General features: G+C 62.8%; 139 protein-coding genes, 1 tRNA gene and 2 pseudogenes. 53 read left to right on the top strand and 89 right to left on the bottom strand.

The features are described from left to right. Positions 1–197 precede the first annotated feature (197 nt). On the top strand, positions 198–881 hold the full coding sequence (locus AC0GUR_RS13025) for a rhomboid family intramembrane serine protease (protein WP_472877913.1): 684 nt from the start codon (positions 198–200) through the stop codon (positions 879–881). Between the two features lie 9 nt (positions 882–890). After that, on the top strand, positions 891–1214 hold the full coding sequence (locus AC0GUR_RS13020) for a DUF1820 family protein (RefSeq protein WP_472877912.1): 324 nt from the start codon (positions 891–893) through the stop codon (positions 1212–1214). An 8-nt stretch (positions 1215–1222) separates the two neighbouring features. On the opposite strand, the gene AC0GUR_RS13015 is transcribed toward AC0GUR_RS13020, so the two are convergent. From AC0GUR_RS13015 to tfpB, 3 genes are all read right to left on the bottom strand, one after another. Then, positions 1223–2347 (bottom strand): hypothetical protein, encoded by a 1125-nt coding sequence (locus AC0GUR_RS13015; protein WP_472877911.1) that lies wholly within the window; start codon positions 2345–2347, stop codon positions 1223–1225. Positions 2348–2428: 81 nt separating this feature from the next. After that, the gene (locus tag AC0GUR_RS13010) at positions 2429–3151 is read right to left on the bottom strand and encodes a glutamine amidotransferase (RefSeq protein WP_472877910.1); all 723 of its coding nucleotides are present in this window, start codon (positions 3149–3151) and stop codon (positions 2429–2431) included. A gap of 44 nt (positions 3152–3195) precedes the next feature. After that, positions 3196–5007, bottom strand: a complete 1812-nt coding sequence (tfpB, locus tag AC0GUR_RS13005; protein ID WP_472877909.1) for a type IV pilus assembly ATPase TfpB — start codon at positions 5005–5007, stop codon at positions 3196–3198. A 94-nt stretch (positions 5008–5101) separates the two neighbouring features. On the opposite strand from tfpB, the gene glyQ reads away from it, so the two are divergent. Both glyQ and glyS read left to right on the top strand, forming a co-directional pair. Then, positions 5102–6013 carry a glycine--tRNA ligase subunit alpha gene (gene glyQ / locus AC0GUR_RS13000; RefSeq protein WP_472877908.1) on the top strand — a complete coding sequence of 304 codons (912 nt, stop codon included), beginning with the start codon at positions 5102–5104 and terminating at the stop codon, positions 6011–6013. Further along, complete coding sequence (glyS, locus tag AC0GUR_RS12995) at positions 6010–8160, top strand: glycine--tRNA ligase subunit beta (protein WP_472877907.1); 2151 nt, start codon at positions 6010–6012, stop codon at positions 8158–8160. The genes glyQ and glyS overlap by 4 nt, the downstream gene beginning before the upstream one ends. A 60-nt stretch (positions 8161–8220) precedes the next feature. On the opposite strand, the gene AC0GUR_RS12990 is transcribed toward glyS, so the two are convergent. Continuing rightward, positions 8221–8787: a helix-turn-helix domain-containing protein gene (locus AC0GUR_RS12990; RefSeq protein ID WP_472877906.1), complete on the bottom strand. Its 567-nt coding sequence runs from the start codon at positions 8785–8787 to the stop codon at positions 8221–8223. Between the two features lie 325 nt (positions 8788–9112). Between AC0GUR_RS12990 and AC0GUR_RS12985 the strand changes: the two genes are divergently transcribed. Then, on the top strand, positions 9113–12007 hold the full coding sequence (locus tag AC0GUR_RS12985) for a TonB-dependent receptor plug domain-containing protein (protein ID WP_472877905.1): 2895 nt from the start codon (positions 9113–9115) through the stop codon (positions 12005–12007). 233 nt (positions 12008–12240) lie between these two features. Next, positions 12241–13098, top strand: coding sequence for a DUF1481 domain-containing protein (locus AC0GUR_RS12980; RefSeq protein ID WP_472877904.1), 858 nt, complete (start codon positions 12241–12243; stop codon positions 13096–13098). Positions 13099–13259: 161 nt separating this feature from the next. Here AC0GUR_RS12980 and AC0GUR_RS12975 read toward each other — a convergent pair whose 3' ends face one another. The 5 genes from AC0GUR_RS12975 to mnmG form a co-directional block, all read right to left on the bottom strand. Further along, entirely contained in the window at positions 13260–15287 is a 2028-nt protein-coding gene (locus tag AC0GUR_RS12975; RefSeq protein WP_472877903.1) for an autotransporter outer membrane beta-barrel domain-containing protein, read from the bottom strand. A 210-nt stretch (positions 15288–15497) separates the two neighbouring features. Then, complete coding sequence (locus tag AC0GUR_RS12970; RefSeq protein WP_472877902.1) at positions 15498–17843, bottom strand: Tex family protein; 2346 nt, start codon at positions 17841–17843, stop codon at positions 15498–15500. Positions 17844–17930: 87 nt separating this feature from the next. Continuing rightward, the gene (locus AC0GUR_RS12965; RefSeq protein ID WP_472877901.1) at positions 17931–18590 is read right to left on the bottom strand and encodes a winged helix-turn-helix domain-containing protein; all 660 of its coding nucleotides are present in this window, start codon (positions 18588–18590) and stop codon (positions 17931–17933) included. A 521-nt stretch (positions 18591–19111) separates the two neighbouring features. Next, positions 19112–19903, bottom strand: a complete 792-nt coding sequence (locus AC0GUR_RS12960; RefSeq protein WP_472877900.1) for an RDD family protein — start codon at positions 19901–19903, stop codon at positions 19112–19114. A gap of 76 nt (positions 19904–19979) precedes the next feature. Beyond that, on the bottom strand, positions 19980–21857 hold the full coding sequence (mnmG, locus tag AC0GUR_RS12955; protein WP_472877899.1) for a tRNA uridine-5-carboxymethylaminomethyl(34) synthesis enzyme MnmG: 1878 nt from the start codon (positions 21855–21857) through the stop codon (positions 19980–19982). A gap of 836 nt (positions 21858–22693) precedes the next feature. Here mnmG and AC0GUR_RS12950 point away from each other — a divergent pair. Further along, the gene (locus AC0GUR_RS12950; RefSeq protein WP_472877898.1) at positions 22694–22879 is read left to right on the top strand and encodes a hypothetical protein; all 186 of its coding nucleotides are present in this window, start codon (positions 22694–22696) and stop codon (positions 22877–22879) included. Between the two features lie 185 nt (positions 22880–23064). On the opposite strand, the gene pepN is transcribed toward AC0GUR_RS12950, so the two are convergent. Continuing rightward, a complete protein-coding gene (gene pepN / locus AC0GUR_RS12945; protein WP_472877897.1) occupies positions 23065–25722 on the bottom strand; it encodes an aminopeptidase N in 2658 nt (885 codons plus the stop codon). Between the two features lie 66 nt (positions 25723–25788). On the opposite strand from pepN, the gene AC0GUR_RS12940 reads away from it, so the two are divergent. Beyond that, positions 25789–26793 (top strand): aldose epimerase family protein, encoded by a 1005-nt coding sequence (locus AC0GUR_RS12940; protein ID WP_472877896.1) that lies wholly within the window; start codon positions 25789–25791, stop codon positions 26791–26793. Next, complete coding sequence (locus AC0GUR_RS12935) at positions 26790–27755, top strand: pyridoxal-phosphate dependent enzyme (protein WP_472877895.1); 966 nt, start codon at positions 26790–26792, stop codon at positions 27753–27755. The genes AC0GUR_RS12940 and AC0GUR_RS12935 overlap by 4 nt, the downstream gene beginning before the upstream one ends. Positions 27756–28271: 516 nt before the next feature. On the opposite strand, the gene AC0GUR_RS12930 is transcribed toward AC0GUR_RS12935, so the two are convergent. Next, positions 28272–29153 carry a DMT family transporter gene (locus AC0GUR_RS12930; RefSeq protein ID WP_472877894.1) on the bottom strand — a complete coding sequence of 294 codons (882 nt, stop codon included), beginning with the start codon at positions 29151–29153 and terminating at the stop codon, positions 28272–28274. A gap of 104 nt (positions 29154–29257) precedes the next feature. Between AC0GUR_RS12930 and AC0GUR_RS12925 the strand changes: the two genes are divergently transcribed. From AC0GUR_RS12925 to AC0GUR_RS12915, 3 genes are all read left to right on the top strand, one after another. After that, positions 29258–29641 carry a hypothetical protein gene (locus AC0GUR_RS12925; protein WP_472877893.1) on the top strand — a complete coding sequence of 128 codons (384 nt, stop codon included), beginning with the start codon at positions 29258–29260 and terminating at the stop codon, positions 29639–29641. Beyond that, positions 29641–30210, top strand: a complete 570-nt coding sequence (locus AC0GUR_RS12920; protein ID WP_472877892.1) for a DNA-3-methyladenine glycosylase I — start codon at positions 29641–29643, stop codon at positions 30208–30210. Before AC0GUR_RS12925 ends, AC0GUR_RS12920 begins: the two co-directional genes overlap by 1 nt. A gap of 221 nt (positions 30211–30431) precedes the next feature. Further along, entirely contained in the window at positions 30432–30869 is a 438-nt protein-coding gene (locus AC0GUR_RS12915) for a DUF2846 domain-containing protein (RefSeq protein WP_472877891.1), read from the top strand. A 104-nt stretch (positions 30870–30973) separates the two neighbouring features. On the opposite strand, the gene AC0GUR_RS12910 is transcribed toward AC0GUR_RS12915, so the two are convergent. Then, positions 30974–31894 (bottom strand): LysR substrate-binding domain-containing protein, encoded by a 921-nt coding sequence (locus tag AC0GUR_RS12910; RefSeq protein WP_472877890.1) that lies wholly within the window; start codon positions 31892–31894, stop codon positions 30974–30976. 109 nt (positions 31895–32003) lie between these two features. On the opposite strand from AC0GUR_RS12910, the gene AC0GUR_RS12905 reads away from it, so the two are divergent. Beyond that, entirely contained in the window at positions 32004–32207 is a 204-nt protein-coding gene (locus AC0GUR_RS12905; RefSeq protein WP_472877889.1) for a hypothetical protein, read from the top strand. 51 nt (positions 32208–32258) lie between these two features. Here AC0GUR_RS12905 and bioC read toward each other — a convergent pair whose 3' ends face one another. From bioC to bioB, 5 genes are all read right to left on the bottom strand, one after another. Continuing rightward, positions 32259–33140, bottom strand: coding sequence for a malonyl-ACP O-methyltransferase BioC (bioC, locus tag AC0GUR_RS12900; RefSeq protein ID WP_472877888.1), 882 nt, complete (start codon positions 33138–33140; stop codon positions 32259–32261). Next, positions 33137–33907: a pimeloyl-ACP methyl ester esterase BioH gene (gene bioH, locus AC0GUR_RS12895; protein WP_472877887.1), complete on the bottom strand. Its 771-nt coding sequence runs from the start codon at positions 33905–33907 to the stop codon at positions 33137–33139. The genes bioC and bioH overlap by 4 nt, the downstream gene beginning before the upstream one ends. Next, positions 33904–34704 (bottom strand): sulfurtransferase, encoded by an 801-nt coding sequence (locus AC0GUR_RS12890; protein WP_472877886.1) that lies wholly within the window; start codon positions 34702–34704, stop codon positions 33904–33906. The genes bioH and AC0GUR_RS12890 overlap by 4 nt, the downstream gene beginning before the upstream one ends. After that, the gene (bioF, locus tag AC0GUR_RS12885; protein WP_472877885.1) at positions 34704–35885 is read right to left on the bottom strand and encodes an 8-amino-7-oxononanoate synthase; all 1182 of its coding nucleotides are present in this window, start codon (positions 35883–35885) and stop codon (positions 34704–34706) included. The genes AC0GUR_RS12890 and bioF overlap by 1 nt, the downstream gene beginning before the upstream one ends. A gap of 178 nt (positions 35886–36063) precedes the next feature. Then, positions 36064–37104: a biotin synthase BioB gene (gene bioB / locus AC0GUR_RS12880; protein WP_472877884.1), complete on the bottom strand. Its 1041-nt coding sequence runs from the start codon at positions 37102–37104 to the stop codon at positions 36064–36066. A 142-nt stretch (positions 37105–37246) separates the two neighbouring features. On the opposite strand from bioB, the gene AC0GUR_RS12875 reads away from it, so the two are divergent. The 3 genes from AC0GUR_RS12875 to AC0GUR_RS12865 all read left to right on the top strand — a co-directional run bounded on the left by AC0GUR_RS12875 (position 37247) and on the right by AC0GUR_RS12865 (position 38664). After that, a complete protein-coding gene (locus AC0GUR_RS12875) occupies positions 37247–37459 on the top strand; it encodes a hypothetical protein (RefSeq protein WP_472877883.1) in 213 nt (70 codons plus the stop codon). Positions 37460–37474: 15 nt separating this feature from the next. Continuing rightward, positions 37475–38197, top strand: coding sequence for a ComF family protein (locus tag AC0GUR_RS12870; RefSeq protein WP_472877882.1), 723 nt, complete (start codon positions 37475–37477; stop codon positions 38195–38197). Between the two features lie 113 nt (positions 38198–38310). Then, positions 38311–38664, top strand: a complete 354-nt coding sequence (locus tag AC0GUR_RS12865) for a carboxymuconolactone decarboxylase family protein (RefSeq protein ID WP_472877881.1) — start codon at positions 38311–38313, stop codon at positions 38662–38664. Here the strand turns inward: AC0GUR_RS12865 and AC0GUR_RS12860 are convergent. Then, entirely contained in the window at positions 38637–39503 is an 867-nt protein-coding gene (locus AC0GUR_RS12860) for a DoxX family protein (RefSeq protein WP_472877880.1), read from the bottom strand. The genes AC0GUR_RS12865 and AC0GUR_RS12860 overlap by 28 nt on opposite strands. Before the next feature lie 202 nt (positions 39504–39705). Between AC0GUR_RS12860 and AC0GUR_RS12855 the strand changes: the two genes are divergently transcribed. After that, entirely contained in the window at positions 39706–40131 is a 426-nt protein-coding gene (locus AC0GUR_RS12855) for a hypothetical protein (RefSeq protein ID WP_472877879.1), read from the top strand. 239 nt (positions 40132–40370) lie between these two features. Here the strand turns inward: AC0GUR_RS12855 and AC0GUR_RS12850 are convergent, their stop codons facing one another. The 4 genes from AC0GUR_RS12850 to ubiA all read right to left on the bottom strand — a co-directional run bounded on the left by AC0GUR_RS12850 (position 40371) and on the right by ubiA (position 43971). Beyond that, a complete protein-coding gene (locus AC0GUR_RS12850) occupies positions 40371–41639 on the bottom strand; it encodes an RNA polymerase sigma factor (RefSeq protein ID WP_472877878.1) in 1269 nt (422 codons plus the stop codon). 231 nt (positions 41640–41870) lie between these two features. Further along, entirely contained in the window at positions 41871–42281 is a 411-nt protein-coding gene (locus AC0GUR_RS12845; RefSeq protein WP_472877877.1) for a VOC family protein, read from the bottom strand. 18 nt (positions 42282–42299) lie between these two features. Continuing rightward, the gene (locus AC0GUR_RS12840) at positions 42300–42728 is read right to left on the bottom strand and encodes a YciI family protein (RefSeq protein WP_472877876.1); all 429 of its coding nucleotides are present in this window, start codon (positions 42726–42728) and stop codon (positions 42300–42302) included. 217 nt (positions 42729–42945) lie between these two features. After that, positions 42946–43971: a 4-hydroxybenzoate octaprenyltransferase gene (gene ubiA, locus AC0GUR_RS12835; RefSeq protein WP_472877875.1), complete on the bottom strand. Its 1026-nt coding sequence runs from the start codon at positions 43969–43971 to the stop codon at positions 42946–42948. Between the two features lie 120 nt (positions 43972–44091). Between ubiA and AC0GUR_RS12830 the strand changes: the two genes are divergently transcribed. Continuing rightward, positions 44092–44448, top strand: a complete 357-nt coding sequence (locus tag AC0GUR_RS12830; RefSeq protein WP_472877874.1) for a VOC family protein — start codon at positions 44092–44094, stop codon at positions 44446–44448. Positions 44449–44519: 71 nt separating this feature from the next. On the opposite strand, the gene ilvA is transcribed toward AC0GUR_RS12830, so the two are convergent. The 10 genes from ilvA to AC0GUR_RS12780 form a co-directional block, all read right to left on the bottom strand. Beyond that, complete coding sequence (ilvA, locus tag AC0GUR_RS12825; RefSeq protein ID WP_472877873.1) at positions 44520–46082, bottom strand: threonine ammonia-lyase, biosynthetic; 1563 nt, start codon at positions 46080–46082, stop codon at positions 44520–44522. Next, positions 46079–46321 (bottom strand): acetolactate synthase small subunit, encoded by a 243-nt coding sequence (ilvN, locus tag AC0GUR_RS12820; protein ID WP_472877872.1) that lies wholly within the window; start codon positions 46319–46321, stop codon positions 46079–46081. The genes ilvA and ilvN overlap by 4 nt, the downstream gene beginning before the upstream one ends. A gap of 112 nt (positions 46322–46433) precedes the next feature. Continuing rightward, positions 46434–48299, bottom strand: coding sequence for a biosynthetic-type acetolactate synthase large subunit (ilvB, locus tag AC0GUR_RS12815; RefSeq protein WP_472877871.1), 1866 nt, complete (start codon positions 48297–48299; stop codon positions 46434–46436). A 294-nt stretch (positions 48300–48593) separates the two neighbouring features. Continuing rightward, entirely contained in the window at positions 48594–49613 is a 1020-nt protein-coding gene (gene ilvC, locus AC0GUR_RS12810; protein WP_472877870.1) for a ketol-acid reductoisomerase, read from the bottom strand. After that, the gene (gene ilvD, locus AC0GUR_RS12805; protein ID WP_472877869.1) at positions 49610–51322 is read right to left on the bottom strand and encodes a dihydroxy-acid dehydratase; all 1713 of its coding nucleotides are present in this window, start codon (positions 51320–51322) and stop codon (positions 49610–49612) included. Before ilvD ends, ilvC begins: the two co-directional genes overlap by 4 nt. Before the next feature lie 186 nt (positions 51323–51508). Further along, the gene (gene leuB, locus AC0GUR_RS12800) at positions 51509–52606 is read right to left on the bottom strand and encodes a 3-isopropylmalate dehydrogenase (RefSeq protein ID WP_472877868.1); all 1098 of its coding nucleotides are present in this window, start codon (positions 52604–52606) and stop codon (positions 51509–51511) included. Continuing rightward, a complete protein-coding gene (gene leuD, locus AC0GUR_RS12795; protein ID WP_472877867.1) occupies positions 52603–53187 on the bottom strand; it encodes a 3-isopropylmalate dehydratase small subunit in 585 nt (194 codons plus the stop codon). The genes leuB and leuD overlap by 4 nt, the downstream gene beginning before the upstream one ends. A gap of 274 nt (positions 53188–53461) precedes the next feature. Then, positions 53462–54871, bottom strand: coding sequence for a 3-isopropylmalate dehydratase large subunit (leuC, locus tag AC0GUR_RS12790; protein ID WP_472877866.1), 1410 nt, complete (start codon positions 54869–54871; stop codon positions 53462–53464). After that, positions 54871–55809 (bottom strand): branched-chain amino acid transaminase, encoded by a 939-nt coding sequence (locus tag AC0GUR_RS12785; RefSeq protein ID WP_472877865.1) that lies wholly within the window; start codon positions 55807–55809, stop codon positions 54871–54873. Before AC0GUR_RS12785 ends, leuC begins: the two co-directional genes overlap by 1 nt. Beyond that, on the bottom strand, positions 55806–57461 hold the full coding sequence (locus AC0GUR_RS12780; RefSeq protein WP_472877864.1) for a 2-isopropylmalate synthase: 1656 nt from the start codon (positions 57459–57461) through the stop codon (positions 55806–55808). The genes AC0GUR_RS12785 and AC0GUR_RS12780 overlap by 4 nt, the downstream gene beginning before the upstream one ends. A 384-nt stretch (positions 57462–57845) precedes the next feature. On the opposite strand from AC0GUR_RS12780, the gene AC0GUR_RS12775 reads away from it, so the two are divergent. Then, positions 57846–58166: a hypothetical protein gene (locus AC0GUR_RS12775; protein ID WP_472877863.1), complete on the top strand. Its 321-nt coding sequence runs from the start codon at positions 57846–57848 to the stop codon at positions 58164–58166. Between the two features lie 74 nt (positions 58167–58240). Here AC0GUR_RS12775 and thrC read toward each other — a convergent pair whose 3' ends face one another. From thrC to AC0GUR_RS12755, 4 genes are all read right to left on the bottom strand, one after another. Further along, the gene (thrC, locus tag AC0GUR_RS12770; RefSeq protein ID WP_472877862.1) at positions 58241–59551 is read right to left on the bottom strand and encodes a threonine synthase; all 1311 of its coding nucleotides are present in this window, start codon (positions 59549–59551) and stop codon (positions 58241–58243) included. Further along, positions 59548–60522 carry a homoserine kinase gene (locus tag AC0GUR_RS12765; RefSeq protein ID WP_472877861.1) on the bottom strand — a complete coding sequence of 325 codons (975 nt, stop codon included), beginning with the start codon at positions 60520–60522 and terminating at the stop codon, positions 59548–59550. The genes thrC and AC0GUR_RS12765 overlap by 4 nt, the downstream gene beginning before the upstream one ends. Further along, the gene (locus tag AC0GUR_RS12760) at positions 60519–61670 is read right to left on the bottom strand and encodes a homoserine dehydrogenase family protein (protein WP_472877860.1); all 1152 of its coding nucleotides are present in this window, start codon (positions 61668–61670) and stop codon (positions 60519–60521) included. Before AC0GUR_RS12760 ends, AC0GUR_RS12765 begins: the two co-directional genes overlap by 4 nt. 444 nt (positions 61671–62114) lie before the next feature. Next, on the bottom strand, positions 62115–62351 hold the full coding sequence (locus AC0GUR_RS12755) for a hypothetical protein (protein WP_472877859.1): 237 nt from the start codon (positions 62349–62351) through the stop codon (positions 62115–62117). Positions 62352–62867: 516 nt separating this feature from the next. Here AC0GUR_RS12755 and AC0GUR_RS12750 point away from each other — a divergent pair. Continuing rightward, complete coding sequence (locus AC0GUR_RS12750) at positions 62868–63620, top strand: methyltransferase domain-containing protein (RefSeq protein ID WP_472877858.1); 753 nt, start codon at positions 62868–62870, stop codon at positions 63618–63620. 63 nt (positions 63621–63683) lie between these two features. On the opposite strand, the gene AC0GUR_RS12745 is transcribed toward AC0GUR_RS12750, so the two are convergent. From AC0GUR_RS12745 to AC0GUR_RS12720, 6 genes are all read right to left on the bottom strand, one after another. Further along, complete coding sequence (locus tag AC0GUR_RS12745; RefSeq protein ID WP_472877857.1) at positions 63684–64073, bottom strand: GtrA family protein; 390 nt, start codon at positions 64071–64073, stop codon at positions 63684–63686. Then, a complete protein-coding gene (locus AC0GUR_RS12740) occupies positions 64073–65032 on the bottom strand; it encodes a class I SAM-dependent methyltransferase (RefSeq protein WP_472877856.1) in 960 nt (319 codons plus the stop codon). The genes AC0GUR_RS12745 and AC0GUR_RS12740 overlap by 1 nt, the downstream gene beginning before the upstream one ends. Positions 65033–65087: 55 nt before the next feature. Further along, on the bottom strand, positions 65088–67052 hold the full coding sequence (locus AC0GUR_RS12735; RefSeq protein ID WP_472877855.1) for an NAD-dependent epimerase/dehydratase family protein: 1965 nt from the start codon (positions 67050–67052) through the stop codon (positions 65088–65090). 10 nt (positions 67053–67062) lie between these two features. Continuing rightward, positions 67063–67968 carry a transketolase family protein gene (locus AC0GUR_RS12730; protein WP_472877854.1) on the bottom strand — a complete coding sequence of 302 codons (906 nt, stop codon included), beginning with the start codon at positions 67966–67968 and terminating at the stop codon, positions 67063–67065. Continuing rightward, positions 67965–68744, bottom strand: coding sequence for a transketolase (locus tag AC0GUR_RS12725; protein ID WP_472877853.1), 780 nt, complete (start codon positions 68742–68744; stop codon positions 67965–67967). The genes AC0GUR_RS12730 and AC0GUR_RS12725 overlap by 4 nt, the downstream gene beginning before the upstream one ends. 305 nt (positions 68745–69049) lie before the next feature. Then, on the bottom strand, positions 69050–71035 hold the full coding sequence (locus AC0GUR_RS12720; RefSeq protein WP_472877852.1) for a bifunctional 2',3'-cyclic-nucleotide 2'-phosphodiesterase/3'-nucleotidase: 1986 nt from the start codon (positions 71033–71035) through the stop codon (positions 69050–69052). 254 nt (positions 71036–71289) lie between these two features. Between AC0GUR_RS12720 and AC0GUR_RS12715 the strand changes: the two genes are divergently transcribed. Beyond that, positions 71290–72933: an LTA synthase family protein gene (locus tag AC0GUR_RS12715; protein WP_472877851.1), complete on the top strand. Its 1644-nt coding sequence runs from the start codon at positions 71290–71292 to the stop codon at positions 72931–72933. Between the two features lie 243 nt (positions 72934–73176). Here the strand turns inward: AC0GUR_RS12715 and nagA are convergent, their stop codons facing one another. From nagA to AC0GUR_RS12695, 4 genes are all read right to left on the bottom strand, one after another. Beyond that, positions 73177–74331, bottom strand: a complete 1155-nt coding sequence (gene nagA / locus AC0GUR_RS12710) for an N-acetylglucosamine-6-phosphate deacetylase (protein ID WP_472877850.1) — start codon at positions 74329–74331, stop codon at positions 73177–73179. Then, positions 74331–75365, bottom strand: a complete 1035-nt coding sequence (locus AC0GUR_RS12705; protein WP_472877849.1) for an SIS domain-containing protein — start codon at positions 75363–75365, stop codon at positions 74331–74333. The genes nagA and AC0GUR_RS12705 overlap by 1 nt, the downstream gene beginning before the upstream one ends. Before the next feature lie 59 nt (positions 75366–75424). Continuing rightward, entirely contained in the window at positions 75425–76477 is a 1053-nt protein-coding gene (locus tag AC0GUR_RS12700; RefSeq protein WP_472877848.1) for a LacI family DNA-binding transcriptional regulator, read from the bottom strand. A 69-nt stretch (positions 76478–76546) separates the two neighbouring features. Continuing rightward, entirely contained in the window at positions 76547–77833 is a 1287-nt protein-coding gene (locus AC0GUR_RS12695; RefSeq protein WP_472877847.1) for a sugar MFS transporter, read from the bottom strand. Between the two features lie 421 nt (positions 77834–78254). On the opposite strand from AC0GUR_RS12695, the gene glk (AC0GUR_RS12690) reads away from it, so the two are divergent. Then, positions 78255–79313: a glucokinase gene (glk, locus tag AC0GUR_RS12690; protein ID WP_472877846.1), complete on the top strand. Its 1059-nt coding sequence runs from the start codon at positions 78255–78257 to the stop codon at positions 79311–79313. Between the two features lie 98 nt (positions 79314–79411). Further along, positions 79412–82207, top strand: a complete 2796-nt coding sequence (locus AC0GUR_RS12685; protein WP_472877845.1) for a TonB-dependent receptor — start codon at positions 79412–79414, stop codon at positions 82205–82207. A 78-nt stretch (positions 82208–82285) separates the two neighbouring features. Here AC0GUR_RS12685 and pcp read toward each other — a convergent pair whose 3' ends face one another. From pcp to pxpB, 6 genes are all read right to left on the bottom strand, one after another. Further along, on the bottom strand, positions 82286–82939 hold the full coding sequence (gene pcp, locus AC0GUR_RS12680) for a pyroglutamyl-peptidase I (RefSeq protein ID WP_472877844.1): 654 nt from the start codon (positions 82937–82939) through the stop codon (positions 82286–82288). A 284-nt stretch (positions 82940–83223) separates the two neighbouring features. Continuing rightward, complete coding sequence (locus tag AC0GUR_RS12675; protein ID WP_472877843.1) at positions 83224–84192, bottom strand: 5-oxoproline transporter, DUF979 family subunit; 969 nt, start codon at positions 84190–84192, stop codon at positions 83224–83226. A gap of 2 nt (positions 84193–84194) precedes the next feature. Then, positions 84195–84890 carry a DUF969 domain-containing protein gene (locus AC0GUR_RS12670; RefSeq protein WP_472877842.1) on the bottom strand — a complete coding sequence of 232 codons (696 nt, stop codon included), beginning with the start codon at positions 84888–84890 and terminating at the stop codon, positions 84195–84197. Then, entirely contained in the window at positions 84887–85663 is a 777-nt protein-coding gene (locus AC0GUR_RS12665) for a LamB/YcsF family protein (protein ID WP_472877841.1), read from the bottom strand. The genes AC0GUR_RS12670 and AC0GUR_RS12665 overlap by 4 nt, the downstream gene beginning before the upstream one ends. Positions 85664–85730: 67 nt before the next feature. Further along, entirely contained in the window at positions 85731–86720 is a 990-nt protein-coding gene (locus AC0GUR_RS12660; RefSeq protein ID WP_472877840.1) for a 5-oxoprolinase subunit C family protein, read from the bottom strand. After that, positions 86717–87412 (bottom strand): 5-oxoprolinase subunit PxpB, encoded by a 696-nt coding sequence (gene pxpB / locus AC0GUR_RS12655; RefSeq protein WP_472877839.1) that lies wholly within the window; start codon positions 87410–87412, stop codon positions 86717–86719. The genes AC0GUR_RS12660 and pxpB overlap by 4 nt, the downstream gene beginning before the upstream one ends. Before the next feature lie 708 nt (positions 87413–88120). Here pxpB and glk (AC0GUR_RS12650) point away from each other — a divergent pair. From glk (AC0GUR_RS12650) to AC0GUR_RS12635, 4 genes are all read left to right on the top strand, one after another. After that, positions 88121–89158 carry a glucokinase gene (gene glk / locus AC0GUR_RS12650; RefSeq protein ID WP_472877838.1) on the top strand — a complete coding sequence of 346 codons (1038 nt, stop codon included), beginning with the start codon at positions 88121–88123 and terminating at the stop codon, positions 89156–89158. Between the two features lie 218 nt (positions 89159–89376). Next, a complete protein-coding gene (locus AC0GUR_RS12645) occupies positions 89377–92208 on the top strand; it encodes a TonB-dependent receptor (protein WP_472877837.1) in 2832 nt (943 codons plus the stop codon). Positions 92209–92487: 279 nt separating this feature from the next. Further along, complete coding sequence (locus tag AC0GUR_RS12640; RefSeq protein ID WP_472877836.1) at positions 92488–94329, top strand: glycoside hydrolase family 9 protein; 1842 nt, start codon at positions 92488–92490, stop codon at positions 94327–94329. A 22-nt stretch (positions 94330–94351) separates the two neighbouring features. Further along, complete coding sequence (locus AC0GUR_RS12635; RefSeq protein ID WP_472877835.1) at positions 94352–96655, top strand: family 20 glycosylhydrolase; 2304 nt, start codon at positions 94352–94354, stop codon at positions 96653–96655. 140 nt (positions 96656–96795) lie between these two features. Here AC0GUR_RS12635 and AC0GUR_RS12630 read toward each other — a convergent pair whose 3' ends face one another. After that, entirely contained in the window at positions 96796–98190 is a 1395-nt protein-coding gene (locus AC0GUR_RS12630) for a sensor domain-containing protein (protein ID WP_472877834.1), read from the bottom strand. A 308-nt stretch (positions 98191–98498) separates the two neighbouring features. After that, positions 98499–99008 (bottom strand): Lrp/AsnC family transcriptional regulator, encoded by a 510-nt coding sequence (locus AC0GUR_RS12625; protein WP_472877833.1) that lies wholly within the window; start codon positions 99006–99008, stop codon positions 98499–98501. Between the two features lie 109 nt (positions 99009–99117). On the opposite strand from AC0GUR_RS12625, the gene AC0GUR_RS12620 reads away from it, so the two are divergent. From AC0GUR_RS12620 to AC0GUR_RS12610, 3 genes are read left to right on the top strand one after another with little or no spacing between them, the layout of a single operon-like run. Then, a complete protein-coding gene (locus tag AC0GUR_RS12620; protein ID WP_472877832.1) occupies positions 99118–100041 on the top strand; it encodes a DMT family transporter in 924 nt (307 codons plus the stop codon). A gap of 4 nt (positions 100042–100045) precedes the next feature. After that, on the top strand, positions 100046–100342 hold the full coding sequence (locus AC0GUR_RS12615; protein ID WP_472877831.1) for a cupin domain-containing protein: 297 nt from the start codon (positions 100046–100048) through the stop codon (positions 100340–100342). 24 nt (positions 100343–100366) lie between these two features. Next, complete coding sequence (locus AC0GUR_RS12610) at positions 100367–101050, top strand: glutathione S-transferase family protein (protein WP_472877830.1); 684 nt, start codon at positions 100367–100369, stop codon at positions 101048–101050. 12 nt (positions 101051–101062) lie between these two features. On the opposite strand, the gene AC0GUR_RS12605 is transcribed toward AC0GUR_RS12610, so the two are convergent. The 9 genes from AC0GUR_RS12605 to AC0GUR_RS12565 all read right to left on the bottom strand — a co-directional run bounded on the left by AC0GUR_RS12605 (position 101063) and on the right by AC0GUR_RS12565 (position 111779). Further along, positions 101063–101725, bottom strand: a complete 663-nt coding sequence (locus AC0GUR_RS12605; protein WP_472877829.1) for a Pr6Pr family membrane protein — start codon at positions 101723–101725, stop codon at positions 101063–101065. Positions 101726–101802: 77 nt separating this feature from the next. Further along, positions 101803–102279 (bottom strand): DUF2269 family protein, encoded by a 477-nt coding sequence (locus AC0GUR_RS12600; RefSeq protein WP_472877828.1) that lies wholly within the window; start codon positions 102277–102279, stop codon positions 101803–101805. After that, a complete protein-coding gene (locus AC0GUR_RS12595; protein ID WP_472877827.1) occupies positions 102276–103571 on the bottom strand; it encodes an SDR family oxidoreductase in 1296 nt (431 codons plus the stop codon). Before AC0GUR_RS12595 ends, AC0GUR_RS12600 begins: the two co-directional genes overlap by 4 nt. Before the next feature lie 94 nt (positions 103572–103665). Beyond that, on the bottom strand, positions 103666–104112 hold the full coding sequence (locus AC0GUR_RS12590) for a hypothetical protein (RefSeq protein WP_472877826.1): 447 nt from the start codon (positions 104110–104112) through the stop codon (positions 103666–103668). 35 nt (positions 104113–104147) lie between these two features. Beyond that, entirely contained in the window at positions 104148–104903 is a 756-nt protein-coding gene (gene ubiE / locus AC0GUR_RS12585) for a bifunctional demethylmenaquinone methyltransferase/2-methoxy-6-polyprenyl-1,4-benzoquinol methylase UbiE (protein WP_472877825.1), read from the bottom strand. A gap of 516 nt (positions 104904–105419) precedes the next feature. Then, positions 105420–106775 (bottom strand): metal-dependent hydrolase family protein, encoded by a 1356-nt coding sequence (locus tag AC0GUR_RS12580; protein ID WP_472877824.1) that lies wholly within the window; start codon positions 106773–106775, stop codon positions 105420–105422. A gap of 104 nt (positions 106776–106879) precedes the next feature. Beyond that, on the bottom strand, positions 106880–109516 hold the full coding sequence (gene plsB / locus AC0GUR_RS12575; protein ID WP_472877823.1) for a glycerol-3-phosphate 1-O-acyltransferase PlsB: 2637 nt from the start codon (positions 109514–109516) through the stop codon (positions 106880–106882). A 43-nt stretch (positions 109517–109559) separates the two neighbouring features. Beyond that, complete coding sequence (locus tag AC0GUR_RS12570) at positions 109560–110570, bottom strand: hypothetical protein (RefSeq protein ID WP_472877822.1); 1011 nt, start codon at positions 110568–110570, stop codon at positions 109560–109562. 321 nt (positions 110571–110891) lie between these two features. Then, positions 110892–111779: a 5'-nucleotidase, lipoprotein e(P4) family gene (locus AC0GUR_RS12565; protein ID WP_472877821.1), complete on the bottom strand. Its 888-nt coding sequence runs from the start codon at positions 111777–111779 to the stop codon at positions 110892–110894. Positions 111780–111952: 173 nt separating this feature from the next. Between AC0GUR_RS12565 and AC0GUR_RS12560 the strand changes: the two genes are divergently transcribed. The 3 genes from AC0GUR_RS12560 to AC0GUR_RS12550 all read left to right on the top strand — a co-directional run bounded on the left by AC0GUR_RS12560 (position 111953) and on the right by AC0GUR_RS12550 (position 117325). Further along, the gene (locus AC0GUR_RS12560) at positions 111953–112864 is read left to right on the top strand and encodes a prohibitin family protein (RefSeq protein WP_472877820.1); all 912 of its coding nucleotides are present in this window, start codon (positions 111953–111955) and stop codon (positions 112862–112864) included. Between the two features lie 180 nt (positions 112865–113044). After that, the gene (locus AC0GUR_RS12555; protein ID WP_472877819.1) at positions 113045–114073 is read left to right on the top strand and encodes an AI-2E family transporter; all 1029 of its coding nucleotides are present in this window, start codon (positions 113045–113047) and stop codon (positions 114071–114073) included. Between the two features lie 393 nt (positions 114074–114466). Next, the gene (locus AC0GUR_RS12550; protein WP_472877818.1) at positions 114467–117325 is read left to right on the top strand and encodes a TonB-dependent receptor domain-containing protein; all 2859 of its coding nucleotides are present in this window, start codon (positions 114467–114469) and stop codon (positions 117323–117325) included. A gap of 69 nt (positions 117326–117394) precedes the next feature. On the opposite strand, the gene AC0GUR_RS12545 is transcribed toward AC0GUR_RS12550, so the two are convergent. Next, positions 117395–119377 carry a UvrD-helicase domain-containing protein gene (locus AC0GUR_RS12545; protein ID WP_472877920.1) on the bottom strand — a complete coding sequence of 661 codons (1983 nt, stop codon included), beginning with the start codon at positions 119375–119377 and terminating at the stop codon, positions 117395–117397. A gap of 140 nt (positions 119378–119517) precedes the next feature. Here AC0GUR_RS12545 and AC0GUR_RS12540 point away from each other — a divergent pair, with 140 nt between their 5' ends. Genes AC0GUR_RS12540 through AC0GUR_RS12530 form a run of 3 tightly spaced genes read left to right on the top strand, consistent with a single transcriptional unit; the run spans position 119518 to position 121776 of the window. Next, positions 119518–120312: a hypothetical protein gene (locus AC0GUR_RS12540; protein ID WP_472877817.1), complete on the top strand. Its 795-nt coding sequence runs from the start codon at positions 119518–119520 to the stop codon at positions 120310–120312. Positions 120313–120356: 44 nt separating this feature from the next. After that, positions 120357–120989, top strand: a complete 633-nt coding sequence (locus tag AC0GUR_RS12535) for a thymidine kinase (RefSeq protein ID WP_472877816.1) — start codon at positions 120357–120359, stop codon at positions 120987–120989. A 28-nt stretch (positions 120990–121017) separates the two neighbouring features. Then, complete coding sequence (locus tag AC0GUR_RS12530) at positions 121018–121776, top strand: hypothetical protein (RefSeq protein ID WP_472877815.1); 759 nt, start codon at positions 121018–121020, stop codon at positions 121774–121776. 824 nt (positions 121777–122600) lie between these two features. On the opposite strand, the gene mutM is transcribed toward AC0GUR_RS12530, so the two are convergent. From mutM to AC0GUR_RS12500, 6 genes are all read right to left on the bottom strand, one after another. Then, positions 122601–123428 carry a bifunctional DNA-formamidopyrimidine glycosylase/DNA-(apurinic or apyrimidinic site) lyase gene (gene mutM, locus AC0GUR_RS12525; protein ID WP_472877814.1) on the bottom strand — a complete coding sequence of 276 codons (828 nt, stop codon included), beginning with the start codon at positions 123426–123428 and terminating at the stop codon, positions 122601–122603. Between the two features lie 153 nt (positions 123429–123581). Then, positions 123582–124991 (bottom strand): NADP-dependent phosphogluconate dehydrogenase, encoded by a 1410-nt coding sequence (gene gndA / locus AC0GUR_RS12520; RefSeq protein WP_472877813.1) that lies wholly within the window; start codon positions 124989–124991, stop codon positions 123582–123584. 71 nt (positions 124992–125062) lie between these two features. Then, positions 125063–125554 carry a hypothetical protein gene (locus AC0GUR_RS12515; RefSeq protein ID WP_472877812.1) on the bottom strand — a complete coding sequence of 164 codons (492 nt, stop codon included), beginning with the start codon at positions 125552–125554 and terminating at the stop codon, positions 125063–125065. After that, positions 125551–126909 carry a GldG family protein gene (locus AC0GUR_RS12510; protein ID WP_472877811.1) on the bottom strand — a complete coding sequence of 453 codons (1359 nt, stop codon included), beginning with the start codon at positions 126907–126909 and terminating at the stop codon, positions 125551–125553. Before AC0GUR_RS12510 ends, AC0GUR_RS12515 begins: the two co-directional genes overlap by 4 nt. Then, the gene (locus AC0GUR_RS12505) at positions 126909–127703 is read right to left on the bottom strand and encodes an ABC transporter permease (RefSeq protein WP_472877810.1); all 795 of its coding nucleotides are present in this window, start codon (positions 127701–127703) and stop codon (positions 126909–126911) included. Before AC0GUR_RS12505 ends, AC0GUR_RS12510 begins: the two co-directional genes overlap by 1 nt. Further along, positions 127700–128455: an ABC transporter ATP-binding protein gene (locus tag AC0GUR_RS12500; protein ID WP_472877809.1), complete on the bottom strand. Its 756-nt coding sequence runs from the start codon at positions 128453–128455 to the stop codon at positions 127700–127702. Before AC0GUR_RS12500 ends, AC0GUR_RS12505 begins: the two co-directional genes overlap by 4 nt. Positions 128456–128632: 177 nt before the next feature. On the opposite strand from AC0GUR_RS12500, the gene AC0GUR_RS12495 reads away from it, so the two are divergent. Beyond that, on the top strand, positions 128633–129826 hold the full coding sequence (locus AC0GUR_RS12495; protein WP_472877808.1) for a DesA family fatty acid desaturase: 1194 nt from the start codon (positions 128633–128635) through the stop codon (positions 129824–129826). Positions 129827–130110: 284 nt separating this feature from the next. Here the strand turns inward: AC0GUR_RS12495 and rpmG are convergent, their stop codons facing one another. Both rpmG and rpmB read right to left on the bottom strand, forming a co-directional pair. Continuing rightward, positions 130111–130278 (bottom strand): 50S ribosomal protein L33, encoded by a 168-nt coding sequence (rpmG, locus tag AC0GUR_RS12490; RefSeq protein WP_008211962.1) that lies wholly within the window; start codon positions 130276–130278, stop codon positions 130111–130113. 10 nt (positions 130279–130288) lie between these two features. Further along, positions 130289–130525: a 50S ribosomal protein L28 gene (gene rpmB / locus AC0GUR_RS12485; RefSeq protein WP_109127083.1), complete on the bottom strand. Its 237-nt coding sequence runs from the start codon at positions 130523–130525 to the stop codon at positions 130289–130291. A gap of 315 nt (positions 130526–130840) precedes the next feature. Here rpmB and secB point away from each other — a divergent pair, with 315 nt between their 5' ends. From secB to AC0GUR_RS12470, 3 genes are all read left to right on the top strand, one after another. Beyond that, complete coding sequence (secB, locus tag AC0GUR_RS12480) at positions 130841–131332, top strand: protein-export chaperone SecB (protein WP_472877807.1); 492 nt, start codon at positions 130841–130843, stop codon at positions 131330–131332. A gap of 18 nt (positions 131333–131350) precedes the next feature. Next, on the top strand, positions 131351–132376 hold the full coding sequence (locus AC0GUR_RS12475) for an NAD(P)H-dependent glycerol-3-phosphate dehydrogenase (RefSeq protein ID WP_472877806.1): 1026 nt from the start codon (positions 131351–131353) through the stop codon (positions 132374–132376). A 115-nt stretch (positions 132377–132491) separates the two neighbouring features. Next, complete coding sequence (locus AC0GUR_RS12470; protein ID WP_472877805.1) at positions 132492–135518, top strand: DEAD/DEAH box helicase; 3027 nt, start codon at positions 132492–132494, stop codon at positions 135516–135518. A gap of 203 nt (positions 135519–135721) precedes the next feature. On the opposite strand, the gene AC0GUR_RS12465 is transcribed toward AC0GUR_RS12470, so the two are convergent. Both AC0GUR_RS12465 and AC0GUR_RS12460 read right to left on the bottom strand, forming a co-directional pair. Next, positions 135722–136045, bottom strand: a complete 324-nt coding sequence (locus tag AC0GUR_RS12465) for a hypothetical protein (protein ID WP_472877804.1) — start codon at positions 136043–136045, stop codon at positions 135722–135724. 148 nt (positions 136046–136193) lie between these two features. Further along, positions 136194–136877 (bottom strand): HAD family hydrolase, encoded by a 684-nt coding sequence (locus AC0GUR_RS12460; RefSeq protein WP_472877803.1) that lies wholly within the window; start codon positions 136875–136877, stop codon positions 136194–136196. 246 nt (positions 136878–137123) lie between these two features. Here AC0GUR_RS12460 and AC0GUR_RS12455 point away from each other — a divergent pair, with 246 nt between their 5' ends. Then, on the top strand, positions 137124–137444 hold the full coding sequence (locus tag AC0GUR_RS12455; RefSeq protein ID WP_472877802.1) for a hypothetical protein: 321 nt from the start codon (positions 137124–137126) through the stop codon (positions 137442–137444). A gap of 31 nt (positions 137445–137475) precedes the next feature. On the opposite strand, the gene glk (AC0GUR_RS12450) is transcribed toward AC0GUR_RS12455, so the two are convergent. From glk (AC0GUR_RS12450) to AC0GUR_RS12435, 4 genes are all read right to left on the bottom strand, one after another. Then, positions 137476–138495 carry a glucokinase gene (gene glk / locus AC0GUR_RS12450; protein ID WP_472877801.1) on the bottom strand — a complete coding sequence of 340 codons (1020 nt, stop codon included), beginning with the start codon at positions 138493–138495 and terminating at the stop codon, positions 137476–137478. A 136-nt stretch (positions 138496–138631) separates the two neighbouring features. Then, positions 138632–140008, bottom strand: a complete 1377-nt coding sequence (locus tag AC0GUR_RS12445; protein WP_472877800.1) for a c-type cytochrome — start codon at positions 140006–140008, stop codon at positions 138632–138634. Beyond that, entirely contained in the window at positions 140005–141783 is a 1779-nt protein-coding gene (locus AC0GUR_RS12440; RefSeq protein WP_472877799.1) for a GMC family oxidoreductase, read from the bottom strand. The genes AC0GUR_RS12445 and AC0GUR_RS12440 overlap by 4 nt, the downstream gene beginning before the upstream one ends. Beyond that, positions 141780–142490: a gluconate 2-dehydrogenase subunit 3 family protein gene (locus tag AC0GUR_RS12435; RefSeq protein ID WP_472877798.1), complete on the bottom strand. Its 711-nt coding sequence runs from the start codon at positions 142488–142490 to the stop codon at positions 141780–141782. The genes AC0GUR_RS12440 and AC0GUR_RS12435 overlap by 4 nt, the downstream gene beginning before the upstream one ends. Before the next feature lie 521 nt (positions 142491–143011). Between AC0GUR_RS12435 and adiC the strand changes: the two genes are divergently transcribed. The 3 genes from adiC to AC0GUR_RS12420 all read left to right on the top strand — a co-directional run bounded on the left by adiC (position 143012) and on the right by AC0GUR_RS12420 (position 147773). Continuing rightward, positions 143012–144355, top strand: a complete 1344-nt coding sequence (gene adiC, locus AC0GUR_RS12430) for an arginine/agmatine antiporter (RefSeq protein WP_472877797.1) — start codon at positions 143012–143014, stop codon at positions 144353–144355. Positions 144356–144397: 42 nt separating this feature from the next. Beyond that, a complete protein-coding gene (locus tag AC0GUR_RS12425) occupies positions 144398–146698 on the top strand; it encodes an Orn/Lys/Arg family decarboxylase (RefSeq protein ID WP_472877796.1) in 2301 nt (766 codons plus the stop codon). Positions 146699–146870: 172 nt separating this feature from the next. Beyond that, the gene (locus AC0GUR_RS12420; protein ID WP_472877795.1) at positions 146871–147773 is read left to right on the top strand and encodes a cation diffusion facilitator family transporter; all 903 of its coding nucleotides are present in this window, start codon (positions 146871–146873) and stop codon (positions 147771–147773) included. Between the two features lie 112 nt (positions 147774–147885). Here the strand turns inward: AC0GUR_RS12420 and AC0GUR_RS12415 are convergent, their stop codons facing one another. Beyond that, positions 147886–148737, bottom strand: coding sequence for an alpha/beta hydrolase (locus tag AC0GUR_RS12415; protein ID WP_472877794.1), 852 nt, complete (start codon positions 148735–148737; stop codon positions 147886–147888). A gap of 143 nt (positions 148738–148880) precedes the next feature. Further along, a complete protein-coding gene (locus tag AC0GUR_RS12410; protein ID WP_472877793.1) occupies positions 148881–151145 on the bottom strand; it encodes a TonB-dependent receptor in 2265 nt (754 codons plus the stop codon). Positions 151146–151333: 188 nt separating this feature from the next. Here AC0GUR_RS12410 and AC0GUR_RS12405 point away from each other — a divergent pair. Together AC0GUR_RS12405 and AC0GUR_RS12400 are read left to right on the top strand one after the other, a co-directional pair. After that, a pseudogene (locus AC0GUR_RS12405) lies at positions 151334–151999 on the top strand (DEAD/DEAH box helicase); the annotation flags it as partial. Positions 152000–152191: 192 nt separating this feature from the next. After that, positions 152192–156034 (top strand): annotated as a pseudogene (locus AC0GUR_RS12400) (Lhr family helicase); the annotation flags it as partial. 118 nt (positions 156035–156152) lie between these two features. Here AC0GUR_RS12400 and AC0GUR_RS12395 read toward each other — a convergent pair. Beyond that, positions 156153–156524: a nuclear transport factor 2 family protein gene (locus AC0GUR_RS12395; RefSeq protein WP_472877792.1), complete on the bottom strand. Its 372-nt coding sequence runs from the start codon at positions 156522–156524 to the stop codon at positions 156153–156155. Positions 156525–156693: 169 nt separating this feature from the next. Here AC0GUR_RS12395 and AC0GUR_RS12390 point away from each other — a divergent pair. Beyond that, positions 156694–156769 (top strand) — tRNA-Ile (locus tag AC0GUR_RS12390). Positions 156770–156879: 110 nt separating this feature from the next. Here the strand turns inward: AC0GUR_RS12390 and AC0GUR_RS12385 are convergent. Together AC0GUR_RS12385 and AC0GUR_RS12380 are read right to left on the bottom strand one after the other, a co-directional pair. Beyond that, positions 156880–157068, bottom strand: a complete 189-nt coding sequence (locus tag AC0GUR_RS12385; protein ID WP_472877791.1) for a hypothetical protein — start codon at positions 157066–157068, stop codon at positions 156880–156882. Positions 157069–157379: 311 nt separating this feature from the next. Next, a complete protein-coding gene (locus tag AC0GUR_RS12380; protein WP_472877790.1) occupies positions 157380–158300 on the bottom strand; it encodes an alpha/beta fold hydrolase in 921 nt (306 codons plus the stop codon). Positions 158301–158406: 106 nt separating this feature from the next. Here AC0GUR_RS12380 and AC0GUR_RS12375 point away from each other — a divergent pair, with 106 nt between their 5' ends. From AC0GUR_RS12375 to AC0GUR_RS12360, 4 genes are all read left to right on the top strand, one after another. Then, entirely contained in the window at positions 158407–159318 is a 912-nt protein-coding gene (locus AC0GUR_RS12375; RefSeq protein ID WP_472877789.1) for a LysR family transcriptional regulator, read from the top strand. A 72-nt stretch (positions 159319–159390) separates the two neighbouring features. Then, positions 159391–160068 (top strand): uracil-DNA glycosylase, encoded by a 678-nt coding sequence (locus tag AC0GUR_RS12370; RefSeq protein ID WP_472877788.1) that lies wholly within the window; start codon positions 159391–159393, stop codon positions 160066–160068. A gap of 565 nt (positions 160069–160633) precedes the next feature. Further along, positions 160634–161365: a hypothetical protein gene (locus AC0GUR_RS12365; protein ID WP_472877787.1), complete on the top strand. Its 732-nt coding sequence runs from the start codon at positions 160634–160636 to the stop codon at positions 161363–161365. A 624-nt stretch (positions 161366–161989) separates the two neighbouring features. Continuing rightward, complete coding sequence (locus AC0GUR_RS12360) at positions 161990–163882, top strand: S53 family peptidase (protein ID WP_472877786.1); 1893 nt, start codon at positions 161990–161992, stop codon at positions 163880–163882. A gap of 246 nt (positions 163883–164128) precedes the next feature. Here the strand turns inward: AC0GUR_RS12360 and AC0GUR_RS12355 are convergent, their stop codons facing one another. Then, on the bottom strand, positions 164129–165517 hold the full coding sequence (locus AC0GUR_RS12355) for a metal-dependent hydrolase family protein (protein WP_472877785.1): 1389 nt from the start codon (positions 165515–165517) through the stop codon (positions 164129–164131). A gap of 437 nt (positions 165518–165954) precedes the next feature. Continuing rightward, positions 165955–167136 (bottom strand): WD40/YVTN/BNR-like repeat-containing protein, encoded by a 1182-nt coding sequence (locus AC0GUR_RS12350; RefSeq protein ID WP_472877784.1) that lies wholly within the window; start codon positions 167134–167136, stop codon positions 165955–165957. 531 nt (positions 167137–167667) lie between these two features. Here AC0GUR_RS12350 and AC0GUR_RS12345 point away from each other — a divergent pair. Further along, positions 167668–168063 (top strand): hypothetical protein, encoded by a 396-nt coding sequence (locus AC0GUR_RS12345; RefSeq protein WP_472877783.1) that lies wholly within the window; start codon positions 167668–167670, stop codon positions 168061–168063. A gap of 320 nt (positions 168064–168383) precedes the next feature. Here AC0GUR_RS12345 and AC0GUR_RS12340 read toward each other — a convergent pair whose 3' ends face one another. The 3 genes from AC0GUR_RS12340 to AC0GUR_RS12330 form a co-directional block, all read right to left on the bottom strand. Continuing rightward, positions 168384–169943, bottom strand: coding sequence for an esterase/lipase family protein (locus tag AC0GUR_RS12340; protein ID WP_472877782.1), 1560 nt, complete (start codon positions 169941–169943; stop codon positions 168384–168386). A 284-nt stretch (positions 169944–170227) separates the two neighbouring features. After that, positions 170228–171193: a DUF2268 domain-containing putative Zn-dependent protease gene (locus tag AC0GUR_RS12335; protein WP_472877781.1), complete on the bottom strand. Its 966-nt coding sequence runs from the start codon at positions 171191–171193 to the stop codon at positions 170228–170230. Between the two features lie 264 nt (positions 171194–171457). Then, positions 171458–171922, bottom strand: coding sequence for a nuclear transport factor 2 family protein (locus AC0GUR_RS12330; protein ID WP_472877780.1), 465 nt, complete (start codon positions 171920–171922; stop codon positions 171458–171460). A gap of 32 nt (positions 171923–171954) precedes the next feature. Between AC0GUR_RS12330 and AC0GUR_RS12325 the strand changes: the two genes are divergently transcribed. Further along, on the top strand, positions 171955–172899 hold the full coding sequence (locus AC0GUR_RS12325; RefSeq protein WP_472877779.1) for an AraC family transcriptional regulator: 945 nt from the start codon (positions 171955–171957) through the stop codon (positions 172897–172899). Positions 172900–172996: 97 nt separating this feature from the next. On the opposite strand, the gene AC0GUR_RS12320 is transcribed toward AC0GUR_RS12325, so the two are convergent. Then, positions 172997–173368 carry an SLOG family protein gene (locus AC0GUR_RS12320; RefSeq protein ID WP_472877778.1) on the bottom strand — a complete coding sequence of 124 codons (372 nt, stop codon included), beginning with the start codon at positions 173366–173368 and terminating at the stop codon, positions 172997–172999. Positions 173369–174070 lie beyond the last annotated feature (702 nt).

Below are 174070 nucleotides of genomic sequence, written 5' to 3'. Positions count from 1 at the left end.
GTAGGTCACCGCCAGGGGCTTTATCCCTCAAACGCCTTCCCATCCGGGAAGGCGTTTGTCTTTGCGCGTGAGAAAATTTGCGCATCCGCATATGCGAACCAGAGCACAGGCTTGTACGCGCCGAAGTCGTGTGCGAAAAGGCTTATCGCCTATGATGCGAGGCCTGTTGGCCCGGCAGCGTACGGAGTGCCTATCTCATGTTTGTCCATGTCGAAGTCCGCCGTCGCCGCCAGGTGCAGTGGGCCACCGTGCTGTTGGTGGTCGTGTGCGTGATCAGTTTCGTGGGATTGGCCTTGATACCCGCCCCGCAACGCGTCTCGATGTGGCTCGAATGGGGCACGGTGCCTGCCAATATCTTCGACCCCAACGCGCCATTACTGCCTCAGCTGCATGACCCGGCGTTGCTGCGCCTTTTCACAGCGCTATTCATTCACCTTGCCTGGCTGCATCTCCTGGGCAACCTCCTGTACCTGGTGATCTTCGGCATCCCTGCCGAACGCGCCCTGGGTTCGTTCCGCTTCCTGCTTCTGTTCGTGCTGGGTGGGATGGTTGCCAACCTGGTGGGTGCGCTTTCATTGGCTGGCGTGCGCTCACCCATCATCGGGTGCAGTGGTGCCGTTTCAGCTGTGCTCGGCACGTATATCGCCTTGTTTCCGCGTGCTCGACTTGGCCTGGTGTTGCCGCTCGGGCTCTACCTGGAATTCGTGCGGGTGCCGGCCTTCCTGTTGATCGGCATTTGGGTGCTGCTGCAGCTGCTTTTCAGCTATGTGGGACCGAGCTATGGCGCTGTGGTGTGGTGGACGCACATCGCCGGTTTCCTGTTTGGCGTCGTATTCGCCCTGTTTTCGCGAGATGCGATTGGGCGGCGCTTGCGGGGCTAAAATACGCGCATGCGTACCAAGAAACTTTACAAGGTCACCTTCCTGCACCTGGGCAAGTGTTACGAGCTCTATGCACGGCACGTGGCATCAAGCAGCCTGTGGGGCTTCACCGAAGTCGGTGACCTGGTGTTCGAGCCGGTCGGTGAGGGTCTGTTGGTCGATCCCACGGAAGAAAAATTGCGCGACGAGTTTAAGGACACACGCGTTCTGCACCTGCCGATGCAGTCGGTCGTGCGCATTGAAGAAGTCGAGAGCAAGGGTGCTTTGGTGATTCGTGATGCCAGCGACGGCCAGAAGATCACGCCCTTTCCCATGCCGCCGCGGGGACGCTGATCGGCGATTTACACGTGCCGAACCACGGCGATCACAATCTCCAACACGATCAGCACGATGATCGCGAGCTCCAGCAGTTCGCCGCGCTTTCCTGAGGCCTCTTCATAAAGAGCGGCGTAACTGTCACGGATGATCGCCAACTTGCGATCCACCGCCTTGCTGACGTGCGATACGCGAAATAGCTCCAGCGCCGCGGCGTAGACGCGCGCGAGGTAAACGTCTTCGGTGACCTGCAGCGCATTGTCGACCTTCTCGGTGACCTCCGTGACCTCCGCCACCAGCGTATACAAATGCCTTGCGAGATCGGCATAGCGGCGTGCCGCTAGTGGATTGGCGACGTGATGTGTCGCCTCCACCAAGTCGTACATGCGTGGCAGCTCGCCATCCAATAGCTCGTCGTAATAGCGCAGTTCCAATAGCTGCGCATTGGCGACCTCCAGGATGTCGACGACATCGGACTCGTTGCGAGGCTCATAGATGAATGCGCGATCCCAGGTGAGCACCGCCAGATCATCGGTGTAATAGGAGAAGCGCTGTCGCAGCAGCTCTTGCTTGGCCTGCTCCGATAGTGGGCGGGACTCGCCCGCGAGCATCGGTACCAGATCGAGCTCGTCATGCAGCGCGGCTGTGCTGGTGACGCCCTCAAGCGCATGCACCAATCCCAGCAAGTAATCCTCATGCAGCGGCGCCGCGCTGGGCCGGAGCAGTGCGGGGCGCAAAACCTCCGTGATCTCCTTGATCAGCTGAGTCCAGACCGTGGTGCTGGACGCGATACCGAGTGACGTATCCACAGCGTTGACGCGCGCACTGAAGTCGCGCCATGAAAGATCGTCGGCCGGTACGCGCACTGAAAAAGCGGCGACGCCAAAATCGTAAAGTCGCGCTATCACGGAGGCTTGCACAGACTGGCCTCCGATATCGATGAGTAGGGGCCCCAGCGTGAGCTGCACGGGTGGTACGCCAAAGGCCATGGCCTTTGGCGAGGCCGTGAGCAAGCGGCCTCGGGCCGCCGACGTCTTTGCATGCTGCGCCCACAAGGACTCCACGGCAGCGAGGTCGACGGAGTCGGCGATATCGACCAGACGCATCGCCACGACCGATGCCCGATGTACGTGCGGTTGCTGCTGTCCCATGGAGCCCGTCCCTGCATTGACGGCGCGCATCGACAGATCGCGCCTACGGCACGATTCTAGGCTTCCGAGATGACGGGAGCGTCAGCGCGCGGCGAGCCCGTGACGGCGGGAGAACTGGCGGAACAGACGTCGCGCCAACGGCGTCGGTGCCACCTGGCGGAACGTGTGATGAGGGTCGAACCCCTCCCGCTGCATGTCGTGGTGCTTGCGATCGATGTAAGCACGCATCACGTCAGCATTGAACTCTGGGTGGAACTGGGCGCTCATCGCATTGGCGCCATAACGCACCAGATGATGCGGATCGCGCGTCGAACTCGCCAGCACGGTGGTGCCCTTGGGCAGCTCGAGCACGCTCTGTTCATGCGTGGCGTGGGCGCGGAACTCTGCAGGCAGGCTGCTGACCAGTGGATCGCTCTTGGCTGCGTCGAGAGTGCTGAGCGTGACCGTACCGATCTCACGCCCACCCGGCAGGTAATCAACGCGGCCACCCAACGCATGCGACATCAGCTGATGGCCGTAACACACGCCAAACATCGGAAGCTCCACATCCATCGCGTCGCGAATCCAGCCAGCAGTGCGTTCACTCCATGCTGCGCGCTCGGTGACCATGGCGGCAGAGCCGGTAATCAGTGCACCCGCCACATCGTTCGGCGCGGGCAGCGTTTCACCTGCTTCCACATCGACCACGCGTACCCGATCCGGCGAAAGCTGCGCACCCAGTCGGAACCAGTGAGGGAAATCCCCGTGACGTGCGCGAATGGGGGCTGGGGCGCGACCGGTGCGAATAATCAGGACGGGTTTCATGCGGTAAGGCGGGTTGGTTGGGGTAAACAGCAGATCATGCGCACTCAGGCTGAACCGTGTTCTATCGGCGGCAGCACGGTGAGTACTTCCTGGACGGTGGTAAGCCCGCGAGCAACCTGTGTCGCGGCAGAGATTCGTAGCGGGTGCATACCCTCAGCCAGCGCAGCCTGGCCGAAATGGCCAAGATCCAGCTGCGATGAAATCAGGCTGCGCAGGCGCGACGTCAGCTGCATCATTTCGTAAACGCCGGTGCGCCCTTGGAAGCCGGTGTTGCGGCATTCCAGGCAACCGATCGGCTGGTAAACCTTGTCGGGCAGGGGCACTGACCAACCGTGCGTGAGCGAGGTCCACTCATGCGGATCCTGTGTCGTCGCCTGCTTGCAGTGCGGGCATAGCGTGCGCACCAGGCGCTGCGCCACGACGCCAGTGAGCGTGGACTGGATCAGATAATGCGGCACGCCAAGATCAAGCAGGCGGGTGACGGCGCTGGGGGCATCGTTGGTGTGCAGAGTCGACAACACCAGATGACCGGTAAGCGACGCCTGTACCGCCATCTGCGCGGTTTCCAGATCGCGGATCTCGCCCACCATGATGATGTCCGGGTCCTGACGCAGCAGCGTGCGCACGCCGGCGGCAAAGTCCAGATCGATCGAAGGCTGCACCTGCATCTGATTGAACTCAGGGCTCACCATTTCGATGGGATCTTCCACCGTGCACACATTCAATTCCGGCGTGGCGAGGTGCTTGAGCGTGGAGTAGAGCGTGGTGGTCTTACCTGAGCCGGTGGGGCCAGTCACCAGCACGATGCCGTGCGGCCGCTCCACCATGGAGCGCCACGCAGCATCTTCTTCCGCCGAAAAGCCCAGTTGCCCAAAATCCTTGGCAACGATGTCCGGATCAAAAATACGCATCACCACCTTCTCGCCGAAGGCGGTCGGCATGGTGGAAATACGCAGCTCCACCTCGCGCCGGGAGGATGAGCGGGTTTTGATGCGGCCATCCTGCGGGCGGCGCTTCTCGGCCACATCCATGCGCGAAAGAATCTTGATGCGCGCGGTGACCGCGGTCATCACCGGCGGTGGCAGCTCAAACACCTTATGCATCACACCGTCGATGCGGAAACGCATCAGGCCTGCTTCACGCCGAGGCTCAAGGTGGATATCCGAGGCGCGTTGTTCAAAGGCGTACTGAAGCAGCCAATCGACGATATGCACGACGTGCCGGTCGTCGGCACCCACCTCGCCACTCTTGCCCAACTCCACCAACTGCTCGAAGTTGAGCATGCCGGCAGCGTTGTAGCCGGCCCCCTTGGCATCCTGGGCGAGCTGGATCGAACGCTGGACGCCGTAGAACTCCAACAGATAGCGATTGATGTCCAGCGGATTGGACACCACCCGATGCACGTCCCGGCGCAACATGTGCGAAAGATCGGCGGCCCACGCGTTGTCGAATGGTTCGCAGGTGGCGAAGGTAATTTCACCCGGCGCCACCGCCACCGGCAGGATGCGATGGCGCTCCGCGTAGGCGCGGCTGACCACCTGGGTCACGGCGGCCACGTTGATCTTCATCGGGTCGATCTTGAGGTACGGCAGCTTGGCGTGGCCCGCCAGCCATTCCGTCAGAACCTCCATGTTCAGCGGGCGACCCGGATCGCGCTGATTAGGCAGTTTGGCGTTGACCACCAGCACCAGCGGGTGCAGCTCGACTGTGCTGCGGCCACTTAGGTTACCCATCCGCACCTGCTTGGCATCGTCGGCCAGCAGATAGCCATCCACTACCAGGGCAGCGAGCAGCTCATCCAGAGCGAGCCGGGCGCGGCGGCCAAGCAGGGAAACCGGTTGCGGTGAAGCGGCCATGCGTCGATACCTCCCCTGTTGCCTCACCGGAAAATCCAGCGGTGAAGGCGGTCCCGGCTATACTAACGCGCTTTATCGAAGCCCACGGGAAGCCATGTCCGCGCGCACCTTCCAGGATGTGATCCAGACCCTCAACCGCTATTGGGCGGCACAGGGTTGTGTCTTGCTGCAGCCCCTCGATACCGAGGTTGGCGCCGGCACCTTCCACCCCGCCACCTTCCTGCGTTCGCTCGGTCCCGAGCCGTGGTCGGCGGCCTATGTGCAGCCTTCGCGCCGTCCCACCGATGGCCGCTACGGCCAAAACCCCAATCGCCTGCAGCATTACTACCAGTATCAGGTGGTGATGAAGCCCAACCCGGACAACATCCTGGACCTGTACATCGGGTCATTGAAGGAGCTGGGTCTCGATCCGCTGGTGCATGACCTGCGTTTTGTCGAGGACAACTGGGAATCGCCCACGCTCGGCGCATGGGGCTTGGGCTGGGAAGTGTGGCTGAACGGCATGGAAGTGACGCAGTTCACCTACTTCCAACAGGCCGGTGGTCTGGAATGCCGTCCCGTGACCGGTGAGATCACCTACGGTCTCGAGCGCCTGGCCATGTATCTGCAAAACGTGGACAACGTCTACGACCTGGTGTGGACCGACGGCCCGCACGGCAAAGTCACCTACGGCGATGTGTTCCACCAGAACGAAGTCGAGCAAAGCACCTACAACTTCGAGCACGCCAACGTGCCGGAATTGCTGCGCTGGTTTGACGTGTGCGAAGGCGAGGCCAACAAGCTGATTGCCGCGAACCTGCCGCTGCCTGCCTACGAACAGGTGATGAAGGCCAGTCACACCTTCAACCTGCTCGATGCGCGGCGAGCCATCAGCGTGACCGAGCGCCAGCGTTACATCCTGCGCGTACGCACGTTGGCCCGCGCGGTTGCCGAGGTCTATGTCGCACAGCGTGAAAAGCTCGGTTTTCCGGGCCTCAAGAAGAACGTGAAGGAGCAGGTCGCATGAGCGCCGCCACCAAGCCGCTGTTGATCGAACTTGGCACGGAAGAGCTGCCGCCCAAGGCGCTGGATGAACTGGCCGCTGCTTTCCTGCGCGGCATCTGCGACGGGCTGGCCAAGCGTGGTGTCGAGGCGAGCCTGGACGAAGCGAAACTGTTTGCCTCGCCGCGTCGTTTGGCCGTCCATATCCCATCCGTGGCGGTCAAACAGCCAGAACAGAATCTTGAGCGCCGCGGCCCTGCCGTGAACGCTTCAATCGATGCCAATGGTCAGCCCAGCAAGGCGCTGCAAGGCTTTGCGCAGTCGTGCGGCGTGACCGTGGAGCAGCTTGAGAAGCTCGAAACCGACAAGGGTTCGTGGTTCGTATTCCGTGCGGTGAAGCCGGGCCAGCCGGTGGCGGCATTGCTGCCGGAGATTGTCGATGAAGCACTGAAGGGTCTGCCCATCCCCAAGCCCATGCGCTGGGGTGATCACGATTACACCTTCGTGCGCCCGGCACACTGGCTGGTGATGCTGCACGGCGCAGACATTGTCGACGGTTCCGTGCTGGGTCTGAGCAGCGGCCGCAAATCGCGTGGTCATCGTTTTATGCACACGCAACCCGTGCATGTGGCTGATGCCGACAGCTGGCTCGATGCCATGCACGCGGCCAAGGTGCTGGCCGATCCGGAGGAGCGTCGCCAGAAGATCCGCGACGAAATCGAGCGTGCAGCGAAGGAAACCGGCGGTGTACCGCAGCTGGATGACGCGCTGCTCAACGAAATCGCCAACCTCACCGAATGGCCGGTGGCGGTTGCCTGCAAGTTCGATCGCGAGTTCCTCGCGGTGCCGCCGGAAGCCTTGGTCACCACCATGGAGACCAACCAGAAGTTCGTGCCGGTGTTCGATGCCAACGGCAAGCTCACCGAGCACTTCATTGGCATCGCCAATATCGAAAGCAAGCAGCCCGGCGAGATCCGCAAGGGCTACGAGCGTGTGATCCGCCCGCGCTTCGCTGACGCCAAGTTCTTCTGGGACGAAGATCTGAAGACGCCCTTGGCCAGCTATCAGGACCAGCTGAAGAACGTCACCTACCAGCAGTCGCTGGGTAGCCTGTGGGACAAGAGCGTGCGTGTGGCTGAGCTGTCGCGCGTCATCGCCGGCCGCGTGGGCGTCGATGCTGGCGCAGCCACCCGCGCCGCTGCGCTCAGCAAATGCGATCTGCTTACCCGCATGGTTGGCGAATTTCCCGAGTTGCAGGGCGTGATGGGCCGCTACTATGCCGCGCATCATCGCGAAGCGGCGGATGTGGCCAACGCACTCGACAGTTATTACCAGCCGCGTTTCGCCGGTGACGCCATCGCGGCTGGCAAGGTCGGCCAGGTGCTTGCCGTGGCGGATCGCTTCGACACACTGGCCGGAATCTTCGCCGTCGGCATGAAGCCCAGCGGCAACAAAGATCCATTCGCGCTGCGCCGCGCCGCACTCGGCCTTGCGCGTACGCTCGTGGAAGGCGGGCTCGAGTTGGACTTGCGTGGCAGCTTCGTCGAAGCATTGGAACTGCTGCCCGAAGCCGCACTCGCCGCTGGCCTCAAGCCGGGCAAGGACGGCAAGGCACCCGCGCTCGACGCCGGCAAGCGCCGAGCCACCCTGCAGGATGAACTGGTCGATTTCGTGTTCGAGCGTCTGCGTGGCTACTACGCGGAGCAGGGCTTCACCAGCGAGCAGTTCGAGGCCGTGCTGGCCGTGGCACCGACCAGCCTGGTGGATTTCGATCGCCGCCTGCGTGCCGTCGGCGAGTTCGGCCGCCGTCCCGAAGCCCTGAGTCTCGCCGCCGCCAACAAACGTGTGGCCAATATCCTGCGCAAGCAGGCGGAAGAGGCTGGCGCCCCGGCTATGGGCACCTCGGTCGATCCCGCCCACTTCGAAGCGGACGCAGAGCGCGCATTGGCCACCGCCCTGGATGCCGCGCGCGCCGATACGGCCGCGCCGCTACAGGCCGGCGACTACGCCGCCGTGCTCACACGCCTGGCACTGCTGCAGGCACCGGTGGATGCGTTCTTCGACAGCGTGCTGGTTAACGCAGAAGATCCTGCCGTGCGCGCCAACCGACTGGCCCTGCTGGGCCAGCTCAAGGCGCAATTCAGCGCCATTGCCGATATCGCCCGTCTGTAACCCACAGGCGCCGCACGGCCCAATGCAAAACGGCAGCCTTGCGGCTGCCGTTTTTGTTTTTTAGGCGATGACCTGACGGCCGCGCTTGACTCGCTCGTGAAGGCGCTGGTTGAACGAGACCATGGCCGTGGCGTCCACATCGGTGCCGCCCGGGCCAAGAATTTCGTACAAGTCCGCCAGCATGTCGGCGTTGTCGGCCAGGGTGAGCCGGCTTTCGGCCAGATCCAGCTCCGACTGGAGGATGCGCAGCGCCGTGTTCAGGCGGTGCGGATCCATGGCCATGCCGCTGGCATGCAGCGTATCGGCCGCCGTGCGGAGCTTGGAGCGATGGCGGTTGGCGCTGGCCTCGGCATTGGGCAGTTCTTCGCCTGAGGCAATCACATCCGCCTGGATGCTGCCCTCACCGGCCACCAGCCACACCAGGGAAATCCCCAACGTCCTGGCCAGCGTGACGCAGCGTGCGCGGGACGGGTCGGTGTTGCCATCTCGCCAGCTTCGCACCACGCCCTCGGAGAAACCGCACATACGCGCGATCTCCGTGACGCTGCCCACGCGCTGGATCAGCACTTTGATGCGATCAGCGAAGGTGCTCGCGGGCTCGTTTGTCGAAATTTTTTGCATGTTCATCGCATTTTCCTGGCGGATGGCGACAAGTTGTAGAAAGCATGAACCCAGGTTTGCTGATTTCACGTGAGCCAATCGTTACAAAAACGTTGACACTCGTAAGATCCTTCCTATAGGTTCGTAAGTTCTTGGTAGAGGTTAGCTGGAGGAGCAACTTCTACCGAGACCAACAACGCAATTGTCGTTGATTGGTAATCACAAATGCGCTGCCTTGTTCAGCTGGCAGACAGCAAGTTCCGGAGGTGCAAGGCCGCTGGAACTTGGAACTTGCGACGCAAGGCGACTTTTGACCCCAGGAAGGGCTGGGGTCTTTAACTGGGGAGAAAATATGCAGTTCCGTAAGAACGTAGATAACAAACTTACGGTGGCCGTGCGCTTCGCACTGTCGCTGAGTGCTTTGGCTGCGGTGGCGCCGGCGTTCGCCGAAGACGCCCCGAGCCAGAGCGATGCCAAGAAGCTCGAGGCTGTCACCGTCACCGGTTCGCGCATTCCGCGTGTAGACGTCGAAACCGCACAGCCGGTGGTGACGATCGACCGCAAGCAGATCGAAAACCAGGGTTTCACCTCGGTTGCCGACATCATGCAGAACCTCACCGAAGTGGGTTCGCCGCCGATCAGCCGCGCTAGCGCGCTGTCGTCGGGTGAAGACGTTGGTGGCTACTACGTGGACCTGCGCAACATCGGTCCCAACCGTACGCTGATCCTGGTCAACGGCAAGCGCCTGGGCGCCAACACGACCGGTCTGCAGGATCTGAACCAGATCCCGGTGTCGGCCATTGAACGCATCGAAGTGCTGAAGGACGGCGGTTCGTCGATTTACGGTTCGGACGCCATTGCCGGCGTGGTGAACGTGATCACCCGCAGCAATTACACCGGCGCCGAAGCCAACGCTTACGTTGGTGAATTCGATCAGGGCGACGGCAAGAAGCAGATCTATGACTTCACCATGGGCACGGCCAACGATCGCGGGTCGCTCATGATGAGTGCCCAGTACGTGAAGGAAGATCCGGTCAACGCCAAGGATCGCGATTTCAGCAAGTATCCTGCGGGCCCGAGGCATCCTGAGCCGGTCAACGGCTGGAGTCCGGTGAGCCAGTACGGTGCGATCATCGGTGCGCCGTGCGGCCCTGCGAACTCGAAGGGCGTGCTCCCCAACTGCACGCTGAACCCGGGCGCCGATCCGCGCAATATTGCGAACTACCACGTCCAGACCGTGGATGAGTACGCCAACTCGAACGAGCAGATGTTGGTGCAGACGGGTAGCGAGCGCACGTCGCTGTTTGTGGCAGGCAAGTACAACCTGAACGATAACATCGCGTTCAAGACCGACGTCCTCTACAACAAGCGCAGCACCACGCAGCAGATCGCAGGTTATCCCTACCAGTCCGCCTCGTTCGGCACCCCGCTGTCGGGCCAGAGCTACTTCAACCCGCTGGGCAAGGACCTCAACTTCGCCCGTCGTGGCTGGGAAGTGCCGCGTACCACCGATAGCCAGTTGGAAACTTATCGCTGGACCGCGGGCTTCGAAGGTTACTTCGAAGCCGCCGGTCGCACGTTCAACTGGGACGTGGGCGCGATGACCAACCGCAACAACATGCTGAAGATCGGTCACGGTGACTTCAACCTGATCAATTCGGAAGCTGCGCTGGGTCCGTCTTTCATGGGTTCGGATGGCCAGGTGCATTGCGGCACCAACGGCAAGGCGATCGCAGGCTGCGTGCCGTGGAACCCGCTGCTGCCCTACGGCCAGGCTGGCGCCGGCTCGCTCGCCGGTTCGGACCTGCAGAACTTCCTGTTCCCCGAGTTCCATGACACCGGCAAGACCACGACGATCGATTACACGGCCAATATCGCAGGCACGGTCTTCACGTTGCCGGCTGGTGATCTGGGCGTGGCAGCAGGCGTGGAGCATCGCGAAGAGTCCGGCCGCTTTGTGCCGGATGCGTTCAACCAGTCGGGCCTGAGCTCAGGTCTGGCCAAGACCACCACGTCGGGCAAGTACCGCGTGAACGAAGCCTACCTGGAACTTGACGCGCCGCTGTTGCGCGACATGACCATGGCTCGCGAGCTGTCGATCAACCTGGCTACGCGCTACTCCGATTACAGCAACTTCGGTAGCACCACCAACAGCAAGTTCGGCTTCAAGTGGAAGCCGATCGATGACATGCTGGTGCGTGGCAGCTGGGCGGAGGGCTTCCGCGCACCGACCATCGCCGACTTGTACGGCGGCGCCAGCGGCAGCTTCGAGTCCTACACCGATCCGTGCGATGCCGGAAAGGGCACCGCCAATGGCAACCCGGCCGTGGCCGCTCGTTGTACCAGCGGCTTCGGCGGTCAGCCCGCGGTGGCGGCCAACTTCAAGCAGCTCGGTCAGGGCCTCGTGCCTTGCAAGACCTATCCGTGCCAGTCGAACTATCAGTTCACCGATGGCTCGAACCCGAACCTCACGCCGGAAACTGCAACCACCCGCACGCTGGGCATCGTCTATAGCCCGCACTTCGTCGAAGGTTTCGACGTTTCGCTGGACTGGTACAAGATCGACATCAAGAACCTGATCGCCACGGACACCGTGCAGAACATCCTGGATGACTGCTACGGCGGCGGCATCGCCTCGCGTTGCGCGAACTTCACGCGTAATCCGGCGACCGGCGTCATCACCAACATGTATTACGGTACGACCAACAAGGGTTGGGAAAAGACCGCTGGTTATGACTTCGGCGTGAACTACCGCTTCTCGCTGGCTTCGATCGGTCAGTTCGTGGCGCGTTGGAACACCACGTATGTCGATTACCTCGACATCAAGGCTGACGACAATCCGTCCACCAAGGTGCATCCGTATGTCGGTATCGCCAACAGCGCAGGCGCTACCTTCCGCACCCGTTCCAACCTCACGCTGGACTGGAGCAAGGGTATTTGGGGCGTTACCTGGACGATGCGTTACTACTCCGGCCTGAGCGAGAAGTGCTCGTACGAGTGTAACGAGCCGAACCACATCGATCCGTTCAACGGCAAGTACCCGATGAACCATGTCGCCAGCACCACGTTCAACGATGTGCAGATCCGCTGGTCGTTGCCGTGGAAGGGCACCATCTCGTTCGGTGCGAACAACGTGTTCGACAAGGTGGGTCCCACCATGTACACGAAGCCGGTCAGCTCGTTCGTGTATTACGGTGGCTTCGACATCGGTCGCTTCTACTACCTGAAGTACTCGCAGCGCTTCTAAGCAACATCGAAGCGCCTGCACCAAGGGGCGGCCCGGCAACGGGCCGCCCTTTCTATATGCCGGCCGTTCAAGCCGGCCAACCACGAACCGGGGCGTACGCCAGCGCATGGTTCAGGCTTTTACAAGCCCTGCCTTTTGGGCTATGGTGATAGCTTCCCCCGTGTAGAGTCGAGGCGTGTTGGGCGCCTGTTGGTTCTCGCGCTAAGCCCTGACATTTAGATAGAGGTTTTTCCATGCGCCGTCTTGTTTGGTCGCTGATGCCGATCGCTGCTCTGGCTCTTGCCGGTTGTGGCAATTCTTCCCAGTCGTCCCAGGACGGTGCACAGGGCGGCAACGCCGCTCAGGCGCCGGCCAAGGCCAACCAGATCACCGGCCAGGTGACCTTGCGTGATGCCACCCAGGTGTCCCCGTCGGCCAAACTCGAGCTGGCGCTGGTTGACCAGACCGCAGAAGACGCGGCGCCGCTGGCCACCAAGACGGTTGAACCCGCCAACACCTTCCCGCTCTCGTTCGAGCTGCCGTTCAACGCGGCCGACGTGAACCCGAATGACATGTACGTGATCAAGGCCACGCTGATCGACGGTGACCGTCACTACAACCCGCCGCTGCAGACCATGGTGCTGACCAAGGGCGCACCGACGCAGGTGAGCATCCAGCTTGCCGCCGAGCAGACCCAGGGCGAAAAGGAATTGGCCGCCTTTACGGCCGTTCAGAAGCAGATTGGTGGCATGAAGATCACCACCGGCACCAAGCTGGAAGACAAGGTGTCGCGTGGCTGGCAGGTGTTCCGCCAGGCCGGTGAAGTGAAGTTCATCCGCGAAGACGTCGACTTCGGGGACAAGGGCTTCACCAGCACCGATTACGCCTTCAAGGACGGCAAGCCGTGGGTGGTCGTGCAGCAGAAGAAGTCCAGCCGCGAAGGTAAGCCGAGCTCGACCCAGCGCGCTGCCTGGGCGCAGGACGGTTCGCTGGTGCTCAAGACCGTCGAAGCTGGCGGCAAGACCTCGCCGCTGAGCGACGACGATGCAGCCAGCTTGCAGAAGCAGGCCCAGTCCATTCTCAATCTGGCGACGGGCGGCAAGGGCAAGTAAGCCCCCTGTTTCATCCCTGATACAAAAAAGCCGCCCGCGTAAGCGGGCGGCTTTTTTATTGGCTGGCACTACATGGCTGGGCAGCGGAATCCGCGCTCCGGTGGAAACAAAAAAGCCGCCCGCTTACGCGGACGGCTTTTGAGTGGGGATGACAGTACGCCTTAGAAGGCGTACTTCACACCCAGGTTGATGCTGTTGTAGCTCTGGCTGCTGTCGCTGAAGCGGCCGCTGTAGCCGAGCCAGCCGGTGAGCACCGGCGTGAACTTGGCGCTCAGGCCCACATCCACTGTGCCCCAGCTCTTGTCCGGCACGAAACCGACCAGGCTGAAGCTGCCCGGCATGCCGTTGAGGCCGGCGGTGACTTCGCGGGATTGGTTGGCCTTGCTGTCGTGGTTCCAGGCGAGCTCAGCGTACGGCTGCAGCATGGTGCTGCCTGCCTGGTACGAGCCTTCCAGGCGCCAGCCGATCATGGAGAGCTGCGAGTCGCGCTGCTGGCTGCCAAACCACATGGCCGTGCTATCGCTGCTGGCCTCGTTGAAGCCGTTCACCTTCACCGTCTGCCATTCCACCGTGGCGAACGGACCCGTGCGCAGGCTGGACACGTCGAACCACCAGCCGCCGGTGAGGCCGCCGCCGACGTGGTTGCCGTCTGCCTTGGCTGTTTCCGTGCGGCGCAGGGCGCCGAGCTGGATGGTGCGCTGGATGTCGGAGAAGTTGTCCTGGCCGAAGTCGACGTAGCTGCCGATGTAGCCGCCACCCTGGTGGTAGAACAGGTAGCCCAGGCCGGAGACGTCCTGCAGCTTGTAGCCGCCGCCGCCCGAGTAATCGGCATTGTGCTGGCCGATGTTCATGGCCACGCCGCCGGTGAAGTTGTCGTTGAAGCGCACGTCGGCACCGAAGGTCAGGTTGACGTTGTTGCTCTTGGTGCGCGGCGAGGTGCTGCTGCTATCAAAACGCTGATCGCCGTAGTCGACGTTGGCAAACACGCGGGTGTCGGTGCCCTGGCCATCGGCCATCATCTGGTTGCGGATCGCGCGGTTCTGCGCCGCGATCGACGCCAGCGGCGCCTCTGCCAGCAGCGAGGCGTAACCCGGAGCGCTGAGAATGGACACCACGTACTGGCCGAGCATCACGTCAGCGCCGGTGGTCGGATGCACGCCGTCGGCGAACAGGTAGGTCTGGTTGGTGCCCGGCGCCCAGGTGTACGGCAGGCCGGAACCCTGCGGGCCGCACTGCACCGAGCTGGAGCCCACGCCGCAAGCCGGCGTGGAGACGTTGGTGAAGCCAAATGCTGCCGGGTTGGCAATCGCCTCGTTGAGCAGGCTATAGGTGTCAACCGGAATGATGCCCTTGCCCAGCCCGTAAATGCCGGCGTTGAGCGTGCCGTTGAAGACCTGGCTGAGGCCGGTGAGCGCTGCGGCAGCGGTCGGGCCCTGCGCGACGCCATCGGGCGTCAGGCCGATGTTCGGCAGGTTGAACACCACGATGTTCTTGGCGCCCGCGGCCTGCAGCTGGCCGATCAGCTTCACTTCCTGCTGGGCGGCGGTAGCGATGGCTGTCTGGGCCTGAGCCGGCGACATCAGCGAGGACACGCCCGCGCCTGCGGTCACCTGCGCCACCACGGCGTTGGTCACCTGCGCGGTGATCGTCGGCAGGGCTGCGGCGATCTGAGCCTGCGAGGCGCCCTGGCTCGCCAACAGCTGAACCTGCTGCGCCACATTCTGCTGAATCAGCTGCTGCGCCACAGCGGCAGCGCCGACCGAGGTGGCCGCGTTGAAGATGTCGTTGGCGCCGCCCCAGATGGTGTAGAGCGCTTTGCTGTCCACCTTGCTCGTCGCCAGGTAGTAGTTCACCTGGGTGGAGATGGTGGGAACGGCCGATGGGGTGCCTGGCGAGTTGTTGAGCACGCCAGCGCCACCCCAGGCGTAGTCGTTACCGTTGGCCAGTGACGGGCCCAGGCTGAAACCGTAATGGGCGGCCACGTTCTGCACCGTCACCGAGCCCGGGTTGGTGGTGAACTGCAGCGGCGGCTGGATGGCCGGGTTGGTGGCCAGGGAGATGTTACCGGCATCGCTCAGGCTGTCGCCGAACGAGATGACGTTGCTGAACGGGGAGCTCGACGCCATGGCGGACGAGCTGAAGATCAGGGCGGCGGTAATCGCGCCAGCGATAAGGCGAGTACGGGGCATGTCGGTAACGCTCCTGGACCGGGATGGTCTTTGTTATTCCGACGTTACGTTAATGCAAGGCCATACGTAAGCGCATGCTGCGGCGCACCGCGAAAAAGCCTACATGGCAGGCTTCACATAACTGTAGGAGCGCACTTGTTCGCGATCGGACTCACCCATACGGCAATGGTGGCCGGTCGCGCACAAGTGCGCTCCTACAATGGGCGGGATTTAGCGCTTCTGTGCCTTGGAGAAGGCGTCCGCGAAGGCGCTATTGGAGGGCGCTGGCGCTGACGGCTTCGGAGCACCGCCACCCGGGCGTGGGCCACGTCCGTCGCGCTGGCCGCTGCGGGCATCATTGCCGCCGGCCGGACGAGCGCCACGGGCTTGCTGGCCCGGTTCGTCGTCCAGGCGCATCGACAGGCCGATGCGCTGGCGGGGCAGGTCGACCTCCATCACCTTCACCTTGACGATGTCGCCTGCCTTCACCGCGTCGCGCGGATCTTTCACGAAGGTGTGCGAGAGCGAGGAGACGTGCACGAGGCCGTCCTGATGCACGCCGATGTCGACGAAGGCGCCAAACGCGGCGACGTTGGTCACGCGACCTTCCAGCACCATGCCGGGGCGCAGATCCTTCAGATCCTCCACGCCTTCCGCAAAACTCGGTGCCACGAACTCCGGACGAGGGTCGCGGCCCGGCTTCTCCAGTTCCTTGAGGATGTCGCGCACGGTCGGCACGCCGAACTTCTCATCAGTGAACTGCTCGGCCTTGAGGCCACGCAGGAAGCTGGTGTCGCCGATGATGGAGCGCACCTCGCGGCCGCACTGGGCCATGATGCGTTCCACCACCGGATACGCTTCCGGATGCACCGCACTCGTATCGAGCGGGTTGTCGCCGTTGGGCACACGCAGGAAGCCTGCGCACTGCTCGAACGCTTTATCACCCAGGCGCGGCACTTTCAGGAGTGCTTTGCGGTTGGCGAACGGGCCGTTGGCGTCGCGATGCTTCACCACGTTTTCTGCCACGCTGGCGGAGAGGCCCGCCACGCGCGTCAGCAGCGCAGCGGATGCGGTATTCACGTCCACGCCCACGGCATTCACGCAGTCCTCGACCTTCGCGTCCAGCGCACGCGCCAGCTTCACCTGGTTCACGTCGTGCTGGTACTGGCCCACGCCAATCGCCTTGGGTTCAATCTTTACCAGCTCGGCCAGCGGATCCTGCAGGCGGCGTGCAATCGACACCGCGCCACGCAGGCTCACGTCCAGATCCGGGAACTCCTTGGCCGCCATTTCCGATGCCGAATACACCGACGCGCCGGCTTCGCTCACGACGATCTTGGAGAGCTTGTGCTCCGGATGCGTCTTGGCCAAACCCTTGATGAGTTCGCCAGCCAGCTTGTCGGTTTCGCGCGAGGCCGTGCCGTTGCCAATCGCGATCAGGTCCACATCGTGCTTCTGGCACAGACGCGCCAGGGCGGCCAGCGATTCGTTCCACTGTCGGCGTGGCTCATGCGGATAAATGGTGTCGGTAGCGAGCAGCTTGCCGGTGGCGTCGACCACCGCCACCTTCACGCCGGTACGAATACCGGGATCCAGACCCATCACCGACTTCGCGCCAGCGGGCGCGGCGAGCATGAGGTCCTTGAGGTTGTCGCCGAACACGCGGATGGCCTCGTCTTCCGCACCTTCGCGCACGCGGCCGAACAGATCCAGCGTGAGGTGCAGATGCAGCTTCACGCGCCAGGTCAGACGCACGGTTTCGCGCAGCCATGCATCGGCAGCGCGGCCCCGATCGATGATGCCGGCATGCGCGGCCACGCGGCCTTCGCCTTCCACGTGGCCTTGCTCCATGTCGAGGGCAGGCGAGAGTTCGAGTTCAATCACGCCCTCGTTGCGCGCGCGCATCAGTGCGAGCAGACGGTGCGAAGGGATCTTGCCGATCGGCTCCATGTGATCGAAGTAGTCGCGGAACTTCGCGCCTTCGTTCTCTTTGCCTGCGACCACTTTGGCGCGAATCTGGCCCTTTTCCCATAGCCAATCGCGCAGCCCGCCGAGCAGGCCGGCGTCTTCGGCAATGCTTTCCATCAAGATCGCACGGGCGCCATCGAGTGCGGCGCGAACGTCGGGCACACCCTTCTCGGCATCGATGAAAGGTTCAGCGGATGCTTCTGGCGACAGTGTGGGATCTTCGCGCAGACTCGTAGCCAGCGGCTCGAGGCCCGCTTCGCGTGCGATCTGCGCCTTGGTGCGGCGCTTGGGCTTGTACGGCAGGTACAGATCTTCCAGGCGCGCCTTGGTGTCGGCGGTGAGGATGTCGCCCTTGAGCGCATCCGTCATCTTGCCCTGTTCTTCGATGCTCGCCAGGATCGCGCTGCGGCGCTCTTCCAGTTCGCGCAAGTAGCGCAGTCGCTCTTCCAGCAGGCGCAGCTGCGTGTCGTCGAGACCACCCGTGGCCTCCTTGCGATAGCGAGCGATGAACGGAACGGTGGCGCCACCGTCAAGCAAATCCACCGCGGCGTGAACCTGATCCGGCTTGGCGGCGATGTCCTGGGCAATACGTTGTTCGATGCTGAGCATGGGGCTAAAGCGATTCCTGAGCGTTCGACAAGACAGCGGGCACTCTGGCCCGCCAGACCGTCGATCATAGCAAGTTGATCCCCTGGCTTACTGACGCGCGGCTGGAGCCTGTTCAGGACGAAGCACCAGGAAGCCGACGGCGCGCAACTGGGCGGGCACATCGTCGCGGTCGCCCGGATACTCGGTGGCGATACGGTGGCTGCGTGGCCAGTGGTGCGCACGCCAGGGGTGCTCATAGGGCGTGCGCGCAAACGGCATCATCACCAGCGCAGGCCGCGGCAACATGCGTGGGGTGCCGAGGTGGTCGCGCGGCGGATACCGCACGCTCACCGCGGCGAGCATGGCAACAATCAATACCAGGGTGATGGCAGCGGCAAGCCAGCCTTTGGTGGTCAATCTGGGCTGCGCTGCCGGTGCATCTCGCGTGGAGGGTGCGTTGGTCTCATCGAGGGGCACGGTGATATCGCTATCGGCAGGCGTCGCCACCGGCGTGCGACGCACGTCGCCGATAAAGCGATAACCGAGGCTGTGCACGGTCGCGATATAGCGAGGATGCCCCGCACAGTCGCCCAGCGCGTGGCGAAGTCGCGAGATCGCACGGGTGAGCACGCCGGGCGTGACATGCCGATGGCCCCAGGCAGCATCGAGCAATGCGTCTTTGCCAACCACCTCGCCGGCCTGCTGCAACAGCACCACCAGCACAGCGTAGGCCTTGGGCTCAACGGATAGCTCTGTGCCTGCACGCATGAGGCGATGTGCACGCGGCTCCACGACAATATCGTCGCATTGATAAATCCAGCCGCATTCTGGAGGGTTCTGGGCCATGATCGAACCTGTTTCGCGGCCCCCTGTTGCGGCACAGCATGCGCCCGTCCCGCGGTGTGCACATCCGCCATAGGTCATAACGTGTATTTGCAGCGCTTTGCGCCGCCATGCTCGCATGCATAGTGCACTTGCTACAGATGGATCGACGTCCATTTGTCATCAGCAAGACTGCGTGTCGTCGTCTCTATCTAACGGATGCGTGAATGCAAGCGTGTTGTGAACATCGCGTCGCATGGATGTAACTCTCGCCGATCACCCATGCCGAGACGGTCTCATCGTAGGGGGATGCCTACGCCGTTTCACGAGCACCGCAAAAGTGCGCTCATCTAGCTGCTATTCATCTATGAGGGACTGATCCACGGGGAAATCATGGAACGTCACACGATACAAACGCAACGAGGGCGCGCAGCGGCAACGCTGCGCGCCCTCGTTGTTGTGGTCAATCACGCGTTGAAAGAACCGTCGCTTGATCCTGCATCAGGTGCACGAGCAGGCATGTCGTTCGCGCGGCCATTGAGCACCAGCGAGTGCGCGAGGAGGTCGTGGAGCCCTTGCTTGCGCTCCGTCCAGGTCACCGCGATGTAGCAGACAAACGGAATGAGGCCCGTCATGACATTGGTGAGGCGCACCGCATTGCGAAGCGCCGCACGACCTACCGTCAACCCATTGCCATCGATGTCGGTAACGCGCAGACGCAGCGCGAGCTTGCCCGGTGTGGCCTGCCACTTCGAACTTTCAAACAGCGTGTAGTAGAGAAAGCCGATCACGAATGTGGCGATATTGGCGCCTTGCGTCGCTTCCGCATAATCGCGAATCGCCGTGCTCATGTCCGGATTGGCCTGCAGCTGCGTCAACATGTGCGTGTACGCCGTGAAGCCGTCCATGGCGTAGAACGCGATCATCGACGGCACCATCAACACCATGAGGTCGATGACCCACGCGCCAAAACGCTGCCAGAAGGACGCGTAGTCAAACATCGTTGCCGTGGTCCCGGCATCGGTAAATGACGAAGCCGTCGGGGCCGACGATTGCGGTAGCGGCGGAATGCCCGCGTCGGATGCACTTTCGCGCTGAACATCCTCGGGGTACAGGCTCGACAGTGGCTGCCAGTCGGCCATGCCTTCGTACCAGCCGAGGTCGTCGGGGCTCACCTGTCCGGAGCGGAGCCACTGGCGCACGTCCACCTCATTGTAGGGGCCGTGTCGTTCGCCATCCCGCCCGATCCAAACTTCCATGATGTGCTCCGAATGATCTTTCAGATCCGCATGATGCCATGCAGACACGTCATCTTGTGCGTGCAGATGGCGGATTTCAGGCTGCGTCGCGACGTTTCAGGTGCACCAGCAGCAGCGATATGGCTGCGGGCGTCACGCCGCTGATACGTGCCGCCTGCCCGATGGTTTCGGGTAGTACACGCTTGAGCTTGAGCAACACTTCAGCTGAGAGGCCGCGCACTTTGTCGTAGTCAAAGCCATCGGGAATGGTCGTCTGCTCATGACGACGCTGGCGCTCGATCTCTTCGCGCTGGCGCTCCAGATAGCCCGCGTACTTGGTCTGCACTTCCACCTGCGCGGCAACGTCGACGTTGTTCACGGCGGGTCCGATGCCGTCCACCGTGGTGAGTTTGGCGTAATCCAGTTCCGGGCGACGCAGCAAATCGAGCGCGTTGGTCTCGCGGCTCAGTGTGATGCCGAGCAGCGTCGCTATATGTGCGCCCAGTGCGTTGGCGGGTGTCGCCCAGAGGGAACCCAGGCGCTGGATTTCGCGCTCCACCGCGTCGCGCTTGGCACGTAGCGCGTCGTAGCGCGCCTGCGGCACCACGCCAAGCTTGTGGCCGCTTTCGGTGAGGCGCAGATCGGCATTGTCCTCGCGCAGATGCAGGCGATATTCCGCACGCGAGGTGAACATGCGATACGGCTCGATCGTGCCATTGCTGGTGAGGTCATCGATCAGCACGCCGATATAGCCTTCGTCGCGACGCGGATACCACGGCGCCTCACCCTTCACCGCGAGTGCTGCGTTCAGGCCGGCGATCAGGCCCTGTGCGCCTGCTTCCTCATAGCCGGTGGTGCCATTGATCTGGCCGGCGAAATAAAGGCCCGGAAGGGTCTTGGTTTCCAGCCACGGATGCAGGCCGCGCGGATCGAAGTAGTCGTACTCGATCGCATAACCGGGCCGCGTGATGTGCGCGTTCTCGAAACCTTTGATGGAGTGCACCAGCGCCAGCTGCACGTCGTAAGGCAGCGAGGTGGAGATGCCGTTCGGATAGATCTCGAACGTATCCAGGCCTTCGGGCTCGATGAAGATCTGATGCGAGTTCTTCTCGGCGAAGCGAACCACCTTGTCCTCGATCGAGGGGCAGTAACGCGGTCCGATGCCTTCGATCTGGCCGCTGTACAACGGCGAGCGATCGAGAGAGCCGCGAATCAGCTCATGGGTGTGCTCGCTGGTATGCGTGATCCAGCAGCTCACCTGGCGCGGGTGCTCATCGCGCGAACCGAGATAGGAGAATACCGGCGAAGGGTTGTCGCCTGGCTGTTCCTCCAGTCCGCTGAAATCGATGCTGCGCATGTCGATGCGCGGCGGTGTACCTGTCTTCAGTCTGTCAGCGGCCACGGGCAGTTCGCGCAGCTTTTGTGCAAGCGTGCTGGCGGGCGGGTCGCCGGCGCGGCCTCCGGCGTACTGTGCCGGCCCAATGTGGATCTTGCCCGCCAGGAACGTGCCGGCGGTCAGCACCACGGCCCGGGCACGGAAAGCCAGACCCATCTGCGTCACCACGCCGGTAACGCGACCACCCTCAAGGACCAGATCGTCCACCGCTTGCTGGAACAGCTCCAGACCAGGCTGGGTTTCTACCATGCGGCGAATCGCTGCCTTGTACAGGGCGCGATCGGCCTGGCAGCGCGTGGCGCGCACCGCGGGGCCCTTGGAGGCGTTCAGCGTGCGCCACTGGATACCGGCGAGGTCAGCCGCATGTGCCATCGCACCGCCAAGGGCATCGATCTCCTTGACCAGGTGACCCTTGCCGATGCCGCCGATGGCCGGGTTGCAGCTCATCTGGCCGATCGTCTCGATGTTGTGGCTCAGCAGCAGAGTGCGCGCGCCCGTGCGCGCCGAGGCAAGCGCAGCTTCGGTACCGGCGTGGCCGCCGCCGACCACGATGACGTCGTAATGGATGGGATGAAACATAAGAGCCTGCTCGATATCTATTCGTAGTCTGCGTTGGTCACCTGTGGCCGCCAGGGAGTAGCGCGTGGTGTGGCGCCTGACTGGTGGTCATGTCGAGCCGCGCGCTACTCCCTGGCGGCCACAGGTAACCAACTCTCCGGGCCGGGTCTGTTTGCCCGCCATCCTGCGTCATCACTCGGTCGTGTATCGACATACACTCCCTCGTTCTTCCTGGTCTGGCAGGCAAACAGCTCCCGGCGCAGACCACGAATAGATGTTGAGCAGGCTCTACAGCTGCCCCGAAAGCGCAGGTTTGGACCCTTCTGGTCGCTTATGGTAACGCCAGCCAGGGCCTCCGGCCGCTGGCACGCTTCCTGCTTCGCAATCCGTGCACTTTCCTCAGGCAGAAGCCGCGCGACAACGCGCGCTGAGATCGAACGACAGGGGTTCGGTTGCGTGCTGGGAGAGGAAGCAAGACGGCGCCCCTTGGGGCGCCGTCGTTTTTTTCGGGCCTGGCGCAAAAAGTCAGCGCTTACGGGCCTATATAAGATCTGGCGCCCGGCGGTCTCAGGAACAGGGGGAATCCAGGATGACCGTGTTGCCGGGCGCCAGAAACCGAAAATCGGGTTACCAGCAGCGGCGCTTTGCCGCCCGTCTGAGGTTGGATATTTACCCCTTCACCGTGAACGTGAAGTGACTAAAACGCCGTTTTGTGCCAACTCACGGCACCTGCTGACGCGCAGCGTCATTCCGTGATCTACGCCAAAAAGTAAACGTGATGGACATCACGTTGATGGCACGGCCATTGCTTCCTCGAACTAGCCAGTCAAGGACTGCCGTTCTAGGGGACTCAAGTCATGGAACTCAGCGTCGATCTTCAGCCGGTTTATCAGCACCACGATCTACTGATCGAACTTGGCCGTGTCGAAATGGCCATGGAACATCTGGACGAGCGTAGCGAGAACGAGCGCCAGGCGCTTCGTCCCCGCCTGCTGTCGCGCTTGAGCCGTCTTCGTGACGAGCTGGAGCGTCTGGTCGTCTAGTTTCGCAACTGGCGGCGTGAACCTTTAGACGTCCAAACGTTCGCGCGGATCAGGGCAGGCTCGTCCGCCTGCATGTCTCGAGTAACACCCTCTTACGCCCGGGTGCCCCGTCATCGGCGGGAAGCACTCGGGCGATTTCTTTGGGCGTTTCGCAGGCGCTAAGGCGATACATCAAGAGTGCCGCCTTATCCGTGCTGCATGCTCTGCACGATCTCCGTGAGGTTCCGCGACAGGCCAGGCTTGGCCGCCAGTGCATCGATGGCCGCACGCGCCGCGCCATGGCGGCCCGGTTCAAGACGTTGCCAGCCATTGAATGCGGTAGCCAGTCGCGCAGCGACCTGCGGGTTGATCGCATCAAGTTGCTGAAGTCGCTGTGCCAGCAACGCGTAGCCGCTGCCGTCGGGGCGGTGGAAGCCGTCCGGGTTGCCGCGCGCCCAGCTGCCGAACAGCGCATTCACGCGGTTGGGATTCTTGAGCGTAAAGGCTGCATCGCTTTCCAGCGCACGCACCCTCTCAACCACGTCATCACCGGGAAGCTGTGTCTGCACGGCGAACCACTTGTCCATCGCCAGTGGGTTATCCGCATAGCGCTCGCGGAAATGCAGCAAGGCCGCGCGTGCCTGGGGTGCGTTGCCGCGTACCAGCACAGAGAGCGCCGCCAGTCGATCCGTCATGCTGGGTGCGTTGTCGTACTGCAGCGTGGCCAGCGTATGGGCCGCCCATGGGTCGATGCGCGCAATCAACTCAAGCACGCGGCGCTTGAGCCGACGACGGGCCTGGCTGACGGCGTCCAGATGCAGATTTGTATGCGCCAGCAACGCGTCATAGCGCTGCTGCAGCGTTTCGCGACCGATGCGTAGCGCCAGTTGCTCCTGCAGCTGCTGGCGCAGCGCGTGTACGTGGGACGGGTCGACCACGCGCTCGCGCTCGGCCAGCTCAATCTCACTTGGCGGCGTCAGCAGGTCGGCAAGCAGCGCGTCGTCCAGTGTGCTATCACCGAAAAGTGCCGCCAGGGCTTCGCACCATGCGTCAAGCGAATCAGTGCCCGTGCCATCGCGGAGATTGTCGAAAGCGCGTGCTGCCAGTTGCTGACCGGCTTCCCAGCGATTGAAGCCATCGACGTCGTGGCGTAGCAGCAGCGCCAGTTGGTCCGGCGCGTAATCGCACTCGAGAATGACGGGTGCAGAAAAGCCGCGCAAAAGCGACGGCACCGGCGCCGCAGGAACCTGTTGGAACACGAAAGACTGTTCCGCACGATCCAGCACCACCACACGCTCGCTACCGCCGGACTCGCTTGCACGGTCGCCGGCCAGATGCAGCGGCAGCATGTGCCCACTTCGATCAAACAGCGCCAGCTTCACCGGAATGGGCAGCGGCTGCTTGTGTGGTTGGTTCGGCGTGGCTGGCGTGTGCTGCGAGAGCGTGAGCGTGTACGAGCGATGCGCAGCATCGTAATGACCACGCGCAATGATGCGCGGCGTGCCGGCCTGGGCGTACCACGCCAGGTAAGGCATCAGGTCGATCTGGTTGGCTTCGCCGAGTGCGCCGAGGAAATCTTCCAATGTGGCGGCGCGACCGTCGTTGCGCGAGAAGTACAGATCCATGCCGCGGCGGAAGCCCTCACGCCCCAGTCGACCGGCAACCATGCGCACCAGCTCGGAACCCTTCTCGTACACGGTGGCGGTGTAGAAATTGTTGATCTCGCTGTACTGCGCGGGCCGGACAGGATGCGCCAGCGGGCCGGCATCCTCCGGGAACTGCGCGCGACGCAGCAGCGCGACGTCTTCGATGCGCTTGAGCGGCGCGGAATTCATGTCCGCGGAGAATTGCTGCTCGCGAAATACGGTGAGGCCCTCCTTCAGCGAAAGCTGGAACCAGTCGCGGCAGGTGACGCGGTTGCCGCTCCAGTTGTGGAAGTACTCGTGTGCCACCACCGCTTCCACCGCGCGGTATTCGTCGTCGGTGCTCGAATCGGGATCGGCCAGCAGATACTTGGCGTTGAAGATGTTGAGACCCTTGTTCTCCATCGCGCCCATATTGAAGTCGTGCGTGGCCACGACATGAAACACGTCGAGGTCGTACTCGCGACCGTAGGCCTGCTCGTCCCAGTGCATGGAGCGCTCCAGCGCATCCATGGCGTAGCCGCAGTGGCCAATGGCGTCAGGCTCGGCCCAGATCACCAGCTGCACCTTGCGGCCGCTGCTGGTGACGTAGGCGCGCTCGATCTTCTGCAGGCGCCCAGCCACCAGCGCAAAGAGATAGCCCGGCTTGGGATGAGGATCGACAAAACGCGCCCAATGGCGACCATCGCCCAGATCGCCTTGCCCGTCCGGGTTGCCGCCAGCCAGCAGTACCGGGAATCGCTCCCGATCAGCGCGCAGTGTCACCGTATAACGGGCCAACACGTCAGGGCGGTCGGGGAAGAAAGTGATGTGACGGAAGCCTTCGGCCTCGCACTGGGTGAGCAGGAAGCCCGCCTCACGCGAGCCGGACAGATACAGGCCCTCCAGCGCTGTATTGGCGGCTGGCTGCACACGCACGCGCGTCTCCAGCACGCTGCCATCGCGGGCACCGTCCACTTCCAGTACCTGATGGGCGTAGCGCCACGCACCTTCAGCCAGAGGCTGCCCGTCCAACACGATCGACAGTAACTCCAGACCTTCGCCATCCAGCCGCAAAGGTGCCTGCTGGTCGGGGTCACGCTGCAAAACCAGGCGCGACGTTACCTCGGTGCTGTCGATGCCAAGGTCGAAAGCCAGTTCGATCGTCGACACGCGCCAGGCGGGGGCGCGGTAGTCGCTGAGCCGGATCGGCGTGGTGGAGGCGTCGTTACGGTTGTTCATAGGTACGGCTGGGGAGAAGGGGATTACTCAGGCTAACATGCGGGCCTTTCCAGGCAGGACAAGGCGATGGCGGAGTATCTTGCGGAACGCGGGCACGTGGGCAGTCACGAGATCGTGGTACTCAGCGATCCTGGCCGGGGACGGCGCGTGTGCATCGCTCGACGCGGCGCCACCGTGCTGAGCTTCGAGGTAGCGACCAAGCATGGCGTGCGCGACATCGCCGACGGCTATCGCGATGCGGGTGAGCTCGACACGCGCCCCAGTTCCCGTTTTGCGATCATGGTGCCGTTCGCCAATCGCATCGCCGATGCGCGTTATCTCTTCGATGGCGAACCCAACGACCTGCAACCGGGTGTCGAGGGCGCGTCGCGCGCCGCGCGGCACGGTTTTGTGCGTGGCGTGGATTTTGCCATCACCGAACTTTCCGCTGATGCGCAGGGCGCCCGCGTCACCTTCGCTACGCACGCGATTCGCCCGGGCGTACACCCCGGTTATCCGTTCGCGATCGACCTGGCGGTGACCTATACGCTCGACGCCAACGGGCTCACGCTGGAAGCGGTGATGCGTAACGTGGGCCCGGATGCAGCGCCGTGCTTCTTCGGCTGGCATCCGTACTTCCGGCTCTCCGACGGTTCGATCGATGGCTGGGAGTTGCAGATTCCCGCCGAGACCGTCGTGCGTACCGACGCCGATTACATCCCCTTGCCCGGTGCAGCAGCACGGGTGCCGATGGATCGCGCGCCGGAGTTGGATTTCCGCCGCATGCAACCGATCGGTGCTCGCGAACTCAACCATGCGTTCACCGATCTTCGCTGCGACGCAGACGGACGAGCGCGCACGCGGCTGCGTGATCCCGAAAGCGGCTTGGGCATCGCCATGTGGCAGGCCTCCGGCGTGATGCTGGCGTTCACCGCCGACACCGTTACCCGCGACGTTCGCCGGTCGGTGGCGTTGGAGCCGATGGAAAGCTCGGCAGACGCATTTAATCGCGCCGATTGCGCCGATGTCATTCGACTAGAGTCTGGCGCCGAGCGGCGCTTTCAGTGTGGTGTGGAGATCGAAAGCGTATGAACCCTGTTGCCAACCCCGCTGCCTTGCCCACCTTTGCGCAGATACAGGAAGCTGCCGCACGCATCGCTCCCTACGCGATCGTGACACCAGTGCTTCGCAGCTCGGTGCTCAATGCGCTGAGCGGCGCTGATCTTTACTTCAAGTGTGAAAACCTTCAGCGCGGTGGCGCATTCAAGTTCCGTGGTGCTTGCAACGCTGTGTGGTCGATGGATGACGAGCAGGCCGAGCGTGGCGTGGTCACCCATTCGTCCGGCAATCACGGCAATGCACTGGCGCTGGCGGCGGCCACGCGCGGCATTCCCGCGCATGTGATCGTGCCGGAAGGGGCGGTGCGCACCAAGGTCGAGGCGATCGAGCGGGCTGGCGCCATCCTGCATCGCTGTGCACCGACGCAGGCTGCACGCGAGGCCAAGGCGGAAGAGGTGCGTCTCGCTACGGGAGCGGAACTGGTGCATCCATTCGCCGACACCCGAGTGATGGCAGGGCAGGGCACGGCGGTGCTGGAGTTGCTGCAACAGGTGAGCAGTGTGGATGCCGTGATCACGCCGATTGGCGGCGGTGGGTTGAGTGCGGGAACGGCTATTGCAGCGCATGGCCTCGCGCCGCAGATAGTGCTGCATGGCGCGGAGCCGATGGGGGCCGACGATGCGGTGCGCTCGCTTGCGGCGGGTCAGCGGGTGGGGCCGTTCGTGCCTGACACGATTTGCGATGGCTTGCGGACCTTGATCGGGGAAACCAACTTCGAGGCCTTACGCATGCATCGGGTTGAGGTGACCACCGTCAGTGATGATGAAGTCATTGCGGCAATGAAGCTGCTTTGGAACGAGCTGAAGATTGTGGTGGAGACGTCGAGTGCGACGGTGCTGGCGGCGGTGTTGAAGCGGCCGGAGAGGTTCAAGGGGCAGCGGGTGGGGTTGGTGCTTAGTGGGGGGAATGTGGATATTGAGGCGTTGCCGTGGTGAGTGCGCCGTTGTCGGAACTGGTGGCTCGCCTCGCCGCGGCATCTTTGCCGTCATCCCCGCGAAAGCGGGAGGCGCTTTTCAACAGCCGAATGGCTGGTCATCCAGTGACTTTCGCTCTTGACCTAACGTTCCCGCCAGCGTGCCGCCTACGCAGCGGGCGTTTCGACCTTCTGCCGAAGGCCGAGTCACTTTTCTTTTGCTGGCCCAAAAGTCCCACGGGGATTAGCTTCGCGTCAAAAGTAACCCAAAGAAAATGGCCTCAAGAGCGACGTCGTCGTAGCGTCGTGATTGATACAAGCCTTGACGGTAACGAAGCCCGGATCGCCACGATCGCCCGACACGCGGTACGGCTACACCGCAACGCGCCATAGCGCAGAGGGCTTAAAGCCGCCGCTAACTTCGTGGGGGCGAGCAGTGCACCGCACTTCTCCCTCTCCCCTCCGGGGAGAGGGCTGGGGTGAGGGGTCAATCTTGCGATACGCTTTGTTGATCGCTTGAGCAACATCATTGCACCACTCATGCCCGCCGCAGCCGCAACCCACTTACCGCCACCAACCCCAGCAGCACGAAGACGATCCCAACTATTTCCATCACGCTCGGCCGCTCATGCAGGATCACCCACGCCAACAGCACGCTGACGATGGGCACACCAAGACTCGCCAGGCTTGCTATCGCGGTCGGCAGCCGCTGTAGCACGAGCAGCCACAGCCCCCAGGCAATGCTCGATGCCATCACCACACTGTAGGCGAGGCCGCCGATAAAGCCCCAGCTCCATTCCATGGAGCGTTGCGGTACGCATAGCGCAATCACCACCAGTGCCAGCGCGCCGAACAGCATCTGCCACGCGGTGAGGTTGAGTGGCGTGGGTCCGTAACGCAGGAATACCCGTTTACTGAGCACGGTGCCCATGGCCCACGCGGCGCCTGCGCCGATGGCGAGCAATGTACTGCCGGTGTTTCCCAGGCCATGCCATGGCTCGATGATGCAAGTGAGGCCGACGGCGGCGAGGCCGAGGCCCAGCCAGCGGCGGGGCGTCAGTTGTTCCTGCAGGATCAGCCAGGCCAATAGCACGGCCCAGAAAGGCATCGTGTAGGCCAGCAGGGCGACATGTCCGGCGCCGCCGTTGACCAGAGCCCACTGGCCAAGGCCTTGGAACGCGGTGGTCTGACATAGGCCGATGGCTAGCGTCGGCAGCAACGGCGGTGGGCGGAGTGGTTGGCGAAACACGATCAGTGCACCGAACAGTACCAGCGCGCCCAGTACGTAGCGGATGGCCGCGAAGTCGAACGGACCGGCGTGCGAAAGCACTTGCTTCATCACCACCCAGCTGTAGGCCCAGATGAGGATGGTGATGAGTAGCGCCAGCACGGCGCCGCGGGATGAAGATGGCGATGTCATGGAAAGAATCTGGGGGTGATTGCGCGCGCCGGTGCTGCCCTTGTCCGTCGCGTCCGGGTGGGATAGCGTCGCGACTTGTCTACAAGCATGCAAGAGGAACAAGCATGGCCGGAATGAATGCATGGAGTGCGCCGGTGGCTGGTCTGGGGCTGGCCGCGTGCCTGGGAATGTCGTTTCGGTTTCCTGTCTTGCTACAAATGATGGAAGACGGCGAAATCGCTTTACTTAAGGCCGTTCCCCTTGTTCTTGGCGTGGCACTGCTGCTGGTCGCGTCCTTGAGGTTGCTGGTACGTCGCGCAACGCGCGGCAAGTTGTTCTCGATGGCAGTTGTCTTTCTGACGATCAGCCTGTTCTGGCTTCCCCCCATCGGGTTCTCCTATTGGCTGTGGTTGGCTGTGGTTGGCCGCGGCGGCGGCGCTGGCCGGCGCAGTCATCGGCTTTCGTACTCCGAGCGGCGCGAAGCCCGTAGCTTGAGAAGGATTTCGTGATGGCGACCAAAGCATTGAAGCAGCGCTGCCCTTGGGGCGATAGCGCGGACATGCACGACTACCACGACACCGAGTGGGGCTCGCCGCTGCATGATGATCAGGCGTTGTTTGAATTTCTATGCCTGGAAGGTGCGCAGGCAGGCCTGTCGTGGCGCACCATCCTGCTCAAGCGCGACCATTATCGGCGAGTCTTTCATGAGTTCGATATCGCCCGCGTGGCCGCGATGAAGGATCGCGAGCTGGAAAAGGCGTTGCTTGATCCAGGCATCGTGCGCAATCGGCTCAAGGTATACGCCACCCGCGACAACGCCATCGCTGCACTCGAAGTCATCGAGGAATTCGGCAGCCTGGATCGCTATCTGTGGTCCTTCGTCGACGGCAAGCCCATTCGAAACCACTGGACCGGTCAGGGCGACGTGCCGGCCAGCACGCCGCTGTCCGACCGCATGAGCAAGGAGCTCAAGAAGCGGGGCTTCCGCTTCGTGGGCACCACCATCTGCTACGCGTTCATGCAGGCTACCGGCATGGTCAACGATCACGTCGTCAGCTGCTTCCGCCACAAGGCTTGAGGCTTCTTCTGCCGGCGTTGCGAGGCGATGGCAAGACATAGGGGCGCGGTCTCGGCCGTTTGGATCATTGCAGCCTTTTTCTACGACATGCGAGTATCCCGTTGCCTTCGTCCATCGACGACGGCAACAGGCATGCGACAGGGGGGAGCAGCGGGCCCATCACAAAGCCGTTGCAGCTGTCGATTGCCGCTAACTGACCACGCGAATAAACAGGGGAAAACATGTTCAAGAAGTTCGTGACGGCGATGTCGCTCATCGCCATGCTGGTGCTGTCCGGCTGTGCGAGCGTTCCCATGGCGAGCAAGAACGACGATGCCATGGCCAAGCAGTTCACACCTTCGACCGACAAGGCGGTGGTGTACATCTTTCGTGATGAATCCATGGGGGCCGCCATCAAGATGCCCTTGCTGATCGATGGGCAGGCAGCGGGCGATACGGCAGCAAAGACCTATTTGCGCAAGGAACTTGCCCCGGGCTCGCATACCATCGTCTCCAAGACGGAAGTCGATTCGACGCTGACCTTGGATATGCAGGCAGGCAAGACGTACTTCGTGTGGCAGGAAGTCAAGATGGGTATGTTCGCGGCGCGCTCGGCGCTTCACCAAGTGGATGAAGTCAAGGGTCGCGCTTCGGTCGAGAAGTGCACGCTGATCCTCTGATCCAGTGAACAGATCGTGCGCGTCGCGTAAGCGGCGCGCACGATGCTCAACGCAGGCCGTCGACGGGAAAACTCGCAACGTCGCTACCGGCACACGGTGCTTTGTCAGTGGTGCCGATGGCGACTCAATAGCCGTGGCAAGCGCTGCGGCTCTTGTGCATAGCGGAATGCCTCATCCATCAGCCAGGCGCGGAAGGCGAGCAGGGCGGGATGCTGGGCGGAACGCGATGGGTACACCAGGTAGTGGGCAAAGTCGGCGCGTAAACGACGTCGGCTGAGCAGTATCAGCAGCCCCGATTCCACCAGCGGCCGCGCCATGGTCAGTCGGCCAAGCGCAATGCCCATGCCTTCGACGGCGGCGTGATGCAGCGTTTCGGTGTCGTCGAAATGCGCGAGAAATCGGTTCGGCGGTGTGCCGCCAAACGTGCGAAACCATTTCGCCCACACGTTCTCGGGGTCACGCAGCAGCGGAAACTCCGCCAGATTCTTTTGTGTGGGGCGCCCCAGCCGTTTGATCAGATCCGGACTGGCAATCGGCGTCAGCCAGTCATCGAACAGATGCTCCGCGCGCACTCCCGGCCACTCACCGGGGCCAAAGCGCAAGGCGGCATCGACTGGCTCACGGGAGAAGTCCACCAGTGCCGTGCTCGATTGCAGATTCAGTTGCAGATGAGGGTGCGCAGCAATGAAGCGCGATAGCCGTGGCACCAGCCAGCTTGATGCGACCGAGGGCATGACGCTGATGGTGAGCTCGTCAGACGGCGGTGCAATGAATTCGTGCAATGCACGCTCGATGGACTCGAACTGCGGCCCCACCAGTTCCAGCAGTCGGGCACCTTCGGGTGTGAGGTCGACCCCGCGTGGACCGCGCACGAATACGCGCTGGCCAAGACGGTCCTCCAGCCCGCGAATCTGGTGACTCAACGCGCTGGTGGTGAGGTGCATATGCCGGGCCGCCAGCGAGAGATTGCCGGTGCGAGCGGCAAGCACGAAGCCTTGCAGCGCGGTGAGTGGCGGTCGGCCCATATTGAAGTTACCTCAATACTGGATTGCAAAAGTCTCGCTTTTTGCACGCTTCCAGTTGGCCTAGTGTCGGTGTTGCCCACCTACCGGGCACCGCACGAGGAATACCACCATGTTGGTCTTCGGCTTTTCATTTCCCAAGACGCCGGTAACGACATCGGCGCCCGACCGTACCGAGCCAGCCGTCGCTGTCGTCACGGCGGGTACTCTAGCGCCGGCTTCATATACGGAACGTCACAACGACGGAAACGTCGTCGGTGGCCTCGACCATTACATTGACAGCCGCCTGGGTGAAGAGCGGTTTCGCATCGACTGAATGTGACAGCGCGCGCGGGTTCGCGCCCGGCGATACTTCATCAGTGTTGCCTTAACGGCGACGCGAACCGCGCAGGCTGTCGATGGAGAAGCTCGCCATCTCGCCACCGCCCGCCAGGCGGCGGGACTGGCCCGGCGGCGGACCCCAGGCATGGGCGGTGACCACTTCCCAGGTCGCGGGAACGCGCCCGTCGACTCGCATGGTTTCGTAGGCGGCCAGCATGCGCTGGTAGTGACGCTTGCCAAGGAGATGGCGCTCGCGTTCGCGGTCGGCGTTGGTGGCGCCTAGTCCCTGCAGCTCCTTCAGCAGCATACGGGGCTCGCTGTAGGTCAGCGTGTAGCGGTCCACATCCAGCACGGGGTCGCGCAGGCCGGCGCTGATCATGGCGTCGCCCAGGTCGTGCATATCCAGGAAGCGGCTGACGTGCGGCTGCTGATCGGCCTCGGCCCAGGCGGCGCGAAGCTCTTTCAACGTATCCGGCCCAAAGGTGGAAAACACCAACAGGCCGCCGGGTTTGAGCACGCGCACGCACTCGCCGAACAGCGCGGGCAGATCGTCGATCCACTGGAAGCACAGGTTGGAATGCAGTACGTCCACACTGTGATCGGGCAGTGGTAGCGCGGTGGCTTCCGCACACACGCGCTGGAACGGTTTGAGCCAGGTGATGTGCTTCTTCGCTGCGCGCAACATCGGCAGCGCGAGATCCATCGCCACCACCTGCGCCTTGGGGTAGCGCTTGCGCAGCAGTGATGTGCCGCGGCCGGTGCCGGCACCCACGTCGATCACCCGCTCGGGCGTTTCCAGATAAAAGCCCAGGCGATCGAGCAGCAGCGTCTGCACTTCGCGTTGCAGCGCGTCGTGATGCTCATAGGTATCCGCCGCGCGGCCGAAGTTGCGGCGCACCTGCTGGCGGTCGAAATGCGAGTCGGTCATCGGAAGCTGTCCAGCACGGGGGCCAGCGCATCGGCCACCTGGCCGGCATAGCCGAAGAACGGCGCATGGCCCGCATGGGCGATTTCAACGTAACTGCCGTGCGCCTGTTCGGCCGACCACGCCATGGCGGGCGGCGGCACGATGCGGTCGCGATGGCCCACGATCCATGCATTGGGCACGGCAAGTTTGGCGAGATCGGCGCGGCGATCGGTGGTTTCCAGAATGCGGATGCCTTCCTGCAGCACGCGCAGGTCAGGCTCGCCGCGCTGGAAGATCAGGCTGCGCAGGTGTCGTACCTCAGCCATGGGGTCGCGACTGCCCATCGCCTCCAGCGCGATGAAGCGCTCGAGCGTGCCGTGGTAGTCGGTTTCCAGGTCGGTGGCGAGCTGGCGCACCAGTTTGGGATCGCTGCCGTGAGGCCAGTTCTCGCCGCGCAAAAATTTCGGCGTGCCGTCGATAACGCCCAGCCCGCGCACATGATGCGGATGTTCCAGCGCAGCCGTCATGGCAATCAGGCCGCCGAGTGACCAGCCAACCCAGATGGCGGCGGGCGTCATGCGCGCGATCTCTTTGGCACAGGCCGATGGTTCCAGCGGCAGCGTGCTCTCGCGCGAATAACCGTGGCCGGGAAGATCCACCACATGCAGGGTGCAGCGATCGGCCAGTACTTCGCACAGCGGCTCCATCATGCCGCCATGCATGGCCCAGCCATGAAGAATCACCACGGGGATTTCGCCGTGGCCATGCGTTTCGATGTGGAGACTCATGCGCTTTTGGCTCCCTCTCCATCGTGGGGAGGGAGAAGTTCAGCGGGCGCAAGGCCCTTATCCACAGCGCCGCGTTCATCGAACACGAAACAATCGCCGTTCCAGTGCGCGCCATCCGTTTCTTCGAAGTACTTCAAAATGCCGCCTTCGAGCTGATACACATGGTCGATGCCGATGTCCTGCATATGCAGCGCGGCCTTCTCGCAACGAATGCCACCGGTGCAGTACGACACCACCGTCTTGTTTTCGTAGCGCGTGCGATCGGCGGCGAGAGCGGCGGGAAACTCCGTGAAACTGGCAATGCGGTAATCCACCGCGTTGTCGAACAGGCCCACATCGGTTTCGTAGTCGTTGCGCGTATCCAGCAGCACCACTTCGCGGCCGTCGTCATCACGCCCCTGCGCCAGCCAACGCTGCAGCGTCACCGGCGCCACGGAGGGGGCGCGGCCACCTTCCGGGCGAATGGTCGGCATGCGCATGGTGATGATCTCTTTCTTCAGACGCACGCGCATGCGGCCGAACGGTACTGCGTCGGAGATCGACACTTTAGGTTCAAGGCCCGCAAAGCGCGGGTCGGTGCGCAGCCACTCCATGAAGTCATCAATCGGTTCCTGCGGGCCGGCCAGAAACAGGTTGATGCCCTCGGGCGCCAGCAGAATGGTGCCCTTGAGCGCCAGCGTTTCGCAGCGCTCAACAATGCGCTCACGCAGCGCGGGCAGGTCGTCCAGGCTGACGAAGCGGTAGGCGGAAAGATTGATGATGGACATGATCGGGGGGAGGTACGGCAAGGCCGCCATTATACGGGGCGGCTCGGGATGGCCTGGGACAGCGCCTCCAGCAGCCGGTCCACATCGGCTTCCTCGTGCGCCGCAGACAGCGTGATACGCAGCCTGGCCTTGCCCTGCGGCACCGTGGGCGGGCGGATGGCGGTGACCAGCAAACCCAGCTGCTCCAAGGCTTCCGAGGCATCCAGCGCGGCTTGTGCGTCGCCCAGCAACAAGGGCTGGATCGCCGTGGGAGAGGGCATCAGAGGCAGGCCAAGCTGTGCGGCGCCCTGGCGGAAGCGGTCGATAAGCGCTTGAAGCTTGTCGCGCCGCCAGCCTTCGGTCTGGGCCAGCCGCACGGCGGCCAGGGTGGCGGCAGCCAAGGCGGGTGGCATCGCCGTCGTATAGATATAGGTGCGCGCGGACTGCACGAGGCCATCGATCAGCGCCTCAGAGCCCGCCACAAAGGCGCCGCTGCAACCCAGCGCCTTGCCGAGGGTGGCCATCAGCACAGGCACATCATCCTGACCGAGCCCGGCGGCGGTGACGCTGCCTTCGCCCTGCGTGCCGAGGATGCCGAGGCCGTGCGCGTCATCCACCATGAAGGTGGCGTTCTCGCGCTGGCACAACGCAGCGAGCTCGCGCAGAGGTGCAATGTCGCCATCCATGCTGAACACGCCATCGGTGGCGAGCAGCGCCGCTGTGTCCGTGCGGCTGGCGAATTGCCGTGCCGCAGCGGCCACATCCGCATGCGGGTAGCGCTTCAATTCAGCGCCTGCGAGTTGCGCGCCGTCGAGCAGGCAGGCGTGGTTGAGCTTGTCTTGCACGCATAGCTCGTCACGCTGCAGCAGCGCCTGCATCACGCCGAGGTTGGCCATGTAGCCGGTGGAGAACAGCAGCGCGCGCTCGCGACCGGTCCATTCCGCCAGAGCTTCTTCCAGTGCCGCGTGGGCGGTGTGATGGCCGCAGATGAGATGGGCTGAGCCGCTGCCTACGCCGTCGTCATCGGCTGCACGCTTCAGCGCCGCGATGAGTTGGGGATGTTGCGCGAGGCCGAGATAGTCGTTGCTGCAGAAGGAAAGCAGGCGACGGCCATCGCGCTGCACCCACGCACCATCGGCGTACTCGATGGTCCGCAGGCGCCGCAACAACCCGGCTTGCGCGCGCTCGGCGCTGTGCTGGGCCAGTCGTTCGGTGAGTGAAGGTCGCGTCATAGAAATCGCGAAAACCTCTCAATAGCGCGTCATCCCCGCGAACCCCGAAAAGGGGGCAAGAGCGGGGATCCAGCGCCTTTGCCATTGCTGCATCGAAGGCGCTGGATTCCCGCTCTTGCCCCCTTTTCGGGGTTCGCGGGAATGACGGTCATGCGAGGCTTTCGCACTTCACCACCCGTTACGCAGCAGCGCTGCAACCACAACCGGTGCCGCAGCCAGCCGTGCCCGCTTCAAGAATATCCGCATGCACAGTGTCGGTATCTTCCACCACTTCCAGCGCATGCAAGTCGAGGCGCTTGAACAACTGGCGGTCGTGTTCCACGTCCGGGTTGCCGGTGGTCAGCAGCTTCTCGCCGTAGAAGATCGAGTTGGCGCCGGCGAAGAAGCACAGTGCCTGCACGGCATCGTCCATCTGCTGGCGGCCGGCGGAGAGGCGCACCATCGAGGCCGGCATCAGGATGCGGGCCACGGCAATGGTGCGCACGAAATCGAACGGGTCGATGGCCTCGGTGCCGTTGAGCGGCGTGCCTTCCACCTGCACCAGCTGGTTGATCGGCACCGACTCCGGGTGCTCCGGCAGGTTGGCCAGCGTCTGCAGCAGGCCGGCGCGCTGGTCGCGCGTTTCGCCCATGCCCACGATGCCGCCGCAGCAGGTTTTCAGGCCGGCTTCGCGCACGTGTTCCAGCGTGTCCAGGCGATCCTGGTACTGGCGGGTGTGGATGATTTCGCCGTAGAACTCCGGCGCCGTATCCAGGTTGTGGTTGTAGTAATCCAGGCCGGCCTGCTTCAGCGTGGCGGCCTGTTCGCCGTTGAGCATGCCCAGAGTGGCGCAGGTTTCCAGGCCGAGGCCTTTCACCGCGCGCACGATCTCGGCCACCTTCAGCACGTCACGGTCCTTCGGGCTGCGCCAGGCGGCGCCCATGCAGAAGCGGCTGGCGCCGGCACTCTTCGCAGCCTGTGCGCGGGCCACCACGGCCTCTACGCTCATCAGCTTCTGGGCTTCCACGCCGGTGTCATAGCGCGCGGCCTGCGGGCAGTAAGCGCAATCCTCCGGGCAGCCGCCGGTCTTGATCGACAGCAGGGTCGATACCTGCACGGCGTTGGGGTCGTGGTGTTCGCGGTGCATCGAGTGCGCACGGTGCAGCAGCTCATTGAACGGCAGGGCGAACAGTTCGGCGACTTCGGCGCGCGTCCAGTCGTGGCGGATGAGTTGGGCCATGGCGACAGCTCTGGATGGGGATGCGCGAGAGTGTGGCAGGGCATTCTTTCTTGTCAACTTTACGTTGATGGTAATGGTTTACGATGCGCGGACGTATGGCAGCCGTTACCATCGGATCCATTACGCCATGGGAGTCGTCGGCATGAGCGCAGGACAGGGCAGTACGGGCAATGTGCTTGCCGCCATCTGCAGTTTCTTTATCCCCGGCCTGGGTCAGTTGGTGCAGGGCCGCTTCTGGATTGCGCTGGTGATGTTCGTGCTGGCCGCCATCCTGTGGATCGTCTGGCTGGGCTGGATCATTCATCTGTGGTCGATCCTGGACGCGGCGTTGTTCAAACCCAAGCCCAAGACCTGAGCAGGAGTAAGGCGCATGGATGCGCTTTCATGGTGGCGACCCGCACTGAGCGCGCTGCAAGGTTTCGTTCTGCCACTGCATTGCCTGCTATGCGGCGCACCGGGCGACGACGGCCTGGATCTGTGCCGCGACTGCGCCAACGAGTTGCCCCGCAATCGCACCTGTTGTGTCCGCTGCGCGCTGCCGTTGGCGCAGGCGGCGATGCTGTGCGGCCAGTGCATCAAGCGCCTACCGCCGTGGGACGCCGCTTGGGTGCCGTTCCGCTATGCGTGGCCGCTGGATCGTCTGGAATCGCGTTTCAAATTTGGAGCCGACCTGGCGGCCGGTCGCGTGCTGTCGAGCTTGTGGCTACGTGAGCCAACGCCGGAAGGCCTGCCGCAGTGGATCGTGCCGGTGCCGTTGCATCGTGCGCGCTTGCGCCGGCGCGGCTACAACCAGGCGCTGGAACTGGCCAGGCCGCTGGCGCGCCACTTCGACATGCCGCTACGCCATGACGTGCTGCAACGAACGCGCCCGACGGCAGCCCAGACTGATCTCTCCGCGCTGGCGCGTCGACGTAATGTGCGCGGCGTTTTCACCACTCGGCCGGGCGTGGCCTTGCCCGCCCATGTCGCCTTGCTGGACGACGTGATGACCACCGGCGCCACCCTGATCGAATGCGCCAAAGCGCTGCGGCGAGCGGGCGTGCAGCGCATTGATGTGTGGGCGTTGGCTCGGGCTCCGATATCACGCGGATAGGGCGGTGCCGCAGGGCCAGCCTTCACGCCGGCCCGTCATCGGGCGGCGCAGCATGGAGCAGATCGATTCGAGCAAAGCGCTCGGAGGCGATCCACCTTTCCAGGAGACACCTTATGTTGAACTGGCCCGACTATCGGAAGGAACTTCTTGGCCGCATCGGCGAGATCAGCAAGCTGAGCCCCGATACCGTGGGCGGCTACCAGACGCTCACCAAAGCCAACAGCAAGAATGGCCATCTGAACGCCAAGACGCGCGAGCTGATATCACTGGCAGTGGCTGTCACCACACGCTGCGACGGCTGCATCACCGTGCATACCGCCGAAGCGCTCAAGCACGGCGCCAGTCACGAGGAAATCGCCGAGGCACTGGGCGTAGCAGTAGCCATGAACGCGGGCGCGGCCCTGGTGTACTCGGCCCGCGTCATGGATGCCGTCAACGCTTATGAGGCGGCGACCCGTCCGGCGTGAGGCACGGTGCGGTAGGAGTCGGCCACCACCCATGCGCCGCAGGCAATCGCGGCGGAGATGACATAGCCCGTCCACGCCATGCGGTCGGTGGGTGCGGCTGCGATGAGCGGCACCCAGACCAGTAGGGTGATGATCCACAGCATCGCGGCTTCCAGCGTTGCGGCGAGGCGTGGCAGTACCCCAAACAGCACGCCCAGACAGGCAGCGATGCTACCCGCCCCGGTGAGATAGGCCCAACCGAGACGGAATGGTAGCCACGCCGGCACAAACCCCGCTGTCTGCTCGCTGTAGACGAAGTGCGACAGCCCGATCATCGGCAGCGACAGTGCAAACAACACGCGGGCGTGGCGTATGCCACGTGCTCCCGCGACATGTCTCAGCCATCCGTTGTCAATGTCGCCGAGCTGTACCGCAAGCAACACCCACGCACCGGCCAGCATCACGGTGATTTCGCCAAGGCCTAGCCAGCTCAGTTCCACCGCCGGTGTGGTGAGCAGCACGGGTAGCTTCAGCAGCATCACCCATAGCAACAGAAATATCGCGAGCACGATCGAAGCGGCTTTCATGGTGGGCTTGAGCAGCAAACCCAGCCCACAAACCAGTTCGACCACTGCAATGACATACGCCGCCAGTGTCTGACCGATCCCGGGCTCACCAGGCAATTGCTGCCACACCATGGCGACATCGCGATAGATCAGGCCGAGCATACCCAGTCCGATCATGGTGGCAGCAAAGAACAGCTGGGAAGGGCGTCGATCCGTCAGCGGCCGTCCGGCCGTCTGAATGGATGCGTTGCTGGCGGCCGCGTCGCCAGTCGTCGTTTGATACGAACTCTCCATACCTTGCTCCTGTGCAGTGGAAGGACACGGAACATCAGTACAAACTCGACACGGCCGGATCAGGGGCGTGTCAAACAACGGGGTATTACCGTGGAGCTAACGCGGGGGCCATTAAATAGGTAAGCCCGTCGGCGCGCAATCAATGCGAAGATGCGGGGCTTGCGCCGTACCGCCTCGCTTGTCGTGGACGAAAGGAGTCCTCGTGTTCCAGTACCGCCGCATCGACAGCTTGCCCGCCGATAAGGATGCCGACGGCATCAAGGTCTACGGTATTTCTCCCAGTGGTCGGCCGGTGGAATTCTCGCACTATGCAGCGCAACTGCAGGTGATGAAACGCGCCAGGTCGCTCGCATGGGCGCAGACGCCAGCATTCGCAATTTGCCACGACGGTGCGAGTGCGCGTTATCTCGTGTTGGGCTGGTGGGGCAACGACAACGAAATGTTTGTCGCTGTCGCGGCGAACGATGGCTCCGGCTGGGTCGAAGACATGTCCCGCTATTCGTTCTGCCTGTGGGACATGGAAGTGATGTGGCACGAGCGCAATGCGTTCGTGGTGGATATGTACGGCGCAACGCCCAGTCTTGAGGCGTATCGCGTGAATCGGTTTATCCAGGCGCTGCAGTCATGAACTTGCTTGTGGAGGCGATTGAGTCGTTCAGAACCTGTCTCTAAAATGAAAGCGACTAAAAGAACCAAGCGTCATTCCCGCGAAAGCGGGAGGCGCTTTTCAACAGCCGAATGGCTGGTCATCCAGTGCCTTGGTTCTTTTGGGGCGTTTAAAGGCCCTGGATGACCAGCCATTCGGCTGTTGAAAAGCGCCTCCCGCTTTCGCGGGAATGACGAGGAAAGCGCTCGGCTACATCGCAATCAACTTGCAGCGGCGCTCGTCGACGCGCGACGCAGCAGCAGCTCCCGCTCCCGCGTGTTGCGCGTAAGCGATGCCGCGCGCTCAAACTCATCGCGTGCTTCACTGTGACGGCCGAGTCGACTGAGCAGTTCCCCGCGCACGCTCGGCAGCAGGTGGTACTGACGCATCAGCGGCTCATCGCGCAACGCATCGACCAGCGACAGCCCCACATCCGGGCCAAAAGCCTGTGCATGAGCCACAGCACGGTTAAGCGCCACCACCGGTGACGGCATGCGTTGGGCTAACGTGTCATAGAGCGTGGCGATGCGCGACCAGTCGGTGTCTTCCACCGACCGTGCGCTGGCGTGACAGGCCGCGATGGCTGCTTGCAATGCATAGGGGCCGCCCGAGCCGCCCAGCGCTTGGACGCGCTGCAGCTCGGCCAGTCCGCGTCGGATCAGCAGCTGATCCCAGCGTCCGCGATTCTGTTCCGCCAGCAGGATCGGCTCGCCGTTGGGGCCCGTGCGCGCTGCCATGCGTGAGGCCTGGATTTCCATTAGCGCCACCAGGCCATGCACCTCGGGTTCGTTGGGCGCGAGCCCGGCAAGCACGCGGCCCAGGCGCAGGGCTTCCTCACAAAGCGCAGGGCGCATCCAGTCATCCCCGGAGGTGGCGGCATAGCCCTCGTTGAAAACGAGATAGACCACCTCGAGCACCGACGCCAGCCGCACGGCCAACGCATCGCCGCGTGGCACTTCGAACGGCACCTTCGCATCGCTGAGCGCGCGCTTGGCTCGCACGATGCGCTGTGCCACCGTGGGTTCGGGCACCAGGAATGCGCGGGCAATCTCCGTCGTGGTAAGGCCGCCGAGCAGACGCAGCGTGAGCGCCACGCGCGCCTCGGTGGACAGCACCGGATGGCAGGCCGTGAATATCAGGCTGAGCAGATCGTCGCCGACCGGATTGTCGAGCATGGCATCCGGATCCCCCACGGATTGTTCAAGCTGATCCTCGATCTCGCGTGTGAGTTCGTCTTCCTTGCGTCGATGCAGGGCATGGCGGCGCAGCTGGTCGATCGCGCGGTGCTTGGCCGTGGTCATCAGCCAGGCACCGGGGTTGCGGGGCACGCCGGTGGTCGGCCACTGCTCCAGCGCCGTCACCAGCGCGTCCTGCGCCAATTCCTCGGCCATGCCCACGTCGCGCACGATGCGGGCAAGGCCGGCGATCAGCCGGGGCGATTCAATGCGCCATACAGCGTCGATGGTGCGGTGGATGTCGTTGGCCGCCATAGCCGACGATCACAGCACCATGCAGCGAGTGGCGCAAGTTTTCACCCCACCACAGGGGCAGAGTCCCAGCGGCCGCCCGAGACCGCGCTACAACTCGTGTTCCCTCACCGTCATTCCCGCGAAGGCGGGAATCCAGCGACTTCATGTGCCTGCCAAGACTCTGGATTCCCGCCTTCGCGGGAATGACGGTGCGGGGGAAGCCGAGCGCGCGAGTGGACATAGAACAGGTTCTTAAGGCGGCGACATCACCATCCAGTGCACGCCGAAGCGGTCGGCCAACATGCCGAAGCTTGAGGCGAACGAGGTCTTCGAAAGCGGCATGCTGGCCTTGCCGCCACCTTCCAGTAGTGCCTCGAAATAACGCTTGGCCTCAGCGTCGTCCTTCGTATTGAGCACCAGTGAGAAGCTGCGGAAATCCGGCGTGCCGCGGCGATCACCATCCGAGGCGTTGACTAGGGACTCACCCACCTTGAATGAGGCGTGCATGATCTTTTCGCCATCCGAAGCAGGCGGGCTGCCCGGCTGCTGAGGATAGTCCTTGAAGCGGATCAGGTTCTGCACCTGCGCACCCACCGCCTTCCCATAGAAGGCGAGGGCTTCCTCGCAATGACCATCGAAGAACAGATAAGGCTGGATCACCATCACAGTCTCTCCCGTGGGTTAGCGCTGTTCGGCCATCTTGGCGCGAAGCTGTTCTTCCTGCTCGCGCAGCTCGGATGTGAATGCTTCGCCAAAATCCTCCGCCTCGAACACCCGGCGGATCTCGATCTCCGACGTGCCGTCCTCAAAGGGGTTGGGGCAGCGCTTGAGCCACTCGACGGCTTCTTCCAACGAGCCGACCTGCAGCAGCCAGAAGCCGGCGATCAGTTCCTTGGTTTCGGTGAAGGGTCCGTCGATGACCGTGCGTTTGTCGCCCTCATAGCGAATGCGCACGCCACCCGCGCTGGGGTGCAGGCCCTCGCCGGCCAGCATCACGCCGGCCTTGACCAGTTCTTCATTGAACTGGCCCATTTCAGCCAGCAGCTTCTCACTCGGCATGTCGCCGGCTTCGGAGGCGCGCGTTGAACGCACCATGGCCATGACTCGCATTGTTGTCGCTCCTCTTAACGGTGTGAATGGACCGCCTGAAGGCGGCTCTCACGCAGACGACGAACGACGCCTGCCGGAATCGACAGGATAGGCCAAAGGAATTCTAAGGACCTGTAGGAGCGCACTTGTGCGCGACCGCAACCTCAACGCGCCCTCAGACGCCGGGCCGCCCGGTCGCGCACAAGTGCGCTCCTACAGAGCTCGGCGGCGAATGGGTTCAGCGAACGGCCAGGGCCAGCACGATGCCGATCCACAGCACCATGCCCAGCCAGTTGTTGTTGCGGAACGCCCACAGGCAGGCATCGCGGTTGCGTTCACGGATGCGCCACATCTGCCAACCGAACAAGCCTGCGGCGGCCAGCAGCCCCAGCCAGTACGGCCAACCGAGCGCGCTGCGTTGCCCCACAAACAACATGGCCAGCAGGAAGGTGCCCATCAGGATGCCAAGGATCGGCAAGTCCGCGTCGCCAAACAGGATGGCCGTGGACTTGGCGCCCGCCTTGATGTCGTCGTCGCGATCCACCATGGCGTACTGGGTGTCGTAGATCACCGACCACAGAATGTTGGCGATAAACAGCAACCAGCCCACGGCCGGCACCGTGTTGGACACTGCAGCGAACGCCATCGGGATCGACCAGCCGAAGGCCGCGCCCAGCACCACTTGTGGCATCTGGGTATAGCGCTTGGTGAACGGGTAAATCGCCGCCAGCGCGGCGCCGCCGAACGACAACCAGATAGTGAGCTTGTTGGTGAACAGCACCAGCACAAACGAAAACACCAGCAGGCTGGCGAATACCATCAGCGCTTCGCGCGGCGTCACGCGGCCCGCTGCAATGGGGCGCCCGGCGGTGCGGGCCACCTGCGGGTCCAGCTTGCGATCCGCGAAATCATTGACGGCGCAACCGGCCGCACGCATGGAAAACACGCCCAGCGTAAAGATCACCAGCAACTTCACTGGCGGAAAATCCTTCGCTGCCAGCCACAGCGCCCACCACGTCGGCCACAACAACAGCAGCGCGCCGATGGGTCGATCCATTCGGGTAAGCACGAGATAGTCGCGCGCCTTGGTGCGATAGCGCGCAGGCAGCTTCTGCAACAGCCAGTCGAGCACGCGTGTGGCGCGAGTGGAGCTGTCCTCCGGCTGTGCGGCGCCAACAGATTTCGCCGCAGCCCCCGGCCGGGGTCGCGCCGTGGTGGACGAAGGCAGGGTGCGCCGCTGGCGCTTGCGGGATGTCGGGGCCATTCCCTCAGTTTAACGTGCATCACCACGGTGAGTGGCGTGACCTGGTGCCGGTGTGCTGTCTCAACACGGTCACAAACCGACCTATACTGACCGGTCACCACGGACCAGATGCCCTGCGTCATGCCCAAAGCCCTGAGCCATATCGCGTTGATCGTCGCGCATCCCACGCGCACGGCCCACCTGCTCACCGGTGTGTTCGACGACGCACGCATCGTGCGGGAGGAAGACCCGAACGACGCCAACCCGGAAGTCATCGTGGCGCTGGCCGGTCTGGAGCTTGCCCTGATCCGCGGCAACGGTCCCTCCGCACGCAATGGTGATCACATCGCCTTTGCCGTCAGCAAGGAAGAGCAGCAGGCCTGCGCCCGACGCCTGGATGAGCTGGCGCTGGACTACCAGATGGCGCGGAAGGATACGGCGCTGTACTTCAGCGACTACGACAACCATGTGTTTGAGCTGGAGGTTGTCGAATCCTGAGAGGTGCGGTCGCGCACAAGTGCGCTCCTACAAAAAATCGAACTGTAGGAGCGCACTTGTGCGCGACCGAACTACCGCAGTAACAGCCGATACGCCGGATTCTCGCTCTCGTCGCGGCACGGATAGCCGAGCGTATCGAGAAACGCCTGAAACAGCGCACGCTCGTCCTGCGGCACCTGGATGCCGACCAGGATGCGCCCGTAATCCGCACCCTGATTGCGGTAATGGAACAAGCTGATATTCCAGTCCGGATGCATGTGCCCAAGAAAGCGCGTGAGCGCGCCGGGACGCTCCGGAAACTCGAAGCGATAGAGCAACTCGTCGCGGGCCAGTGGCGAGCTACCGCCAATCATGTGTCGCAGGTGGAGTTTGGCGAGTTCATCGTCGGTAAGGTCGAGCACGCCAAAGCCGTGTGCGCAAAACGCTTCGATCAGCGTCTCCCGTTCATCGCGATGCGTGGTCTGCACGCCGACGAAGATATGCGCCTCACTGGCGTTGCCGATGCGGTAGTTGAATTCGGTGATGCTGCGTTGGTCGAGTGCCGCACAGAAGCGGCGGAAGCTGCCACGCTCCTCGGGAATGGTGACGGCGAACACCGCTTCGCGCTGTTCGCCCACCTCCGCGCGTTCGGCGACAAAGCGTAGCCGATCGAAGTTGAGGTTCGCACCCGAGACAATGGCGACCATCGGCTGCTCAGACGCACCGTGAGTAGCAACGTATTGCTTGAGTCCCGCCAAGGCGAGCGCGCCGGCAGGCTCGGGTACGCTGCGCGTATCCTGGAAAACGTCGCGGATGGCGGCGCAGATGGCGTCGGTATCCACCCGCACCATGTCGTCCACGTAACGCTGGCACAACTCGAAAGTGAGGTCGCCCACACGCTTCACCGCTGTACCGTCGGCAAACAGACCGACCTCGGGCAGCGTCACCGGCGCGCCAGCATCCAGCGATTGCACCATCGCGTCGGAGTCGCAGGTCTGCACGCCGATGACTTTGATATCGGGACGAAGCGCTTTCACGTAGCCCGCCACACCGGCAAGCAATCCGCCGCCACCCACCGGGACAAAGATCGCGTGCAGCGCGGTCGGGTGCTGGCGCAGGATCTCCATGCCCACCGTCGCCTGCCCGGCAATGACAGCGGCATCATCGAAGGGATGCACGAAGGTGTAGCCGTGCTCGGTCTGTAGCCGCGCCGCCGCTGCCTGCGCATCGCTGTACGAATCGCCTGCCAGCACCACCTCGACGTTCGTACCGCCAAAGCGGCGCACGGCATCCACCTTCACCTGAGGGGCCGTCACTGGCATCACAATCACGGCACGAATGCCCAGCCGTGCTGCCGCCAGAGCCACGCCTTGCGCGTGGTTGCCCGCGGAGGCGGCGATCACGCCGTGTTCCCGCTGTTCCGCATCCAGCTGCGACATGCGGTTGTACGCGCCGCGCAGCTTGAACGAGAACACCGGTTGCTGGTCCTCTCGCTTCAGCAGCACGCGCTGCCCAAGCCGGGCCGAAAGCAGTGGCGCAACCTCCAGCGATGTCTCGCGGGCCACGTCGTAGACGCGCGCACCCACCGTCTGTCGCAGCAGCTCGTGCTCGCTCAGTCGATCGAATGTGTCGCTGGTGGCAGCAAGTGCATTCATGGCGTGGCGACGGGGTGGCTGACCTCGATCACGTCGATCAGCTTGCGCGTCTGCTTGATGATTTGCTCCACCATGTCGTCCGCGCCATGCATGACCAGGGTGAGTTGCGACACCTCGGGATCGTCGGTGGCGGCAACGGTGAGCGAATCGATGTTGCAATGGCGCGCGGCGAACATGCCAGCGACACGCATCAGCGCACCGGATTCGTTTTGCAGCAGGATGGATAGGGTGTGTTTCACAAGAACTCCGTAACCTCGCATAAGAGCCGTCATCCCGGCGCAGGCCGGGATCCAGTGGCCTCAGTGTCAGGTTGTCGCCGCTGGATTCTGGCCTGCGCCGGAATGACGTTTGTTAGAACATGTCGCTAGTCGCATCAGTAACAGCCTTCGGCACCACACGCGACGGAATGAAATCGCCCGTAATCATCTGTGCATACGTCGCACCCGGCCCCACCATGGGATACACGCCGGCATCCGGGTCGATCATCACTTCGAGGAACGCAGGGCCTTCGAAGGCCAGGAAGTCGGCGACGGTATCCGCCAGTTCGTCCCTGTGCTCCAGTCGCTTCACCCACTCGAAGCCATCGGCCTGCGCAGCTTTGATGAAATCCTTCTTGTGCAGGCTCTTGTCCGACGAAGCGAAGCGACCCCGAAAGAACAGTTTCTGCCACTGGCGCACCATGCCGTCGCCAATGTTGTTGAGCACCACCACCTTCACCGGCAGGCCGTAGGTCGTAACGGTTTCGAGCTCACCCAGGTTCATGCGGATGCTGGCGTCGCCGTCGATGTCGATCACCACCGCATCACGCCGTGCGAACTGTGCGCCGATGGCGGCGGGCAGGCCGAAGCCCATAGTGCCCATCGAGCCCGAGGTGAGCCAATGGCGCGGCTCGCGGAAGTCGAAATACTGAGCCGCCCACATCTGGTGCTGGCCCACGCCGGTGCTGATCACGGCGCGACCCTGTGTGTGGTGGTTGATAGCCTCGATGACCGCCTGCGGCTGGATCAGCGCGCTGTCGCGGTCATAGTTCAGCGCATGTGTTTGCTTGAGCGCGGCGATATGCGCGTGCCAGTCCGCATAGCGGCCATCGCCGGCAAAATGGTGGTCATGGTGCACACCGTACTGATGCAGGCGTGACAGGGTGGCATCCAGGTCGCCCTGATGATGCCAATGCACCGACCTCACCTTGCCGATCTCGGCGGGATCGATGTCGATCTGCGCGATGAAGCGTGCGTTCGGCGCAAAGCGATCTGGCACGCTTGCAACGCGGTCGTCAAAGCGTGCGCCCAGGGCCAACAGGAAGTCACAGTCTTCCACCGCGTAATTCGCATACGCGGTGCCATGCATGCCCAGCATGTGCAACGCGAGCGGATCGGTGGTGTCCATCGCACCGATGCCCATCAACGTCGTGGTTACCGGTACACCGAACTGCTTGACGAAGGCGCGCAGCGTGGCCGAGGCCTCGCCGGCAATGATGCCGCCACCTGCATAAACCAAGGGGCGTTTCGCTTTTGCCAGCGCCTCGAAGAAGGCGGCGCAATGCGCGTCGTCCAGGCGGGCATTCTGGATCGCGTGCTGACGTGCACGATAGCCGGGAATCGGCAGGTGGCCCTCACCGGCGAAGCTGAGTGACGTGTTCTGCACATCTTTCGGAATATCCACGACGACCGGACCCGGGCGTCCGCTGCGTGCGATCTCGAAGGCCGTACGCAGCGTCACTTCCAGCCGCGACGGGTCAGTGAGCAGGAACACATGCTTGGCGCACGGACTCATGATGTTGCTCACCGGCGCCTCCTGAAAGGCGTCGCTGCCCAACGCACCCGTCGGCACCTGACCGCAGATCACCACCATCGGGATGGAGTCGGACATCGCATCGCGCACCGGTGTCACCATGTTGGTGGCGCCAGGACCGGAAGTAACAATGGCCACGCCCACCTTGCCCGAGGCTCGCGCATAACCGGCAGCCATGAAGCCCGCGCCCTGTTCGTTCGCGGGCACGATCAGCGGCATCGGCTCGCCGCCCAGCGGCGAGAGGTGTGTGGCGTTATAACGGAACACCGCGTCATAAACAGGCAGGATGGCGCCACCCGAATAACCGAACATTACGTCGACGCCTTCATCGGCCAATACCTGCACCACCACTTCCGCGCCGCTCATGTTCTGGCCGGCGAGCGGGTGGGTGGAGAATGGTGCGGGTATGTCCTTCGGTAGTGGCATGTTCACAGTGATCGGGTTTCCCAGTGTGCCGATGGCTCGGCGCTATGCGTGTTGGAAAAACACCCTCCCCTGAAAGGGCAGGAGAGGGTTGGCAGAGGGAGTGCGGGTTTGCGGGATAAGCACCCCTCTTAAGTCGAACAACAAACTTGCGGATGTCACTTTGCTCGTCATCCCTGCGAAAGCAGGGATCCAGCGCCCGTGATTGCTCGCGGTGCGCTGAAAAGGCACTGGATTCCTGCTTGACCAACCTTCGGTTGTTGAAAAGCGCCTCGCAGGAACGACGACCTAAAAGCTTTAACCCACCTTCTTCAGCGGCTCCGTCGCCGGCTTCGGTGCATTCGCCTGCAGCCAAGGCATGCGCGCGCGCAGCTTGGCACCAACCTGTTCCACTGGATGCTCGAGATCTGCCTGCTTGAACTTCTTGTAGTTCGGCAGGCCGGCCTTGTACTCGGCGATCCAGTTGTTGGCGAACGTGCCGTCTTGAATATCCTTCAGCACGTCCTTCATGCGCGCCTTGGTGCCGGCGTCGATCACGCGCGGGCCGCTGACGTAGTCGCCGTACTGCGCGGTTTCGGAGACGAACTCCAGCATGCGGCTGATACCACCTTCGTAGAACAGGTCCACGATCAGCTTCAGTTCGTGCAGCACTTCGTAGTACGCGATCTCCGGCTGATAACCCGCTTCCACCAGTGTTTCAAAGCCAGCCTGCACCAGCGAGCTGGCGCCTCCGCACAGCACGGCCTGTTCGCCGAACAGATCGGTTTCGGTTTCTTCCTTGAAGTCAGTCTTGATCAGCAGTGCGCGGCCGCCACCGATACCATCGGCATACGCCTTGGCTTTCGCTTCGGCCTGGCCGCTGACGTCCTGGTGCACCGCCCAGATGCTGGGCACGCCACGCCCGATTTCATACTCGCGACGCACCAGTGCACCCGGGCCTTTCGGGGCGACCAGGATCACATCGATATCTTTGCGCGGGTCGATCTGCTTGAAGTGCACATTGAAGCCGTGTGCGAACAGCAGCGCAGCGCCAGGCTTGATGTTCGGCTCGATGCTTTCCTTGTACAGCGTGGGCTGCACCATGTCGGGGGTAAGCACGGCAACCAGATCGGCGTCTTTCACCGCGTCGCCGGGCTCGGCCACATGAAAGCCTTCGGCGCGCGCCTTCTCCCACGAGGGTCCGCCCTTGCGCAGGCCGACCACGACGTCGAGACCTGAGTCGCGCAAGTTGAGGGCGTGGGCACGGCCTTGGCTGCCAAAGCCGAGGACGGCGATGCGGGCCTTGGCCAGCGTGTCGTTGGTATTGCTGCTGCTCATGCGGTGACTCCTGCGGTCGTGTCTTCGTGGACGTGTTGAGTGGCGGACGTACTGCGTGAAGCGATGGGTTGCGTGGTGGCGCCGTCGGAGGCGGAGCCCACCAGGGAGACGTACTTGGCCAAAGCGCCGCGCGTGACCTTGGGTGCGGGCGGTTGCCAGCTGGCGCGACGCGAGGCGAGGTCGGCGGTGGTGCTGATTTCGCGCGTGTCGGCGTCGATGCGGATGCGGTCACCTTCGTGCAGCAGCGCGATCGGGCCGCCGCGTGCCGCTTCCGGTGCGATGTGGCCGACCATGTAGCCGTGGGTGGCGCCGGAAAAGCGGCCATCGGTGATCAGCGCGACATCGTCGCCAAGGCCGCGACCGATCAGTGCCGCGGTGACGCCCAGCATTTCGCGCATGCCAGGACCGCCGGCCGGCCCTTCATTGCGGATGACAATGACGTCACCCTTCTCGATGGTGCCACCCTGCACGGCGGCGAAGGCCTGCTCTTCGCTCTCGAACACGCGGGCGCGGCCTTCGAAGTGGTTGGCGCCCTTGCCGGCAAGCTTGAGAATGCAGCCTTCCGGCGCGAGGTTGCCGTAGAGGATCGAATAGCCGCCACGCGGCTTCAGCGGCTGCGTGACCGGATGCACGACGTCCTGCTGTTCGGCGCGCGGTGCGGCAGCGGCTTCCTCGAACAGGCTGCGACCCGTCACCGTGGGTGCGTCACTCAGCATGCCGGCAGCAATCAGCTCCTGCGCCACGCGTGCACTGCCACCCGCGCCGAACATTTCGACGGCGGTGTAGCGGCCACCGGGCAACAGATCGGCGATCACCGGCGTGTGCTTTGACGCGGGCTCGAAATCCTCCAGCGTCCAGCGCGTGCCTGCTTCGCGTGCGATGGCGAGCAGATGGAGCACGGCGTTGGTGGAACCGGCCGTGGCGGCAACCATACGCGTCGCGTTGCGGAACGCGGTCTCCGTGAGAAACGCGCGCGGTGTGCGTTCTGCCCTCAGGCAATCCATCACCAGTTCACCGCAGCGACGCGCGGCAGCCGCTTTGGCGGGATGGGTGGCGGGAATGTCGTTGAAGCCCATCGGTGACAGGCCGAGCGTGGTCAGTACCATCGCCATGGTGTTGGCAGTGAATTGGCCACCACAGGCGCCGGCGCCGGGGCAGGCGTCGCGTTCCACCGAGGTGAGCTCGGCGTCGTCGATCTTGCCGGCGCCATGCGCACCCACCGCCTCGAACACCTGTTGGATGGTGATGGGGTGGTTGTCGTGCGTGCCGTGCGCGATGGTGCCGCCGTACAGCGCAACGCTGGGAATGTCGAGGCGCGCCATCGCCATCGCCGCAGCAGGAATGGTCTTGTCGCAGCCGCACAGCACCACCATCGCATCGAGGCAGTGGCCATCAACCGCCAATTCGATGGAATCGGTGATCACCTCGCGGCTGATCAGCGAGGCACGCATGCCCGGCGTGCCCATGGCGATGCCGTCGGTCACGGCGATGGTGTTGAACTCGATGGGCGTGCCGCCAGCGGCGCGGATGCCCTCGGCGACGTGTTCTGCCAGCTCGCGCAGGTTGAGGTTGCACGGGCTCACGTTGGACCACGTGTGCACCACCGCCACCAGTGGCTTGGCGATCGCGGCATCGTCCAGTCCGGTGGCGCGTAGCATGGCGCGCGCCGGTGCGCGGTCGGGGCCGGTTTTGATGAGGTCACTACGCATGTGTGGGTTCCGGAAACGGGTGAGGGGTCGTGTGCGCCGCACCCTTCAAAGTCACCGTCATCCCCGCGCAGGCGGGGATCCAGCGCCTTTGATGGCACGCAAAGGCACTGGATGACCAGCCCTTCGGCTGTTGAAGAAGCGCCTCCCGCCTACGCGGGAATGACGAAATGGAAGTCTGCGCGGAGTTCAACCGCATGCCCGCCCCCAACGCAGGAACGCCGCCGCATTGCAGGCGTGCTCGTCGATGGCCGCCAGCACAGCTTCCAGCACCTCTTGCGTACTGGCGTTGCCTCCGATGTCACGCGTGTGCGGACCCTGTTCCAGCACGTCGGCCACAGCGGCTTCCACCGTGGCCGCTTCCTGCTCCAGACCAAGCGAGTGGCGTAGCAGCATCGCGGCGGAGAGGATGGCGCCGATGGGGTTGGCTACACCCTGGCCGGCGATATCCGGTGCGGAACCATGGATGGGTTCGTACAACCCGCCCTTCGCCTCACCCAGCGAAGCAGAGGGCAGCAAGCCCAGCGAGCCAGCCAGTGCAGCGGCTTCGTCGGTCAGGATGTCGCCGAACAGGTTCTCGGTGACCACCACGTCGTACTTGCCCGGCTGCGTCAGCAGCAGCATCGCCATCGAATCGACCAGCTGGTGTTCCAGCTTCACGTCGGGAAATTCAGCGGCGACGCGCTGCACGGTGGTGCGCCACAGGCGCGAGGTTTCCAGCACATTGGCCTTATCCACCGAGGTAACATGCTTGCGGCGCTCACGTGCCAGCTGGAACGCCCGACGCGTTACACGCTCGACTTCAGCGACGGTGTACTTGCACTCATCAATGGCAGTGTCGATGGTGCGCGTCTTCGCGCCGAAGTAAGCGCCGCCAGTCAATTCGCGCACGAACAGCACGTCGACGTTCTTCAGCTTGTCGTTCTTCAGCGGCGACAGTGCGGCCAGCGCCGGATGCACCTGCAGCGGTCGCAGGTTGGCATACACACCCAGCGCGGCACGCAGCGCGAGCAGGCCCTGTTCCGGGCGAACCGGCGCGTTCGGGTCGGACCACTTCGGGCCGCCCACCGCGCCGAGCAACACGGCATCGGCTGTCTTGCACGCTTCCAGCGATGCCGCGGGCAGCGGCTCGCCAGTGGCGTCGATGGCGCAACCGCCTATCTCGTGCTCTTCAAAGCGGAATTGGTGGTCGTAATGCGCAGCAACCACATCGAGCACGGCCACAGCTGCAGCAGTGACTTCGGGGCCGACGCCGTCGCCGGGCAGGGTGACGATATGTGCTCTCATGCTGCTTTCTCCACGCGTTGTTCGTAGGCGGTGATCTCATCACCATGCTGTTGCAGGTAGCCGAGCTGGTCCACGCCGTTGAGCAGGCAGTGACGTGCAAACGGTTCGAGCTGGAAGCGGATATGGCCGCCGTCGGGCAACGCCACGACCTGTTCGCGCACGTCAATGGATAGTTCGATGCCGGGGTGTTCCAGCAGCCAGCGGTGCTCGGCCTCGTCCAGCACGATGGCGAGCAGGCCGTTCTTCAGCGCGTTGTTGCGGAAGATGTCCGCGATTTCGCTGCACAGCACGGCATGGATGCCGTAATCCAGCAGCGCCCATGGCGCATGCTCGCGCGAGGAACCGCAACCGAAATTGCGGCCGGCAACGAGAATGGAGCAACCCTTGGCCTGCGCCTGGTTCAGCGGAAACGCCGGGTTGTCGCTACCGTCGGCCTGATAGCGCCAGTCGTTGAAGCACAGCTTGCCCAGGCCTGCGCGCTCGGTGGTGGTGAGGAAGCGCGCAGGGATGATGCGGTCGGTGTCGATGTTCTCATCCGACAGCACGGCAGTGCGGGAGTGGAGGCGGGTGACGGGGCGCATTAACAGATCTCCGACAGACGACACGACGCGAAGGCGTTCACACGCTCATCCCATGGGGGAGTGGGGCGGGTGCTCGCGGCGACATTGAATTTCCTCACCGTCATCCCTGCGAAAGCAGGGATCCAGGGACCTTTCATGTTCGCGGCACGCGTGGGGTAAAGACGCTGGATTCCTGCTTTCGCAGGAATGACGGGAATGAGGGGCTTTCGCGAGCACCCACCCCTCACCCCAGCCGCCTCCCCACAGGGGAGAGGGAGCACTAACCTCGTACGCCTCATGCCGCCACCTCCGTCATGTACTCACGCGGATCCGCAATGCGTCCCGCGACAGCGGAAGCGGCGGCCGTGGCCGGACTCGCCAGCACCGTGCGCGCGCCCTTGCCCTGGCGACCTTCAAAGTTACGGTTGGAGGTGCTCACCACCAGCTGCCCCGGCTGCGCGAAGTCACCGTTCATTGCGATGCACATCGAGCAGCCCGGCTCGCGCCACTCGGCGCCGGCGGCGGTGAACACGTGATGCAAGCCTTCGCTTTCCGCATCACGACGCACTGCTTCGGAACCCGGCACCACCAGCATGCGTACACCCTCGGCCACGTGGCGGCCGCGCAGCACATGCGCGGCTTCACGCAGATCGGACAGACGCGAGTTGGTGCAGCTGCCGACAAACACCACGTCGACCGGCGTACCCTGCATGGGCTTGCCGGCTTCGCTCTTCATGTAGTCGAGCGCGCGCTTTTCCTGAGCATTGCGCGCTGCCGGCACCGGCGTGTCCATGGCGATGGCCATCCCCGGATGCGTGCCATAGGTGACGGTGGGGCGCACCTTGCTCGCGTCGATACGCACTTCGCGGTCGTACGTCGCGCCGTCATCCGTGCGCAGTGACTTCCAGCGCGCCACGGCGGCATCCCAAGCCTTGCCCTGCGGTACGCGCGGACGACCCTTCAGCCATGCGAAGGTGGTGTCGTCCGGCGCTATCAGTCCGGCGCGGGCACCCGCTTCAATCGACATGTTGCACACCGTCATGCGCTCTTCCATCGAGAGCTTCTCGATGGCTGCGCCGCGGTACTCGATGACGTAACCGGTGCCACCGTCCACGCCGATCTCGCCAATGATGTGCAGGATCAGGTCCTTCGCGCCTACGCCGGCGGGCACCTCGCCATCGACATGGATCGCCAGCGTCTTCGCCTTGCGCTGGAGCAGGCACTGCGTCGCCATCACGTGACCCACTTCCGTGGTGCCGATGCCGAACGCCAGTGCGCCGAACGCGCCATGGGTGGAGGTGTGGCTGTCGCCGCACACAATGGTCATGCCCGGCTGCGTCGCGCCGAGTTCAGGGCCGAACACATGCACGATGCCGCGGTCACTGCTGTCCCAGCCGTGCAATTGGACACCGAACTCGCGGCAGTTCGTTTCCAGCTGCGATACCTGAGCCTTGGCCTCTGCATTCGCATAAGGACGCTCGCCATCCGCGCCAGCGGGTAGGGTCGGCGTCGAGTGGTCCAGCGTCGCCAGCATGCGATCCGGACGGCGCAGCTTCAGGCCGCGCTCGCGCAATTCACTGAAGGCTTGCGGCGAGGTGACTTCATGCACCAGGTGCAGGTCGATGTAGAGGATGGCCGGCGTGTCGGTGGATTCCGGTACCACGACATGCGCATCCCACACTTTTTCAAAGAGTGTTTTGGCCATTACGCAGCCTCCTGCGCGGCTTCAACCTGCACAGCCGTCAGCCAGCCCCACTTGTCGCTGGTGGTGCCGTCGAACAGGCCGAAGAAGGCCTTCTGCAAGGCACGCGTGACATCACCGGGACGACCCGCGCCCACCTGCTTGCGATCCACCGAACGCACCGGCGTGATCTCAGCGGCGGTGCCAGTCATGAAGATCTCATCGGCGGTGTATAAGGCTTCGCGGGGCAGGTCGCGTTCTTCCACCGCGATGCCCAGCTCGCCAGCCAGCGTCATCACTGACTCGCGCGTGATGCCGGCCAGAATGCCCGCGCTGGTCGGCGGCGTGAGCAACTTACCGTTCTTCACCAGAAACAGGTTCTCGCCCGCGCCCTCGCTCAACAAGCCGTTGTGACCCAGCGCGATGCCTTCGGCGTAGCCGCCGCGACGTGCTTCCAGGGCTATCAGCTGGCTACTGAGGTAGTTGCCGCCCGCCTTGGCCCAGCTCGGGAAGGTGTTCGGTGCGGGACGTTGCCACGAGGACACGCACACGTCGGCGCCGTGTTCGACGGCATCACCGAGATACGCGCCCCATTCCAGCGCCATGATCGCCACGTCCACCGGCGAGTCACCCTTGGGCAGCACGCCCAAGCCGCCCGCACCTCGAAACACGATGGGGCGCACGTACGCGGACTTCATGCGGTTTGCGCGGATCACTTCGTGGCAGGCCGCGTTGATCTCGTCTTCGGTGTAACCGATCTCGATCTCGTAGATCTTCGCCGACTCGAACAAGCGCCGTGTGTGATCGGCAAGACGGAAGTAGCACGGTCCTTGCGGGGTCGCATAGACGCGTTCGCCTTCGAATACCGAGGAGCCGTAGTGCAGCGCGTGGGTGCTGACGTGGACCGTGGCCTCGGTCCAGGGTTTGATCTGGCCGTTGTGCCAGAGGAATGGCGTGGTCATGCGGTGGTCTCCTTGGGCGCGCGTCCCTTCGCGCGAAGGTCAAAAGGCGGCCTTCCATGGCAGCTCTCATCACGGGAGGCCTCGCTACGCGAAGCACCCTGTCGTTCGATACGGTTGACGATGGCAAGCGCGGCATGCGCCGTCGCTTCGATGATGTCGGTGCTCACGCCCGAGCCGCGCCAGTCGCGTTCGGCGTGGCGCGCGGTGAGCTGGGCGTGACCCTGCGCGTCGCCGCCCTCGCTCACCGCGCGCACCTGAAACTGGGTGACGTCGAGCGTGGTGCCAGTGGCGCGTTCGATCGCGCGCAGCACAGCGTCCACTGGACCGTCACCGATGGCGGCTTCGCCCACTTCGTGGCCGGCGTCATGCGAGAGCTTCACCGATGCCGAGGCGCTGCCACCGAGGTGCGAGTTGGTGTTGAGCTGCACGAGGTGCCAGGGGCCGGTGGCTTCCGGGTCCATGCCCAGCGCAATCGCTTCCAGGTCCTCGTCGTGCACTTCGCGCTTCTTGTCCGCCAGCGCCTTGAAGCGCGCGAAGATGCCGTCCATCGCGGTTTCATCGACGTCCTGGCCCATGGCCTGCAAGCGCTGGCGCAGTGCGTGGCGACCGGAGTGCTTGCCCAACACCAGCTTGGTCTCGCCCATGCCGACGTCTTGCGGGCGCATGATTTCGTAAGTGCCGCGATGCTTGAGCATGCCGTGCTGGTGGATGCCCGATTCGTGCGCGAAGGCGTTGTCACCGACCACGGCCTTGTTGCGCGGTACCGCCTGGCCGGTCAGCTGGGTCAGCAGCCGCGAGGTGGGATACAGCTTGCGCGTGTCGATGCCGGTCTCCACGCCGTAGTAACCCGGGCGCACGCGCAGCGCCATCACGATCTCTTCCAGCGAGGCATTGCCCGCGCGCTCGCCGATGCCGTTGATGGTGCATTCCACCTGTCGTGCGCCGGCGGACACGGCGGCAAGGCTGTTAGCCACCGCCATGCCCAAGTCATCGTGGCAATGGCTGGAGAACACCACGTTCTCCGCACCGCGCACATGCTTACGCAGGTAGGCGAAGCGTTCGGCGATCTCGGCGGGCGTGGTGTAGCCGACGGTGTCGGGCGCGTTGACCGTGGTGGCGCCCGCCGCGATAGCTGCGCTGAATACTTCGACCAGGTATTCCGGCTCGGTGCGCATGGCGTCCTCGGCCGAGAACTCCACCTCGTGGCAAAGCTGCTTCGCCCGCTCGATGGAGGCACAGGCGGTGTCGATCACCTGCTGCTTGCTCATGTTGAGCTTGTACTCGCGATGCAGTGGGCTGGTGGACAGGAACAGGTGGATGCGCGAGTGGCGGGCGCTTTCCAGCGCTCGTGCGGAGGCGTCGATGTCGCCGTGCACGCAGCGCGCCAGGCCACACACCGTGGGGCCGCGCAGCACGCGGGCGATCTCCGCGACCGAGGCAAAGTCGTCCGGTGACGCGCTGGGGAAGCCCGCCTCGATGACATCCACGCCAAGCGCCTCGAGCGCATGCGCCATGCGGAGTTTCGCCCGGCGATCCATCGAAAAGCCGGGCGCCTGCTCGCCGTCGCGCAGGGTGGTGTCGAAGATGCGCACGCGTTCGGCGGCTACGTCGCCCACGTCGCTGCTCTCGTTGCTGGTCGTCTCAGGGGTCATTGCTTGGCTCCGCTGGCGCGCGCCGTTGGGCAACAAAAAACCCCGCATCCGTTACCGGGTGCGGGGTTCTTTGGTTGGTATCTAGGTTAGTTTTGCTCTACCTGGACACACGCCCTCAGCCCGCACCTCCGTTGGTAATAAGGAGTACGAGTACAAGGGCAAGAAGAAGGTTGTTACGAAGGCGCCGCGCGCCGTCGTTGGTCGGAGGACCAATCGGTTCGGCTATACGATCATGGCTGTTGCGCTGCGACATGTGATCGACCCTAATGGGGGCCGTAACGGGTTGTCAACAGTTTCTTTTGAAATTTTTTAAATCGCGTGTTGGCGAACACATTTGGACGTCCAGATGGCTAGACGCTCCGTGGCGCTTTCGGCGAGGGCAGAATGGCGATCGCTTACAAGTTCGCTCAGATCCATCACCAGGGCGCGCTGCAGCTGGGTTCGCGCGGCATGGGGCAGGCTCACTGGCGACTTGCCATGGCGTCCTTAGGCAGCCTCAATCTTGGGCCGGACCGTCGTCGCCGCCGGGTGCGGATGGCGAGCGGAACGCTTCGTTGCGCAGGTCGGATACCGGCCATTTTGCATCCGTTGGCGTATGGTGCGGCCCAGCATAAGGGCGGAGAGCCGCCGATTTCGTCGGTCACGGCGGTTGCCCATCTCCACACCAAGGTCATCGAGACCAACACTGCCGTGCTGAACGGGTAACGCGTCCTCCCTTCTCCCGCCTGCCTGGGGTGACGTGCCGAAAGGGTGTGGCGCTTTCGTGGAAAACGCCAGGATTAAGCCATCTGGTAGGCCAGCCAGTGCTTCAATGCTTCGTCATTTGCGGGCATGGGCTCTGCACTTGCCGGACGTTGCAGCATGGCTAGCAGAGCCGGTGGCACGGCGATGGTGCGACCGATTAGCGGCTCGACCACGCTGTCGAACTTCGCCGGGTGTGCGGTAGCCACCACTGCCCACGGCCGGTCCGTGTCGCTCATGCCGTCGAGCACATGCACGGCCGTGGCGGTGTGAGGACAGAACAGTTCGCCGTGTTCACGCGTATGCCGCACGATGGTGTCGCGTATGGCGGCATCGTCCACGCTGCTGGCGCGAAGCTGCAAGCGCAGTTCGTGGTCGTGTGGAAAGGTCCAGTGCAGGCGCTCGAAATTACTGGGTGCGCCGACATCCATCGCATTGGCCAGCGTGGCTACGGCAGGGCGGGGCGTGTAGGGAGCGCCGTTGAAGTAATCAGGCAGGGTCGTATTGGCATTGCAGGCGAGATGAATCTCACCCACCGGCAAGCCCATCTCGCGAACCCATGCGCACGCCAGTGCATTGCCGAGATTGCCGGTGGGCACGATGAAGTTGAGCGGCGTGAGGTGGTGTCGCCACCAGGCAAGGGAGGCATGTGCGTAGTAGCTCATCTGCGGTAGCAAACGGCCCAGGCTGATGCTGTTGGCGGACGACAACGGCACGTGGGACTGCAAGTCGCTGTCGTTGAGCGCGGCTTTCGCCATACGTTGGCAATCATCAAAGCTGCCGGCAACGCGCAGTGCCTGCACGTTATCGCCAAAGCAGCCGAGCTGATGTGCCTGCCGTGGCGACACGCGGCCATCGGGATAAAGGATGACGACGCGAATACCGGGCTGGCGATGGAAGGCCGCCGCCACCGCGGCGCCGGTGTCGCCCGAAGTCGCGACGACGATGGTGAGTGGTGTGTCTTCATCGCGACGCAGGCGTCGGAAGCACGCGGCCAGAAAGCGCGCGCCGATGTCCTTGAAGGCAGCGCTCGGGCCGTGGAAGAGTTCCAGCACCGAGGCGTTGCTGCGATAGGCAAGCGGGCGCAACGGCACGTCGAAATCGAACGCTTCCCGACAGATGGCAGGCAGTTCGCCGGCTAGCGTTGAGCCCCGGAAGAAGGGCTGCAGCAACGTGCAGGCAGTATCGGCCAACGAACCGGCAAGATTGAACGCGGCGTGATCCAACGATGGCAGCGCCTCGGGCACATACAAGCCACCATCCGGCGCCAGTCCAGCTGCGATCACCTGCTCAATGCCTGCCGCATGACGCGCACTGCGCGTGCTGCGGTAATGCAACGGCTCGCTCATGCCGCGTCCTCGTCCAACACCGTGGCGGCGGGCCCGTTGATAGGCGACACCAGCGCATCGCTGGCAAGACCTTCTTCGGCAAACTCGGCGACCATCGCGGAAGCAGCAAGCTCGGCATCCTCGCGTCGCTCATACCAACCGAACACGCTGGGACCGCCACCAGAAATACTGGCGCCCAAGGCATTGTGATCGAGCGCGGCCTGCTTGACGCGTGCGAAGCCTGGGATAAGCGGGGCGCGGCGTGGCTCTACCAGCACGTCCTTCAGACCATCGCGCACCAGCGTGGCGTCGCCGCGGTGACAGCCCGTGAGCACCAGGGCGAGGTTCGCGTGCTGCATCACCACGTCGTGCAAGGCAAAGCCATCTGCCAGCACCGTGCGCGACCGGCGCGTTTCAAGCACGACGTGCGGATGCACCAGCGCGCAATGCCAGTCATCAGGCACCGGCAGGCGCAGGACGCGGTCGCGCGTGGCCAGCACCAGGCCGCCCAGCAGCATCGGGCCAATGTTGTCGCCGTGGCGGCTGCCGCTGGCGACGGATTCGCCATCCATCGCAAAACTGTAGAGCGCTTCGCGTGGCAGTTCGCGTTCCAGAAGAGCATTGGCGGCCACCAACGCGGCCACGCACGACGCAGCGGATCCGCCCATGCCGGAACCGAGCGCGATGCCCTTGTGCAGCTCGACCTCGAAACCGTGCCGCAGGCCCAGTGCGCGGCGTAGCGAGAGTAGCGCGGCGCCTGCGGTATTCGCTGCGGCGTCCAGCGGCAAATCCGTCACACAACCATGCACGGCGGCAATGCGAACGGTGGGCTCATCGATACGACGCACCACCGCGCGATCACCCGCACCGGCGACGGTATGACCCAGGATGTCGAAACCCACCGCGACATTGCCAACGCTGGCAAACGCCATGGCCTGTGCGCTCAGCGCGCGTTGCGGGTTCGTCATGGGATCGGCCAACTGCGCACTCATGGGCGCACCTCCAGTGATTCGGCAATGCGTAACAGGTCAGCGAAGATACCAGCTGCCGTCACTTCCGGGCCGGCACCGGGTCCTTGCACTAGCATAGGGTTGTCGCGATAGCGGCGCGTGGTGAACTGTACGATGTTGTCCGTGAGTCGCGTGTGCGCGAATGGATGCGATTTAGGCAGCATGGCAAGGCGCACGCTGGCGTGCCCATTGGCGTCGAGGCTGGCGACATGGCGCAATACGCTGCCTTGCGTCTGCGCGCTGGCAACGTCGCGCGCCATGGGGCCATCAAGCAGATGCAGTTGGTCCATCACGTCCTCGACGGGAACAGCCGCCAATTCGGAAGGCACCAGACTTTGCACCTCCACATCGTCCAGCGACAGTGACCACCCCGCTTCGCGTGCAAGGATCACCAGCTTTCGTGCCACGTCCAGGCCGGATAGATCGTCGCGCGGGTCAGGTTCCGTATAGCCAAGCGCATGTGCCTCGCGTACCAGCGAAGAGAACGGGCGGCTGCCGTCGTGGCGATGACATAGCCATGCCAGAGTGCCGGAAAACATGCCTTCGACCGCAAGCAATTCGTCGCCGGTATCGAGCAGATCACGTAAGGTCTGCACCACGGGAAGACCCGCACACACGGTAGCCTCGTAGCGAAAGCGTGCACCATTGCCACAGGCTGAGCGGATGGCTTGCAGGCGCCACAACGGCCCGCTGCCCGCAAGCTTGTTGGGCGTGACCACATGCATGCCGGCAGCAAGCCAGTCGGCATAACGCGATGCCACGACGTCGCTGGCGCTGCAATCGATCAGCAGTGCGTGGCGACCATCATCGCCACGCACATGGGCGGCAAATTGGTCGAGATTGCTCGGGCGCCAAGTTTGCGCGCTGTCGTGGCGGCCGTTGAGCTCGGGATCATCCACATCCAGCCACATGCGGCGGCTGGCGGCGACGCCGCAGAGTCTGAGTTCGAGTCCGGCTCTCGCCAGCCGTGGCTGCGCAGTGCGCAGCTGATCGAGCAGGGCGCTGCCGACACGGCCGGGGCCGATCAGGCCCACGGCAAGCACGCGCTGGCGTGCGGTGACCGTCGGCAGCGCCAGGGCATGCGGTGGTAGCGAGGGTTGTTCCAGTGATGGTGACGCAGCAATGTTCACGGTGGCCTCCGGGTAAGGGGCCCGTGCTCGCTGGCGGGGTACGGAGAGTGCACCGGCCCGCCTCATCGAGGGCGGGGCCGTTTGCGTTAGGGAAACTTACTCGCGCACGGCAACCCACCCCGACCTGGTGGTAATAGTGGTCGTGGTGGTGGTCACGGTGGCGATGGTCATGGCGCCTGGGCACAGCAGCATGCGCCCGGAGGGAACCGGGTTCGAAAGCATGCAGGTTGGCACGGACAAAGGCGACATGGGTTCGACCTTAGGTCGATGTTGCACTGCGGTCAACAGGTACAACTGAAACTTTAGCTGTCGCTACGGTTGGGAGACGCTTTCTGTGGGAGTGCACTTGTGCGCGACAGGCAAGCGGAGCGCTAGCTGCGGGAGGCTGCGATCCTGCACAAGTGCGCTCCTACAGAAAGCCGTATCCAGTCAGTCGTGACCGCCTCAGCGCCAGTGGGGAGGCTCGCCCTTGAGCCAGCAGACCAGCGTCAGCGCCGCGGTTAGCGCGCCAACGCAAAGCATCAATAAGCCGGGTTCGTGGCGAGGTATCAACCATTTCAGGCTGGTACCCAGCAGCACGGCGTACGCAAGCATCACCACTATGCCCTGCCATGTGGTGGGAAAGCCCCATCCCCATCCATAGCGTTTGGCCGGGAACCAATACTTCTGCTCACCTTGCATCGCATGCCTCCTGTGGCGTCACTAGGGAACGCGCGGCGGAGTCTACGCCGTCGCGCGCATGGTTCCAGTGCTCAATCGGTGCGCCAGATCGATGGTGACGGTAAGGCGGCTGAGTTCTATCAGCGTCGCGCAAGGCTTAGGCAAGGCTTAAGGGCAACTCGAGCAGTCAGTGAACAGTCCATACAATCCGGTCACTACTTTGATTCAGCGCGCTACTTCGACGTGCGAGCAGGTCGGTGCACCTGTCACCGACTGGAGAATTTAGGCCCTTTGCCGTCGCCATCGGGGCGACATTCCTTGCCGATATGGCGGCAAGGCTCCAGGCTATAGCCGGATCCTCGTCAAGCGGGATTACGACTCCAGAAGACGGATTGCAGATTGCGATGCTGCCTATCAGCGTGGTTGCGTAGTGGATTCCGGAACGTACTACGCGATTCGCTATATTCATGGATCACGCGCAACTTCAATGACTGATACCGTGCAGGTGGCACCCACCAAATCGCGCTGACACTCGACATGTCGAACGAAAGCTTCAAACCTATCTCGGTCAAGGCACCGTCGGCGAATCCGCTGATGTTCCGCGTTCGCTGCATGGTCGACCTGCAGCTCAAGACCATCGTGCGCTACTTGCGCCCGGCAATGGCGGACCTGGGCGGCAAGGTGCTCGATGTGGGCGCAGGGGAGTCGCCCTGGCGGGAGTGGTTGCCGAAGGGGGCCAGCTATTATGGGATCGATGTCGGCAATGCCGATGAATTCGGCATGCAGGGGGCGCGCACGGATGTCACCTATTTCGATGGGCACACCATCCCCTTTCCCGACAAGAACTTTGACGGCGCCATCTGTATCGAAGTGCTCGAGCACGTACAGAATCCGCAGGAGCTTCTGATGGAAACGGCTCGCTGCCTGCGCCAGGGAGGCGTGTTGCTACTGACCGTGCCGTGGTCGGCACGCCGTCACCATGTGCCGTTCGACTATCACCGCTTTACCCGCGAGCGGCTGCAGGAGCTGCTGGCATCGGCCGGGTTCACCGATATCGTCATTGCCGAGCGGGGGAGCGACATCGATGCGATCGCCAGCAAGCTGGTGGTACTTTCGATGCGTCTTGCGCCCATGCGGTTATCGACGACATCTGTGTTGACGCTTCCGCTGTTCTTGCTGGCCGCACCTGTAACGGCCGCGTTTCTGTTTTGCGCTCACCTGTCCGGGCGCCTGGGGCTGGGTGCGCGGGAAGATCCACTGGGATACTTTGTGCGGGCTGTCCGACTTTGAGCCTCTAGCACGACGTCCGCACCGGTCGCGCGGGCCGCTTACCCGGCGACTCCTGGTGCCCGTTTACTCGTCGGCGACGTGTTCCGGAGCGTTGGCAAAGACATGTCTGGACATCACGTAGAAGGACAACACGGCCATCAGCGGCGCGAGCAACGCCTGGCTCACAATGGGGCCCATTCCTGATGCCAGCAGTGCGCGAATCGCGGCGTAATTCACCAGATACAGGCCCACATAGGCTGCGATAAAGCGTGGAAGCCGCGAAACGGCAACTTCCGAAAAAACAAAATGGCCTGTCGTGAAGAAATTGAATGCCACACCGGCCACGTTGCCACCCACCAGGGCAGCCCAGACAGGCAAACCCAACCATACAAGCAGTGAGTAAGCGCCAAGTCCGAAAAGAGTATTGAGTAGCCCCACCAAGATAAAGCGGAAGAACCGCCGATCGACCTTCATCAAGAATGTTCCGCTCTCGTGCCGGGGCGAAAGCCAGCCGCCACGGTGTTGCCAACGTTGAAAGTGAGCTTGCGTTGGCCCAATCCGAGAGCGTTTTCCGCCTTGATCAGCGAGCGCTTTATGGCCGGGCTCAAAGGCAGCAAGCGGGTCCAATAAGAAAGTGCGTAGCGGTTGGCAAAGGGTTTGGCTTGCACGTTCTCATAGCCTGCTCGAGCAAACAGCTCGGCAATGCTGCGAGGGGAAAATAGCTGCATATGCTCGACATCGATAATCGGTGAACGGCGCCCGAGGATGCGATTGACTGGGCTTCGATAGTCGTGGGTTACGGTCACGAACGCGCCGCCCGGCCGCAAAAGGCGCAGGACGGACTGTGCGATTTCCAGCGGATCACGCACATGCTCCAGCGTCATGAAGCAGCAGATGAGGTCGAACGATTGAGGTTCGAAATCCGCTTCCCGAAAAATGCCTTCCCTGATCCACGGGCGACGATGCGATGGAGCCGCGATGACGGCAGCTGTAGATGGCTCAACGCCTTCCACGTGATCAAAGCCTGCCGCTGCGAGCCCTTCGAGCAGGACGCCTGTTCCCGTGCCGATTTCTAGTGCTGCGCCGCGGCGCAGCTTCGCCAATACGGGCTGCAGTTCGCGCAAATAGGCGGCAGCGGCGTCGTTGGCTTCTTCTGAGCTGTCGTAGTCGGCGACGTGGTAGGCCTCCGCCAAGGCTTGCTGCGAGGGCGGTTGATCGACGTAGACCAGATCGCAGCCGAAGCACTGGGTCATGCGGTAGTTAAGGAACTCGGGCTCCTTGCGCGACGCGAAGCTGAACTCATTGAGACGCGAGGCATCGATCTTCTCGTCGAGGAACGTGCGGCCGCGCTCCGGCGAGCTCCCGCATACCGGGCAAGCGCGTGCCTGCCGATCGGAGAGATGTGCGCGTTCTTGCAGGGCTTCCTGAGGCATCCAAAAGTGTCCGGGCGTCGGGTGGTTGTGGCCAATGATGACGAAGCGCGGCCGCTCAGTTGTTGCCCGGCTTGGTCACCTGGTCCGTGACGACACCGTGCCGGATAAGCGCTGAGCGTATCAGCCGTGGCCTTCCTTTGACTTCGAGCATGATTTTTCCGATGTACTCGCCCAGCAGCCCGATACCGAACAGGTTGAGCGAGCCAAACATCAGAATCGTAATGAGCAGAGTGGTCGCGCCACGAGGCGCGATGTCCGGCCAGATCAGGCGCAGCGCACCCACCACGACGGCGGCAACGATAGACAGGGCAAGCAGGGTCAGGCCCGCCGTGGTCAGCAAGGTCAGCGGAACGTTGCTGAAGGAAAAAATGCCCTTCTTCGCCCAGTCGATATTTTTGGTGAAGGTATTGGTGGTGCGCCCGAACATCCGTTCGGGACGAACGTAGTCGACGCCGGTTTGGCGGAATCCGACGTAAGCACGCAGACCACGCATGAACAAGTCACGCTCGGGGCACGAGAGCAGCCACTGCATTACCTTGCGGTCGATCAAGGAGAAGTCGCCGGCATCGAGTGGGATCTTGACGTAACTGAACGCGGCGAACACGCGATAGAACGCCTTATACAGAAGCCCCCAATGCCAGGGCATCTCGCGCCGTACTCGCCGGCCATAGACCACATCGAAGCCTTCTTCCCATTTTTCGTAGAAGGCCTCGATCAATTCAGGGGGATCCTGCAGGTCACCATCAAGCAGAACCACGGCATCCTTGGTGGCCAGCTCCATGCCGCTGCGGAAAGCCATCTGCGAGCCAAAGTTGCGCGAATGCGAAATGCCAATGACCTTGGGATCTCTCGCGGAAATCTCCTGGATCACCGCAGCGCTGTTGTCGGGACTGCAATCGTTGACGAAGATGATCTCGTGATCGATGCGAAGCCGTTCGAAGGTAGCCTTGAGCCGCTCATACATCACCGGTATGGCCGGTTCGTCCTTGTAGCAGGCAATGATGGCGGAAACACTGCGCCGCTTTTTGTTGGTAGCTTTCTTCGACAGGCGCCCGAGATCTTCCTCAGAGAGTGTCGCCACCCATTGGGACATGGACTTCAGTCCATCCGCGAGCGGTATCTCGGCGTGCCAGTCCAGCATCTTCCTTGCCTTGGACGGATCGGCATACCAATCTGCGAGATCCCACGCGCGTGCTTCCATGGAGCCAAAGTGGGGCTCCTCCGGAATGTCGAACAACGTTTGCGTCAATGCGGCGAGTTCAGCGATGGTGGTACAGCGACCGGAGCCGATGTTCAGACTCTCGCCGTAAAGGTCGGGATTCATCTTCGCAGCTGCATAGATGAAGGCCCGGCACACATCGTCGACGTGGACGAAATCGCGCGACGTGCGCGCGTCGACGAAGGGTGGCAACGTGCCTGAAAGCGCCTTGCGCAGCAGATTGGGAATCAGGCGCGAGCCATCCTCAAGCGGTCCGTACACGGAATAGAGGCGGAGGTTCGCGCAGGGGAAGCGGCGCTCCTTGCCCATGTACTGCAGGTACTCCGCAGTGGCCACCTTGGATACGGCGTAGTGACTGTTCGGCGCACAGCGATCATCTTCCTTCGGTGCCGCGCTGTTGGTGCCGTACTCGGACGAGCTGCCCGCGTGCACAAAGGCCGCAATCTGGCGATCCGCCAGCAAGGTGACCAGGCTTACGATCGATGAAAAGTTCGTCTCGTAGATGAGGCTGGGGTCTTGCTCGAACGAATACGCACCGTAGGCGACGCAATCGAATACGGTTAGCGGCTTTACCTGATCCAAAAGGTGCTTCAGCGCCGTCGGATCATTGACGTTCGCGCTAAGGACGTTGGACTCGGGCAAGTCCTCGAGACGCCAGTTGCGCGCACTCTGTACCACCGCGTAAACGTCACGGCGGTGCTCCAGCAGCATGCGGAACAGATTGGCGCCGACAAAGCCGCCGCCGCCGGTGACAAGAATGGGTCCCTGAAGGGCTCGAATGTGCCGAATCAAATCGCTCATGCGCGTCGGTTTAGCTTAGAGCCAGTGCATCAAGGAGACTTGCGGGATCAAGACCCGATTGTCGACGGAGGTAGGTCTGCGAACCGTATCGTGCGTAATGGTGGGCTCGTGCATGCAGGTGGATCAGTCGTGCGGAGAGGCCTTGCTTCAGCATGTGCATCGCCAGGTCCGAGGCGACACCACCTTGTGCCACATGCTCCTCCGCCACGCATACACGATCGCTATCGGCGATCTGCTTGATGAGTGCCTCTGGCAGCGGATTGAGCGCTAGCGGGAGTTCGGCAACCGCCCACAGGTTGGGGCGCCGTTCTTCAGGCAGTACCGAGAGGTCGGCGATATAGGTGCCCGCGAGCGGACCTACGGCGATCACTGGCGGGCCGCCCCCGGTGAGCAGCGGACGCCATGGGGCATAGTCGGGCACGACGTAGCCGGCGGGCGGCTCGCCGCGACCTAGCCGAATATAAGCCGAGTGATGATCGCTTCCTGCGCGTTCGATGACGGTGGTCACGTCTTCATCGAACACCGGCGCATACACACGCATGTTCGGCAGGGTCAGTAGCACGCCATAGTCTTCGATGGCGTGGTGGGTGGGGCCCATGACGCCGTAGCCATAGCCACCGCCGTTGCCGATCAGGCGCACGGGAAGGTGATGAAAGGCAATGTCGTTGCGGATCTGCTCGAAGGGCCGCGCATAGCAGAACGGCGCGATGCTGTAAGCCCACACATCGAGTCCTTGCCTGGCCATGGCTGCCGCAACGGAGATCATGTTCTGTTCGGCGACGCCGGCGTTGACGAATCGATCGCCAAGGGCCGACTGCAAGAGCTCAAGCGCCATGAAGCCCAGGTCGCCGGTGAGAAAGACCATCTCAGGATTCACCGCGCGAGCCACCAGCGCATCGCATAGTTGCTTTCTCATGGGCGCGACAACTCCTCGAGCGCGAGTCGATAGTCGGCTTCTTTGAGCGGCAGGTAGTGCCACTCCATGCGATTCTCCATGAAGGAAACGCCCTTGCCCTTGGTGGTCTCGAGCACGATCACTTTGAGCTTGGTTGACTGCGCATCCAGCGCTCCGCGTATGGCGTCCAGGTCATGGCCGGGTACCACCTGCAGGTCGATATCGAACCCTTTGAGCCTTTCGTAAAGCGGGAACATCGAAGCAATGTCACCGGTGCTGCCAAACCCCTGCAGACCGTTATGGTCGATGAGTACGGTGAGATGGGTCAGTCGGTGGTGGGCGGCAAAGATCAATGCCTCCCAGGTCGAACCTTCCTGCCATTCACCATCGGAGGTGAGGCAATAGGTGCGTGCTTGGGCACCTTTGAATCGCAATGCCAAAGCCGTTCCCGCGGCCAGCGAGAGGCCATGTCCCAGACTGCCGGTGGCGAAGAGGATGTCATGGATGCCGCGCGCGGGTGGATGCCCTGCCAGCAGGGTGTCGTCCTTGTGAAAGGTCGTCAGGTCGGCGTCCGAAAGTTTCCCTGCGCTCCACAGAGCCACATAGAGAGCACCCGCAGAATGGCCTTTGGAAAGCACGAACGGGTCGTGCAGGCCAAGCCGTTCATTGAACAACAGCGCCAGTGCGTCTATCGATGACAGGTTGCCGCCGATGTGCCCGACGCCGCTTTCGAAGTGCATCTGGATCAGGCGACTACGAATTGCCGCCATGCGCTTGGGAGTGAGGGGCGACGTCATGCGGATCCTATGCGGTGAAACTTGGCGCGTGCGCGCTGGTCGCCCAACTGGGAGACCATAGACCCCATGTGAACCATCAGGCTGAGGCGAAGCGCCGGCCGAGCCAAGCCATCGGCTCCCAGCCTTGTCAGGCAGGGTCGGTTGGAGTCGTTCATGTCCTCGCGCCTGTGCTGTTGGGCATCAGCTTGGGCAGAGCGCAGTGCCCAAGCCAGCAAGACCCATGTGAGTTAGGTGTCCCTTCGGCGAGTTTACAGAAGGAACGGCCCGGACGGAGGATTTTGCCGCCCGGGGCTGGGCTCGAAGTCTCAGTGCGCCAGATCGATGGCGTAGGTGGCGGTGCCGTCGCCATGGTCCTTGAGCTGGCGGATATGGGTCAGCCCGGTCGCATGCGCCACGTCCTGCTTGCCGCTGGCGCTCTTGAACACCACGTCGCCACGTGTTTTCAACGGCGCGAAGCGCCAGGACGTGGGAGGCAGATCTTTCGCGTCGATGGTCTGCTGGCGCTGGATCCACTTGGCCAGGATCTCGCGTGCGCCATCCGGTGCAGCCAGCACGATGTTGCTGCCGTCGAGGCCAGGGAAGTTGCCACCGCCGCTGGCGCGGTAGTTGTTGGTGGCCACGATGAACCGTTGCTGCGGCGCCACCGGCTTACCCTTGTAGCGAAGTTTGACGATGCGTTCGCCCACCGGTTTCGACAGGTCGATCTCGTAAGTGAGCTCACCTTGGATCTGGTCGAAATTGAAACCCGGATAGTGATCGTCGATCAGCGCCTGCTCGCCGTCCTTGGTGAGGTCGATGCGATTAAAGCGTTCGGCGGATTTCTCCAGCCAGGCCTTGAGGCCGGCGCCATCCACTTGCACGGCAGCCAGCGTGTTGGGATAGAAGTAGAGGTCCGCGGCGCTGCGCAAGGTCAACGGGCCCACGGCCACGTCGGTGTAATCGTCGGGGCCGCCAAACCCGGTGCGGAACGCGGCCGCGGCCGAAAGTACCGGCAACGAGGCCAGCTCCGGATGCTGCTTGGGCAGTTCGCGTTGCACGTAGTCACGCATGGCCGCATTGATCGGCGCCAGCGCCGTCATGTTGCCCGCGTCCGCGAAATAGCTGCTCATGCGCACGCGGCTGTTGCCGATCGGCGTGTTCACGTAGGCCATGGCGGCTTCATGCGCTTGCGCCACCACCGGTGCGATGGCCGGGTCGGCCGGCACGCAGTCGTTCTTGCTTGGGCAGATGGGGCGCACTTCGCTGTGCGTCTTGCCGGCATCGATCACCCAATGGCCGTCCTTGCGCTGCAGCGCGAGGTCGATCACGCCCAGGTCTTTGCCGAAGAAGCCGCCCATCACCGCTGGCTTGCCGCGCACGAAGCCGCGCTCGGCATCCACTTCCGACATGCCCTTGTAGTGCGGGCCGGGGAATTCGGTGTGCGAGTGGCCCAGCAGCAACACGTCGATGCCGGGCAGACCGGCCAAGTACCAGCCGCCGTTCTCCATGTCGGGTGTGTACGGCGCGGTGCTGAGCCCGCCGTGCAGAATGGCGACCACCAGGTCCGGGTGTTGCGCCTCCAGCTCCGGCAGGTACTTCTGCGCCGCTTCGACCACACCGGTCACGGTGACCTTGCCGGCCAGGTTCTGCTTGTCCCACTCCAGGATCGGCGGCGGGGTGAAGCCGATAATGCCGACCTTCAGCGGCACCTGCCGGTTGCTGCCATCGGGTGCGGTCACGGTGATGTCCTTCTGCACCACCGTCCACGGCTTGAAGATTGGCGCACCGTCGCGTGCGCTGTACACGTTGGCCAGCACCAGCGGGAAGTGCGGGCCGGCGCAGCGGTCGTTGCGCCCTCCTTCCACGTTCATCGGCGTACCCGTGGCCTGGGAAAGAAAGCCCAGCCCGTAATTGAACTCGTGGTTACCGGCGGTGCCGCCGTCGTAGCCCATCACGTCCATGGCGCGGTAAATGCCCAGCTCCTCGCCGCAGCCGATCGGCTTCACCTGGGCCTGGTAATCGGCCAGCACACTGCCCTGGATGGTGTCGCCGCTATCGAACAGGAAGTTGTTCGGATAGTGCGCCCGCGCCTGGCGTATCAGCGTGGCGGTGCGCTCGTAACCCAGGGCGCGGTCTTCGCGCTGCTTGTAATAGTCGTAGCTGAGGACGTTGGCGTGGACATCGGTGGTTTCCAGCACGGCCACCTGCGCCCGGCTGCCCTCCGGCAAGTTGACGGGTCGGGTCGTCTGGCTCGCGCAACCGGCCAGCACGGCGGCGGCCAGGGCGGCGAGGGGGAGCAGGCGGGGGGTCATGCGGCGTTCCAGGATGGCAAAGGGGGAGAACCTAACAGATCGGCGTGACGGCCCGCCCGCGGCAACCGCCGCTGAACCGCATGGCGGCGCCCCTCAGGCTGTTGCCTGCCGTTGTGCATGTGACGGTGGCAAGTCCGTAGAATTGCGCTTCGATGACACCAGGCCGGACAGGGGGCCTATCCGCTATGCCGCGTTTCGTGCGGAAAACTGGACTATGGCTGGTCGCTGCAGGGTTCTTTCTGTTTTGCATAAGCATGACAGCCCTGCGCGAGCCGGACCACTTGCAGCAGATGTTCGTGATCGCGCTCATGGTGTGCGCGTTCGGCGTGTGCCTGTTCGCTTTCGGCCGCCCGGCCACGGCGCTGGTGGTGAGTGGCGGGCTGTTCCTCGGCCTCAACTTCCTGTCGGTGATGAAGCTGCGTTACCTCGACTCGCCGCTGATGCCGTCGGATTTCGTCTACTACGCGCGCAGCAGCCTGGTCGAAACACTGGGACATTACCCGCACCTGTGGATCCTGTGTCTGCTGATTGGCGTGGTGACGCCGTTGACGTTGTGGGCCGTGTGGCGTTGGGACCGGCGCATGCTGGCGCACCTGCGCCCAAGTCGCGCCTGGGCACTGCGTACTGGCGGCATGGCGCTGTGGGCGGTGGCATTTTGGGTATGCCTGCTGCCGACGGGGCCGTTTGCCGAAGTGCACGCGAGGAACGCGTGGGAGAAGCTCTCCGACGACGCGCAGATGACCAACTTCTTCGTCAACTTCAGCGATTCGGACGTCCGTCTGCCCGACACGGGCGACGAAGCGGCGGCCGAACAGGAGTGGGGTGCGACGGCAGAGCGTGATCCGGCGGCCGCCCCGCGCTCGCCGGAGTCGTATCCGGACATCGTGCAGGTGTTGGAAGAAAGCACCTTCAACCCGGCCAACTTCACCCAGTGCAACATACCGGAATGCCGCGTGGGCATGTTCAAGCCCGATGCGCGCACTCGCGCCACGGGGCCGATGCGTGTGCACACGTTTGGTGGTGGCACCTGGGTGAGCGAATTCGCCACGCTCACCGGCATGCCGCAGGACATCTTCGGGCCGGGCGGCATGTACGCCCCCTATGTGCTGGCGCCGCACGTACGCGACAGCCTGCCATTGCAGCTGCAGCGGTTGGGTTACCTCACCGTGGCCATCTATCCCACCAACGGCAGCTTCCTCAACGGTCGCAATGCCTACAAGGCGTATGGCTTCGACCAGTTCTACGACGCTGGCGAGCTGGGGCTGAAGGAGTGGGAGGAGACCGACAAGCAGATGTTCGACGCGGCCAAGCGCGTGTACGACAAGGTGAAGAAGCCGGGCCAACCGGTATTCGTCATGATCCTCACGCTGGCCCAGCACGGCCCGCATGACTCCGATCCGTTGTCGTCGTTGCCGGCGCCGTTCAACAAGGGCCTGCTCAAGGGCCTGCCGGAACGCGAGTCGCTGAACCTCAACACGTACCTGTCGAACCTGCACAACTCCGACGTGGCGATGCGCGGCCTGGAACACGACTTCCTCGACCGAAAGCAGCCTACCGTGATCGTGCATTTCGGTGATCACCAGCCGTCGTTCAGCGGTTTGATCCGCGAGATGCCGCGTACCTGGCCGACGGCCATGGTCTCGTACAAGGACTATCTCACCTACTACATGATCAAGAGCAACTTCGCGGGCGCACCGATGCCGCGCTACCCGATGCTCGACATCGCCTTACTGCCCAGCATGGTGCTGCAGGCGGCCGATGTGCCGACGGATCCGTACTTCTCCGCCGCCACCGCGCTGCGCACGCGCTGCAATGGTCTCTACACCGATTGCGCGCAGCCGGAATTGGTGAAGTCGTATCACACGTGGATCTTCGATCGCCTGCACGTGTACGAGTAACGTGCAGGGCATTGGCTTTCTGTAGGAGCGCACTGGTGCGCGACCGCAGCGTTGCAGCGTCATCGCTCCGTCAGGCTGTCGCGCACAAGGTGTGCTCCCACCACGGAGCGTGAGCCTGCGGGACACGTATCAGTCATGCAGCGCCCCCTGTGGGAGCGCACCCTGTGCGCCAAAGGCCAGCGTCGCGAAGCAGCTGCGTTGCTGCGGTCGCGCGCAAGCGCGCTCCTACAAAAGAAGTGATGCTTACGCGGTGTAGCGGGTGCCGCTAACCCAGGTTTCCTGCACCACCAGGCCATCATCGAGCACGGCAAAATCCGCGCGCTGGCCAGCCACCAGGCGACCGTGTGTACGATCCAGGCCCAGCCATGCCGCGGGATAGGCACTGGCCATGCGCGACGCTTCGGCTAGCGGCAGGCCCACCATGTTCACCAGATTTCGCACGCCGGTCGCCATGTCCAGCGCGGAACCAGCGAGCACGCCGGCATCGCTCTGGCAGATGCCGTCGCGGACAATGATGGTCTGCCCATTGAGCACATACTCAGGGTTGTCGGCACCCACCGGCGGCATGGCGTCGGTGACCAGCACGCTCTTGCCGCGTGCTTTGGCGGCAATGGCCACGCGCAGCGCCACCGGATGCACATGGTGGCCATCGACAATCAGGCCGCACCAGCTATGCGGATCATCCAACGCCGCGCCGACCACGCCGGGTTCGCGGCTGCCCAGCGGGGTCATCGCGTTGTAGAGATGGGTGAAGCCACACACGCCCGCATCGAGCGCAGCGCGCGTAGTGGCGTAGTTGGCGGCGGTATGGCCCGCCACCACCCGCACGCCGGCTTCGCTGAGCTGGCGGATGGTATCCAGCGGCACTTCTTCCACTGCCAGCGTCAGCATCACCACGCCACGACGCTTGCGCGTGATGGCGGCAATATCCTCCGCAGCAGGCAGGCGGAACAGGCTGGCATCGTGAATGCCCTTGCGTGCGGTAGCGAGGAACGGGCCTTCCAAATGGATGCCGAGCACGCCCGGCACACCCTGTTCGATGGCCGCGTCCACCGCATCCAGTGCCTTGTGCATCACTTCCGCGGTATCGGTGATCAGCGTGGGCAGAAAACCCGTCGTGCCAAATCTGCGATGTGCCGCGCTGATGGTGGCTAGTGCCTCCACGGTCGGTTCGGCATTGAACAGCACGCCGCCACCGCCGTTGACCTGCACATCAATAAAGCCCGGTGCGAGCAGATGTCCCTTGAGATCGTGCGACTGCGCACCGGTCACGCGTGGGTCGTCCGTGCGGGTGATCGCTTCGATGGTGTCACCGCGTACCAGCACCGCCAACCCGCTCTGCGGGCCGTGGTCCATCAGCACGTGACCGTTGACGAGGGCAGTGAGCGGCGCAGTCATCACATGGTCTCCGTCACTTTGCGCAGATGCGGCGGCACATCCGGGTCGTAGCCGCGTGCCAGCGACAATGCGCTGGCGGCGCGATAGAAACTCTGCACCGCCAACAGCGGCGTCACGATGGGCGCGATGCCCGCCGGCAACGGCAATGTGTCGGGTTCGGTGCTGCCGGGCACGGCGACAAACACGCGGGCGCCGCGCGCGCGGAATTCGCGCGCCACTGCCAGCGTGTTCTCCAGCGTGCCATCATCCTGCGCGAAGAACAGCACCGGAAAGCCATTGCCCACCAGCGCCATCGGGCCGTGCTTCACTTCGGCCGCGCTGAATGCCTCAGCATGCAGGCCGCAGGTTTCCTTGAGCTTGAGTGCGGCTTCCAGTGCGGCGCCGAAGCCGTAGCCGCGCCCCACCACGAACAGGTTGGTTGCATCGCGCAGGCCGTCGGTGAGCGCGCTCCAGTCACCGTCCCAACCCCAGCGGAGATCGTCCGGCAGGCGGTTGACGATGGCGTGCAGCGAGTCGTCGTTGCTCCAGTGCGCGGTGAGCTGAAGAATCGCCGCCAGCGTGGCAAGGTAGCTCTTGGTGGCGGCCACGCTCAACTCGGGGCCGGCGCGCAGTGGCACGAAGGTGTCGGCCATCGCGGCAAGCGGCGAGTCTTCCACGTTCACCAGCGCCACCACATGGGCGCCGGCATCCTTGGCGGCCTGCGCGCTGCGCAGCAGGTCGGGGCTCTTGCCCGATTGCGAGATGGCGACGAACAGCGCGCCGTCGAGGCGCAGGTCGGCGTCGTAGATCGAAGAGATGGATGGCGACGCCGAGGCCGTGATCAAGCCCAGGCGCGTCTCGAACACGTACTTGGCGTAGGCGGCAGCATGGTCGGAGCTGCCGCGAGCGCAGGTGACGATGAAGCGGGGCGGCTTGGCCCGCAGCTGCTCGCCGAGCGCTTTCAGGATCTGCGCGTTCTCGCGCAGCTGGCGCTCGACCACGGCGGCCGCCTCGTGGGCCTCGCGGTACATCAGGGTGGAGCTGGCTTCTTTCATCGTCCTATCTCGGTGACATGCTCGAGGCGCATGCCGCGAGGCGAAAGCGCGTAGCGCCTTCAGCCTTTGCGGGGCGCCGGGGTTTGGGGTGGTGCAGTGGAGCCGCGTACCACCAGTTCGGGGACAAAACATTCGCTGTGCGGCAGCTCCACCGCGGCGCCGGCCTTGCGCTGCAACTCAGCCATCAGCTGAAGCGCGGCATGGCGGCCGATCTCGCTGGTGGATTGGCGCGCGGTGGTCAATGCCGGCCATGCCTGCTTGGAAAACGGGCTGTCTTCAAAGCCGGCAATGGAAAGGCCGTAAGGCACATCGAGCCCGCTGGAACGCGCCGCCGCCAACACGCCAGCAGCAATTTCGTCATTGCTGCCGAAGATCGCCGTCGGCGGGTCCTTCAACGCCAGCAGCTTGCGCGCGCCACGGAAGCCATCATCGAACGCATAGCGGCCGGGCAGCACCAGCTTTTTGTCGAGCGGCAGGCCGTAATCCTTCAGTGCATCGGCATAGCCCTGGTAGCGCTCCGGGCTGGAACGGTGGTGCGGTTCGCCCCACAGAAAGCCGATGCGCTTGTGACCCATCTGGATCAGGTGCTCGGTGATCGCGTACGCCGCACTGCGGTCGTCGATGTAGACGCAAGGCGCGCCATCGTGTGGATCGTCGCGCGAGGAAATAATGCGAACGAAGCTGACGTCGTTTTCGGTCAGCGTGGCAATCAGCTCTGGCTGCTCCGACATCGGCGGTGCCAGCACCAGGCCAGCCAACCGATTGCGCTCGACCAGCGCGCACAGCTCATTGGCCAGGCCGGGCGACGACGAATCACAGGGGTGAATCAGCAGGCCGAAGCCGCGCTCGCGGCAAGCCGACAGCACGCCGTCCTGCATGCTGATCACGTAATGCGCGTTCGGGTTGTCGTACACCAGGCCGATGGCATAGGCATGCGTACTGCGCAGGCCACGTGCTGACGGGTTGGGTTGATAGCCGAGCGCCTCGATGGCGCGCTCGACTTTTTCACGGGTGTCCGCGCGTACCGAAGCCTCCCGGTTGATCACACGTGACACGGTTTTGAGCGAAACGCCCGAACGCTTGGCGACATCCTTGATGGTGGGGTTGCGCAACGTGGGGACTCCGGGGGAACAGGGATGGGCATCGTAGCCCAGCGGAACGTGGTACGGCGGCGCCCCGGCTCAGGGGGCGTGCTGGCCCACCCGGTGCCCCCTCAGGCCGTAATAGAGGATGTACAGGTAGCAGGGCACCATCAACGCCATGAATACCAGCTGGAAATTGAAGTGCTGTTTCAGGTGCACAAACAGCTGGGGAATCAGCGCGCCGCCGGCAATGGCCATGATCAACAGTGCGGAACCGCGCTCGGTGAGGCGGCCCAGGCCATGAATGGCGAGCGGAAAAATCGCCGGCCACATCATGGCGTTGGCGAAACCCAGCGCCGCGACAAAACCCACCGAGGTGTGACCCTGGGTGACGTAGGCACCCACCGTAAACAGCACGCCCAGCACCGCCGACACCGCCAGGTAGCTCTGCTGTGAAATGAAACGTGGAATCAGCACCAGGCCAGCCAGATAACCGGCCAGCATCGCCATCAGGGTGTACGAGGTGAAGTGCTTGGTCTCATCCAGCGGCAGGCCGAAGCCCTGGCCATAGGTGCCGATGGCGTCGCCTGCCATCACTTCGGCGCCCACATATAGGAACAGGCACAGCACGCCGAGCCACAAGTGCGGGAAGCTGAAAATGCCACCCTTGGCGTGGCCGATGTCGGCCTCGGCATTCGCGCCAGCCGGCTTGATCTCCGGCAGCGGCGAACGGACCACCCAAACCGCCAGTAACACCAACAGGCCGGCCATGATCATGTACGGCATATGGATCTTGGCGGCGAATGCATTGAGCAAGGCCTCGCGCGCTTCAGGCGTCGGTGCGGCCTTCACCTGCTGATCAAACGTATCGATGCCAGACAGCACCAGCGCGCCGAACACGAACGGCGCCAGCGCACCGGCCACCTTGTTGCAGATGCCCATGAAGGCGATGCGCTGCGCAGCACTGTCGATGGGGCCGAGAATGCTGATGTAAGGATTCGATGCCGTTTGCAGTAGTGCCAGGCCAGCACCAATAACGAACAGACCGACCAGTGCGGGATAGAAGATGCGCATGCTGACGAACTGGCCAAACAACACCGCGCCAATCGCCATCACAAACAGCCCAAGGCCCATGCCTTTCTTCATGCCCGTGCGGCGCAGCACGCTCGACGATGGAATCGCCAGGAAGAAATAGGAGAAGTAGAACACCAGCGGCACCAGGAACGCGGAGACATCATCCACGTTGAAAGCCAGCTTCACAAAGGTGATCAGCGGGCCATTAAGCCAGGTGACAAAGCCGAAGATGAAAAACAGGACGCCGATGATCAGCATCGGCACCACACTGGAAGAGCGTGGCTCCCCGGCGGCTAGCGTAGTGGCAGACATGGATGTGAAGCTCCCCCGGATGGCCGAACACAAAGAGGCCTCTGCGGCCCCGAATCCCCGAATGACCTTTTATCGGCGCTAATAGCAACGTTGTCAAATTATGGCAGCAATAGGCCATCCGGAGCGGTGCGATGGAAGGGCATGAAATTGCTATTTGCGAGGCGTCTTGCTGCGCCGCAATAGGCTGATTCTGACGCCAGCATAGCGCGTGCCAGAGAGTAAAAAGAGCATTAATAACAAAGTATTGCAGTGCATCACAAGACACCGTGCGCCGCGTGAATTGATGCGATTGTTGTCGCGCGCCAAATCGTTGTTTCGCATGAAAAAACGACTTATTGACAACGTTGTCATGCATTACCAGACTCCGGTCAAAAATCGGTCATGCCAAAAGGCGTGACGCAGACATGACGAGGGGATGGCGGTGGCGCAGCAAGGCAACCACAGTCAGGGGGCACGTCATTGGACACCGCAGTCCGCGGTGTTCCTTGCTGCGGATATCGGGGGCACGCACGCCCGCATTGGGCTGGTAAGCCAGCAGCCGGACGGCGCGCGTCCGGTGACCGTGCTGCAGTACCACCGCTACGCCTGCGCCGACTGGCCCAGCCTTACCGCGGTGCTGCAAGACTTCGTCGGTCAGCTCGATCGCACTGTGCACGTGGACCGCTGTGCGGTGGCGAGTGCTGGCTACGTGCTGGGCGACGCCATCGTCAACGACAACCTGCCGTGGCCGGTCTCCATCCGTGACATCCGCGACAGCCTCGGCATCGAACAGCTCGCGGTGGTCAACGACTTCGAAGCCGTCGCTTACGCCACTCAGTTTCTGAGCCAGGCCGATACCACGCCGGTGATCGATACCACCGCACCGCGTGCGGTCGGTCCGGTGCTGGTGATGGGCCCCGGTACCGGTCTGGGTTCCGCCGTGCTGCTGCCCGGCAAACCGCATGCCACCGTGCTCGCTACCGAAGCGGGCCAGATTGCGCTGGCGCCCGGCAACGAACGGGAGATCGAGATCCTGCGTTACCTGGCGCGCGACCGCGCCTATGTCTCGTTCGAACACGCGCTGTCCGGCCCCGGCCTGCTGAACCTTTATCGCGCGATCTGCGCGCTGCGCGGTCAGGCGCCGGCGCTCAACGCACCCAGCCAGGTCACGCAAGCGGCGCTGGAGCGCAGTGACGACGCGGCCATCGAAGCGCTGGAGGTGTTCTGCGGCCTGCTCGGCAGCTTCGTCGGCGATCTGGTGCTGCTGTACGGGGCCCGCGGCGGCGTGTTTCTCGCCGGCGGCATCCTGCCGCAAATCCGCGACGTGCTGCTGACCAGCAGCTTCCGCCAACGCTTCTTCAACAAAGGCGTCATGCGCGCCTTTCTGCAACAGGTTCCCGTACGACTGATGGAGCACGGCCAACACGGCGTGATCGGCGCAGCCGGTTTGTATTTGGACGGCCAAAGCGCAAACCAAGGTGAGATTGTAGGACCCACGTAGCACCGTTGCACTGAACCGGGCGCAAGCCCAGACAGCCACGCCGCAGCCGGATGACCCACAACCTTCCGCTGCTGTTACGCCTTCGAGGGGAGGACACCATGTCACATCGCAAAACTCTGCTAGCCGCCAGCATCATCGCCGGCTTGTGCTTCTCCATGTCGCTGCAAGCGCAGGATGCCCAGCAGACGAACCCGAGCAGCACCGGCAATACACAGTCGACCAGTCAGCAGCAGCCCAGTCAGCAGCAGGCCAATCCGCAACAGGCCAAGCAGCTCGAGGCAGTGACGGTGGTCGGTATTCGCGCCAGCTTGCAGCAGTCGCTGGAAACCAAGCGCAATGCCGACGCCATTGTCGACGCCATCACCGCCGAAGATATCGGCAAGTTCCCCGCCACTAACGTGGCTGAAGCACTGGCGCAGGTGCCGGGCGTGACGCTCGATCGCCTGTTTGGTGCTACGCAGCGCGTGAGCATCAACGGCATCGACCCCAGCCTCAACCTGGCCTTCCTGGACGGCCATCCGGTGGCGCAGGCCATGTGGCTTTACGGCGACAGCCCGAACCGCGGCTTCAACTACTCGTTGCTGCCGCCGGAAATCCTCGGCTCGCTGGAAATCTTCAAGAGCCCTGAGGCGCGCCTGCCCGAAGGCAGCCTGGGTGGCACGGTGAACATGCACACCATCCAGCCGCTCGACGTGCCGTCCAACACGCTCAGCGGTTCGGTGGGCGTGAACTACAACGAGATGGTTGACAAGAGCCGGCCCAACGCCTCGGTGTTCTATGCATGGCACAACGCCGACAAGACCTTCGGCGTCGGCGTGTCGCTGCAGCACTACGAACAGATCTCCGACCGCCAGGGCCAGGAAATCTTCAGCTATACGCCGGTCGCCAACATTGCGGCAGTCAACCCTGCCATTGCGGCACAGGTAGCGGCGGGCCAGCTCAAGCCCTATGACCAGATGCCAAGCGAACTCAACGTTGCCAACTTCCAGCAGACCGAGAAGCGCAGCAGTGCGCTGATCAACCTGGAATACCGTCCGACCGATCGCTTCGAGACTACGCTCAGCCTGATGTACATGGTCGACCGGCTGAACAACCTCAACGTGTCGCTGTATCCCATCCCGTCCTTCAATTTTGCCGGCATTTCGCAGCTCGCCTCGAACGGCAATGGCCTCGTGACGTCAGGTACCCAGGTGGGCACACCGTGCTTCAGCACGACCACCTGCAGCAGTACCGCGCAGAGCTTCATGGATAACGACGCGCGCAAGTCGTTTATACGCACCAGGGGCGCAGACTGGCGCGGTACCTACAAGGGTGACGGCTGGCGCGTGTTCGGCCAGGTGGGCATCAGCACCTCGTACAACGACATCAGTCAGGCATTCAAGGAACTGTTCTACGGCGGTGGCTTCAACTGGAACATCAACAAAGGCTTCAACTACACCAACCAGGTGACTGCCAACGATCCGAACTACTGGGCTGACAACGACTTCGGCGGCAACATCGGCTACAAGCCGTACAAAGCGCGCGATTCGTATGGCCAGTTCGACTTCACCAAGGACTTCGATGGCGTTCTCGGCGGCTTCCTCAACAATGTGCAGCTGGGTGCCCGTTGGGCAACGCACTGGGAAAGCCAGTCGCTGATGATCTACAACGAAGGTGTGCCGAACAGGACGCTCCCGGAAATCGGCTTCGGCGGCCTCACCAACCTCAAGGGCGCTTCTGACATTGGCTTGACCGGCAGCTCGGTGCGCCACGTGCAGACTCAGGGCTTCAATGCCATCTACGCCGCCGTGCTCGATGGAAACACGCTGATCGCCAACGACCCGGTCGACTACTGGGACAACACCTTCAACGTGAAGCAGGAGAACACCGCCGCCTACGGTCAGTTGAACTTCGGCAATGACACGGTGCACGGCAACCTCGGCGTGCGCTGGGTGCAGACCAAGATCAATTCGTGGGGCTACAACGTACCGAGCACCTGCTCTACGTGGGCTTGCGTGTTCCCGCCGGGCTTCGGTTACGTGGGCTCCAGCAGCACCAACGACAACTGGCTGCCCGCGGGCAACATCGCCTGGAACGTCACACCCGACATCATCCTGCGCGCTGCTGGCTCGGAAACCATCGCGTATGCCCCGTACAACCAGTACGCCCCGTTCTTCGAAGCCAACGACACCGTGCTCACCGCTACGGCCGGTAATCCGAACCTCAAGCCGTATCGTTCGGTCAACGGTGATCTGTCGGCAGAGTGGTACTTCAACCCCGAGTCGGTGATTGCCATCTCCGGCTTCTACAAGAATGTGCTGAACTACATCGTCAACGAGGCCACCATCCAGGGTCGTGAGAACGGCTCCTGGTCGCAGTTGATCCAGGGTCCCACCGGCCAGATGCTGGTCAACAACGGCTCCTGTACGCTCGCGGGATTCTGCCAATACAGCGTGTCAGCGCCGGTCAATGGTGGTCGCGCCAAGGTGAAGGGCGCCGCCATCAGCTATCAGCAAGCCTTCGGTGATACCGGCTTCGGCTTGCGTGCCAACTACACCTACTCCGACTCCAGCACGCGCAATGGTGGTCCGCTGCCGTACAACTCGAAGAACTCGTACACGCTTGCACCGTACTTCGAGCGCGGCCCATACACCGCCAGCATCTCGTACAACTACCGCAGCAAGTACCTCGCCGGTGGCTACGTGGCCGGTGCACCGAATGCCTACACCGACAGCTTCAAGGAGCTCGACGCATCCGCAGGCTACAAGTTCAGCGACCACTTCTCGCTGACCTTCGACATGCTGAACATGCTCAACTCGACCTACAAGCAGTTCTACGGTTCCAGCATGACCCAGCTTGCGAACGAGTACAAAAGCGGCCGCGAGTATCTGCTGCAGGCACACTTCAAGCTCTGATTAGTTTGCAACACCTCCCCGCTATGGGCCTGGCGTTTTGCCAGGCCCTTTTTTTAAGTACGGAGCGCGTGACTCCGCTCAATCCAGTGTGCCAGCGCCGAGCCGGTCGTCGATGTGTCGGGTGGCGGCAACCTTCAGGGCAATGGAGAGGCCGCGTACAACGTCTTCCTGCGCCATGCTGGGCGCATTGGGAAAACGCGCCGCCTGTGATGGCAGATAGGGGATGTGGATGAAACCCGCACGAGCGCCGTGTTGCTGCGCTGCCAGATGCAGCATGAGATAGGCGACGTGATTGCACACATAGGTGCCGGCGGTATTGGAGATCTCGGCGGGTATGCCTTCGGCGTGTAGCTCCGCGAGCATGGCCTTGATCGGCAGGGTGCTGAAGTAGGCGGCTGGTCCCTTGACGATGATCGGCTCGTCGATGGGCTGTGCCCCATCGTTGTCTGGAATGCGCGCGTCCTGCACGTTGATGGCGACGCGTTCAATGGATAGCCGACTGCGGCCACCCGCCTGACCCACACCGATAAGGATGGCGGGGCGAATGTCTTGTACCGCTTGCTCGAGTGTCTTGCGGGAATCCTCGAATGCCGTCGACAACAGCTGCGCTATTACGTGATGGCCGGCGATGTGCGTGTCGTGCAGCTGGCGCACCGCTTCCCACGAAGGATTGATGTCTTCGTTACCGAACGGGGTGAAGCCGGTCAATAAAATGCGGGGTGGTTTGCTCATGACAGGAATCTCTACACTTGGGCCGCGCTCAGAATGGCCATGTATCCAGGGGCCAGTTGATGTCCTCAAAGCCTTTATCTTTGCCTCATCGTCATCCCCGCGAGGCGCTTTTCAACAGCCGAAGGCTGGTCAAGCGGGGATCCAGCGCCTTCAAGCTCTGAGACAAGTCGAAAGGCGCTAGATTCCCGCTTGACCAGCCTTCGGCTGTTGAAAAGCGCCTCGCGGGAATGACGGTGAGGAGCGATGCGCGTGCGCTACTGGGCACAAGCGTCGGACGAATAGGCTCAACGAAAAACCAACAGCCACATCATGGTAAATGTGGCCAGAAAGATCCCAACCGCACTCCAGAACTGCGCTCGGATAACGCCATACGGGTTACGCAGTTCCAACAAGGCAGCCGGAACCAGGTTGTAGTCGGCAGCCATGGGCGTGACCAGTGTGCCGCAATAGCCACAAAGCATGCCCATGGAGCCGAGAATGGCAGGATTCGCGCCGTACTGATGCACCAGCAGCGGCAGGCCGATGCCCGCCATCATCACCGGGAAGGCGGCAAAGGCATTGCCCATGATCACGGTGAACAACACCATGCCCAGCGCAAACACCAGCAGGCAGGCGAAGGCGCTGCCTTCCGGCAGTATGGCGGTGGCCAGGGCAGCGACCGCCGCGCCCACACCACTGGACGTAAACACTTGGCCGAGTGCCGCCAGCAATAACGGCAGCAGAGCCGCCCAGCCGATGGCATCGAGCAAGCGCTGGCCTTCAACCAGGCCCTGACGCAGCGGTGCGCGTGCCACGCGCGCCGCGACCAGCCAGGCCACCACGCAGGCCAGTGCCAGGCCGGTCAGGGTCATTTGCGCGGATGCAAAAACGGGGTGGCCGGCGATCGAGAGGTGAGCGCCGAACAGTGCGACGAACAAGGTCACCAGTGGTATCAGCAATGCGGGAATAAACAGCTTGTGGCCCAAACGTATCGCCGAGGCGATGCGTTCACCGATGTTGACGCTTTCGTGGTGTGCGTGACGACGCAGCTTCGGCGCGAGCACGGCCAGCGCGATCACCATGCAGCCGGCGATCTGTGCCGGCAGCGCGTTACCCGCTTGCTGTTGCGCCAGCACGTAGTCACCACCGCCAAACAACAGGCCCAGCAGCAGCCAGAAGGCGGCACGCCAACTCTGTCCCTCGCGCAGGTTGAGCCAGGCGGTGTAAAGCAGAAAAGCAGCAATCAGCCAATACGCGTATTCAATGCGAAGCATGCTCAGCGTGCCTCGCCGCTGTTCAGCAGTGCCGCGCGACGTTGCAGTCGGCGCTGGTAGAGCCAGATGCGTACCGATTGGATCGCGAAGGCCGCAATCGCCGTCGGCAACGCCCACAGTGCAATCGATAATGGCGTCAGATCGATGCCGTGCTGCGCATAGAAGCCCTGAATCAGCAGCACCGCGCCCAATGCGATAAAGACGTCTTCGCCAAAGAAGCGGCCGACGTTGTCCGTAGCCGCCGCCACTGCACGCAGTTCGTCGCGATCATCATCGGTCAGCGTGGGAAGAATCTTTTCCGCCGCAGCCTCGCCCATCGGCGCCAGCAAAGGGCGCACGGTTTGCGCGGCACCCGCTACGCCGGTCAGGCCCAGCATGGCAAGCAGCTCGCGCACCAGCAGATAACCGATCAGCAGTCGCGCGAGGGTCAACCCTCGCAATCGGGCCATCCATCGTTGCGCGTGCTCACGCAAGCCGGCGTGTTCCAGTAGCCCGATGGCGGGCAGGGTCAGTACGAACAACAACAGCATGCGTGCTGAGACAAAACTTTTGCCGAGCAGGGCGAGCAGGTCGGTTACCGGCAGGTGCGCCAGCAAGCCGCTGATCAGGGCGGCGCTGACCACCACGGGTACGGCGTTGAGGCGCAGGGCAAAGCCGATCACAATCGCCGCGACGCCCAGCAACGGCCAATAGTTCATGCGGTGTGCCCTGTGCTTTGCGGTGCGGCAATGACGATATCGGCGGCTTGCAGTGCCGCGCGCAGCTGGCGCGCAAAGGCAACGGCATGCGCACCATCGCCGTGCACACAAAGCGTGTCTGCCTGCAGCGCAACGATGGAGCCGTCTACCGCGCGCACCTGGCCTTCGCGAACCATGGCCATGGCCTGCGCAATGGCTTCATCGCCCTCGGTGATGACGGCATCGGCTTCGCGGCGTGGTTGCAACGAGCCGTCGGCGCGATAGCGGCGATCGGCAAAGGCCTCGGCGGCAACGGGCAGGCCAGCCGCCAGGCCCGCGTCGATAAGGGCCGAGCCGGCCAGGCCGAACAGTCGCAGGTTGGGATCGAAATCGCGCGTGGCACTGGCGATGGCGTCGGCCAGGCGGCTGTCGCGCGCGGCCATGTTGTACAGCGCGCCATGGGGTTTCACATGGCGCAGCGGTGCACCGGCTGCCTGTGCAAACGCATGCAGCGCGCCGATCTGGTACAGCGTCATGGCATAGGCTTCGTTGGGCGTCACCGCCAGCTCGCGGCGGCCAAAGCCCTGCAGATCCGGCAGCGATACATGCGCGCCGATGGCCACGCCATGCTGTACGGCCAGCGCTACGGTGTGGCGCATGATGTCCGGGTCGCCCGCATGAAAGCCGCAGGCAATGTTGGCCGAACTGACCACGGCGAGCAGTGCATCGTCGTTGCCCATGCGCCATGCGCCAAAGGATTCGCCAAGGTCGCTGTTGATGTCGATAGTTTTCATGCTGAAAATAGTGAAGAGAAGTGAGTAGTGAGAGAACACCCCGCTTGTCTCTTACTTCCCACTCCCCTTAACTCACCCCTCGCTCAAGCCGTTGTTCGATATGACGGAGTGTCCGATGCAATCGTTGCTGGCGGCGGGCCAGTCGTTGCAGTGACTCGTCCAGCGTGGTTTCCCTGAAGCATACGGTATCGCCCGGGCGACGCTGTGCCAGGCGTGGCAGGTCCACGGCCGCCAGTTGGCCGATGCGGGGATAGCCGCCGGTGACCGGCGCTTCCGCCAGCAGCAGGATCGGTTGCCCTGACGGTGGCAGTTGCAGGGTGCCGGGCAGGGTGGCCTCTGAAATTAGCTCCAGAGGATGCTGCAGGTTCAGTGGCGCGTGCTCGAGACGACTGGCGGTGCGGTTGCTGTCTTTGCTGATGACGTAGGGTGTGTGGAATACCGCGTGTTGCGAGGCCGCATCGAGCGCATCGAAATGATGGCCACGCATCATGGCGAGAGGTGCGTTGTGATAGCCCAGCCATGGCTGTGGGTCGAGTCCCCATGAAAGTATCTGCGCAGCGCCGGTAGGGCGCAGCCATGGGCAAGGATCGCTGGCGCCAATGGCCAGGTGATCCTGTGCCTGCAACGCGCGGCCATGGAAAGCGCCGATGCGTGCGTGCAAGTCGGTGCTGCGGCTGCCGAGCACGACGGGCGTGTCGAACCCCCCGCGCACCGCGAGGTAGCTGCGGCAGCCGTGTCGCATGCCGCCCAAATGCAACACGGCGCCAGCAGGGAGAGCGCAGCGGGTCCATGCGGGTATGGGTTGATGGTCCACGCGCGCTTCGACATGGGCGCCGGTGAGTGCGATCACCGCGTCCTGCTCAAAACGCAGTGTGGGGCCCAGCAAGGTGAACTCTAGCGCGGCCTCGTCGCCGGTGTTGCCGACCAGCGCGTTGCCCAATCGCCAGGCGGGCCAGTCCATGGCGCCTGCGCGGCCGACGCCGAGCGCTGCGTAGCCGGTGCGGCCACCGTCTTGCACGCTGGAGAGCAGGCCGGGCTTGATGACGAGCACGCTCATGCACGCGCCTCCATCAGCTTTTCATACTCATCTCGTCCAATGGCATGAAAGCGCACCCGGTCACCCGGCTGCAGTAGTGACGGTGATGCGTCATGCAAGTCGAACAGTTTCGATGGCGTGCGGCCGATCAGTTGCCAGCCACCGGGAAGCGCTTGCGGATAGATGCCCGTCTGGTTGCCGCCAATGGCGACGCTGCCTGCGGGAACACTAAGGCGCGGATCAGCGCGGCGGGGAATGGCGAGTGCGGGGTCAAGACCAAGCAGATAGGGAAATCCCGGTGCAAAACCGAGCATGGCGACGTGATAGGTCGCCGCGCAGTGTCGTGCAATCACCTGATCGGGCGTGAGCCGTGCGTGCGCAGCGACGGCTGACAGATCCGGACCCGCATCGCCGCCGTACCACACGGGGATATCCACCTCGCGCGCAACATCTGCGCAAGCGGGCGCGTTGGCTAGCATCGAAAGCAAGGTGTTGTGCAGGTGCTGCGGTAAAAGCGCTTCGCTATCGCTCTGCTTTCGCGTGCTGTCAAATCGCACGAGTAGGCTAGCGTAGGCAGGCACGCATTCGACATCAGGCATCTGCTCGCGCAGCAACTGTGCGGCCGCATGCACGCGCGCATTGATATCGGGCTCGATGGTGTTGCCAAAGCGCAGCAGCCAGGCATCTTCCGCGAGCGGTTCGATCTCGATCATAGGCGCCATGAATTCAGGCTATGGCGTGAGCGAACACATGCTCGCGTTTGATCAACGGGAATGGTTTGGATTTTCGCATCGTCGGGTGCATCGCTTGCGAGGTGATGTCGTCACTGCGCACAGCGCATCGGTAGTCACTGTAGGTGCGTCGTCCTCGCGCGAAAAGCCTGCGTCATGGCAGGGGTGGCATCGGATGGCCTCTGAGCATGTCGCGATGTTCTGCGATTCCCATCATGAACTGCACGCGCATTCAGCATGCTTTTGCGTGTGTACGCCCCGCCAAGCCCGCGACGAGATGAGTCGGCGTGATGTGAAGTTACGTTGACATTTCGCGTGTCTCTGCGATCTAGCAACGTTGTCAAATATTCGCGTCAAGCATGTCATGGCGGCCATTTTCATGGCCGCTATTCCCCCCATTTCAATGTGCGGCAGGCGCTCTCCTGACCATTCAGGACATCAGTCCGTGGCGCGGCGCGCCACGAAGAACGGAACTCATTAGCGCACAGAATAATAAATAAAAACAGGATGATATCTTGGAGTCATGGGCGCAATCGGCATGAGCGCTCCGGAACAATGCTGTCGTGCCGCACGAGCATAGTGGGGTCGCTTTTGCCGGAATATTGACAACGTTGTCAGTCATTACCAGACTCCGGTCAAAATCAGGTCGCGGTTACAAAAACGTGACGTAAAGGTGACGAGGGGGTCGCAGTGGGCGAAGGGGTCAGGCGCAGTACGCGTGAGTTCTTGGCGCAAGAAGCCATGTTTCTCGCAGCGGACGTCGGAGGAACGCACGCACGCATCGGGCTGGTGAGCCAGCAGCCGGACGGCGCGCGTCCGGTGACCGTGCTGCAGTACCACCGCTACGCCTGCGCCGACTGGCCCAGCCTTACCGCGGTGCTGCAAGACTTCGTCGGTCAGCTCGATCGCACTGTGCACGTGGACCGCTGTGCGGTGGCGAGTGCTGGCTACGTGCTGGGCGACGCCATCGTCAACGACAACCTGCCGTGGCCGGTCTCCATCCGCGACATCCGCGACAGCCTCGGCATCGAACAGCTCGCCGTGGTCAACGACTTTGAAGCCGTGGCCTACGCCACTCAGTTTCTGAGCCAGGCCGATACCACGCCGGTGATCGATACCACCGCACCGCGTGCGGTCGGTCCGGTGCTGGTGATGGGCCCCGGTACCGGTCTGGGTTCCGCCGTGCTGCTGCCCGGCAAACCGCATGCCACCGTGCTCGCCACCGAAGCGGGCCAGATTGCGCTGGCGCCCGGCAACGAACGGGAGATCGAAATCCTGCGTTACCTGGCGCGCGACCGCGCCTATGTCTCGTTCGAACACGCGCTGTCCGGCCCCGGCCTCCTGAACCTTTATCGCGCGATCTGCGCGCTGCGCGGTCAGGCGCCGGTGCTCAACGCGCCCAGTCAGGTCACGCAAGCGGCGCTGGAACGCAGCGACGACGCGGCCATCGAAGCGCTCGAGGTGTTCTGCGGCCTGCTCGGCAGCTTCGTCGGCGATCTAGTGCTGCTGTACGGGGCCCGCGGCGGCGTGTTTCTCGCCGGCGGCATCCTGCCGCAAATCCGCGACGTGCTGCTGACCAGCAGCTTCCGCCAACGCTTCTTCAACAAAGGCGTCATGCGCGCCTTTCTGCAACAGGTTCCCGTACGACTGATGGAACACGGCCAGCACGGCGTGATCGGTGCGGCGGGTTTGTATCTGGACGGACAGCAAGGGGTGACCCCGTCCTGACGCTGCCTCGCGCCCTTGGGCAGGAGGAAGCACGAGGAAGCGTTATCCAAAACGCGAACCACAGGGAGTGCCGCCACGGACTCCGGGCAAGAGAAATACCCAGTACCGAAGTAAGACCGCCGTTGCACTGAACCGGGCGCAAGCCCAACAGACCGCCACGTTGCAGCCGGACGACCCATGACATCCGCTGCAGTAATGCCTTTTGAGGGGAGGAAACCATGTCACACCGCAAAACTCTGCTAGCTGCCAGCATCGTCGCCGGCTTGTGTTTGTCCGGTTCTGTCTACGCCGCTGATAGCGCACCGGCAGCGCAGCCCGCCGCGGCTACTGCCAGCCAGGACACCGCACAGCCTTCGGCCGACAAGACCAAGGCCAAGGAACTCGGCACCGTTACCGTCGTCGGTATCCGCGATTCCGAAGCCGAGTCGCTGAGCATCAAGAAGGCCTCAGACAGTCACATTGAAGTGATCACCGCCGAAGACATCGGCAAGCTGCCGGCCAAGAACGTGGCCGATACGCTGCAGCGTCTGCCCGGCGTCAACATCAGCTCGTCCAGCGCCAGCGAGGGCGGCTTCGACGAAAACGATCGCGTGGCTCTGCGCGGTACCAACCCGAGCATGACCCAGACGCTCATCAACGGTCACACCGTGGGCACTGGCGACTGGTTTGTGCTCAACCAGGTGCAGACCGTGGGCCGCAGCGTCAGCTATTCGCTGCTGCCGGCCGAAGTCGTCAGCGAAGTGACGGTGCACAAGACCTCCGAAGCCAAGCTGCAGGAAGGCGGCAGTGCCGGCACGGTCGACATTTCTACGCGCAAGCCGCTGGAATTCGCCAAGCCGCTCACCATGCAGGGTTCCATCGGTGGCGTTTACTCCGATCTGCCGGGTGACCTGAAGCCGCAGTTCAACGGCCTCTTCAACTGGAAGAACAACGACAACACGTTTGGCGTGTTGGCCCAGGCGTTCTACGAGAAGCGCAGCCTGCAGCGTGACGGTCAGGAAATCGTTGGCGGTTACAGCCAGATCGGCAAGACCGATCCCGTCGCCGTGGCGCACCCGGATCTCGCCGGCGTCTACTACCCGAACCTGATCGGCCAGACCCTGTTCACGCAGACGCGCACGCGCAAGGGCGGCTTGATCGATCTCGAATGGAAGCCGCTCGACAACCTGACGCTGAACCTCAACAGCTTCTACTCTGAGCTCACCGCCGACAACTACAACCGCAACTACATGTTGTGGGCGAGCAAGTTTGTTCCCAGCGGCGTCGGCCTGCAGCCGGGCTATACCGTGTCGGGCAACATGCTCAAGAACGCCACCTTTGCGCCCCCGGGTGCGACGGGCATCTGCGATGCAGGCAATCCCAGCGCCACGCCGCCGGTGGCACCGACCACCTGCGCCAACACGCCCTATGGCGTGTACGACCAGATCTCCCGTCCTGGCGCGTCCTCGTCCACCAAGTACACCACCCTGGATGCCGAGTGGCGCTACAACGACCACCTGACCTTCACCGGCCAGATCGGCACCACGGAAGGCAAGGGCAACAGCAACGCGCAGAACGTGCTCGAACTCGGCTATGGTGCGGGTGCTGGCGCTTCGTGGAACATGAATGGCACCGGCAGGCCGACCAACTGGGCCATCGGCGGTGACAACACCACCCCGTCGGGCATCATGCCCTCCGCCGGCTGGATCTTCGGCGACCAGGACATCCACGTGACCGACAAGGAAAACTTCGGCCAGCTCGACGGCGAACTTGCCTTCGACAGCTCGCCGATCTTCCTCAGCACGCTGGACTTCGGTATCCGCTACGCCGACCACACGCGCGAGAACAAGACCGACATCGGTCAAGGCCCGCAGGGTGACTGGCAGAACCTCGCCAACTACCCGACCAGCTGGTCCAACTATCCGAGCAGCTTCAACAGCAACCTCGGCGTCAACGGCCCGGGCCCCGCCTGGTACTACAGCGAGGGTGACCTGGCGGCATTCAATGCCAAGTTCGCCAACCGCGACCCGGTGACGCGCTTCAACTGGCAGAACATCTACAAGGTCAACGAAAAAGACACGGCTGCCTACGTGCAGGCGAACTTCACGGGCGATCGCTGGAGTGGCAACGTCGGCCTGCGTTACGTCTACACCAAGGAAGCCATCACCTATAACTCGGGTGCGCAGTCGCAGTACTCCACCCAGGGCCCGATCACCGGCTCGGCGTTCGGCCCGTACTACGTCAACAACTACAACCACAGCTACGACAAGGTGCTGCCGAGCTTCAACCTGCGCTACAGCCTTACCGACGACGTGATCGCGCGCTTCTCCGGCTCGCAGACCTTGACCCGTCCGGACTACTCCGCGATGGCTGGTTCGTACTCGCTGGCCGACCTGACCCACACCGGTACCGGTGGTAATCCGCAGCTGAAGCCGCTGGTGTCCACCAACTTTGACGCGGCGCTGGAGTGGTACTTCGCACCGCGCGGCCTGGTGTCGGCTGCCGTCTACAACATGGCGCTGAGTAACTACGTGAACTTTGGTAACCAGAACTTGTTGTTCAAGGATCAGCCGGCCAGCAAGGCTGCCGGTCACGACGTGTTCTCGACCTACCAGGTCAGCGTGCCGACCAACGTCAATGGCAACGTCAAGGGCCTCGAGCTGAACTACATCCAGCCGATCGGCGAAAACTGGGGTGTGCAGACCAACTACACCTACGCCGAAGGTCATGCGGACAATGGCGCACCGTTGCAGGGCACTTCGAAGAACACCTACAACGTGTCGGCGTACTTCGAAAACCAGATGTTCAACGCCAAGATCAGCTACACCTACCGCTCTTCGTTCTTCGACGGCGTGAGCCGCTCCGACACGTACTACCAGGCGGGCGTGGGCAACCTGGCGTTCTCGGCGGGCTACAACGTCACCGACTGGATGTCGCTGCGTTTCGACGCCATGAACCTCAACAATCCCAAGTACCGCTACTACACATCCAACCCGGCCTACGGCAATCAGCTGAACTCGTACTACGTGAACGGCCGGCAGTACTACCTGACCGCGAACTTCAAGTATTGATTTGAGGCTTCCTCCCCGAGAACGGGCCCGGCACACTTGCCGGGCCCGATTTTTCGTTGGGGATATGACTTAGAGTCAGTCGAGAGGTTCTGCACGGCTTTGCTATTACCTCACCGTCATCCCCGCGAAGGCGGGGATCCAGCGCCTTTTGGTTTCGCCTAGCGCTTAAAGGCACTGGATCCCCGCCTTCGCGGGGATGACGGTGAGGGCTAAGCAATGCACCGCCGGGTCGACGGATTACGCACCGGTCTTTCCCCCAAACCTGCTGGAGTCGATGACGTGAAGCGATGTCGCCGTCTTGCGGTTGCTCTGCTGCTGGTCATGACCCATTCCGCCGTTGCATCGGAATGGCAGGTGCTGGTTGATCAGGTGGGTTACGACACCAAAGCCGCCAAACAGGCTGTGGTCAAGGAGCCACCTGGATCGTCGCTATCGTCCTTCCGCGTGATCAACGCAGATACCGGTGAGCAGGCTTGGCAGGGCAGCCTCACTACGGTGGGCAAGGTGGCCCGCTGGGGTGACGAGCAGTACGCGGTCGCGGAATTCAGTGGCCTCACCAAGCCAGGTCACTACTACGTCAGCCTGCACGAAGGCGACCAGGACGCACGTTCGTCGACCTTCGACGTGCAGGACAACGTGCTGGAACGCCACACGCTCTCCAACGTCATCTATTACTTCAAGGGCCAGCGTTCCAGTGGTTTGCTGGACAAGGTCGACACGCATCTGGCGCGGCCGGATGGCCAGCCGGGTACGCTTGATCTGCATGGCGGCTGGTATGACGCCACCGGCGACTACGGCATCCACCTGTCGCATCAGAATCCCACCAGTTTCTTCAACCCGCAGCAGGTGCCATTGGCTGCGTGGAGCTTGCTGCGCACGTGGCGGCAGCTGGAAGCGCGTCACGATTCGAACTTTCGCGAATACGAACGTCGCCTGCTCGACGAAGGCTTGTTCGGCGCGGATTTCCTTGTTCGCGACAAACGACCAGATGGGTCGTTCTACCAATCCATTGTCGGCCCCGGGTCCGGCAAGCTGCCGAAGGATCGCCTGATTGGTGATCCGAACTGGCGCACGCAGATCAAGCTCAAACCGGGCGATCAGACCGGAAAGATCGTGCAGCCGGCACATGGTCCGCATGCCTTCGAGGCAAGTTTTCGCGCAGGCGGCGGCATGGCCATCGCCGCGTTGGCATTGGCGGCAAGCACCGGCGTCGAGGGCGACTACACCTCGAAGGATTACCTGCAGGCCGCCGTGGATGCGTACCGCTTCCTCGATGCGCACAACCACGAGCTGACCAATGACGGCAAGGAAAATATTGTCGACGACTACTGCGCCTTGCTGGCCGCAGTGGAGCTATACCGGGCCACGCACGACGAAGTGTGGCGCAAGGCGGCAGATCGGCGCGCAGAGCATTTGATGGCGCGCCTGATCAGCCACGATGGCCATCGCGATTACTGGCGCGCCGATGACGGTACGCGACCGTTCTTCCATCCATCCGATGCCGGTTTGCCGGTGGTTGCGCTGGTGGAGTACGCCTCGATAGCAGATGCCCCTCGCCAGGTGAAAGTACGCGAGATCGTGAAGCGCTCGCTCGAATCCGAGCTGGCCACCACGGCAGGAGTCGCCAATCCGTTCGGTTATGCGCGCCAGCTGGTGCGCGGTGGCGGTGGCAAGGTACGGGCCGCGTTCTTCTTCCCGCATGACACAGAAGCCGCGCCATGGTGGCAGGGAGAGAACGCGCGATTGGCCTCACTGGCCGCCGCTGCGCGCATCGCTGCTCCGCTGTACTCCGATGCTGGCGATGCCGCGTTTCAACACCAGCTGCAGGTGTACGCGTGGAACCAATTGCACTGGATACTGGGCCGCAACCCGTACGACAGCAGCATGCTGATGGGCAGCGGTCACCACAACGCGCCCTACATGTTCTTCGACTCCTACATGTACACCAGTGCGCCCGGGGCCATCATCAACGGCATCACGTCTGGCCTGACCGATGAGGAAGGCATCGCCTTCGATCTCGGCTACGCTCAGACGGGCAAAGACGATGACTGGCGTTGGACGGAACAATGGCTACCGCACGATGCGTGGTATCTGTTCGCCATCAGCCTCCCTCACGATTAATCTCGACGCTGCGAGACGACCGATGACAAAGACACGTTACCTGCTGTGCTTCGCCCTGAGCAGTTTTGCATGGGCGGCCCACGGCGCGAGCCGGGTTGATCTGATTCCCATGCCTGCCCAGCTGAGCATGGCAGGCGAGCCGTTCACCGTCACCGCACAAACGCCGATCGTGGTTGATGCCAACGACGCAGATGCCCGACGCACGGCGGACTATCTGGCCGGCCTCGTATCACGTACGCGACATCTGCCGTTGCAGGTAAAGACAGCGCCGGTACAAGGCGCTGCCATCGTGTTGAAGCGCGATCCACAAGCAGCTATCTCCAGTGCGGAAGGCTACACGCTCGACGTCACCTCGCAGGGCATCACCATCACTGCTCGTGACGAAGCCGGCCTGTACTACGGCGCAGTCACCGCCTGGCAGTTGCTGACGCCAGCCGATGGCCGTAGCGGCGACGTCCGCATCGAGGCCGTGCATATTCGCGACGAACCGCGCTTCGCCTGGCGCGGCATGATGCTCGACTCGGCCCGCCACTTTCAGACACCCGACGAAGTGCGCAAGGTCATTGATCAGATGGCACAGCACAAGCTCAACGTGCTGCACTGGCATCTCACGGACGACCAGGGTTGGCGCATCGAGATCAAGCGCTACCCTGAGCTCACGCGCATCGGCGCGTGGCGCACGCCACCCACCATCGGCAAGCAGCCCGCGCCCAAGCCCTACGGCGGCTACTACACGCAGGATGAGATCCGCGCCATTGTCGCCTACGCGGCCGAGCGGCACATCACCGTGGTGCCGGAAATCGACATCCCCGGTCACGCGCAGGCTGCGGTCGCCTCTTATCCGGAAATGGGTGTCACTGGCAGGCGCCCGCCGGTATCGCCTGACTGGGGCGTCCACCCCTATCTCTACAATGTCGACGATCACACCATCCAGTTCTTGCAGAACGTGCTGGACGAAGTGATGGCGCTGTTCCCGTCCACCTATATCCATCTGGGCGGCGACGAAGCGGTGAAGGACCAGTGGGAAGCCTCGTCCACAGTGCAGGCGCGCATGCATGCGTTGGGCATCAAGAACGAGAACGCCATGCAGAGCTGGCTCATCGAACAGATGGGGCGCTACCTCAACACGCACGGCCGCCGCCTGATCGGTTGGGACGAGATTCTTGAGGGCGGTCTGCCGTCGAGCGCCACCGTGATGTCGTGGCGTGGCACGCAGGGTGCCATCGACGCGGCGAAGCTTGGCCACGACGTGGTGCTGTCGCCCGCGCCGCAGTTGTATCTGGACCAGATGCAGAGCGATCGCAATGACGAAACCACCGGCCGCCTGCCGGCCATGTCGCTCGAGAGTTTCTATAACTTCGAAGCGGTACCCAAGGCGCTGAACGCGGCTCAGGCAAAGCACGTGCTCGGCATGCAGGCCAATATGTGGACCGAACACATGCCCACGCTTCGCCATGTCGAACATGCCGTGTTTCCGCGTATGGACGCTTTGGCCGAGTCCGCATGGACACCAGTAAAGGCGCGCAACTGGCATCAGTTTCTTGCTCGCATGCCGGCCCAGCTGGCGCGCTACCGCGTGCAGGACGTGGCCTATGGCGACGGCGCTTTCGCGCCCTCCATCAACGTCGACCGCACCGTAGCCATCGCTAGTGGCCATGCCAGCGTCACTCTGTCCAACCAGGCGAAATTCGGCGCTGTGCACTACACCACCGACGGCAGCGAGCCGGGTGCCACGTCGCCTTTGTATGTCCGCCCGTTCACCGTGAACCTGCCGACCACCGTCAAGGCGGTTGCGCTGGCGGACGATGGCACGGCGCTGGCCGCTGTGCGTTCGCGCGCTATCGACCTACCGACCTTGCGCACACGTGGCACCGGTGAGCTGGAGAACTGCCCGGGCAGCGATTTCCGACTGCGTGTGCAACCCATGCCCGACGCCACCAGCATGGCACCGACTTATCTGATCAACGTATTCGATGCCTGCCGCGTGTATCGTGCGGCCCGGCTCGACGGCATTGCCGCCATCCGTGTGGAAACAGCCACCTTGCCGCGCAATTTCCAGCTGGCGCACGACACCAAGCTGGTGGTGTCGCACCCGGCAACCGCACCGCAAGGCGAGCTGGTGGTGCGCATGGACAGCTGCAAAGGCAAGGAACTTGCCTCGATGCCGCTGCCGACGGATGAGCCTGCCACGTTCACACTTCAGGGTGCCGTGGCGAAGCAAGCGGGCACGCATGACTTGTGCATGGTGTTCACCTCGCCGATCACCGGACCGATCTACGGCGTCGGCGCAGTGACACTGTTACCGGCCAGCCAGACGTCGCCTTGAGTACGGCGTTCCGTCGTCTGGCGTCGGTCGATGCCTTGCGCGGATGCACCGTCGCGCTGATGTTGCTGGCGAACGATCCCGGCGATTGGGATTACGTCTACGCGATGGATCGCCGGAAACTCTACATCCGGCTGTGGCGGTCAGGACATATGACCCAGATCCGAAATGCTCCGGGTCTGGATGTCTTGCAAGCCCGCGATACGCACCTGATTGCCGCCGTTCTTCTTGACCTGATACATCGCGTAGTCCGCGGCGCGGGTGAGTTCGCGCGGATCGTCGCCGTGCAGCGGATAGGTGGCGATGCCAATGCTGGTGGAAATCTGCAGTGAACGATCCGCCAGATGGAACGGTTCGTTGAGCGCGGCGCGCAGTTTTTCAGCTACCGAAACGCTGTCAGCAGTGGACTGCAGGTGGCTCAGCAGCACCACAAACTCATCACCGCTCATGCGGCCCACCACATCGCCTTCGCGAAGATGGCTCTTGATACGTTGTGCGACCTCGCATAAAAGCAGGTCGCCCACGTGGTGGCCGAAGCGATCGTTCACCTGCTTGAACTGGTCCAGGTCGAAATAGAGCAGCGCGAGATTGCCGCCGAACCGCATGACGTTTTCCAGTGCAGCCTCGAATTGCTGGTGGAACAGGTCACGATTGGCGAGGTCGGTGAGTGGATCGTGGCGTGCGATATGGTGCAGCCGCGCTTCGGCACGCTTGCGTTCGATGGCGGAGGCCACCTGGGTGGAAACGAACTGCAGCAGCTCCTTGTCTGCTTCGGTGTAGCGGATGCCGCTGGAGTAACTCTGCACCACCAGGGCGCCCACCGTGCTGCCACGGCTGGTCAGCGGAACGCCGAGCCATTGCGACGCGTCGGTGCCATGAACGGGTACCGAAAGCGCAGTCGGCGAGTCAGCCGTCAACAGCATGGCCTGCCCATGGCGGATCAGTTCGGCAGTCAGCGTGCCTGAATCCAGCGGCTGGGGTGACGGTGGCTCATCACGCTCGTCCACAAAGTACGGAAAGCTCACTTCATCGCGGCGCGCGTCATACAGGGCCACAAAAAAGTTGTTGGCCGGCAGCAGTCCGCCGATGATCCAGTGGATCTGTTCATACAGTGCCGGCAGGTTGTCGGCGGCGTGCGCGGCCTCGGAGATGGCATGCAGCGCGGCGGTCATCGATTCGGCGCGCTTGAGTTCGGTGATGTCACGCGCGACCGCGATACGAACCTGATCAGCTTCCGACCAGCGCGCCGACCATATGATGTGCACGATCTGGCCGTCTTTACGGATATAGCGGTTCTGGAAGTGCGATTGGGGGCGGCCCCCCATGATCGCGGCGGCGGTCTGCAGCGTGATCCCACGATCGTCCGGATGCACCAGGTCGATCATCCGCTGCCCAATCACCTCGTCCGGCTTGTAACCGAAGATGCGCTCAAAGGACGCGCTGACGAACACATAGCGACCGTCCGCATCCACCACGCAAATGGCATCCCACAGGAGATCCATGATCTTGCCGAGCTGGGTGAGTGCCTGTCTTTCCATCGTGCGCGATCTACTCGAGATATCCGGCAGGGCGGGTCGAACAAAGCACGCAAGATGTGTGCCGCACGGGGACGGGCGCGGTGGCCAAGCCCGGGGAGTCGAGGGGGCGAGGCGTGGTGATGGCGCGGCAGGCAGGCATGCACTGAGGCCAAGCAGCGGAACGACGGTCCCCAATATAGGCGTTCTGAGGGGCGGCGGTAGAGCAGGTTACCGATGGCCGTCGGAAGGCGGCGCGTCACTTATGCGCCCATTGCGGCAGCTTGGGTGCTGGCGGCCGCGAAGGTGTGGGTATCCGGCAGCCCCGGGAATTAATCCTCCAGCAGCGAGCGCCCGGTATTCCACATGGTTCGCGTGAGGGGCCGGTTCTCATGAGAGGTCTGCAGCACGATCAGGGTGGTGGTGCTGACACTGGGGTGGATCTTCAGCAGGCGGTCAAGCACCGTCTCCAGGTGCGGAATGGACATAGCCACCACGTGCAACAGGGCCGAGTCCTCGCCGGCAAGGCGGCGGCAGTCGAGCACCTCGGGAATATCCGTCACCAGCGCGCCCACGCGCGCGCAGGTGCCGCCGTCGCAACGCAGCCGGATCATGGCGTCTATTTCATAGCCCAGCTTGCGCGGGTTCACCATCGCCCGATAGCCCGTGATCACGCCGGCTTCTTCCATGCGCTTCACGCGTTCGGCCACCGCCGGAGCGGACAGCTTCACCTTGCGTCCCAGCTCGGCGTAGCCAAGGCGGGCGTCCTGCTGCAGGGCTTCCAGCAGCGCCCAATCGGTAGCGTCCCAAAACGGTTTCGATTCAAAGGTAACTGCGTTCATCGACATTTCGATCGTTAGCGAAACATCGCCATCCTACGCTGGTTCATCATTCAAGCGCACCATGGTCCGCCTTACGATGCACACGTTTCCCTCCACCGGAATCCCCACCATGCAGACCCCGGAACGCCTGGACGGGCGTGCCCTCAGCTACATCGGCATCGCCCTGCTCACCTGGTCGTCGGCCTATGCCGCGATTGCCTATGCATTGGCCTCATTCACGCCTGGCGAAGTGGCGCTTGCGCGCCTGGCCATTGGCTCGCTGTGCTTCGCCATATTGATGCTGGTGAAGCGGGTGCCTATGCCCGCCCGCCGAGACTGGCCGCAGCTCGCCGTGCTCGGCCTGATTGGCCTCAGCGTGTATCACCTGTGTCTCAATACCGCTGAAACCCGAGTGGCCAGCGGCACGGCAGCCATCATCATCTCGCTGGTGCCGGCCATTACTGCGGCGTTGTCTGCTATCTGGCTGCGTGAGCGGTTGTCGAATCGCACCCTGACCGGGCTGGCAGTGGCGCTGTTGGGCGTGGTCGTGGTGGTGCTTACCAGCGGCAAAGACGTGAAGATTGAGCCAATGGCGGCGCTGGTGCTGGTCAGCGCGTTGTCATCGGCGATCTTCTTTGTCGGCCAGAAACCGTTCTTTGCCCGCAACAGCATGCTGGGCGTCACCGCCTTCACGTTCTTCGCCGGCACCTTGGGCACCTTGCCGTTCGGCCTGGGTCTGCCGCAGGCGCTTGTCTCAGCGCCTGCCTCGCACATCGCTGCACTACTGTGGCTGGGCATCGCGCCCACCTTCATCGGCTATATCGCGTGGAACGCCGCGCTGCATCGTGCAGCGGCATCGCAGGTGAGCAGCTTCATCTACTTTTCGCCGCCGATTGCTGTGCTGATCGGCTGGGTGTGGCTGGGTGAGCGCCCGACCTTACTGACCCTGGTGGGCGGTGTGTTGACCGTGGGTGGCGTGGTGCTGGCCAACGCGCGGCGTCGACCGCGTGCATCCGCTGCGCCCGTCGTCGCTACGCCGGCCAAGCAGCATTGAACCGATGACGCCCCTACGATTGATCGACGCAGCCAAAGAGTTACCTTCCGCCTGGTCTTCGCGCGTGCTCGCCGCTTTCGGCGATGCACGCCTGAAGCTGCTTCGCATGGATGAAGCAGCCTATCCGGAAGAATGCCATGACTACGCCGAGGGCCTGCTCGTGCTCGACGGTGAGATGGTGTTGAACATGGACGGCAACATCATGCGTGTGTGCGCCGGTGAACTGTGCGTAGTGCCGCAGGGCGTGCCGCACAGTGTGGCGCCTGGCAGTCGCGGTACGCTGCTGATCCTGGACACCTGACATCAGCCCGCCCGGAGTGCATCGATGACGACGCTTTATATCGCCAACAAGAATTACTCGTCGTGGTCGTTGCGCCCCTGGGTGCTGATGAGCGAGCTGGGTATTCCGTTCGAGGAAAACGTTGTGTGCTTCGGCCAGGGCTCCAACTGGCAGGCGTTTCGGGCGTTCTCTCCCTCCGGCCGCGTGCCATGCCTGCGTGATGGCGACACGGTAGTGTGGGATTCGCTGGCCATCGCCGAATATCTGGCCGAACACCATCGCGGCATTTGGCCGTCCGATGCTGCGGCGCGCACCTGGGCGCGTTGTGCAGCAGCGGAGATGCATTCGGGCTTTGGCGCCTTGCGCGAGCAGTGCGGCATGAGCTGCGGCTTGCGCGTAAAACTGCACGAGATCGGGCCCGCCCTGCAGGCGGACATCGCGCGCATCAACGAACTATGGATGGAAGGGCTCACGCGTTTCGGTGGCCCGTTCCTTGCCGGCCAGACATTCACCGCGGTGGATGCGTTCTTCGCACCCGTGGTATTCCGCATCCAGACTTATGGGCTTCCGCTCGATCAGGCAGCCGCCGAGTACGTGCAACGTGTGCTCGCCTTGCCGTCCATGCGCCGGTGGTACGAAGCCGCGCTGGCGGAAACCTGGCGCGATGAAGCGCATGAAGCAGAGGTTCGACGCTACGGTGACGTGCTGCAAGACCTTCGCCCAGCATAAGGTCATCCAGCTTCAGGCGGGACTTGCCGCAGCACTCGCCTGACGTCGCGCCTGCCAACGGCCCAGCGCGACCAGAACCAGGCCGACGGCGACAAACGCCAGCAATACGGCGATGGCATCCACTAACACCTGCCCGTAGCCCAGCTTCCTCACATCGAGGAACGGATACGGATACCAGCCATTGATGGCGCCGCGCACCAGCACATAGAAGAAATAGCCCGCCGGATAGCTCTGCCATACCAGCACCTGCGACCAGCGCAGGCCGCCCTTGGGTACGGCGAGCCACCAATACAGCAGATAAAGCGGCGGTATGATGTCGTGCACGATCACATCGGCCACCAGCAGCCAGCCGGTGGGGTGCCACAGCTGGCGCAACATCACGTTGTAGATCAGGCTGACGATGGCAATGCTCATCGCGATAGCGGTTTGCACGCCCGGCCGGAGAAAGAAGCGAACGATGGGACCATGACCGGGGCCAAGCGCCGCGGCGGACAGCGCTTTGGCCACCAGCATATTGGTGAGAATGGTGTAGAAGCCCAGGTAGATCCATACGCCGGCTGCGGCACCTTGACCGCTCGCAAGGGTGATCCGGATCGACTCACCCAGCTGCAGCACCAAGCCGAACCAACCGAGCAGTGAGCCAAAAGCTGCGAGTGAGCGATAGCGCGAAGTCACAGTCGAGTGCTGCCCTTGGGCGAGAGAGGTCTAACTATGGCACCCGGTGATGACGTCTGGTGTAACGCCATCGTGGCTCAGATCCAGAGCGGTGGTTTGGCCACCATCAACCAAAAGATACCCATCACAGCCAGGAAAGCTGGCCAGCCCAAGGCAAACCACCAGCGCATCAGCCGTTCACAGGATGCCGGGAGTGGCGAGCCTGTTTGACTAGCTATCTCAGCCGCATTGCGCACGCGCATTTGCAGCACCACGACAGGTATCCAGCAGGCTCCGGTAAGCATGTAGAGCGCGACGGCAGCGACTAGCCATGGACTGTTCCAAGGAAAGCCCATCAGGTGTACGAGCGCGACACCGGTGAGAGGCTGCACGATGACGGCAGGTGTGGTGAAACACCAGTCTGCACGCACGGTAAGTCGAGATGCAGCCGCAATGGCCTGCACATTACCGCTGCGCCAGGTGAACCACATAAAGAACGCCGTGCCGAGGCCGGTGCCGAACAGCAGTGTCGACGACAGGATGTGCACGAGCTTGAGCAGCGTGTAGGCCGTCATCGTTTGTCCTCAGTGGCGAGCAGCACGGCGACGGCCGCCATCAGTGGCACGTTCTTCAGCAGTCCACCCAGCGGATCAAGCCAGTGCACCGGCCACATCGTTCCGATACCTATCGTGTAACCGACCAGCATCAGCAGCATGCCGCTCAGCACGAGTCGCGGGCGCCACCTCAGCAGACACAGGGCGCCGAACAGCAGATCGGGCGATGCTGTGGTGCGTGCAAGCATGAGCGATGCATCGGCAGAGAGCGGACCGCCACTCGCGGCGGTTGCCACAGCACCGGACGGTAGCCACCAGCCAATCAAACCCGAAGCCAGCCACAGCAACGCGAGGGTTATGCGCAACGCCGGCAGGGCGAAATACAAGCGGGCATGCCAGCGATCCTGCGTATGACCGGGAGCTTCAGCAAGGGCCCGCTCGAGTGTTCGAGGCACCAGGCCCAGACGCTCCCGCATGCGTTCTATCGCACCCGGTTGTCCCAGATTCCCGTGCTCCAGCATGGTCTGCATGGTTTCGCCGAGTGGCCCTTGGCCGAACCATTTGCCGACGCGGCATGCCAACCGAACCAGCGACGTGGGCACGGCCCACAACCGTGCGGCCCGCAGACCCAGCCAGCGACGCCATGCCTGCAGGTAGTCACCCAGCCCCATCGGGTGCGGGCCAACCAGTTCCAGAATCTCGGTTCCGCTCGAGGGCGACGACACGGCTGCCGCAACGGCAAGCGCCACATCCTCAGCGGCAATCGGTTGGACGCAGGGTTTCATGGCGGCGCGCGGTACCGCAATCACGCAAGGCATGGCTGCCATGGCGCGCAGAAGCGAGGTGCCACCGTAGGAGCCTCGTGCGCTGTATACCAGCGAAGGGCGAAGAATAATCGCGTCGAGTGGCAACGATGCAAGCCGCTCGTCGCCGCGATGCTTGCTGGCAATGAACTCGCCGTCGTCTTTCCCACCCAGTGCGGAAATCTGCACCACGCGCTGTACGCCGGCCTGTACGCAAGCTTCGTAGAGCGCGACCGGCCCGGTGACGTGAACCGTCTCAAAGCGATCGCCGTGTCGTTCGCGCAGAATGCCTGCGCAATTCACCACCGCATCAATGGTCGCGAGGCGCGGCACCCAGATGTCGGGCGATGTGTCCCGCGACATATCGCAGGCAATTGCCTGCAACCCAGGGAAGCGCGCATCAAGTCGTGCGCCGCGCACGGCGCAAACGACCTCATGACCTGCAGCGGTGAGCGCCGCGACAATGTGCGAGCCGATGAAGCCGTAGGCGCCCGTGACCAGCACGCGCATGAACTAAAGCCATTCTTGGTGGGTGAAAGCCGTGCGTGTGGAGCAAACCCGCAGGCGTGCGAAGCATTGCAGCTTCATTCCCCGAAAGGCGAGGTTACGCAACACCGTTGGCACTTAGCTGCGAAAACGTTCTTGCGTCGGGATCGTAGAGGGCGCCCCAGAACGCGTTCCCTCCATCGCAAACCATCACTGGCTTGGTTGATGAAGCGGTCACATGCGATAAAGCGACCTCATCCTCGGGCATGGCGTTGATGTAGATGTAGCGATGGCCATCGACGACAACACCGAGGTACTGACGGAACGAGCCCGCAGGATCGCCGATGCGTCGTGGCAACCCTTGTCGTGCGGCCAGTTCAGCGAGTTGTGGCAGATGGTCTTCGAGGTCGCGCAACTGTTCCGTTGAGGGTGTCCACGCAGCGCTGGCTTGCGGTGTACTGCGAGAGCACTGCTTGAGCGTCTTGCTCAACGCCGATTCGGGTAGTACCGCGTAATGCGGCGTTGCTGCCGAAGCAACCGGACATGTCGCGAGTGCAGTGAGCACTAGTGTTGCGAAAAGAGACCTGCCTCCCGGCCTGCTCAAAACTTGTACCCGCGATGGATCGCTACGATGCCGTTGGTGAGATTGCGCACGTCCACGCGACCAAAGCCGGCACGCTCCATCATGCTCTTGAGGGTTTCCTGATCCGGATGCTTGCGGATCGATTCGGCCAGGTACTGGTAGCTGTCGGCATCACCGGCGAACAGCTGGCCGAGCTTGGGCAGGACCTTGAACGAGTGGAAGTCGTAGAGCTTGCTGAAGAGGTCGCTCTGCACGCGCGAGAACTCCAGCACCAGGGCGCGGCCGCCGGGCTTGAGCACGCGGCAGATATCGGCGAGCGCCTTGTCCTTGTCGGTGACGTTGCGCAGGCCGAAGGCCATGGTCACGGCATCGAAGCTGTTGTCGGGAAACGGCAGGCTTTCGGCGTTCAGCTGAGCCCAGCGCAGGCCAGAGACCAGGCCGCGATCGGTCAGGCGGTCGCGACCCACGCCGAGCATGGCAGCGTTGATGTCGCCCACCACGATCTCGCCCTCGGCACCAACCACAGGCTTGAGCAGCGCGGCGATATCGCCCGTGCCACCGGCCAGATCCAGCACGCGGTCACCGCGGCGCACGCCGCTGATGGCCACGAAGTGGCGCTTCCACAGGCGGTGGACGCCGAACGACATCAGGTCGTTCATCAGGTCGTAACTGCGTGCGACCGAAGTGAACACCTGGCCGACGAGCTTTTGCTTGTCGGAGACAGGGACGTCGCGGAAGCCGAAATGCGTGGTTTGGGGGGACTGGTCGCTCATGGGGTTAATGGTAGCGGATTGGGCCCTTGGCTTCCTTGTGGCGGCCCGCTTTTCCCCTTCCCTCCGGGGAGGGTTGGTTGGGGTGAGGGGTGAGTGCTCGCGATAACGCGTATTTTCCCTCACCGTCATCCCCGCGAAAGCGGGGATCCAGTGGCTTTGCTCCTGGCTCTCGTTCAGCGATACGGCCAGCGTGCCACCTACGCGGCGGGCGTTTCGATCGTCTGCCGACGCTCGAGTCACTTTTCTTTTGCTGGCCCAAAAGAAAAGTAACCCAAAGAAAACGGCCTTAAGAGCGGAGTTGTCGTAGCGTTGTGTTGAATACAAGCCTTGACGCGAACGAAGCCCAGATCCTCACGATCGCACGACACGCGTGATGGCTACCCCGCAACGCGCCATTGCGGAGAGGACTTAATGCGATGGCGGCACTACGCGCCATCTTGGCTAGGGAATGTATTCGGCGCGGCTTTTTTGCTCCCTCTCTCCTTGGGGTGCGCGGAGAGAGGGAGCGAAGCACGCTCAGAACACTTCCTTGCCATCCTGTTTGTACACCACCCCATTCTTCATCACGAAACTCACCTTCTGCATCACCGTGATGTCATCCAGCGGGTTGCCAGGCACCGCAATCACGTCCGCATAGCGGCCCACCGCAATCTGCCCAAGTTCGTTCTGCTTGTGCAGCAGTTCGGCAGCATGGGTGGTGGCCGCCTGCAGTACGAACATGGGCGGCATGCCGGCCTGCACCATGTATTCGAATTCCTTGGCGTTCTGGCCGTGCGGGTAGACCGCTGCATCGGTGCCGAAGGCGATCTTCACGCCGGCCTTGTAGGCCTTGCCTGCCGTGGCCTGGATGATCGGTCCCACCTGGATGGCTTTCGCGGCCACCTGCGGCGGGTAGTAGCCGGGCTTGGCGGCCATTTCCTGCACGTATTTGCCGGCGATGATGGTGGGCACATACCAGGTGCCATGTTGCTTCATCAGCTTCATGTCTTCGTCGTTCATGAAGGTGCCATGCTCGATCGAATCCACGCCGCCCAGCACGGCGCGCCGGATGGCTTCGGCGCCGTGCGCATGTGCCGCGACGGTGAAGCCGTAGTCGTGCGAGGCGCTGACGATGGCCTTGATCTCCTCAATGGTCATCTGCGCGTTGTCGACGCTGTTGCTTTCATCGAGCACGCCGCCTGAGGGCATGATCTTGATGACGTCGACACCGTCCTTGTAGTGCTGGCGGATGGTTTTGTAGGCATCGTCGACGCTGTTGATGATGCCTTCTTTGGGGCCCGGGTCGCCGGCCAGGTCGGTGCGATAGCCGTCGGTAGGGTCGGCATGGCCGCCGGTGGTGCCGATGGCCTTGCCGGCGGTGAAGATGCGCGGACCGGGCACGATGCCGGCGTTGACGGCGTTGCGCAGGGCAATGGATTCGTTGTTCGAGTCGCCTACGTTGCGCACGGCGGTAAAGCCGGCCAGCAGGGTGCGGCGGGCGTAGACGGTGGAGCGGATGGCGTAGTCGGCCACGTTCCAGCGGAACTGGTCGGTGTAGCCGGTGGGACTGGTTTCGCCGGTGAGGTGGGTGTGCGAGTCGATCAGGCCCGGCATGCAGGTGGCGTCGGCCAGGTTGCGCATGCTGAAGCTGCCGCCGGCTGCGGTGGCGGCATCCTGGTACGGTTTGGGATCGACCGCGCCGGATTTGATCTCCTTTACGCGGTTGCCTTCGATCACCAGCGTCGTTTCGCCCAGCAGTTTGCCTGCGGCGGGGTCGACCAGTCGTGCGCAGTGCAGCACGGTCACATCGTGATGCGATTGGGCGGGTTCGGCCGCGATGGCGGCGGGCAGCGCAAGGGCTGCGGCGATGGCGACGGCAACGCGTGTGATCATGATGAGCTCCTCCCCAGGATGAAGGAGCCATCTTAGGGGAGTGATCCAACGCAAAGAGGGGTGACTTTCGTCACCCCTCGTCGCTCAGTCTCATGACGGGATGGTCAGTCTTTGCGCGGCGATTCGCTGCCAGACTCTTCCGTCACCGTGACGACCTCGGCCGGCGCATGCTCGTGATGCTCCGCCGCCACATGTCGCTCATGCAACGCTTCGCTGGTGGCATCGGCCGGCAACGGCTTTTCCGCAGGCTCCTTTTCGCCATCGCCGCCCGGGGTGATCTTGAGAATGGAGTGGCGCACTTCGCGAGCCAGGATGACACGCGCGTCGCGCACCATGTCTTCCAGTGCATGGTCGTAGTCGAGCTTGCCGGCTTCGTCAGTCCACACGATGCGGCTTTCGCGCAGCTTCTGGATGAAGCCGCGGAACAGCGCCTTGTCGAAGAACTCCGGCGCCGACAACTCGTTGAGCAGGCTCAGGCGCTGGGCGGTGAGTGTGCAGGCGTTCTCAAGCTCCGCACCCGTCATGGTGTGCGGGCCGTTCTTCACCAGTGCGGCGATGGTGATGTAGTAGCGCTCGAAGGCCTGGATAAGGCTGCGCGCGATGATCTTGAGCTGGAACGCCGCGTCGTCCTGGCCGGGGCCACGCTCCAGCACGCGACCTTCGCCGGTCGCCTCGAGCAGGCCGCGGCGCACGAAGAAGTCGATGGTGGATTGCAGCTGCGCACAGAATCCATCCGCATCCCACGGCAGGAACAGCTCGCCCTGGATGAACGGATAGATGATGCGGCCCAGTCGCAGCACCGAGGCGCGCGACATGCGGCGGTTGTTGAGGAAGCAGCAGGCCACCCACGCAGCCGTTGCCGTGAGGTGCAGCACGTTGTTGCGGAAGTAGCTGAGCAGTACCGCCTGCTCGTCTTCGGTGACCAGCACGTCGCCGAGTGGGTGACGCACGCGGCGGATCCAGCCCATCTGCTCGCCATAGGCGATGATGCCGGCGGGATCCATCGAGGTGAGCGTCATGCGGTCGGAGTAGGGCAACTCCTCCAGCAGCGCCTTCATCAATTCCAGCTGCACCAGCAGGTCGTTCTCCGCCATCGCGTGCTTCGGCGTGGCGAGCAGGGCCAGCGCGAGCAGGTTGATGGGGTTTACGTCCGCGGCGCGGTTGATGTTGATCTGGATCTTCTCGGCCAGATCATCCACCACGCGCCCCAGCCATTCGGGCTTGGCGTCCGGGTCGTCGTTGCGCCAATCGGCGCTGGCGGCGTCGAGCATCGGGTTGAGTTCGATCGGTTCGCCAAAGTTGAGTGATACATGACCATAGCGCTGGCGCAGCACCTTCAGGCCGCGCAGCAGGCCGATCAGCGATTCCTTCTCCTTCGGCTTGCCGGAGAGTTCGCCGATGTAGCTCTTGCCTTCCATCAGCTTCTCGTAGCCGATGTACACCGGCTGGAACAGCACCGGACGGCGTGGCGCACGCAGGAAAGCGCGCACGGTCATGGCCAGCATGCCGGCTCGCGGTGCAAGTAAGCGACCGGTACGTGAGCGGCCACCTTCGATGAAGTACTCCATCGGCACGCCGCGATCGATCAGCTGCGCCACGTACTCGTTGAACACCACCGAATACAGCGCGTTGCCCTTGAAGCTGCGGCGCAGGAAGAACGCACCGCCACGGCGCAGGATGGGGCCGATCACCGGCAGGTTGAGGTTCACACCCGCCGCAATGTGTGGCACCACCACGCCGGACATATGCAACTGGTAGGACAGCAGCAGGTAGTCCGCATGGCTGCGGTGGCAGGGTACGTACACCACTTCATGGCCGGGCGCGGCAGCGCGGGCCTTTTCGAAGTGGTGCATGGCGATGCCGTCGTACAGCTTGTTCCAGAAGTTGGAGAGCAGGAACGAAGCCGAGCGCACCACCGGGTGCGAGTAGTCGGCGGCGATCTCCATCATCATGTCGTGCGCCCGACGCCACGCCTTGGCGGGGCTGATGTTTTCCTTCGCCGCGGTGGAGGCGATGGCGGCGCGCACGGGCTCGGCGTTCAGCACCGCATCGACCACGGTACGACGATGGGAAAGGTCGGGGCCGATCACCGCCGCGCGGATACGGCGGAAGTGCGTGCGCAGCACGCGGGCGATTTTGCGGGTCAGTCGTTCCGGACGCAGGTCGCTCGACTCGTTGACCACCTGGCGCAGCGATACGGGGGCGGAGAAGTGCACGACGGTGTCGCGGCCGTTCAGCAGCAAGGCCAGCATGCGGCGGAAGCGGCCGACCACCATCCAGTTTTCCGAGAACAGCACGCTGAACCAGCCCGACTCGCGCGTGGGCGCGCGGCCGACGTAGATGGAGACGGGCACGATCTGCACGTCGCGTTCCGGGTCGGCGTCGATCAGGCGGACCAACTGGCCCAGCGTCTCGGTGGGCGAGCGTTTGCGGCTGCGCCCGAGCGTCCAGCTGTCATGGCGCACCAGCGCCACGGCGGAACGTTTGCGGCGCGTACCGGCCAGGGGCTGCAGCGGTGAAGGCAGGCCAGCCTCGCGGCAGGCACGCTCCAGGATGAGCGCATCAGAAAGGCCGTCGCGCTCGATGACGTAGCACACCGGCACGCCAGCCTGGAGCAAGGTGGCGGGTTCGGCGGGTTCGCGGCGGAGACGCACCCATGGCTCGAGCAGTTGCCCGGCCAGGTTGAACCACCAGGGCGCGCGGCTACGGGCGGGAGTGTCCGTGGTCGACATATTCAGCATCCCCAGATTGTAACCGGTGAGCCTAAGAAACCGGTTTAGCTGATTAGTGCTTGGTAGCGGAGCTGCTGGCGGCGGGCTTTGCTGGTGCCGCCTGCGGCGGCGGTGCAGCGCTGGCCGGTGTCGCCGGTGCGGCCGCGGTGCTGGCTGCAGCTGGCGGTGCCGACAAACGGTCATGCGCGTCGCGCACATTCTGCAGTACATCGGCGCTGTACCACCGGCCGCCCTGTTCGATCAGTTCGGACTCGGTGGAAAGCGGCTTGCCGAGCAGGGTGTAGTCGATGCGTACGCGGGCACGGCCGTTACGGGTTTCCAAGAGGGAAACCTTCACCGAGTCCAGCGTTTCATCCAGCGGCAGGCCATAGATGGCCAGTACCTGCTTGATGGCCAGGAAACCAGTGCTGTACTTCTGCATGGCCGTGTCGAAGTCCATGGCGTGCAGATCTTCTGGGGTCTTCAGATCCAGCTTGCGCGCCGCTGCCACCACCACCGCAATGGCCTGCTTGGCCCTGGCCTGGTCGAACCACGGGACCTGCTGCGCCCACGGCGCCAGCACATTGATCACCTCAGTGACCTGCTGCTTTTGCGGATTGGTCAGGCTTTTGCTCTGCACAACGCCGGTGACCGCGATGTTCTGCACGATGCCGATCATGATGGGCACCTGGTCGTGGTACTGCTGTTGCAGTTGGTTGAGCTTGGGCCTGGCGATGGCGTAGAGCTTGGTCTCCGCGTTCGGCTCGGTGAGCTGCTGCATCTGCGCGATGAAATCGGCGCGCTGCTCGGCGCTGACGGGCTGCTCGTCGGGGCGCGGGCGCGTCCAGTCGCTGCGCAAGGTTTCGTAATCGGCCGGTGGCAGGGCGTGCTTCCAGAAGCCGGCAAAGTCACCGGCCCGGATCAGCGCCACGGTCTGCTGCACGGACGCTTCAGGCGTTTCGCCACCGGCGACGACCGGGGCCGGCACGTGCTTGTGCGAGGTCATGACCAAGGCGCCGATCGTGGCCAGCACGAGCAGGGCGATAAACGCACCAACGGCGTAGAAGACGGATGAGCGACGCATAGGGTCTCGGAAAGTGGTGGCGCCTGGCAGCCCCGGGCAGGGCGGTCGCCGGAGCGTAAGCGTGTCGACGCCACGTCAACAAGAGCCGGAGCGTGAGGCTGAGAGCCAGGTCATGGGCTCCATTAAGGAACCGCCCAAAAAGAAAACCCCGCGGGCGTTGGGCCTCACGGGGTAATCCGGCAGAGCCGGAAGGGAAATGGCCTTGCCTGCGGAATTATCAAGGTCAGCAGGGGTTGGCGGGGAAGATCTTACTTCCCCGTTAAACTTAAAGCAATACTTTAGCTTATGCCGCGTAAGTTACTGATTATTATGTGTCGATTGTCAATCGAAACGCAGCGACTGGATCTTCTGGTGGCGGCGTTCATCGCGCGGTGCCGTCCAGTCATTATTAAACAAAGCGGGTTCCCATGCGCCATAGGTGGGGTTGGGCAACACGTACCAGCGGGTGCCGACCCAGCCCATATAGGGCGCCATGGCCTTATGACGACCTGCGTCGTTGTTGGCCAAAACAGTCACAAAATCGCCGATCTGGTCGCCAAACTGCATCAACACGCGGTATTTGCGGCTCACCAGCTGGCGGCGGCAACCCTTCTCGGTACCGATCTGCTCGCAATCCTCCACAAACGTGCCCAGCCCCAGGAAGGCCTCGGGGCCGGAGACGGGCAGGCCTTCCTTGCGCAGATTGGCCAGGGTGGCCTGGTCCAGATCCTTGGCGCGATTGGAAATGTAGATCACCGCGACGCCGTGCCTGGCCGCGAACTGGGTGAACTCGACCACGCCGGGCAGGGCGCGGGCGCGTTGCTCGTTGCACCAGGCGGCCCAATCAGCCTCGTTGTATTCGCCGCCGCTCTTCACCAGCCGGGCCTGATACGGCGAGTTGTCCAGCACGGTTTCGTCGATATCCAGCACCACGGCCGGCTTCAGGCCGGTGGCGGGGGCTACGCGGTCGTCCTTGGGCAGTGCATCCCACTGCTTGTCCGCCAACGCAGCGAGCAGGCGTGATTGCGCATCCCGATAGGTCTGCAGGTAGATCAGGTCATGCTCGATCGCGGTCTGGCTCCAGGCCATCGCGTTGAGGTTGTCGTCGGCCGGGGTGGTCGTGGCCGGGGTGGCTGCCGTGGCTGGCGCGGGGGCCTTGGTGGGGGCGGTGCTGGCGCAACCGGCAAGCAAGACCAAAGCGGCAAACGCCACCGAGAAACGAACGGACATCAAAAAACCCCTGAAAGTGGTTCGGCTAGAATCGCGGCATTTTACGACAGTGGGGTTTCACCCCCACATTCGTGCAGGGGATCAACTCGCTCACCAGGTGGCCTCAGGCGTCGGCTGCGGATAAACCGCGGCGCGTCTGTGCCGTTCGTTTCTTTCCACAAGGAAGTCCGTGCATGCTCGCGATCTCAAACGGCAACAGCAACATCAACCTCGTCAAGCTCATACGCAACCTGGTTGTGTCGGTGGTAGCGCTTATCTTGATCGCCACATTCTGGCCCTTTCGCACCGTGCCGACCGGCTCGCGTGGCGTTCTGACGCAATTCGGCGCCATCAAGAAGATCGAGCCCGAAGGCCTGGTCGTGGTGCCGCCCTGGCAGAAGCTCGCGATTTTCAGCATTCGCGCCGAGGAAGCGCAGATCGACGAAGCGGACGGCAGCACCAGCGACACGCAGCCAGTCAAGGTCAGCCTCACCGTGCGCTATAGCATCCAGACCGATCGCGTGGCCGAGGTGTACGAAAAATATAGTCATAACGGCGACCTTTCCTCGTACGTGCAAACGGCCACGCAGGAAGTCTTTAAGGCCGTAACCGCGCGCTATTCCGCGCCGGACTTAATTGCCAAGCGTTCGCAGGTGTCGGTCGACATCAACCTGGCGCTGAAAGACAAGCTGAACATGTATGGCGCGCAGGTGATCAATATCGACATGCGCAACTTCTCGTTCTCTGACACTTATATGCACGCCATCAACGAAAAGGTCACGCAGGAACAGTTGCGCCTGGCGGCGGAGAACAAGGTCAGAACGGTCGAGGCGGAACAGCGCGCCAAGGTGGTCACTGCACAGGCCGATGCTGATGCGCTGAAGGCACAGGCAGATGGCGAGGCTTATGCCACGGTGACCGCAGCCAATGCCCAGGCGGAAGCCCTCAAGGCGCAAAGCGACGCCCTGGCCAAGAGCAAGGATGTACTGGAATTGCGCCGCATCGAGGTGGAAAAGATCAAAGCTGAAAAGTGGAACGGCCAGCTTCCGCAGCATATCTATGCCGGCGCACCGATCCCGTTCCTGCAGGTGGACGGCAACAAGTAAGGGCGTCCTCGGGCGCTTTCGCCTGACGCGGGTCTGGGCGAGCGCGATCCAGAAGCCAGCAGGTCGTCATCGGAGTGGCCCATCAAGGCGCCGTTCCTGTATGGCGGCTTGCTGGCGAGGCTGGCGGCCGCCAAGGTCAGCTGACAGACTGCAGGTATCTCCACCTTCGCATGAACTTGCATGGACTCCGTTGAACCCGCTCCCCAGCCATCGTTTGCCATTCGCCTGACCAGCTATCTGGTGGCCGCTGCCGCCTTGATGCTGATGCTGGGCCTGCATCTGCTGCCAGCGCTGTTTGCCGGCCTGCTGGTGTACGAGCTGGTGCAGTCGACGGCACCGCTGTTGGGCAAGCAGGTGCCCAGTGACCGCGCCCGCGTACTGGTGGTCGCCTTGCTGGGCACCATCGTGGTGGGCCTGCTGGTGTTGCTGATCCTCAGCGCGGTGAGCTTTCTGCGCAACGAAATCGGCAACCCGGAAGTGTTGTGGGAACAGCAGCTGATGCCGCTGGTGGAAAAGGCGCGCCAGCAGCTGCCCGCATCGGTGGTGGGTTGGCTGCCGGATACGGTGGATGACCTGCGCATGATGGCGATGGAGCTGACGCGCAAGCACTCAGTGAGCCTGCAAACGCTGGGCAAGGAAGCGGCGCGCGTGTTCGTGCATATCCTGATCGGCATGGTGCTGGGCGCCATCGTCGCGTTGAGCCGTGCGCGCCCCGCGCATCAGGTGGGGCCGCTCGCCGCTGCGCTGGGCCTGCGTTGCCAGCGCCTGTCCGAGGCGTTCCACAACATCGTGTTCGCGCAGATCAAGATTTCGGCGATCAATACCTTGTTCACCGCGACCTTCCTGCTCGGCGTGCTGCCGCTGATGGGCATCCATCTGCCGCTGGCCAAGACGCTGGTGGTGCTTACCTTCATCGTGGGTCTGTTGCCGGTGATCGGCAACCTTATTTCCAACACGGCCATCACCATTGCAGGTCTGTCGATTTCGCTGGGCGTCGGCATGGCCGCGCTTGGCTTTCTCATCCTGATCCACAAGCTCGAGTACTTCCTCAACGCGCGCATCGTCGGTGGTCAAATCCGTGCGCGCGCATGGGAACTGCTGGTAGCGATGCTGGTGATGGAGGCCGCTTTCGGTCTGGCCGGTTTGATCGCGGCGCCGATCTATTACGCCTATCTGAAAAGCGAGCTCGAAGCCGAACGGCTGATTTGAAAGAACGCAGCCAGCTCACCGCCGCTGGTGCCGGGTCTGTCCAAGAGTGGCGGCGATTTCACACATCCGTAAAGAAAGTTCTTGCGATATCCGTCTCAGTTGACGAGCGACACCGCGCCCCTGCGATGCCTCGCCATCCCAAGTGCGTTCGCCGTTCGCGCCTTTTCGCGTAAATCGTTACCAAATTTCTCAACGCGCCGCATGAAATTGCGACATGCCGATGGGGCATTGGTACGAGAAAATTCGTGTGATACACAGCAAAAAGCGAGAGCCCAACCAACGATCAAAAGGTGTCTTCCGGGGGGACGTACCTTCGTCGGGGCTTTCGCGGGGAAGTGCGCCGGGATTCGGCGCGCTGCATGAAGCAGACTAAAAATAATTGGGGAGACAATGATGTCGAAGTCCAAACTCAGGGCTGCCGTGCTGGCAGCTCTGGCGCTCGGCTATGCGTCCGCTTCGTACGCCACGGCCAATGCTTCCGCTACAAGTCCGTCACCGTCGGATACGCCTACCGCGAGCGACGCCGCCTCGGATGCGGACGCAGCGAAAAAAGCCAAGAAGCTCGATGCGGTTTCGGTTACCGGTTCGTTGATTCCGCAATCGCAGGTCGAGACCGCGACGCCGGTCATCACCATCACCGCCCAGGATATGAAGGTGCGTGGCTTCGCCACCGTCGCACAGGCTCTGCAGCAGTCGTCGGGAGCGACGGGCAGTGTGCAGGGTTCACAGGCCGTTGGTGGTTTCACACAAGGGGCGCAGACGCTCAGCCTGTTCGGCCTGCCGCCTGGCTTCGTGAAGTACCTGATCGACGGGCGCCCGATGGGCAATTTCCCGGCGCTTTACAACGGCAGCGATGTCTTCAACAACCTGAGCAGCATTCCGATTGAGATGGTCGATCACATCGACATTCTGCCGGGTGGCCAGTCGTCGCTGTACGGCTCTGACGCCATCGCCGGTGTCATCAATATTGTGCTGAAGAAGAAGCTTGATGGGCCGGTGATAGACGCGCGCTACGGCTGGAACAGCAACGGCGGTGGCGCAACGCGCCGTATCTATCTCGCCGACAGCTTCCAGGTGGGCAAGTTAAACGTCGTTGCTGGCGTGCAGTTCCAGAACACCAATCCCACCTGGGCCTACAGTCGTGACTTGACCAAGCAATTCCCGGTCAATGGCTCGACGCCGCAAACGGCCGAACGTGACTACCTGGTGGTAAGCGCGACAGCGCTAAGCAACGGCTATTACTTCCAGGATCCGAACAACTGCGCTAACACAGTCGCGGGTTTTGGCGGCACGACCGGGCTCAGGCATCGCATCAACAGCGGCGACTACTGCGGATCGTACTTCGCCCCGGGTTTCGTCACCCTGGCCAATGGCGAAAAAACCGCCAACCTGTACACGCACGCCACTTTCGACGTGAACGACAACCTGCAGCTCTACAGTGACCTGCTCTACAACTACCAGGAGCAGAAGTGGCAGGCCGCGCTTAACAATATCTGGTCGACGCAGATCACCTCGGTCGGCTCGTTCTACGAGCCGAACATCGGTGACTACGTGGATATGCAGCACATTTTCTCGCCGGAGGAAGTGGGTGGCTTCCAGAACTCGATGACCAAGCAGATCGAGAACTCCTACATGTTCACCCTGGGCGGCAAGGGTACGTTCGGGCAATCGAACTGGGAGTACGACCTGGGCTTCACCCATTCCGACGACAAGACCAACGAGCGCGATTACCTGGCGTTCGGCGACGCCATCAACACCTTCTTCGGCAATCGCGTGCTTGGGCCGAATCTTGGGCCGGATCCGAACGGTTTCGGCGTATCCACTTTTGCGCCGAACTATGCGGCGTTCTACACGCCTATTACGCCAGCGGACTACCGCAGCTTCAGTGGCTACGTGGCCACCCAAGGCAAGACCTGGGACAACATGCTCCGTGGTCAGGTCACCAATGCGTCGTTGTTCACCCTGCCGGGTGGCGATGCGGGTCTGGCGGTGGTGCTTGAAGGCGGTAATCAGGGCTGGTCCTACGTGCCGGACGAGCGCTACTTCAACGGCGGCATCTACAACATCACCGCGTCTCAGGGTTCAGGCCATCGCTCCCGTTACGCAGCAACTACGGAAATGAGCTTTCCGCTGCTGAACCAGCTCACCGTTGATGTCTCGGGCCGCTATGACAGTTACAAGGTGTCGGGCAATGATGTGAGCCACGGCACCTACAATCTTGGCCTGGAATATCGTCCGTTCGAAACGCTGCTGTTGCGCGGCAAGTACGGTACGGCGTTCAAGGTACCGACGCTTGCCGATCAGTTCTCCGGTCAGAGCGGCTCCTACAGCACCGTCATCGACTACTACGGCTGCGCCAAGCTGGGTTACACCGGCACCACGCTGGGCAACTGCCCGAACAACTACTACTCGGCCAGTTATTTTGGGGAAACCAAGGGTAATCCCGATCTGAAGCCGATCACGGCCAAGGTGTGGAACGCGGGGTTCGTGTGGTCGCCACTGCAGCAGATGTCACTGAGCGTCGACTACCTGCACTTCGATATCAGCAATGAGGTGGTGACCCAAAGCGCGGACAAGATCTCCCAGCAGAACTCCCTGTGCCTGCTCGGCGTGCTGGATGTCAATTCACCGTCGTGTCAGGCGGTCATCGGCCAGATCACGCGCGATGCGTTCGGCACGATCCAGACCATCTATACGCCCAAGGTCAACGTGGCCCAGGAAAAGGTCAATGCGATCACTGCCAACTTGAGTTACACGGTGGATATCGGGTCCTACGGCAAGTTGTTCTTGCTGAGCGGTTACAGCAACATCTTGAAGCATACGTATCAGGAGTACGCGGGCGATCCGGTGATCGACTACCTGCGCAGCCCGTACTACAGCACGGACTTCAAGACCAAGCTCAATGCCTCGATAACCTGGAGCAAGGGTGACTGGAGCGCCACCGCCTACGTGAACCGCTATGGTTCCACGCCCAACTACCTGGCGACGGTTGCCAACAACTACACCTCGCCGGGCACGGGCAAGTTGTCGCCCTGGATGATCTACAACGCCAGCGTGCAGTACTCGCCCACCGCGAACCTCACCTTGTCGTTCCTGGTCAACAACCTGTTCAACTCCATGCCGCCTGTGGATGGAAGCTATCCCGGCACTGGCGGCATCGGCGCAAACGGGCCGTACAACAACCTCAACTACGACGTGTTCGGACGCCAGATGTACATCGAAGCTACGTACAAGTTCGGCGGATCGCGCTAACGATCCGATGCATGAAAGAAAAACCCCGCCATTGGCGGGGTTTTTTCTTGTGGAGCCATCTCCGAAGGCTCAGTTGCCGGCCAGCATGGCGGCGATCTTGGCCATGTGCGACTCGGCGGTTTCGCGCACCACCTCCTTGTCCGCCTCCGGGTCTTTGCCCTGCCAGTGCACATCGTCCTGCGGCAGCTCATGCAGGAAGCGGCTTGGCTGATTGCTGTGGACTTCGCCGTAGCGCTTGGTTTTGGCCGACCACGACAGCGTGAGCATTTCCTTCGCGCGGGTGATGCCTACGTACATCAGGCGGCGTTCTTCGTCGATGCGTCCTTCATCGATGGCGCCGTCATGCGGCAGCGTGCCTTCTTCGCAACCGACGATGAAGACAAAACGAAACTCCAGGCCTTTCGCGGCATGCAGCGTCATCATGCGCACCGCATTGCCCGGTTCGTCGCGATCAGCGTGGGTGAGCAGGGCCAGCTGCGCGGCAAGGTCGCCGGTGGTGTGGTCGTTGCGCTGCATGGCGCGGAACCAGTCGGCGAGCTCGCGAAGATTGCTCAGGCGACGTTCGCGCAGCGTAGCGTCTGCGGTGCTGGCGGCGATCTGCGCCGCGTAGCCGGTGCGCTGAAGCACGGTGTCCACCAGATCAGCAGCGCTCTGGTGCAGCGAGGCGCTGCGCAGCTCGTCCATCAGCTGGGTGAATGACGCCAGCGCAGCAGCAGGGCGCGGCGACAGCTGGCGCAGCACCGTATCGCTGCGGGCGGCGTCCAGCAGCGGCGCGTGGCGCGTCTGCGCAATCTGGCCAAGCTTTTCGAGTGTGGTCGAGCCAATCTCGCGCTTGGGAACGTTCACCACGCGCAGGAAAGCCGCGTCATCGCTGGGATTGGTCAACAGGCGCAGGTAGCAAAGCAGGTCTTTCACTTCGCCGCGGTCGAGGAAGCTCAGCGCGCCGGAGAGGTGGTACGGCACGCGCGCCAGGCGCAGCGCCTTCTCCAGGGGGCGCGCCTGGAAGTTGCCGCGATACAAGATGGCGATGTCGTGCCAGCGCGCTTTGTGCTTTTCGGCGAGCGTGGCGGCAATGGCGGCCACGCGCTCGGCCTCGTGCTCATTCTCCTTGCACTCCAGCACGCGAATCTGCGCCCCTTCCGGGTGCTCGCTCCACAGCTTCTTTTCGTGCAGATGCGGGTTGTTGGCGATCAGCTTGTTGGCAGCGCGCAGAATGCGCTTGCCGCAACGATAGTTCTGCTCGAGCTTGATCACGCGCAGCGACGGCCAGTCCTTGCCAAGCTGGTCGATATTCTCGGGATTGGCGCCACGCCAGGCGTAGATCGACTGATCATCGTCGCCCACGCAGGTAAAGCTGCCCCGCTCCCCCGCCAGCGCCTTCAACAAGCGGTACTGCGCGTCATTGGTGTCCTGGTATTCGTCGACCAGCAAGTAGCGCAGGCGTTCACGCCATACGGTGCGGCAGGCCTCGTCGGTTTCGAGGATGCGCAGCGGCAAACGAATCAGGTCATCGAAATCCACCGCGTTGAACGCGGAGAGTCGTTGCTGATACAGGTCGTAGATGGTTGCCGCATCCAGCTCGCGCGGGCTGCGCGCGGCGGCCAGCGCTTCTTCGGGTGACAGGCCGGCGTTCTTCGCACGGCTGATCAAATTGCGCAAGCCAAACAGCACGTCGGGCTTGGCCCCCTTGGGTGCCAGCTCTTTGAAGATACCTTCGCTGTCATCCGCATCGAGCACGGAGAAGCCTTTGCGCAAGCCGGCTCGCTCATGCTCCATCTGCAGAAACTTCAGGCCCAGCGCGTGGAACGTGCACACGGTGAGCGCGGCGGCATCCTCGCTGCTGATCAGCTTGGCCACGCGCTCGCGCATTTCCTTCGCCGCCTTGTTGGTGAAGGTGATGGCGGCGATGCGCGAAGGGGCGAGTTTCTTGCGGGCGATGAGATACGCGATCTTCTGCGTGATCACGCTGGTCTTGCCCGAGCCGGCGCCGGCCAATACCAGCAGCGGGCCGTCGCAGTGTTCGACGGCGGCCAATTGTTGGGGGTTGAGCATGGTGTGCGCAGTGGCTGGGCGGCGCACGATGGTATCAGAGCCGACGCTCCCGTCGGCCTGAGCGCGCTATGCTGGGGTCCTGGATCCGGTGCACCGGCCGCGCGGCAGTCCGTGCGGCGCATGTGACATGGGAGCGTGCGATGAACAGGCTGGCAGTAGTTGGCTGTGTCGCGATTTTGCTGGCGTGGCACGGTGGCGTGGCCGCCCAGTCGGCCCCACCCACCCAGGGCGAGCTGGAACAGGCCGGCAAACTGCTGGCGGCGATGGATAACCGGGCCTTCATTGATGCCCACCCCGACCTGCGGTTCCGCAAACAGGGCATCGCGGATTACCGCGAAGGCCGCAAGTCGCAGGCGCTGGCTGATTTCCAGTCGGCCTCCCGTTACGTCGACAAGACCTCGCAGGCTTTGGTGGCCCTGATGTACTGGACGGGCGACGGCGTGCCGGTGGATCGTCCTCGCGGCTATGCCTGGATGGACCTCGCCGCCAGCCGGGGCTATCGCGAGCTCGCCCGGCAGCGCGATATCTACTGGAGCCAGCTGAGCGACGCCGAGCGCGAGCAGGCAAAGGCGTTGCGCCAGGCGCTGGAGGCCGACTACGGGGACAGCGGCGGCACATCCCGCCTGACCCGCGACCTCGGCGCAGAACGCATGGCCATCACCGGCAGCCACCTGGGTTGGGTCGGTAACGGCGTAGTGACTTACATGGACTCCAGCTCGGCAGCAGCCGCTGGCCGCAGGGGTCTGGCTGGCGTGCTAAGCACTGGCGATAGCGTGGACCTGAGCGACCTCGGTGACGCCCTCCACATGAGCGCGGCGCAATACCTCCGCCTCAAGGATCTGTCGTGGGAAGTGCAGCGGTGGCAGGGTCGGGTGCGCGTCGGTGATCTGCAGCAGGTGCCTTCGCCACGCGACGGCTCGCAGCCGCCGGCCTAACGTCGAACCGCAGTACCATGTCGCGCTCGTTTCCGGGAGCCGACATGGCCAAGCTGTACTTCTATTACTCGGCAATGAACGCCGGTAAGACCACCACGCTGCTCCAGAGCGCCTACAACTACCACGAGCGCGGCATGCGCACGCTCATCCTTACCCCCGCACTGGACAACCGGTTCGGCGAAGGCGTGGTGGCCTCGCGTATCGGCCTGAAGGCCAACGCGTGCCGTTTCGGCAAGGAAGAGGATCTGTTCGCCCTGGTGCAGGCCGATATCGCCGCGCGCGGGGCCTTGCATTGCGTGTTCGTGGATGAGGCCCAGTTCCTTAGCAAGGCCCAGGCGTGGCAGCTCAGCGACGTGGTAGACAAGCTCGACATCCCGGTGCTGGCCTATGGCCTGCGCACCGACTTCCGCGGCGAGCTGTTCGAGGGCAGTCGCTACCTGTTGGCTTGGGCCGACAAGCTGGAAGAGATCAAGACCATCTGCCATACCGGCCGCAAGGCCACCATGGTGGTGCGCGTGGATGAACAGGGCCGGGCGGTGACCGAAGGTCCCCAGGTTGAGATTGGCGGCAACGACCGCTATGTCTCAGTGAGCCGCGCCGAGTTCAAGAACATCACGGAAGGGCACGGCAGGATCGAACTGCAGCAGCCGGTGCTGCCGCTTGGCGAAGGGCACTAAGCCCTCTCCCATTCACCAGAGGAAAGGTATGTCGAAGATCCAGTTTCCCGCCTGGCAACGCCCGCACTGGCAGCCGAGCAATGAAGAAGTTCTGCTGCAGTTTTACGTGTTCGGCAAGTTCCAGCCAGGGCGTGCCCCATCGCTGGACTACGGCAGCGAAGGCCTGCCGGAAGGCGTGGAGCTGACCAGCCACCTTCATACGCAGCTGCGCCAATGGGAAGGCTATCCGCTCAAGGGCAGCGTGGGCCGCATGTTCAAGGAAGACGCCCCGGGGGCGTACCGACAGGCCTTTGACGCACCCGAAGTGCTGGTGATCCGTGGCCGCATCGCCGATAGCGCGGACACTGGCTACCTGCGCGACACGTTGGGCGTGCTCACCGCGCTGCTCGATGTGGGTGGCGTGGCCATTCTCGATCCGCAGACGCTGAATCTTTATGACGCCGACACATGGCGCCGCCAGTTCCTGGTGCGCGACGGTGCGCCGATCCGCAATCACCTGTTGATTCTTCGTGATAGGGAAGAAGAGGGTGGGCGTTATTGGATTCACACACGTGGTATGCGCAAGTTTGGTCGTCCTGATATCAGCATTCGCCATGTATCTGAGGGCGATAGCGATCGCGCGGGTATGTTGTGCGAACGGTTGGTGGAGCTTGGGGCGCTAGGTGCGCGCTTTGAGGAAGGGCAGGCGTTGGAGGCTGACGGCGTGACGTTTGTGGCGACGTTGGGTGGTGGGTTGGAAGATCCGGATTTCAACAATACGTTTGTTGAGTTTCGTTGGCCGGAGTGAGGCGCGCGCTCTACTCCCTCTCCCCATCGGGGAAGGGGTTGGGGTGAGCCCCGAAAAGGGGGTAAAGGTCGGGTGCTCGCGATAACGCGTATTCCCCTCACCGTCATCCCCGCGAAGGCGGGGATCCAGTGACTTTGCTATTTGGCTCTCGTTGAGCGATACGGCCAGCGTGCCGCCTACGCGGCGGGCGTTTCGATCGCCTGCCGGCGCTCGAGTCACCTTTCTTTTGCTGGCCCAAAAGAAACGTAACCCAAAGAAAACGGCCTCAAGAGCGGGGCCGCCGTAGCGTCGTGATTAATACGAGCCTTGCCGCCCGCGAAGCCCGAATCGTCACGATCGCCCGACACGCGGTACGGCTACACCGCAACGCGCCATCGTGAAGAGGACTTAAAGCGTCGGGCGTGTCGCATTACTGAGAGTGTTCGTGGGCGGATATCAGCTACCACTTGTAGAGACCTGGTCTCTGGATTGCCCCTCACCCCAGCTCTTTCCCCAAAGACGGAGAGGGAGCAAAAGCGCGCAGCGCCCGGCCTTAAGTCCTCCGTTCAACAGCGCTTGCTGAGAAGCCGCTGTGTTCGAGGTGGATCGTATCGAGGCAACCTAGCTTCAGTCGGCAGGCTGGTATCCAACACCATGCTGCCAGCTCTCCAGGCCATTTTCTTTGGGTTACTTTTCTTTTGGGCCAGCAAAAGAAAAGTGACTCGAGCGTCGGCAGACGATCGAAACGCGCGCCGCGTAGGCGGCACTCTGGCGGAGACGTTCAACGGCGCGAGCGATCAAAGCCACGAGTCCCCTGTCCTCTCAGAGACAGTGGATATCAAAGGTTACCGCTGACACTTCGGACACCAAAACGTCGACCGCTGCCCCAGCACCACCTGCCGTATCGGCGTGTCACACACCCGACACGACTCACCTTCGCGCCCATAAACCTGCAACTCACGAAAGAAATAACCGGGCGCTCCGTCCGGTTTGATGAAATCACGCAAAGTCGTACCACCGCGCTCGATGGCCCACGCAAGAATGCGCTTCACTTCACCCGCCAGTCGCGCATACCGTGCCCGCGAAACCTCGCCAGCCGGCCGACGAGGATCAATGCCTGCCGCGAACAACGCCTCGCTCGCGTAGATATTGCCTACGCCCACCACCACGGCGTTATCCATCAGGAACAACTTGACCGCCGCCGTGCGTCCCCGCGACATGCGCCACAAAAGGTCGCCGTCGAAATCATCGGTAAGCGGTTCCGGTCCCAGCGCGGCTAGCAGCTCGTGCGTTTCGCCAGGCGGTTGCCACAACAGACAGCCGAAGCGGCGGGCGTCGGTGAAGCGCAGTACACGCGCTCCCTCGGTGGCGGTGGGCTCCAGTGCGATATCTACATGATCATGCTTGCCCACCAATGCGTCTGGTGGCAGTACGCGCAGCACGCCGGTCATGCCGAGATGTAGCAAGGGGCTGCCAACCGCCGTATGCAGCAGCAGGTATTTCGCGCGGCGTTCGACGGCTTCGATACGCTGACCCGGCAACAGTTCGCTGATTTCCGGTGGTATCGGCCAACGCAGATCGGGGCGGCGCAGCACCACGCCGGTGACCCGTCGACCGATCAGGTGGGGAGCAATCCCTCGGCGCGTGGTTTCGACTTCGGGTAGTTCAGGCACAGCAGATCTCGGTTGGAGGGCGTGGGGAACATGGTCCGCTGCGGTCGCGCACAAGTGCGCTCCTACAACGACAACGCTCCCTTGTAGGAGCGCGCTTGCGCGCGACCGCAACGCATCAGGGAGGCCTCAGTTCGCAGCCCGCTGCAACATCCCTCAGCTCCAGTCATTGTGGAAACTACCTGGTTTGTCGATACGTTCAAACGTATGCGCTCCAAAGTAATCCCGCTGCGCCTGCAGCAGGTTCGCTGGCAGATGCTCCGCGCGATAACCATCGTAGTAAGCCACCGCCGATGAGAAGCAGGGCACCGGCACGCCAGCATTGACCGCAGCGCTCACGACTTCGCGCAGCGCACTCTGGTACTGCGCCGCGATATCGCGAAAGTAAGGATCGAGCAGCATATTCTTCAATGCAGGATCGCGCGCATACGCATCCGTGATCTTCTGCAGGAACCGTGCACGAATGATGCAACCGGCGCGGAAGATACGCGCGATGGTGCCGTAGGGCAGGTTCCAAGCGTACTCGTCAGAGGCTGCGCGCAACTGCGCAAAGCCCTGGGCATACGACACGATCTTGCTGAAGTAGAGCGCGCGACGCACGGCCTCGACAAAGGCTTCGCGATCACCGCTGAAGCGGATCGGCCCCGGACCGGGCAACACCTTGCTGGCGGCGACGCGTTCGTCTTTCAGCGCGGAGAGTAGTCGCGCGAACACCGATTCGGTAATCAGTGGCAGTGGCACGGCCAGGTCCAGCGCGCTCTGGCTAGTCCATTTGCCGGTGCCTTTCTGCGCGGCGCGGTCGAGAATGATGTCGACCATTGCCTTGCGTGTTTCGGGATCTTTCTTGGTGAAGATGTCGGCGGTGATGCTGATGAGGTAACTGTCCAGCTCGCCCTTGTTCCAGTCCGCATACACCTCGGCCAGTTCATCGTTGGAAAGGCCAAGCACGTGATGAAGCACCGAGTAGCTTTCGGCGATCAGCTGCATGTCGCCGTACTCGATACCGTTGTGCACCATCTTCACGTAATGGCCGGCGCCGTTCGGGCCCATATACGCCACGCAGGGGTCGCCATCGGGCGCGCGGGCGGCAATCTCGGTGAGAATGGGGGCGACCAGGTCGTAAGCTTCGCGCGGGCCACCGGGCATGATCGATGGCCCATGCAGTGCGCCTTCTTCGCCACCCGACACGCCGGTGCCGATGAAGTGCAGGCCGGCTGCGCTCATCTCGCTTTCGCGGCGCATGGTGTCCTTGAAGAAAGTGTTGCCGCCGTCGATCACGATGTCGCCCTTGTCGAGCAGCGGCTTCAGTTGTGCCAGCGTGGCGTCGGTGGGGTCGCCCGCCTTCACCATCAGCAGAATACGGCGCGGCTTTTCCAGTGAGTCGACGAATTCCTGCAGGCTATAAGTAGGCACCAGACGCTTGCCGGGATTTTCGGCGATGACCTCGTCAGTGCGTTCGCGGTGTCGGTTGTAGATCGACACGGCATGCCCGCGACTCTCGATGTTCAGGGCCAGGTTGCTGCCCATCACCGCCATGCCTACTACGCCGATCGCCTGCTTTGCCATGTCGCCGCTCCGTACCAGGAATGGCCTAGATATGGGGAATGGCGTCCCGGGCACAAGTGCGCTCTCTCAAGCTAGTGAGCCCGCATCGCCTCGCCAGTCGCCGGCCTGGGCGTGTAACGCACCGAAATCAGCGCCACCCGGTCGCCGACGCGCACATAGCGCTGCGGCCCGGTGACCGATGTTTCGCCAAACTCCAGCTTCTGGCCGTCCAGCGTCAGCACGGCCACGGGGGCTGTGAGCCCGATCTTGGCCGGGTCGAAGTCGCTGGCGGGGCGCCAGTTGAGCACCTCGGCGCCGGCCGCGTCGGCCAATTCGCCCAGGCGGCCGTCGTCGGCGCGCGAAGGTGTGCCGTCGGTGCGCCACCAGTGGTCGTCGCGTTTGGCGTAGTGCTCGATGGCGCTGGCGCCTATCGCCAGTTCGACGCGGCTGATGGTGGCTGGCTCCAGCGAGAGCAGCGTGCCTGGCGCCGCGTCAGCGTCCCGCTGCCATTGCCAGGCAGCCACGGCCATCAATGCCACGGCGCCGGCGGCCATCCACAGGAGGTGGCGCGTGGAACGCTTCATGCGCGACGTCGCCGCCAGGCCATCCAGCCACAGGCCAGCAGCAACAGCAGGGGTATCGCCACCAGGAAGCCCAGCGAAGCGGCGCTCAGCTGCGCTTGCGAGATGCGCAGGACGCGATCAGGCGCGCCTTGCGCCACGGGCATGTTGACCAGCACGTCGTCGCCGAGCAGCCAGTCGATCACGCGGCGGCCCAGTTCGCGATTGCCACCCGTGCCGAGAAAGGCGTTGGAGAGGAAGTCGCCGTCACCGATCACCACCACGCGTTGTTCCGCCTTGTCGGGGCTGGGAGACAAGCGGGCCAGCGCGAATCCGAAATCGAGCGGTCCCTTCAGCTCTCCCGCGCTGGCGTCATAGGCGATGGATGACGCATGCGCATTGTCGATGGGCTTGAACTCGGTCCAGCTCTGCACGCTCGAGCGCAGGAAGGGCGACGCATGCCATTCGGTTTTGGAGGCCAGCGCCAGCGCGGAAACCTGCGGAAACTGCGTGGCGAGCTTGAAATCGTGGGTGATCGCGTGCTGCGGGTAATCGCCGAGCGCGATCAGTCGCGGATCGCTGAGCCCAAGGGCGCTGCCTTGTCCATCCACCAGCACGCCGGGCAATACGTGCAGGCCCAGTGCGTCTGCCAGTGGACCGAGGTGCTGGTCATCATTGGCCGGTTCCGTCAGCCACAGCAGGTTGCCGCCGTTGGCTACGTAGTCGGTCAGTGCTTTCACGGCTCCATAAGGCAGTGCCTGTTGCGGACTCGCCAGCACCACCAGATCCGTATGCAGCGGCACCGCGGCGACCTGCGCAAAGTTCAGCGGCACCGCGCGGATGCCACCCTCCTGCATCTGTTCGACGAAGGTACCCAGATCGGCGTTACCACTGTCGGCGGGGCTGCGCTCGCCGTCGCCGGAAACAAAGGCGACGATGCGATCGTTGCCGCGCATCAGGCGCTTGAGCGCATTGGTCAGGCTGCTCTCGCTCAGTGTGTCCAGGCGTTGCTCGTGTCCTTTGTAATGCAGGATCAGCATGCCATTCGTGGTGATGCCCAGCTCGCGCATCGCTGCCGGATCCTGTTGCGGATCCACGAATCGCAGGCTGATATCCGGCTTCACACGCTGATAGCGCTGCATGAAGCTGGCGATGTTGCTGCGTATGTCGCCTTGCGGATTGGCGTAGCTGACAATCTCCACCGGACCGTCAAGCGCTTTCAGCACGGCGCGGCTCTCGGCGGAAAGCGTGGCGCGGCCGCCGTAGGTCCAGTCCGCCACCAGATCAAAGCGCGCGGTCAGGTAACCGACGGCGCCAGCGCAGGCCAGCAACAGCAGCGCGAACAGCCAGGCGTTGAGTCGTCGCATCAGGCGCGTCATCAGCCACGCTCCCGTTCAGCGCCAAGGCGGCGTGTGGCCAGCGCCAGCGCCGCCACGATCACCAGCAGAAACCACATCACGTCGGCGCTGGAAACCAGCCCGCGCACAAAGCTATCCAGGTGTGTACTCATCGATAGCCAGTTGACGACGCCGTTGTCGACGCCCGCCATCAGTGCACCCACATTGAGGCTCACCAGGGCGAGACCCAGCATGAGGCTGGCGGCGGCAGCGATGGCCGGGTGCGAGGCATACGCCGAACAGGCCACGCCGATGGCCGCCAACGAGGCCAGCATCAGCAGCAGGCCCAGCGACGCGCTGGCGAGCTTGCCCCAATCCAGGTTCACGCCGTGCGCGAGGCTCAGCGGCATCGCCAGCGTCAGCGCCAGCCATAGCGCCAGCCAAACCAGCAACGCGAAGAACTTGCCGAGCACGACGCGCGACGGCGGCTGCCCCATGCCGAACCACAGCGGCAGCGTGCCGTTGCTGCGCTCGCCGGCCAGGGTGGACATGGTCAGCAGCGGCACCACGATCAGTGCCAGTTCCGCCAAACCGAACGGCAGTATCGGCAAGATGCCGCTGGTAAGGATGCTGCTCAGCATTGGCACACCCACGATATCGGTGTAACCCGGGCCCGCAGGTTTTGCCGCCCAGGCAATCTGGTGGCTGAGAAAGGTTTGCAGTAGCAGCATGAAACGTCCGGCCAGCTGCGCCACCGTCAGCGCGGCAAGCACCCATGCCAGCGGGCGAACCAACAATCGGCGCAGCTCCAGCCGCGTTACGGCGAGCACACTCATGCAGCCTGCATCCTGTCGTTGCTCCCGTTGCCGCGCATGGCGATATCGAAGAAGGTTTGCTCCAGCATCTTGTGATCGCCGTCGGTGATCGGTGCGTCGTAACGCAACTGTCCCTCATGCAGAATCGCCACGCGATCACAGGCTGCCGTGACTTCGGCCAGCAGGTGCGTGGAGAGGATCACCGCGGTACCGGCCGCCGCCTGTTCACGAATCACCGCGCGCAGCGACGCCACCTGCACCGGGTCGAGCGCGTTGGCGGGCTCATCCAGCACCAGCAGGGAAGGGCGATGCAGCAGCGCGCAGGCCAGGCCCAGACGCTGGCGCTGGCCCTGCGACAGCACGGCGGCAAGCCGGCGCAGCAGCGGGCCCAGCTCCAGGCGCTCGATGATGGCCTTTCGCGCCGCGGCCAGTGCCGTGCCGTGCAGGCCGCGCAGGCGACCATGGGCGTCCAGATGTTCGCTGACGGTCAGTTCCTGCCACAGCGGGGCACGTTCCGGCAGCCAGCCGATAGCCCCCTGCGCCAGTTCAGGGTGCTCAATAAAGTCCTTGCCGTTCAGCTTGATAGCGCCGCTGTCAGGTATCAGGGCCCCCGCGATCATGGCCAGGGTGGTGGACTTGCCGGCGCCGTTGACGCCCAGCAAACCCAGTACCTGTCCCGCGTCCAGCCGCAGGCTGAGATCCGAGACGGCAGGTCGCCCGGCCCGATGTCGGGTGATGTGATCCAGTTGCAATACGGCGGTAGGCGCAGTCATTGCATGATTGTCAGTGCGCCCCCAGTTTCAGACAACTGGGTGAGGGCGCTTGTGCGCGGCACAGCACATTAACTTTGTGGCACCGAAGAGGTGCGACAATTAATAGTGCTGTCCATGCTGGCGGGTACGGAAACCCCTCGCTTAGACTGAAATTACATATACCTGGGTGCTTTCCCGATGCTCGACGCAGTCCTCAATTTCTTGTCCAACGGCCTCACGCACGCCAGTTGGGTGAGCATGCTCATCTACATACTGGTGATGACGCAGCTCACCATCTTCACGGTGACCATTTTCCTGCACCGCTGCCAGACCCACCGCGGCGTGGATCTGCACTGGTCCATCTCGCACTTCTTCCGCTTCTGGGGCTGGCTCACCACGGGCATGGTCACCAAAGAGTGGGTGGCAGTGCACCGTAAGCACCACGCCAAGGTCGAGACCGAGGAAGACCCGCACAGCCCGCAGATCTTCGGCATCAAGAAGGTCTTCTGGGACGGCGTGTCGCTTTACCGCGACGCCTGCTACAACAAGGAAGACATGGAGAAGTACGGCCGCGGCACCCCGGACGACTGGATCGAGCGCAAGCTCTACGCCGGCCATCCGTACTGGGGCCCGGCGCTGATGCTCATCATCAACCTCGCCCTGTTCGGCGTCATCGGCGCCGCCCTGTGGGCGCTGCAGATGGTCTGGATCCCGTTCTGGGCTGCCGGCTTCGTCAACGGCATCGGCCACTGGTGGGGTTACCGCAACTTTGAAAGCGCCGACACCGCGACCAACCTTGTTCCGTGGGGCATCTGGATTGGCGGCGAAGAGCTGCACAACAACCACCATGCCTTCCCGAGCTCGGCCAAGTTCGCCCTGCGCAAGTGGGAGTTCGACATCGGCTGGGCGGTGATCTGCGGCCTGCGTGCCGTGGGCCTGGCCAAGGTGCTGCGCGTGGCGCCGACGCTGGACGTTCGCCCGAACGTGCACCTGCCGGACGCCGAAACGCTGAAGGGCGTGCTCACGCACCGCTTCGCTGCGATGACCGACTACTACCGCAACGTGATCATGCCGACCCTGCGCGACGAAGCGGCGCACGCTGGCGAAAACATCAAGTCCGTGCCGCGTCGCATGCGTCGCGCACTGGCCGATGGTGGTCGCTGGCTGGATAACGAAGGTCGCGATCGCATGCAGGCCGTGCTGGCCAAGCGCCCGACCCTCAGCACGGTGTGCGAATTCCGCGCCCGTCTGGCTGCCCTGATGGAGCAGCGTGGTGCCGACCAGGCGCTGAAGGGTTTGCAGCAGTGGATTGCTGAGGCTGAGCAGAGTGGTATTCGTGCGCTGCAGGAGTTTGCCGGTCGCTTGAAGAGTTACTCGGTGGCTAGCGCCTGATCAGCTCAAATCGTTTGAATGAAAAAGCCCGCCGAAAGGCGGGCTTTTTTTTGGATGACGCGACCATCAGGGCGAAGATTGAGAGACATCCGTCCATCCATGTAGGAGCACACTTGTGCGCTACCGAAGCGTCACGACGTCACCACTCCGTAGGGTTGTCGCGCACAAGTGCGCTCCTACAGGAAAGCGATGCCCGAGGCTGGGCACAGCGGGTGGTGTGCCTTGCCCCCAACAAAAAACCCGCCTCTCGGCGGGTTTTTGTGGAAGCAGCAAACCCAGAGGGCTTACTTGATCTTGCCTTCCTTGTAGATCACGTGCTTGCGAACCACCGGATCGTACTTCTTGAACTCGAACTTTTCCGGGGTGTTCTTCTTGTTCTTCTGCGTGGTGTAGAAGTGGCCGGTGCCGGCCGAAGAGATCAGGCGGATCTTGTCTTGCTTGCTGTTAGCCATGGCTTAATCCTCAGATCTTTTCGCCGCGGGCGCGCAGGTCGGCAAGCACGGATTCGATACCGTTCTTGTCGATGGTGCGCAGGGCGTGGTTGGAAACGCGCAGCTTCACCCAGCGGTTTTCGCTCGGGACCCAGAAGCGGCGCTCATGCAGGTTCGGCAACCAGCGGCGACGGGTTTTGTTGTTAGCGTGCGAGACGTTGTTACCAGTCTGCACACCCTTTCCGGTGACTTGGCAAATACGGGCCATGATGACCTCCTGTTAGGCGCCCAAGGGCGCGTTTGCCACCCGTTAGCCAGGGCGGCATCGGCCCAGCGGCACAAGGCCACGCGATGCTGGAGATGGAGCTTTTCGCGTCTGCCGTGAGGGCCGCATCGCGTTGCGGACGTGCCCGGAAGCCCGGGTCGGCATGGTCGAGCCGGCGATTCTCCCATGAAAACAGCGCGGTGCGCAATATTTGAGCAGCGGGGGCGGTTGCCGCATGGCGGCCCGCTGGGATGTATGGAACAATCCAGTCCTTTGCGTTTTCACGCACTGAACACTTTATTGACCGAGGATTACCCCATGGCAGACGTCTCCGCCAACGGCCAGGCCGGCCAACCGCAGCTGGTGCTGCAGAAGATCTACGTGAAGGATGTCTCGTTCGAGGCGCCGCACGCCCCGCAGATCTTCCAGGAAGTCGGTGAGGCCGAGATGCAGCCGCAGGTGCAGCTGAATCTGGGCCAGAAGTCCACGGACATGGGCAACGACCTTTACGAAGTGGTGCTCAGCCTCACCCTGACCTGCACCTTGGGCGAGCGCACCGCTTACCTGGCCGAAGTGCAGCAGGCTGGCGTGTTCGGCATTGCCGGCTTCCCCGAGGAAGACCTGGCCGGCATCCTCAATAGCTATTGCCCGAACCTGTTGTTCCCGTATGCGCGCCAGATGTTGTCGTCGCTGGTGCTCGAGGGCGGTTTCCCGCCGTTCCTGCTGCAGCCGATCAACTTCGACGCGCTTTACGCCGAGCAGCAGCGCCGCATCCTCAGCGGCAGTGCCGCCCCGACGCTCAACAGCTGATTCATAAAGGCCTGGCTCATGGTTGAGCGTCCGACCCTGGCCGTCCTCGGTGCCGGCTCCTGGGGTACCGCGCTGGCGGCCCTGGCTGCCCGCAACCAGGTGCCGACCCGGCTGTGGGGGCGCGATGCCTCCGCGCTGAAGGCGATGGCGGAAACCCATTGCAACCAGCGCTACCTGCCGGATGTCGAGCTGCCGTCCGAGCTGGTGTACGAAGCCGACCTCGCCGCCGCCCTGCGCGGCGCGACGGTGGTGCTTATCGTCGTGCCCAGCCATGCGTTCGCCTCCATCCTGGGGGAGATCGCGCCGTACCTGGAGCCCGATGCCCGTATTGCCTGGGCCACCAAGGGTTTCGAGCCGGGCACCGGCCGGTTCCTGCATGAACTGGTGGCCGAGCGCTTCCCGGGTCGCGCGGCGGCGGTCGTCACCGGCCCGTCGTTCGCCAAGGAAGTGGCCGCTGGCTTGCCCAGTGCCGTCACCGTGCACTCGGACGACGACGTGTTCGCCCACGACCTGGCGCTGCTGCTGCACGCGCCCAACTTCCGCGCCTATTCCGGCAGTGATGTGCTGGGGGCGGAGCTGGGTGGCGCCATGAAGAACGTGCTGGCGGTCGCCACTGGCGTCGCCGACGGCATGGACCTTGGCCTGAACGCCCGCGCCGGCCTGATCACCCGCGGCATGAACGAAATGCTGCGCCTGGGTGTAGCGCTGGGTGCCCGACCGGAGACCCTGATGGGTCTGGCAGGCCTGGGCGACCTGGTGCTCACCTGCACCGGCGATCTCTCCCGCAACCGCCGTCTGGGTCTGGCGCTCGGTCGCGGCAAGGGCATCGACGAGGCTGTGCGAGAGATCGGCCAGGTGGTGGAAAGCGTACTCACCGCCGATGAAGTCGCGCGTCTGGCCACCAAGCACGGGCTGGACCTGCCCATCAGCAGCGGCGTGCGCGCGGTGCTGCACGGTGAGGTAACCCCGGCAGAAGGGCTCAAATTGCTGATGAGCCGCGAGCAGAAACCCGAGTACCCCAAGGGTTTGTTCGGCCAAGCCTGAACATTCGAGTCGCACACTTCATCGCCCGGTGTGAAAAACCGGGCGATGTGACGCGCACACGTGCAAGAGGCTTGCTAAGCTGAATCTTTTGGTCGCCCCTGCGGACCGAATGCGCATGCAGTCACCAGACGATAAACGGCACGACCGTCTGACCCCGCAACGCGACGACAGCGGCGATGAGCCGTTGCCCAACGCCTGGCGCAAGCTGTTGGCTGCGCCCGCGGGCAGCGTGCCGCATGAGCCGGCGGTGCTCGGCTTCTTCATCGAGGTGATGCCCGAGGAAGGCGTCGCGTATGCCCATGTCGACGTGGCCCCGGTGCTGCTGACCGTGGCCGAGCAGGGCCGCTACGTGCGCCCCGCACCGCTGGACAGCAAGCACCTCTCCCAGCAACCGTTGCAGCCGCTGGAACAGCGGTTGGCCGCCACCGTGTTCGGCCTGCCGCAGAGCCTGCGCAAGAGCCGCAGCTATGCGCGCCTGACCGGTCATGTGGGTGATGCGCTGCTGTCCGAGATTCTCGACACCTGTCCCAGCTTCCTCGGCGGTCTTGCCGGCCTGCGCCTTTCGCGCGGCAAAGGGCATCAACTCAACTGGCAATGGCTTCTCGAACAGGACGGCAGCCAGCGCCTGGTGCCTTGCCTGCCGACCAACCATCGTCTGCTGCGCATCGACGCCTTGTGGTACCTCGATGGGGAGCGCGCCGAGCTGGGTCATCTGGAAGCGCCGCTGGAAGAATCCCAGTGGCTGGACCTGCCGCCGCTCAAGCACGAATACAGCCAAACCTTGCGGCGCGCACTGCCGCATAGCCGCCTGTCGCATCGCTTGCCGTTGCCGCAGGTGCTGGGCGAACTGCGCCGCGCGGAGCTAGCGCCCAAGCCGGTACTGACGCTGCACGCCCTGACCCGTCACGCCCGTCTCGCCGCCGGCACGCCGCCGCTGGCGTACGCACGCCTCGCTTTCGACTACGCCGGCGAGCGCTTGCCGGGCCGTGGTGGCGAACCGCTGGTGCGTCGCGTGCGCAACGGCCATCTGGTCGAGATTGTCCGCCGCCGTGCGGAAGAGCTTTCCGCGATGGAACAGCTGGAACGCGCCGGACTCACCCCCGGCGTGGATACCGAAGGCTTGCCCTGGGATCTGGCCGACACGCTTCCAGACGACGCCTGGCTGTTCCCCGGCAAGGGCTACGCCGGCGCGCTGGAAGTAAATACGCCTGCCCGCTGGCTGGCGCTGCGGCCCAAGCTCGAAGCCGAAGGCTTCGTGCTCGACTACGCGCCCAGCTTCCCGTTCGAAGTGCTGGAAGGCCCGGTGCGCTGGTACGGCAATGCGGTGGAAGACACCGACGACCACGCCTTCGACCTGGAAATCGGCATCGAGGTGGAAGGCAAGCGCCACAACCTGCTGCCCGCCGTGGCGCAGGCGCTGGCCGATCACCAGTTGAACCTGAGCCCGGTACCGAACGAGCCGGAAGACGCCGTGTGGTACGCGCCGGTCGACGAACGCCGTCGCGTGCCCGTGCGCCTGAAAGAATTGCGTGGCCTGCTGGCGCCGCTGGCCGAATATCTCGAACGCCCGCGCAAGACACTTCATCTGCCGCGCGTGCAAGCCGGCCGCCTGGAAGAACTGGTCGAAGCGCTGCCCTCCGGCGGCGAGTTGGAAGCGCCTGAAGCGCTGCGTGGCTTCACCGCGCGACTGCGCGACGCCGCCGAACGTGCCAGCGACGCGGTGCCGGAAGGGCTCACCGTCGAACTGCGTCCGTATCAGCGCGAAGGTCTGCGTTGGCTCAACGCGCTGGCCGAAGCCGGCGTGGGCGGTGTGCTCGCCGACGACATGGGCCTGGGCAAGACGCTGCAGTTGATCACGCACTTGCTGGCGCTCAAGGAGCGCGGTGCGCTCACCCAGCCCGCGTTGGTGGTCGTGCCCACCAGCCTCATTCCGAACTGGATGGCCGAAGTCGCCCGCTTTGCGCCGGCGCTGCGCGTGCTCGCGCTGCATGGCCCGCAACGTGGCGGCGACTTCTCGCAGCTGGGCTCGCAAGACATCGTGCTGACCAGCTACGCACTGCTGCCGCGTGACGTAGTGACGCTGCGCAAGCAGCCGTTCTCACTGATCGTGCTCGACGAAGCGCAGCAGGTGAAGAACCCGCGCACACAGGCACGCCGCGCCGTGCTGAGCCTGCGCGCACCGCGTTGCATCTGCCTCACCGGTACGCCGCTGGAAAATCACCTTGGCGAACTCTGGTCGCAGGTCGACCTGGCGGTGCCCGGCCTGCTTGGCGATGAAGGTGCCTTCCGCCGTCACTATCGCGTGCCGATCGAGCGTCACCGCGACACCGATTGCCAAGACCGGCTCAATCGCCGCCTCGCACCTTTCATCCTGCGCCGTACCAAGTCGCAGGTGGCCTCGGAGTTGCCGCCGAAGACGGAAATCACCCGCCGCGTGGTGCTCGAAGGCCGTCAGCGCGAGTTGTACGAAAGCCTGCGCCTGTCGCTGGCGGAAGAACTGCGCGAGGTGATCGCGCAGCGTGGCATCGCACACAGCGGCATCGTCGTGCTGGATGCACTGCTTAAACTCCGTCAGGTTTGCTGCGATCCTCGCCTGGTGAAACTGGAAGCCGCGCGCGGCGTACGTGATTCCGCCAAGTTCGAATTGCTGATGGACATGCTGCCCGCCTTGCTCGCCGAAGGCCGCAAAGTGCTGCTGTTCTCGCAGTTCACTGAAATGCTCAAGCTGATTGCGCACGAGCTCGATCGCCATCGCATTCCGTATGTCACGCTCACTGGTGAGACGCGCGATCGCGCGGAGCCAGTGCGCCAGTTCCAGGAAGGTGAGGTGCCGTTGTTCCTGCTGTCGCTGAAGGCGGGCGGTGTGGGCCTCAACCTCACCGCGGCAGATACGGTGATTCACTACGACCCGTGGTGGAATCCGGCGGCGGAAGCGCAGGCTTCCGATCGTGCGCATCGCATCGGCCAGGACAAGCCGGTGTTTGTGTTCCGCCTGATCACGGGTGGCACGGTCGAGGAGCGCATCGAGGAGTTGAAGGCGCGCAAGGCGGAGCTTGCTGAGGCGGTGTTGGAAGGTGGTGGCACGCGCGAGAAGCTCAGCTTTGATCAGGCGGATCTGGATGCGCTGTTGGCGCCGGGTTGACCGAAGCGAGTGGTACCTTTTTTTGAAGCGTATATCCCCTGAGGGAACCTTGCGGAGCGGTGACCCAGATGCGTTGCCTGTCGCGCACAAGTGCGCTCCTACAGGTGTGTACGCTGAATGGTTTTTGTAGGAGCGCACTTGTGCGCGACAGGCCTGCGGCGCAGTGAAGTCGTTACATGCCGGCCGCGCGCGAAAACCCGTGCTTACATCGCCGGCCTGGCCCGCAACAGCGCATCCACCGCCTGCTGCCACTGCGGCGAACCCACGGGGAGTTGTGGTGCTTCTTGCCCGAGCCTGTGTTGCACGGCGTGGTTCCACTCGTCGGAACCATGATCGGGGCCGTGGCCGTCGTAAGAGATCTGCAGGCGCTGATCTACCCAGTTGTACCACTCCGGCGAACCAAGCGCGGCGTTGTCGGGCACAAGCTGTGTGGCCTGTGGTTTAGGCGGCTTCTGCTCAGGCGGCGGCGACGTGGGCGAGCAGCCGACGAGCAGGGCGAGGGTGAGCAAGGCGGGAATGCGGCGCATGGCAGCCTCCGGCGGTGGGACCAGTCTTGAGACTAATCGCAAGTGCGTGCATTGCGATGAATCGCGCCTGACAAGGGGAGAGGAGAGTGAAGAGGAGTGCGAGGTGACACCGGCTCTTCTCTCACATCTCAAAACTCACTCCTGCCCTTCAGCTTCGCGCGACCACTTCATCAATGTGCTTGAGCAGATCCGCCGGATCTTCATAAACGCGGAAGGCGCCAGCGTCTTCCAGTTCTTCCTGGCCGTATCCTCCGGAAAGCAGGCCGATGCCAAGCGAGCGTGCCCGTTGCGCGGCGAGCATGTCCCAGATGCTGTCACCGATCACCAGGCCATAGTGGATATCTACGCCCAGGCGTTGCGCCGCGGTAATGAACAGGTCGGGGTCGGGTTTGGCGTGGCGCACCTGGTCGCGCGTCACCACCGGCACCTTCGACGGATCAACGCCCAGCGCTTCAAGATTGTGCGCAGCCGTCTGCATGCGGCCGCTGGTGGCGATGGCCCACGGAATCTCGGCATCGGTCAGGAAAGCCAGCAACTCGCGCGCACCGGGCAGCGGGCGCACCGAGCCCTGGGTGGCTTGGCGGTTATAGGCCTCCGCATGCCATGCGCGCAGACGGGCGAGACGTTCTTCGGTGATTTCCAGGCCGGTTTCGCGCAACAGGATGTTGGCGAACAAACCGCCACTCATGCCGATCTTGCGATGAATGCGCCATACCGACAGGTCTACGCCTTCGCGATCCAGCGCTTCCTTCCAGGCCAGTACGTGCTGGTAAACGCTGTCGACGAGGGTGCCGTCGAGATCAAACAGGAAAGCGGTATCGGCGCGGGCCATGGCAGTGTCGTGCGCAGGTGGGGAGGCAAAGCGTAGCACTCGTACTGAGCGTGATCATTTGCACATTTTTCTGTCAGGCCTTACGTGGATGACAGACACGTCGCCACGGTGGCGCTTAGGGTGGCGCCGTGGCGCGCGCATAGGACCTCAGGGGAGAGGGTAGCGGCACACGTCCAGGGAATATCCGTCATGGCGTGGCCTGCCCGGGGCGAGCAGCACGCTGTTCGTCACATCGTGGAGGACGTCATGAAGCAAGTGAAGAAACGGCGCGTGGCCATCATCGCCGCGCTGGCCTTGTCGTGGCTGGCGTTGGCCAGACCCGCCGCTGCCGACACGCTGACTTTTCAGGGCGAGGTCACGGCGCCTAGTTGCACAGCACTGCCATCAGGGCCTGCGGGCTATCAGTATTGCCCGTCGTCCGGTGAGGCCACTCAGGCGGGGCCCACCTCGGCTTACACGCAGCAAACGAGCACCGTGCCTTCGCACTCGAACATCGCCATGCTCGACTACTTCGCCCAGCGCCCCGATGGCGGCACCAAAGTTCTGGTGACGCGCGATTACGAGTAACCATGGCCGAACGACGCCGGCCACTGCGTGCTCAGTTGGACTGCACCAGCGGCCGGCCCACATCCAGCACCGCCAGCGCGGCAGCGCCGAGCAGGCCGGGTTCGGGATGCATCATCGCGACGGTCGGCACCTGTTCCATGGTTTCGCGGAAGCGACCCTTGGCTTCGAAACGCTCGCGGAAACCGCCGTGCTTGATCCACGGCAGCAGGATCGGCAACACACCGCCGGTGAGGTACACGCCATCCCAGCCGCCAAGGCTCAGCACAAGATCGCCAGCCACGCTGCCGAAAATGCCGGCCAGCGTTTCCACCGTGCGCACGCAGAGCGGATCGGTGCCGGCTTCGGCGCGAGCGGTGATGTCTTCCGGCGTGTATTCCTCCGCTGGCTGGCCGGCGATGTCGGCCAGCGCCAGATAGAGGTTCACCAGGCCGTTGCCGCAAATCATGCGCTCGTTGGAAACGCGGCCGAAGCGTGCGTTGAGGCGAAGCAGGATCTCCACGTCCTCCGCCGTGTGCGCGGCGAAGCCGGCGTGGCCGCCCTCGGTTTCCAGCACCGTCCAGTGGCCTTCGCGACGCAGCAACCCGGCCACGCCAAGACCCGTGCCCGGCCCCATCACCACAAAGGTTTGCGGCTCGCGCTGGCCGAGGGTCGGCATGGCTTGCGGGCCCACTGACGAAAGCTGGTCGTGCGTCAGCAGCGTCACGGCCATTGCCTGCGCGGCAAAGTCGTTGACCAGGTGCACCGCCTCCATGCCCAGCTCCGCCTGTAGCGCGTGTGCGGCCACCTGCCAGGGATTGTTGGTGACCTTGACTGTTTCGCCCTCGCTCACGCGGCCGGCAGCTGCGATCACCGCGCGCGCAGCGGTGTGGCCGGTGTCGGTGAAGTACTGGCGAATGGCCTCCGCGAGTGACGTGTGATCCTTTACGCGGTAGCGCCGAACGCTGTCCTCGAGCAACGGCGTCGTGCTGCTGGTATCAGCCAGCGCAAAGCGCACGTTGGTGCCGCCGAGGTCAGCAAGCAGCGTCGGGGCGGCACGGGAGGGCGTTCTCATGGACAGTCCTGAACTTGGGGAGACAGTAAGCCTGACTCCCTGAGGCGTGTTCGTCCAGTAGTGCAGTGCAACGAAAACCTTTGCGGACGCCGTTCCTTGGCGTATGGCTGGCCTTCTGGGCGTCCAACCCCGAGGTTTACTGCTGCGCGCGCGGGTCGTAGCTGGTCATGGTGGGCTGGCCGGCCGGTGGCAGGTCGCGCAAACGGGTGACCTGCTGCGCATTCACCGCACTGCCTCGGTTGCCCCAGCTGGAGCGCACAAAGGTCAGCAGCTCGGCCACTTGTTGGTCGCTCAGGCGATCGCGGAAGGCCGGCATGCTGAACTGCGTGGGCGCGCCGCGCCCTGTGGGCATGGTGCCGCCATGCAGCACCAGCCGAATCACCGACGCGGGATTGTTGCCGTTGAGCACCGGATTGCCGGCCAGGGCTGGATAGACCTGGTTGTAACCGTGGCCATCGGTACGGTGGCAGGTGGCGCAGTTGTCGATGTAGAGCTGCGCGCCGGTCTCGCTGACGTCGCCACTGAGCAGCGCAGCATGCGTGGCGTCGTCATAGGCCAGCGCGGTTTCCTCATGGGCCGCTGGCAACGACTTGAGGAAATGCGCGATGGCCGCAAGGTCTTCGTCGCTCATGTATTGCGTGCTGTGTTCGACCACATCGTTCATGCCGCCGAAGATGGCGCCGTGTTCGGTACGTCCGGCCCGGAGCAGGGCGGCCAGCTCTTCATCACTCACACTGCCCAGGCCGCTGGCCAGTTCGCCGCGCAGGCTTGGCGCCACCCAGTTATCGCTTTCGCCGCCGCTGAGGTAAGCGCTGCCGTCGTTCGGTCCCAGCGCTTTCTCCTGCAGCGTCAACGCGCGTGGTGTATGGCAGGCGCCGCAGTGGCCCAGCCCTTCCACCAGATACTGGCCGCGAGCCAGCGCCGCATCACCCGTAGCTGGTGTTTGCACCGGCGTCACCTTCGGCGCGAACAGCCAACGCCAGTAGGTGAGCGGCCAGCGCATCGACAGCGGCCACATGATGCCTTCGGCGCGATTCTCCTGTTGCACCGGCGCCACGCCATGCATGAAATACGCGTACAGCGCCTGGATGTCCTGGTCGCTCACCTTGGCATACGATGGGTAGGGCATCGCCGGATACAGCGTGTTTCCCTCGTCATCGATGCCGCGTCGCACGGCGCGCTCAAACTGGCCATAGGTAAAGTGGCCGATACCGGTTTTCGCATCCGGCGTGATGTTGGTGCTGAAGATGACGCCGATGGGCGACACAATCGCCAGACCACCTGCGAAAGGTTTGCCACCTGGCGCCGTATGGCACGCTGCACAGTCACCGAGCTGCGCCAGATATTCGCCCTGCTTGATCTGTTCGGGCGTCGGCGCTGGCGCAGTAGCCGAAGGGTCGCCACCGCCGCCGCGATACACCAGCGTAAGCAGCCAGGCCAGCACCACCAGCACAATCAACCCGATCAGAATGCGCAACAAACTTCCGCGACGTCGAGGGGCCTGGGTATTCATGCCTGCACCAGCGGGCCGGGGTGCTTGAGGTAAGTGTCGCGAATGGCCTTGACCGACCAATAGGTGAGACCACCGATAAGTCCGGTGGGGTTGTAGCCAAAGTTCTGCGGAAACGCCGAAGCGCCCGTGACAAACACGTTGTGCACGTCCCAGTGCTGCTGGAAGCGATTGAGCGCACTCGTTTCAGGTGACGTGCCCTGAATCACGCCGCCTGTGGTGTGGGTGGTCTGGTACTGGCGAATATCGTAATGATCGCCCGGCTTGCGCAGTGTCACCGACGTCGCCTTGGGCTTCATCTGTTTCACGATCTCCTGCGCGCGCTCCGTCACAAACTGCGACATCTTGTATTCGTTGTCATGCCAGTCGAAGGTGATGCGCAACAGCGGTAGGCCAAATGCATCTTTGTAAGTCGGGTCGAGGTCGAGATAGCGATCGCGATACGACATCACCGACCCGTGCGTGGATACCAATGTGGAGTGCAGGTAACTCTCCTTGGCGGCCCGCTTCCAGCCGGCGCCCCAGCTCGGTGTACCCGGCGGCACAATCAATTGCTGCAGCGGCCGGCCACCGGTCTGCCCGCCGTAGATGTAAGCACCGCCGACAAAACCGTGCGTGGCGTGATCGAAGTGATCGGAATTGAAATCGTCGACGATCTGGAAGCCGCCCGCACCTGCGCCGATAAACGGATTGAGCGCCATGTCCTGGTCGTAGAACACGCCGATGCTGCTCATCATCTGATACGCGTAGTTCTTGCCGATCACGCCCTTGCCGGTTGCGGGGTCGTACGGTTTGCCGATACCTGACAGCAGCATCAACCGAACGTTGTGCATCTGGAACGCCGAGACGATCACCAGATCCGCCGGCTGCTCCACCTGCTGGCCCTGTGCGTCGATATAGGTCACACCGGTGGCGCGTTTTCCGGTGGAGTCGAGGTTGATCTTGATGACATGGCTATTAGTACGCAGCGCAAAGTTGGGCTTGCGCATCAGCACCGGAAGGATCGTGGTTTGCGGTGATGCCTTCGCATACATGAAACAACCGAAGCGCTCACAAAAGCCGCAAAAGTTGCACGGCCCAAGACGTGCGCCGTACGGGTTGGTGTAGGGCTGCGAAGCGTTCGACGACGGCTGCGGAAACGGGTGATAGCCCACCGCGCGCGCTGCATCGGCAAACAACTTGGCGCCGAACGTGTCGCTCAGTGGCGGGTTCGGGTAATCCTTCTTGCGCGGGCCCTCGAACGGATTGCCGCCATGCTTGATCTCGCCATTGAGATTGCCGGCGCGACCGGAGGTGCCACACACGTATTCAAACTGTTCCAGGAACGGTTCCAGCTCATCGTAGGTCACACCGTAATCCTGGATCTGCATATCGTCCGGCATGAACTTCTCGCCGTAGCGCTTGCTGATATGCGTGTGGAACTCCAGGTCTTCGGGAGAAGGGCGATAGTGCTGGCCATTCCAGTGCGTGCCGGCGCCCCCCACGTTGTTGCCGAACAAAAACGAACCGTATTGCCTATACGGCACCGCAGTGTCGTTGACCGCATGTCGAACCGTGACCGTCTCGCGCGCCAACGGCTGAAACAGCTTGCCGCGAATGCCGAAGGCCAGCTCATCCGCGATGTTGGGGTAACTCCAGTCCGGCGAGGTGTCCTGATAGGCGCCGCGTTCCAATGCCACCATGTTCAAGCCGGTCTGCGCCAGCTCCAGCGCCATGATGGCGCCTGTCCAGCCAAAACCGACGATCACCACATCGACCGGCTTCATGGTGGTCGTCATGCTTTCGCTCCCCGGATCGACACGGGTCCAAGCGGATAGACCTTGCCGGGCTGATCGATCCAGTCGGCAAAGTCGGCACGCGCACCGGGAAAGCCGATCATCTTCCAGCCGCCCATGTGCTTGTTGCCGCCATACATCGGGTCAGCCAGAAAACCTTCCTTGGTATTGGTCAGCAGCTGGTTGAAGAACGCTGCAGCGGGCAGCTGCTCAAGCTGGATCTCACCTTTCTCCAGCTGGTGCAGCACGCCGTCACGCTCTTCCGGCGACAGCGCTGCAAACGTCTTCTGGTGCTGCTTCTGGCACCAGTCATTCACGGCGGCGATCGCCGTGCGGTAGAGCTCGCGTGGCGCAAAACGCAGCTGATAGCCGAGGGTGGGATGCGTGTCGGGCACGAAGGGTCCCTGCATGTACCAGAAACCGCCGTGGCCGTAAGCGGCTTCCATTTCGCGATCAATGAATTCCGGCACACCGGCTTCCAGTGCGCCGGGCCCATCCTCATTGGCAGGAATCAGCCGATCCACCGCGGCCTGAAGAAACTCCCATTCGGGTGCGGTGAAATAGCGCGGTGCATAAGCCGCCGTTGTGGCGGCCGGACCACTCTGCGTCTGCGCGATGGCGGAGGTTCCAAGCAGGCTCACTGCGGGAACCGCAACCAGGGATTGTCGCAAAAAGTCGCGCCGTGACGGCGACATAGGCTTGTTCGACATCGCATTCCCCGAGGTCAGAGTGTCATGCGCCCACACATGCTTGCGCGCGTGGTGAATGCAAAGTGTGAAGGCAAATTGACGCAGTTGTCGGGTCAGTTATCTGCCTCGCAACGTGTCTCCTTCACGGCATGTGAACTTTAAAAATGGCGAAATCCCTCAAGACGTCGTCGCCATTTGGGTGTTGGGGTCGATGCATGTCTGTCGCGATGCGGACCCTTCGAAAGATGGTCGTCATGCCTCCCCCTCATTCGTTGAGCAGCGACCCGATCAGTCATGACAGGGAGCGTTTCATGCATCAGGTCCGCCCACTTTCCGCATCGCTGCATGGCTTGATCGCATGATGTTGCGTCGAAGTGCGATGGCGCAGGCCCGCGCTGTCCACCCTGGGATTCCTGTTCGCGAATGCGTTGCGCGTGTCACGTCGCGGGCGCGCTCATCCTCAGCGAAGCCGTTTGCCTGTACGCGCGGCGAGAACACGGTTGGCCTTCGCCACCGCCCCAATGTCCCGATGGAGCCAAGTCATGGCAGATGAGAAACGCAAGATCGGCGTCGTTGCCGCCACCTTCCTCGTTGCCGGCAACATGATGGGCTCGGGGGTGTTTCTGCTGCCGGGCAGCCTGGCCAAAATCGGTGCCGTATCGATGTGGGGCTGGGTGGTCACCACCATCGGTTCGCTGCTGCTGGCGTTCGTATTCGCCAAGCTGGGACGACTCGCGCCGAAGGCGGGTGGCCCTTATGCCTATGCGCGCGATGCGTTCGGCCCGTACATGGGCTTTCAAACCAACACCGTTTATTGGTTCGCCAACTGGATCGGCAATGTCGCCCTGCCGGTGGCGGCCGTCGGCTACTTCAGTTTCTTCATCCCCTCCCTATCGCAGCCGATGGTACGCACCATCGTCGTGCTGGTGCTGATCTGGCTGTTTACCTTCGCCAATATCCTCGGCGCACAAGTGGTGACGCGCATCCAGTCCATCACCACCTCGTTCGCGCTGATCCCGCTGTTTGGCATCGCCATCTTCGGCTGGTTCTTCTTCAAATCCGATCTGTTCTCCGCGGCCTACAACGTCACCGGCAAGAGCGATTTCCAGGCTATCTCCGGCGCAGCCTCGCTCACGCTCTGGGCCTTTATCGGCGTGGAGTCCGCTTCGGTGTCGGCCGCCGTGGTGAAGGATCCGGAGAAGAACGTGGCCACCGCCACCATCGCCGGTGTAGCGCTAGCTGCTGTGGTGTACATCTCCAGCTCCGCCGTGATCATGGGCATGATCCCCAACGATCAGCTGCAGGTGGCCGATGCGCCGTTTGCGCTGGCCGCGCAGGTGGCGCTGGGCAACGTCGGCGGCGGTATCGTCAGCCTGTGCGCGGCACTGGGCGCCGGTGGTTCGCTGGGTGGCTGGATCCTGCTGACTGCCTTGAGTGCGAAAGCCGCCGGTGATGATGGCCTGTTTCCCAAGCTCTTCAGCAAGGCCAACAAAGACGACACGCCGGTGCAGGGCCTGCTGGTGGTCGGTGTGCTGATGTCGATGATCGTGCTGATCACTGCGGCATCCCCCACCGCGTCTGCTCAGTTTGAAGTGATCACCCAGGCGGCGGTGGTGCTGACCCTGCTGCCATACATCTACTCCTGCGTAGCGTGCTTCTTCGCGGTGGAGCTCAGCCACACCACGACGCACACCGGCTTCTATTGGGTACTTACCAGCCTCACCGTCGTGTACTGCCTGTGGGCCATCTTCGGCACCAACGGACAGCTGGTGACCTACGCCTTCCTCTTCATGTTGTTCATTTCCGTGTTCTACCCGTTCTTCAGCGAGCAACGCCGCCAGGACAAGGCCACCAAAGCCATGCTCCCCGGCACGCCACGCGTCTGAACCCAAGTTTTCCCTCGCCTTTGCGATTGATGGAGTCCGCTCATGTATTTCAACGCCCTCGATTACCCTGTCGTCATCATTGATGCCGACTACGATTCGCCGCGCATCAACGGCATCCTGATCCGTGCGCTGGCGGACGAGATCCGCGGCTACGACCATCGGGTGCTGAGCGGCCTCACCATGAGTGACGCCGAAGCGGGCGCGCGCACCTACAACGCGGCGTCAGCGGTGCTGATTTCGATCGACGGCACGGAAGAGGGGCCGCATCAGTTCGACCGGCTGTACGAATTCCTCAACACGCAGCTGGCTTACCGCGAGAACCTTCCCATCTTCCTCTACGGTGAGCGCCGCACGGTAGAGCAGGTGCCGACCAAGCTGCTCAGTATCACCCACGGTTTTATCTTCCTTTATGAAGACACCAAGAACTTCATCGCCAAGCAGGTGATGCGTGCTGCCGATGTGTACATGAATAACCTGCTGCCGCCCTTCTTCAAGGCGCTGGTGCACCATGCGGCGGAATCCAACTACTCATGGCACACGCCCGGCCATGGCGGCGGCGTGGCTTTCACCAAGTCGGCGACGGGTCGCGCGTTCCATCAGTTCTTTGGTGAAAACACGCTGCGCAGCGATCTCTCCGTGTCAGTGCCGGAGCTCGGTTCGCTGCTCGATCACACCGGTCCGGTGAAGGCTGCGGAGAACGAAGCAGCGCGGAACTTCGGTGCCGATCACACCTTCTTTGTCACCAATGGCACTTCGACCTCCAACAAGATCGTGTGGCATGGCACGGTGGCGCGCGGCGATGTGGTGTTTGTCGACCGCAATTGCCACAAATCGCTGCTGCATGCGTTGGTGATGACCGGTGCCGTGCCCGTGTACTTCACGCCCAGCCGCAATGCGCACGGCATCATCGGCCCGATCAGCCTCGACCAGTTCCAGCCCAAGGCGATGGCCAAGGCCATTGCCGAGCATCCGTTGGCCAGCAAGGTGGCCAAAGCCAAGGGCAAAGACTTCAAGCCAAAGATTGCCGTGGTGACCAACTCCACTTACGACGGTCTTTGCTACAACGTGGAAAAGATCGCCAAGGACATCGGCGGCGCAGTGGACTTTCTGCATTTCGACGAGGCGTGGTACGGCTACGCCGCGTTCCACGAGATGTACGAGAACCACTACGCAATGGCCAAGGGCAAGCCGCGCGACCAGGACCCGATCATCTTCGCCACGCAGTCCACGCACAAACTGCTCGCGGCGTTCTCGCAGGCCTCGATGATCCACGCGCGCAACAGCAAGACGCGCAAGCTGGACGTCGACCGGTTCAACGAAGCCTTCATGATGCACACCTCCACCTCGCCGCATTACGGCGTCATCGCGTCATGTGACGTCGCCTCGCGCATGATGGAAGGCCGCGCCGGCCGCAGCCTGATCGACCAGATGCACAAGGAGGCCATCGCCTTCCGTCGCGCCGTGCTGCACGTTGGCGACGGGCTCAAGAAGAGCGACTGGTGGTTCAGCGTGTGGCAGCCCACGGATCTGCAAGACCGCCTCGATGAAGGCGAGCGCGCCGCACAGCCGGTGACCACCAAGCAGGCCGACTGGAAGCTGGTGCCCAAGGCTCCGTGGCATGGCTTCGGCGATTTGGCGCGCGACTACGTGCTGATCGACCCGATCAAGGTCACGCTGATGATGCCGGGCCTCTCCATGGACGGCAAAATGCAAAAGCAGGGCATCCCTGCCACGGTTGTCAGCCGCTTCTTGTGGAGTCGTGGCATCACGGTGGAGAAGACCAACCTCTACTCCTTCCTGATCCTGTTCTCGATGGGCATCACCAAGGGCAAGTGGAGCACGCTCACCACCGAGCTGCTGGCGTTCAAGGAGCTGTACGACGCCAACGCGCCGCTGGACAAGGCGTTGCCGTCACTGGTCGCCGATTACCCCACGGCCTACGTCAACACCGGCCTGCGCGACCTGTGCGACGCGTTGCATACGTTCAACACCAAGAACAAGGTGGCGCAGGTCATGCGCGAGATGTACGTCGAGCTGCCCGAGCCGGTGATCACGCCCTCCGACGCTTACGACCGCCTGGTGCGTGGCGAAGTGGAGCGCGTGGAAATCGACAAGCTGCCGGGTCGCATCGCCGCGACCATGCTGGTGCCGTATCCGCCGGGTATCCCGGTGATCATGCCGGGCGAGAAGTTTGGCGCCAAGGATTCACCCATCATCGAATCGCTGCGTAGCGCCAAGGAGCAGAACGAGCACTTCCCAGGTTTTGAGTCGGATGTGCACGGGCTGATCGTGGAGCAGGGGCCGAACGGCCCGCGCTATGTGGTTGAGGTGTTGAAGAAGTAAGGGACCCTGTAGGAGCGCACTGGTGCGCGACCGCGGCGCGGCAGTGTCATCGCTCCGTTGGCTTGTCGCGCACAAGTGCGCTCCTACAAAAGAGCCTGAAGCAAGCCGTTCCTCCCACAAGAGCCCTCACGGCTCGGACATAATGTCCCCGACCAGCCATCGGGACTCAGGCATGGACACCTCCCGCGAACAAAGCCAGCTGCGCCTATCCATCGTCGTGACCTTTCTGGTCGGCGTGGCCTGCGTAGCCGTGGGCCTGCTGATGCGCTCGCAAGCCATCGCCTTCGACGGCTTCTACTCGTTGGTCGATGTCGTACTCACCGCTGGCGCGCTGTTGGTGTCACGTCTGGTCACCAGCGAAGGCAGCCGCCGCTTCCAGTTTGGCTACTGGCATCTGGAACCCTTGATGGTGGTGTTCAATGCCACCGTGCTCACCGCCATCTGCAGCTACGGCGGGTTTGCCGCATTGCATGGCCTGCTCACGGGTGGCCATGAACTCGCCTTCGGTTTCGGTGCGGTGTGGGCAGCCATCATGGGCGTGGTGAGCTTAGGCATGGCGCATTACATGCGGCGCCAATCCAAAGCATTGGATTCGGTGTTGCTGCAACTGGATGCACGCGGCTGGATCATCGGCGGTTGCATCAGCATCGCCGTGCTGCTCGGTTTTGCGCTGGCTGCAGTGATCGAAGGCGGCCCGCTGGATCACTGGACGCGCTACGTCGACTCCGCCGTTCTGCTGTTGCTGACCGTGGCGCTGCTGCCCTTGCCGCTGGCCAGCCTGTGGCAGGCCTTGCGTGAGGTGTTGCAGGTGGCACCCGATGCGTTGGATCAGCGCGTGCGCAAGGTCATGGCAGGGTTGGTGCTGGAGCGCGGCTATCAGGATTACGCGAGCTACGTGGCCAAGATCGGCCGCATGCGTTTCATCGACATCCACATCCTTGTCTCGCCCACCGAGCAGCTGGGCAGCATGCAGCACGTGGATGACATACGCAGCGACATCGCACGCCGCATCGGTAGTGATATCCGCGTTGAGTGGCTCACCATCGTCTTCACCGCCAAGCGCGAGTGGATGTAAACCTGCAATAACCTTGTAGGAGCGCACTTGTGCGCGACCGCAGCGCTCCGTCGCTTCCGTGTCGCGGGTTGGTCGCGCACAAGTGCGCTCCTACAGAAAAGCTGGATCGTCGTTACGCCAGCTTCTGCAGCCAGTCGCCCAGCTGCTTCAACACCTGGCTGCGCGACGGCTCGGCCTCGTTGAACAACTCGTGGTAGAGCGAATCGAAGTAGCGCGTGGTGAGGTACTTGCCAGCCAAGCTCGTCTCGGCAAAATCGCGACTGCCAGACGGGTTGACCAACTTATCCGCACCGGCCACCAGCAACAGTGTGGGTATCGTGAGCTTGCGGGAGTCACGTACGCAGGCATCACCCGCCCGAAAAATGAAATCCGCCATACGCGGCGTCACCCAGCCATGGCGCAACGGGTCGGCACGGTAGGCCGCTTCCACGTGCGGGTCATGCGAAAGCTTGTCGAACGCCAGCCCGTTGGGCATCGGCATACTCGGCAAGACCTTGGCCACCGCGCCGGCCAGCCGTTGCCGCCACACCGGCTCCCATGTACGAAGGGCAGGGGAGGAAAGCACCATGGCCGGCGGTTGGATGCGCTCATCCAGCACGCAGCGCGCTGCCACCAGCCCGCCCATGCTGTGGCCCAGCAGTAGCGGTGGCTTTGGCAGGTGGGCAGCGTAGTCGTTGTAGACCGTGGCGAGGTCTTCCAGCAGGTCGTCCGGATGGGACATGCCGCCGCGTATCCCCTTCGTATGGCCATGCCCGCGCTGGTCAAAGCTGCGCACTGCATAGCCTCGCGCGCGAAACCAGCCCGCCAGGCGCTGGTAACGGCCGCTGTGTTCGCCCAGCCCATGCACGATCAGCACCGCATCGTGAGCGCGCGGGTTGGGCCAGTCGCGCACAAACAGCGGCAGACCATCGGCCATGGTCAGGAGATGGGTGTGGTCGCTGGCGTGGTCGCCCGGGTGGTTCACAGCGCGCTCTCTACGGGAAATTGACGAATTCTGCACCAAGCGGGGCCCGCTTTGGCACCCATCACCTGGCCAAAAAAGAAGGGGAGTGGCCAGACCACTCCCCTTGCTGGATGGCGGCAGAGCCGGCAGAGCCGGCCAGGCCATCAGAAGTCCGTACGGAACTCCACGCCGATGATGCGCGGGTCGTTGACGAACGCAGTGCGGTTGTTGAAGTCGATCGCACCGACGATGTACTGCTTGTTGGTGATGTTGCGGCCGTACAGAGCGATTTCGCGCTTGCCGTAATCCCAGTTGTAGCCCAGGCGCACACCGCCCTCGAGCATCGGCTTGCCACGGAACTCCTCCGACTGGTACAGGAAGAAGTTCACTTCGCTGCGGTAATCCCAGTCGGTGTAGATGAAGAACTCGCCGCTGTCGCCGTACGGGATGCCGTAGCGCGCGGTGAAGTTGCCGATCCACTTCGGTGCATTCGGCAGCGAGTTGCCGTTGATCAGCACGTTGCCGTTCGCATCCAGCGGGTTGAGGATGGTGCAGCCCGCACCGCAGGGCGCCACGGCCAGCGTGGGGTCCTTCAGCTCGGTGTGGTTGTAGCTGCCACCAGCCGTCAGCACGAAATTCGGAGTGACGTAGGCTTCGAGATCGAACTCCGCACCGTAACCGCGCGTCCTGGCCGCATTGACCAGGCGCGTGACGTTGGTATCGCCGCCCACTGCAGTGAGCTGCTGGTCGTGCATGTAGTAGTTGAACACGTCGGCGTTGAAGCGCAGACGGTTGTCCATGCCCGTGGTCTTCACACCCAGTTCGTACGAGGTGATGGTTTCCGGCTTCGCCACCGAAATGAAGTCGGAGAACAGCACGCGACCCTGCACGCTCGGTGCGCGGAAGCCATTGGCGATGCGGCCGTACACGTTGACGTTGGGGTTCAGTTCCCACGTGCCGGTCAGGTCGCCGCTCCAGCGCGAGTCATGCGGGCTGGCGCTGAGCGACAGCGGGCCGCCGCCGATGGGCGACAGGATGCGGTCCACATGGAAGTCACGCGAATCATGCGACCAGCGTGCACCCGCACGCACGTCGAAGTCGTCGGCCACGCGATAGTCCGCCGAGCCGAACACCGCCCACGCCGTGGTGGTCTGCGTCTGCTGCGCGTAACCGTCCATCGCGTGATTGTTGAGCGTGTTGTAGTCGTAATTGACGATCGCGATGTCTTCGTTGAAGTAGTACGTGCCTACCTGCCAATTCAGACGATCCTGCGGATTGCTCGCCAGGCGGAATTCCTGCGTGAACTGGCGATCGTGCGGCAGCGCATCCGCCGTCTCCGACGGGAATGGCGTCACGTACGGCAGCTGGCTCGGGTTGAGCGGAATAGCGATACCGCCGTCCACGTCGCCTCGGCTGTAGGTGTCAGCCTTTTCGAAGCCGGTGATCGAGGTGAGGCTGTAGTCGCCCACGTTCCAGGTGAGGTGCACATTGCTGCCCCAGGTAAACAGGTGCTGTTTATTGAGGCCGTCCTGAAACACCGTGTCACGCTTGAAGCCCGGCACCAGACTGTCGCTGCCCAGCGGAATAGCGTTGGCGCGATTCACTTCCGCGGTGCCGTCCAGCCAGCGCGCATGCGTGTTGATCAGCGCGTTGAAGCCGTCGTTGTCGTACATCAACTGCAGACGCACCGCACGGTCGTTGTAACCGCCCAGCGAATCCTTCTGGTTGGTGTAGTCGTTGCTGATCCAGTTGTCGCGATGCTGCGCCAGCGCAGACACGCGTGCCGACCAGTGCGAGCTCAGCGCGCCACCCAGCGCCGCTTCGGCATTCGCGGTGCCCTTGCTGCCGTAGGAAACGCGGGCGTAACCGCTGGTGTCCTGGCTCGGCTTGCGCGAATCAAACTTGATCACACCGGCGGGCGAGTTACGGCCGAACATGGTGCCCTGCGGACCACGCAGCACTTCCACCTGATCCAGATCGAATAGCGGGAAACCCTTGAGGATGGGGTTCTCCTGCACGATGTCGTCGTACACCATCGACACCGGCTGCGATGCGTTCAAGTCGAAGTCGCTGTTGCCCAGGCCACGGATGTAAAAACGCGGGAACTCACGGCCGTACGACGTCTCTGCATACACGCTCGGTGCGCGGCCCGCGAGCTGCAGCACGGTGTCGCCAGACTGGCCGTAGTTGTCCAGCTTTTCGGGCGTCAGCACCGTCATCGAAATCGGCACCTTCTGCAGATTCTCGACGCGCTTTTCTGCGGTCACGTTGACGGTTTCAAGCTGCGTGGTCTTGCCACTCGTCGATTTGGCCGGTGTCGTGGCGGCAGGTGCGCTGGCATCCTGTGCGTGGGCAACGGTGCCCATGGCGAGAGCGCTGGCAATCGAAAGAGCGAGCACGGCAAAGCGCGTCGGGCTTGCGGCGGTCATTGGTAAGTTCCCAGAGAGAAAAAAGGCAACAAGTGCCGCAAGAACGTACCCTTGAGTACGGCGGCTTAACGATATTGTCACGTAATTCTGTCACGTACTAAAGCGTATTATTTTACGATTGCTTGGTAAAAGGCCTACACGCCCCCAAGTTTTCCCTCTCAAGAAGCCGTTGCGCCGGGCTTAAGTCCATGCCTATGCACGATTTTCATCCTGCCGTTGCCGCCTGGTTCCAAGGCGCCTTCAGCGCGCCCACGGCGCCGCAGATAGCCGCTTGGCCGTCCATTCGTTCAGGCAAGCACACCCTGGTGGCGGCCCCAACGGGCTCCGGCAAAACGCTCACTGCCTTCCTGTCGGCCATCGATGGTTTGGTGCGGGAAGGCGTGGCGAATGGCGGCGTGCTGCCTGACGCCACCACCGTGGTGTACGTGTCGCCGCTGAAAGCGCTCTCCAACGACATCCGCATCAACCTCGAAGCGCCGCTGGAAGGTATCCGCGCCGAGCTGGCCAGCATGGGCCTGCCCGATGTGGCTATCCGCACCGCCGTACGCACTGGCGACACGCCACAGGCCGAACGCTCGTGGATGTTCAAACAGCCGCCGCACATTCTCGTCACCACGCCGGAATCGCTCTACATCCTGCTGGGCTCAGAATCCGGCCGCGCGATGCTCGCCAGTACGCGCACGGTGATCGTGGACGAGATTCACGCGGTAGCCGCGAGCAAGCGCGGCTCACATCTGGCGCTTTCGCTCGAGCGACTGGAATCACTGTGCCAACGACGCTTGTTGCGCATTGGATTGTCCGCAACCCAAAAGCCCATCGAGGAAGTCGCGAAGTTCCTGGTCGGAGCGCACGCAAAGCTCCCTCTCCCCGCCGGGGCACGCGGGGAGCGGCCGTGGATGGCCGCGGCTTTGAGGAGCGAGGAGAGGGTTGGGGTGAGGGGTCAATCTAGCGACACCACCTCAAAAAAACGCGCTTCAAAAAACACTGAGGCAAGCCCCGCCCCCTCATCCGACCCTTCGGGCCACCTTCTCCTCGCTCCTCAAAGCGGGGGCCATCCATGGCCCCTCCCCGCGTGCCCCGTAGGGGAGAAGGATCAGGTAAGCATCATCGACATCGGCCACACCCGCACGCGCGATCTCGCCATTGAAGTCCCGCCGATGCCGCTGGAAGCCGTGATGTCCAACGACTGCTGGGAGTTGGTCTACAACCGCCTCTCGCAACTGGTGGAAACCCATCGCACCACGCTCGTGTTCGTCAACACACGCCGCATGGCCGAGCGCGTCTCGCGACATCTCTCAGAGCGACTCGGCAAAGAAGCGGTAGCCGCTCACCACGGCAGCCTTGCCAAAGAGCAGCGCCTTGACGCCGAGCAACGCCTCAAGCGCGGTGACCTCAAAGTGCTGGTAGCCACGGCATCGCTGGAACTCGGTATCGACATCGGCGACGTCGATCTCGTCTGCCAGCTCGGCTCGCCACGTTCCATCGCCGCGTTTCTGCAGCGCGCCGGCCGCTCGGGTCACGCCGTGGGCGGAACACCCAAGGCGCGTCTGTTCCCCTCTACACGCGACGACCTGGTGGAATGCACCGCCTTGCTCGACTGCGTGCGTCGCGGCGAACTCGATGCGCTCATCCAGCCGCCGCAACCACTAGACGTACTGGCGCAGCAGATCGTGGCCGAAGTGGCCTGCCAGGAATGGAACGAAGACGCACTCTTCGACACGCTGCGTCGCGCGTACCCCTATCGTGACCTGGCGCGCGAACAGTTCAACGCCATCGTGCGCATGCTGGCCGACGGCTTCACTACACGGCGCGGCGCACGCGCGGCCTACATTCACCGCGACGCCGTGCATGGCCAATTGCGCGCCCGACGCGGTGCGCGGCTGACCGCCATCACGTCGGGCGGGGCCATCCCCGATACCGCCGACTACCTGGTCGTGCTGGAACCCCAGGCCACCATCATCGGCACCGTCAACGAAGACTTTGCCGTCGAAAGTCTGGCGGGTGATGTATTCCAGCTAGGCAACACCAGCTACCGCATCCAGCGCGTAGAGCGCGACCGCCTGCGCGTGGAAGATGCGCAAGGCGTGCCGCCCAACATTCCCTTCTGGCTGGGTGAAGCACCCGGCCGCACCGCCGAGCTCTCACACGGCGTATCGCGCCTGCGCGAAGACATTTCCGAACATCTCGACCAAGGCGGTGCGCCGGCCGTATCGCACTGGCTCATGCACGCACTGGGGCTGAGCGAAGCCGCCGCGCAACAGCTGGCTGACTACATGGCCGCCGCGAAAGCATCACTCGGCGTGTTGCCCACGCAGCAGAACCTGGTGTTCGAGCGCTTCTTCGACGAATCCGGCGGCACCCAGCTCATCATCCACACGCCCTGGGGTAGCCGCATCAACCGCGCGTGGGGCCTCGCCTTGCGCAAGCGCTTCTGCCGCCAGTTCAATTTCGAATTGCAGGCAGCGGCCACCGAAGACGCCATCGTGCTGTCGCTGTCCACCAGCCACAGCTTTCCGCTGGAGGAAGTCGCGCGCTACTTGCATTCCAGCTCCGCCGAACACGTGCTGATACAGGCACTGTTGGATGCACCGCTATTCCCCGCGCGCTGGCGTTGGAACGCCACCACCGCCTTAGCGCTGCCGCGCTTTCAAGGTGGCCGCAAAGTGCCGCCGCAATTGCAGCGCATGAAAAGCGAAGACCTGCTCGCCACCGTCTTCCCCGACCAGGTGGCCTGCCTCGAAAACATCGTGGGCGAACGCGAAATTCCCGATCACCCCCTGGTCAACCAGACCCTGCACGACTGCCTGCGCGAAGCCATGGACGTCGACGGCCTGCTGCATGTGCTGCGCGGGCTGGAAGAGGGCGACATCACCTTCGTCGCACGCGACCTCGCTGCACCAAGCCCCCTGGCCGGCGAAGTGCTCACCGCCGCACCGTACGCCTACCTCGACGACGCACCACTGGAAGAACGCCGCACCCAAGCCGTGCAATCCCGCCGCTGGTCCGACCCCGAAAGCGCCGACGATCTTGGCCGCCTCGACGCCGACGCCATCGACGCCGTGCGCGAAGAAGCCTGGCCGCAAGTGCGCAGCGCCGACGAAATGCACGAAGCACTGGGCATTCTCGGTGGCATCACCCAGTACGAAGCCGATGCCAACGAAGGTTGGAACGACTGGCTCAAGGCCCTCGCCAAAAACCATCGTGCGACGCGCCTAGCTCCCTCTCCCCTCTGGGGAGAGGGTTGGGGTGAGGGGTCACGCTCGCCTCAGTCCGAAACAGAAGCGACGAACAACGCCATCTGGACCACCGCCGAATCCCTCCCCAAGTGGCAAGCCATCCACCCGGCCGCCACCCTGCACCCACCCATCACCGCCCCCGCCGAATACGCATCCCAGCCATGGCCGCGCGAAGACGCCCTGCTGGAACTCGTCCGCGGCCGCCTCACCGGCAGCGGCCCCATCACCGTCGCCCAACTCGCCACCGCGCTGCACGTCGAGCCCAGCGACATCGACCTCGCCCTGATCCGCCTTCAATCCGAAGGCTACGTCATGCAAGGCCACTTCACCCCCGGCACGCACGACATCGAATGGTGCGAACGCCACCTGCTCGCACGCATCCACCGCTACACCATCGGCCGCCTGCGCCGCGAAATCGAACCCGTCAGCCGCCGCGACCTGATGCGCTTCCTGTTCGACTGGCAACACGTCGCCCCCGGCGCACGCCTTAGCGGCCCCGACGCCTTGCCCGCCGTGCTCACCCAGCTCGAAGGCTTCGAAGCCGCCGCCGGCGCCTGGGAAAGCGAGCTGCTGCCCGCACGCATTGACGACTACTCCATCACCTGGCTCGACGAACAATGCCGCGCCGGCCGCGTCAGCTGGAGCCGCCTGCGCAGCGGCACTGGCAGCGGCGGTGGCCCGGTGCGCGCCACCCCCATCGTGCTGCTGCCACGCCGCAGCGTACCCATCTGGACCCACGCCGCCGCCGTCGACGGCAACGCACAAGACGTCGCCATCTCCTCCCGCGCCCAAGCCGTACTCGACACGCTGCGCGACCACGGCGCCCTGTTCTTCGACCAGCTGATGAGCGACACCCACCTGCTGCGCACCGAACTCGAAGACGCCCTGGGCGAACTCGTCGCCGCCGGTCGCATCACCGCCGACAGCTTCGCCGGCCTGCGCGCCTTGCTCGTGCCCGCCGCCAAACGCGACGCCCACCGCCACCGCCGCCTGCGCCGCCATATGCTCACCGGCATCGAAGATGCCGGCCGCTGGTCGTTAGTGAGGTCAAATCGTGCATCGCTTCTCCCCTCCGGGGAGAAGCTGCCCGGCAGGGCTGATGAGGGGCGGGTGCTCGCGAAAGAGTCGAAAGGCGCGGCCACCACCGACCAAGACCCCATCGAACACATCGCCCGCGCCTTGCTCCGCCGCTACGGCGTCGTCTTCTGGAAACTGCTGGAACGCGAAGCCCCCTGGCTCCCCAGCTGGCGCGAACTGCTACGCGTCTACCACCGCCTGGAAGCCCGCGGCGAAATCCGTGGCGGCCGCTTCGTCGAAGGCCTCGTAGGCGAACAATTCGCCCTACCCGAAGCCATCGCCCGCCTGCGCGCCGTACGCCAACGGCAGCCCGAGAACGAACTCGTGTGCATCAGCGGCTCCGACCCACTCAACCTCGTCGGCACCGTACTCGCCGGCAACAAACTACCCGCCGTCACCGGCACCCGCGTGCTCTACGAAGACGGCGTACCCGTCGCCGCCTGGGTCGCCAACAAACCCCAATGGCTGGCGGAATCCACCCCCACCCAGCAACAACACTGGCGCAACGCACTACTGCGCCGCGCAGACCCCGACCACCTAAAGGCCGCAGCACAAGCAGCTGGCTTCAACGACTAGAGAGCCCCCATCCCCCTCACCGTCATTCCGGCGAAGGCCGGAATCCAGTGACTTTGGCTCTTAAGCTGCGCGGACTCTCAGCGGGAAACGAGGAGCATGGGTGAGCCGACGGCGGGGCTCACTCACTGTAATCCCCGATATAAACCAACAACCCATCCCGCTGCCGAAACTCACTCCGCCCGTTCAACGTAATCGACTGCCCCGCGCGCACCCCATTGGGCAAATCCACCGCAAACGTACCGTCGAACAGAATGTGCGCCGTCGCCGTCCCATCCCGCTCCTCATAAGCCAGGATCACCTGCCGCCGCGCAGCAAACAGAAAAAGCGAACTCTCCGCCAGGTGCCGCAACTCATCGACGCCAAACGTTCGCACGCTCAGCACCCCCGCGGTGTAATTCTCAAACACCACCTCGCGATGCATCGTGGCCACCATGCCGTCGACATCCATGCGGTTATAGCCAGCCAGGTAACGTTCAATCAGCTCGCGCATGGCGCATCCTTCAAAAAACAGGCGCCAAAGCCGGCGCGACAGCGCAAAGTCTACGTTACCCGCGCCATCCCGCCGAATTCCCACCCCAAAACCAGCCCGACCCCCGTCGACGCCCCAGCCCCGCCCCGCTAACATGTCCAACCCGCCCCGGCGCAACGCCGGCACGCAAGGGCCTATAGCTCAACGGTTAGAGCAGGGGACTCATAATCCCTTGGTTCCAGGTTCGAATCCTGGTGGGCCCACCATCTAAGGCGCGACTTTGGGTGTCACTTGCGGGATCTCGGAAGCTTTTTGCAGACGGGGCAATGATTCCTCAGAAGTTTGGCTGCAGAAGTTCGAAAGCCCCCCACCGGCACTAGTGGTAGTACATCAATCCGCCTAAACATCCTAGGTTGGATTGTCTGGCGCTGACACCGCTTGGTAAGGTAATGGTGCCTGCGTCATAGGCTTGCGGTTCGTCAAAGGTGGGATCGGTGAGGAGCTTCGTGCCGCCGACCTCGATCAAGGCTGTCGGGCCGCCAATGAGGGTAAGAACAACGTTCATTGAGTATGAAATCCTTTTGCGGGGAAATTGCCAGGCAACCAATATGCGTGGGATGGGATGGCGTCTTATCGTGATACTTGATGGGCGACGCTTCTCAGCCAGAGTCGCCACTCGGCGTTACGCTCACGCTACGAAATGTTCTCCATAGAAGACCACGGTTGGCGGCAGCAATCTGTGCCGAGCAAGAGACAATGGATCGCTGATGGTCACGACGTCGGCGAAATCTATAACGTGCGCAAGGCTAAGGGTCGCTTGTGGCAATTCTTCTGCGAACAGTAAGTTTGGTGACAGGCCCACAAGGCCAATGACGATCACGATCGGGCCGTACCCATCCCGTGCAGGCTCACCGGTTCCTGTTCACCGATACGGTCAACAAATTTCGCTATCAGCGGGGCAATCATCGGCAGGCATTCCTCTAGTGCGAAGTGCCCAGTATCAAGTACATGCAGTTCAGCATCCGGCACATCGTCCAGATAGGCCTGCGCGCCAGCCTCCACAAAGAACGGATCGTGACGCCCCCAGAAAATCAGCGTAGGCGGCTGATGTTCGCGCAACCAGGCCTGCCACTGCGGATACAGCGCGATGTTGGAGTGGTAGTTCAGCGCGAGATCGATCTGGATCTGTGCACGGCCGGGCAGGTCGAGGAAGTGCTGATCCATGGTCCAACCATCGGGGGCGATGAGCTCGGGGTGTGCCGCGCCGGTAAGGTACTGGCTCCGTGTCATCTGCAGCGTCAGCAGGCCAAGCACGCCTTCCTCGGCGCCTTTCACACCTGGCTTCATCGCCGTGAACTCCTGTGCGATCGGGCTGAGACCGGCTGTGTAAGCGTTGCCATTCTGGATCACCAAACCCTCGATCCACTCCGGGTGACGCGCCGCAAGACGAAAACCCACCGGCGCACCAAAGTCGAACATATAGGCCACGAAGCGATCCAGACCGAGTGCGTGACAAAAGCCCTCGATCACATCCGCCAAGCTGTCGAAGCTATAGGCGAACGGCCCGCCCAACGTGGCAGGCACGGGCGCGTCACTGTGGCCAAAGCCGGGATAGTCCGGCGCGACCAGGTGATAGCGATCGCCCAGTGCATCCATCAGCCGGCGGTACTGATGTGACGAGGACGGAAAGCCATGCAGAAGCAACAGGGTCGGTGCGTCCTTGGGGCCGGCTTCCCGATAGAAGACCTTGATGCCGTTGACGTCAACGTAATGATGGGTGACCTGTGGGATGTTCATCGGATGGGCTTCTTTCGCATCGAGGTGTGCGCATGATGGAGAGAATGGCCCTTACCCGTAAGATGCCTACCTCCGAATTCACTATTCACTCCGAGCGAACGACCGCATGAGCGAAGTCAGAGGCATCAATCTCAACCGGCTGGCAGTGTTCGTCGCGGTGGTCGAAGAGGGAACATTGGCCGGCGCCGCACGACGGCTCGACGTGGCCAACGCGCTCGTCACCACTCACATCCAGAAGCTGGAGGCCGAACTTCGCGCCACCTTGCTGGTGCGTACCACCCGTCGCCTGGGTCTGACCGAAGCCGGGCAAGCCTTCTACGAAGCGAGCCGTGCCATCGTCGAGCAGGCCGAAGCGGCCATCGAATCCGCACGCTGTCACAGCGGCGAAGTCACCGGCACCCTGCGCGTCACCGCGCCCATGGACTATGCCGCAACCGTCATCGCACCGGTCGCCGCCGCGCTGACTCAAGCACACCCTTCACTACGCATCGAACTCATCACAGCCGACCGCGTGCTGGATCTGGTCGCCGAGCGTGTCGATATCGGCATTCGTCTTGGCTGGCTCGCGGACTCCAGCCATCAGGCCGTGAAACTAGGCAGCTTTGCCCTATGGCTGGTTGCCAGTCCCAGCCTGTTGCGCGCCGGTGGACTGCCGAGGTCCCCGCAAGACCTGTCGGGGCGGCCGATGGCGGCGTTCTCGGTACTTCAAAAACCGGTTCAATGGACATTCGCCGGGCCGCAAGGTGAAGCCGAGGAGGTGTTCTTCGACGCCGTGTTTACCGCCGACTCGGTGGTGGCTCTGAAGCAGGTTGTGCTGGGTGGCGCCGGTTTCGGCGTGATGACGGATTTCACCGTAAGCCAGGATATTGAAGCGGGCAGGCTGATTCGCGTGTTGCCGCAGTGGAAGCTCCCCGAAGGAGGCATCTATGCGGTGTTTCCCGCTTCGACGCAGCGAGCGCTCAAGGTCAAAGTGTTTGTGGATGCGCTGCGGGCGCATGTGGAGGGTAGAAACCATTGAGGCGCAGCGCAGCTTGGCCGAACCTCTGCAAAACCGGGGTCAGAGTGCTCTTTCACTGTATTGAGAAACCGCATGGCGACGCACACACCACCGAAGATCGAAGCGTTCCTCAACGATCTGTTCTCGACACCCACCGGTGGGATGCCTCGCGTTTTCGATCCGTGGAACGCCGTCTCCATCGATGACATTGCCTCCGACGCGGTAGAGCGCCGCCGGGAGCGTCTGAGACTTCATCTATCCGCGCCAGCGCCGAGGCTGCTGCTTGTCGGCGAGGCACCCGGCTATCAGGGTGCGCGGGTGACGGGTTCCCCATTTACCTCTGAAGCTCTGCTGCTTGAAGAAGGCGTGCCGCGCATTGGGAGGTTGGATGGCCGACTTACTTCGCGGCGCCTCCCTTGGCGCGAGCCTTCATCCACTATCGTGTGGCGTGCTCTACGCGAAGAAGGCCTAACGGAGCAAACCATTCTGTGGGGTGCGTTCCCTTGGCACCCGCATGGTGATGATCCCTTGTCGAACCGACCGCCCAATGAAACCGAGAAGGCCGTCGGCGCGACGTTGCTGCGTAAGCTGATCGATGCGCTACCCACCGTCACGGTGGTTGCCGTGGGTAATGTAGCCGCCGATTCACTTCGCAGGATCGAAGTGGAGGCGGAAAAGATCCGGCACCCCTCGAATGGTGGTGCAATGGCATTTCGCACCGGACTCGCGGTGGTGGCAAGCGAGATCCGGCACGCGGGAAAAGGTCCCTGACCCCTTTTCACTCTCTTGCGACGGTACGCGCAAGCTTGCATGATGGATGGAGGGGCGACGTGGCTCACCGAGTCCGTTGCGACGTCAGGGAAGCGTCACGGGGGGGGATATGTACAGCACCGCGCTGCGTGCTTCTTGCGCGTCGTTTTTTGTTGCCGACATTTTGGCAAGTCACGAGCTGGAACAATCCCGAAGTCGGATGGAGCGCGCAGAAAAGCACGAGATGCGCGCCATCGATAGCGGCTCTATTCCTGCAACGCGGAACCGAATGAGTGGATCCTTCGCGGATACGCGCGTGTATGAGGATGTCGGCAGTTGCCACGGCGGCGAACGGAATCCCAGCGCGCGCGCACTATCTTCGGTCGCTACGAGGTCAAAACCAGACAAGTCATTCCAGCGGTTATCTCGGCACACGGCGAGCTAGGCAGAGATTCCTTCTGGCGCTCTTTGCAGGGCAGTGACGATGCGTGCGGGGAAACCGGCCGACTACGTTCGGCCCTTTGATGCACTTTCTAAGTGATGCCTGGGCCAGGTTCGGCTCTTTTAAAAAGGTGAAGGGGGAGAAATGAAGAAGCTGTGGTTCGTGGCCGTCGTTTGCGGCCTTTTAAGTGCGTGCGCAACCGTCAATCCGATGGCGGTAGACAAGACATCAACAACCGTCGACACAACAAGCAAAGCGATCGTGTTGATGACCATCGATGTTTCCCGTTCCGATAGCAGCCGCTATGTTCCCGAACCGTTTGTCGTAAAGGTTGAACGGCCCGGAGCGCAGTCAAAGTCCGATCGCGACAACTTCAAATTCGATAAGGAAGTTGCAACTTTCCAGGTCGATGGCCATCCCGTCTACATGGTTAGCATGGCGCTCGCGCCTGGCGAGTACGTGCTCGAAGACGTCACAGGGAAGGCGAGCGCATTTCCATTCAACAGCTTGTTCAGCGTGCCTCTCTTGATTCACTTCACGGTGAAGCCGAATTCTGTGGCTTATGTCGGCCACCTCACTGCGAAGCTTCGCCCGCGAAAGGACGGTGAGTTCCGCGCGGGGCCCCTTCTGCCGCTCATCGACCAGAGTGTGACGGGTATGTCCACCAGCACCTGGGACATCTCCATCGACGATCGTTACGCACTCGAGGCTCAGCGCTTCCGCGCCGAGTACAAGGCTCTATCGAGCACGACCATCGAGGACTATCCGCTCCCTCCCTTTGACCGCGCCGTGGTGCAGCGCTGGTGGGATGGAGCGAATAGCGACGACAAGAAGAACGTTGCGGCATCTCAGCCGAAGGCGGCGAAGGCTAACTAGAGCTACCCGCCGGAGCGAGGCCTTGACCATGGGAGCATCTGGTCCGGGCCTCGGCTCTTCGCCCCATCCAAGAAAGACAATCTGGAAAGGATGTCCGCTCCCGACGGCGACTTCAGGCGATGAACGCAACACACTGTAGAAGCGCAAGCGAAAGGAGTGTTGCCCATGGCCGTACCCCGGAGGCATGTCACCGACGCTGACTGGTCGCTGATATCAGACCGATCGATGGACGTCGGCCTTGAGCTCGGGTTTTGGCGGACCACTCGCGTCCCCATCAGGTCTTTCGCCGATAGGCCCTAAGCACTAGTACGACCTGCATAAGCTAACCGCGACCCAGTTGTGGCGGGCTTTCCACCAGCTGAGCACACCTGCAACCCCTGAAAAAACCAGCGTCAGGCGCACTCCTTCACATTGCTTAGATGCATCGAGGGGGATCGTCCCGACACCTGCCGGTTCGGGGAGTCGTGCACGGGACTTTATCTATGATTGTGGCGGCCTCATCGGCGCGCCTGCACGGATGCCGGCTATCCGGCGCAACCACTGCAACCACTGCATTTAGGTCGGAACGCACGTGCATCCGTGCTAGCAGGCCCTCGCCATCGTACCTTCATGAGGAGACCTGCCATGCTCTTGCACTTCAAGCGCAAGCTGGTGACGGTGTCGCTGACGCTGCTTCTCACCAGCGCCGCCGCGTCCACCGCACTTGCCGCCAATCAAGGCCAAGCCACCGAGACAGGCGCGACCAACGCAAACGCACGAATCACCGCGTCCGTCGTCCTGCGTGTCCACAATCAGGATGCACTGGAAAACTTTGCCAGGGATGTCTCCAGCCCCGGAACATCCAACTTCCGGCAATTTCTCACCACCGAGCAATTTGCCGCTAAGTATGGCGCGAGCAATGAAGAAATCAGTCGCGTAGCACGCTTTCTGCAGAATCACGGTATCCAGGTCAATGAAGTAGCGAGTAACCATCTTCTGATCAAAGCCAGTGGCACTGCCGCCCAGTTCAACGCCGCATTCGCCATGGGTCTTCGTGACTATGTAAGGAACGGCCGTGTCTTCCATCGGCCTGATCACAACCCAAGCTATCCGGCAGATCTAGTGGATGTCGTCACACACGTATCAGGCTTGTCAAACGAATCGTTCCGAACGCCAAAGAACCATCGGCCGCTGAGCCAGCCTGACTTCTCTGCTAAAGCCAACTTTGTACGGTCGGCCACGGCATCGACCAGTGGAAGCCCATCCGTCACGTTTGGCACACCACTCACGGTGTTCGACGTCGCCAACATCTATGACATCAATCCGCTCTACGCCGCTGGCATCGATGGTGCTGGCTCCACGGTGGGCATCGTCACACTGGCCGACTTCAATCCGTCGGATGCCTACACCTACTGGTCATTGATCGGTCTGCCGGTGAAATCCAACCGCATCCTCGATATCCCCGTGGATGGAGGGGGTCAACTGAGCGCGATCGCCGGATCCGATGAGACAACGCTGGATGTCGAGCAATCCGGCGGGCTCGCACCGCAGGCGAACATTCGCGTGTACCAGGCCCCCAACACCGATCCGGCCTTTATCGACGCCTTCAATCAAGCCATCTCCGACAACGTCGTCGACTCGATATCGACCAGCTGGGGTGAGCCGGAGGTGTTCCTGTTCCCGACGGCATTCGATGGAAACATCGACAACCGGGGAGAGTTCGCGGCCTTCCATCAGTTGTACCTCGAAGCGGCGGTACAAGGTATTTCTCTGTTTGCCGCATCGGGCGACTCAGGAGCGTATGACACGAACCGTGACGGCGCCCCCTTCCCATCCTTCACCAAGGTACTGACTGTCGATCATCCGTCCTCGGACCCCGCCATCACCTCGGCCGGCGGCACCACGTTGCCTTACTCGCATATCTTCAGAGGTGCCACCGTACCGTTTGTCGTGCCCACGGAAGAAGTATGGGGCTGGCACGGACTTCAGGACTATCTGAACACCGACGCCGGGCGCAATGTCAACTTGTTCTCAGCAGGCGGCGGTGGTGGTGTCAGTATCGTCTTCAAAGAACCGTTCTATCAGCTCTTCACCCATGGCATGCGCACGACCGAGCCCAACCAGAACTGGGTGGACATCGTAGACGGCAATATTGAGCTTCTGAATCTCCCGGCGCACTTCCATGGACGCAATCAACCCGACGTGTCGCTCAATGCCGATCCGGAAGTGGGTTACTTCGTGTTTACGACGCTGCCGGGTGAAGGGTCGATCCAGGCGGGGGGAACCAGTTTCGTAGCGCCGCAGCTCAACGGCATTACGGCACTGCTCAAGCAGGCTGACCATCGCCGCATCGGCTTCTGGAATCCGCAGATCTATCTGCTGCAGAACGTGCTCGGCTATGGTGGGCCGTTCAGCCCGTTCCGCGACATCACCCACGGTGACAATTGGTTCTACTCAGGCGTCGCCGGCTATGACGACGGAGCTGGCATCGGCACACTGGATGTCGCCAACCTGGCGCTGTGGTTCAGCGCCTTCTGAGCCTCATGATGCGCAACCGGCGGTTGCCTCGCGCGCCGCCGGTTTTCATCAAAGCATCTAAAGAACCGGGGGCGGACGGGCGGCATAGTCATTGCCGGGATAGCTCGTGGCCACGACGCCATACGATCGCCGCCAGGGCGGGCGGCGGATCGGTCATCTGACTCGTCTCGCATTCGCAAGGAGCTCGCAAAGGCTGCTTCAGCGGGCCGTTCAACTCCTGGAGGCGGCTTACCTACGGCAGCGCCTTCACTTGGAAATCGTGTTCTTGTAGATTCGCCCGTCTTTCATGATGACCAGGAAATTCTTCGCCGGGTCTTCGATCAGTTTGATGTTTTTCAGCGGATCGCCGTCAACCAGCAGCAGATCGGCGAGCGCGCCCTCTTCAACCACGCCAAGCTTGCCCCGGTAGGGACTGCGCTCGCCCGATAGTGCGAGCAGTTCACCGTTGGCGGCAGTGGCCATGCCAAGTGCCTCGGCCGGCGTGTACCACCTGGTGAGACTAGCCAGCAGCGAACCTTGGCGCTTAGCCAGCTCAGGCGCGAACACGATGTCGGTGCCGAACGCGGTTTTGAGGTGATATTTCTTTGCGAGCTGATAGGTTCGATCGGTGCCGGCCATCACCTCAAGCATCTTTTTCGCTTGGTCGGAACCGGCCGGAAAGATGTGCGCGAACTCGTCGGGAAACGGCTGGATGCTTAGCCATGTGCCCCTGTCGGCCATGAGCTTTGCGGTCGCCTCGTCCATCAATTGCCCGTGCTCGATGCACTGGACACCTGCAAGGACGGAGCGCTGGATCGCCTCCGGTGTGTACGCATGCGCGGTGACGTAGGTGCCTCGGTCGTTGGCCGCTTTCACAGCGGCCTGCAACTCGGCGGTGGTGAACGTGATGGCATCGATCGGGCTGTGTGGCGACGCAACGCCGCCGCTCGCTGTCAGCTTGATCTGTGAAGCCCCTTGCATTAATTGCTCGCGGGCGCGCCGCGTCACCTCGTCGGGAGAGTCGGTGACAATGGCCGCTCCAAGTTGCTCCATGCGCACCAGCGGCATCCCATCGATTCGCGGCACCTCGAACAACTGACGGAAGTCGCCGTGGCCGCCTGTGACCGTGAGCATGGCCCCCGACGGAAAGATGCGCGGGCCCGGAACCACACCTTCGTCAATGGCGCGCCTCAGGGCGAAGGCCGGGCCGCCCAAATCGCGTACGGTGGTGAAGCCGCGCATCAGGGTGTCGGCGGCCTCGGCACTGGCGACAAGCGTGGAATAGCCGATGTCGGCGGACAGTACCTGCGCGGCTGTTGGCCGCACCAGTATGGTATGCCAGTGCGCATCGATGAGCCCGGGCATCAGTGTGCGGCCGCCACCGTCGATGATCGTAGCGCCTGCGGTGGCATCCGCAGGAATAGCCGTAGCGGAAATCCGCTCGATCCGGTTGCCTCGTACCAAAACGTTGGCAGGCCCCGACAGCGCGGCTCCCTTGCCATCAAAGATGTGGACGTTCTGGAACAGGACCTGCGGCGGCGCCGACTGAGGAGGTAGACCCCGTGCGGGCGCGGCCCCCTGGGCCCAGGCATTCATCGTAAAGGCGATTGCCAAAACGCTGGCGAACAAACGCTGCACGATCTGGGGATTGGGCATGGCCAGGTGCCCTCTGCAGATGAGCCACAATTAATAAAGGAACCCGCGTGACACGCGCGTGATACGACGCTGACACTTCTGGACTGCTGATCCTTGGGCCCTATTGCGCAGAGGCACCCACCTCAGCGAATGCCCAGAAAACCCAAAACGGTCAGAGTGCACTTCCCAGGAAGTGTTTTCTCTTAACGTATGGCTAGCCGCCGGCACGCTCACCACGGTACCTGAGCCAAGCGCCAAATGAGGAGGCGGAGGTAGTCAATCGCGCCTAATGACCTCCGTCTCCAGCTATTGTCCCCAGCTGTTCCAGGCGCGTCGGCCTCAACCACTACCTTTCGAATAATCGGCCGCCGCGGGTAGCAGCCCATCGTAAGCGAACGAGATTCCCTCCCGAACAACGGCGAGGCGCACTACGGGCCGTGACTCAGCCGCTCTTCTCTTTAGGGTTTATCGACCTTGACCGTTGCCGATGCCGCTGGGACGGTGGGCAGCTCCTCGCTGGTGTATTCGTAGACATCCGAGCCGATGGCATAGGCGATGAAGTGTCGGCCATCGGGCAGCACGCGGATCTTGTTGACCACGCGTCCCATCTCCACGGGTTCCCAGTGCTTGCCACCATCCTTCGTCTCAAAGCCGCCCTTGGTGGTGCCAACCCAGCCTAGATCGGCATTGGCGAAGCCCACACCGAACTCGGTGACCTCCTTGTCGTCCACCAGTGGCAGCTCGCTCCATGTCTTGCCGCCATCCGTCGTTTTCGCCACCCAGCGCTGGGATGACTTTGCATTGCTGTCGTAGCTCTGGATGGTGGCGTAGCCCACGCGCCTGGTGGGAAAGTTACCCTTCCAGATCAGTTCCGACGGCCGTTTGGATTCGTACACACGAGTCCAATGCGTGCCGCCATCGTGAGTCGCAATAATGACGGCGTGCGATTTGGAAAGGTCTGCGTCCGAGCCACCGTAGATCACGCCGTTCTTGGCATCAAAGAATTTGACGTCCACGATCATTGCGATCCACGGCGTCATGTCGGTATTGATCCAGGTTTTTCCGCCGTCCAGTGAGCTGAGCAGCCGCGCTGGGCCATTCACTCGACCGGCCGCATGAATGACTGTGTTGGAGCTGTCGTGCGATGCCCCATCAGGGTGAAAAATGTCGATGCCACAGATGCCCTTCATCGCGGGACCGGGAATATTCGTCACCGCGTGCCAGTGTTCACCGCCATCGATCGTCTCATAGAGCGGCGTGCTATCCGTGACGCTTGGGTAATAGCCTGTGCCAATGTTCCCCGCGTAACCGTGCTGCGCGTCGACCATGCCTATAGCGCGGAAGTACGTCCCCGGCTGCTTGAGGACATTCTGCCAACTGCGACCACTATCCGTGGTTCGCCAAATATTGCCTTTGCCGTTGACGTAGAAGCCGACGTCTCCATTTGCAAAGTGAATATCGTCCTGCTTGCCCTTGTAAGGCTCGGTCGGAAGCTTCTGCCAATGACTTCCTGTCTCCGGCACTAACGGCGCGTCGGCGGCGAAGGCCGCGCCATGGGCACAGGCAAGTGCCAACGCTGTGACTGACAGTGTCTTGCGGGCGAGAACGACAACTAGCGAATCAGGTGCGTCGTTGGGCATATCCAAGTGCCTGGTAGGAAGTTCAACGCATATCCTGGGTGAGCCATCCCGGCAACAACAGGCCGCTGCACTCATCCCAGTCCGTGGGGCGTGCGTCTGCGCAGAACCAACGTTCCACTGCCGATCACAACGATCCCTTGCGCGCACCTTGCGAAGTGAGGCGCGCGCTAAATGTCTGATGCAAGTCGAGCGAACGGCAGCTTATAGAAGGTGCGATCGATGAGCTCGTGTCGATGGGCACATGACTGATGGCACACCCATGGACGTCCAGCGTAAGCGATGGGCCAAGGCGTGGTTCTGCTCAAGTGCGCCCGGCAGAAACCGGGTGACGAAACCGGAGCAAAGTGCCCTTTCTCCCATTTTCGCGACGATACAACGCGCTACTTCTTCGGCGATACTCGAACAATGAAGGCTATGCAGAGGTCGGAGTGCTCCCTTCGGGCATGCTCAAGAAGGAGCACGCGTTTTAGGAAACCTTACCCAGGGATGGCCCCTTCTCCATTTCCACGCACGACGTTGAGGTGGTGACTCATGCGTTACATGGTCCAAGTGCCTTCAAGTGAGCCTTGGGTGGACACGGGCGTCATTGTTTTCCAAGGCAACAACCTGACGTTCCGGGCTACCGGTCTATGGTGGGATGCGTACATTCCGTGCTCAGCGGATGGCTATTCGGCCCGCCTGTTCTATGCACTCCATCGACCGCCAAGAATTCCCGATGAGGGTCGCTTCTTCAGGCTCATGGGGCGTGTTATGCCTTTTGGTGAGCAACCTGGCACCGACGATGCAGCGCAAACCTTCGTGATCGGCCGTCAAAGCCAGCGACGTTTTGAGGGTGAAGGCCGGCTCCATGTCTTTTGCAATGATCGCGCTGGTTACTACGGGAACAATTGGGGTGCGGTTTCGTTGTCCATCACGAGCGATCGCTAGGGCGTTGTTCGTCTAACGTATGGCTGCCGGCTACATGCAAAAGACGGCGCCTAAGAGCCCCTTACAAATCTACGGAGCGTCATTCCGGCGAAGGCCGGAATCCAGTAGCCGCAGTTGTCGGTTATCGCGAAAACCACGCATTACGGTTACTGGATGACCAGCTTCGCTGTTGTGAGGCACCTCCGGCCTGCGCCGGAATGACGGACCTGAAGCTCTGAGGGGTTTTGCTAGCATCTCCAAGCAAAATCCGTGAAGAGCACGCTGGGAACGTAGGTGCCGCATGGTGTGGGTTCACAGCCGAACTCTTATTGGCGACTAACCTACTTGTTCCATGCGCTGATATTGAATACCAGTGTTCCCTTTACGCCTGGCGCGCTTTTGCTGTCGAAGGATTCGCTGAGGGTCGCCTTGCCGTTGGACCACGGAATGGGCGAGTACCCCGTGCCGGTAGGTGCTGCCGCCACGCTCTGCCAACGGGTTCGTACCTGCCAAGCCTGGCCTGGGGCTGATGGTGGAAGAATTTCCACGATCAATGTGTCCCGATACAGGTAACTTCCTTCGTAGTGCTGATCGAACCAGAGCACCTGGTTGATCTTGTAATCCGGCACGCGCACGCCGAGGGTCAGGCTGTAAGACAACGAGGGGTTGTTCGGGTTGACCCGTGCGATGTCGGCCAGAAAAACGCTGAACAAATAGATCGTTCGACGCGACGTGTTGGCGGCTGATGTCAGCTCTTGCTGCGTACGGCAGGCCACGGAGTCTTCCTCGGCGGTTCGCCGGGTCAGATACCACGGCTTTCCCCGAGGCGATGCGAGTACCTCAAACTGATACAGCGCGTCTACGTTGTTGCTGTGCTGGATATCCGGTGGCAACGTGACACTTTCTATCACCGCATAGATGTCCACCCTCACATCGCCAAAGAGGAAGCGAGTCAGGTTCTGATACGCCTCTTCGCTGTTGACGATGCCAAAGTAGCCAGAGTGCGATCGATATGCGTAAGCCGAAGCGGCGGGTGTCTCGGAAAAATTGTCGTCGATGCTGCATATCGACGCGTTCTCAATTCGCACCAGTCCATCGCTACCGTGGCCGGCGAAGGTGCGAGACAGGCCTTGCGCTACCTCGTAGTCACCACGATTGCTTCCAATCATGCAGAAGCAACGCTGGATATCGAAGTCTTTTCCCTTGCGAAGGTAGTCGGAACGCCCTTTGGCTTTCAGGGCGTCGTCATACCCGAAGAGGGCCATGAGGTTTTCACGATTGAACGTGTTGATGTCAAAGAGACTCAGCCACTTCGGTACGTTGAAGCCACCCATGTCGATGCCGTTGTGGGGCGTGGCATAGGTAAAGAACTTATCCACCGCCGCCCTCGCCAGGTTGTCGCCGAGCGCTGGGTTCTGCAGAAAGGCGCGACACACCAGGCCACCCATGGAGTGAGCCACCAGGTAGCATTTGAATTTGTCGGGCGTCACGCCATTGGCTGGGTTTTTACAGACAAAGTCGCGCACCTTGAGGATGAGATCGGACAGTCCTTTGGCAAAGCGCTCCATGGAGGCGCTCAGTTGGCCGCCAACTAAGGGCGCGGTGTCGTCATAGTATCGATAGATGACGATGGACCTCGTCGGCAGTCGACCCATATAGCCAAGGTCCGATAGGTCCAGACCGTTGTCGTAGATGGCGGCGTAGTCGAAGTCCTTCATCAAGCGGATCACTGGCGATTCAAACACGAACCGCTGTGCGGGCTTGTCCTTGTCGCTCACCGCCCGGTAAACGGTGGATCCCGCATTGAAGCCGCAAAAGGGGTCAGCAGCCGTTTCATTCTTTTCTTCATCCGTCATGGCGTAGCCGCGCACGTAGATGATCGGATAGCGAACGTCTGGCATGGTGAGCCCTCCTATCTGGCCAAGGTCTTGATCAATCGTGGTGGATCGGTTGGCAACGTTGCGTCATTTCATGCGCTTGGAAAGCTCGTCTCAATACGACTAAAGCGGTAAACAAGCCTCGGTGGGGCTCAGAAATGGGGCGGCCTGGCTGCCATGGCCTCGCATGTATCCATGAATAAGCGGAGACCAACGTCGTGGTGCGCTATCCAGGTATCACATGACCATCAAAAAGCGCGCCAGTAGGCAGGTCGGTTTCGAATCGGATCGGTGCCTACCAAACTCCACTAATTCAACACCATCCCCGGATACCAACCGCTCTTTGTCAGGAACGCGTGCGGGTCATTCATCTGGATGATGTCGCGGATGGCCTGGCGCTTATCGGGCGTGTGCTGGTAGTAGGACTTCACGATACGGTAGCCAACCCAATAGCCGAGGTCACCCACCTTCTGCGCGGTGGTGTTGTCGGTCCAATCGGATAGATCGGTTTTGTCCACGTCGGCCGCAAACTTGGTTTCAATCTCCTTTTCGTGGCCCTTGGTCGTCGTTTGCAGTAGCTGATAGGCGACGTGGCCAGACGTCATCTCACCCACGAATTCGGCCGCGCCTTCAAGCAGGGACCGCTCCAGCACGGTGGCGCGTTCATCGTTGGAAAGCTTCTTGTCCTGCTGGGAGTGCACATACTCGTGTGCGATCACGTATACGAAGCGGTCGTCGACATTGGCAATGAGCTTGCGCGCCATCGGAGAGCACATGCCCTCCAGCCCGATCTGCACGCCATCGCCAGGGCCGGAGATGGCCAGGGGCCGTCCGCGGCTGACCAGGATCGTCACTGGCGGTTTCTCGGAATCCGGATAGAGCTGCACCAGCTTGTCAAAGGTCACATTGAGTCGCTCGCGCACTCGCGGCAGGGCCGCCATGCAAGTCCTTGCCTCTGTATAGAGCGCGGGCTGCGTCTCGATGGCCTGCGCAATGCGTTGCGCATTGACGTTGCGCACCTTCATAAGGTGGTGCAGCCCTTCGGTGCCCGGGTCGATATAGTCACGCTGCAGTTGATCTGCGGTGGGATGCCCGCCGGCAGCGTTGTAGACCTGGTAGAAACGGGTAACGTCTTCGGTCTGAATTTCGATATGACTGACTGGCGCGTGCAGCGTTTCCTTGGCCTCGGGACCTGTGGGTTGATCTGCGGCGTGAGCAGTACCAAGTGCAAGAGCGCAGGCCAACGCCAGGCCTATGGGCAAACGGGGAGACATGCCTGTTTCCTTGGAGTGAACTGTCTGGGCGGGATGCAAGCGAAAGTCTTCGCCGATCGCTACCCACAAGGAAACACAAAGCGACTGCCACAGCGCAAGTGGCTCGAATCACATGGCAACACTCAGGTAAGTTCTGACGGAACGCTCGCCAGTGTCATCGGCCACGAACGAAGAGCAAGGGGTGCTCAATCTCACCGCCCACACTCAGGCATAAGCGCACTTTCGCTCCATCCTGCGTCGCCTCATGGCTCTAGGCCGCAACCACTAGGGCGTCTTTCGATCGTAATAAGTTGAGTCGCTCACTATGCGGTGATCCTTGACCGTATAAACCGACATGATGCGAAGGTTGACGGGTTTGCTCTGCGCATCTTTCAGGTGACCGGTGAGCACAAACTGCACGTAAACGTTGTCACCCGTGCTTTCAATACTCGAAATGGTGTCCTTGGCGTCAGGAATGGCCGCGAATATCCAGCGGTAGGTGTCGGCGATCTTTGCATTTCCCGCTAGCTCCGGGTGGTCTGGACTGCGCAGCATGGCATCCGTCGTATAGAGAGCTTGAATGGCGTCGGCGTCATGTCGATTGAAGGCCTCAAATTTTTGCGCGACGGTTTTTTCCGGCCCGATGCCCGTTGAGGCAGAAGCCACCATCGGCTCCGCGGGAGCCGCGAGCAACGTCGCCCCCATAAAAGGACTAAACGCCCACGCGAGTACCATCGTCACTGCTTTCATGAGAATCATCGCCTGTTAGCTATGGGAGTAGGATGAGCGGCACGGCGGGTTACGCGCTGCCGCGTGGCACCTTGCTTGTGGCACCAACACTCCACAGCTATTGCATCGCGAGACGCATGCAGATGATTGGAAAAAGCCGACACCCGGACCCATCGCAATCTATCCAGAGCGACCCGTCAGATCGCGGTGCGTTTGGGCAAGGCTGTGGCGTCTTGCGTCATTCACCCGAGCCGGGGAGCTATCGACACACACGCTATGCGCCTTCCACGGTGCTTGCCGAGTGGGTCGAACATTTCTGGCTGGAGCAGTGGGATCTCAGAGGGCGCGCACCTCAGGCCCGCGTGGTGCTGCCGCATCCGTCAGTGCACCTGGTGTTCGCACCCGGACGATCAAAGTGCTATGGCGTGCAGCTGACCCGCTTTGCGAGAGAGTTGAAAGACCAGGGGTACATTCTTGGCATCAAGTTTCGCCCCGGTGCGTTCTATCCCTTCTTTCGTCAGGCGGTCAGCACCCTTGCCAACTCTGCTGTGCCTGCGGAGCAGGTTTTTCCCGGAGCCGAGTTATGCGAGCAGCGCGTACTGGCGTGTGGTGAGGATCTCGCCATGGTGGCCGCTGCTTCGGCGTTCCTGTGCGAACATTTGCCTGCCCATGACCCTCACGTCGACCTGGCCTGTGGCATCGTCGAAACGGTGGCGAACGACGCCAACGTCACACGCGTTGAGCATCTCATCAAGCGGTTTGGCATATCGGAGCGAACGCTCCAGCGACTATTCAATCGATACGTCGGCGCGAGCCCTCGCTGGGTGATCAAACGCTATCGCGTGTACGACGTACTGACCCGACTCACTGCGGGCGAATCCATTGCATGGGCGACGCTCGCACAGGACATGGGCTATTTCGATCAAGCGCACTTCTATAACGACTTCAGAAAGCTGGTGGGTTGCTCGCCAGGGGAGTACCTGCAATCAGAGTCGTAGATTGCGGGTGATATACCGACGGCTTTCAATCGCACGATGATGGCTGGTGCGGCAGGTGACGTGCCAAGGACCAGGCAAACGCCGCGAGTTGCCAGATCTAGCGAGGTAACGGACGCCAACCATCATCATTTTGGAAGGTGTCGACTGGGATGTCGCGGCTGCGCGCTTCATCCACGATCATCCGCGCTACCTGATCACTGCCAAACACAAGCACGCGATCCGCCTGGAGCAGGGCGACCAGCAGTCCGCGCCAACGCTCGGGGCCATCACCAAACTCCGGCAGGGCAGGCACGATGTCGACATTGGTGCCGGTTCGCTTGGCCCAGCGTTTTGCCAGGCGGTCGGCGCCTGAGCGGTTGCCGATGATCAGCAGCGCGATGTCGTGAGTGTCGAGCACGCGCTCCATCACAAGGGCGTTTTGGTAGTCGCTCGCGCCACAGACGAACACGATCGGATAGGTCTCGGACACGGCTGAATTTCCTGTCGGGCACGGCGAAACGACGACTCGGCGCGGTCGCTGAATCGTGTAGGCGAATGCCTTGTTCAAAGGTCAATGAACGCCGAAGGATGGCGCACCGAACCTAGCTTCGATGCGCCACGGGGGCGATCATCGAACGCGGTCAGGTGGCGACGGTGGGTGGGTGTTGCGACCCATCGGCCGAGTGTTCAAGACAGCAACGTGCTGCCTCAACGCCGGCCTTCATGTCACCGGAAGCCCGCTGCACCACCGGCTGAGCCCACCGTACCCGCGCGGTGGCCCGACGCGGGCGCCAGCGGTCACGGTGCATTCGCAACGTGGTTGCTACCGCAGACGCCTTGGGCATCGGGTGACGCATGGGAGGGTGGACGGGGGCCAGGCCGTGGGCTGGCAAGCCGCCGGTGCGCGCCGTTGCACCACTGCCATCGGCAGGTGGCAGGCGGACGCGTGTCGTATGATCGTGGACAGCCATCATCAACTCTTCGTAAGTTGGTTTTGGTTAGCGGGTCGGGAGTGCTCTAACACTCTCGGCCCGCGCCTCATGACACGAGGGTCATGGCCACTCGCCCAAGCACAACCTCTGCCCCCGCGAGTGACAGCACGACGTTAGCAAAACAGCGGCGATATCACCTGTCAGTGATGGCCGATACTTTTTGCCCGCCTTGTGGCTGTTTCCAGCGATAGCGGTGTCGT

The sequence above is a fragment of the Dyella sp. PARNA 12/25 genome, assembly GCF_055702865.1.
Note: the sequence above shows the minus strand (reverse complement) of the source record. Positions and strands in the feature narration are given on the sequence as shown.

Coding starts and splice junctions, on each gene's coding strand:
- AC0GUR_RS13025 (WP_472877913.1), top strand. CDS start 198: ATGTTTGTCCATGTCGAAGTCCGCCGTCGCCGCCAGGTGCAGTGGGCC.
- AC0GUR_RS13020 (WP_472877912.1), top strand. CDS start 891: ATGCGTACCAAGAAACTTTACAAGGTCACCTTCCTGCACCTGGGCAAG.
- AC0GUR_RS13015 (WP_472877911.1), bottom strand. CDS start 2,347: ATGGGACAGCAGCAACCGCACGTACATCGGGCATCGGTCGTGGCGATG.
- AC0GUR_RS13010 (WP_472877910.1), bottom strand. CDS start 3,151: ATGAAACCCGTCCTGATTATTCGCACCGGTCGCGCCCCAGCCCCCATT.
- tfpB (WP_472877909.1), bottom strand. CDS start 5,007: ATGGCCGCTTCACCGCAACCGGTTTCCCTGCTTGGCCGCCGCGCCCGG.
- glyQ (WP_472877908.1), top strand. CDS start 5,102: ATGTCCGCGCGCACCTTCCAGGATGTGATCCAGACCCTCAACCGCTAT.
- glyS (WP_472877907.1), top strand. CDS start 6,010: ATGAGCGCCGCCACCAAGCCGCTGTTGATCGAACTTGGCACGGAAGAG.
- AC0GUR_RS12990 (WP_472877906.1), bottom strand. CDS start 8,787: ATGAACATGCAAAAAATTTCGACAAACGAGCCCGCGAGCACCTTCGCT.
- AC0GUR_RS12985 (WP_472877905.1), top strand. CDS start 9,113: ATGCAGTTCCGTAAGAACGTAGATAACAAACTTACGGTGGCCGTGCGC.
- AC0GUR_RS12980 (WP_472877904.1), top strand. CDS start 12,241: ATGCGCCGTCTTGTTTGGTCGCTGATGCCGATCGCTGCTCTGGCTCTT.
- AC0GUR_RS12975 (WP_472877903.1), bottom strand. CDS start 15,287: ATGCCCCGTACTCGCCTTATCGCTGGCGCGATTACCGCCGCCCTGATC.
- AC0GUR_RS12970 (WP_472877902.1), bottom strand. CDS start 17,843: ATGCTCAGCATCGAACAACGTATTGCCCAGGACATCGCCGCCAAGCCG.
- AC0GUR_RS12965 (WP_472877901.1), bottom strand. CDS start 18,590: ATGCGTGCAGGCACAGAGCTATCCGTTGAGCCCAAGGCCTACGCTGTG.
- AC0GUR_RS12960 (WP_472877900.1), bottom strand. CDS start 19,903: ATGGAAGTTTGGATCGGGCGGGATGGCGAACGACACGGCCCCTACAAT.
- mnmG (WP_472877899.1), bottom strand. CDS start 21,857: ATGTTTCATCCCATCCATTACGACGTCATCGTGGTCGGCGGCGGCCAC.
- AC0GUR_RS12950 (WP_472877898.1), top strand. CDS start 22,694: ATGGAACTCAGCGTCGATCTTCAGCCGGTTTATCAGCACCACGATCTA.
- pepN (WP_472877897.1), bottom strand. CDS start 25,722: ATGAACAACCGTAACGACGCCTCCACCACGCCGATCCGGCTCAGCGAC.
- AC0GUR_RS12940 (WP_472877896.1), top strand. CDS start 25,789: ATGGCGGAGTATCTTGCGGAACGCGGGCACGTGGGCAGTCACGAGATC.
- AC0GUR_RS12935 (WP_472877895.1), top strand. CDS start 26,790: ATGAACCCTGTTGCCAACCCCGCTGCCTTGCCCACCTTTGCGCAGATA.
- AC0GUR_RS12930 (WP_472877894.1), bottom strand. CDS start 29,153: ATGACATCGCCATCTTCATCCCGCGGCGCCGTGCTGGCGCTACTCATC.
- AC0GUR_RS12925 (WP_472877893.1), top strand. CDS start 29,258: ATGGCCGGAATGAATGCATGGAGTGCGCCGGTGGCTGGTCTGGGGCTG.
- AC0GUR_RS12920 (WP_472877892.1), top strand. CDS start 29,641: ATGGCGACCAAAGCATTGAAGCAGCGCTGCCCTTGGGGCGATAGCGCG.
- AC0GUR_RS12915 (WP_472877891.1), top strand. CDS start 30,432: ATGTTCAAGAAGTTCGTGACGGCGATGTCGCTCATCGCCATGCTGGTG.
- AC0GUR_RS12910 (WP_472877890.1), bottom strand. CDS start 31,894: ATGGGCCGACCGCCACTCACCGCGCTGCAAGGCTTCGTGCTTGCCGCT.
- AC0GUR_RS12905 (WP_472877889.1), top strand. CDS start 32,004: ATGTTGGTCTTCGGCTTTTCATTTCCCAAGACGCCGGTAACGACATCG.
- bioC (WP_472877888.1), bottom strand. CDS start 33,140: ATGACCGACTCGCATTTCGACCGCCAGCAGGTGCGCCGCAACTTCGGC.
- bioH (WP_472877887.1), bottom strand. CDS start 33,907: ATGAGTCTCCACATCGAAACGCATGGCCACGGCGAAATCCCCGTGGTG.
- AC0GUR_RS12890 (WP_472877886.1), bottom strand. CDS start 34,704: ATGGCGGCCTTGCCGTACCTCCCCCCGATCATGTCCATCATCAATCTT.
- bioF (WP_472877885.1), bottom strand. CDS start 35,885: ATGACGCGACCTTCACTCACCGAACGACTGGCCCAGCACAGCGCCGAG.
- bioB (WP_472877884.1), bottom strand. CDS start 37,104: ATGGCCCAACTCATCCGCCACGACTGGACGCGCGCCGAAGTCGCCGAA.
- AC0GUR_RS12875 (WP_472877883.1), top strand. CDS start 37,247: ATGAGCGCAGGACAGGGCAGTACGGGCAATGTGCTTGCCGCCATCTGC.
- AC0GUR_RS12870 (WP_472877882.1), top strand. CDS start 37,475: ATGGATGCGCTTTCATGGTGGCGACCCGCACTGAGCGCGCTGCAAGGT.
- AC0GUR_RS12865 (WP_472877881.1), top strand. CDS start 38,311: ATGTTGAACTGGCCCGACTATCGGAAGGAACTTCTTGGCCGCATCGGC.
- AC0GUR_RS12860 (WP_472877880.1), bottom strand. CDS start 39,503: ATGGAGAGTTCGTATCAAACGACGACTGGCGACGCGGCCGCCAGCAAC.
- AC0GUR_RS12850 (WP_472877878.1), bottom strand. CDS start 41,639: ATGGCGGCCAACGACATCCACCGCACCATCGACGCTGTATGGCGCATT.
- AC0GUR_RS12845 (WP_472877877.1), bottom strand. CDS start 42,281: ATGGTGATCCAGCCTTATCTGTTCTTCGATGGTCATTGCGAGGAAGCC.
- AC0GUR_RS12840 (WP_472877876.1), bottom strand. CDS start 42,728: ATGCGAGTCATGGCCATGGTGCGTTCAACGCGCGCCTCCGAAGCCGGC.
- ubiA (WP_472877875.1), bottom strand. CDS start 43,971: ATGGCCCCGACATCCCGCAAGCGCCAGCGGCGCACCCTGCCTTCGTCC.
- AC0GUR_RS12830 (WP_472877874.1), top strand. CDS start 44,092: ATGCCCAAAGCCCTGAGCCATATCGCGTTGATCGTCGCGCATCCCACG.
- ilvA (WP_472877873.1), bottom strand. CDS start 46,082: ATGAATGCACTTGCTGCCACCAGCGACACATTCGATCGACTGAGCGAG.
- ilvB (WP_472877871.1), bottom strand. CDS start 48,299: ATGCCACTACCGAAGGACATACCCGCACCATTCTCCACCCACCCGCTC.
- ilvC (WP_472877870.1), bottom strand. CDS start 49,613: ATGAGCAGCAGCAATACCAACGACACGCTGGCCAAGGCCCGCATCGCC.
- ilvD (WP_472877869.1), bottom strand. CDS start 51,322: ATGCGTAGTGACCTCATCAAAACCGGCCCCGACCGCGCACCGGCGCGC.
- leuB (WP_472877868.1), bottom strand. CDS start 52,606: ATGAGAGCACATATCGTCACCCTGCCCGGCGACGGCGTCGGCCCCGAA.
- leuD (WP_472877867.1), bottom strand. CDS start 53,187: ATGCGCCCCGTCACCCGCCTCCACTCCCGCACTGCCGTGCTGTCGGAT.
- leuC (WP_472877866.1), bottom strand. CDS start 54,871: ATGGCCAAAACACTCTTTGAAAAAGTGTGGGATGCGCATGTCGTGGTA.
- AC0GUR_RS12785 (WP_472877865.1), bottom strand. CDS start 55,809: ATGACCACGCCATTCCTCTGGCACAACGGCCAGATCAAACCCTGGACC.
- AC0GUR_RS12780 (WP_472877864.1), bottom strand. CDS start 57,461: ATGACCCCTGAGACGACCAGCAACGAGAGCAGCGACGTGGGCGACGTA.
- AC0GUR_RS12775 (WP_472877863.1), top strand. CDS start 57,846: ATGGCGATCGCTTACAAGTTCGCTCAGATCCATCACCAGGGCGCGCTG.
- thrC (WP_472877862.1), bottom strand. CDS start 59,551: ATGAGCGAGCCGTTGCATTACCGCAGCACGCGCAGTGCGCGTCATGCG.
- AC0GUR_RS12765 (WP_472877861.1), bottom strand. CDS start 60,522: ATGAGTGCGCAGTTGGCCGATCCCATGACGAACCCGCAACGCGCGCTG.
- AC0GUR_RS12755 (WP_472877859.1), bottom strand. CDS start 62,351: ATGCAAGGTGAGCAGAAGTATTGGTTCCCGGCCAAACGCTATGGATGG.
- AC0GUR_RS12750 (WP_472877858.1), top strand. CDS start 62,868: ATGTCGAACGAAAGCTTCAAACCTATCTCGGTCAAGGCACCGTCGGCG.
- AC0GUR_RS12745 (WP_472877857.1), bottom strand. CDS start 64,073: ATGAAGGTCGATCGGCGGTTCTTCCGCTTTATCTTGGTGGGGCTACTC.
- AC0GUR_RS12740 (WP_472877856.1), bottom strand. CDS start 65,032: ATGCCTCAGGAAGCCCTGCAAGAACGCGCACATCTCTCCGATCGGCAG.
- AC0GUR_RS12735 (WP_472877855.1), bottom strand. CDS start 67,052: ATGAGCGATTTGATTCGGCACATTCGAGCCCTTCAGGGACCCATTCTT.
- AC0GUR_RS12730 (WP_472877854.1), bottom strand. CDS start 67,968: ATGAGAAAGCAACTATGCGATGCGCTGGTGGCTCGCGCGGTGAATCCT.
- AC0GUR_RS12725 (WP_472877853.1), bottom strand. CDS start 68,744: ATGACGTCGCCCCTCACTCCCAAGCGCATGGCGGCAATTCGTAGTCGC.
- AC0GUR_RS12720 (WP_472877852.1), bottom strand. CDS start 71,035: ATGACCCCCCGCCTGCTCCCCCTCGCCGCCCTGGCCGCCGCCGTGCTG.
- AC0GUR_RS12715 (WP_472877851.1), top strand. CDS start 71,290: ATGACAGCCCTGCGCGAGCCGGACCACTTGCAGCAGATGTTCGTGATC.
- nagA (WP_472877850.1), bottom strand. CDS start 74,331: ATGACTGCGCCGCTCACTGCCCTCGTCAACGGTCACGTGCTGATGGAC.
- AC0GUR_RS12705 (WP_472877849.1), bottom strand. CDS start 75,365: ATGAAAGAAGCCAGCTCCACCCTGATGTACCGCGAGGCCCACGAGGCG.
- AC0GUR_RS12695 (WP_472877847.1), bottom strand. CDS start 77,833: ATGTCTGCCACTACGCTAGCCGCCGGGGAGCCACGCTCTTCCAGTGTG.
- AC0GUR_RS12685 (WP_472877845.1), top strand. CDS start 79,412: ATGTCACATCGCAAAACTCTGCTAGCCGCCAGCATCATCGCCGGCTTG.
- pcp (WP_472877844.1), bottom strand. CDS start 82,939: ATGAGCAAACCACCCCGCATTTTATTGACCGGCTTCACCCCGTTCGGT.
- AC0GUR_RS12675 (WP_472877843.1), bottom strand. CDS start 84,192: ATGCTTCGCATTGAATACGCGTATTGGCTGATTGCTGCTTTTCTGCTT.
- AC0GUR_RS12670 (WP_472877842.1), bottom strand. CDS start 84,890: ATGAACTATTGGCCGTTGCTGGGCGTCGCGGCGATTGTGATCGGCTTT.
- AC0GUR_RS12665 (WP_472877841.1), bottom strand. CDS start 85,663: ATGAAAACTATCGACATCAACAGCGACCTTGGCGAATCCTTTGGCGCA.
- AC0GUR_RS12660 (WP_472877840.1), bottom strand. CDS start 86,720: ATGAGCGTGCTCGTCATCAAGCCCGGCCTGCTCTCCAGCGTGCAAGAC.
- pxpB (WP_472877839.1), bottom strand. CDS start 87,412: ATGATCGAGATCGAACCGCTCGCGGAAGATGCCTGGCTGCTGCGCTTT.
- AC0GUR_RS12645 (WP_472877837.1), top strand. CDS start 89,377: ATGTCACACCGCAAAACTCTGCTAGCTGCCAGCATCGTCGCCGGCTTG.
- AC0GUR_RS12635 (WP_472877835.1), top strand. CDS start 94,352: ATGACAAAGACACGTTACCTGCTGTGCTTCGCCCTGAGCAGTTTTGCA.
- AC0GUR_RS12630 (WP_472877834.1), bottom strand. CDS start 98,190: ATGGAAAGACAGGCACTCACCCAGCTCGGCAAGATCATGGATCTCCTG.
- AC0GUR_RS12625 (WP_472877833.1), bottom strand. CDS start 99,008: ATGAACGCAGTTACCTTTGAATCGAAACCGTTTTGGGACGCTACCGAT.
- AC0GUR_RS12620 (WP_472877832.1), top strand. CDS start 99,118: ATGCAGACCCCGGAACGCCTGGACGGGCGTGCCCTCAGCTACATCGGC.
- AC0GUR_RS12615 (WP_472877831.1), top strand. CDS start 100,046: ATGACGCCCCTACGATTGATCGACGCAGCCAAAGAGTTACCTTCCGCC.
- AC0GUR_RS12610 (WP_472877830.1), top strand. CDS start 100,367: ATGACGACGCTTTATATCGCCAACAAGAATTACTCGTCGTGGTCGTTG.
- AC0GUR_RS12600 (WP_472877828.1), bottom strand. CDS start 102,279: ATGACGGCCTACACGCTGCTCAAGCTCGTGCACATCCTGTCGTCGACA.
- AC0GUR_RS12595 (WP_472877827.1), bottom strand. CDS start 103,571: ATGCGCGTGCTGGTCACGGGCGCCTACGGCTTCATCGGCTCGCACATT.
- ubiE (WP_472877825.1), bottom strand. CDS start 104,903: ATGAGCGACCAGTCCCCCCAAACCACGCATTTCGGCTTCCGCGACGTC.
- AC0GUR_RS12580 (WP_472877824.1), bottom strand. CDS start 106,775: ATGATCACACGCGTTGCCGTCGCCATCGCCGCAGCCCTTGCGCTGCCC.
- plsB (WP_472877823.1), bottom strand. CDS start 109,516: ATGCTGAATATGTCGACCACGGACACTCCCGCCCGTAGCCGCGCGCCC.
- AC0GUR_RS12570 (WP_472877822.1), bottom strand. CDS start 110,570: ATGCGTCGCTCATCCGTCTTCTACGCCGTTGGTGCGTTTATCGCCCTG.
- AC0GUR_RS12565 (WP_472877821.1), bottom strand. CDS start 111,779: ATGTCCGTTCGTTTCTCGGTGGCGTTTGCCGCTTTGGTCTTGCTTGCC.
- AC0GUR_RS12560 (WP_472877820.1), top strand. CDS start 111,953: ATGCTCGCGATCTCAAACGGCAACAGCAACATCAACCTCGTCAAGCTC.
- AC0GUR_RS12555 (WP_472877819.1), top strand. CDS start 113,045: ATGGACTCCGTTGAACCCGCTCCCCAGCCATCGTTTGCCATTCGCCTG.
- AC0GUR_RS12550 (WP_472877818.1), top strand. CDS start 114,467: ATGTCGAAGTCCAAACTCAGGGCTGCCGTGCTGGCAGCTCTGGCGCTC.
- AC0GUR_RS12545 (WP_472877920.1), bottom strand. CDS start 119,377: ATGCTCAACCCCCAACAATTGGCCGCCGTCGAACACTGCGACGGCCCG.
- AC0GUR_RS12540 (WP_472877817.1), top strand. CDS start 119,518: ATGAACAGGCTGGCAGTAGTTGGCTGTGTCGCGATTTTGCTGGCGTGG.
- AC0GUR_RS12535 (WP_472877816.1), top strand. CDS start 120,357: ATGGCCAAGCTGTACTTCTATTACTCGGCAATGAACGCCGGTAAGACC.
- AC0GUR_RS12530 (WP_472877815.1), top strand. CDS start 121,018: ATGTCGAAGATCCAGTTTCCCGCCTGGCAACGCCCGCACTGGCAGCCG.
- gndA (WP_472877813.1), bottom strand. CDS start 124,991: ATGGCAAAGCAGGCGATCGGCGTAGTAGGCATGGCGGTGATGGGCAGC.
- AC0GUR_RS12515 (WP_472877812.1), bottom strand. CDS start 125,554: ATGAAGCGTTCCACGCGCCACCTCCTGTGGATGGCCGCCGGCGCCGTG.
- AC0GUR_RS12510 (WP_472877811.1), bottom strand. CDS start 126,909: ATGACGCGCCTGATGCGACGACTCAACGCCTGGCTGTTCGCGCTGCTG.
- AC0GUR_RS12505 (WP_472877810.1), bottom strand. CDS start 127,703: ATGAGTGTGCTCGCCGTAACGCGGCTGGAGCTGCGCCGATTGTTGGTT.
- AC0GUR_RS12500 (WP_472877809.1), bottom strand. CDS start 128,455: ATGACTGCGCCTACCGCCGTATTGCAACTGGATCACATCACCCGACAT.
- AC0GUR_RS12495 (WP_472877808.1), top strand. CDS start 128,633: ATGCTCGACGCAGTCCTCAATTTCTTGTCCAACGGCCTCACGCACGCC.
- rpmG (WP_008211962.1), bottom strand. CDS start 130,278: ATGGCTAACAGCAAGCAAGACAAGATCCGCCTGATCTCTTCGGCCGGC.
- rpmB (WP_109127083.1), bottom strand. CDS start 130,525: ATGGCCCGTATTTGCCAAGTCACCGGAAAGGGTGTGCAGACTGGTAAC.
- secB (WP_472877807.1), top strand. CDS start 130,841: ATGGCAGACGTCTCCGCCAACGGCCAGGCCGGCCAACCGCAGCTGGTG.
- AC0GUR_RS12475 (WP_472877806.1), top strand. CDS start 131,351: ATGGTTGAGCGTCCGACCCTGGCCGTCCTCGGTGCCGGCTCCTGGGGT.
- AC0GUR_RS12470 (WP_472877805.1), top strand. CDS start 132,492: ATGCAGTCACCAGACGATAAACGGCACGACCGTCTGACCCCGCAACGC.
- AC0GUR_RS12465 (WP_472877804.1), bottom strand. CDS start 136,045: ATGCGCCGCATTCCCGCCTTGCTCACCCTCGCCCTGCTCGTCGGCTGC.
- AC0GUR_RS12460 (WP_472877803.1), bottom strand. CDS start 136,877: ATGGCCCGCGCCGATACCGCTTTCCTGTTTGATCTCGACGGCACCCTC.
- AC0GUR_RS12455 (WP_472877802.1), top strand. CDS start 137,124: ATGAAGCAAGTGAAGAAACGGCGCGTGGCCATCATCGCCGCGCTGGCC.
- glk (WP_472877801.1), bottom strand. CDS start 138,495: ATGAGAACGCCCTCCCGTGCCGCCCCGACGCTGCTTGCTGACCTCGGC.
- AC0GUR_RS12445 (WP_472877800.1), bottom strand. CDS start 140,008: ATGAATACCCAGGCCCCTCGACGTCGCGGAAGTTTGTTGCGCATTCTG.
- AC0GUR_RS12440 (WP_472877799.1), bottom strand. CDS start 141,783: ATGACGACCACCATGAAGCCGGTCGATGTGGTGATCGTCGGTTTTGGC.
- AC0GUR_RS12435 (WP_472877798.1), bottom strand. CDS start 142,490: ATGTCGAACAAGCCTATGTCGCCGTCACGGCGCGACTTTTTGCGACAA.
- adiC (WP_472877797.1), top strand. CDS start 143,012: ATGGCAGATGAGAAACGCAAGATCGGCGTCGTTGCCGCCACCTTCCTC.
- AC0GUR_RS12425 (WP_472877796.1), top strand. CDS start 144,398: ATGTATTTCAACGCCCTCGATTACCCTGTCGTCATCATTGATGCCGAC.
- AC0GUR_RS12420 (WP_472877795.1), top strand. CDS start 146,871: ATGGACACCTCCCGCGAACAAAGCCAGCTGCGCCTATCCATCGTCGTG.
- AC0GUR_RS12410 (WP_472877793.1), bottom strand. CDS start 151,145: ATGACCGCCGCAAGCCCGACGCGCTTTGCCGTGCTCGCTCTTTCGATT.
- AC0GUR_RS12395 (WP_472877792.1), bottom strand. CDS start 156,524: ATGCGCGAGCTGATTGAACGTTACCTGGCTGGCTATAACCGCATGGAT.
- AC0GUR_RS12385 (WP_472877791.1), bottom strand. CDS start 157,068: ATGAACGTTGTTCTTACCCTCATTGGCGGCCCGACAGCCTTGATCGAG.
- AC0GUR_RS12380 (WP_472877790.1), bottom strand. CDS start 158,300: ATGAACATCCCACAGGTCACCCATCATTACGTTGACGTCAACGGCATC.
- AC0GUR_RS12375 (WP_472877789.1), top strand. CDS start 158,407: ATGAGCGAAGTCAGAGGCATCAATCTCAACCGGCTGGCAGTGTTCGTC.
- AC0GUR_RS12370 (WP_472877788.1), top strand. CDS start 159,391: ATGGCGACGCACACACCACCGAAGATCGAAGCGTTCCTCAACGATCTG.
- AC0GUR_RS12365 (WP_472877787.1), top strand. CDS start 160,634: ATGAAGAAGCTGTGGTTCGTGGCCGTCGTTTGCGGCCTTTTAAGTGCG.
- AC0GUR_RS12360 (WP_472877786.1), top strand. CDS start 161,990: ATGCTCTTGCACTTCAAGCGCAAGCTGGTGACGGTGTCGCTGACGCTG.
- AC0GUR_RS12355 (WP_472877785.1), bottom strand. CDS start 165,517: ATGCCCAATCCCCAGATCGTGCAGCGTTTGTTCGCCAGCGTTTTGGCA.
- AC0GUR_RS12350 (WP_472877784.1), bottom strand. CDS start 167,136: ATGCCCAACGACGCACCTGATTCGCTAGTTGTCGTTCTCGCCCGCAAG.
- AC0GUR_RS12345 (WP_472877783.1), top strand. CDS start 167,668: ATGCGTTACATGGTCCAAGTGCCTTCAAGTGAGCCTTGGGTGGACACG.
- AC0GUR_RS12340 (WP_472877782.1), bottom strand. CDS start 169,943: ATGCCAGACGTTCGCTATCCGATCATCTACGTGCGCGGCTACGCCATG.
- AC0GUR_RS12335 (WP_472877781.1), bottom strand. CDS start 171,193: ATGTCTCCCCGTTTGCCCATAGGCCTGGCGTTGGCCTGCGCTCTTGCA.
- AC0GUR_RS12330 (WP_472877780.1), bottom strand. CDS start 171,922: ATGAAAGCAGTGACGATGGTACTCGCGTGGGCGTTTAGTCCTTTTATG.
- AC0GUR_RS12325 (WP_472877779.1), top strand. CDS start 171,955: ATGAGCGGCACGGCGGGTTACGCGCTGCCGCGTGGCACCTTGCTTGTG.